Genomic DNA, 215,000 nt, shown 5'->3' with positions numbered 1-215,000 from the left:
TTTCTACTATAAGTATGTGGTTTATTTTTATATATAGCCTTATTCTTATGTATCTTTCCCCATATTCTATACATTTACATAGAAAAAAAGTGCGACATAATCGCACTTGGAATACTATCATCTGAGGAGGTATGCCCTACACTTCACTTTATGTAAGACGATAAAATATGTATAGACACTCGCCTTACTTCTATATATTTTATCTCCACAATGGATTTACTTTATATAAGAAAGAACATCTTCAGTATGTCCTTTCACTTTCACTTTACGCCACTCTTTTACAAGCTCACCGTCTTTATTAATAAGGAATGTAGAGCGCTCGATTCCCATATACTCTTTTCCAAAGTTCTTTTTCAATTTCCAAACGTCGTATAATTCCGCTACCTTATGATCCTCATCTACTAAAAGTACAAATGGAAGCTCATGCTTCTCAATGAATTTCAGATGTCTGTTCGCTGAATCAGGACTTACACCTAGAATAACTGTATCTTTCTCTTGAAATAATCCATACGCATCGCGAAAATCACATGCTTCAGTTGTACACCCTGGAGTCATATCTTTCGGATAAAAATATAGCACTACGTTTTTACCGCGAAAATCAGTTAAGCGAACTTGTTCCCCGTTACTTCCCTCTAATGTAAATTCTGGAGCCATTTCTCCTACTGTGATCATTGTTATCACTCCTACTCTTTTCTTTTACTATATCAAATGCTATCTTATTTTTCATTGTCTATTACAGACCTCATTACAAAAGCAAACGGTAATGTATATCCAATTAGCGCTTCTGCAATCGCAATCCATCTCCCTATTCCAATCGGAGCTATATCACCGTACCCAACGGACAATAAAGTAACCGCGCTAAAATATAAGCAAATTTCTACAAGTTGAAAAGATTGGGCATGCAAGCTTCCTCCATCTTCTTTCAAAACTGCAAAACCCATTTCTTCTAATACAACATAACTTAACCCAAACGCAATCAATACCGTTGTATAAATTAAAAATAAGGAGGCTAAATTATAAAGCGAAAAGAAACGCCTAGAATCTGAATATGAACTCCATAACAATTGGACACTTCTCAAAATAGCAATTGCTGCAATTAATAGAATAAATCCCCATAACATGTCCTCCACCTCATTTTATATGTATGAGACAGCCATTGGATTTATCCCTTAGAAACAAACAAGCTTCTGTAATTAATTCCCAGCACCACGGTACCTTTTTACTCCTTGATTCCAAAGAGTAATTGCAATCGTAAAACAGATAACACCAACGAGTGGTGTTGCAAATGCATAGCTATTCCACTCTGTTTTTCTTAAAAAGTATGCTGCTGGATACACTCCGACAAACGCAAATGGTAAAACAAACGTTAAAATGAAGCGAATCACACGGTTATAAATGTTAACAGGATAGCGACCATAGTTACCTATGTTATACATTAGCGGCATAATTGAACTTTTCGCATCCGACCAAAAACCAAGGCTCGCAAGCGTAACAAATATCCCTCCGTATACAAGTGCTCCTCCTCCTACCATCAGTAAGAATAAGAAGAAATCGTACCAGTAAAAAGATAATTGCAGCTCCACTGCTGCATATCCCATTACAATTATTCCTGTAATCGCTCCAATTAAAGATTCAAGTTCCATTCTTTCTAATATAATTTGAAATAAACTATGAATCGGTCTCGTTAATATACGATCCATTTCTCCTTTAATAATGTAACGATCATTAAAGTCCCATATGTTAAAGAAAGCTGAGAATATGGCAAACGGTACTAAAAAGAAACCATAAATAAAGATTACTTCTTCTCTACTCCAGCCCTTTAATGCTTGTGTATGCCCAAACACAACGAGAATAAAGATTAAATTAACAGCCTGTAGTGCTAAATCAGAAAGTAATCCAACGATAAAATCGCCCCGATACTCCAATTTTGTTTTTATATATTGGCTTGCATATTGCAAAAATAGGTTTATATATATCATCTCATCATCCCCCTTGTACAATTAGACGTTTTCTCGCCGTTCTCCACATGAGTACAATTGGAATAATAAGTACAATTGCCCAAATTACTTGGAATAATAATGCCTCATACAATTTACTTCCTTGTATACCTTCTGAAAAAATCATACTCGGAATATAACTAATAGCCTGAAACGGTAAAAATACCATTGCTTTTTGGGCCCATAACGGATAAAAACTAATTGGTAATAATAGACCTGAAAATAAATCAATAACAACACGTTTTGCATACATAATTCCACTATTATTAAATAGGAAGAACGTGAGCATTCCCGTCATTAAATTAATTTGTGTATTAATAATAAAACTAAATATTAAAGATAAGAAGAAATATAACCACGTTTGAAAATTCGTTGTAATTTGCAATGAAAATAATAAGGTAACGATAACCATACCTGGAATTGAAAAGAAAGCAAAACGAAATATTCCTTCACCAAGACCTTGCATCACTTTCATGCCTAAATAGTTATATGGACGAATGAGTTCTACTGCTACACGTCCTTCTTGAATCTCCATCGCAATTTCCCTGTCTATATTATTAAAATAAAAGGCACGTGCCATCCACGCAATTGCGATATAAGTAGTCATTTGCGAAATAGATAAACTTTCAATATTCTCTTTTCCACTATAAATTGCTTGCCATAAAAAATAATACGCACCGATATTAATTGTATAAATTAAAATCCCACTATAATAGTTTGTACGATACGCAAGCATCATTAAAAAGCGAATCCGAATCATTTCAATGTACTTACCCATGTTTAATACCTTCTTCATAAATGTTACGAATAATTTCCTCTGTAGACACTTCGTTAATTTTTAAATCTTTAATTTGAAAGGCTTGTACTACTTTAGAAATAAGCATTGAAATGATAACTTCTTCATTCGGTATTTTTGCAACCCACGCGTTTTCCTCTTTCGCTTTCGACCAAACGACATGACTATCTGGCATAACCATTGATAAAGCCTGATAGGAAACTGGTGCAATAAATTGAAAATGTATTTCCTTCTCTGCTCCCCACTGCGTACGAAGATTATTTAAAGAACCGTCATACATAATATTTCCTTCATCCAGCATGATAACGCGCTCACATAAAGCTTCAATATCAGTAATATCATGGGTTGTTAATAAAATTGTTGTTTTGTAACGTTCATTCATTTCTTTTAAAAATTCACGTATTTTTAATTTCACAAGAACATCCAATCCAATTGTTGGTTCATCTAAAAATAATAACGGCGGATTATGAATTAATGCTGCCGCTAATTCACAACGCATCCTTTGACCTAGAGATAACTTTCGAACTGGCTTATCTAATAAAGGACCAATATCTAACGTTTCAATCACGTGTTCCATATGCTCTTTATACTGAGCATCTGATACACCGTACACTTTTTTTAATAAACGAAAAGATTCTTGTACAGCAATATCCCACCAAAGTTGTGAGCGTTGACCGAAAACAACACCAATTGTTCTTACGAATTCTTCTCTCTGCTTATGCGGGTTCATCCCATTTACTAAAATTTCTCCTGATGTCGGAGTCAAAATCCCCGTAAGCATTTTAATAGTTGTTGATTTACCAGCACCGTTCTCACCGATATATCCAACCATTTCACCTTGTTTCACATTAAAAGATACATCATTTACTGCTGGTACTATTTTATAATTACGATTTAATAAATCGCGAAAAGCACCCTTTAATCCCGGACGACTTGAATAGGCTGTAAACTCTTTACGTAACCCTTGTACCTCAATTACCGATTTCATAATCGGACCCCCTTCCTAAATGTCACAACGAATAGTTTACCCAACTGCCTTCTCTATCACAAACAATACGTCTTTTCGAAAAACATGTTAGAATAATACATAGATTTTTGTAAGGAGATGAATTGTAGTGAAATTCACAAAATCAGAAGCATTACATAAAGAAGCTTTAGAACATATCGTTGGCGGCGTTAATAGTCCTTCTCGTTCTTTTAAAGCAGTTGGCGGCGGTGCTCCTGTTGCTATGGAACGTGGAAAAGGTGCTTATTTCTGGGATGTAGACGGAAATAAATATATCGATTATTTAGCAGCATACGGTCCTATTATTACTGGACATGCTCACCCGCACATTACAAAAGCAATTACAACAGCTGCTGAAAATGGTGTACTTTACGGAACACCAACAGCACTAGAAGTAAAATTTGCAAAAATGTTAAAAGAAGCAATGCCTGCATTAGATAAAGTCCGCTTCGTAAACTCTGGTACTGAATCAGTAATGACAACAATTCGTGTCGCTCGTGCTTACACAGGCCGCACAAAAATTATGAAATTTGCTGGTTGTTACCACGGTCATTCTGATTTAGTACTTGTAGCAGCTGGATCTGGCCCTTCTACGCTAGGAACTCCTGACTCAGCCGGTGTACCACAAAGTATCGCTCAAGAAGTTATTACCGTTCCATTTAATAATGTAGAAACCTTAAAAGAAGCTTTAGATAAATGGGGACACGAAGTAGCAGCTATCCTTGTAGAACCGATTGTTGGAAACTTCGGTATTGTAGAGCCAAAACCTGGCTTCCTTGAGAAAGTGAATGAACTTGTTCACGAAGCTGGTGCACTAGTAATTTATGATGAAGTTATTACTGCTTTCCGCTTCATGTACGGTGGTGCTCAAGACTTACTTGGCGTAACACCAGACTTAACAGCGCTTGGTAAAGTTATTGGCGGCGGACTTCCGATCGGTGCTTATGGTGGTAAGAAAGAAATTATGGAACAAGTTGCCCCGCTCGGACCTGCATATCAAGCTGGTACAATGGCAGGAAATCCTGCTTCTATGGCATCCGGTATCGCTTGTCTAGAAGTTCTTCAACAAGAAGGTCTTTATGAGAAATTAGATGAACTTGGTGCGATGCTTGAAAAGGGAATTTTAGAGCAAGCTGCAAAACATAATATCGATATTACATTAAACCGACTAAAAGGTGCTTTAACTGTATACTTCACAACAAATACAATTGAAGATTACGATGCAGCACAAGATACAGACGGTGAAATGTTCGGTAAATTCTTCAAGCTTATGCTTCAAGAAGGAGTTAACTTAGCACCTTCTAAATACGAGGCATGGTTCTTAACGACAGAACATACAAAAGAAGATATTGAATATACAATTGAAGCTGTAGGCAGAGCATTCGCTGCTTTAGCGGATAATAAATAATCCCGTCATTAAAAGGAAAAAAGAAAGCACATCTTTCTTTTTTCCTTTTTTCTATTTCATAAATCCCTCATTAATAGTATAATTATTCATAATTATCTGTTTAATTTTCTTTTATATCCTTACTACCTTTGTATACAAGGCTGCTCACGCCTTAAATAGTAAGATTATTCAAACTTCAATAAGAGGGGGGATTGACGGATGCTCAATAAAACAAATACATGGACACCGTCTTTATTTCGAGATTATAAAAATGCAGAACATGATGCGTGTGGAATCGTTTCCGTTATGGAGAAACGAAAAGTTGCCACGAAAGAAAACATTGATCTTTGCATACAATCACTTGTCAAAATGAATCATCGAGCTGGTTTCATTAATGGTGAAGGAGATGGTATCGGAATTCACATTGATGTCCCAAAAGCACTTTGGAATGAAAAGCTGAAAAATAACGGATACAATCCAACGATTGTGGATCATCCCCACTTTATCGTTGGACATTTTTTTCTAAACAAAAACGCAAATATCGTTAATTTAAAAAATCATATTCGTACGCAATTAAATAACGAAAGTTTTACTATTATTTTTGAAAGTGATGATGTAATAAATTCCGATGCACTCGGTCCACTTGGTAAACAGGAAGAACCTTTATTTTGGCAAGTTGCTCTTATCGCAGAAAATAAAGTTGAAAATGTTGAGCAAACATTATTTTCAGTAACAATAAAAATAGAGGAAAACGAAGCGATTCATGTTGCTTCATTAAGTCGTGACCATGTTGTATATAAAGTTCTAGGCGCTGGGGATACACTTGTTGCCTATTACAATGATTTACAACATCCACTTATCGCTTCAACTATGACACTAGGACATAACCGCTATTCTACTAATACATTATCTAATTTTTTTCGTGTACAACCATTTAGCATTCTCGGACATAATGGTGAAATTAACACAATTGCAAAATTACGTGATCAAGCTGACATGATTCATGTTCCACTTACTGCTGGGGGCAGTGACTCCCAAGATTTAAACCGCACCTTAGAAACTCTACTTGTTCAATACGACTACAGTTTATTTGAAGCAATGGATATACTATTCCCACCAATTATTAATGAAATGAAACTATATGAACCGCATTTACAAGATTTATATACGTATATACGTGAAGCTTGGGGCCATTTTGCGCAAGGTCCAGCTGGTATTATTTCACGTTATAAAGATGAGGCTGTTTTCAGCGTTGATTCCCTTGGACTACGACCAGTATGGAAAGTAGAGACAGCGAGTTCTTACGTTTTCTCTTCTGAACCTGGAGTTGTATCACCAACTGAATATGTAGCAGAACCAAAACCACTCGCTCCTGGAGAAAAAGTCGGTCTAAAGTGGAATGAACAAGATGAACTTGTACTCTACGAATACGATGACTACCAAACTCAAGTATATAACCGTTTTAAAAAGCGAGTTGATACTAAAGATTATCATTTAAACTTATCTATCCCTGAAACGAAAGAAATCCCAGGATTATGTGATTCTATACAAGTCGAAACGAAACAATACGTTGCTTTTGGATGGGACCGAGAACATATTCAGCTTCTTGAACAGATGGCAACAAAAGGCGTTGAGCCAATTCGCTCACTTGGGCATGACTCACCACTTGCAGCACTCGATACTGATAGACGAAATATCGCTGATTTCATTAAGGAAAGTGTAGCCGTTGTTACAAATCCAGCAATCGATCGTGATCGAGAGGTCGAGCACTTCTCCACACGAACAATACTTGGAGAGCGCCCAAGTTTATTAAGCGGAGCTAAACGGCCATTTGTAGTTGAGATGCTTTCCCCCATTATTTTAGAAGGAAGTGTAGCACAATCTATTACAGAGGAATTACACACAATTACGTACGAACAACTTATACAGCTATTCAATACTCATAGCTCTATCGCTACAATCTCTGCTACATTCAGTCCGACAGAAACTTTACAATGCGCCTTAAATCGAATTAGTTCTGAAGCGATAAAGGCCGTGAACGATGGAGCTTCCCTACTATTAATAGACGATGCCAACGCTCATCTAAATGAACAGTTATGGATTGATCCGCATTTAGTTACCGCTAAAGTACATCAAGTATTAAGCGAAAATAAATTACGCCGAAACTGCTCTCTCGTTATACGTTCTGGTGCCCTTCGCTCTTTACATGATATCGTCACACTGTATGGATTAGGAGCAGATGGTATGAATCCATATTTATTATTTGCAACCGTAAATGATGGAACAAAAACGCCAATTACGAATTTGTATAATGCTCTTAATAAAGGACTAGAAAAAGTCATTTCAACAATTGGAATTCATGAATTACGTGGTTACGGTCGCCTCTATTCTTCTATCGGATTACATGAGGAAATCGCAAATATATTACAAATTACGAATTTCTTCGGTTCAAATGATTTAGCTTTTTCGCTTGAATCACTTGCTGAAGATGCACAATTGCGAGCGGATGATTATAACAATCCTAAAGTTAGAATGCGAAAATCTTTTCATATATTCCCGCGAATTTGGAAAGCAATCGGCGATGTCGCAAAAGGAAATTCTTATGATGATTACCGTGACAAATTAAGTGAGTTAGAAGAAAATAATCCAATCGCGATTAGACATCTTGTTCAAACGAAAGAAACAAAACATGTCGTTCCGGCCGAAGAAGTATCCATCAGCATTCAAAATCATGATTTACCATTTATTATTAGTTCCATGTCATTCGGTTCTCAAAATGAAATTGCCTTTCGTGCATATGCAGAAGCGGCCGATCAGCTAAATATGATTAGCTTGAACGGTGAAGGCGGCGAAATTAAAGATATGATTGGAAAATATCCACATACACGTGGACAACAAGTTGCATCTGGGCGATTTGGTGTAAACGCCGAACTACTAAATTCATCAAACTTAATTGAAATAAAAATTGGGCAAGGCGCAAAGCCTGGTGAAGGCGGACATTTGCCTGGTTCAAAAGTAACAGCAAAAATCGCTGAAGCGCGTAATGCTACAATTGGCTCTGATTTAATTTCACCTTCTAACAACCATGATATTTATTCCATTGAAGATTTAGCTCAAATGATTACAGAAATTAAAACGGCTAATCAACTTGCGAAAGTAGCTGTAAAGGTCCCTGTTGTCCCTAACATTGGAACAATTGCTGTCGGTATCGCAAAGGCTGGTGCTGACTTTATTAACATTAGCGGATTTGATGGTGGTACAGGTGCCGCACGTATTCACGCATTGCAACATGTAGGCCTTCCTGTAGAAATTGGTGTGAAAGCCGCTCACAATGCTTTATTAGAAGCAAATATGAGACAAAAGGTAGAAATTTGGGCTGACGGTGGTATTCGAAGTGTTAATGATGCCTTGAAAATCATGCTCCTTGGGGCAAACCGTATTGGATTTGGTACACTATCCATGATTGCAATCGGCTGTACAACTTGCCGCGGATGTCATCTAGATACTTGTCACGTTGGAATTGCAACACAAATTGATTCTGAAGCTCAGGCGAAAGAACACGGATTACGCCGCTTCGTCCCGCGCGAATTAGAAAGTGCCGTTGCCGGATTATTACATTTATTCACCACTTTTGGCGTAGAACTAAAACGATTAACAGGAAATCTTGGTTATACAAATTTACAAGAAATTGTCGGACACTCCGATTTATTAGAACAAGTTCGAGGCGAAAATTTATTAGACTTATGTAATTTACTACAAACGATAGAACACCCATCTGTTACAAAAACAGAGTACGTACCGGAAAAACAATTTGAAACAGTTCATTCCCCTCATTCAAAGGAATTAATAGGCGTTGGCGTAGAGCAACGCGTTATGGGTGGTCTAGAATCTTGCTATCGCGTTCGTAGTAAATTATATGAAGACACGAAGCTTGAACCACTTACATTAAAGTATACGAATGGCTCTATTCCTGGAAATGGATTAGGTGCTTATAATAGTGAGAACTTATTTATACACGTAAATGGCGGTGCACAAGATGGTATTGGTAAAACCTCCTTTGGTGGTGGTATTTATATAACGAAAGCAAAAGGAAAAGACGGCATATATTATAACGGTTCTGTCGGAAAAGGTTTTGGGTACGGTGCACAAAAAGGATCGCTATACGTTCAAGGTAACGCTGATGCTCGCGCTGGCATTCGCCTCTCTGGAGCAGACATGATAATTGGAGGGCGAATGACAAAGCCACTCCGTGAAAAAGAGCAAGGGAATATAGGTGTATACTCTAATATTAAAGGTTTCGCTTTTGAATATATGACAAATGGGCGAGCGCTTGTTTTAGGGGATCCTGGTCCATGGATTTGTGCTGGTATGACTGGTGGTGTTGTTTATTTACGTCATGATTCAAGCTCGGGTTTAACAGAACACGCCTTAAAAAGAAGAATCGCAAAAGGGGCAAATGTTACATTACAACCAATTAGTAAAAACGGCGTGCAAGATGTGACTGAGTTATTGGTAGATTACATTCGTGTATTAAATGAACATGAGCAATACGAGGAAGTTGCTTTATTAACACCGTTACTCGATGATATGCAGCAACAGTTTTTTGAAATTATCCCGAAAAAAGAGCAGGCTGATCCATCTATCTCCACAGAGTGATATACCAACTTTTCATTTTCAAGAAAAAATTGACGAAGTACACTTCTCATAGTAATCTATAGTAACAATTTGAAACCTGCTGAAATTCAGCAGGTTTTTTCACTAAAAATTGATGTTTAAAAAGAATTAGGAAAAAGTATAAAATGAATCTTAATTTCTTATTAACGTCACTAAAATATCACTTGCTAACATATTGTAATGAATGTATAGTATCATGTTGTACATTCATTATGACAAGAGAAAGGATCTTATTAAGGGTATGAAACTTGGTGCTCGCATTTTAAAAACGGGTATTGCCATCACATTAGCTTTATTTGCTTGTATTTTACTTCAATTACCGAGTCCAGTATTCGCGGGAATCTCAGCTATATTCGCTGTTCAACCGTCTGTATACCGCTCGTATTTAACAGCTCTTGAGCAAATTCAAGCAAACGTCATTGGTGCCGTATTCGCTATCGTATTTGCTACTGCTTTTGGACATAATCCTTTTATTATTGGATTAACATGTATATTAGTAATTGCGCTTACGTTACAATTACGATTAGAAAACACAATATCAATTGCTTTAGTAACAGTTATCGCCATTATGGAGTATCAGGGCGACGATTTCTTTAGTTTTGCCTTACTTCGCTTTGCGACGATTATGATTGGAATTATTGCGGCTTCACTTGTAAATTTAGTGTTTATGCCGCCAAAATACGAAACAAAACTATATCATCGTATCGTTGATAATACAGAAGAAATTGTAAAATGGATTCGAATGAATAGCAGGCAAGCTTCTGATTTTACAACGCTAAAAACTGATATTGATCGTATGAAAGAAAAGATGATCAAACTAAACCATTACTATTTGCTGTATAAAGAAGAAAGAAGCTACACGAAAAAAGTAAAGTTCGCAAAAATTCGTAAGCTCGTTTTATTCAGACAAATGTTAGCGACGACAAGCCGTGCTTTAAGTACGTTAAAATCATTACATCGTACTGAAAATGAACTGCGCTATATGCCAGAAGAATTTCAGGAATCTATCCAAAACGAACTTGACTCATTAACCCATTACCATGAACAAGTTTTATTAAAATTTATTGGTAAAGCAAAAAAACAACAATCCGTTGAAATGCTTGATGAAGTTGAAACAGGTAAACAAGAATTAATTGATATCTTTATGGATTATCAAAACAAGGACGATGAGGAAGCGTATAAAACATGGCTACACCTCTTCCCTCTTATTTCTGCCATTATTAACTATAGTGAAGAAGTAGAGCATTTAGATTTACTTGTGGATAGCTTCTACACATACCATAAACCAGAAGCAGAACTCCAAATCGAAGATAAAAAAGAAGACGAATAAAGAAAACAGCTCCTTTTACGCTAAAGGAGCTGTTTCTGTTATATGTTGAAGTTGATATAAATTGTAATAAAACCCTCTTTTTTTCATTAACTCTTCATGAGAACCTGTTTCTTTAATTTCACCATCTTCAATGTAAATAATCGTATCCACATGTGTAATCGTCGCCAATCGATGTGCGATTACGATCGTCGTCCGATCAGCAGCTAGCGTCTGAAGCGCCTGCTGAATATACCGTTCATTTTCTAAATCTAAAGCGGAAGTCGCCTCATCTAATATAAGTAACGATGGATTCTTTAGAAACACTCTTGCAATCGCTACACGTTGCCTTTGCCCACCAGATAACTTCACACCGCGTTCCCCAACGACAGTATCATAGCCATCAGGTAACTCTATAATAAAATCATGGATTTGCGCAGCTTTAGCAGCTGCAATCACTTCTTCCTCTGTAGCTTTCGGGTTTCCATATAAAATATTTGCCCCGATTGTATCACTAAATAACAAATTATCTTGCAGTACAATTCCAATATGACTACGTAAATTTCTCATATCATACTTTCTAACATCTATCCCATCTACATAAACTGCACCTGAAGAAACATCATAGAAACGTGGGATTAAGCTAGCAAGAGATGACTTCCCTCCCCCACTTGCTCCTACAAGTGCTACCTTCTCTCCTGGCAACATAGTTAACGAAAGGTTATGTAATATCTCTTTTTCATCCGAATTGTAACGAAAAGATACATTATCAAATATCACTTCACCATTTAATTTTGTCGTTTGTACCGCACTTGGCACATTGACAATATCGTATTTTTCATCTAACAATTCAAACACTCGATCCATCGATGCGAAAGACTGTGTTAATGTTGTAGAGGAATTGACAAGGCGGCGAAGCGGACTATACAAACTATCCATATATCCAACAAAGGCAACCATAGTCCCTAATGTTAACTGCCCCTGAATTACTTCATATGCTGCAAAACCGATCACCAGTAACGGGCCTAAATCGGTTAACGTATTCACTACCGAAAATGTCCTTGCAGTCCAACTCGTATGCGTTAATGCTTTCGTCAAAAATTCATTATTTCTTTTTTCAAATTGCTTACCCTCATACTCTTCTAATGCAAAGCTACGTGTCACTTGCATCCCTTGAATACGTTCATGTAAATACCCTTGCATCGTTGCTAAAGCTTGCGAACGCTCTTTCGTTAATTTTCGAAGACGCCCGAAAAAATATTTCACTGCCACTACATAAATAGGTAAAATTAATAACGCAACAAATGTTAATTTTATATTCATAGAAAACATAACAATAATAGCAATAGCAATCGTTGCCGTATCTAGCCAAACATTCATCAAACCAGTAATTACAAAATCCTTTGTTTGTTCTACATCATGGATTACACGTGAAATAAGCTCTCCTGTTTTTGTATTCGAATAATAGCGTAAACTCAACTTTTGTAAATGACCAAAAATATGTTTTCGTAAATCATATAGTATTGTATTTGCGATACGCTGCGCGAAATATTGACGATAATATTCAATTGGCGGTCTTACTACTGCAAAAATAAAAAAAGCAATCCCAACGGCTGTTACTAATTGGGATGTTTTATCTTGAAGTGACCCTCCGCCTTGAATTACATCATCGATAATATATTTTAATAACCACGGCATAATAAGCGGGATGCCGAATTTAACTAGACCAATCATAATTGTAATAGCAATAAGCCATCGATACGGTTTCACAAATTGCAAATATCTTTTTATACCTTGCACATAATCCCCCCTCTAATAGGACAAACCTGCCGGGAAATCCCCTGCAGGTTTGTTTTAATTTCTGTACATTAAATATCTTTCATACCACATATCTACGAAATCTGGCGCGAATGGCCCTTTTCTTTGATGAATCCATTGTGTTAATTGTGCTACATTTCGTTTTAAAATAGTATCAATAACAGGTGGATACTGCATAATTTGACTATGCTTTTCATACTCATCTTCATCTAAAAGCGTATATGTCATATCTGGATATACTTTAATATCTAAATCATAATCAATGTACTTTAATGCTTCAGAATCATATGCAAAAGGTGAGCCTAAATTACAATAATAATATACTCCCTCTTCCCTTAGCATCCCAATCACATTAAACCAATAGTTTGCATGAAAATAACAAATTGCTGGTTCACGAGTAATCCATGTTCGGCCATCTGATTCTGTCACTACTGTACGATCATTTGCTCCGATCACAAGGCTCTGTGTCCCTTTTAAAATTGTTGTCTCTTCCCACATTCTATGAATGGAGCCATTATGTTTATAACTATGTATTTGTACTTTTTCTCCTTCTTTGGGAAATCCCATATATGCTCCCTTCTTTCAACTGCAAATGCCCTTTGAGCTGCATTCACTTTTTTTCTATTATAACTTTTTTGTCGAAATTTTAAAACTAAAGCGACAAGACTCTATTTTTCACACTGAATACCATATCTCTAATCTTCTTAGGAGACGTGGCCTTCGCTGAATGATTTACAAACGAGGAAATGGAAATAGAAAAAGCCCTTCCTTATTTCTATCTAAAGAAGGACCTTTCACCGGAAGGTAACAATATGCCTTATCCTAAACTCGAAATCATTTTTTCAGTTTCAAAAGATTGAATCACACTATTTGTTTGCTCTTCAAATTTCTCATGTAACAGTTTTAATGCTAATTCTGTTCTATATATTTCTTGGCGGATAAAATGTAATTCCTTTTTATCGCACGTATCCTTTTCGCTCATTTCAATTTGCTGATACTTCTCTAGATGAGCTTGTAACTTTAACAACTCATCCATCGTTTCCAATTGCTCTCCTACCAACTTATCAAAATTGTTCATTACTTACCCCCTTTTGGACTTATTTATCAGTTATTATTCCTCATTACATATTTCTCATCTTTACCTTCCTTCTCCTTTGACTACATTTGTTGACTTATTAGAAGTTATGTCGTTCACTTTATTTTCATTACCATGACTCAGGCACAAAGAAAACACTTCTCCCGAATTAGAGAAGTGTTTTTCTTTCATTACTGATTTGAACTAGAAGATTGTGATTGTTTTGCAGCTGATTGTGCATTTTGTTTTTTCACAGCGTGCACATCTGTTTCAGTTGCGAATTCTGTACCATAACTAGCGTTTGCACTTTGTGCACCGGAAGCTTGTGCTTTCTTTGCTTCTGATTGTGCGTTTGCTTGTTTTACTGCTTGTGCATTTGTTTCAGTTGCGAACTCTGTACCATAACTAGCATTTGTACTTTGAATGCTAGCACCAGAAGTTGCCTTGTTATAACCTTGTTGTTTTTTACTCATCTTTCTCACCTCCACAACCAATAATGTAACCAATTTACTTAGAAGCTATCCGTAATTTTCTTTTTAAAAAATTTCGCATATATCTCTTATTACTCATTCAAACTATAGGAAATGGAGGTGGGAGTATGTATATAGGACGCGATATGACTGAACTAACGATGATTTCAAAAAATGAATGGAAAGAAGATGAATTAGCTTATTTTCATCACTCATTACAACAGATTTTGCCGTATTTAAATGCAGAAGGTCAAAGTATCTATAAAGAAATTGTAGTAGAAATTGAATCAAGAGGTGGCTTACAACAAGGTGAAGCTAATTGGACTCATGGGACAAAAATTTCTTACGATTAAAAAAGTGTTCCCAATCTAGGGAACACTTTTTTAATTTATTGCATTGTAATTTTCTCAACGCAATTCTCATAAATCGTACGATGCGATTTCGAGAATGGTAACTGCTCAAATGCTTCTTTCGATACAAATTTCAATGTATCTGTTTCAACAATATCACCAGTTACTTTTCCGTAAAATACGAATATATCCCAAGTGCGATGTGTAAATGTATGTTGTACATTCATTGCGTATTCTTCAATAGAAATCGAGAGCTCAAATTTTTCTTTCATATAATCTGTAAGCTGCTCTTTCTGATTCCGAATCCCTTCCCCAAGTTCAGCATTTGGAAACTCCCACATGTTAGCTAATAACCCGGTACTTGGACGTTTATTAATGACGTAACGACCATCTTCTGTTTGAAGTACCCCTGCAACAATCGGTACCATTGTAGGAGCCTTCGCTTTACTTTTTACTGGTAACTCCTTTTGAACACCTTCAGTATATCCTCGGCAATGTTCACGTACAGGACAAAGTAAGCAAGATGGATTTTTTGGAATACAAATTAGTGCACCTAATTCCATCAAACCTTGATTAAAATAAGATGGATTTTCAGCCGAAATAATTTCACGTACAATCTCTTCAAACACTTTTCTAGTTTTCGGTTTTGCAATGTCATCCCATACTGATAAAATGCGAGATAATACACGCATAACATTTCCGTCAACTGCCGGCTCTGGTATACCATATGCGATACTTAAAATAGCACCTTTTGTATAGGGGCCAACTCCTTTTAATTTTTCAATTTTCTTTACATCACTTGGTACTATCCCGCCGTATACTTCTTTCACTTCTTTTACAGCCGCATGTAAATTTCGTGCTCTAGAATAATATCCTAAACCTTCCCATGCTTTTAACACTTCTTCATCACCAGCATTTGCCAAAGCTTCTAGAGTAGGAAACTTCCCCATAAAATTCGCGTAATATGGTTTTACAGCTTCTACCCTTGTTTGCTGCAACATAATTTCCGAAACCCAGACGCGGTATGGATCTTTATTTTTACGCCACGGTAAGTCGCGTTGCTCTTTTTCAAACCAACCAATTAAATCATTTTGAAACTGCTCTATGTTAAAATTATTTAATATTTCAAGTGTCAAACTTGATCCCCCTCATTTTTTTGCATATAAGTACTATTATAAAGATTTTAGGAAAAAATTTAAGTAAGATGACATAGGAAATAGAAGGCAAAGGACTTGAGGTATCGAATAAAAAGAGTTACATTAATAAAAAACGGAGGTGGATTTCTATGGACACAGCCACTCACCTTGTTATGGGCGTTACTCTAGGCAGTTTGGCAACGTTAGATCCAGCCATAGCACAAAGTGATATTGGGCCACAAGCAGTTATGCTTGCTACAATTGCCGGTTCCAATATTCCTGACATCGATACAGTTTTAAAATTGCGTAATAACGCTAAATATATAAGAAATCATCGCGGGATTACTCATTCCATTCCTGCAGTGATTCTTTGGTCATTCCTTATAAGTGGCATCTCTTTCGCCTTCTTTTCAGACGCTCCATATTTGCATCTACTACTTTGGTCATTTATTGCCGTCTTTCTTCATGTCTTTGTAGATATTTTCAACGCCTACGGTACCCAGGCATTACGGCCCTTCACAAAAAAATGGGTAGCGCTCGGCATCATTAATACATTTGATACCGTCATTTTCTTTATCCACCTACTCGCGATTGCTTGTATGCTTGTAGGTTCCCATAAAGGGTATACTGCCTTAGCAGCGTATATATTGATGATTATTTACTATATCGGACGGATTATGATGCATAGAAACATACGTAGCGTCGTATATAAACGTTTCAATCATGTGGAGAAAATAATTATTTCCCCTTCTTACAGATTTTATCATTACCATTTAGCAATCGTTACAACTGATTATTACTACGTTGCTAGATGGCATCGTGGTAACATCATGATATATGATAAGTTCGACCGGGTACCGTTCCCAGATAATGCTATTATGCGCGCAGCTAAACAAGATGAAAACATCTCAGCATTTCTATCTTTCTCCCCTGTGTATCGCTGGGACATTTTCGATTATGATCATTATTACGAAGTTCGCTTCATTGATTTGCGCTATCGCAGTAAAGATTATTATCCATTCGTTGCAATCGTTCAACTCGACCACAATTTAAATATTATTAGTTCCTATACAGGATGGATTTTTAGTGAAGAAAAACTTCGAAAAAAACTGGAATTACTTCCACATTAAAAAAAGCGACTTAAGTCGCTTTTTTTTAATGTTTCAAATGATCTTCTTGATTGATTAAATGGCTATATTTCGGATTATTTGTACGCATTTCATGAAGGCGACCTCCATGATTATTAATCCATGTTCGTACCACTTGTTCAGTCATTTCATCACCTTGATAACGACCTGATTTAGCATAAGTTGTTTGAAAGTCTTCCCACAATAATTCAACCCACGCACGAGCTTGTGCGTAAGAAAGTTTGTCATTTTTGTCTAACAATTCTTTTGTTAATGTTTCGTGAATATCATTCATGTTCTATTCTCCTTTTACCTATTTATTCCCTTAATTTCTAAAGGATAGTTTCCTCTATTTTGCACATTCTATAAGTGATACTTCTTAAAGAGGTATCAACTGATGATGAGGAGGGCGTTCGCAATGGGTAAACAAGCCGAATTTTGGTCTGAGTCAAAAAACAACAGCAAAATCGATGGTCAGCCGAAAGCGAAATCACGCTTCGCTTCGAAACGACCTAACGGCACAATTAACACGCACCCACAAGAACGTATGCGTGCTGCAAATCAGCAGGAAGAATAGTTCAGGTACAACCTAAAAAATTAACTTCCTACACGAGGTGATAAAGATGAGCTACCGTGATCGCTTAGATAGTCGTTCTGAATTATTTAACCATACGTGGACTCGTCCGAAACATGCAAAAGCGCAAGTTAACGGACAGACGCAACAAACCCAGTCTCTCATTATACTGGCGAATGAATGTAAAAAACGCCAATTTTAGAATCTCCTATCTCCTGTAACGCCTACCAAAGATGAAAACCAGAGAGATATTCGCTCTCTGGTTTTCATTTTTCTTGCAATAAAGAAATCGGTATTCCAATCTCTTCATTATCATTTTGCTTATGTCCCCAAGCAAATACCCCGTTGAAATACGTAATTTCAAATAATATACCAGGTTCTTCTACTAATTCATATGTCTCACCAATATGGAATTTATTTATATCAGTCATATAAGCACGAGCCATTGCCATCTTGCGCATTAATACATCGAACTCATTTACAATACCAAGCTGCTCTGCCTTTATTGCTTGCTCTTTCAAAACCCCAATTTCTTCCCTTAGCTCATGTGGTGTCATTTCACTGTAGCGCTTTGGCATATTCATCTTATTCCCCTCATCCCTCTTCACGTTTCATCTGCAAAAATATCTCTATCTCATCAATAGAGAACCCTTTGCGATATAACGCTTGTTTCATCTTATTTTCGAATGTCCATCCATCATACTTCTTATATTTCTCATAATATTTATTCCCATGATAGTGTAACGCTTCTTGTTGCTGTTCGTCATCTTTTTCGTCTTTCAATTCTTCCAAACAAATTTGAATCACATCTCTAGAATATCCTTTACGAACAAGCATTTCGTCTAACTTTAGCTTCATTTGTAAAAAAGAATGCTTTTGATAAGACCTTTTCTTCTTTTCTATAAGAAGTAAAGCATTCTCAATTTGCTTTTCCTTCGGATATTCTTGTAAACTATGTGTAATGATTAGATCCTGAACACCTTTATTTAATAACTCTCTTTTAATAACAGTCGGACCCTTTCGATTCACATTACTTTGCGTTCGCGTATATAAAACAGCGTACTCTTTATCATTAATATATCGATCATGTAATAATTTCGAAACGACTTCAGAGATGACGGCCTGCCCCACTTCTTTTTTTCGTAAATAGTCTTCTACTTCTTTTTTTGTTCTCATTTGATAGGATAGATAGGAAATTGCTTGTAGATATGCTTTTTGTACCTCTTCATTGTATAAAATATTCCCTAACGCTATTTCATCAATTTCTAATCCTTTTTGTAATCCATGTTTCATTAAGATTACTTGATCCACACTAAACCCGTATTCTTCACCTTGACCTTTATCAATATAAATATTAAATCGTTCTTTCGATCGTTTTTGCACTTCTATTTTTGTAATGACAGCCATACTCTCACCTCTCTATTATTTTAACATAGTCAAGGAACGTTTTTGCTTTTCAAGAATATATATAATGAGGAGGAAATAATTGTGAGAATCGCAATTTCTGGTGGTACCGGCTTTATCGGTAAATACCTTTCTACTTTTTTTATTCAAAAAGGATATAATGTTTACATTCTTACTCGAAACAAAACTACTAAAACTTCCCATCCTAACCTTCAGTATGTACAATGGAAACCAGATTTACAAACCTTTCCCCTCTCTTCTATCGATGTAGTTATTAATCTAGCTGGAGAGTCTATTAATAGTAGATGGACAAAGAAACAAAAGGAATCCATTTTAAACAGTCGAATTCAAACAACAAAAGGACTCATTAAACAATTGCAAACACTTGGTACAAAGCCAAATACATTTATTAACGCAAGTGCTATTGGATACTATGGAACGTCTGAAACTGAGTCTTTTACAGAACAGCATGAGATTCCTGGAAATGACTTTTTAGCAAATACAGTATATTCATGGGAACAAGAAGCATCTAAAGCACGTTCTCTTGGAATGCGAACAATCTACGCAAGACTTGGAGTTGTATTAGGCGCAGACGGAGGAGCTCTTCCCAAAATGCTACTCCCCTATCAATTCTATATGGGAGGTACAGTTGGATCTGGAAACCAATGGTTATCATGGATTCATATAGACGATGTCGTTCGCCTAATTGATTTCATCATACACAAAGAAGAAATTGATGGCCCTTTTAACATCACAGCTCCCCTACCTATAAGAATGAAGGAATTTGGAGAAACCATTGCAACTATAATGAAAAAACCTCATTGGTTACCTGTCCCTTCATTTATGCTTCACACTTTATTAGGTGAGATGAGTATACTTGTACTCGAAGGACAACATGTATTACCTAGTAAAGCAATTGAACATGGGTATCAATACACATTTCCAGCAATAGACCATGCATTACAAAATATACTTTCGCATACAATGTAGTACTTCTAAAACACAGTTTTACAGGGTCCCCCTTTCAAAACTTTCATTTTCTAGAATCCGGAGCATTATTACACAAATAACCTTTCAGTTACTTTCCCTTAAATTCCATTAACATTGTAAAGTAACAGAAATGAGGTACCTATGAAAATATTGCTCAAACAAGCCATTGTCTATCCTATTACATCCCAAAAATTTCAAGGGGATGTACTCGTTATAGGAGAAAGAATTGCCGAGGTCAAGCCTTCCATTCAACCTACTCAAGATATGACAGTTATAGACGCTCGTGCTCTTCATCTTTTACCTGGATTTATTGATGTCCATACTCATCTTGGTCTCTATGATGAAGGTACTGGTTGGGCTGGCAATGATGCAAATGAAACATCTGAAGTTTCAACACCACATATCCGTTCTTTGGACGGAATCCACCCTTTTGATATTGCATTTCAAGATGCTGTACAAAACGGAATCACAACTGTTCACGTTATGCCAGGAAGTCAAAACATTATCGGTGGTACGACTTGTGTAATAAAAACAGCTGGAACTTGTATTGATCATATGATTATTCAAGAACCTGCCGGCTTAAAGATTGCCTTTGGAGAAAATCCTAAAAAGGTCCATAGTAATGGAACAAAAGAATCCATAACACGTATGGGAATTATGGGATTACTTCGGGAATCATTCTATGAAGCACAGCACTACGGGCATGAAGCTGATTTTCGAATGCTTCCTATCTTAAAAGCATTACGCCGCGAAATACCCGTACGTATCCACGCTCACCGAGCAGATGATATTAGTTCTGCTCTACGCTTTGCAACAGAGTTCAATCTCGATTTACGTATTGAACATTGTACAGAAGGACACTTTATTGTTGAAGAGCTTTCGAAACACAATTTGAAGGTTTCAGTTGGCCCCACTCTTACACGCCGTTCTAAAATCGAACTTAAAAACAAAACATGGGATACTTACCATATATTATCGAAAAATGGAGTGGAAGTTTCTATAACAACAGATCACCCTTATACACCAATTCAATATTTAAATATTTGTGCTGCTGTTGCAGTAAGAGAAGGATTAGACGAAAAAACTGCACTAGAAGGAATCACCATATTTCCAGCACGAAATTTACGTTTAGAGGATAGAATTGGAAGCATTGAGGTTGGAAAAGACGCTGATCTCGTGTTATGGACTCATCATCCTTTCCATTATTTAGCCAAGCCTGTACTAACCATGATTGATGGAAAAATAATTTACAAAAAAAATAAAAAAAACTAGTTTATTTTTTTGACTAGATAAAGTATTATACGATTATAAACTGAATGAAACCATAATCAATTTGTGTCGTGATTATCATTTTCAAATTGATGAATGGGGAAGGCAAATGGTGCGCCACCAGCGTTAGAAACTGGTTCTAGTGGGTTCGATTCCCACCCCGAAATTTTTTAAAGATTGATATAAAAATTTCGAGGGTGGGGTGTTTTTTCGTCATGCTACCCTCGTGTGAGGAGGAGTTAGTATGTTGAAAAAACGCGACTTACACGACAGCCACGTTCTATACGAGTTAATGGTGGACCCAGCTGTCTTCCCTTTTGTGCGTCAAAAGGCTTATTCTTATGAAGAGTATTTATTTTTAACGAAACAAACGATTGAAGCTGAAGAGCGTGGGGAATTAATTTCACGCACAATTTTAGATGAATGGGGTAACCCTATCGGAACAATTACTTTATTTGATGTGCAAGAAAAAGCCGGATTTCTCGGAACATGGCTTGGCAAACCATATCATGGAAAAGGCTATAATAAATTGGCGAAAGATTCATTTTTTAGTGAACTTTTCTATGAATTAGATATTGAAACAATCTTTATGCGTATTCGTAAAATAAATATTCGTTCTATTAAAGCTGCCGAAAAACTACAATATGTAAATCTAGCAAACGAAACAAGAAAAGCCGTTTATAATGAAATTAATGCAAATGAAGAAGTATATAACTTATATGAAATCCCAAAAGATCAATATACACTTGCTACAATGCGAGATACAACGTTCCAAGATGCTCACCAATTAAAAGAAGCATAATCTAAATTTTTAGAAAAAATAATTAATCATTAACATTTTGCCATATACGTATATCACCCTATGTCTTTGGAAACGATAGATAGTGACTTTAGGACACGAGGTGATTTGTAATGGATAAAAAGAAACGTGACAAAACAAAAAACACATTATCTAGTACACAAGAAGTTCTCTACCAACGAGAATTTCGCAAAGCAGATCGCGCAGCGGGTTATCGCTCGAAAAGTATTTAAAGTGAGAATGAATAATTAGACGTTTTCCCCCTAATTATTCATTCTCATTACATATTTTTTCTACGTGATAGAATAGACAAAAAGGTTCCTTATAAATAAGGAACCTTTTTTGTGTGGATAAAGTTATCCACAAAATTTATAGAATTGTGAATAAATTCAACGAATCCTTCACAAGTTTATATGTTGTAACGCATAGTAAATGTTAGAATTGTGGATAGTTTTCTAAAAATTGTGGACAATGTGGATATAGTTGTTAATATTTCGACTTTACTGTTTAATGAAAGCGTAATCTTCATGTGGATAAGTTACTACTTTATCTTATAAAACAATAAAAAACCCTCTTTAAACATATAAAAGAGGGTTTCATATTAAGTAAATAATTGTGCAAGAGCAGGTGATTTAATAGGTATATGATTCGGTTCTACATGATTTTCTGCCAAAATTGTATCCACAATATGACCAGCTGGCTCCGGACGATAAATGCTTTTCATCGCTTCTTTCATTTGAAGAAGCTTCATATCATCTTGTAATAACGCCTCTGTCTTTGCAAAAACCTCACTATCATCACGAATGACAACTGCAGCTCCTTTTCTTTCAAAGTACATCGCATTTTCATTTTCTTGTCCTGGAACAGGCTTATATAAAATGACAGGTACTTGCAATGCTGCCGCTTCACTTAACGTAATACCGCCCGGCTTCGTAATCATACAAGAAGTAACACGGAATAATTCATCGATATTTTCAACATAACCAAATACTTTTAATGCATCAGGATTTTTTTCCTGAATCCCTAATAAATCCTGTTTTAACGCTTCATTTTTTCCACAAACGACAACTACTTGTAAATCAGGTACTGACATAAATGATTGGCATAGTTCTTTTACACTTCCTAATACCCCATGAGCACCTGCTACAATTAGTAAAATCTTTTTATTCTTACATAACTGATATTTATTATATATAATGTCTGGATTGATCTTCAGCTCAAAACTACTACGAATCGGAATTCCAGTTTCAACAATTTGCTCCGCGGGCACACCAATATCAATCATAATTTTTTTTACGTGATCAGTTGCTACAAAATAACGATCTACTTCCCGATGAATCCATATTTTGTGCACACAAAAATCCGTTAATACGTTATACACAGGAATTGAAATACCTGTTTGCTTTTTTAACTCTGGTACAGCTATGATCGGAAAAGTATTAATAACAATATCCGGTTTCTCTGCTTGTAAAAGTAATTTCAAACGTTTTCTTCCAAAGTTCGCATACCAAGATGCTATTTTTTTATCATAAATTTTTTCTACGCCATAATAAAACAAGCGGTATAATTCTTTTCCTATTGTATAACTTTTTAAATATAAATATTTTGTAATATCGGTTATAACTGGATGTGATTCTCCGAACAAATCGCATACAATTACATCTTTAATTCCTTTTTGGCGAAATGTTTGTTCTAATGTTTTCGCTACTTGCACATGACCATTACCGTAATGTGCAGTTAATATTAAAACCTTGGGGTTTTTTATCAAACAAATCCACTCCTAGCTTATTGTTTCTCCATATTGCATATACGACAATAGGAAAAACATTTTCCTTAAAAATTACATAAACAGATTCTAATACTTCTCTTTCAGCTATGTACCTGTCGTGGATATGCAAAGCATATAAGATTGACCCCTTAATCCTATCTGTGCTCATATCTTTACATTATACTTTCCTATAAGAGCTTTCGCAATAACTTACAAATGTTCTCTATTCCATGATACTCACTCTTTTACTTCTTAATTCTTTTTACTATTTTGATTTCCCTTTACAATTATGTAAATTTCTCCACTTATTCCTTACAAAAATATGGATATTCTATTTTTAGTATACTCTTTTCTATATACATACTCTAGGTTTTATTGTAAAGAAAGCAAAAAGCCTAATCCAATATTTGGATTAGACTGCTTGTAAAATATGTCTTGCTTGCTCTACATTTTTTTCAGTAGGTGGTTCTACATTCGCGAGTGGATACTTATGCCCAAGTGCCTCCCATTTATATACCCCAAGCTTATGATATGGTAGCACTTCAACCTTCTGAACATTAGACAGGCTTTGAATAAAGCTAGATAATTTTTGTAGATCCTCTTCATTATCCGTAACACCAGGAACTAATACGTGTCTTACCCAAATTGGTTTATTTTTATCCGATAAATAACGAGCAAATTGTAAAATATGTTCATTTGGTTTCCCTGTTAATTTACGGTGTTTCTTTGAATCAATATGTTTCAAATCCAATAAAACTAAATCTGTGTAATCCATTAAAATATCTAGCTTATTTTGGAATTCTGGTTCTTCAGAATAACAACCACCCGAAGAATCAATTGTTGTATGGATTCCAACTTCCTTACATTTCTTAAATAATTCAATTAAGAAATCTAGCTGTAATAATGGTTCACCACCACTAACTGTTATACCGCCTCCAGAAGCTTCAATAAAAGGAAGGTAACATGTCACATCCTGCATTACTTCTTCAACTGTTATTTCTTTTCCTTTACCGATCTCCCACGTATCAGCATTATGACAGTATTGACAACGTAATAAACACCCTTGTGTAAATATGACATAACGAATTCCTGGGCCATCAACAGTACCACAAGACTCTACAGAATGAATTCTTCCTTTTATCATGTTACTTCCTCCTTTATTGAAGCAGCCCCCCTCTGCTATTTATAAAAAGCAGAGGGACACTTTTTCACTTACATACTTTCATGCATTGTACGATTAATTACATCGATTTGTTGTTCACGAGTTAATTTAATAAAGTTTACAGCGTAACCAGATACGCGAATTGTTAATTGTGGATATTTCTCAGGATGTTCCATCGCATCCATTAATGTTTCACGATTAAATACGTTAATATTTAAGTGATGGCCTTCTTTTACTGCATAACCATCAAGCATTGATACTAAGTTACGTACTTGTACATCATCTTCTTTACCAAGTGCTTTTGGAATAATAGAGAATGTATTAGAAATACCATCTTGTGCATCTTCATATGGTAGTTTAGCTACAGATAATAATGAAGCTAATGCACCTTTTGTATCACGACCATGCATTGGGTTCGCACCTGGTGCAAATGGTTCTCCAGTACGGCGACCATCTGGAGTGTTACCAGTTTTCTTACCGTATACAACGTTAGATGTGATTGTTAAGATCGACATTGTATGAACAGAATTTCTGTATGTTTTATGTTTACGAAGTTTATTCATAAATGTTTTTACAAGATTTACAGCGATTTCATCTACACGGTCATCATTGTTACCGTATTTAGGGAAATCTCCTTCGATTTCAAAGTCAACTGCAATACCGTTTTCATCACGAATTGGTTTTACTTTTGCGTGTTTAATTGCGCTTAAAGAGTCTGCTACTACAGATAGACCCGCGATACCTGTTGCCATTGTACGAAGAACATTTGTATCATGAAGTGCCATTTCAATACGTTCGTAGCTATATTTATCATGCATGTAATGAATAACATTTAATGTGTTTAAATATAGACCTGCTAACCATTCCATTGTCATATCAAACTTACGCATAACTTCTTCATAATCTAATACTTCAGAAGTAATCGGTGCGTACTCAGGACCAACTTGTGCTTTAGATTTTTCATCTTTACCACCGTTAATCGCATATAGTAATGCTTTTGCTAAGTTTGCACGTGCGCCGAAGAACTGCATTTGTTTACCAATTCTCATTGCAGATACACAACAAGCAATTCCGTAGTCATCGCCGTAGTCAGCACGCATAATGTCATCATTTTCATATTGAATTGCTGATGTTTTAATAGACATTTTCGCACAGTAGTTTTTAAAGTTCTGCGGTAATTGTTTAGACCAAAGAACTGTTAAGTTTGGTTCTGGAGCTGGTCCTAAATTATCTAATGTATGCAAGAAACGGAATGAGTTCTTTGTTACTAATGGACGACCATCTAATGCTATACCACCGATAGACTCAGTTACCCAAGTTGGGTCACCAGAGAATAATTCATTATAATCAGGTGTTCTTGCAAATTTCACAAGACGTAATTTCATAATGAAGTGATCCACAATTTCTTGTACTTCTTCTTCTGTTAAAGTACCATTTGCTAAATCTCTTTCAATATAAATATCTAAGAATGTAGAAGTACGTCCAAGACTCATTGCAGCTCCATTTTGCTCTTTAATTGCTGCTAGATATGCGAAGTATAACCATTGGAATGCTTCTTGTGTATTTGTTGCAGGCTTAGAAATATCAAAGCCATGAGAAGCAGCCATTTGTTTTAACTCTTGAAGTGCACGCATTTGCTCAGATAACTCTTCGCGTAAACGCATTGTATCTTCGCTCATTACACCGCCAGTTAAATTCAAATCAGCTTTTTTTACTTCAATTAAATGATCAATACCATATAATGCTACGCGTCGGTAGTCACCGATAATACGTCCACGTCCGTATGCATCTGGAAGGCCAGTAATTACACCTGATTTACGAGCCGCTTTCATTTCTGGTGTGTATGCATCAAACACACCTTGATTATGCGTTTTTCTCCAGTCTCTGAAAATACGACTAAGTTCTTTATCCATTTCGTATCCATAAGATTCACAAGCTTGTTCCGCCATACGAATACCACCATATGGTTGTAAAGAACGTTTAAATGGTTTTTCAGTTTGGAAACCGACTACTTTTTCAATATCTTTATTTAAATATCCTGGTTCATGTGATGTAATAGAAGAAACAATTTTTGTATCCATATCAAGAACGCCACCGTTTTCACGTTCTTTCGTTGTTAAATCCATTACTTGATCCCAAAGTTGTTTCGTTGCTTCAGTTGCTCCCGCTAAGAAAGATTCGTCCCCTTCGAAAACGTTTACATTATTTAAAATGAAATCGCGAACATCAATCTCTGCTTTCCATTTTTCACCTTTAAAGTTTTCCCATGCGTTTTTAACATTTTCTAATACTTGAGTCATCCTAATCTCCTCCATTTTTGATTAGTACAGGACTAAGATTTTTTATATAACAGCTTACACACTTAGAATACTACTTTTTTGTTAAAGTGAACGAAATAGTTGTGACATGTTTGTGAAATGTTGAGCAAACTACTATATACATAGTGTTAACTTCACTTAAAAGTCTTTATAATTAACCCTTTCCTTAATTGTATTTTTTTGGTATCCTTATATACGAGTCCTATTTTGTAATATAAGAACAATACCCATTGTAGAGCTGTAATACTCTTGTCTCCTAGTCTGTTATAGTTTTTATAACAGAACAAAAAAAGTGTACATATGTTGTACACTTTTTTTGTTACTACTCTAAAACATCTCTTTTTCTATTCCCATCATAGAATCCACCACGGCTACCTTCTAATACAATTAATTGCTCTAATCCTTCTATATGATCACCTATAATTCGCAAGACAGCTGGAGGATGACCTATTTTTGCAAAATGTTCACTGGGACGAATGCGGTTCATCTTATCGACCTCTACACGACTTACACACGCAATTTCGAATCCTGAAAGAATAGCTTTCACTTGCGCTACGCAAGGTGACAATAAAGACCTATACCCAATTGATTTCAAACACTTCTGGCTAAACGCATTAGGTACAGCGATAAGAGATCCTACTCCTAAATCTTTTCTATCACAAGCTAAATTTAATGCGTATTTAAATGCAGTTACAAGATGAAGCGGTACTCTTAAATCTAAATAATGATTTAGATCATTTAATGCGACATCCATTCCATCTGCAATAGCTTTTGCAAATGGATATAGCTCACTAGCTGGAATAACAAAATCACCGTCTATAAATAATACAATTTCTCCTTTGGCGAAATAAGTTCCAAGTGAACGCCCCACATCGTTGCCAAGTGCTTCTTTATATACAATTGTTGTTGCTCCCTTGTCTTTTGCAATCGTTGCTGTTTTATCAGACGAACCATTTACAACAACGATAATTTCAAAAGGTTCAATTTTGCGAAGCTCTTCTATAACATTTCCAATTGTTTTCTCTTCATCTTGTACAGGAATAATGACCGATAATTGTTTTCCTTTATACAACTTAGATGTAACGCCCCATCCTTGATAAAAATCTTCGAAACTTAAAGTATGATAGACACACTCTCTTTTCCTATTTCCATCATAATACCCTCCGCGCTCATCACTGCCTACTATTCGCTCCGCTACAGCTTCTATATGATCACCTATCATCCGTTTTTCAGATTGAGAAAGACCTGTGCCATACGCAGCATGCTCGGCCGGCCGAAATTTATTCGGTGTAATAACGTCAATTGCACAATGACGACTAATTCTCCATTTGCTTTGTACTAGGCGTAAATGAGCGACAATAGGATTAACGAAACATTCATATCCAATGCTTTGAACAACTTCTTTCGTCAACGCATGCGGTACAGCTAATAAAGAATCAATCTTTAATTCTTCGCGCTCTAATATTGCATTTAATATTTGGCGCCATACTGTCACGGCGTGCGGTTTTTGTTTCTTTAAAAATAATGCGTCCAAATTATTTAAAACGATGTCGGCCTGATCATGTAAAATCGGATTAAGGAATAATTGTAATTTTGAAGTTTGAATAGCAAAATCACCATCTATAAATAGTAATACATCACCTATAGCTTGTTTTGCACCAGCTGCACGTCCAACATCATTTCCAAGCTGCTCTGTATACCGCAGTACTTTACATCCTAAATGCTCAGCAACTGTTTCTGTACCATCAGTACAACCATTCGCTACTACAATAATCTCTAATGGATTTAATTCTTTTACCGATTGAACAACGTCTGAAATCGTATCAATTTCATTACATGCAGGAATAATAACTGATAACGACCTAGCCATTACTTTCTTCACGAAACCAATTAATTGTTTCTTTTAATCCGTTCTCCCACGTTACTTTCGCCTGAAATTGAACAAGTTCTTTTAATTTCGTTACATCTGGTCTTCTATTTGGAATTTCTTCAAAGCCATGTGGGTATACCTCTTCAAAAGGAACTTGGACAATCTTTGAAGAGGATTTCGTTAGCTTTTTAATTACTTCTGCCACTTCTTTTATACTCTTTTCATTGTCGGAACCTATGTTAATAATTTCACCATTTACCTTCTCATCCATCGCTCGAATCGTTGCCTCTACCGCATCACTTACATACGTAAAACAACGTGTCTGCTCTCCATCTCCATATACGAGAATGTCTTCTCCTTGCAAAGCTGCACGGATAAATCGTGGGATTACCCCTGCATACGGACCATCTTTCGCTCTTGGACCATAAATATTAAAATAACGAACAATCGTGACAGGTAAACCTTCTAATGCGTAACCTAAACATAATGTTTCTTCTAATGTTTTACAAATTGCATAACTCCAACGTATTTTTGAAGTTGCCCCGTATAATCGATCCCCCTCTTCAGAGAAGGGTGGCTTTGCCTTACCATATACTTCTGAAGTAGAAGCAAAGACTACTTTCTTCTTTTCTTTTAGCGCTGCTTGTAAAATGTTTCTCGTGCCATCAAAATTCGTTTCAATAAGCTCTATACTCTTTTCCATTGTCGTTTTCACACCTAAAATTGCCGCTAAATGAAAAACTACATCATGTTGATTTACTAATTCATAAATAGAATTTTTATCTAAAACACTTATTGGAATAACCCGAATTTCTTTCATTAACTCATCATGATATTTATTTTTCCCTTTATAGAAGTTATCAACAATCGTAACCCCATAGCCTCTTTTCACCAGCTCTTCAGCTAAATGTGATCCAATAAATCCTGCTCCACCTGTAATTAAACATTTCTTACTCATACACTCACCTTCTTTATAATTCCACGCGTATCTATTACTCGCTTCATTCCTTTAAAAAGCTTCCAATCGATATTAGAGTGATCAGTTAAAATTAAAATACAACCCGCTTGTTTAACGACTTGTTCATCCAAAGAAACAGATTGGTACACCTTATCTCCAAATTTTGCAGAAGAAATATATGGATCGTGATATTCTATCTCATACCCTTCTTTTAGTAACAATTCGATAATTGGCAACGCTGGTGATTCTCTTAAGTCATTTACATCTTTCTTATACGCGATTCCTACAATTAAAACTGATTTAGGCGATTGCACCATGCCTTTTACTTTCCTAACTATTTTCTCTGGCATTTCTTCATTAATCACATGTGCTGCTTCAATTAATTGACTAATTGTCCCATTCTTTTTTATTCTCCATTGGAAATATAAAGGATCTACTGGAATACAATGTCCTCCTATTCCTGGTCCTGGCCAATATGGGGTAAATCCAAACGGTTTTGTAGATGCAGCTTCAATCGCCTCATAAAAATCAATTCCTAAACTTTCACATAGTGTGTTTAACTCATTTACTAATGAAATATTGACTAGGCGTTGAATATTTTCAAATAACTTACACATTTCCGCTACTTTTGGAGAGCTAACAGGAACGATTACATCGAAGATCGTGCTATATAAATCCTGTACTTTTTGTTTGCACTGCTCTGTTTGTCCACTAATAACCTTTGGAATAGCTTGAACTGAATATTGACTATTTGCTGGATCAATTCTCTCAGGAGAATATCCGATATAGAAATCTTCTCCTACCTTTTGGCCGCCTTGAGAAACAATCGGAATAATAACTTCCTCGAGTGTACCTGGATATGTGGAGCTTTCAAAAATGAAGGTTTGTCCTTTTTGAAGGTTTTTTTGTATATAATGTGAGGCTGAAATGAGGGCACTTAAGTCTGGTTCTCTTTGTTCATTAATTGGAGTCGGGACAGTGACAATAACATAATCACTATTTTGAAAATCAGCAATGCCTTGATCTGGTGTATTTACTATTAATTTTTTTTTCGTCAATAAACTTTGTAACTCTTTAGAAGAAACATCCGGAATATAACTTTCCCCTTTTATAATTGATTCTATTTTTCTAATATCTTTATCTAACCCAAGTACTGTATGCCCTCTTTCCGCAAAATGGACTGCTAAAGGAAGGCCAACATACCCTAAGCCAATAATAGCTACTTTACTACTATTCATTTGTATTCTCTTCTTCCCTTCTCAATTGTTGAATGATATCTCTATCTCTATCTCCATCCGTAAAGCCACCGCGTTCGTCTGTACATTGTAATAAATACGCAATCGCCTCAATTTGATCACCGAAAATACGATCAAATGCTGAAATACGCCCATTTACAAATTCGTGTTGCTCTGGACGTACTCGATTTGTTTTTATAACATCTACTAACTCTACTGCTGTAATAGAGAATCCTTCTAAAATAGCTTTCACCTGAGCTAATGGAGGAATCACAAGAGAATCATAACCAATTTTCTCTATTACTTTTTTATGCATAGCGTGTGGTACTGCTGTTAGTGAGTTATTCCATAAATCTGGTCGCTTCGCTATCAAATTCACAAAATATTTTCCCATGCTAATTGGATCTGCTGGATGAAACATATCTAATAAACACTGTAAATCATTTAATGCCACATCACTTCCATCTTCAATAGCACGCAAAAATAGAATTAAATTTGTTGCTGGAATAACAAAATCACTATCAACAAATAAGCAAATATCTGCTGTAGCATGCATGGCACCTATCGCTCGTGCTACATTGTGTCCAAGCGCCTTCATAAATTCAACAACAATAACATTCTCTAGCTTTACTTGTTTAACAGTCTCAATATCTGCTCCATTCACAACAACAATAATTTCGTCTACCCCTGCTTTTTTTACTTCTTGTATAACAGATCTTATAGTCATTTTTTCTTCTGACACTGGTATAATCGCACTATATTTCGCTTTTTCCTTCTTTAATACAACTGGTTTATATTTCCCTATAAACTCTCTATCTCTGTTCCCCTCCGAAAAACCACCGCGTTTACCATATGTTTCGATTACGTATTGTAAAGCTCGCAAATGATCACCCATAATACGACTAGTCGCTTTCGGATAAGGAGAGCCAGATGATGTGCCCGTATGGACAGGACGAACTTTATTTGTGTAAATGACATCAACTGAAGCCATATCAGAAATATCTACTCCTCTAGACATCGCCATCGCTTGAAATAGTGCTGGATCCGCTAAATTCCACCACCCTAGTTCTTCAATCACTTCACGACTTATCGCATGTGGTATCGCAATTAAAGATCCTACAACAAATTCTTTTTTGTTCAAATATCGGTTTAACATATATTTTCCAACCGTCGTATAATGCGGTCTCATCTTCAAATAAACGGACCATGTTAAATTATTTAAAACAATCTTATGTCCTTGCTGTATTCCTTTAATAAAATTGTATAATTCTTCACTTTTCATAACGATATCACCATCTAAAAATAAAACAATTTCACCTTTTGCTTCTCTAGCACCAATTGCCCGTCCCACATCATTACCAAGGGAATATCTATAATAAATCACACGGCAATTATGCTGTAATGCTATTTCTTTCGTACCATCTGTCGATCCATTATCTACTATGATAATTTCATATGGTTCCAACTTTCTCACTTCTACTAAAACTTTTGATAAAGTACTTGCTTCATTATGCACTGGAATAACAACTGACACTCTCATACTTGTATCACTCTTACCCTTCCAAGCGAACATAAGCAATAATAGGAATACGTACAACTACATCTTCTGGTGGTCCATAAGAAGGAGAAGTACGTACAATTACTGCCCCATCTGTCACAGATAAAAGAACTCCTGCAATGATTTCTACAGCTGTCACAACTTGCACTAGTTCACCAACATGGTTACGTAATTCATCAGTAAATAACATATATAACTCTCCTTTCTTACACTTCTTTAATTGATATAATACTTGTAAATGGTAATAAAACTTCTGTTCCTATTCCTTCTTGCAATGTTAAGAAATCTTCACCAACTGCTACAATCACACCCGTTAACTGTCCAACTGTCACAGTAATTTCTACGTTTTTACCCAAATATTGCTCTGCAATTTCTTTAAAAGGTGATGTATTACATTCTTTTAAAATGTTACAAATAATAGATTGGAATCTACTTGATTCAATAACTTCTTCCGTAGCTTGCTTAGAGTTTCTTTGAATAAATCTCGCGAAGTTTTGTGAAAATAAAAGTCTCTCCACAGCAGGCAATAACTTATTATCTAAAAAATAATCTAATTGTCTATTAAACAATCTCGATAGCTTTTTCCAATACTTACCGAACAAACACATACACTTCTCCTCCTATTATTTTTAAAGTATAAAAAATACATCTATACATCTTAATGTATACAAAGCAGACTTTTTTGTGATAGGTAAGACATACATTTTTCAAAGAAACAATCTTTTTTAATCACATAAAAAAGATAGATGGTATCCCATCTATCTTTATATATATTTTAATTTTTAATTGTAACAATGGCAGCTGCACTATAATAAACCGCTCGTGGTAATTCAGCCTGTTCACTTATAGAAGCTGTAACAAGTGAACCACCACTTGCCGAGAAATACTTAACAGCTTCTAAAGGAATACCATCTTCTTTTACATCAATATGCGTTCCATCTCGCCAATCTATTTTCTGCATTGTTGCTGAAAGGTCCCCAGTCACTTTACCAAATTCTTTACCATCCATCCCTAAAAAGATCCATTCCCACTTTGTTAAACTTAGTACTTGTTTCAACTCTCCAATTTTCTTTCCATCTACATTAGAAAAAGTATAGAAATTGCGTAATCCCTTCTCCTTTTGAACACGCAACAACCTTTCTCCCGAGTGATTATATAAATATAATTGTTGCTTATGTAGTCCCTTAAACAGAAACGAAAGTACAGCTTGCCATACACGTTGAATAACCAAATCATACTCTTCTTTTAAAAATCCTACTGCACTGCCATCTAATCCAAAGTACGTTATTACTTGAAATACCCCTACCTCTTTGCGAACAACAAATTTTTTTTGCTCAAATAATTCAGAAGTCTCTATATTATAATTTTCCTGTTTAAGCATTTTTGACCTTCGTTTTTCCATAAAACTATATATTAATAATCCAAATGCTAGTAGTACAACACTTATTAATTTCAGATTTTCTTTCTCCGAAGTAAATAGCATCCCTTTTTTATATTCCATCACTAATACAATTGCGACGATAATCCATACAATGACAGATACAAAAAATATGCGTTTTGCATTACGTGCGTGATGCTTATGTATACTCATACTCCTCCCCCTTTTCCATTTATCCCGCTATTCGCCGGGCAGTAAGACCCCCACTTCAAAATTCAGCGAAAGCAAAGAAGTTAGGTGGGGGATCAACTGCCCGTAAAAGCCCGATTGGTGAGGGCTAATAATCAGTGGGGGATGAAGAAACCCCCCACTGAGTAAAGTTTCACTTTATTTCATTATCTCATTGCCCCCTACACTTCCTCAATAAAAAAGACCATCCAATAGGATAGCCTCTTACACTTCAATATTTCGCAACATCGTATAAATGTCGTTATTCACTTTACCAAACGATTTAATGTTGTTTTGAATGTTAGATAATAAAACGACATACACACTTCCGTTTTTACTAAATCCATTTAAGCAATTCCATCCTGGCATTACACCGTGATTTGAATAACTGCCTGGGTCTACATACCAACCAAATCCGTAATCTTTTTTTCCGCCTGTAAACATTTGATCATAGCTCTCTTTTGAAATTAACTTTCCAGAGAAGAGTGCTTCATTAAATAAATATAAATCATGTGCACTTGTATATATATCACCACAACCATATAGTTGTGACATACTTGGAATATTAGGTGTTGTCATCTTGTTATTTACTATTTTATAACCTGTCGAGGGAAACCTTGTTTGCTCTAACGCTTTACCGAAACCCGAATGTTTCATACCAACAGTAGCAAAAATATGTTGTTTAATATATTCTTCTAACGGTTGTCCACTTACCTTCTCAGCGATGTAGGCAAGTATCGAATAGTTCGAATCGGAATATTTCCATTTCTCTCCTGGACCCCCAACACGCTTTTGCTTTCCTATTCTTTTTATCAATTCTTCATGAGAAATATCCTCTGTTCCCTGCTCATACTCTGGAATTCCTGAAGTATGTGTTAGTAAATGTTTTAACTGAATACCATTACCTTGAGGGAAATCAGGAATATACTTTGCAACCGTATCCTCTACGTTTAATTTATTTTGATCCTTTAATTGCATAATAGCAGTCGCTACAAATGCCTTTGAAATAGAACCAATATAAAAAGTTGTCTCTGAATTATTCGGTACTTGTTTCTCTTTGTTCGCCATACCGTATCCTTTATTCAAAAGAACTTTTCCGTTCTTCACAATAACAGCCGTCCCGCTAAATCCTGCGTTTTGTAAATATTGATCTAATTGAGCGTTTTCATTAATTTCTTGAGGTGGTCCCTCAGCAGGATTTTCCACAGCTTGTACTTGCTTTACTTGTTCTTCCTGCTCTTTTTGTTTTTGTGCTTCTTGCTTCTTTTTTTCTTCTTTCTTTTTTAGCTCTTCTTGTTTTTTCATTTCTGCTGCCGCTTTTAAAGTTTCCTCTTTCTTATTATGCGTAACAATTTTTGTATACATGAAATATACAAGCGAAAATAGTAGAACAAGAATGATTGTTCTTTTTACGTATACAATCGGCCGACGTGATTTCCCATTTACATTATTTTTTTCTTGATCCATGATTGCCCTTTTCCCCTTATTTACCGATAATTTACTTTAAATCTTTTCCCTATATTATGGATAATCTATTCTATAACATCACTACTTTATCACGCACTGCACATATTACCAACCTATATGTATGAAAAAGAAAAAGAAAATTTACAAAAGTAAGATTCCCGTTAAATTGTTAACAAAAAAAGAGGATATCCTCTAAAAAATTGATGTTATCAATCTTTTGGGATATCCTCTTATCTCATTATTTATACGTGTTTTTTCATATCATCGGCAACAGATTCAACATTTGTACCTACGATAACTTGTACACTCGTGTTACTTAATTTCATAACACCTTTTGCACCAGCACGTTTTAATGCTGCTTCGTTTACTTGACCAGCATCTTTCACTTGTAAGCGTAGACGTGTTGCACAGTTATCAATAACTGTTAAGTTTTCTTTTCCACCTAAAGCTGCTACGTAAGTTTCACCAATTGAACCTGCAACAGGTGCGTCACCCTCTTCAGCTAGCTCGTCGTCATCTTCGCGACCAGGAGTTTTTAGATCGAACTTCTTAATTAAGAAGTAAAATACAACGAAATAAATTACTGCGTAAATTAAACCGACTCCCGCGAGTAATACTGGTTTTGTTGCAATACCGAAGTTTAAGAAGTAATCGATTGCACCGGCACTAAATGTGAAACCATCGTGAATGCCAAGAGTTGTTGTAATAAATAGAGACAGACCTGTTAATACAGCATGAATACCATATAGTACTGGTGATAAGAACATGAATGAGAATTCAATTGGTTCTGTAATACCAGTTAAGAATGAAGTTAATGCTAGACCACCTAACATACCTGTAACCATTTTACGTTTTTCTGGTTTAGCAGCCGCAATCATTGCGAAACATGCTGCTGGTAAACCGAACATCATAACTGGGAAGAAACCAGTCATAAACATACCCGCTGTTTTATCTCCTGCAAGGAAGCGAGCAATATCACCATTTACAACATTACCTGCTGAATTTGTAAAGTCACCAAGTACGAACCAGAAGTATGTGTTCATTACATGGTGCAAACCAATTGGAATTAATAGACGGTTTAATAAACCAAATAGACCTGAACCAATTGCACCTAAATTAACAATTCCATGAGCTAATGCATCGATAGCATTTTGAATTGCTGGCCAAATTTGTGCGAATAGAATTCCTAATATTAGCATCACAACCGATGTAACAATCGGAACGAAACGTTTTCCAGCAAAGAACCCTAACCATTCTGGAAGTTTAATCTTATGGAATTTATTATAAAGAAGTCCTGCTATAACACCGACAATAATACCACCTAAAACTTTCATATCCACTTTAGTCGATAATTCGGCTGCCTTAGATACTTGTGTCATTGTATCTGCAAGCTTAGATGGATCTACATTAGCGCTATTACCTATTAAATCTTGGACTTTGCCTAATTTATCTTGTAATTCTACAGTAGAATATCCCTTACTAAGTGCATCAATACTGTTTTTCATAACTAGATAACCAATTGCACCTGCAAGACCTGCTGCACCACTACCATCAACTGAAAGACCGATTGCAATACCAATTGCAAAAATAAGTGCTAAATTATCAAAAACTGCTGCACCGGCCTGTGCCATAACAGGAATATCAAATACATCTGGTTGCCCTAAACGAAGCAATAATCCTGCTGCTGGTAGTACGGCGATTGGAAGCATTAATGCTTTACCAATACGTTGTAGAAACTGCAACATTTTAATTCCCCCTATCAAATTTATGAAATCGTTATCATTATAAGTACGCCTTAGAAAACGCTTTCTATTTACATAACCATAATAACATATAGTTGTATAGATGTGTAGTTTTTATTTTTGAATTTTTTATGGATAAATCTCCTATTTCCAAACTGTTATATAAAAGGAAAATTCTCCTTTTTCAATACAGAATTATCAAAATGAAAGACCCACTATAGAACATGTAACTTTCGTTTTATCATTCCACCTTTTCATGTTATTATTTATTTCCGAGCATATCGGGAAAAGTAAACGTAGTTAATTCGAAATAGGAGCGTTGGTACTATGCAGTGCATTGAAACAAACAACTTACAACAGTTGTTAGAACAAGTAAAACCATATACGAAAAAAGGAAAGCTTGCTACTTATATCCCCGAACTAGGAAATGCAAATCCAGACGATTTAGGGATTGCCATTTTCCATAAAGAAACAGAATATATCCATGCTGGCAACTCACAAACACTATTTACTCTTCAAAGTATTTCAAAAGTAATTACACTTGCACTTGCCCTTTTAGATCGTGGTGAAGAATATGTATTTTCTAAAGTTGGAATGGAACCAACTGGTGATCCATTCAACTCTATTATTAAGTTAGAAACAACAAGCCCATCCAAACCACTTAATCCAATGATTAACGCGGGGGCACTAGCTATTACAAGCATGTTAACAGGAAAAGATAATGAAAAAAAAATGGAGCGCATCCTTCATTTTGTACGTGAAATAACAGATAATCCTACCATCAATTATTCTTCTAAAGTTGCCAATTCAGAATTAGAGACAGCTTACTTAAACCGTTCACTTTGTTATTACATGAAACAAAACGGAATTATCGATTGTGACATCGAAGAACTTATGGATTTATACACTCGTCAATGTGCAGTTGAAGTAAACTGTATCGATTTAGCACGTATCGGCTTAATTTTTGCGATGGATGGCTATGATCCATATAAGAAAAAGCAAATTATCCCTAAACATATTACAAAAATATGTAAAACATTCATGGTTACATGCGGTATGTATAACGAGTCTGGTGAATTTGCGATTCGTGTTGGTATTCCAGCCAAAAGTGGTGTAGCTGGTGGTATTTTCGGCTGCGTAAAAGGAGAAATGGGAATTGGTATTTTCGGACCAGCTTTAGATGCAAACGGAAATAGTATCGCTGGTTTTAAAATTCTTGAACTTCTTTCTGCTCAAGAAGGTTGGAGCATTTTTTAATTCAGAGTTATCCTGCTATACTAGCAGGATTTTTTTATTTCATAAAACCCTCAACTTTATTAGCTATCCATCCCCTTACAAAAACCGTACTGAAAGTTTCTCTATATCATGCATATTTGCTCCCCCCTCCTGAATAATATAGTACAACCTAGCGCTATATGTGGAGGTGTGAAAGATGAAACTAATATTTCAAATGGAAAAACAGCCTGTTCTTGAAAAAACAATTCTTCTTTTTATATTGAGTATTGTAGAAAGCTTGAAGTTAAAAGTTGTTTCACTCGATGAAGCTCACCGATACATATTCAATTTAGAAGTGCTTGAACTACTAATGGATCGGAACATCGATGATCAAGTACTTGAACTCATCCATTTCGGAATGGGACTTGAAGACATTCATCATGTGCTTCCTGAAGAACTTGAACATACTATCGAAGAATTAAAGTGGCTTTGCATTCAAGTTCTAAGTGAATACAGTATGCATGAAGAATCGGAACAATTAATTGAAGATATACGTTAAAAAAGCACCTATGTAGGTGCTTTTAATGTTTTTTCAAACTATTTTTATACGTCTCAATATTTACTGGTAGTTCTTCCTCTTCTAAAGTATGTTCATTTACATCTTTATGAATGAACGCACCTTTAGGCGGTTGATGGTCATGCCCTTTTTTCTTATGATCAAATGCTTTTCCGCGTCCCATACGGATCCCCCTTTCTTTAAAAGAAATCCGTATTAGTATGGGGAAAAGTACGTCGATATATGCAATCCTTTGCCGTATTTCCAAGGAAATACTCGAACATTGTTTTCTGTTCTCCTTACAACAACTGATCGATCCCAATAAGAATTAATAACACTCCTGCGATAACAGTAGCCCATTTCCCTAAGTATTCTGCTAAAAATCGTTTTCCTACATAAGCAAAACCACTAATACAAATAAAACTAAACACCCCAGAAATAGTTGCTGTAAGCCACAGATTCAAGTTTGTTACCCCAGCGTCAAATCCACCTGCAATATTATTAATAGACAACGCAACCCCTAAAACAATTGCTTCTGAAAAACTAATTGTTTTAGAACCATCAAAATCTGCTTTTTCTGGATCACGTAAAATGCCCATAAGTACATTACCATCTTTAGAACCTACAGTATTTCTTTGCCCCAAGAAAGGCTGGCACAAAATAAACACACCGATTATACCTAAAACGATTGCTCCAATTAGGTTTGCAGTAAACTCTGAAATAAATAACGCTATCCAGTTCCCAAAAAAGCCAGCTAATAAAGTAAATAAAAACCCAAAAAATGCGATGATAAAATTGTTAAGCCACGAAATTCGAATTTTACGAATACCATATGCAATCCCAACACCTGCATTATCTAAATTAGAAGCAATCCCGATTAAAAAAATTGAAAATAGACCTGCCGTACTCATAAACAGCCACCCCTTTTTCTCACTTTTCAATGCATATTATGAAAATGTTGAGCAACTGTGCCTGTCTGTTTCATATACATGTAAGAAATGCTCAACATTTTTTCAACAATAAAAAAGGAGTGCCTTCACTATGCCTAAAGAAAACCCAAATGAGCGGCTTAGTACATTAATAAAAAAACTTTTAAAAGAACGTGCCTTATCCATGCGTCAATTAGGAATGCATACAAATATTGATCCTGCAACAATCTCAAGAATTATGAATGGTAAACAACCGCCAAAACAAAAACATCTACAAAAATTTGCAGAATGTTTGCAAGTTCCACCCCAATTGTTATTTGATGAAATGTATCCTGATTCTCCTCATATTAATAAAGAAAAGACGGATATGTACACATCTCTTGATACAATTCAGCAAACGCTGCAATCCTCTAACTTATTCGATTTTGACTATACAACAACTCGCGTAAAACAAGAACTTGAAAACTATGAACGCTATGCTCAGACAACAGAAGGTGAAAAACGTATTCATGAAAGTTTTGCGAGTAAATTAGAACAAATTGATAGCGCTGGTCCTTTTATTGAACAATTAACCGATATGTATCAACAATTTTGCAATGAAACTATCTCAAAAGAAGAGCGTGCAGTTCTTGGAGGCGCATTACTGTATTTCATTTTATCGACAGATATTATTCCCGATTATCTCTTTCCAATTGGCTATTTAGATGATGCAATTGCTGTTGAATTAGCGAAAGAGAAATTAATCGAACTAAAACGAAAAACATAGAAAAATAAAGAACTATTTCAGTTGTTTCTGTTCAACTCTGAAATAGTTCACTAAAAAATCGTACAAGTATACATACCTGTACGATTTCAACACACTAATCTATCTTTTTGTATGACACCATTCATATATAAATGCTGTTATTACTTTTGTAAATTCAATTAACTGTTCTACTTCAACTTTCTCATTTATTGAATGAGCTTCTTCTAATGTACCTGGTCCGTAAATAACAGCTGGAATATGAAATTCACTAAACCAACCACCATCCGTTACCGTTGCAGACATATCTAAAATTGCATTTTTAGATAGAATTGATTCGTGTACTGAGCTAAGAGTTTTTACTGCTTCATGTTCACTATCTACTTCTAAAGAAGGGAAAATTTCGCCACGATCCACAATCATTGATTCTCCGCCCCACTTAAATTGTGGTGGATTTTCACTTAACCATGGATCAGCAGCCGCTACTTTCTCAATATACTCTTCAATTTCTTTTATTATTTGTTCATGTGTTTCATTCGGATAGAAGTGCACCGTTATCCATAACCGGCACTCATCCGCAATAAACGCTGCATGCCGTCCGCCTTCAATAACAGCTGGGTTAATTGTTGTTGTTCCAGATGGATAACCTTCATATGTTTTCATAACTGCCCAATGACGCTCTAATTCTTGTAAACTTTGCACAATTTTCATCATTTTTTCAATCGCACTCGCTCCGAATAAACGTCCTCCAGCATGAATCATTTGCCTGCGTGTTGCATCATGAAACGTCTGGGGGCTTTTCACAGTAATCCATCCAGTAATTACGCCGCCCTGTCCTTGCATATGTAAATCACTTGTATCCACTACGACTGCAAAATCAGCATCATAACCTCTTTTGCAGCATTGAAGTGTACCTGCTTCTCCAACTTCTTCCCCAATTACTGATTGAAAGATTAAATCTCCAGGTAATTCAATGCCAGCTTCTTGTAAAAGTTGAATAGCAAATAGTGCTCCAGCCAGTCCTCCTTTCATATCCGCCGCACCACGTCCAACTAACCAACCATCTTTTATAAATGGCTCAAACGGATTGGTTTCCCACGCTTCATCTGCTGATACTTCAGCTACATCCACATGTCCATTAATAATAAGACTTTTATGTGTGTCACTTTCTAGCCCTTTTCTCACCCCAACAACGTTCGGGTCATTCGGATATACATCCCATTTATCAACACTAAAATTTCGTTTTCTTAGAAAACCTGCAACAAATTCTTGCGCCTCATTTGTGTTTCTCGCCGGCGGTGCTGGTGTTTCAAAACGAATTAAAGTCTTTGTAAGCTCTAGTAACTCATCTTTTCGTAAATCAATCTGTTCTAATAGCTGTGAAACTTCTTGATTCATCGCTAATTCCCCTTTGCATACATAGTATGTTTCCAGCTTTATTGTCACAAAAAAAGAGACTGTTTACAATTTTACAGTCTCTCTTTTTAGCATAAGTTTCTAATATATTTACAAACTTTCTGCCTCTGTTGTATTCGTTTTTTCAATATGTTCTACCTTACGTGCCTTATTTCTTGTCGCACGGTAAAACAGTAAACAAACAATCATAAATGGAATACCACAATATAATGCCATTCTTTGTTCTGGAATAAAAGCCATACCAACAATTACTGTTACATTTAATACTAACGCAAGCAGTGGTACGAATGGATACAGCGGTGTTTTAAATTTCAAGTCCTTCACATCCCCGCCCTGCTTAATGTATGACCTTCTAGCCAATAAGTTAGATAGAGCAATAGATGCCCAAACTAATATCGCCCCGAACCCGGCAATAGAAAGTAGCCATAAATAAACTGTATCTTCCGCATAAATACCTGATAGTAATGAAAGGCAACCTACAATTGTACTTACAATCAATGCATAAATAGGAACACCATTTTTAGATAACTTACCGAAAATTGGACTAATCATTCCTTGATTAGACATAGACCATAGCATACGAGAAGTTGCATATAATCCTGAATTCGCAACGGATAGAACCGCTGTAATAATAACGAAATTTATAATATCGGCTGCATAAGGAATACCAATTTTATCAAATACAACTACGAATGGACTTTCTATCACTCCCGCTTGCTGCCAAGGGAATAAGCCTGCAAGAATGAAAATAGATAATACAAAGAACACAAGTATACGCCAAACTGTATTATTAATTGCCTTCGGAATCGTTTTCTCTGGATTTTCACTCTCTCCAGCTGCAATACCAACTAGTTCCGTTCCTTGGAAGGAAAAATTAACTGCAATCATCGTAATTAAAATGGCTGATAATCCATTTGGAAACAACCCACCATAATCAGTAAAGCTAGAGAACATCGGTGCTGGTTCATTTCCTTTCATATCTAGAAAACCAAACATTGCTGCCCCGCCTAAAATAATAAATGCAATGATTGTAATTACTTTAATACTTGCAAACCAAAATTCAACTTCTGCAAAACTTCTTGAAGATAACGCATTGATAGCAAAGAGAAGCACTGCAAACGCTACACACCAAATCCATGACGGTACATCAGGAAACCATCGTTTCATTAAAATACTAACTGCAATCAGTTCAATACCTATCGTAGCAGACCAGTTTAGCCATGACATCCAGCCGACTACATAACCCGCTGCAGGGGAAATGTGCTTTGTAGCATACGTTTGATAAGATCCTGCGTCAGGCATCGCAACAGCTAACTCTCCAAGACAGAGCATCGTTAAATACATAACAAATCCTCCAACAAGATACGCTACAATCGCTCCTCCAGGCCCAGCTTCATGAATTGTATACCCAGATCCTAAAAAAAGACCGGTACCAATAACTCCTCCAAGTGCAATCATAAAGATGTGCCTGCTTTTCAATTCCCGTTTTAACCCTTGGTTTTGATCCATCATATAAATCCCCCCTTTTCCCTTTGGAAACCTATTTCATGTAAGCGTTTTTTAAAATAAGCATAATAAGAATAATTATTGAAAAGAGCAAAATACATAGTATCAATCACTACCTGTTATTAAAAGATCATCCCTCACTGTTATTAATAACTTTTTATCAGCGATAGCTTGTCCTTCTACTACTTCTAATGATTCGATATATCCACTGATTCCTACCTTAATTTCTACTTTCTGTTTATCTATTGTTTCAATTAACGCTAATTTCTCCCACTCGTATACGTAAGAGCTTTCCGTAACAAATAGCTTCTCTACTTTCCCGTAACAAGGACTATACACGCCTTCTATAACCATCTTCACTTTATAAACTCCTCCTTCTTATTAATTGGTACTGAAACGTTGCATATCCCTCCTTTAGAGATTTCAACTATTATTTATGCAAAATGCGTACCAATCTCCAATTCCTATTTAAAATGAAGGTTTCTCAAAAAAAAATCTTCATAACCGCAAAATTTTTCTATCATTTGAGAAGTTTTAAAGGGAAAATAGCAAAAAAATTTTGCGATTTTATAAGAATTTTAATAAAATTATAAAAAGTCAGTCTTCATAGGGTGAAATGAGGAGAAGATAATCTATGCGTACAGAAGAAATTAATTTTAAACAGATCATTGAAATGAATATGCTATATGAAACTTTACTCAATGAGCTCGATATCGGGATTCATATTATTAATGAGGAAAGTAAAACGATTATCTATAACCGGAAAATGATGGAAATTGAATCAATGGAACGCTCAGATGTGCTATATAAAAGTCCTTTAGAAGTATTCGCATTTGAAGAAAATAAAAATAGTACTCTTATAGAGGCATTAAAATTAGGAAAAACAAACAAAAATATAAAACAAACGTATTTTAACAATAAAGGGCAAGAAATTACAACGATTACCAATACTTTCCCTATAATAGAAAACGGAAAAATTAAAGGCGCTATTGAAATTTCAACAGAGATTAGTCATTTCAAACAAACAATGAAAACGAACTTTTCTCGAAAACAAAATAATAAATTTACCTTTGATCACATAATCGGTGATTCTAATGCTCTTCAATCTGTCATTACAGAAGCAAAGAGAGTAATTCGTACATCCTCATCCATACTTCTCGTAGGAGAAACAGGGACCGGTAAAGAACTATTTGCACAAAGTATCCATAATGAAAGTCAACGTTCAACAAAACCATTTATTTCACAAAACTGTGCCGCTATACCTGATACACTCATGGAAAGCTTATTATTTGGTACGAACCGAGGTGCATTTACAGGAGCTGTCGATAAAGCTGGTTTATTTGAAGAAGCAAATGGAGGAACTTTGTTATTAGATGAGATCAACTCATTAAGTCCAGCACTTCAAGCAAAGTTACTACGAGCTATACAAGAAAAAACAATACGAAGAATCGGAGGCACACAAGAAAAAGAAATTGATGTTCGTATTATAGCAACTATTAATGAAGATCCTCTTGAAGCTATTACACATAATCGATTACGGGAAGACTTATATTACCGATTAAGCGTCGTTACTTTATGTCTCCCGCCTTTACGTGAACGAAAAGAAGATATTCCTGATCTTGTGCAGCACTTTATCGAAAAGTACAACATTCAATTTGGACTTGGCGTAACGGATCTAGATGTACATGTAAGAGAATTCTTGTATGCATATGATTGGCCTGGAAACGTACGAGAATTGGAACATATCATTGAAGGTTCGATGAATTTAGTTGAAGATGAAAATATCATTACAGCGTTTCATCTTCCTACTCGCTTTCGTGAACGAATAAAAAAAGAATTCAATATGCAACCTTCCCTAACTAATAACGATGCTGATGCACCTAAAACGTTAAAGCACACAATAGAGGCAATGGAGAAGAACTACATCAATCAAATTCTGACAGAGTATCACGGTAATATCTCACAGGCTGCAAAGTTTTTAGGATTAAGTAGGCAAAACTTACAATATCGAATTAAAAAATTGCATTTACACATATGAAATGAAACTTTAATCAAATGTAGGATTAATCCGCTTCTAAGTGTAAATAAAAATTTGGAAAAATATGCTACAATAAACATATAACATACTAGAAAGGAACGATATATATGAGTAATGATAACAAATTAAAGTTATTACAATACTTAGCCTTCTTCCCTACCCTTGTATGTATGATGTTACTAGTTGATATAAATGCTTATCCTTATGCAAAACTATTAGCAACAATTAGCGGCTCCTTTGCAGCTATTATTCTTGCTACTTTTTGGAATTTGAAGATACGTATGAAGAAAGAAAAATCTTCTTAATGCCAAAACAATAAAAAAATCGAGCTTACACAGCTCGATTTTTTTATTGTTTATTAAAATTCAACATTCTCCAAATACAAACCACTCGCCTCAGCAAGACAATTAATTTGATTACGTTGTTTTTCCTCTAAAATACTTGGGATTGCGTCCGCATCTAATTGTCCTAATCCAACTTCAATTAATGCTCCAACAATTTTTCGTACCATGTTATGAAGGAATCCGTTACCACTTACTCTAATTTGTACAAATCCTGCTTCTTCCATCACTTCAAGTGTATATACTTCTCGAACCATAGACTTTTTCTTTGATTTCGCATTTGAAAAAGCAGTAAAATCATGTGAACCAACTAAATGTTGCGCAGCCTCTTTCATGCTTTTCACATTTAATTTTTTATTCACATGCATGCTGTATTTACGCATAAATGGATTTGTATGCTCTTCATTCCAAATTTTATAAAGATATGTTTTTGCTTTAGAATTGTAACGAGCATGGAAGCGATCTTGTACTTCTTCTACATTCGTAATGCTAATATCGTTGGGTAAATGTTGATTTAAATATTTTTTCACTTTCTGTTCCACTAACTTCTCATCACTTTGAAAGTTAGCAACTTGATTCAAAGCATGTACACCCGCATCTGTTCTACTACAACCGATAATTTCAATTTCTTTTCCGATCATTTCAGATATGACACTCTCGATTTTTCCTTGAATTGTATTATCGTTATTACCGAGACGTTGCCATCCTTTAAAACGTGCACCATCGTACTGAATCGTTAATTTATAATTATTCATTTTACTCTCCTTCATAGAAAATATTCCCTCATATCGTGAGGGAATATGAATAAACTTTACTTTCTAACAAGCTTCACTACATTTTCTACATGGGCTGTATGTGGGAACATATCAACTGGTTGTACATATTCCACTTCATAACTCTTCATTAATGCTTGTACATCACGTGCTAATGAAGAAGGATTACAAGATACGTAAACAACTTGTTTTGGTTTCACTTTTAGAATTGTTTCCAGTAATTTATCATCGCAACCTGTACGAGGTGGATCGACAACAATTACATCTGGACGCCATCCTTCTTTTACCCATTTCGGTAACCATTGTTCAGCTTTACCTGCTTCATATTTCGTATTTGTAAATCCGTGACGCTGCGCATTTTTTCTTGCATCTTCAATCGCTTCTGGAATTACATCCATACCACGTACTTCCGCTGCATCATTTGCAAGCCAAAGACCGATTGTACCAACACCACAATACGCATCTACAATTTTCTCATCGCCTGTTAAAGCAGCTGCTTTTTTCGCTTCATCGTATAAAACAACTGTTTGTTCTGGATTTAACTGGAAGAATGCACGTGCTGATAATTCAAATGATAAATCACCTAGTGTTTCTTGAATTACTTCTTTTCCAGCTAATTTAAATGTTTTATCACCGAAAATAACAGATGTTTTACGCCAGTTTACGTTTTGCATAATTGATTTAACAGCTGGCATCTGTTTTTGTACTTCTGCGATAAATTGATCTTTATTTGGTAATTCTTCTTTTGTTGTAATAAGTGTAACTTGTACTTCCCCTGTTTGAACTGCAGTACGTGTCACAATTGTGCGTACTAAACCTTTTTGTTTTTTCTCATTGTAAATAGAAACATTTAATTTTTCTAATATACGTCTTACAACTTTTGTCGCTTCATTCGTTGCTTTATGTTGAATCATACAGTGAGCAATATCAATTAACTGATGTGAATTTTGCTTATACAGCCCTGTAATAACCTTTTCGTCTTTACGTCCCACTTGTAATTGACTCTTATTACGATAATGCCATGGGTTTTCCATACCAAGCGTTGGACGAATTTTTTCTTCCAAACTGTTGTTCATATACTTCTCGAATGCTTGTACGACGATATCACGCTTTTGATTTAATTGTTCTTTATAATCTAAATGTTGCAGCTGACAACCGCCACACTCTTCATATACCGGACATGGTGCTTTCACACGATGTGGTGAAGCTTTACGAACTTTTTTCACTTTCGCTTCAGCGAAGCCACGCTGAATTTTCGTTGTTTCAGCAACAACTTCTTCTCCTGGTAATGCCCCTGGAATGAAAACAACTTGTCTCTTAAAATAACCAACGCCTTCTCCGTTAATCCCAAGACGTTTAATTGTCACAGGAAACGTTTGACCAACTTCCAACTTACTCTCATGTTGCTTTTGTATCATTATTACACCTCTACTCTATACTTTTCCATAAATATAACGCTGCATAACTGCAGTATGGTTCACACTCTTGTTTCACTTTTTCTAAAAATGCATCATCAGGTTTATCATCTAATTGAAATACACCTTGCACTGCACGCTGAATCCCAATGTCCGCTTTCGGAAACATATTCTTCCGTCCAAGCCCAAACATTAAAAAATTTTGCACTGTCCATGTACCAATCCCCCTAATTGGTAACAATTGTGCGGAAACCTCTTCATCCGCCCTGGTTTCTATACTCGCTAAATTTAATGTACCGCTGACAATACTTCGACCTAACCCTACTATATATTCAGCCTTTCGCTGACTAAACTTCTGCTCTCTCAATTCCTCTATTGAAATATTTGCTACTATTTCTGGAGTGGGGAAAAAGAATACACCGTTCTTCTCTGTTCCATATCGTTTCACAAACTGTTCTGTTAACACAGTAGCAAATTTCAAATTTATTTGTTGATGAATGATACAGCGAAGAAGACAAGCAAAATAATCAAACTCTAAAATAATTGGAGTATAAGCATATGTTTCAAATAGTGGACGTAATGATGTGTTTAAAAAATGTGTTTGTATATCTTGAAACGGTTCATTCCAATGAAAAATGGCCCTCATTCGTTTCATGACTTTCTCTTGATCTCCTGCCTGACTAGAGATCCAAAACTGTGGATTTTGAACAGTACCAATCCCTTGCAAGCGAACAACAATCTGTTCCTCGTCTATACAAAGCGGGACATAAATGACTTTCTCATCTAATTGAATGACGTTAAGAGGATCAAAAGATAAACGTTTTAATACCTCTTCAAAATGATACGGATACTCTAACGTAACATGTTCGCTCCACATACGTTTCCCCATCCTTTTTACACATCATTATAGCATGAGAAAACCGCAAGCATACATGCTTACGGTTGATTGCTTTTTACTAAGTCATCTAGACTTTTAAAATGATACCCTTTCTCGCGCAAATCATCAATGATTTTCGCAAGTGCTTCTGCATTATCTTTTGATATTGCATGAAGTAATAAAACAGATCCTGGATGAATCATCGTCATTACATTATTATGTGCATATTGCCATCCTCTTTGCTCGTCCACTTTCCAATCCAAAAATGCAAGTGACCAAAATACATTATAATAGCCCATTTCTTTCGTAAGAGCTAACGTTCTTTCACTGAATACGCCGCGCGGAGGACGTACATATTTTACTTCTTTTTGCCCAGTTACTTTTTTTATTTCTTCCGTTACACTCGTTAATTCTTCACGAAGTTTCTCATCATTTACTGCTGTGAAATCAGGATGACTCCACGAATGGTTTCCAATAATGTGTCCTTCATCCTTCATTCTTAACAATAAATCTTTTTGTGTTTTAATATAATGCCCAGTTACAAAGAAAGTTGCCGGTACTTTTTTCTCTTTTAATACATCTAAGATTTTCCCTGTGTATCCATTCTCGTAACCATTATCGAATGTTAAATAAATATCTTTTTTCTTTGTATCCCCTAAATAAAACCCACCATTTTTTTGTAGTAAATCTGTGTATAACTTTCCTGCATCTGGTACTGTTTCATTTTTAGGACGCGGGATTCCCCAGTTATGTGGAGTATTTGTATAAGCTAATGCTGAGACTGGAACAAGTGCCATCATAATTGAAAAAATGAGACCGATATATAACCATTTATATTTCATAAATAGTCTCCTTTCCATTCCATATATAATCGTACTTGTAGTTTCTGTTGCCGTGCATTCTTTCATGCTGAACATGTTTTTCTATATATACCAAAAAAATGCATCTCGAATCATTCGAGATGCATTTTTGTTTACTTAAATACTGGCTCTTTAAAGCTAGCTAATTTTTCAAGTGATGTTTTATCAACATCTGCATGTAAGCTATTACCATGAGAATCCATCGTTACAACTGCTTTAAATCCTTCGATACGTAAATGCCACATTGCCTCTGGAATACCAAATTGTAAGAAATCAACATCTTTTACTTCTTTAATACATTCAGCATAATATTGCGCTGCACCGCCAATTGCATTTAAATATACACCACCGTGCTCTTCTAAAGCCGCTAATGTTTTCGCACCCATACCACCTTTTCCAATGACAGCGCGAATACCGAATTTCTTCATAATATCGCCTTGGTACGGTTCTTCACGAATACTTGTCGTTGGACCTGCCGCTTTAATTTGCCAGTTTTCATTTTCATCTTTCACGACAACTGGACCACAGTGATAAATAACTTGTCCTTTTAAATCTACTGGACAATCGTTATCCATTAAATGCTTATGGATTGCGTCACGACCTGTATACATCATGCCATTAATTGTTACAACATCACCAACGCGAAGTTCACGAATTTGCTCTTCTGTAATTGGTGCTTGTAATACAATCTCACGTTGCTCTGTTTTTTCTTGCGCTTCTTGCTGAAGTGTATCCTCACCTTCTTGATATAGCCAATCCATAATTTCACCTGTTTCAGGATGGATTGTTACGCCAAGGCGGCGATATGCCCAGCAATTATACGCAACAGATACGTAGAAACTAGCTGGCAGACGATTATACACGCCAATTTTACAACCAAGTAAAGTTGTTTCTCCGCCAAATCCCATCGTACCAATGCCAAGCTTATTCGCATTTTCTAATACGTACTCTTCAAGTTTTTGTAACTCTGGTACTGGATTGACATCATCTAATGTACGGAATAATTGATTTTTTGCTAATTCGTAACCTGATGTGCGGTCTCCCCCGATACCAACACCAATTACACCTGCACTACAGCCTTGACCTTGCGCTTGATATACAGCGTGAAGAAGACATTTACGAATTCCTTCTAAATCACGGCCAGCGCGTCCAAGTCCTTCTAATTCACACGGTAAGCTATACTGAATATTTTTATTCTCACAGCCACCACCCTTTAGGATTAAGCGTGCATCAATATAATCTTTTTCCCATTGTTCAAACTTAATAACCGGTGTACCTGGTCCTAAATTATTTCCACTATTGTCCCCAAAAAGAGAATCAACAGAATTGGGACGAAGTTTACCATCTTTTGTCGCCCGCTCAAGCGCATTATAGATAGCTTCCTTCAACTTTAATTGATTCACACCAACTGGTGTATAAATTTTAAACGTTGGCATCCCTGTATCTTGGCAAATTGGCGAGATGTTATCATCAGCCATTTTAATATTATTCGTAATTGTGCCAAGTGCCATCGCAGAACGAGTCCCTGCATTTTCTCGTTCTTTCGCTTGTTGAATCGCACGACGAACATCTTTCGGTAAGTTCGTTGACGTTTCAACAATTAGTTGATACATGCTTTCTTGAAGCTTTTCCATTGTTACTTCCCCCTCAATTGTGAACGCTACCAAAACGTTATGAGCTGAAAATTCCATCGTTATGCTCTTCAGCTTTTTATTTGTTTCACGCTATTAAAGCATAAATGAAATTTTTCACAACTTGATTATACCTTTTTTTCTACCGTCCTTCTATTATCCATACAGAAAAAGGCTGCCAATTTTGCATTGGCAGCCTTTTTAATATATTATTCGTCTTTTTTAAATTGCTCACATTTTAATTCTAATTCATCTAACATCGCAAGAAGACGATCTACATCTTCTAACTCTACTTCTTCAGGTTCAATTGTATCAATTACTTCAATGAACATATTTAAACGTTCTTTTAAATATACTAGTTGTGAATCTTTATCCTCAATTGCTTTTCCCATGAAGGCACTCTCCTTTTAATTCGAGTTGCTTTTATTATACCGCAAAAATGATTGCTATGGGCATGAAATTTCATCAATTTTGTCACAGTCATTCATTCAAATGTAAGCCCTCTCTCTTTTTTCACAAAAAAGTTTCACTTTATAAAAAGTACATATTCTTCTATTATAGAGAATGGACAAATTGTTATTTCAATAGTCAAAGGAGTATTTCATATGACGATATCACAAAAAATGAAGCCGATTACTCCTTCTTACGATCCATGGGAAGCGTATATGGACCTTGAAGAGTACGGCAAACTACTATTAACAAACGTTGAGTTTACAACGACAACGTTATGCAATATGCGTTGCGAGCATTGTGCTGTTGGTTACACATTACAGCCGAAAGATCCAAATCCGCTTCCGATGGAGCTTTTATTAAAACGATTAGATGAGATTCCTCATTTACGTTCTTTAAGTATTACTGGCGGAGAACCAATGCTTTCAAAGAAATCCGTCGACAACTATGTAACACCACTCTTAAAATACGCCCATGAACGAGGCGTTCGCACTCAAATCAACTCAAACTTAACTATAGATTTAGCACGTTACGAACAGATTATTCCTTATTTAGACGTATTGCATATATCCCATAACTGGGGAACAATTGATGACTTCGTTGAAGGTGGATTTGCAATGATGGAACGTAAACCTACTTATGAACAACGTGCAAAATTATTTGAACGAATGATTACAAATAGTAAAGCTCTATCAGATGCAGGTGTACTCGTATCAGCTGAAACGATGTTAAACAAAAGAACTCTACCACATATTGAACATATTCATCGTCAAATTGTCGAAGAGATGGGCTGTAAACGTCACGAAGTTCATCCAATGTATCCAAGTGACTTCGCGAGTAATCTAGAAATTTTAACAAAAGCTGAAATTCGTGATGCAATTGAGCATTTACTAGAAATTCGCGATGAAAATGTATGGATGTTATTTGGAACTTTACCTTTCTACGCTTGTAGCGATGATGAGCGAGACATCGTCACATTTAAGAAATTACAAGAAAGCAAAAATGTAACAGTTCGTAACGATCCAGATGGTCGTTCTCGTTTAAACGTTAACATTTTCGATGGAAATATTATTGTAACTGATTTCGGTGACGTCCCCCTTCTAGGTAACGTACAAACAAACACACTACAAGAAGCGTATGACAAATGGAGTGCTTCAAAAACAGCACAATCATTAAGCTGTCACTGTCCTGCAGTAAAATGCCTTGGACCAAATGTTCTTGTAAAAAATAGCTACTATCCGACAGAAGACTTCTTATCAAAAACAGCAAACATAACATTTTAAAGTTCAACTTTAATCAGTGGAGGTTTTGTTCATTCCCCACTGATTATTAGTTGAACCAATTGCCCACAAATAGCGGGATAAATAAAAACGTCAGCTTATAAGCTGACGTTTTTTCATATTATTGCGAGTGAGAAGAAGAAATGAATTTAAAATACAAATGATCGTGAATTGGAATAGCAGCTCCGATTCCTTGTGAGGTAATATTTTTTACTACAAGCCTCTTTTGATTTCCTTTTAACACAAGGTACACTTCTCCAAATGTTACTTTTCCTTTTTCATTTACTGCTGGTGTATAAGCGTATAAATATCCAAGTTGACTCGGACTAATATTATACACACGCTCATGTCCAGTACCATAACCAATGGTCGTTTTAAATGAAAGCGGCAATTGTACTTTTTCAAGTGCTTTGAGAAGCATCATTTTTTTCACATCCGCAGTATTTTTCATATCTGCTGTTAAATCACCTTCAACCGTCTTTTGCGTTTCTTGCTTATAGCGTAGCGGATATAAGCGATCTCCTCCGCGATTATCGTACACATTGCGATTTACTTGTTTATATTCCCAATTAATCGATGTATCAACCGATTCATAATTTAAAGCCCATTGACCTAAATAAATCTTCGCTCGGTATCCTACCGCAAGCGGCGCATTCGAAATTGTCGTTTCATTAAACATTCGAATTAAGTCCGGATTTTCAATTTTAATATTTGCTGTTTTCAATAGTTCTTGAGCAAACTTACTCGGTTGTAAGCGCGGCAAATCTTGCGCATCATTTGGAAACGTATTGTCTTTAGAAATATTTAAAACAGATGAAGGCATTTTTGTTTCTACCGTTGTCTTTGCAAAACTCATGTTAGGAAATAATAGAATAAACGAGACCATAGTTGAAAGACATATGCTGTATACTCGTTTCACCTGTCTGGCTCCTTCCTACGTAAAGGTATATATACTACTTTGTTTATTGTTTTCTCTCAATACAATTGTTATGCCTATTTTTCATAATAAATAAAAACCAATTCCCATAATGACATACGCCGCTAATAAAGTACCGCCTTCAAACCAATTTGTATCTCCATCATTTGAAATCGCAATCGTTAAGAAAACAGCTGTAATCATAGAAACAAGTTCTGGTATTGTAAATACTAAAGGCATCCTTTGTGCAAAGAACATAGAAAGCAGTACTAATACAGGAGCAACAAACATGGCAATTTGCAACGTAGAACCGACTGCAATTTCAACTGCAATATTTACTTTATTTTTATACGCCATAATAATTGCAGATGCATGTTCCGCTGCATTCCCAACAATTGCAACGATAATAACCCCTATAAATAACTCTGACCAACCAAATGACTTTGCAACTGTCTCAAATGTATGCACGAGCGCCTCTGACACATAAGCGACCGCAATTGTCGCTATTGCTAAAATGATTAGCGCTTTACCTTTCGACCACTCTGGCTCTTCCTCATGAGCTACTTCGTCACTTTTATGCTGATATACACCACGATGCGTAACGAGCTTAAATAGCAATGCAGCAAGGTACATAATAATCATGATAATAGACACACCGATACTTAATTGATACGTCTTTCCAGCATCCATCTTCATTGAAAAAATCTCTGGAATAACAAAAGCTACTACTACAGCAAAGATTAATAAAGCTGAATTATGCCTTGCATCATATACATTAAAACTTTGTCTTTTGTATTTAAGCCCTCCTATAAAGAAGGATAGCCCTCCTACTAATAATAAATTCCCAAGTACAGAACCCGTTAAAGAGGCTAATACAACCTCAATTAATCCCGCCTGAAGTGCAAAAATCGAAATAATCAGTTCAACAGCATTACCGAAAGTAGCATTTAATAATCCGCCTATTCTAGGTCCAGAGACAATTGCCAAACTTTCTGTCGCTCTCCCCATAAAACCCGCTAAGGCGATAATAGTAATGCAATACACAGCGAACATAATTGTTTGAGGCCAATGAAGCATTTTTCCAAGTACAGAAAGTGGTACCCCGATCAGCGCTACTATAAGAAATATTTTATTAAACATGCTTTTCATCCTTCCATCGTATGTATTTCTCCTCGATATTATTATTATTCTTCTCCTAACTTGTCCGATTTCATCACAATTACGTTTAAAAAATCGGATTGAAGAAAACAGTATAAAAGATATTTAAATTATCTTGTTTAAACGGAGAAAATAATAAATTATGAACAGGGGTTAAAAGCATGCATTTAAAAGAAAAAATTGAAACTATTATTTGCGGTCAACGAACTGGTGTATTATCTACTGTACGTGAAAATAAACCTCATAGTACCTTTATGATGTTTTTCCACGAAGATTTTGTGTTATATGTTGCAACAGATCGGAAATCAAAAAAGATAACAGATATCGAAAACAATCCAAATGTACATGTACTACTTGGACGTGAAGGAAAAAAATTAGATGAAGATTATATTGAAGTTGAAGGCTTAGCTTCCATCGAGGAAGATTCCACATTAAAAAACAAGTTTTGGAATAATAGCTTAAAACGCTGGTTACTTGGTCCTGAAGACCCTAATTACGTATTAATAAAAATCAATCCCGACACAATTTACTACATCGATGGTGCTGGTACGACGGAGCCCGAGTTTTTACGACTATAAAATAAAACAAGCCCCCTTTAGGTGGGCTTGTTTTGTCGAAAAGTTCTTCTGAAAAAAACAATAAAATAGGTGGAACTTTCTAAAGATTCTGTTATATAATAGCAGTAACTTAAATAAACTGTATTAAAACAGATTGAGGGGAGAAATAAAATTGATGAAAAGAGAAGAACGCAAAAACATGATTGAGTTTATTGAAAAGAAAAAAGGGATTGAGCGTGATGAATTATTGTTTATGACAGACGATGAAGTAGAACATATTTATAATGTAACGTACTTTTTGTATGAAGAAATTGCAGAGTAGTATAATAATCCCCACCTTATTAGCAATATAAGGTGGGGATTATTTCGTTATTTGCGGGGCGGTAAAATCCCACTGATTAAAGTTTCACTTTATACGTGAGAATGGTTTTCATGTATAATAATGTAAGATTGGAGGAATTTTACTATGAGTTCATGGCTCTTATTCGCACTATTATCAGCAATCGCTGCTGCCCTTGTATCTATTTTCGGAAAGATTGGTTTAGATGGAATCGATGCCAATGTTGCAACAACGGTTCGTTCTATTATTATGGCATTATTTATGGTGGGCGTTATTATTATCCAAGGTAAATTTCAAAATATCGGCGACGTACTGCTAAATAAAAAAGCACTGCTCTTTATCACATTAAGTGGGGTTGCAGGTGCTTCGTCATGGCTATTTTATTTTCTTGCCCTCAAAACAGGGAAAGTCTCACAAGTGGCTCCTATCGATAAATTAAGCGTCGTATTTTCTATCATCCTCGCGATGATTATACTCGGTGAAAAGTTAAACTTTATGACTGGCGTTGGTGTAGTCTTTATTACAGCTGGTGTATTATTTATTGCTTTCAGCTAAAAAAACCGCTAATAGCGGTTTTTCTTTTTCTTTATATAAAACCATACAATACATGTAACAACTACTGAAATGAATAAAATCCATACTCCGTAATGATGTAGGCTATACTCAACGAAACGCCACTTCTCTCCTAACTTCCAGCCAAGTCCAATAAAAACACTTATCCAAATAAGCGCACCACCGTAAGCATACAAACAAAAACGCCAAAGTGTTAAATTCGACATCCCAGCAAAATATGCTGTTAAATGACGTACTCCCGGGATAAAGTAACCAATCATTAAAAGAAATGGTCCATATTTTTCAAATAAAATATGTGTTTTTTCAATGTGATGTTCTTTAATTCTAATCTTCGGCCCATATTTTTTTAAAACAGGGAGCCCAAGTTTTAAACCTAATATGTAGCTTAATGTAATACCTAACATCGCACCAGCCATTCCACTTAAAAAAGCAGCCGTTCCTGACATAACTCCTTTAGAAACGTTATAACCAACGAAGGTCAATAAAAACTCGTCTGGTATCGGTAATCCAACAATTCCACCGGCCAACGCTATAATAATTCCAAAATACCCATAATGCGCGATTAACTCGCCAATATGTTGTTCCATTCGGAAAACACATCCTATGCACGATCGTTATTCCACATTGTGCCCTTTCTATCTTTCAGACAAACATGGTATACATATTCACTATACATTGTTTTTATAATGAACTCTACTTCTATCCATTCCTTTAGCAGGAAGAAAGCGAACCATTAATCAGTGGTGATTTGCTCATCCTCACTAATTTTTAGCACACACCAATTGTGCGCCCGACTCCCGCCTACTTCCCTTGTATTCACCAATTTTTGAAGCGCTAGTCTTACTACCCGCAAATAGCCGGATTAAAAAATAAAAATTCATATGCTTGTTTTTTTGTTACAATAAAGGAAAGTTACTTTTCGCAACGGTTTAACTCTCAGGAAAAATGATATATCTAGCAAAAACATAGTTTGGTCGATATAATGCAACTTCTACCTATTAAAAGAACATACACCCTTTACATACAACATCATTTTTCTAAATTATACAGGGGGAACGAACATGACCATTGAAAATCAATTTATCCAAAAGGTTTACTATAAAACATTTTTAACAGAAGAAACTTCTACTCCAGTATCAGAAGTACTCGGTGAAGCATATATAAATGAATCTACAAATGAATTCTCCAACATTTCTAATATCCGCTTTGCTCAAGGTGAATTTTATTACCAAAATAAAGACTTTGAAGCAGCGATATTTAAATGGGAGAAAGTAAATAACGAACTTGCACTTTGGGCAACCAAAAATATTGCGGATTCTTATTTTGAACTAGGATTCTTGCCAAAAGCAGAAGAGATTTATCAATCTATTCAAACGGAAGATACAACTCTTACAATGGAAGTTTCCTTACAACTTCTTTCTCTTTACATCGAACAAGATCGTTTAGGTCTAGCATTTAAGACGATTAGTGAGGCTGTTGCATTTCAACCTGACTATCCTAATATCACTGCAATTGCTCGCTCATTCTATGAAAAACAAGAAGATTGGAATAATGCTATCGAACTTGCCGTTCAAGAAGGAATTCGAACAAAATCGTTACACTGGTTCGATACTTTAATCAATTATGTGAATCAAGGATTCACGAAACAAATCAAACCAGAATATTTCTATGAATCTTTAAAAGCTTTATATGCAATTGATCAAGTCCAATTTAAAGAACTTGTTATTGCGCTTTGGAACAGCTATCAAAATGAAAACTTGCATCTACCTTGGATTCAAACAATAAATCATTTATTCTTACATATTGAAACAGACAACAATGACGATTGGCATGAAATTGTTGAACGCTATCAAGATACGTACTTTGAGTTAATTACTGGTGAGCATTTCATGCATGAAATGCAGGGACTTGTACCAGATTTATTAACAAATTGGTTTAGTTTAACGAAAGCAAAAGATGCCCTATTTGTCTCTGCTGCAGTGTTAGCATGGAATGAAGTTTCACCTACAACTTTAGAGTCATTACTCGTAAAAAGTGCTGGAGCCCTACTTTCTAATTCAACAGCTGAAACAGATGTAAATATGGAAACAGTTTCTCATTTATTCGAAACAATTGCTGTATGGGCTGAAAAAAACGATGTAGATTTAAGTCATCAATTTACGTTACTCGTTCACGAACTGTGTGATTTAAATGTTACACAATTACTAATAGCGGGAACTAGTGACCATGATAAATCATCCTTCATCAATTCAATACTAGGAGAGAACATCTTAACTGAGACTGTAACAACTCCTATTCTATTTAAAGATGATAGCCAAACTGAAATAACAGAATTCACTGCGTTAGATGTACACAATATACCTAGCTTTGATGAATTCCATCAAAGAATGGCTACACCTTCCGAATCAGAACTTGAGAAAAAATGTATAGAAATTAAGTTACCAAGTAGATTTTTAAGAAAAAATAAATTTGCATTTCTTGTTACGCCACCTGTTCAAGGGCAAGTGGATAAAAACAGCTCATATTTTGAATACTTACAAGCAGCAGATAGCCTTATTTACGTATTAAATTCTGCTTCACCATTACATGGTGAAGAACTTGATACATTACTTTATTTACGTGAACAAGTGCCAAATTTACAAATTCATTTCGTATTACACACAAATAATACGACCAATAATGAAAAACTAATGAGTAAGATTAAAGTCCATTTCCCAAATGCACAGTTCTTCCCATACTCTCCTTCACAAGAGAGTAGCCAGCAACTTGGAGACGTGACAGAGTCTATTCTTTCTAATCTAGCAGAACGTAACATGGAACAAGAACGTATAGAAAAACTAATATGGTTTACTCAAAAGACAATCGCATACCTTGTAAATGAACGTGTGGAGTTAGAAAATACATTAGTGAAATCCGTACGCTGGAATAAACATATCTCAGTTAAATTAAATGGATTTATTAACAACCTTACTGCTCTTGAAAAAGATAAAATTCGTTCTATTACAGAATCTTATCTTTTAACGAAAGAAGAAATCACACGAGATATCCATTCTCAAATTCCTGAATTATTACAGAGTTGTTCTGACCTTGTTCAAGAAGATAGCGACTTCAAATTAGTTCATGAAGAATTAAATGCTGCGATGAACGAACGAGTTCAAAAACATGTACAACAAGTGCTTCTTCCTAAATTTACTGGTTCTATTCAGGAGTGGATTGAAACAGCTCATAATGAATTTATTCAAGCTCAATCTTATTTAGATGAAATGAGTGAAACGTTTAATAAATTATATAAAGAAGAACGCATGAAACTTCCTTGTGATTTCAAATTACTAGATGATTGGCATCGAGATGTTGTACGCATGACAAATAGAATTACAGTAACGAACATCAATATTTTATTACGCTTTACACCGACACAATTTTTCTTAAAAAGTGCGGGAAAACTATTTGGTAACATGCAAAAAAATCAGTCTATGCTCGCAAACAAATATAAACAATACATTGAAACGGAAGACTATACGGAAATTGCTCAAACAATCTCAAAACAATTCTTCCTTCAATTTGAAGTATTTGAAGGCGCATTAGAACGAGATATCATGATGTTCTTTAAAGATCCACTTAGCATATTGAAACAAAATGTAGAAGCAGCTCAACTTGAAATACAGGAAGACGAGCAAACATTAGCAACATTAAGAAGCAACCCAGAAACTTATCACGATCCGTTAGCATTCTTTAAACTGCAACTATTGCAGCACAAATTCGTTTTAAATACAAACAAAAACAATGAAGACGTCTATGAATTTAATGAGTCTCCTACGATTTAACATAAAAAACCAAGCAAATTTCTGAAGTGAACCCCGAAAACGGGACACCAATCAAAACACCTAAACCACTTGTTCCCTAAATTCTTTAGGGGATAGGTGGTTTAATTTTTCTTGAATTCGCACACAATTGTAGTAATGAATGTATTCTAGCACAATCTTTCGCACAGTTGTGTTGGATACTTTTGTTATCTCTTGTGAATAGAAAGCTTCACTTTTCAAATGACCAAAGAAGCTTTCCATGACGGCATTATCATGGCAATTTCCTCTCCGGGACATGCTGGTGATAATGCCGTTTTCTTTGGCATACGCTTGAAATTCTTTTGCTGTATAAATACTTCCTTGATCCGAGTGAAGAAGGACATCTTTTACTCTTCGCCCTCTCATTGCTTGTTTCAATGTCTTCATCGCTAATGCCAGTGTTTGTGATTCGCTGATGACACAACTAATAATTTCACGATTAAAGGCATCCATGATCGTTGATAAATACAAGGTACGCTCTCCAAATAAGAGATACGTCACATCTGTAAACCACTTGTCATTTGGTCTGGATGCATCGAATTCACGCTCCAATCGATGAGGGGCTACCATTGGTTCCGCACCATTGATATATTTCTTTTTCTTTCGACGTACTTTTGAAAGAATGTGATTTTGTCTCATGATTCGTAATACTTTTTTATGATTAACACACAGTCCCATTTTTTGAAGAGTAGCCGTCACTCTTCGATATCCATACCGAAATTTATGCCTAAGACAGACGTCCTTTACTTTCTCTTCTATATCATCTTTCCGATCTTCCGTTCGTTGTAACCAGCGATAAAATGTGGAACGGGGTAATTCTAATACGTTACACAATTCTTTTATCGTTATTTTTGTTTTTACATTTTTCCATAAAGTAACTACAGTTTCTGGTTTCAGCCCCTTTCGATTTCCAGATACTTTCCCCATACAAGTAATTTTGTTTTTAGATGCTTATTTTCTAAACGTAGTTGTTCTAATTCACTGAGCTCTTTTGGTCCTTTTCCATAAGAATATTGTTTTCCTATAGGTTGTTGAAAACGATACGTTTGATCTGTACGATACCATTTCATCCATGTCTTAATTTGGGAAACATTTTTAATTCCGAGTTTCTCCATAATTGTACGATTTGAATAACCATCTTTCTTCATTTCAATTACTTTCCACTTTGTTTCTTCTGGGTAATGAACTCTTGTCGTCATACGAAAAAACACCTCCATTGAATTTGCATACTTAGTATGCGAATTCAGGAGGTGTTTTTTTCATGTACCACTATTCGGGTTCACTTCATTTCAGTTTGCTTGGTTTTTTACTTTAATTCATTATTTTCATATGTTCAATTGGATAATAAATTGCCGCTAATTCTCCTAATACATCTTCTCTATCAATAAGTCCTAAACCATTTCTACTATCTCTGCTTATTAGGCGATTATCTCCCATAACAAAAATCTTATTTTTAGGAACTGTAATCGGTCCAAAGTCCTCTGTTAAATTCATAAGTTTTTTTTCAGCTTGTTTTTTATTACTATACAAATACGCTTCCTGTGTCACTTCATGATTCACATATAATTGATCATTTCTCACCTCGATTACATCGCCAGGCAAACCAATAACCCTTTTCACATAAAAATTATCCGTCTTCACAACAATAATATCTTCTCTCCCATAACTTTCAAACTGCTTTGCTAACTTATTAACAATCAGCTTATCCCCATCTTGTAACGTCGGCTTCATGGACGCTCCTTTTACAGTCGTAGGAAAAAACACAAAAATTTTCGCTAAAAACACTAACAAACATGCAATTGCAATTGTTCCAAAGAATTCACGCAAACGTTTTTTCTTTTGCATCATTCCACCATCTCATCATCTTTTTACTTTTATTATAAGGAATTCAACTGTAAAATTTCCACAAAATTCTGAATTATATAATTGTAATATTACAAACTTAAAAATAACATCCTCATAAATTTATTATTTTTATATACCATAATCTATATTTATCTCACTATTTGCGAGCAGTAAAAAAGATCCCCTCAAAATAGTCTATCCACTATTTTGAGAGTATCTTTTTATATTCCCACATATACAATACACATTTGAGCCGCTACATATGTAAACCAAATCCAAAGTGGTTCATACTTTAATTTGCGCCCTCCAATATCTGTCACACCTATAATGAAATCAGAAATCACAAATAGTAAACCACCAAAAGCTGGTATCCACCATATTCCTGTATTCTCATAGTATAAGGCGAATGCAAAGCAAGCCATTCCTCCAACCCACAATCCGTAAATTAGAGCTCCTATCGTAAACAATTTATCTTGTTTATCATTTCGTATAAAAAAGAACCATCCTATAATTAGAAAGAGTCCATATACGAGTAACCCAATCCAAAAACCATTCCATGAAATGCCTGTTTGCAAAAATGCTTTTACATAAAAACAATGCGCAAGAGCGAAAGTAATCATTCCTCCAATTAACCTGTGACCAATTGGAATCAAACCTGCCATAAATAAATCTCCTACAGTCGATAACGTCATACCTAGTGCAACCCACGTACTATACGCTACTGATGGATCTTGTAACCATATCCAAATTGCACTTACTGTTAAAGAAAAACTAAGAATAAGACGCACCGCTAAAGGTAACGGCATATTATTTCTTGTTTTTTTTGTCTGCCCTATTGCGTACATTGCACCAATTAGAAAAAGAATTATTTGTGCAATTAACACCATGTAAAGTAGATTCATAATATGTTCTCCTCAATAAATACTTTTTGTATCTTTTTTCGTTACACCTAGTCTATTATCCTTTTTCTATACAAAAAAAGAAGAACAGTACTGTTCTTCCATTGTAATCGTTTTCTCTTCATCTATGCTACTTGTTTTTCTTGCTCCATTTTCTGCTTAGCTGGTGCTCGATTCACCACAATAATTCCCGCAGCTACACATGCTAAACCGAATAATACAAATGAATGAATTGCTTCTCCTAAAATCATGCTCGATAATAAAACACCAAATACGGGTATAAAGAACATGTACATTGATACTTTTCCAACCTTGTTGTACTTCATAATTGTATTCCAAATACAAAAGCCTGCTGCGGATAAGAAAGATAAATAGATAAGCATGAGTATTGCATGTATACTAAATGTAAATGGCATAACTCCAACTTGCAAAGCCCCTATACATAATAGTCCGATAGAACCAAAAATCATTTGGTATGCTGTCATATAGCCAATATCTAATGTTTTACTACCTTCTTTCGCCAATATATTCCCATATGAATACAACATTGCTGCACTCAGAAGTAATAAGCTACCGATTCCGAAATGGAATGACAAACTACCATCACTCGGTACATTTACTAAAATGACACCACAGAAGCCGATAGAAACTCCAATTACTTTTCTCACATTAAGAGCGTCATCTTTATATAAAAAATGCGCGAGTAAAATTTGAAAAAATGATGATGTTCCTGAAATGATAGCTCCTTCAATACCAGAGCTATAACTCATCCCAATATAAAAACATATATATTGAAGGAATGTTTGAAATAAACCAATTTGTACTAACTGCTTCCCCGTTCCTTTTTTGAAGTTCATATCTTTTCCTAACACTTTAAAGAAAAATATGAGCATTACTCCAGATAAAAAGAAACGATAACCAGCAAATAATATTTGCTCCCCAACTTCTTGTGGCTGAATTCCAAGTTCAGCATAACTTAATTTAATAAATGGGAATGCGCTCCCCCATAAAAAAGTCGCTACTATTGCAGCAATAAACACGCCAATCGGATGGGTAAAAAATTTCTCTGTCTTCACTTGTGGTCTTCCTTTCCGATCTTTTTACGAACAATATTCATATATACCAAAGGAAGTGTGAAAACACAAGTTTTCAGTTTATACGCAAACAAAAACATACCATCTAACGAAAACATATGCTATACTATAGAATAATTACAACATAATAACTATTAAAATCAGATTCAACAGAAATGCTGCTATCCATTATGGATGGCAGCTTTCGTCGTTTTATAGGGGTTTCGATTTTGATTCTTTTTCTCAATAAGAATTTGGAAGGAGCGAGTAGTAATGAACTCAGAAGTAAAAACATTACAAGTACAAAAGTCTATTTCTCATCCCTCTTTATGGGATACATTAAAGAAACATTATGAACTTATATTTGCAATCGCGTCTGGTATTTTCATTTTGGCTGGTTGGTTATTCACAAAGAACGATGTAATGAATGTAGGCATTACTTGCTATATCCTTGCTTATATAGTTGGTGGATATGCAAAAGCGAAAGAAGGTATTGAAGATACAATTGAAGAGAAAGAGCTCAATGTCGAAATGCTCATGCTCTTTGCTGCTATCGGTGCTGCAATCATTGGCTACTGGGCAGAAGGTGCAATTTTAATCTTTATCTTCGCACTAAGCGGTGCGATGGAATCTTATACATTAAGTAAAAGTCAAAAAGAAATCTCAGCGCTTCTTGATTTACAACCTGAAGAAGCATTACGTATTTCAAATGGAACTGAGGAACGTGTTCCTGTTAGACGATTACAAATTAACGACATTATTTTAATTAAGCCAGGTGAGCGCGTTCCTGCTGACGGTACGATTCATAATGGTGAAACAAATATCGATGAAGCCGCTATTACAGGGGAGCCTATTCCGAATGAGAAAAAATTCGGTGATGAAGTATTTGCCGGTACTGTAAATTTACGCGGTGCTATCGAAGTTAAAATTACGAAGCCGAGCGATCAAACATTATTCCAAAAGATTATCCGTCTCGTCCAAAGTGCACAAAGCGAAAAATCACCATCACAACTATTCATCGAAAAGTTTGAAGGAACATACGTAAAAGGGGTACTACTCGTTGTTGCGCTTATGATGTTCGTTCCTCATTTCGTACTTGACTGGAGCTGGAATGAAACGTTTTATCGCGCTATGATCTTACTTGTAGTCGCATCTCCTTGTGCACTCGTTGCTGCCATTACACCAGCAACATTATCTGCAATTTCTAACGGAGCAAGAAATGGAATTCTCTTTAAAGGTGGCATACATTTAGAACGCCTCGCTTCAGTAAAAGCGATCGCCTTTGATAAAACAGGCACATTAACAGAAGGTAAACCTACCGTAACAGATGTATATGTTCGAGAAAATATGACAGAAAAAGAAGTACTTTCTATTACAGCATCAATTGAAAGTCACTCTACACATCCTTTAGCGGAATCTATCGTTAAATATGCACAACATGCGTATGACATTACATTACAAAAACCAGAAAATGTTGAAGATGTAACTGGTTTTGGACTAAAAGGAATACTTGAAAACAAAGCTTATAAAATAGGTAAAGCTGATTTTATCGGGGAAGAAACAAAGACATTCCATAATGGTATTTCTGCTTCACTTGAAAAAGAAGGTAAAACTGTCGTTTATATTAGTGATGAAAAAGGTATTCTTGGGCTCATTGCTTTAAAAGATACACTTCGCCAAGAAACAATAACTGCTATTCGCGAATTACAAAGCATCGGTGTCGAAGCAATTATGATTACTGGAGATAATGAAGAAACAGCAAAAGCAATTGCCTCCGAAAGTAATATAAAGGAATATTACGCATCATGCTTACCAGAAACAAAAGTTGAAACAATTAAAAAGCTAAAAGAAAAATACGGGACGGTAGCAATGGTCGGAGATGGTATAAATGATGCCCCTGCACTCGCTACTGCTAGCATTGGTGTAGCAATGGGGGAAGGAACAGACGTAGCTTTAGAAACTGCAGACGTTGTACTTATGAAAAACGAATTATCTCGACTTTCCCAAGCAATCCGTTTATCAAAACGAATGAACCGTATTGTAAAGCAAAACGTAATCTTTTCACTAGCTGTAATCGCAATGCTGATTTGTTCAAACTTCTTGCAATTTTTAGCTCTTCCATTCGGTGTTATTGGACATGAAGGAAGTACGATTCTTGTCATTTTGAATGGCTTACGATTATTAAAAGGAAACAAATAAAAACGGGTCCCTCATAGAGGACCCGTTTTTTTCTAGTGGTAGCTATTATGCCCGTTCGCACTACTACTCGTTTTATGCTTTGGATGCGAACTACTCTTTTGTTTATTGTTATTTTTATTATTGTGATTCTTTTTATTATTACTCATGAAATATCCCCCCTGTTCCTTATTATTATGGAACAAGAAGTCACTTTTCATTACGGGAATTATTGTCACCCGTTCTATAATGATGGAGTAAACCATTAATTTCACCGCCAAGTAAAATTACCCACCCGGTTAAGTAGAACCATAACATTAAAATAATAATACCACCAAGACCACCATATGTATTGGCGTAATTTGCAAACTTATCTACATAATAAGCAAATGAGTACGATACCACAATCCATCCTACAGTAGCAAATATTGCTCCTGAAATGACTTCTCTTCTTTTTAACTTTCGATCTGGTGCAAACGTATATAAAAAACTAAACAATGCAAATAACACGAAGAAACTCGCTACTAACCGCGTAATACTCCACACGTAAGAAAAACTATCCGATAAACCAATTGCTTTAAATACCGCTGCCCCAATGACTTGTCCAAACACTGGAACAATTAGCGCAAACACAATCATAAAAATAATTGCTAATGTAAATACGATTGATAACGCTCTTGTTTTAATAAAAGAACGCGTTTCTGTTACATCGTACGCACGGTTGAATGCATTCATAACCGCATTTACCCCGTTTGAAGCAAACCATAGCATTGATAATAAACCAAATGATAATAAACCACCATTTTGCTCATTTACAACTTTATCAACGTTTACTTCAATTAAAGACATTGCATCTTCGGGTACGTACGGTTCTAATAAATTGAGCACACTTTCTGTTTGAAGGTCAATGAATCCAAGAAGCGTAATTAAGAAAACAAGCCCAGGAAAAATCGCAAGCAAGAAGAAATAAGCGAGCTGTGCTGCCAAGCCCGCTACATCATCGCGCATCGTCCGGTCATACAAATCTTTACCAAACGAATAAGTACGATTTCTTCTCACCTTTTCTAAAATTTTTCTCATATATGTTTAAACGCTTTTCTTCTCTTCTTTATCTTGCTTCAACTCAATGTACGCTTCAGTTTTTTTTTCCTCTACATTTGAGTCTTTTATAAACAATTCACGCGCTTCTTTCATACCACCATCTTCAGCAACTACTGGCTCTTCCTCTGCTTTCAGCTCATCTACCTTTGGAGATACAGCTTGAATTTCAATCGTTTCTGGCTTCTCTGCTGGCTCAACCTTTTTCTTACTAAAAATTTCTTTCGTTTCTTTTAACGTCTCTACAACAGACGGCGTCAATTTTTTAATTTCTGCTACTTTCGCTTTTACTACATTGAAGTCAGCAAGTTCGCGTCCTTTATCTGTAACAGTTTGCACTTTTTCTTTGATTTTTGCATTTTCACCAATTTCAATCATCTTTGTTTTTGCTTTTTCTGCTGTATTTTTTACTTTTTCACGGTTTTCTTTCTTTAACATAGATACAGCTACACCTGCAGCTACACCAATCGCAATGTTTCGAGCAATATTATTTTTCTTTGCCATATTCCTTCACCCTTTCATTTCTTATGTTAGAAAGTATTTCTTTCTAAGCTTCCTCATATTCCTTGTTCATTTCGAATGAAAGCTAATAGCTTTACACACCCTTCTGTTACAAGGTCATATACTTCTTGGAAATTCCCTGTATAGTAAGGGTCGGGAACGTCTGTCCAGCCACCGTCTGGAACAAAATCGGACAGCCTACCAATATAGCCTCCAGTTTTACCTAAACTTTTTAAATCTGCTATATTCTTGTTGTCCATGGCAATAATATAATCAAACTTTGTTAAGTCTTCTTTTTCTACTTGCCTTGCTTTAATTCCTTCAAAAGTGACTGCATTTTCTTGTAAAATTTTTTGTGTTCCTTTATGTGGCGGATGGCCAATATGCCACTCTCCAGTTCCTGCAGAATCAATGACAATTTTCTCTTCGAGTCCCTCTTTTACGACAAGATCTCGGAAAATCGCTTCTGCCATCGGAGAACGACAAATGTTCCCAAGACAAACAAACAATACTTGAACCATATTTTTGTTTCTTCCCTTCTTGGTGCATTTCTTAATATATACTTATAGTATAAACAACCAATTATTAATTATAAAGGAAATCCCTACTAATTTAATAGGATTGAAAAGATTTATTAACGAAAATGATAAAAAATGTTAAGATAGCTTTATGTTATTTTAAAGGGGGGACACTTCGGTGGATTTATCCGTAAAGTCAGAAGAAAATGTTGAATATATGGTTGAAGCTATTAAAGAAAAATTACGTATGGTTAATGCTGGAGCGATGAGAGCTGCTAGCTTTAATGAAGAAATGTACGAAGACTTACGTGACATCTATGAGCACGTTATGAAACGTGAAACATTCAGCATCAGTGAAATGCAAGCTATTACAGAAGAATTAGGTACATTAATTAAAAAGTAAAAAGCCTCACTATGGGGCTCTTTTTTATTTCCAACAAATTCATGACAACTCTTCTCTTTCCCTCAACCAACTGTAAAATATTGTACAATAGAAGTAGAACCTCATCTTAGATTTTTTCTCCATACATACTACTCACAAATAATAGCAACACTACCATTGCTAACTGTTTTTACTGGAGGTGCTTACTTATGAGCAATTGGTACAGTAAGACGAAAGATCAAACATTAATTGACTTAGAAACAAACGAACAACACGGTTTAACAGATGAAATTGTAAATGAACGTTTAAAGCAATACGGTTCTAATGAATTAGCTACAAAACAAAAACGCACGTTATGGCAGCGTATTTTCGCCCAAATTAATGACGTCCTCGTATATGTCCTTATTATTGCTGCCCTTATTTCTGCCTTTGTAGGTGAATGGGCTGATGCAAGTATTATCGCGCTCGTTGTAGTTTTAAACGCTGTTATTGGCGTCGTCCAAGAATCGAAAGCAGAACAAGCTTTAGAGGCATTGAAAAAGATGGCGACACCTAAAGCTATCGTCAAGCGAGATGGTGAACTAAAAGAAATTCCATCTGAACAAGTCGTTCCAGGTGATATTGTCATGCTGGATGCAGGACGTTATATCCCATGTGACTTGCGACTTATCGAAACCGCAAATTTAAAAGTTGAAGAATCTGCTCTAACTGGTGAATCTGTCCCTGTTGATAAAGATGCAATTTACCACCCTTCTATGCAAAGTGATGAGCAAGTACCGTTAGGCGATCAAAAAAATATGGCCTTTATGTCGACACTAGTAACATATGGGCGCGGAGTCGGTGTCGCTGTTGAAACTGGAATGAACTCACAAATTGGTAAGATTGCTACCCTTTTACATGAAGCCGACGATGATATGACACCACTTCAAAAGAGCTTAGCACAAGTCGGAAAGTATTTAGGCTTTGTCGCTGTATCTATTTGCGTCATTATGTTTATCATCGGTTTTTTACAAGGACGAGATACGTTAGAAATGTTTATGACTGCTATTAGTTTAGCCGTTGCAGCTATTCCAGAAGGCTTGCCGGCTATCGTTTCCATCGTTCTTGCAATTGGTGTGCAGCGAATGATTAAACAAAATGTTATCATTCGTAAACTACCAGCTGTCGAAGCTCTCGGTTCTGTCACAATTATTTGTTCAGATAAAACAGGTACGTTAACGCAAAATAAAATGACCGTTACTCACTTTTATAGTGATAACACATACGACCACTTAGAAAACTTAAATGTAAATAATGATGTACAACGTCTATTGTTAGAAAATATGGTGCTATGCAACGATGCGTCTTACGGTTCCGATTCACAAACAGGGGACCCTACAGAAATCGCCCTTCTCGTTGCCGGAAGCACTTTTAACATGCAAAAGGATCATTTAGAACAGATACATGAACGTGTTAACGAGCTACCTTTCGATTCAGATCGTAAAATGATGTCAACCGTTCATACATACGATGAAAGCTACTATAGCATGACAAAAGGTGCTATTGATAAACTCTTACCTCGATGTACCCACATATTTAAAAACGGTAAAATCGAGATTCTAACAGATGCTGATAAAAATCAAATATTAGAAGCTGCCGGGGCAATGTCTCAAGAGGCTTTAAGAGTACTTTCATTCGCATTTAAACAATACAATTCAAACGATGTGGTTATAGATCACCTTGAAGAAAATCTCATCTTTATCGGTCTTGTCGGTATGATTGATCCACCGCGAACTGAAGTAAAAGATTCCATTACAGAATGTAAAAAAGCCGGTATTCGCACAGTTATGATTACTGGTGACCATAAAGATACCGCCTTTGCAATTGCCAAAGAACTTGGTATTGCTAAAGAAAAATCTGAAATTATGATTGGAACTGAATTAGATAATATTCCAGATACAGAACTAGCAAGCAAAATTAATCACTTAAATGTATTCGCTAGGGTCTCTCCGGAACATAAAGTAAAGATTGTAAAAGCATTACGTGCAAAAGGAAATATCGTTTCTATGACTGGTGATGGTGTTAATGATGCCCCATCCTTAAAACAAGCAGATGTTGGCGTAGCGATGGGCATTACAGGGACAGATGTTGCAAAAGGGGCAGCGGATGTAGTGTTAACTGATGATAATTTCTCATCTATCGTGAAAGCTGTTGAGGAAGGTAGAAATATTTATCGTAACATAAAAAAATCAATTCTCTTCTTACTCTCTTGTAACTTTGGAGAAATTATCGCTTTATTTTTGGCGATTTTACTCGGTTGGGCAACACCACTACGGCCTATTCACATTTTGTGGGTAAATTTAATTACCGATACACTACCTGCATTATCACTTGGAGTTGATCCTGAAGATCCAGATGTTATGAAAGAAAAACCACGACATGCGAAAGAAAGCTTGTTTAGTGGTAGCGTTCCTTTTCTTATTTTCAATGGGGCTGTCATTGGACTTTTAACGTTAGCAGCCTTTATCGCCGGGGCAAAATTCTATACCGGAGATACAAATTTATTTCCTCTTTTCCCAGAGAAAATTGATGAAGATGCTCTATTACACGCTCAAACGATGGCATTTGTCGTTCTTAGTTTTTCTCAGCTCGTTCATTCATTTAACTTGCGTTCAAGAACGAAATCCATTTTTTCAATTGGGATTTTTACAAATAAATATTTAGTCTTCTCCCTTCTTATTGGTGTTCTTATGCAAGTTTGTATCATCTCCATCCCACCTCTTGCAAATATATTCGGTGTACATGCATTAACGATGCGAGATTGGGGATTTGTTCTCTTATTAAGTATCATTCCACTTGTTGTGAATGAGATCATTAAATTAGTAAAGAGAAACTAAGAGGCAATGAGGATTATTCCTCATTGCCTTTTCATTTATTTCACTATTTGTGGGAGATGTCCCCGCTGATTAAAGTTTCACTTTATCCTTGTAATTCTTTTTTTATGTTCTCTGTTAACGTAGCCATACGCTTGCGGCTTTCTTCACGCTCACGTTTATTTTGCTCTTCAATTTGTTTTGTTTCTTGCATACCTCTTGAAATAATGTTCCAAGTTTCCTCAAGTGTTTCCATCTTAATACTAGAAGAACCTGATAATCTCGCTACTTCCACACTTTGCGTTGCGATATTTTGTGCATTTTTCTTAAGTAATTCATTTGTACGACGATCAAGTTCAGCCATAGAATCTGCAACAAGCTTTTGACGTTTCGCATTTACCGCTTGAATAATACCATTTTTAAAGATAGGAATCGTTGTAATAAATGCTGTATTGATTTTACCAATTAATTTATTATTACCACGTTGAACCATACGAATTTGTGGTGCTGTAAGTAGCGCAACCATACGTGCTTTTTCTAAATCATCAATGCGCTGCTCTAAAATTTCAACAGAGTTTTTCAGTGATTCTAATTCAATACCTGCTAATTGGTCATTGTTACGCACACGCTCTTCGTACATTGGAACCAACTCTGTATTTAAACGCTCTAATAACATTTCCCCTGCTACTACATACTTTTCTAAGTCTAAATAATATTTTAAATTTTGCTCATATAAACCATCTAATGTACCGATTGATTTTTTCATTTCATCTTGATACTTTGTAATTTCTACGTATACTTTATCCATTTCGCGACCCATTGTTTGGTACTTACTAAAGATCTGTTCAATCATTTTATCAGCTTTTTTGAACATACGTGAGAAGAAACCGCTTTTCTCTTCCGCAAAGTCTTTGCTATCGAATCTGTCCATAATTTTACCAAGTTGTTTTAATAATTCTCCAGAGTCTTCTATTTTTGATAAAGACATTGTATGTAAAATTTGATCAGCGAAACGTGAAATTTCCATAGATGGTTCTTTTCCAAGCTCGATTAATTCTAACTGATCTTTAATATCTACTGCATTATAAATACGTTGTACTTCTGCATCTTGTCTAAGTTGTAAACGAACATCTTGTGCCGTTTGCTCATTTAATTCTGTTTTCGAATCTAGTATGACTGGGTTATTCATATGGCATTCTCCCTTTCCTTATAAAAATGGACGAAATAGTCCTTTTATTGTTTGTGATAAATTTTTATAGGCTGATGAACCATGAAACTCAAGATCGAAATTAACTTCTTCAAGCCAATGGGAATCAAATGCTCCTGCTTCAATATACGGTTCAATATCATTTCTCCCTGTTGGATTAAAGTGGAATACATCTACCCCAATTTGATTTAAAAATAATAATAAAACAGCATCCGAACGGCTTAATTCTCCGCTCTTCTCATTATTAAATATAACAATTTTCGGTACTTCTTGCGAGTAATCAAATTTCTCAAGTTGCTCTAAAATGTTCGGCGGTATTTGAGAAAGCTGTGCGAAAACATACAGTGCTACATCTTGTTTCGTCTCTTTCGCAATGGGTTTACACATTTCACTTTCGCACGTATGGATGATCGCCTCTGCAATACCATGTTGCAATCCTTCTGGCAAACGTTTATGTGGCCACCAATGACTGTTCATAATTAAATCAGGGTGTAATTTCCCCCCGCGGTCTAATGCATCTCGGTAATGATATTGGAAATTCGCTTTTTGTTCTTTCGTAAACGGAAATGTATTAATTAATAAACTGTTATCAAATGATGTAATAGCCTTTAATCGTTGAAAATATTCTTTATCATTCTTTGAAACACCTGATATTTTCGCAAATAAAGAAGGGATATAAATGTGTTTATTCTCAACAAAGAATGTTGGACGCACAAATGCTTTTTCTTTCGTAATTAAAAAGAGTTCATCATACGTTGTTTTGAGCGTACGAGCTACAGGCGTATAGGAACGAAATTGCCATGGCTTGTACAGCAGTGAGTTATCGTGGTGAAGTACTTGTTCAATTTCTTTTGAAGCCTGATACGCTACTGTGGCAACTCGCTCACGGCGGCGATCTGGAAATGGCTCAAGAGAAATCCGACCTGGATGAGACACAACAAAACTTCTTCCTTCCTCATCAACATTCTCAAATCCATCTTTTCCTTCTGGGTGATAATAAAGTACATCGCAACCGAGCATAATAAGAAAGTATAAGAAATATATACGGCTTTCCTGTGCATCACCGTACCAAATAATGCGCGGCATTTGTTTCTTATAATTAATCGTAGAGAACCACTTCGCTACGTAATTGTCACTTAACTTAATCATATCGATTAAGAAACGACGGAATCCTTCTGTTTTTAATGATTGGTTATGTTGTTTTTCATACAATTTCAATACAGAAATAAACGTCGTATGTATATAATGCTGTAAGTCAGGATTGTCTACTTGTGGTAATAGTTGTTTTCCAGACAGATGGGCGACAAGCCTATTTACTGTAAGGCCATTCGGTGCTTCTTGATGTAATGTAAAAACTTCTTGAATATGGCGCAGTTTTTCGGGATCAATCACCTTATTTAAATTTTGTTCATGCAAAACCACGATCCCTTTCACTTCGCTATAATCAAATAGCTCATTGAAATATTCATCTACATCATTAGGAACACCAAGAATACGAGTTGCTATATAACTAAACTTCATCTCATTCTCTGTCAGTTCATATTGTGGGCGTTTTTCTAAAAGCGCTTCAAATTGCTTTAAATCTAATTCGTCTTTTAATGCACATGGTTGAAGTGTAAAACGTGAAAACACAACAGTTCACCTCCAAAAACATTTACTTTTTTATAAAGTCTCTCTTCTATTATAAACTATTTTTAGTTATAAAAAATGGGCGCTCGCATAACGAGCAAACCCATTTCAATTATTTATGATTATTTTTAGTAGCTGCAACTTCTTCTTTAGCTTGTCCAGAATTCTTCATGTAGTGAAGTATAAACGTTGCTCCAAATGCTACAACTAAAATAATAAAGAATAGCGTATGGCTTACTTCAATATGAATAACAGACAGTAACATTTTTGCTGCAATAATTAAGATTAAAATATATGCTGTCGTTTCAAGTTCTGGAATACGCTCTAACAATTTTAAGAATACGCCAGCGATACCGCGCATCATTAAAATACCGAGCATTCCACCTAATAATAGAATCCAAACTTCATTTGATACACCAAATGCAGCAAGTACGCTATCTACAGAGAACGCGATATCCATTAATTCAACCATCGCAACTGTTCCCCAGAAGACACCAAACATTCTGAAGAGAATACTGTTTTGGTTCATACCATGAGCTTCATCTTCTTCTGCATTACCTTTTCTTTTATCAATGAAGTATTTAACTGAAAGCCATGCTAAGTAAAGTGCACCTAACACTTTTACCCATGCTAATTTAATTAAGAACATTCCAATTCCAATTGCAATAAATCGAAATACATAAGCTCCAATAAGTCCATAGAATAATGCTTTTTTACGTTTTTCTTCCGGAAGGTGTTTTACCATTACTGCTAGTACAAGTGCATTATCAGCAGATAACAACCCTTCAAGTACAACAAGTGTACCTATTAATCCCCAAGATACTGGATCCTGCAACACTTTAATCCACATGTCCAAGTCGAAAAACTGAGCATACGTATCAAGGATTCCTTGCAAAATACTCATCTTACCTTTATCCCCTATTCTTTGCTAGATTTATAGAAAGGTCAAAAAAAGGAAACGAATATCGTTTCCTTTCTATGCATCCAAGCCATACGCTCTTACAAGCGCACCTAATCCACCTTGGAATCCACTTCCTACTGCATTAAACTTCCACTGTCCATTATGACGGTATAATTCACAAAAGACAACTGCTGTTTCAATGGAGAAATCTTCCCCTAAATCAAAACGAAGAACTTCTTCATTCGTTTCTTCATTCGCTAAACGAACGAACGCATTTCCTACTTGTCCAAAGTTTTGACTACGACCTTCCGCATCATAAATCGTAACTGTAATAGCAATTCTGTGCACATCTGCTGGAACTTTCTTCAAGTCCACAACAAGTTGCTCATCATCGCCTTCACCTTCACCTGTGCGGTTATCTCCTGTATGTAGAACAGAACCACAAGGAGACTGTAAATTGTTATAGAAGATAAAATCAGTTTCCTTCGTACATTTTCCGTTCGCATCTAATAAAAAGGCAGATGCATCTAAATCGAAATCTGATCCACCGTCATAAGATTTAAAGTCCCATCCAAGACCAATTACTGCTTTTGTTAAACCAGGGCTTGTCTTACCTAAATCAATTTTCTGTCCTTTTTGCAATTGAATAACCATCTATATTCACCTCTATATTTTAATCTTAAAAAATATATCCATCAGTAAACATCTGTTTCACCGATGGATATATCAATCTATTACTCTACATCTAAACCGAAATTACTACATAGAGACGCTAATCCACCTTGGAATCCACTTCCGATTGCATTGAACTTCCAGTCACCTGCATGACGATATAATTCCCCTACTACAACAGCTGTTTCAATAGAGAAATCTTCTCCTAAATCGTAACGAATTAACTCTGCATTCTTTTCTTCATCTAAAATACGTACGAAAGAGTTAGAAACTTGTCCGAAGTTTTGGCTACGACCTTCTCCATCGTAAATTGTGATTGAGAAACAAATACGTTCGATATGTGCAGGTACATTTTTTAAATCTACTTTAATCGATTCGTCATCGCCTTCACCTTCACCAGTTCGGTTATCTCCTAAATGCTCGACAGCACCATTCGCACCTTTTGGATTATTATAGAAGACGAAATCCTCTGCACCTGAAACTTTACCGTTAGCACCTACTAAGAAAATACTAACATCTAAATCGAAATCGTTTTGTCCGTCATAACGATTCGTATCCCAACCAAGTCCTACAAGAACTTTTGAAAGACCTGGATTTGTTTTTGTTAAGTCTACCTTTTGTCCCTTTTTCAATGAAATTGATGCCATATTCAATTCCTCCTCGGTTTATTTTATTGATAACGTGATACAATCTCACTTAAGTTTTTATCTTGTGTGCCTTCTCCAACAGCTGAAAACTTCCATTCACTTCCGTGGCGATACATTTCACCTGCAATTAGAGTCGTTTTGCCAACATAATTATCCGATAAATTATAGCGTGCTAATTCTTCACCAGTTTGCGGGTTTTGAATACGAATATATGCATTACGAATCATCCCGAAATCTTGACGACGATTTACACAGTCATAAATATTTACAACGAATACTAAACGATTAATACGGCTCGGAACTTTATGTAATTCTACGAAAATTGTTTCGTCGTCACCAGCGCCTTCACCTGTTAAATTATCTCCTGAATGAATAATACTACCACAAGTAGAAAGTTTGTTTCCGAAGTAAACTAAATCGTTTTTGTTTAAAAAGCGATCCCCTTCTAACATAACAACAGATGCATCACAATCTACATTCGGTTTACTTCCAAATAATGAAGACAGAAACCCACCTGATTGTCCAATTGGATCCCAGCCTAAGCCAACCTGTAGTTTTGCTACTTTTGGTTGTCCTTTCGTTAAATCGATCTTTTGACCTTTTTCTAAAATAATAGGCATGAAGTTTCTTCCTTTCTACAAAGCATTTTCCTAATCGGAAAATATTGTATTCTTCTCTTATATTGTAGCATTATTTATCTATTGAGAAAAAGAATAAATTCTCAATTATATGAAAACACCTATATCATTTATTTATATTGATGTAAGAAGTGGTAAATCGAACCAATCATTCCTGCGTGATTACGATTTTGTGCGATTTTAATCTCGCAATTACTATAAATCTCAGGATTTAAATATTTTCGTACCTCTTCCTTTACTTCTTCTAAAAATCGATTACCTCTATTAGTAATCCCTCCACCAATAATAATTACTTTTGGATTGAAGATATAAGCAAGATTACTAATTCCAATGGCTAAATGTTTAAAGAATATTCGAACGGCATGTATAACTTCTTTATCCTTCTGATCATATAATTCAAAAATTTTTTCACCGTTCCAATTCCCGCTACCTTTATACTTCCGCACAAGAGAAATTAACCCTGAAATCGAGGCAACCTCTTCAAATTGTTTCCCTTCGATCAACATATTGCCCCATTCACCAGCACTAAATGAATGACCTCTGTACAGTTTTTTATTAATAACAATAGCTCCCCCTATTCCCGTTCCAAGGGTAAGCATAATGCAATTATTTTCATCTCTTCCAACACCTTGCCACATCTCTCCAAACAAAGCACAATTGACATCATTTTCAATGGATATAGGAACTTTTAATACAGCTTGTAATCTATCAATAATAGGAATACCAGCATAGCGTGGAATATGATCCACGCCGCCAGTTATGATTCCTCTATGAATATCTACAATTCCGGCTGTACTAATACCGATTCCAGAAACAACATGTTCATTCATTAATTGCACCGCCAAGCTAATAATCTTTTGAACGATTTGTTCCCCACCTAAATGGGCCTCTGTTAATGTAGTTTCGTGATTTAGTAATATCCCAGATTTTGAAATAATCCCATATTTAATCTGTGTGCCACCAATATCAAATGCGATATATTTTTTCACACTGTCACTTCCTCTAACATTATGAACTTCACTTTTCTGCATTGAAATGATGATATTTTCCTTTAATAAGAGTTCACAAGATTTACAGATCCAGCTTTTACGTAGACACTGTTGTATTCTTTATTATCCGAAACAATTTCATAATACGATCCTTGTGGTGTATTAACTGTTTTCTTAATGGCTACCATAATGTTGCGAGATGTCATTCCAGTCTGACCTTCAGCCATACTTTTGAATATCGGAGAACCTGCCGTTAACGTTCCAAGTCGATATTTATTTAAATCTTTACTTCCATTCATTGCATCAATTCTATACATAAGCGAGGCAATTTGCTGTCCCCAATTTTCATCACTTGCATACATGACGTTCATTCCTTGTGCCTTATCTCCTAAGTTTCCACCATTATATGTATTTCCACTTGGATTTAAGTAATGCTTATCTATATATGCCGCACAAAAATCAATACCTTCTTCCCATGTTTTGAATCCAGTTGCACCATTATATGGATCTGAATCTACCGCTCTAAAGCCAAATAAATTTTTCTTATCTTGCGCGATACGACTTGTTCCCCATCCTGATTCTAAAATTGCATGTGACACTAAGTAACCGGCATTCATCTTATATTTCTCTGCTGCACTTACAAAATATTTTCCTAATCCAATAAGTGGACTCTTTGCATTCGATTTACGTAAGAAATTATCAATTTCATCTCCTGTATAAGTAGATGTTGCACGAAGTGGCATATACTCAAAGTATTGATAACTATCTTGTCCTCCAATTTGCTTCTTATCAAAAGCCTCGTAACGCTCTCCTTCTTTTAAATGTTTCGGAGCATTACCAATTTGATACGTTGCATGTTTACCATTTTCCGGATTATATACATAATGATATAACTTGCCATTTTTAGTTGCATAATACGACGTTTTCTCACCAGTCATTGTCGGATGTAATGTAACATCATTTATATTCACATAACCTGTCATACCATCAATTTGGACATGAATACGATCATCAACAGCTTTTACAAATTTCAGGTCAGCTCCACCCTTTACATATGTGAGCTTTTTACCCGTCGTAATATCATAAATATTAATAACACCATTTGCACGAACGAAACCTTGCTTCATATTTACAACTTTACCGTCACTTTTAATGTAAGCATCTTCTTTCATATTCTGCATAATTTGTGTTGCTTCCGCTTCATTTGGTTTTTGAACCTTTTGTGATGAGGTAACAATTTCATAAGAAGACGAACCTTGTTTAACTTTTAAGAACTGTAACGAAACATAACCCTCTCCGCCATTAAAACGGATTTTTGCCCAGCCATTTTCTTTTCCTATGATCGTAACAGTCTCTCCATTTTTCAAATGACCGACAGCTGCCGCACCTGTTGATGGACCTTTACGTACATTTAATAAAGACGCATTTACAACGGCTCGTTCTTCTATTACCTGTCCAGGGTTTGTTGGGTTTGTTGGATCTATGGAATCTTTACCAATCGTTATAAACTCTAACGACACATACCCTTCTTTTCCTTGATAGCTTATTTTCGCCCAGCCGTTTGCTTTTCCTAGAACCGTTACTTTTTCTCCATTTTTTAAGTTTCCGAGAATCGAGCTACTTGTATTCGCCGCACTTCTTACTCGTAAGCTTGTCGCGTTAATTGTTCCTACTTCTTGCGTTCCATTCGTAATGTCTTCCGCTGGCTTTTCTTCTTGTTTTCCTGCTTCTAACTTCACAAACTCTAACGACACATACCCTTCTTTTCCTTGATAGCTGATTTTCGCCCAGCCGTTGGCTTTTCCTAGTACGGTTACTTTTTCTCCATTTTTTAGGGTTCCTAAAATGGTGCTGCTCGTATTTGCCGCACTTCTTACTCGTAAGCTTGTCGCGTTAATTGTTCCTACTTCTTGCGTTCCATTCGTAATGTCTTCCGCTGGCTTTTCTTCTTGTTTTCCTGCTTCTAACTTCACAAATTCTAACGACACATACCCTTCTTTTCCTTGATAGCTGATTTTCGCCCAGCCGTTCGCTTTTCCTAGTACTGTTACTTTTTCACCATTTTTTAGGGTTCCTAGAACCGAGCTACTTGTATTTGCCGCACTTCTTACTCGTAGACTTGTCGCATTGATTGTTCCTACTTCTTGCGTTCCATTTGTAATGTTTTCCGCTGGCTTTTCTTCTTGTTTTCCTGCTTCTAGCTTCACAAACTCTAGCGATACATACCCTTCTTTTCCTTGGTAGCTGATTTTCGCCCAGCCGTTCGCTTTTCCTAGTACTGTTACTTTTTCACCATTTTTTAAGTTTCCGAGAATCGAGCTACTTGTATTCGCCGCACTTCTTACTCGTAGACTTGTCGCATTGATTGTTCCTACTTCTTGCGTTCCATTCGTAATGTTTTCCGCTGGCTTTTCTTCTTGTTTTCCTGCTTCTAACTTCACAAACTCTAACGACACATAGCCTTCTTTTCCTTGATAGCTTATTTTCGCCCAGCCGTTTGCTTTTCCTAGTACTGTTACTTTTTCACCATTTTTTAAGTTTCCTAGAACCGAGCTACTTGTATTCGCCGCACTTCTTACTCGTAAGCTTGTCGCGTTAATTGTTCCTACTTCTTGCGTTCCATTTGTAATGTTTTCCGCTGGTTTTTCTTCTTGTTTTCCTGCTTCTAACTTCACAAACTCTAGCGATACATAACCTTCTTTTCCTTGGTAGCTGATTTTCGCCCAGCCGTTTGCTTTTCCTAGTACTGTTACTTTTTCACCATTTTTTAAGTTTCCTAGAACCGAGCTACTTGTATTTGCCGCACTTCTTACTCGTAAGCTTGTCGCGTTAATCGTTCCTACTTCTCGCGTTCCATTCGTAATGTTTTCCGCTGGCTTTTCTTCTTGTTTTCCTGCTTCTAACTTCACAAACTCTAACGATACATAGCCTTCTTTTCCTTGATAGCTGATTTTCGCCCAGCCGTTCGCTTTTCCTAGTACGGTTACTTTTTCACCATTTTTTAGGGTTCCTAAAATGGTGCTGCTCGTATTTGCCGCACTTCTTACTCGGAGACTTGTCGCGTTAATCGTTCCTACTTCTTGCGTTCCATTCGTAATGTTTTCCGCTGGCTTTTCTTCTTGTTTTCCTGCTTCTAACTTCACAAACTCTAACGACACATAGCCTTCTTTTCCTTGATAGCTTATTTTTGCCCAACCATTCGCTTTTCCTAGTACTGTTACTTTTTCACCATTTTTCAAGTTTCCTAGAACTGAGCTACTTGTATTCGCCGCACTTCTTACTCGGAGACTTATCGCATTGATCGTTCCTACTTCTTGCGTTCCATTTTTAATCGTTGCATCTGATGTTTTCGGTTGTTCCGGCTTTTTTATCTCTTCTGTGTTGCCATCAATTTTCACAAACTCTAACGATACATAACCTTCTTTTCCTTGATAGCTTATTTTCGCCCAACCATTCGCTTTTCCTAGTACTGTTACTTTTTCACCATTTTTTAGGTTCCCTAAAACCGAGCTACTTGTATTCGCTGCGCTTCTTACTCGTAAGCTTGTTGCATTGATTGTTCCTACTTCTTGTGCCCCATTTTTGATTGTTGGTTGCAGTTGCTTTTGGCCAGAAGTGTCAGGTGTTTGAATTGCATCTCCAAATTTTAAAAACTCTAAAGATACATATCCCTCTTTTCCTTTATATTCAATCTTTGCCCAGCCGTTCGCTTTTCCTAATACCGTTACTTTTTCATTTTTTTGAACATAGCCAATCATTGAACTACCTAGAGCTGGACTATTACGTACATTCAAACGAGTTGCCGTAACAATTCCCTCTTCTTTTTGTCCATTATTAATCGTTAATTGTTGTTTTTGTTCAACGTTTGGATTTCCATTCGAAAATCCTAAAAATTGTAATGTGACGTACCCCTCTTTTCCATCATGAGAAATTTTAGCCCATTCTTTTTCCTTACTTAAAACTTGTACATTTGTTCCCTTTTTTACTGTTCCTATAACTTTCCCTTGAGTTGTAGGTTGTTCACGTATATTTAAGTTTGTTGCATTTACTGTCGCTAAATTATCACTTTCTGCAAAGGCATGCGTCGAAATAAAAGATGTTGCTGTCGCTAGAAATGTACCTGTTATTATTTGTTTTGTTGTTTGTTTCATAATTTTTTATAAGAATATAAGAAATCCTATATTCTTCAGCCCTCCCTTTTTTATTCTTCTTACTATTAATCTTAACATATCATTCCGAAATATTTATTTTGAATATCTAAATATAGCCATAAAATTTTGTGAACATCTTATCTATATAGTTTTTTGCATAAAACTATATCTCCTATGAAATATTACAAAGGGATGTATTTTAGATGGAATATTAATTTTTCAGGAGGAAAACAATGACGAAAATCTTCATTTTAGCATCTACACTCTCTTTATCTTTTTTTAGTGGTTTAAATTTCGGTAATGCAGCAACAGAAAACTTCTCTCCAGCAACAAACGCAATTGTACAAAATAACGATCATTTAGCAGAAGGCAACTCCAAAGATAATAATAAACCACCAGGAAACAATGGTTCTCAGGACGATAGTGGTTCTGATGGCAACGGTTCTGGCGGCAACGGTTCTGGCGGTAACGGCTCTGGCGGCAACGGTTCTGGCGGTAACAGCTCTGGTGGCAACGGTTCTGGTGGTAGCGGTTCTGGTGGCAACGGTTCTGGCGGTAGCGGCTCTGGTGGCAACGGTTCTGGTGGCAACGGCTCTGGTGGCAACGGTTCTGATGGCAGTGGCTCTGGTGGCAACGGTTCTGGTGGCAACGGTTCTGATGGCAGTGGCTCTGGTGGCAACGGTTCTGGTGGCAACGGTTCTGATGGCAGTGGCTCTGGTGGCAACGGTTCTGGTGGCAACGGTTCTGGTGGCAACGGTTCTGGTGGCAACGGTTCTGATGGCAGTGGCTCTGGTGGCAACGGTTCTGATGGCAGTGGCTCTGGTGGCAACGGTTCTGGTGGCAATGGCTCTGGCGGTAGCGGTTCTGGTGGCAGCGGCTCTGATGGCAGTGGTTCTGGTGGCAACGGTTCTGGTGGTAGTGGCTCTGGTGGCAACAGTTCTGGTGGTAGTGGCTCTGGTGGCAACAGTTCTGGTGGCAATGGCTCTGGTGGCAACAGTTCTGGTGGCAGTGGCTCTGGTGGCAACAGTTCTGGTGGCAATGGCTCTGGTGGCAACGGTTCTGGTGGCAACGGTTCTGGTGGCAACGGTTCTGGTGGCAACGGTTCTGGTGGCAACGGTTCTGGTGGCAACGGTTCTGGTGGCAACGGTTCTGGTGGCAACGGTTCTGGTGGCAATCGAGTTAAGGGCGATAGCAGTTTGCAAGATGGCAAAGGCTCCCAAGATGGCAATCGAGTTAAAGGGGATAGCAGTTCACAAGGTGGTAACGTAAAAGATAATGCGACAAAACAAGGTGATAAGTTACCTAATACTGCAGCGCATTATCCTGCATCTATTTTAATAGGACTTTCAACATTCCTAATTGGTATGTTATTGTTTATTCGCCGTAAAAATGCAAAATAAAGACCAACATCCTTCCATCTAAAAAATACATGAAACCAATATAAAACTAAAAAGGGCTTTGGATTGCAGTTTATTATGCAACCCAAAGTCCTTTTGGCATCTATAAGAAAGAGTATTAATATGCTTTTCCCCAATAGACCATGTGCTTTGCTTCTTTACTACAGCAAATACATTCGTCAGCTAAATGTTCTTGCTCAAAAGGCATACAACGTGAAGATACTCCAACTTCTTCTTTTAATTTCTCTTCACAAGCTAGTTCTCCACACCACATCGCCTTAATAAACCCTTGCTTTTCATCAGCTGCTTTTTTCATCTCTTCGAAATTCGTCACACTATACGTATTCTCATCGCGAAATACTTTTGCTTTATTAAATAAAGAATTATGAATTTCCTCAAGTAGTGCTGGAATACGTTTTTCTAATTGATCCATTGATATAAATTCTTTTTCTTTCGTATCTCTTCTAACAAGTACAACTTGATTCTTTTCAATATCTTTAGGACCAACTTCTAATCGAATTGGAATGCCCTTCATTTCATACTCGTTAAATTTCCAACCTGGTGTTTTATTACTAGCATCTATTTTTACACGCGCAACCTTTTGAATATGTTCTTGTAACTCTGTTGCTTTCGCTAAAACTCCTTCTTTATGCTGCGCAATTGGTACAATAACAACTTGCACTGGTGCGACTTTAGGAGGCATTACAAGACCATTATTATCGCTATGAACCATAATAAGTCCACCTATCATTCTTGTTGATACACCCCAAGATGTTTGGTGTACATATTGCCACTTACCGTTGCGGTCTAAAAATTTAATATCAAATGCTTCAGAGAAATTCGTTCCAAAGTTATGAGATGTTCCTGTTTGAAGTGCTTTTCCATCATGCATTAAACTTTCAATCGTATAAGTTGCCTTCGCTCCCGCAAACTTTTCTTTTTCTGTTTTTTGTCCTTTAATTACTGGTATCGCTAAGTAATCTTCACAGAAAGAAGCATATAGATTTAAAATATGTAACGTTTCAGCTTGCGATTCTTCTGCTGTTTCATGAATTGTATGACCCTCTTGCCATAAGAATTCCGTTGTACGAAGGAATGGTCTCGTTGTTTTCTCCCAACGAACTACTGAACACCACTGATTATATAACTTTGGCAAATCATTATATGATTGAACAATCTTTGAGAAATGCTCACAGAATAAAGTTTCAGATGTAGGGCGTACACAAAGTCTCTCCGCTAATTTTTCATCCCCGCCATGTGTAACCCATGCTACTTCAGGAGCAAATCCTTCTACATGATCCTTCTCTTTTTGCAATAAACTTTCTGGAATAAACATTGGCATATATACATTTTCATGACCAGTTGCTTTTAACTTCTCATCCATCACTTTCTGCATATTCTCCCATAAGGCATAACCGTACGGACGCAGAATCATACACCCTTTTACACTTGAATAGTCAACAAGTTCAGCTTTTTTTACAATATCGGTATACCACTGCGCAAAGTCCTCTTCCATCTTCGTAATGGCTTGCACTTGCTCTTTTGCCATAGTCAGTCTTCCTCCTTTTAGAAAATACAAAAAAGCCCGCGCCCCTAAATAGGGACCGAGCTTTGCCGGCGTTACCACCCTGATTCATACACAAAAATTGTATATGCTCTCTTTTTGATAACGGGAATTTCCCGCTGCATATGCAGAACTCAAAGGTAGGTTCCATATCGCCTTTTTAAGAATCTTTCAGCCTGGCGGATTCTCTCTCTGCTAAAAAGGTTGAACATGTACTAGTCCTTTTTCATCGTTATAACGAAATAAATTTGTTGATTATCATAATACAAATTCTTTTTTAAAACAATAGCTAATTTTCTCATTTTTATATATTCTTTTCATTTTCTGCAGTTTTATACGTAGCTCTTTCGCGAGATTTTTACAAGTTGATGTGCAATCATACCGATAAGTGTACCAAGTAGAACGAAGAAACCAATAAATCCATATCCCATTCCTTCCCATCCACCAATAACCATCATTGTAACGGGAAAGGATGCTAAGCAAAGAAGTATTAAACTAAGTGCAAATATAATATCGAACTGTTTGTTTGGAAACCGTTTCTTTAGTAAATACGAAATAGCAAATACAAGGATAATCGTAACTCCGCCAATGATGTAAAAGATACTAAATCCATCTAGCCAATCCATAGTATTCCCTCCTTCCATTCATTTCCTTATACTTAATTATATGTTTAATTTTTCTGAAAATAAATAATAAATTTTTACCTAAAAATATTTTTTTATTACTAGGTATTAATAGTAATATATAAGAATAGGTTTTATATAATCAGGAGGGAACTTTATGGATAAAGCATTAACAAATCATGTCATTATTTTATCTTTCGATTGCTTATCAGCTTTAGATTTTCCTATATTACAAAAACTTCCTAATTTCCAAACATTAATAAACAAGGGCGCGATTGCGAAAAAAGTTGAACCTATTTATCCTTCTGTAACATATCCAAGCCACTCAACAATCGTTACTGGAAACTATCCTAATAAACATGGCGTAGTTAGCAATACGTTACTTCAACCTGGACGTGAGTCACCAGATTGGCATTGGTACCGAAAATCCATTAAAGGAACAACGTTATACGATGAAGCACGTAAAGCAAATTTAACAACAGCTGCCCTTCTATGGCCTGTTACCGGCAGAGCAAATATTGATTACAATTTACCTGAAATTTTTCCAAATAGACCGTGGCAAAATCAAATTTTAGTTTCATTATTTAGCGGTAGCCCGCTATATCAATTAGATTTGAATCAGCGTTTTGGTCATATAAGAAATGGCTTATCACAGCCTGAACTCGATGATTTCGTACTCGCTTCCGCTGTGCATACAATTCAGACGAAAAAGCCGAATGTCATGTTTGTACACTTCACCGATTTAGACACCCAAAGACACTATTACGGCTTTGAATCCAAAGAAACAATAGCCGCAATTCATAGACATGATGAACGGCTAGGGAAAATTATTCAAGCTTTAAAAGACAGTAATCTATACGAAGAGAGTACAATTATCGCTCTCGGTGATCATAGCGCTTTAAGTGAAAACAAAGCCATTCAATTAAATGTACTATTTCATCAAAAAGGGCTTATATCTATAAACTCAAAAGGAAAATTAATAGACTGGAAGGCCTATTGCCAAAGTTGCGACGGCTCTGCCTATGTATATGTGAAAGACAAAAATGATACAGATACAATTCGAAAAGTACAACTACTACTTGAAGAACTACTTCAAAATAAACAAAACGGTATTGAATTTATGCTTCATGATGAAGCTGCAAAAGACTGCGGTGCCGATGGTAATTGTTTATTTATGTTAGAAGCGCGAGAAGAGTATTATTTCACTGAAAACTATACAGGAGATTTTATAAAAGAGATTAATGAAAAAGACGTTACGCCTAGTAAAAAATATACATTTGGTACGCATGGATACTCTCCAACAAAACCTAACTATGAAACAATTTTTATCGCTGCTGGGAAAGGGATAAAAAGCGGCGTTACCATCCCGTACATGAGACTTATTGATGAAGGTCCAACTATCGCTAGACTACTCGGTTTACACTTAGGTGAAACAGACGGATCAATTGTAGAGGATTTACTTCAATTGTAAAGAACTTTGTATATATGTAAAAGTTATGTAAAAATCATCACTGTTTCTCTTTTTATAATTTTTATTTTTGTACACTGTTAGTAGAACAATTTAAGGGGGAACATTATATGAAAAAAATGTCCAGACAAGAAAAAAGCTGGATATTATACGATTGGGCGAATTCGGTATATTCGCTCGTCATTACAACTGCATTATTCCCAATTTACTTTAAAGCAGCTGCAAAAGAAGCTGGACTATCTGGTGCAACTTCAACAGCATATTGGGGATATGCAAACTCATTCGCTACACTTTTAATTTCTATACTTGCTCCTATTCTCGGCACAGTTGCTGATTATAAAGGGTTTAAAAAACGATTTTTCACATTCTTCTTCGGACTCGGCATCGTATTTACAAGTATGCTAGCAGTCGTCCCAACATCCCAGTGGTACTTATTACTAGGTTGCTATATGCTAGCACTAGTCGGTTTTGCTGGAGCAAACATTTTTTATGATGCATTTTTAGTAGATGTTACCTCTAAAGATAGAATGGATCGAATTTCTACACGAGGCTTTGCATTAGGCTATATTGGGAGCACAATTCCTTTTATCGGTTGTATCGCTCTTATTATTCTTTCTCAAAAAGGCACTATCCCTTTATCAGTCGGCATTGCTAGTCAAATTTCATTCGCAATAACAGCTCTTTGGTGGGGATTATTTACAATTCCAATGCTAAAAAATGTAGAACAAACACATTATATTGAACGTCATCCAAGACCAATTGCAATGAGCTTCAAACGCCTTGCTGATACTTTTAAAAATATTAAAGAATATAAAACTGTATTTATGTTCCTAATCGCTTACTTCTTCTACATTGACGGGGTCGATACAATTATTACTATGTCTACCGCTTACGGAACAGATCTCGGTATTAGTGCAACGAATCTATTAATCATCTTATTTGTCACACAAATTGTTGCTTGTCCATTCGCCTTATTATACGGAAAGTTATCAGAAACATTTACAGGTAAAAAAATGCTATACGTCGGTATTATTATTTATATCATTATCTGCATATATGCTTATTTCTTAAAAACGACACTCGATTTCTGGATTTTAGCAATGTTAGTTGCCACTTCTCAAGGTGGTATTCAAGCACTTAGTCGTTCCTATTTTGCAAAACTAGTACCAAAAGAATCTGCAAATGAATTCTTCGGATTTTATAATATCTTTGGTAAATTCGCGGCAATTATGGGTCCAGTATTAGTCGGTGTTACAACGCAATTAACAGGAAAAACCAACGCTGGTGTCCTTAGTATTATTGTACTGTTCGTTATCGGTGGATTCTTACTAACTAGAGTTCCCGAAAATGATACATCCGTTACACCACCTAATCCAAAAATTAAAACGCTATAAGAAAAAGATCCTCTTCTCATGAGAAGAGGATCTTTTCTTTATTTTTAGCGATAACGTCTTACAATTAAAAATTCTACAGCCGGCTTTACAACTATCGCAGCACATAACGCAAACAAAAGCGGTATGTTATGCAAATCAATCCATTTATTAAAACCTACCGATGCGAAAAACAAACCAAAAATTAATACAACAAGTACATAATACGTAACATTTGCACTTGTTTTTAATACATGTTTTTCTACATCTTCTTTCTCTTCCGTTGTCCCTTCCACATTATGCGATGCCAAACTTTTAAACATATAATGTAATGCGATGCTACAAATAAATAGTGCATACCAGTTTACTTGAAGTTCAGTTAACCAATAATAAAGTGCAAACACTAACGTACTTATAGCTACTAATGCCGTAACTACAAAGCTTATTTTCTCTTTCCCCAACAACTACTCCCCCTACAACTTGTACAAAAATAGTTTATCAACAGTTGTTCCTAATACTTCAGCTAAACGGAATGCTAACGCTAAGCTTGGATCATATTTATTATTCTCAATTGCATTTATCGTCTGTCTAGAAACTTTACACTTATCAGCCAATGCACCTTGTGAAATATTGTTTTCAGTGCGTAATTCATAGATTTGATTTTTCACACCATTTCTCCTAACCTGTAAACTCGTTTTTACATCATCAGTATATAGTTGGGGCATGTCATTGTCAAAAGATTGCCACAAGAAAAGGGAGCAATCCTGCTCCCTTACAATGATTATTTCGAAGCTAACGAATTTGTTAGTTCCTCTTTATTAGCGACATCTTCTTTATTTATTTGCATACGTAAAACTGGACCTATCGCAAATAAAATAAGTGACATTGCTATACAAAATACAGTAACTAGTGAGGTCATCTCCTTCAATCCTCCAGCTAGTGAAGTTCCGATTAACATTGCCCCCATAAACAGTGGTAAAATTGTTCCATTTACTCTTCCAATCATATTTTCTGGTACAAGTTGGATCATAAGCGTACCGACAACGATATTAACACAAGCTAAACAAATACCTGTTCCAAACCTCATGAAACTAGTAATCCAAAATGATGTAGATAACCCTTCTACTAAAAATGACATTGCTAATATGCTCATACCGAATACAAACATCTTTTTCGGATTCACTTTTGAAGCGAAAACTGCAGCAACAATACCACCGATTAACATACCGATTCCATCAGCTGCGGCTAAATATTGAACAGCTTCCTTTTCCATTCCAAGGCGCTCTATTACAAGAAATACCTCTAATGGATTCGTTAGTCCAACAGCTAAGCCCATAACAGTGAAAGTGATCGTAATCATACGTAAATTTTTCGTATGAAGAACGTATTTCCATCCTTCTTTTATATCATTTTTTAATGAATCTCTCGCCACTTGCTCTTGTTCCACCCATTTTGGTAAAAATGAAAGGGCTATAGCAGATAACAAAAATAAAATGATTAAGCTATATAGTGACGTAAATAAACCAAGTTGTGTATACACAAGTGATCCTACCACTGGTCCAAAAATCATAAATAATGACTGTAATGTTTGGTTAAATGCAATCGCATTTGCTACCTGTTCTTCTTTTACATAGCGTTTAAATATACGCGAAGATGATGGCTGCGAAAACTGACCTACAATCGCGGAAATGAGTGTTGCAAAAAATATAGCCTGCCAATAATCCAGCTTTAACAACAAGACAATCCCTATAATAGACAGTACGCTTAATACATCTCCAGCAACCATCGTTCTTTTCGGATTCCAGCGATCAGCTAGCGCACCACCGATAAACGAAAAAATAAAAATAGGTGCATATTCCATAACCGATAACAATGAAACGGAAACTGGATCATTATTCGTTCGTTCCATTATGAAATATAAAAGAGCCATATTTCTGATCCAAATTGCAAATTGTTGTAAAATATCAGATGCCATAACGAGCATAAATGCTCGGTTTTTAAATAAAGCGTTCATTTTCATTCCCCTTTCATAAACCGACCGTTCGGTCTAAAATATTTTGTAAGAAAAGCAACTGACTTATTATTCAGCTGCCATTCCTTTTAACAATACATCTATTGCCTTTTTATAAATACGTTGCAGCTCTTTATAATCTAACTCGTAGTAAAGTACTCCAAGCCCTGATAATAATCCATTCACAATATACATAAGGTCGCGCGTATTATCTTCACGAAACTCTCCAGACTGTATGCCTGCTTCAATTAGTTTCTCAAACATAACATATGATTCTCTAGTTAAAGCCAATAGTTCATCCAAAATCTCTTTACTTACAACTTGGCTCATAGAGAATTCCTCTATTGCATTTGAAATTGGTTGCTGTATGTCCTCGACATGATACTCCGCGAGACCATATAGTTTTTCAGTATTCGTACTATACAACTTCTCTTTTTCATTCCATTTTTCAAGCCAATCATACGTATGCTGTTTTACTACAAATAAAAATAATTCTTCTTTACTTTTAAAGTGATAATAAATGCTTCCTTTACTTCGCTCTGTAATTTCACAAATCTCTTCCATAGATGTAGCTGCATAACCCTTCTGTGAAAACAGACTTTCTGCTTTATATGCAATTTCTTTCTTTATCTCTTCTGCACTTCTTCTCATATTTACACCTCTTTAAACCGACCGTTCAGTCTAATAATAACAAATTAAAAACCTCTATTACAAGAGGCTATATTCCTTATTTAAGAAAACGTACTTTCAAACCACGTTCGAATCATATGTATTATTCCAATTTTAAATCCTAATTTAACAAGAAATACGCCTCCCGCAGCTAATAAAAATAACACTACTTTCCCCTTATTTTTCACTTTCGGTTCCCTTTTCATTTCTATTCCCCTTAGTACGTTAAAAATATTAATCAAACGTTTGTTTAACTGTTTTTATGCATATGTAAGCCAACTAATCAAACGTTTGTTTAAAAAGAAATACGCCTATATAAGGCGCATTTTCATCAATCACCGCCACCTCCGCCGCCATCACAGCTGCCTCCGCTATCTCCACCGAAAGATCCTCCACAATCATGTGAACCTCCATGCGAGCTATCATTATCAGATCCAGCAAAGAAAAATAATGGTGATGAGTTGTTAGATGAATTATGAATGTTATTTTGTTTCGTAAGATTTACCTTCTTTTTGTTTGATCGAACTGCCGTTACGATCGTTCCAACTACAACAAATAATAGTATGACAATAATGAATTCCATATAAAAGCCTCCCTTAATATTCGAATAATCGAATGGTTCTCTCTAAATTTTCAAGTGAAATGAAGCGCGATTCACGAAGGATCTCTTTTCCATTATAAAATAATAAAACTGTTGGCCCTGTAAATACTGCATATCGCCCCGCGATCTCTTGCATGTCTTGTAGTAATATTTCTACTTTCTCTACGTAATCATAATTCTCTAATACGCAATTTACTTTTCTTAACATAACATCACAAACACCACAATTTTCTGTTTTAATAAACAGAAGTACTAATTGTTGTTCTTCAATATGTGTCGCTAACGCTTCTATCGTTTTAAATGTATTCATCTTATCCCTCTTAGCGTAATTTACGAAATACTTTATCCTGATACATACGAAAAGCTGAACTCTCTTTAATCTTTCTCTTTTCCATTACCTGCTGAAAACGCAGCGTTTTTGCTGTTAACTCTTCTTGTAATTCTTTTCTCTCTACTTCATCATAACAGCATGCAATTAAGTCTTCTATTTTTAATATATCTTTTTGTAGTTCCATTTCTGGTGGAATCATACCCGCATTTTTTAAGATTTTATAACTCATTCTAAGTTCTGGAGGTACCATTGAAAGGTCTTCTAATTGTAGTGGTTTTCCTTTTCCCGGAATATGATCAAGGTCTCCATTCCGTATTGCTTGTCGAATTTTTTCTTCAGCAATGTTCAAAAAGACATCCACACCATTCGCTCCTTTACATATTTTACTATTATTTTACATGATATTTTCTCATCTTGCTACGCTATTACAAATTGACTTTATACAATTTTTTCTCAAATTTAATTAAAAGGAGCCTTTTCCCCCCTAATCAATATTTTATTTTCATGTGTAGTCTGTATTAGAGCCATTTCATATTGAGAAAATCTTTGTGAATCAAATAAAGCGTTTACACTAAATCTTACATTTGCTACGATTTAATCACCCCCAGCCCCCTTGTATAGACTTCGTGATGTCTTATCATTTTTATCTAGACGTTTCATACGTCTAGATTCACTTTGATTTATTGGCGCATGCCTTTAAATATATCTTTTATTTTGAAAGGAGAAATGACTATGAGCTCAAAAAAATTCACACTGCTATTACTATCCCTACTACTCTTCTTACCTCTTTTTCTCACAAACTTTATTACTCCAAATGTTGCATTAGCAGATTCACCAAAGCAAGGTCAAAAAATTGTTGGGTATTTTCCTTCATGGGGCATTTACGGACGTAATTATCAAGTTGCAGACATTGATGCATCAAAGCTAACTCATTTAAACTATGCTTTCGCTGATATTTGCTGGAATGGAAAACATGGAAACCCTTCTACTCACCCCGATAATCCAAATAAACAAACGTGGAACTGTAAAGAGTCTGGTGTACCACTGCAAAATAAAGAGGTCCCTAATGGTACTCTCGTACTCGGTGAACCATGGGCTGATGTCACAAAATCTTATCCGGGATCAGGTACAACTTGGGAAGATTGTGATAAATACGCCCGCTGTGGAAATTTCGGAGAACTGAAACGATTAAAAGCTAAGTATCCTCACTTAAAAACAATTATTTCCGTTGGTGGCTGGACTTGGTCTAACCGTTTTTCTGATATGGCCGCTGATGAAAAAACAAGAAAAGTATTTGCTGAATCTACAGTAGCTTTTCTTCGTGAATATGGATTTGACGGCGTTGATTTAGACTGGGAATATCCGGGTGTAGAAACGATTCCTGGTGGTAGTTATCGTCCTGAAGATAAGCAAAACTTCACCCTACTCCTTCAAGATGTTCGAAATGCATTAACGAAAGCTGGTGCAGAAGATGGTAAACAATACTTACTAACAATCGCATCAGGTGCAAGCCAACGTTATGCTGATCATACAGAGCTAAAGAAAATCTCTCAAATACTGGATTGGATTAATATTATGACATATGATTTCCACGGTGGATGGGAAGCTACTTCTAACCATAATGCAGCTCTATACAAAGATCCAAATGACCCAGCAGCAGATACGAAATTTTACGTAGATGGTGCGATAGACATTTATACAAATGAAGGGGTTCCAGCGGATAAACTCGTATTAGGTGTACCTTTTTACGGACGTGGATGGAAAAGTTGCGGAAAAGAAAATAACGGGCAATACCAACCTTGTAAACCAGGTAGTGATGGAAAGCTCGCTTCTAAAGGTACTTGGGATGATTACTCTACCGGTGATACAGGTGTGTACGATTACGGTGATTTAGCAGCTAATTACGTTAATAAAAATGGTTTTGTTCGCCACTGGAACGATGTAGCGAAAGTACCTTATTTATATAATGCGACTACAGGAACGTTTATTAGCTATGATGACAGCGAATCTATGAAATATAAAACAGACTATATAAAAACAAAGGGGTTAAGTGGCGCAATGTTTTGGGAGCTAAGCGGGGATTGCCGTACAAGTCCAAAATATAGTTGTAGTGGACCTAAATTACTTGATACGTTAGTAAAAGAGTTACTTGGTGGACCTATTACTCAAAAAGATACTGAATCACCAACAAACGTAAAAAACATGGCTGTTACAAATAAAAATTCAAACTCCGTTCAATTAAACTGGACTGAATCTACTGATAACGTAGGAGTTACGGAATATGAAATTACTGCCGGAGAAGAGAAATGGGCCACAACAACAAATAGCATTACAATTAAAAACTTAAAATCTAATACAGAATACACATTTTCAATAATAGCAAAGGATGCTGCTGGGAATAAATCACAGCCTACTTCTATTATTGTAAAAACAGACGATACTAACACAACACCTCCTGGTGGAAATGGGAATGCTACCTTTTCAGTCACTTCAAATTGGGGAAGTGGTTACAACTTCTCGATTGTAATTAAAAATAGTGGAACGACCTCTATTAAAAACTGGAAATTAGAATTTGATTATAACGGCAATTTAACACAAGTTTGGGATTCTAAAATTAGTAGTAAAATAAATAATCATTACGTAATTACGAATGCAGGATGGAATGGTGAAATTCCTCCTGGTGGATCGATTACAATCGGAGGGGCAGGAACAGGCAATCCTGCCGAACTTTTAAATGCATCCATTAGCGAAAACTAAACGTAACCTCCATTAATTATTTCACTAAAGTTTGAATTTAGGTTTGAGTGCTCTATCCTAAATTCAAACTTTTAATTTTATGAAAAATCACAAATCAATATTACAATAACCTATTATAATTATATTTAGTTTCTAATATGAAGTTCATGTGAAGTTCATCTGAATTTTACATGAATTTCCTTTAAGTTCTATTGTCTTCCTATACTAATCACATTATTCTTTACATATAGGAATTATTTTCATTCCATTTCAAACTATCTATATATATAAAGAAAGATAGTCGCCTATTAGGGAAAGGCATCTAAATATAAACATAACATAAGAAAAAGCACGCTTATAAGCGCACCATAAGAGTGCTTCTTCATACAATTCTCATGTAAGAGTTCTCGAAAATCATGTTAATCACAAAGAAAAGGCATTAGCTTATACAAGCTAATGCCTTTTCTTTATTCATATCGTTCAGCATCCCATTCTTCTATATTCCATACTTTTGTTATCCATGCTTCATAGAAAGAAGGCTCATGTGAGACAAGTAAAACTGTTCCTTTATATTGTTGTAATCCTTCCTGCAAAGACTTCTTTGTTTCTATATCCAAATGATTAGTCGGTTCATCTAAAATTAAAACATTGCTTTTCGTTACGATAAGTTCACATAAACGTACTTTCGTTTGTTCCCCGCCGCTTAATAAACGAATAGGTTTTAATACATGTTCTTCTTTCAATCCACACTTTGCTAATGCTTGGCGTACTTCTTTCTTTGTCATATCTGGTCGTTCTGCCCAAACTTTTTCTAATGGTGTTGTTTCTGAAGCAAACTCTTCCTGCGCAAAATAAGCAGGATTTACTCGTTCTCCAACAGAAATTGAACCGCTTAGCGGCTTTATTTGACCTAATAACGTTTTTAACATTGTCGTTTTTCCAATTCCATTATGACCAACAATCGCTATCTTTTCTCCTTTTTTCACTTGCAAATTCAATTCTGGACATAACGGAGAACTATATCCTATCCTTAGTTTTTCAGCCTGTAATATGCGACTAACTGGCTCCTCATAAACATTGAAATCAAAACGGGATCGAGGTACATGATTAACCTTTTCAACCCTTTGCATTTTCTCCAATACTTTCTCTCGACTTTTGGCCTGTTTTGCTTTTCGAATTTTATTTTTTTGAATAAATGTTTCTAACTGAGCAATTTCTTTTTGCTGTTTCGCATGCGCCGATTGTAATTGTTTCCTTTGCAATTGATAACTTTGCACAAACTTTTCATAATTTCCTGCGTACCGCTTCACTTTCCGTTCTTCTAGATGATAAATAACATTCGTAATACTGTTTAAAAATACTTCGTCATGTGAAATGATCACATAAGCTTTTTCATACAGTCTCAAATACGATTGCAACCATTCTATATGGGATGTATCTAAATAATTTGTTGGCTCATCTAGCAATAAAACATCAGCTTTTTCTAAAAGGAGCTTCCCAAGTAATAACTTTGTTCGCTGTCCTCCACTTAACTGTGAAACATCCTTTTTAAGCCCGATTTCAAATAAACCTAAACCAATTGCTACTTCTTCAATTTCTGTATGAATTTGATAGAAATTAGAACTTTCCAATATAGTTTGTAATTCTCCATACTTTACTAACAGTTTTTCTATTTCTCCTGCTCCATTCATTTCTTCAGCAATTTTTAACATTTCACACTCAATCGCATACAAATTAGAAAATGCACTTTGTAAGTATCCCTCAATTGTTATTCCTTCTTGTAAATCCATATGCTGCTGTAAAAAACCTATCTTCACATGTGGAAACCATTCAATGTTTCCGTCATCATGTATAAGTTCTCCTGTTAAAATCCTTAACAATGTTGATTTTCCAATTCCATTTTTCCCAACTAACCCAACATGCTCGCCCTTTAATAGTCGAAAACACGCATTATATAAAATGGTTTTCTCACCATACGAATGACTTAAATTTTCTACTGTTAATATACTCATTTTTTTCTCTCCTCTACTTATGGTTCATAAGCTAAATAGAGAGCAACAGTAAAAAGCCTTATTTAATTGTGCATATAAAAAATGGGTAAGGTGAATACACCTTACCCATTACATATTATCGTAAAAAAGGATTAAGGTTCTTTACCTGCTGTCTTCAATTTAGCTTAATTGTTAAAAATGGGCAGACTTCTCCCGTATCAAGCTAAAACCATTTGAAGAACAGTTGATAAAGTCATTTTATCCTTTCACTCCTTTAACATTTGTTATATTAAGAGTATAAACTACTCTGTTATATTCTATTCTCTATTTTTTCTTTTGTTCCTTCTCATTCTTTTCATGTTCTATAAAAAAAAGCTCTTACCAGCGATTATATTTAAATCTGGTAAGAGCTTTTTCTATTTTTTCATATAAGGAGCTAATACTCTCAGAATTTCTTCCTTATCCTTCTTTAACTCAAGTGATGTTAACATATCCATCGTTCTTGGTCTAGGTAATTTCACTTGTACCTCTCCAACTATTGATGCTGGTCTTTGAGATAAAATAAATACGCGATCCGAAAGTAAGATTGCCTCATCTAAGTCATGTGTAACCATAATGATTGTTTGCTTCTCTTGGTGCCAAGAGTTTAAAAGCCAACTATGTACTTCCATTTTTGTAAAGGCATCTAATTTTCCAAAAGGCTCATCAAGTAGCATAATTGGCTTTTCACATAAATATGTGCGCAGAAAACTAATCCTTTGACGCATACCACCAGACAATTCATCTGGATAATGATCTGCATATTCATCTAGCTGAAACTGCTTTAATGCTTCCATTCCTTCTGTTAGCCTTTGTTTTTTCGGTTTACCTTCAATTTCCAATGGCAACACTATATTTTGCAAAGCTGATCGCCACGGTAGTAATAAATCTTGTTGCGGCATATAACTTACAACATCTTGCTCTTGTACGTGCGTATCCTTATACGTTACATTCCCACTTGTTGGTTTTTCAACATTTGCAATCATATTTAATAATGTGCTTTTCCCGCAACCACTCGGTCCTACAAAGGAAACGAACTCTCCCTCTCGTATAGAAGCACTAATATTTGCTAATACATTCTTTCCATCAAAAGCTTTTACAATCTCTTTTATTTGTAATCCACTCATTTTTCACTTGGAAGGAACTCATTTGTAAAGGCATCTTTCACATCAATTTTCTTCTTAATAACTTTGTTATCATATAAGAAATTCATGTAATTCGTCCAAACTTCTTCCTTCTGTACTCCCCACGCTTTTGCATCATCTTGATACTTCGTACTTAACCATTTTTGACTTTCTTGTACTAATTCTTTATTCACATCTGGAACTGCTTTAATTAAAATATCAGCAGCTTCTTTCGGTTCTTTAATTGCAAAATTATAACCTTCTGTCGTTGCACTCATAAACTTTTTCACAAAGTCTTTATCTTGCTTCGTATGTTTTTCACTCGTAATAATAACAGGACTATAGAAATCAAGCGCTGGGTCTAAGTCTTTCACCATAATCGTATTTAACTCTTTTCCTTGGCGCTTCGCTTCAATTCCATCCCATCCGTAATAAATCCATTCAAAGTCTGCATCACGACCGATTGATTTAAAGAAATCTGTTTGTCCTAAGATGATTTTTTCAACTTTATTAAAATCAGCTTGATGTTTCTCCATAATTGTCTTCAACGTTGCTTCTTCTGCCGGTCCTCCCCAGCCTCCGTAACGTTTACCTTCAAAATCTTTTGGTGACGTCATATTATCTTTTTTAAGTGATGCAAAAGCTGAAGTGTTATGTTGAATGATTGCCCCTACAGATACAACAGGAATACCTTCCACACGAGCCAACGTTACATTTTCTTGTGCGCTTATTGCGAAGTCAGCTTTTCCGGAAGCTATCATTTGCTCGGCTGTCACATTATCACCAGGCTGAATAATTTCTACATCTAAGCCTTGTTTTTTATAATAATCTTTCGCTTGCGCTACATATAAGCCAGTATGATTCGTATTTGGAAACCAATCTAATACTACTTTTACTTTTTGATCTTTACTTGCACTTTCTTCTTTCTTCGCCGGATTACATCCAGCCACACCTACTGCTAATAAGGCAGCCAACATAACTTTTAAACCTTTTTTCATTTTCTGCCGTCCTTTCTATATATCCATGGTGCTGTTATTCTTGCCATAAACTCCACGATAAAATACAGACATAATGTCACCATAACAATAATTGCTGCCACACCAAATACTCGGGCTGTTAAAAAGGATTTTGTAGCTCTCGTAAGCATAACCCCTAATCCTTCACTGGCACCGAGCCATTCCCCAATGATCGCTCCCATTACGCTATATGTAACTGCAATTTTTAAACCTGAGAAAAAGTATGGAAGCACTGCTGGAAACTTTACTTTCTGGTAAACTTGCCATTTCGTTGCCTTCATCGTTTGCAACAACTTCAACATATTTTTATCTACCGTTTGAAAACCTTCTAAAATGCTAAGCGCAATCGGGAAGAAACAAACGAGTATTACTACCATTACTTTCGGTAGCATTCCATATCCAAACCAAATAATAAATAACGGTGCAAGTACAACGATTGGAATCGTTTGCGAGATAACAAGCAACGGATTTATTAAAATACGAAATAAAGGGATAACGTCCATAATAATTGCTATACTTGTCCCAATTAAAATCGCAAAAAACAGTCCGATTAGAACCTCTTGTAACGTTTGCATCGTATTCGGTAATAGTAAATCTTTCATTCCAATTAATTCTTGAACAATGGCAGAAGGCTTCGGTAAAATCCACGGTTCAATTTTAAATAATGAAACAGATCCTTCCCATATCGCTATGAGAAGGATAAGCCAAATTGTTGTAATTATTTTAGATTGCTTCTGGTTTTGCATATTCATCACGGTACTTCCAAACCTTTTCATCTATCGTTACACCAGTGCTTGGACGATAATGGATTTTAATAGAAGTAATCACTTCTTCTGCTCCAGCATCCACACAAGCTTGTTGCGCACGTTTAATGATATCAAGAAGTACATCTAATTCTCCTTCCAGCGTTGTTTCCATTGCCCCTACTTCATAACGAACTCCTGATTGTTGTACAACTTCAATTGCTTTATCGACAACAGAATATACATCTTTGTTCTTCGCTTGTGGTACTACTGAAAATGAAATCGTAACTTGTTGTGACATAGTAAAATCCCCCTTATGAAATAAAATTTTAAAACAAGAAAAGGCTTTCCTACTGCGTAGGAAAGCCTTGTATGCAAGTTATTATAGAATAACATATGCTACATCACTTTAAGTAACTCCCTACGCTGGCATTATCCAGATCAGGTTGAGGGTCGATGTTTGTTTACATCCTCTCAGCCAATTGGCTCCCCGGTCCTTAATTCGTTTTCATTGTAGCATGATTTATTTTATTGAACAAACAAAAGTACGTATAATCATTTCATTTAACTTTTGAATTCCCCTATTAACTCTTGTAACTCCTGTGAAAGCCAACTTAAAGAACTGGCTAATTCAGCAATATCTTGTACAGACATTTCCTGTTCTTTCATACTTTCTTCAACATTACTACTACTATTCGCATACGTATTTGCGATAAGTGATAGTTCATTTACAACCCGAACAATATTTTGGCTATTTTGCAATATATCACTTGAATTGCCAAAAACAACTCTAACCTGATTTGTAACAGATTGTGCTGATTTTGAAATTTCCCCAAAGAAAGCACCACTACTTTCAACAAGTTTAATTCCAGATTCTACTTCTTTTAAAGTATTTTGCATTGAAACAACAGCTTCTTCCGTTCCAGCTTGTGTTTCCCCTATTAATTTCTCTATATCTTTTGCTGATGCTTCCGTCTGCTCTGCTAATTTACGCACTTCATCCGCAACAACGACAAATCCCTCACCAGTTTCCTCAGCACATGAAGCTTCAATAGTAGTAGCATTTAGAGCTAGCGAATTCGTTTGATTTGAAATACCTTTAATTACTGTTACAATGTCACTAATTTCTTTTGATCTTTTTTCCAAAGAATAAATAATAGAAGATAAATTTTGTACTGCATTTTGTATTATGTTCATTTGATTAATCGTCTGCTCAATAATACCATTTCCTTTTACTGAATGATGGTTTGTACCTTCAGACTCTTTCGCCATTTGTTTTGCAGTATTCGTTATCTCTTCCATCCTATCTTCCATTTCATATATAATTTCTAAATACTTTGGTACTGCAGTTTCTTGTAATTGAACGCCAGCCCTTAACTCAACTATAGAACTTACGATTCCTTGGACTGCCATGCTATTTTCTTTCGTACTCACTGACAATTCTTGTGAAGATGAGGAAACCTGTTCTGCTGTCTGCTTCACTTTATCTATAATTCCTTTAAACTTCTCGATGGTATTATTAAAATACGAATTAATAATACCAATATCATCTGGTCTTTCCTCTAATTTAATACTTAAGTCACCTTCACCGACTTTACGCAATCCTTCACGTAAATCCCGCAATGGAGCAAGTGCGTTACGTACAATTAAGAATTGAATAACAGTTGCAATTAAAACAGAAATACAAATAAACATTAAGCCTTGTATAATGAACTTTTCCTTTGTACTAGGAACAATAGAGGCATCTACATCAGCTGCAACAAGTGCCACAATATTACCTTCTCCATCTTTAATTGGCTCTAATATCGTTACCCATGTTCCTAATGCGTCTTCATATACTACTGTCATGTTTGCTTTTTTTGTGCTCATTACTTTATCATATGCTTCCATCCAAAGATCTGGTTGTTTATAATATTCTCCCGGCCTTACTTCAACAACATTTGCTAACCCTGTAGACAAATCGACGATTAGTAACTCACCTTTTTCATTTTCTTTTGCTCCAACAATATAGGTTTGTCCAACACTATTCAATTCTTCCGTTGCTTCATCTAATTTCTCTGTTAACTTCTCTCTCTTTTCTCTTTGTGCCACTGGGTCTTTTGTAACATCTCTCACTATCTCTTCGTCTAATTTATGTAATACCGTATCTCCTGTTTCAAAAGAATGCCTTTCAAATATAGACATCATACTATTTTGAAACATATTAAAACTTAACGCTCCCATAGTACCAACAAGCGTCAAAATAACCAACACAGTTAATAATACATTTTTTTGAAGAAATGATAGCTTGTGCCAATTTTTTTTCATTAACATCACCTTTCTTAATTAAATTACTATAAAGTAACGCTATTAAAATATACACCTTATTAATAAACGATAACGGCTCTCATTTGTTTATAAACAAAAAAAAGACCAATGAAAAGAGCATTGGTCAAGACCAACCCTATCCGTCCGGTAACTGGCTAGCATAGCCTTTCGACCTTAGCTCCTGTAGTTTTGCGTCCTAATGTTTCCATCAGTTTGCCTTTCTCGCTGAACGAGTTGAACGATATGGGAGTTCTATGAGAATTAAATTATTCTCTATCAAAGATTACAACATAAGAATTAAAATGTCTACCTATTTAGAGATGCAAATGTAAAGTTTCAATGTATTATTTTTTCGAAATAACTTAACAAAGTTCGTGAATGTTACATTTCTTGTGTTATATAATAAAAAATATATATAACTCAAGGATTGTTTTGAGTATTTATTTTAATTTTCATTTAAATTAAATTATTCGAATATATCTTAACTAATGAATTTCGGAGGTAGTTTATCATGTTTTGGCTACAATTTCTTACGTTACTACTCTGCATTTTTATTGGCGCACGCTTAGGCGGAGTTGGTCTAGGAGTAATGGGTGGCGTTGGTATGGCAATACTTGTTTTCGTCTTCCACTTACAACCTACAGCTCCTCCTATTGATGTCATGCTTATGATTTTGGCAGTAATTACAGCTGCAGGTGCACTGCAAGCTGCTGGAGGAATGGACTACCTTGTTCATCTAGCTGAGAAAGCATTACGAAAAAATCCAAAGCGCATTACATTCTTTGCTCCAATTGTTACTTATTTATTTACACTGTGCGCAGGAACTGGTCACGTTGCTTATTCTGTACTTCCTGTTATTGCAGAAGTCTCTCGCGAATCTGGGATTAGACCGGAACGACCAATGTCAATTGCCGTAATCGCTTCCCAACAAGCAATTACAGCTAGCCCTATATCAGCTGCAACAGTTGCACTTTTAGCAATGCTAGCTGACTATAAAATCACCTTATTAGATATTTTAAAAGTAAGTATTCCTTCTACCTTCATCGCTTGTATGGTAGCTGCATTTGTCGCTAGCAAAATGGGGAAAGAATTAAATGAAGACCCTGAATACTTGAAACGTTTAAAAGAAGGAATGATTCCTAAAATTGAAGAGAAGAAAGAATTTGTTGGTTTAAAAGGCGCTAAACTATCCGTTATCCTTTTCTTAGTAGGAACTTTCCTTGTCGTACTTCTCGGTTCATTTGAAGCACTTCGTCCAGGATGGATGGTTGACGGGAAGTTAATTCGTCTTTCCATGCCAAACACAATTGAAATGGTTATGTTAACTATCGCAGCTCTTATTATTATTTTCTGCAAACCAAATGTAGAAAGCATCGTGTCTGGTAACGTCTTTAAAGCGGGGGCAACAGCTGTTGTTGCTATTTTCGGTATCGCTTGGATGGGAGATACTTTCTTTAACGGAAACTTAAATATGATTCAAGGATCAATTCAGCACCTAGTAACAAGTGCACCATGGCTATTTGCCATCGCATTATTCATTCTATCTATTTTACTATATAGCCAAGCAGCAACAGTACGTGCCTTAATGCCTCTTGGATTATCACTCGGTATTCCACCAGCGCTACTAATCGCAATGTTCCCTGCAGTAAATGGATATTTCTTCATTCCAAACTATGGAACAATCGTTGCTGCCATTAACTTCGATCGCACTGGTACAACAGGTATTGGGAAATATATTTTAAATCATAGCTTTATGATTCCAGGCCTAATCGCAACATTCACTTCTATCGGAATTGGAATGCTTTTAATATCAATTATGTTTTAAAGAAAAAGCACAAACCTACATTTTTAAAGGGTTTGTGCTTTTTTAATCAAACGTTTGTTTAAATATTTTTAACCGTCCATTATGTTTTTTACTATTTTTGTGAAGTTCCGTTTTCCTACAAACCCCTATTTACTTCCTCAACTAGCTTCTTCGTACTTTCATACGGAGATTCAGCTAAACTAATCGCGGAAATAACAGAAACGCCGTCCGCACCTGCTTCTATAACTGACGCTGTATTTTCAATTGTAATGCCACCAATCCCGACGATCGGTATTGTAATTCCTTGCTCTCTAAAATAAGCTAAACCTTTCGTTCCTTGAACTGCTTTCGTATCTTTTTTTGTACTCGTTGGGAAAATAGGGCCAACACCTAAATAATCAGCTCCGTTTTCAATTGCCCAGCGTGCTTCTTCAATTGTATGTGTAGATACACCAACAATTTTATCACCCATTTTTTCACGAACAGAAGTAATTCCTTCATCATCTTGGCCAACATGCACGCCATCTGCATCTAACTCCATAGCTAGTTCCACATCATCATTTACGATGAATTTTACACCGTACTCTTTACAGACTGCTTGTAGTTCTTTCGCGAAACAAATACGTTTCTCTCCCGTTAAAGCCCCTTCCCCCTTTTCACGAAATTGAAAAATTGTTATACCACCTTCAAGTGCATCTCTCAATACTTGTAGTGGCTCCTTCGCACAATTGTTACTTCCCATAATAAAATATACTGATAATAATCTAGACATTTCAGCCTTTGTAATACGCGACATCTAGTTCCCCTCCTTACTATATAAGCTCAATCTTCCCATACTTCTCAATATCACCCGAAGTGGTATTCGCTAACTGATTTAAAAATTCAATTTGGAAACTACCAGGTCCCTTTTCCACTGTCTTAGCAGCTGCCAGTTCCGCAGCTACACCATAAAACGTTAATGCCGCTACTGCTGCCTTTACATAATCCTTTTCTACTGCTACAAATGCTCCTATTACAGAAGTTAGTAAACAACCAGTTCCCGTAACTTTCGTTAAAATAGGGTGACCATTTCGAATAAGGATCGTTCGTTCTCCATCCGTAACAACATCTTCTTTTCCAGTAATCACCGCTACTGTATTTAATTCATCCGCTGCCTGCCTTGCAATACTTACGACATTTCCATTTCCAACACCGGCGTCTACCCCTTTAATTTCCCATCTCTCATTAATAACGTTCGCTATTTCAGCTGCATTTCCGCGGATAATCGCTAAATCAATTTCGGCCGGAATATGTCTCGCAACTTCTGTTCGATACGATGTTGCTCCTGCACCAACTGGATCAAATAGTACTGGTACATTATTCACATTTGCTGATTTACCAGCAAGTAACATCGCTTCTACTTCTTCAGGGCGAAGTGTCCCCATATTTAATACTAACGCTCCAGCAATGCTAGCCATTTCTGCTACTTCTTCTTTTGCATACGCCATTACAGGCGATGCTCCTAACGCTAACAAACCGTTAGCTGTAAAGTTTGTTACAACAACATTTGTAATATTATGCACGAGTGGATTAGACTCTCTCACCAAATCCACTACTTTACTAATTTCTTTCATATTCATCCTTTTCATCTCCTAACTATAGTGATGGGAGATACACAAAAAGGCACTTTGCGCGTACGCAAAGTGCCTGAACATGTGCTTTTACACTCTCCCTACGCTGGCATTATCCAACAGGTTCAAATGGTCAATGACGGATTAGTCATACTCTCAGTTTGCATCCACAAACTCCCATGTGTTTATTATTCATCTACTTCAAAGTCTACTCTTATTCTAGTAAAATAACAAGTTCTTTACTTTTCTATTTCATATAGAAGCAACTGATAAAACAATACGCATAATAAAGTGAAACTTTAATCAGTGGGGGTTTTGTTCATCCCCCACTGATTATTAGTTGAACCAATCGGGCTTTTATGGGCAGTTGATCCCCTACCTAACTTCTTTGCTTCCGCTGAATTTTGAGGTAGGGGTCTTACTGCCCGTTAATGCGGGATAAATAAGTATCTTTTTTCATAGTCTCATCATCGTGTAGATTATGTTCTATCACCATCATTTGATTTCAAACAATTTTTGCTCATACCACTAAAAAACGTTCAAATCTGGAGCGAAACTGAATCTCAAGAAGATGTATGCTATAGTTAACGTATGGAAATTTGAAAGGATGTTTTTAATATGTCAAAAAGCGTTGTAATCGCTGAAAAACCTTCCGTTGCACGAGATATTGCGCGTGTACTTAAGTGCGATAAAAAAGGAAATGGCTACCTTGAAGGTAGTAAATATATTGTGACTTGGGCTTTAGGTCATCTCGTTACATTAGCAGATCCAGAAAGCTATGATGTGAAATATAAAAAGTGGAATTTAGAAGATTTACCGATGCTACCCGAGCGTTTGAAATTAACGGTTATTAAACAAACTGGTAAACAATTTAATGCTGTGAAGAGTCAGCTTCTTAGAAAAGATGTAAATGAAATTATTGTAGCGACAGATGCTGGACGTGAAGGCGAATTAGTCGCACGTTGGATTATCGATAAAGTTAAAATACAGAAGCCTATTAAGCGTTTATGGATTTCATCTGTTACTGATAAAGCAATTAAAGATGGATTCGCTAATTTAAAACCAGGTAAAGCATATGACAATTTATACGCTTCAGCAGTTGCACGTTCAGAAGCTGACTGGTATATCGGTCTTAACGCGACTCGAGCTTTAACGACTCGCTTTAATGCCCAGCTAAACTGTGGCCGTGTGCAAACACCTACTGTCGCTATGATTGCTAATCGCGAAGATGAAATAAAGAACTTCAAAGCTCAAACTTACTACGGCATTGAAGCTCAAACAACAACTCAATTAAAACTAACGTGGCAAGATGTAAACGGCAATAGCCGCAGTTTTAATAAAGAAAAAATTGATGGTATTGTAAAAGGTTTAGATAAGCATAATGCTACCGTTGTGGAAATTGATAAAAAACAGAAGAAGTCATTCTCTCCTGGTCTTTACGATTTAACTGAATTGCAACGTGATGCAAATAAAAAGTTCGGTTACTCTGCGAAAGAAACATTAAACATTATGCAGAAATTGTATGAACAACATAAAGTGCTAACGTACCCTCGTACAGATTCACGCTATATTTCATCTGATATCGTTGGAACACTTCCAGAGCGTCTAAAAGCATGTGGCGTTGGAGAGTACCGTCCTTTAGCACATAAAGTATTACAAAAGCCTATCAAGTCTAATAAGTCATTTGTTGATGATAGTAAAGTAAGTGATCATCACGCAATTATTCCGACAGAAGGATACGTTAACTTCTCAGCCTTCACAGATAAAGAACGTAAAATTTATGATTTAGTTGTAAAACGTTTCTTAGCCGTTTTATTCCCAGCATTCGAATACGAGCAACTAACGTTACGCACAAAAGTTGGCAATGAAACGTTCATCGCACGTGGAAAAACTATTCTACATGCCGGTTGGAAAGAAGTATATGAAAATCGCTTTGAAGATGATGATATAACTGATGACGTAAAAGAACAACTTCTACCTCACATTGAAAAAGGCGATACATTAACTGTAAAGTTAATTATGCAAACATCAGGTCAAACGAAAGCACCTGCACGTTTTAACGAGGCAACTTTACTTTCAGCAATGGAAAATCCTACAAAATATATGGATACGCAAAACAAACAACTTGCTGACACGTTAAAGTCAACTGGTGGATTAGGTACTGTAGCGACACGAGCTGATATTATCGACAAGTTATTCAATTCGTTCTTACTTGAAAAACGTGGTAAAGATATTCACATTACTTCAAAAGGCCGTCAGTTACTTGATTTAGTGCCAGAAGAACTGAAATCTCCTACACTAACTGGTGAATGGGAGCAAAAACTCGAAGCAATCGCAAAGGGTAAACTGAAAAAAGAAGTATTCATTTCAGAAATGAAGAACTATACGAAAGAAATTGTTTCTGAAATAAAATCGAGTGATAAAAAATATAAACATGACAACATTTCAACAAAGTCTTGTCCAGATTGCGGTAAACCAATGCTAGAGGTAAACGGCAAAAAAGGAAAAATGCTTGTATGCCAAGACCGTGAATGTGGTCATCGTAAAAATGTATCTCGTACAACAAACGCTCGTTGTCCGCAATGTAAGAAGAAGTTAGAATTACGTGGTGAAGGTGCAGGACAAATCTTTGCATGTAAATGTGGCTATCGCGAGAAATTATCCACATTCCAAGAAAGACGTAAAAAGGAATCTGGAAGCAAAGCTGATAAACGCGACGTTCAAAAATATATGAAACAGCAGAACAAAGAAGAAGAACCATTAAACAATCCGTTCGCAGAAGCATTAAAGAAATTAAAATTTGATTAAACAAAAAGGTTCCTACCACTATCGGTAGGAACCTTTTATTTTTAATGAATAATTTTACTTCCTTTTGCGTTCTCAACAAACTTTTCACTTGATTTGTTAATTGGTGTTTTCAGTAATAATGCAGCAACAATCATAACTACTACGAAAGCACTTAACACAAGTAAATCTCTAGTTACTATATCCCAAAGCATTCCACCCACTGTTTCACGAATTGCACTAATTGCGTATGTGAATGGTAAGAACGGATAAAGTGCTTGGAAAAACGCTGGTGTCATTTGAATTGGGAATGTTCCGCCCGATCCCGCTACTTGCAGTACAAGTAAAATGATCGCCATCGATTTCCCAACGTTTCCGAAAATAGAAACGAGTGAGTATACGATACAAACGAAAACTCCGCCAATAAATAAACTAAATAACACAAACCAGAATTTATCGACTACGTACGTACCGAGTAAGAATATATCTCCCATCGATACAATAAACGCTTGTGAAAGACCTATCGTTAAGAATGTTAATAAACGTCCGAAGTAAACTTCATGACTCTTATAATTCGCGCCTTCTTCATGCACTTCTACCGTTAATAATGAAACCATTAATAATGCGCCTACCCATAATGCAAGCACTGTATAGAATGGTGACATCGCTGAACCGTAGTTTGGCATCGCAAATAACTTATTCTCTTTTAAATTTACTGGATTCGCGAAGTAATCACTTTGCTTTTCAACATCATTTTTCAATAAGCGTATGATGTCTTTTATATCCTCTTCAGATTCAAAATCACGAATTTTATTTGCTAAGTCTTTAATCTTTTTCTCAGTCTCCGGCATGTCAGCCTTAATGTCTGTTAATTTCTTTTTACCGTCTACTAAGCCTTTTGATGAATCTTCTAGTAGCTTTTTAACATCTGGAAGCTTTTTGTCTGCTTCTTTTAAAATTTGAGTTGTATTTTTAGACATCTCTTTTGTACGAGCAATAGCTGCATTGAAATTTGGAGTGATTTCAGAATCATATTTAGCCAAAATATCACCTAATTGAGCTGAAACACTTTTAGACACTTCATTAATACTCTCAATAACATCTGCTGCTGGTTTTTGACCTTTATTAATAGCGTCAATTCCTTTATCAGTTAAATCCATTCCTTTTTGCAAACCATCTTTTGCTTTATTTAACTTAGCAATTGTACCATTAAGGTTTTTATCACTATTCACATCAGCTAAAACTTTATTTGTACTTTCCAGAACTGGAATCATATCATTAACTAAATTCCATCCTGCTTGGAACTGTCCATTTAAATCATTTAAGGCTACTTTTGTAGAGTCTAAACCGTTAACACCTTTATTGCTTAAATCTGCTCTCGCCTTTTCAAGACTAGTTTTTAGTTTTGCGTAATCCGCTACAGCCTGATCATAGTTCTCTCTACCATTGTTTAATATCTCATTAGCTTTGTTGATATCTTGATTTAAATTTCCTCTGAGCTGCTGAGCATCTTCTTTTACATTGTCAGCCTTATTTTTCAATTGTTCAGCTGTGCTTACTGCTTTTTCAAAATCTGCTACAAACGTCGCATTATAATCTGCTTCCGCTTGATTTACTAAGTTATTTATTGCATCTAACTTCTTATTAGCAGCATCTCTTGCGTCTTGTTTCACTTCTTGCCCTGTACCAATAATATTAACGATATCTTTAACACCGCCATTTGCATTTTCTATAGCTGATTTAAGATTCGTTAATTTATCTATTCGTTTTTGGAAGAAGTCTTTTCCAGAATCAGTTGGTGCAAATTCCTTAAATTTAGTAAAGACATCAATTAAATATGAAACACTATCTGCACGACCTTTAAGATTTTCAGAAACCTTATTAAGGTCTTGTTTTGCTTTTTCCGGATCAAAATTACCATTTCCCAATCCGTTTATAACGCCTTGTGCATAAGTTGTTCCAACACGTATTGAACTAAAAACATTATTTACAGTTTGATCAATATTTTTAGCAATATTTTTATATCCCTCACCATTCACTTGCGGTAACTCTGGAAGCGTTGGTATTTGAGGAATAGTTACATTCGGTAATTCCGGGAACTTGGATGGATCTGGAAGTGCTAGATTGAAATCCAATGATGGATTCTTTAAGAAATCCGTAATCGCTGCCGCACCATCTAACCCTTTTTGCATTACAATTAAATTATTCTTAATAGTTCCTGGAGCACGTTGCAATGTTTCATCATTTCTCGCAAAGAATTTATCTAAATTCCCTAACGCTTCTTGCCCATCATTCATAACACTTTCTACAACTGGCAACTCTTTCTGAGCTACTTTTACCAGATCCTCTGCTCGAGTTGCATCATCTAACGCCTTATCCATTAATGTATTCATTTCTGGGAACTGCGCTTCTAACTTAAAGACAAGGTCTTTTACTTTCTCAATACTTGGTAAGTTTGTTTCTAAATCGATTCCAAGGTCATTGAAGATTTTAAAAACCTCACCGTTTGCTGTTTTAACAAAGTTTTTACTAATTTCTTCTGTAATACCTGATGCACCTTTTGCTGTAATTTTCGGTGCAATCGCATTTACCTTTTCATTTACATAGTAATCAAGTTCTGGCTTCTGCGGATTTTCATCCAGAACAGTTGCAATCTTTTTAGAGAAGTCTTTTGGAATTGTAATGCTTGCATAGTAATCCCCACGCTCAACTCCGTAAATCGCCTGTTTTTCATCAACAAATTTCCAGCCAAGATTTTTGTTTTTCTTCAGAGAATCTACAATCTCGTCCCCGATATTGATATCTTTCCCTCTTAAATTAGAACCTGCATCTTGGTTAGAAACTGCAATGGGAACCTCTTTTGTATTTCCATATGGATCCCAAGAAGCTTTAATGTTAAACCATGCATATAACGATGGTAAAATCATTAATCCTAAAACAATAACAATCGCAGCCCAATGTTTAGCTACATTCCGTAAATCTGTCTTATAAATACGCCAAATTTGTTTCATAGAAGTTATCACCTAATTATATATTTTTCCTTCTTTAGAAAATGATACATACATTTTGCAATTATATCACTTTCTGCATCGTGGATTAACCAAAAACGAACTATTTTTTCCCATTAACTTTGACTTATTACATTATATAACGAAGTAAGTCAAAGTATGAATACAAAATGACCAAATCGGTTTTACATTCAATAATAACAAATATATAGGAAATGTCATAAAAAATACAAGTATTTTCTCTTGGAAATACTTGTATTCCTAAAAAAAATCCTCACAGCTTTTCATCATCTGCGAGGATTTCTTCTATTATATGTCTACTTGTACTTCTACACCGAAATGATCTGAAATTACATTTCGGTTTGTACCATTAAAAATAACTTTTGAAGAACGAACTTTTTCACTTCGGTTACACAATATTAGATCGATTCGCAAATTATGTTTATTTTCATCCCAACCAGCAATCTCACCTTGGACAGTTGTTCCTTCATCTTTCTCTATTGCTAGTTCATATGTGTCGTACAAACCTTTTTGCATCATATATTCATAACCTTCACCTTGCAAACGGGCGTTATTATTAAAGTCACCCATTAAGAAGGAAAGTTCATTGCTATCTACACGCCCCATCAAACGATTCACTTGATCTTTGAATGATTCTTCTTCATCATTCCACCAACCGAGGTGGCAAGAGTAAAACGTGATGTTCTTACCATTATAAGCAATTGTTGCACTTACAATTTTGCGTGTTTTCCAATACGTTGTATCCTTATTTTCTGAAATAAAGAACGTATCTTCTTTTACAACATTATGCTTCGTTATAATCGCTAATCCTTCTTCATACACATCATAACCAATATGAGAGAAATCCCAAGTAATATTGTAATCTTTTACATGTAACGCTTTTAACTCTTCTAATAGTAAAAGTCCAAAATTATCTTTTTTCTTGTTACCGCATACATTTTCAGCTTGTATCGACTGACTTACTTCTTGCAATGCGATGACATCGTACTCTTCTTCTTGAATGACTTTAGCAAGATATTTTATCTTTTCTATTTGATTCTCTTCTTGCCAAGAGTGACAGTTTAAAGTTAGCAATTTCATCTTATTACGCACCTAACATATCTTGAATGTCTGACTTTAATACGTCAGCTTTCGGACCATATACTGCTTGTACACCTTTATCTTTTACGATAAGTCCTAAAGCACCATTTTGTTTCCATTGTGCTTCTGGTGCAACAACATTTAAATCTTTTACTGTTACACGTAAACGCGTCATACAAGCATCTACGTCAGCAATATTTTCTTTACCACCTAATAAATCAATAACTTTTGTTGCTAATGAACCATCTTGTACATTTCCTGTTCCTTCTGATGACTCATCTTCATTATCAATATAGTTACCTGCACGTCCTGGTGTTGGTAAATTGAATTTTTTAATTAAGAAATTGAATAATGTAAAGTTCAGACCGAAGAATACTAATGAAACGATAACGAAATTGATTAAATCTCTAGTTAATCCTGCATTAACCATCATCGGTGTACGAGTAATTAACTCAATAAATCCGAATGCATGAACACGTAAGTTAATTAAATCTGCTAATGCGAATGCAAGTCCTGTTGTAATTGCATATACAACATATAATACTGGAGCAATAAACATGAACATGAATTCAATTGGTTCTGTTACACCTGTTAAGAATACTGCTAATGCAGCTGATAAGAACATTGGTTTATATTTTGCACGTTTTTCTTTATCAACATTACGGAACATCGCGAAAGCAATACCCATTAACGCTGCTGTTGAACCAATAACTTGTCCAGCTTTGAAACGAGCTGGTACAACGTTATTTAATAAATCGTTATATGCTTTCGTATCTCCATTTGCTAGTAAATTATTTAAGTCTGTAATCCATGCAAGCCATAAAGGATCTTGTCCTGCTACAATTTGTCCAACTTTTGAGCCAGTTAACATCGTATATGTTCCGCCTAGCTCTGTGTAGTTCATCGGAATCGTTAACATATGATGTAAACCGAATGGTAATAGTAAACGCTCTAATGTTCCATATACAAATGGTGCAACAACTGGTGCACTATCTTTAGACGCTGCAATCCAGCGACCGAATTCATTTAATCCACTTTGGATGAACGGCCATAAAAGTGATAATACAATTGCAGTGACTGTAGACCAAACAATTACAACGAATGGTACGAATCGTTTTCCGTTAAAGAATGCTAATGCCTGTGGCAGTTTATTATAGTTATAATATTTGTTATATAGAGTAGCTCCTAAGAAACCTGTAATAATCCCTACGAAAACTCCCATGTTTAATGCTGGTGCACCAAGTACAGAAGTAAAGTAATCTTTTACAACTAAATCTCCTGCTAATACTGAAGAAACTTTCGCTTTTGAATCCGTTAACATTTCAGCGTTTACGCCAAATATAGCTCCTGTAATTCTGTTCGTTAAGACGAATGCTAGTAGCGCTGCAAATGCACCACCTGCACGATCCTTCGCCCAAGATCCCCCAATTGCTACTGCGAATAAGATGTGTAGATTTGTAATGATTGCCCAACCGATGTCTTCCATTACGCGAGCGATTGTATGAACTGCGTTAATATCCCCAGCAGACATCCCAATTAACTTACCGATAGAAATCATTAAACCAGCTGCTGGCATTACAGCTACAACAACTAATAATGCTTTCCCGAACTTTTGCCAAAAATCAAAAGACGTAATTTTCATCTGTTCTTCCTCCCCTTTATTTATAACAACATAATGATTTAAATTATAATTTCTGTTTCTATTATGAAAACGATTCCTTATGCTACTTTATTTTTATCTTTACGCAACCGTTTTCATAAATCTATTTTAATAAAAGCGTTTTCACTTTGCAATAGAAATTTATTTTTTTTCATAAAAAAAGATGCTCTAAGAGCATCCTTTTTTATTATAAAATGCGATAAACCCTTGTTTCATAAGGTTTTAACGTGATTGAAGTTACTTGTTCATTTTCTACAACTTCATAGTTATTTAAAAGCAAACGTTTGCGTTCTAGTACAAATAAACCCTCATTATACACAGCTACCTCTTTTGAGATATTACTAATTACAACAATTTTTTCATCGTTTAATGTACGAGTATATGCATAAATTTGTGGATCATCTTCTAAAAGTAAATCATACGTACCGTAATTCAGTACATCGTGCTCTTTTTTCAAGGCAATCATTTTCTTATAGAAATTGAAAATAGAGTTCTCTTCATTCTTTTGCTTTTCAACATTAATTTCTTTATAGTTTGGATTCATACCAAACCAAGATGCACCTGTTGTAAAGCCAGCATTCATCTCATCGTTCCACTGCATAGGTGTACGTGAATTATCGCGGCAAGAAGCCCATATAATTTCCATCATATCTTGATGTGATACGCCCTCTGCAATTTTCTCTCGATATAAATTTTTAATTGCTACATCATCATAATCTTCAATATTTGGGAATTGAACGTTCGTCATCCCAATTTCTTGTCCTTGATAAATAAACGGTGTACCGTGCATAAAGAAATACATTGCTCCAAGAGCTGTTGCACTTTCACGCCAATATTGTTTATCGTCTCCCCAAGTTGAAACGATACGTGGCTTATCGTGATTCTCAATATATAAAGCATTCCATCCTTTATTTTCTAACCCTTTTTGCCATTTCGTTAATACCTTTTTCAAACCTACAACATCAAGATCTTTCTTCTTTTCTGCATCCCATAAACTTAAATGTTCGAATTGGAATACCATATTGAACTTACCTTGCTCTTCTCCAACCCAAAGCTCAGCATCTTCAATCTTAACGCCATTCGCTTCACCAACAGTCATAATATCATACTTAGAAAACGTATTTTCTTTTAACTCTTCTAATAAAGGTTGAATACCATCCACATTCATATGTTTATCAAAAGATGGTACATACTTTAGTTCTTTTGGATTTGGCATATCTTTGAAACCATCTTCTTTTTTAATATGGCTGATTGCATCCACTCGGAAACCATCAATTCCTTTATCAAGCCACCAATTAACTGTATCGTATAACACTTCGCGAACTTCTTTATTCTCCCAGTTTAAATCTGGTTGTTTACGCGAGAATAAGTGTAAATAATATTGTCCTGTTACTTCATCATATTCCCATGCCGAACCATTAAAAATACTTTCCCAGTTGTTTGGTTCCGCACCATCTTTACCATCATGCCAAATATACCAATCACGCTTCGGATTGTCTTTAGATGAACGTGACTCAATAAACCATGGATGTTCATCACTCGTATGATTAATAACTAAATCAATAATAAGCTTCATATCACGCTTATGAACTTCATCTAGTAAAGCATCAAAGTCTTCCATCGTACCAAATTCATCCATAATATCTTGATAATCACTAATGTCATAGCCATTATCATCATTAGGTGACTTATACATTGGACAAATCCAAATTACATCTATACCTAAATCTTTTAAATAATCCAGTTTTGCAATAATACCTTGTAAATCTCCAATACCATCACCATTTGAATCCATAAAGCTACGCGGATAAATTTGATACGCAACCGCTTCTTTCCACCATGTCTTTTTCATAGTCATTCTCTCCTTTTGCATCCCATCAGAATTTTATGCAAACGTTTTCGTAACACTATCATAACAAAATATGAATAGTTTGCAACTGTTTTCATTGAACTCTATGTAGATTCCTTATTCTTATGCTTTATTTATTTCTCACAAAAGCAAATCTCATTCCTCACCTGCTCTTGTCCACGCACATTACATATGCTCGGTTAAAGATTTACGAGAAAGCTTTATCAATTAATTAGACCGATATCGACATTAAAAATTGGCAAACTAGTTATTACGGCCCTAACTTTCAAAGATTGCGTAAAGTGAAAACCATATATGACCCTTGCAATGTTTTTCGTTTTCAACAAAGTATCCCTCCTTTTCATACGTAAAAAAGGAAGAACAGAATGCTGTTCTTCCTTTTTACATTGAAAATCGTTCAATTGTTTGTTTCAAGTCTGCTGCTTGCTTTTCTAAATCCTTTAACAATTGATCGATTACTACCATATTTTTAGATTGTTGCAGCGTCACACGTGCTACTTCTTGTGAACCAGCTGATGTTTCCTCAGCAATTGCTGCTACAGCCTTCGTCTGTGCTCCTGTTTGATGAATATGACTCACTTGTTCGTTCATATAGCCACTAATTTGCTTCGTTGCATCAGCAACTTCCATAATACTTGATGACATTTCTTTTAAAATTAATTCAGTAGCTTCCCCACGTTTCGCCTCTTCTTTAGCTGTGTTCACTTGCTCTGTCATTTTCAATGCGACTTGTTGCACTTCTTCTTGCATATTCCGTAATAATTGCGATATATTTCTTGCAGAATGATCGCTTTCATCGGCAAGTTTACGTACTTCTTCAGCTACAACTGCAAAGCCCCTTCCATGCTCTCCAGCACGAGCTGCCTCAATAGAAGCATTCAGTGCTAATAAATTCGTTTGACTAGCAATCTCACTCACAACAGAAACAATATGTTCTACTTGTTTCATTCGTTCTTCTAACTTCTGTACATTTTGCATCGAATTTTCATTTTCTTTTGCCAATGTTTGAATACCTTGAATTAAAGAAGTGAAGACTCGTGTACTTTGCCCTAAAGCTTGAACCATTTCTAAAGACAACTCGTCAGACTGTTTTGCTTTTTCTTCTACTTCACTCGCAATAGAAGTTGTTGTATCAACAGCAGAAACAATCGCCTGAATGGAAGCTGCTGATTGCTCGGCGCCAGAAGAAATCTCTGCAAGGGTTTCAGACACACCTCGTGCTTGCTTTGTCGCTTCCCCCGTTTGCCTTCTAATTTGCTGAACTTGATTATTTGTATAAGAAAATGTAGTATCAATATTTTTTACCATACCTCTTAAGTTCCCTAGCATCATATTAAATGCAACACTTAAAGATTTAATCTCATCATCTGTTTTTGGTAACGGGACATCTTCACGAATATCGCCATCGGCCGCTTTCCTTGCAGCCTCCTCCAACTTCCGAAGTGGTTTAATTAAAAAGATTGCTGCTCCATACGCTAAAATTCCAGACCATACTACGCCTAATAACATAACGATAATATTATAAACAGTTTGACTTACATAACTTTGAAAATAATCGTATATCACGTAAATAAAAAATATACTTGTTGAATATGTAATAAAAGCTAAAACTGTAGTAAATAGCATAAGTTGTGTACGTAAGCCAAAGGAAAATGTCTTCCTTTCTTTTTCCATCTCTTCTTTCCCCCTTTTTATAAGCAACATAAGTACTACCTATATATTATTATCCATATTTTCGTTATAGAAAGATATAGGGATTTTTAAAATCATTATTTCTTTGAATATCAAATTACCCGAAAAAAATAAAGGATTCTGACAATTTATGACTAATAACAGAAATAAGGGGCAACATTTGTAAAATATATTTTGACTGGGGGGTTTGTATGATTCGGGTTCAAAATCTAGTAAAATCATTTGGCTCACTTGATGTTTTAAAAGGAATTGATTTAGAAGTAAAAGAAAAAGAAGTTGTTGTTTTAATTGGTGCCAGTGGTTCCGGTAAAAGTACATTACTTCGCTGTCTTAACTTTTTAGAAATGTACGATGAAGGTGAAATTCACTTACAAGGTGAACGAATTGATCCACAGCATTCAAATTTAAACAAAGTCCGTGAAAATGTCGGTATGGTTTTTCAACACTTTAACCTCTTTCCCCATATGACCTCACTAGAAAACATCATAGAAGCACCTATTCATGTAAAGAAATTAGAAACAGTAAATGCAAAGGATATCGGAAATCAGCTTTTGCAAAAAGTCGGCCTACAAGATAAAGCAGATGTAACTCCCCACCTCCTGTCAGGTGGTCAAAAGCAGCGCATTGCCATTGCACGAGCTCTTGCTATGAATCCTAAAATTATGCTATTTGATGAACCTACCTCAGCCTTAGACCCTGAACTTGTTGGAGAAGTATTGCAAGTTATGAAAGAACTTGCTGAAGAAGGAATGACCATGATTATTGTTACTCATGAAATGAATTTCGCAAGAGATGTAGCTGATCGCGTCATATTTATGGATGACGGAAAGATTGTAGAGGATGCTCCGCCAGCACAATTCTTTTCAGCTCCATCACATGAACGAGCAAAACAATTTTTACGCAACGTTTTATAATGTAACTTCTGTTTCAAATGAAAAGAAATACATTCATACGGTGCACAACTAATTGTCCAAATAAAATATCTCAGTAACATACTTAAAACCATCCGTATGATCAATATATAGGAGGGGTTTTATGAAAAGAAAACTATTAACCATTGTTGCGAGTATTACATTATGTACATCCTTCATACTAGGAGCCTGTAGTAAGGAAAGTGCTACTACTTCTTCAAATGGTGAAAAAGAATTTCGTTATGCGATGAGTGGCTTATATAAACCTTTTAACTATAAAGAAAATGACGGAAAGCTTGCCGGTTTTGATGTGGAAATTGGTGAGGCACTTGCAAAAAAAATGAATATGAAACCCACTCCTATTACAAATCCATGGGAAACGCTAATTCAAGGTCTACAATCGAAAAAATATGATGCTATATTGGGCAGTATGGCAATTACAGAAGAACGCTTAAAAGCTGTTAGTTTCTCAAATCCTTATTATCGTTCTGGTGCCCAAATTTTTGTGGCTAAAAAGAATACATCTATCTCTTCTCCAGAAGATTTGAAAGGTAAGAAAATTGGTGTTGTAAAGGCTAGTACCTTTAAAGACCTTGTTGCAAAACATACAGATCAAATCACAGAATATGACAGCGATATTACTGCACTTATGGACTTAGAGCCTGGACGTATTGATGCAGTAATCACTGATCAAATGGTCGGTTTACGTATGATCAAAGAAGGTAAATCAAATATAAAAGAGGCTGGAAAACCATTAAATCTTGATGAAATGGGAATTGCTATTCGTAAAGATGATAAAGAAATGGTTGAGAAAGTAAATAAAGCTTTAGATGAAATCATTAAAGATGGTACGTATGAAAAAATCAGTAAAAAATGGTTTGGGCGTAATATTCTCGGCGAAGAGGAAAAAACGAAGTAAATTAGCTAGTCAAATGTTTCATACATTATGCCCCACTTTTTATGTGGGGTATTTCATTCCCTACCAAAATCCATACAATATGAGGTGACACATATGTTTGAAATTTTTATGTCTACTTATCCCACACTCTTAAAGGCTACTATTGTCACATTACAATTAACACTAACATCCCTATTACTTGGTTCACTAATTGGATTACTATTCGCTTTTTTTCGAATCTCTAACAATAAGATTTTAAATAGTATTGCTCATGTATATATCGCCATTATTCGTGGTACACCTTTAATTGTTCAAATTGCCATTCTCTATTTCGGTATTACATCGATTATTGTCTTCACTCCTTTTTGGGCAGGAGCAATTGCTTTAGCAATCCATAACGGTGCATATATTACTGAAATTTTCCGCGGTTCCATTCAATCTGTCGACCGTGGACAATTGGAAGCTGCTCGTTCTTTAGGTATGCCTTATTCTTTAGCAATGCGCCGTATTGTATTACCGCAAGCATTTCGTCAATCTCTTCCTCCTTTAGGAAATCAGTTTATTATTGGATTAAAGGACTCCTCTCTCGTTGCATATGTAGGATTGTCCGAATTATGGGGATTAGGTTTATCAATTGCTGCAAGTAACTTCCAACAATTAGATACATACATAATCGTTGGTTTATATTACCTCGTACTTGTTCTTCTATTTACTTATTTTGTTAATCTTTTAGAAAAACGATTACAAAGAAAAGAAACAAATTCAGTTCAATTTAGCAAAAAGAATAAAAAAGAAGTCTCTTTATAAAAAAAAAGCAAGCCTGAAATGGCTTGCTTTTTCACTGCAAAATATATCAATTTTTACTGATTTACTTTTTTAATACTCTCTTCTTCCTCTATATGTTCCTCACGATATGAAATATTATGAGGATCTAGTCCATTTCCTAAAGAACCATAGAAATGCTCTCTATGCGGATCCACTAATTCACTTCCTTGATAATACACACGTGGTGTATTCCATAGCGCTGCCAAAGCTTTTGTCATTGGCATCTCATGATAGCGTTCCGGCCACATTTCTTTAATTTTCTCTTTTACTAACGGATAGTATTTAGAGCTCATAGCAGGGAACAAATGGTGTTCTGTATGATATGAGAAATTGAAATGTAAAACGTCTACCCAGCGCGGCACTGTTACTGATAAGCAGTTCGCTAACGGATCATTTACTGGAACAATTGGATTTAAGCGATGATTTGTTGCGATATATGCCATTACAATAAAGTTAGCAATTAACAATGGAATTACATATGCAAATAACCATTTTCCAGGTCCCATAATAAACAATAAACTAATCCAAACAGTCCAAGGCAAAAGAAGTTGAAGCCATACAGATTTTTGATTGGATGACTTAAAATCCTTTATAAAGTGAAAGAACATTCGAGTCGAATGTAACGTAAATTGAATGGTTAGTGACAGAAAACTAAAAAATGAACGAACATGAAGAGGCATGTGATATACCCAGCTTAAAAACTTACTCTTTTTCAGTTTCTCAAGTGTAGGCCATGCATCTGGGTCATTCTCTTCATGTTGTGTATGAACATGATGCGTTGCATTATGCCACTTTCTCCAAAGCTTCGGGCCAGTTGATAATGGCATAAATGCTATCGCGCCTAAAAAATCACGAAGCCATGCTTTTCTTACAACAGTTCCATGTAAAATTTCATGTCCTAAAAATCCAAGTGAAGCAAAACATAATCCAAGAACAATCGCAATTCCTAGATTCGCCCACATATTCAATTCAAATACACCAATCGATATTAACCCCGCCAATGCCACAAGCAAATAAGCCAGTCCACCAAATAAACGTGTAGGAACTGGTTTAAATGCTTTTTTCGGCAAATGTGGTGATACACGTGCTGCATACCACCCAAACGTATGAAGCTCCTTCATCCTTTTGCCCCTTTCTTATGCCGCGTCTTGCGCAACTTACATATATCAATTCTTGCTTCCAGATTGATTTTACTAGCTGATTAAAAAGCATCTATGTATAAGGAAAATATACTCACTCTATCGTCACTTATCTTTTCGCTTTTATTATCAATGAAAAACATTTCTCTTTTTACTCTCTATCAACCTTTCCACATGATGAATCATATCAATAGAATTTCCATATTGTCAACAACTTTTATGACCTAGTAATAAAAGTTGGTTATATTTTTATAATCATACTTTATTCCACTAAAGAAAAAACATAGATTTTATAAGGTTTTACCCATTATGCATATACATATGCTGACATACTATAGACTCTACCTTATTCAAGAAATCTCTGTGTAAACAACAAATAAACTCACCTGAATCTAGCTTTACACAACTCCTATCTCTTCATACCGACAATACCAAATAATTATTTCGAAATAATTTTATCTTTCTTTTAATAAAAATAGACTCTCTCTAAAACAGCACACATGAATTTCATATCTTATGGAAATATTAAAAGGAAAATTGTTCTAAAATCGGGAGGTTTCTATAATGACAAGCGATACATTTCCACAATTCCCATTATCTTATTGGATTGAATCTACTCAAATCCCTGCTTTTCCCCCTTTATCCGAAAATATAAAGACGAAAGTTGCTGTTATCGGTGCTGGTATTACAGGTATTACTACTGCCTATTTACTTGCGAAAGAAGGCATCGATGTTGTTTTAATTGATTCTGGTCTTATTTTAAACGGAACGACTGGGCATACAACAGCAAAGGTAACAGCGCAACATGATCTTATTTATGACGAATTAATAAATCATTTCGGTTTGGAAAAAGCCGGGCTTTACTATGAATCAAATAATCATGCTCTACAATTTATTAATGAAACTGTGCAAACATATAAAATCGACTGTAATTTCTCAAATGAAGATTCATTTTTATATACAACTACTGATAATGGATTAAGAAATTTATCGAAAGAATATGAAGCCTATCAAAAATTAAATATACCTTGTGACTATGTTCAATCTCTATCGATTCCAATTCCAGTACAATCTGCACTTGTCATGAAAAATCAAGCCCAATTCCATCCCCTTCTTTATTTGAAAACACTTTTAGAAAAGTTTGTAGAGATGGGCGGAAAAGTTTATGAACAAACAACAGCTATTGATGTGGAAAAGGGTGATTATCCACAAGTCATTACAAAGAGCGGACATCGCATCACTTGTGAATATGTTGTCTCTTGTTCACATTTTCCTTTTTATGATGCGAATAGCTTTTTCTTTACGCGAATGTACGCAGAACGCTCTTATGCTCTTGCCATTAAAGCAAAAACAGATTATCCAGGTGGCATGTATTTAAGTATTGATGATCCAAAACGCTCCTTACGCTATACAACAAACAATGGAGAACAATTAATTTTAATTGGCGGAGAAAGTCATAAAACAGGACAAGGAATAAACACGATGCTTCATTACGAAGCACTGTATTCTTTTGCGGAAGCAACGTTTGGAGTAGATGAAATTCCCTATAGATGGTCAGCACAAGATTTAATCACGCTAGATAAGCTTCCTTATATCGGACATATTAACGAAAGAAATCCAAATATATTTGTTGCAACTGGATATCGTAAATGGGGAATGACAACTGGAACTGCTGCCGCTCATTTACTGAAGGACTCCATTCTAAAAGTCCACAATCCCTATAAGGAACTGTATGCACCATCACGCTTCCATGCAAATCCAGATATAAAAACATTCCTCTCCCAGAACATTGATGTTGCGAAACATTTAATTGAAGGAAAGATTGAAACCGCATTACGTAAGCCAGAAGATCTCGAAGTTGGTGAAGGATCTGTCGTACATGTTAATGGGAAACGAGCAGGTGCTTATAAGGACAAAGATGGGAAATTACATATTGTCGATACAACTTGTACACATCTCGGCTGCGAAGTTGAATGGAATAATGGTGATTGTACTTGGGACTGCCCTTGCCATGGTTCCCGTTTTTCAATTGAGGGAGATGTTATGGAAGGTCCAGCAGATCAACCGTTAAAACGAGTTGATAATAAGTAAACAAATAAAGAAGTTCAACAGGATTCCTGTTGAACTTCTTTATTTGTTATAAAACCTTTTCAGATAAACTTCGACATAAGAAGGGAAATATTAACATCAAATAAAATAATATATTTATCTATAAATAAAAGGAGAGAATACTATGCAAACTTCAGCTCCACCTCATCTAGAATCTACAAAAACTATCTTTTCAAGCTCTATTACAAAACTTGTTGTTTTTATTTGTTGGCTAGCCATTCTAGCTGATGGATATGATTTAGGTATTTACGGTGCCGTTCTGCCAAAGCTCCTAGAAGACAAAAGCTGGGCACTTTCACCGGCACACGCTGGTACAATTGCTAGCTATGCTTTATTTGGGATGTTTATTGGCGCTATTCTAGTTGGAACCATTACAGATTTAATTGGACGAAAATGGACGCTTATATGCTGTTTAGCACTTTTCTCCATCACAATGGGCCTTGCTGCACTTGCTCCTTCCCCTGAATTATTTGGTTTATCTCGATTTATCGGAGGAATCGGATTAGGCGGTGTTATTCCAACAGCTTCAGCACTTACTGTTGAATATTCACCAAAAAAGCGACAATCTTTTATTTATGCTCTTATGTTTACTGGCTATCCTTTAGGTATCGTGTTAGGTGCTATTTTGTCTATGTTTATGTTAGAAGATTTCGGATGGAGAATTATGTTTGGCATCGGAATGATTCCACTACTCCTCATTCCTTTCATAATTCGTTATTTACCTGAATCCATTCAATTTTTGTTATCACGTAATCGACAAGAAGAAGTGGAACAAATCCTTAATCGTTTTCAAATTGAATTCAATGCAAAAGAGGAAACTCGTCAAGCCCCACCTAATATACGAAAGAAAAATGGATTTCTTACGTTATTCTCAAAAGAGTACATAAAAGCGACGCTGCTTTTTTGGATTACTTATATAATGGGAATGTTTTTAATATACGGTTTAAACACTTGGTTACCGCAGATGATGCGCCAAGCAGGTTACCCTCTTGGATCTAGTCTATCATTTTTACTTATGCTAAATATTACTGCCGCTATCGGTGCATTATTTGCTGGAGCAATCGCGGATCGTATAGGGGCTAAAATTGTTATTAGCATCTCCTATCTTATGGCAGCTATATGTATTGGACTATTAACAATTAAACCATCTGTTACAATCATTTATCTTTTAATCGGCCTTGCTGGAATTGGATCAGTCGGTATTACTCAAATATTAAATGCATATGTAACACAATACTTCCCATCCCATATCCGAGCTACCTCCTTAGGCTGGGGACTTGGACTTGGCCGAGTTGGTGCGATTGCTGGTCCTATTCTTGTCGGTATTATTATGACAATGCAATATGACTTAGCATGGAATTTTTACTTATTCTCATTCGCGGGTCTTCTTGCAGCTATATCTGTTTTCTTTATTCCTACAAAATAAAAAAAGAGCACAAACTCTCACTTGTGCTCTTTTTCGTATACTTCAAACAACATATCTCGAAACAATGTATTTAAACTCTCAATATCGATTCCTGATCCCTTTTCAATTCCTTTTACATATTGCTGATAGTAATGAATTTGTTCTTCTAAAAATTGATTCAACACCTCAATTTTTAATCCAACATCTAATTCAGTACCTGCCTTTTTCTTTATTAACAACTGTTCAATTTCATTTAATACGCTACGTTCTAACGATAATTCTGTAATCAATCGATCGAATTCTACAGGTGGTAAAGTTGTTTTCTCCTCTAGCCACTTACAAGCTAAAATAGGACGCAATACATAAAAGTATTTTTTCAATTTTACGTTCTCACCTTGCAAAAATTCACGATAATTTTTTGAAGCCATATGTAAGTAATGATATATCGTTGCTTTTGGATCAAAGTGCTTATCACTCATTTGCTGAAGCTGTTCTGGAAAATGAGTGTTTTTCGAATAGAAAATCGGTGATCGAATCCATTCGAGTAAAGCTGGGTTTGACTTTGCGAATAACTGTAATGCCTTTTTAATATCCCATCCGCTTATATCTAAATCATCACTAATCGGATACTCAATTACATCTCGTTTATCATGAATTGATAAATACCACTCTACCGGATGCATATAGACGAATCTAACATCATAATCACTATCTTTCGATGGAAATCCCCAAGCTCGACTCCCTGATTCCACTGCAAATAAAATTTTCACATCATTCTCTTGTTCAATTCTTGCTAACTCCACTCTAATTTTCTCTCTCATTTCATACCCTCTCCATTTTTTGATTATTTCCTTGGAAATTCGACAAATATACTGCTAATTTTACTACATACTAAAATAGCTGTCAGAAAATTCCCGACAGCCTACCAAAATCCTTTATTTTTTACTTGTTCTTTTCTGTTACACTAACCGCAATTCGTTCAAACTCTTTTTGAATCTCCTCTTTATATGCATCTACTTTTGAAAAATCCATAGCAGCAATATATATTCGTTCTAATTTATCACGAACTGATTTCGCTTTCGCTAAGAAAGACATCGCCTCATTCATTTTTGCTTTATATTGAATCGACACGTCACGAATTTCTGTCGCATACTTCTCATCTGTCCCTGGTGTCACAATCAAGGCATACATATCTATAATTTCATCGCCTTCGCGGCTCGGAAAATATTCATGTGGTGCGGTACTATCAAAAATTGCAAACCCTAATTCTCTTACGATAACCATATCAAGACTATTTGGATCAAATCCACAATGATATACTTCAACTTCAAATCCTTTTTCTTCTGCTGCCTTAGCTAATTGTAACTACTCAGCCACCTTTTGGTGTCTTTTTTTATTTTACTTGTTTCATATGCCTCCCATTTGTAAATACTGAGTATATCAAACAGGGAGGTGAATAGGATGATCCATCGAAAAATCATTTTAGATGCATATAAAAAAGGACCTGAAGCTGTTATTTCTTTATTTGAAGAAACATTTTCTAAGTTAGAAAAACGTATACAAGAACTAGAAAATGCTTCAAAAAAAAACTCCAAAAATAGTCATAATCCACCTTCTACAGATGGTTTGGGTAAGCCCGTTACAAAAAGTTTGCGCAAACCGTCTCATCGTCAAACCGGTGGCCAGTTGGGCCACAAAGGACATACGCTTTATTTGACAACGACTCCGGACCATACGATTACCTATTCTCCTACACATTGTACTTGTTGTAACACTTCCTTACACCAAGAACCTGTAAAAGGATACCGCATTCGCCAAGTGTATGATTTACCACCTATCCAGATAGAAGTGACAGAACATAAAGTGTCACAAAAAGAATGCCCACATTGCCATTCTATCCAAGAATCACAATTTCCTTCTACTGTCTCTCGTCCTGTTCAATATGGTCCAAATATAAAAAGACTGATTCCCTATTTAACGCATTATCAGTGTCTTTCTTTGAAACGAACGAAAGAATTCTTTCAAGATTATTTTGGGCATTCGATTAGTGAAGGAACGTTAGTCAATCATACAAACAGTTTTTCGGCTCAATTGCAGCCCTTTCTTCAAGAAGTAAAAGACAAGATCCTTCAGTCTTCTGTTGTCCATTTTGATGAAACCGGTATGCGAGTAAAAAATAAAACACAATGGTTACATACCGCTAGTACACCGGAGGTGACCTTGCAACATATTCATCAAAAACGCGGAAAAGAAGCAATGGATGCAGGCGGAATTTTACCGTCTTTTTCTGGAATTGCGATGCATGATGGTTGGAAATCGTATGATGCGTATACAGATTGTCGACATGTATTATGCAATGCCCATCTCTTACGAGATTTGCAAGGAATTATAGATAGTACGGGGCAAAAATGGGCTCAACAGATGCAGAAATTTCTCACGCAAGCTTTAACGCTGAAAAAACAATACAAAGGAAGTCTGCCAAAAGCAAAGCAACAGAATCTGTTTACTGTCTATCAAGCCATATTGAAAGAACAACCAGTCTTTTCTGCAAAATTAAAAAAGAAAGGAAAGCAGACGCCTGCTCAAAATTTATGGAATCGCTTCGTCAAATATGCTGATAGAATTCTAGCATTCTTGGAACATCCAGACATTCCATTTGACAATAATCAAGCGGAACGGGATATTCGAATGACGAAAGTCAAACAGAAAGTGTCTGGGACTTTTCGAAGTAAGAAAGGCGCAGAATCCTTTTGTCAGATACGAAGCTTTATAACTACCATGAAAAAACAAAAACAATCTGTCTTACGAGCAATAGGCCAGGTTATAGAAACCGGAACGGTTCCTTTGAATCGCACAACTTCATAAGAGAAATTCTCTATTTGATCTAGATTCTTTCTCTTATTGGAGTATTTTCTTTTCATGTTTTCGAATCGGAAACATGTATTTGGCCTGTTTTTTTATTTGAAGAAGCTGAGTAGTTACAGCTAATTTTTTAAGCATTGTTGATTTCCCAGATCCTGGGCGTCCTTTTATAAAATAACGATGTGGTAATCCCTCTGTTAAATTAGGAACAAAATCAACTGCTCCTTTCGGTGTAGCTGCCCCTAAAAACCGATGTTTCACAAGCGATTGTTTCCCGCCTTTATCTGTAAATAACTTCTGAATCAGCTGATCGGTTAGTTCATTTGCTTTATTAAAATCAATATTATTAATATATATTTTCTCCCACTCATCATGTATAACTAGTGCCTCGTTAAAACATGCGTAAGCAGTTTGAAAAGCCTTGCTTGCTTCTGAAACAAATCGTTCAATTTCCACCTTCTGCTTTCTTAATTTATTTGAGTCCCAAGCAACCCCTAAATTAATATACTCTTCGACAACTCCTGGCATTTTCGGCTCAATAACATGCGGTGATGTTCCATCAACAATTCCTACTTTTAACTTCGGGATAATTACACCATCAACCGATTTATTATCAGAAGAACAGTGTAAAAATTCAATATCATATCCTTTTTCAACCCACTCGCGACCTATTGCTTTGATTAAAGAAGATTTCCCGGTCCCAGGACCACCCTTTAAAATAAATAACCTGTTTAGCCCTTTTAAATTCTCGTCGTATAAATTATGAAATCCTCTAGCTGTATTTCCACCAGCGTAATAATTCAATACATTCCCTGTCACTGCACTCACTCCTTCGCAGCATTCTATTTACATAAGCTACAATATGCGAGCAACTTTATTTGGGTGAATACCTATTTTGTATTGCACGAAAAAAGGAAATGAATTACAATTTAAAAGTAGTGAATATTCAGAAACGAAAACTTAATATGTCTTTATCAAGAGAGGCAGAGGGACCGGCCCTTTGACGCCCAGCAACCTCAGTTTATACAAACTGAATAGGTGCTAATTCCTGCAAAATGCATTGCATTTTGAAAGATAAAACGTAACTATTGTGTACAAAACTCATCTTTCTTGATTATGAAAGGTGAGTTTTTTTATTTCAAAACATATATTGGAGGTATTTAAAATGAAAGTAATTGACCTATCACAAACATTTGAAAACAATATGTCCCAATTCCCTGGAACACCAAAAATCAATTTAGGAGCCATTACAAGCGTTGAAGAGACAGGCTATCAAGTTACAGATTTTCATTCTGTTGTTCATGTTGGCACGCATTGTGATGCTCCTGCTCATTTCATTTCAGGCGCAACGACTATTGATCAATTACCCCTAGATCAATTTGTAGGCGAAGCTGTTCTTATTGATGTAACTCATGTACAAGAACGAAAACTACCTAAAGAAGTATTACACAACGCTGACATAAAAGAAGGTGATATTGTCATTTTCCATTCCAATCTATCTACGAAATGGAATACAGAAGCATATGAGAAAGAAGCTTTTTATCTTTCTGAAGAATTAGCTGAAGAACTAGTTCAATTAAAAGTAAAATCTGTCGGTTTAGATTTCATCTCTCCTGATGAGGTAACGACAGAAACATCGCCAATTCATCACATACTACTTGGGAATAATATCTATTTAATCGAAAACTTAACAAACTTAAATGCCATTTACACGAAACGTTTCTTTTTCTCAGCGGCACCTTTAAAAATTAAAGATAGCGACGGTGCTTTCGCAAGGGCATTCGCTGTAATTTTTTAAACAAACTATACAAAAAAGCAAAGATCATCACTGACCTTTGCTTCTATTTTTTTTATTTAAACTAAGAAAGAATTGCTCGACACGAGGACGTAACCAAGATAAATAATCTTTCTCTTTCTTCTTTGTACAAGCTATTTCTTCCCCATCTACCATTCCGACAAGCTCTAGCTCTAACAGTTGCCTCGTAAATGCTAACATATTTATTTCTTCGTCTGGATACTCTTCTTTTAATTTCTCCTCAATTTCCCCCAATAAAAAACCGTCACGCATCATTGCCAATGCATCAATCCAAAGTGGCGGCATTTCATATTTTTCTCCTGTAATTGTATCTTTTACAATATAATTCTTTTGCTCTTTTCGAAATTGAATCGTGTGTAAACATACAGTCGAATTTAATGTTAATTCCATCATACCACCTCTTTCATAATATCTGCATAGAAAAAAGGATGCGCGTGCACCCCTTCTTTCTCTAACACTACCGAACCGTTACATGAATAACAAATCTCATGTCGATATTTTCCTCCATTATAAACGAAGTATTTTATAAAAAAAACCCTTCTTGAAACATTTTATAAAATGTTTATATTTACACAACAAGAACACTTTTCTGAAAAATATTTTTCTCTAGCACATTATGCTGTCGGTAAAAAAATTTCCACTTTCGTTCCTATTCCCATGCTACTTTGAATCGCGATACTTCCTTGATGTTCCTCAATGATTTTATATGTAATCATTAACCCCAGTCCCGTACCATTCTCCTTTGTTTTGTAAAAAGCTTTATCGATTTTCTCTAACAAATCCGTTAATTTTTTTAAATACTTTAAAAGCTTCTCTTTCCTCATATATCAAGCTTTTAAATTTGTTCATATAAATACTCCTCATACTCAATACAAAAGCCCTACATATTATCTCCTTAAATTATAAGTATGAAATTGCTTTCAGGGTAAGATGTAACCTTATCATACGAAAAGGAAGGAGATTTCCCCTTCCTTTTCGTCACAACTTATATCCATCTTACCCGATCATGTAGCAATCCATCCGTAAAGTCATTTCCGCCCACTACAAAATCCTTCATATATAAATTCAAATATTCCCCGTACTTACTCTCTGTATTTAATAATAATTCCTCTACATAATAGGCACCTTGTTTAAAGTTATCGAACAGTAAACTACACAAGCCAGCATAAATTCCGCATCCTACTTGGAAGTAAGTTGCATTTGTTTTATATTTACGAAAAACTTGACTGCTATTCATCACGTTATACATATATGTCTCGCTATTTTCATAAACGAGTAATACACCAACTAGATCCTCGCCAGCAATTTCTTCTTCCGCTGGATTAAATACTTTACGATTCCAGTTCCATAAATCTTCTACCTTATCTAAATTCTGCCTAATTACATTTGTTGTATACTCGTTAATTCGGTAAAGAAACCCAACTTCCATGTTGAAATTTTTTCCTAAAATTAAAACTTCCTCATGTGGCATTAAACAACCATAAAACTCTTTCTCTCCTAACTTTACTCTATACTCTGAAGCATATACATCTTCATAAAAATAAAGGGGACGATGATGACTCATATACATCGGATAACTCCATATCGCTTCATCTAGAAATCGCTCTACTGCCCATGAAGCATAAAGTGTATGAGGCTTTATCAGTGCTGTATCATTCAAAAATGACGTATCATGTTCTACTATATAGCATGCTCTTGGCTTTTCCTGTGGACGTTCCTTCATAAGTTCAACGACCATCCATTGAACAACACCTGGATTCATACCTGAGCCTATAATTGCTTTTGTATTTGTAAATTTCTCTTTCTCCTTCTCAAACCTCGTATATCTTTCCGTAAGCTGAAAGCCGATTAAACTATCGTCTTGATCTACTGCCTCATTTTCCAAAGCTGAATTAATATAAAAAATTCCAAGTTCATTACAACAACTTAAGACTCTAATCGTATCTGCCCCCGAAACATCAATAACAACACCCGTACTTTTTTCTTTCAAATGTTGCTTGAATTTCACTACATCTTGAAGGTCGATTTCATATAAAAACAATTGATCTTTCAAATTTGGAAACAACTCATCATAATAAGTCCTATCTTTTTGTTTTATATCAACCAAATGAAATGTAACATTCTTTATCGCTTCATAAATCGGGTCTTTTTCATTTACTATCGCTTGATTTAAAATTGCTAAAACTGCTTTTGCTGCTCCACCAGCACTACCAAGTAATGTAATCGATAACGAATTTGGAAACTGCTCCACAAACAAAACCCCTTTAATATATTAGTTGAGCAGTTCTCCCACAAAAAAATAAATTGAATATATAAAAAATGGCTCGTACATATTTTTTATAATTTTGCACAAGATTTCCTCTTCAAAGGTCACACTAACACATTTATATTCAATTCATTTTCCCTCTCATATTCAAATCGAGCTAAACAAATAGGCTCGACCTTTTCTTCTGCATATAAAAGAAAAAGCCAGCCCTTTCAACTAGATTACGGACAATGGACAGATTTCACATGTTGAATATTCACATACATTTTTGCATCACGTGCTTTTAATATTTCAATATGCCCTTCATCAATCTTTGCCATCTTTCCGATTTTATTAGATTCCTCACCTAAATCGAACACCATGATTTTGCCGGACATTTTAATAAGCTGTTCTTCAAATGTTCTAGCTAACGTAATATTTAATGGATTCACGGGGAGTTCATTTTTATTGAGGGCGTACGGGACTTGATTTTCTTTATACGGAATTAACCATTTCAAATGCTTTAAAGATATATATACTGTTTTGTAAACTGGACTATAAAAAACAATATAATCGTTCATTACACTTGTAACATAACCATGTATTGGAGCATTTCCTGCTACATAAACCTCTGTAAAAATCCCTTTAGAAGTGCTTAATACTTTTCTCAAAGAAATAGAAGGCGATTCCCTCTTAATTACAGAATCAACATCTGGTTTTGATATTTCCTCATCATATGGTCTTAAAAATTTATAATATTGTACATGGTATAAAGATATATATACGTAGTCTTGTCCATTGTAAAGAACAACAATATCATTTCCTACGTCTATTAATACACCTTTAAATCTTTTTTCACCGATTAGTTTAACGTATATATTTTCTCCAATACTTTTGTTTAACTCATTCATCTATATCCTCCTTCCTATAAATTTTTTGCTTTCCTATTCTCCATTCCAAAAAATAATCAGGGGCAATGTTCCGTCTTAAGAGTAAGGACTTCCTTTTCATACTATCCGAAATAAGAAATCGTTCTTCACCTTCAACCATAATGCCCCTCTTATTTATCAAACATTATTCTTCTTCATTCTTTTTACATTTCACTACTTGGCTCACACTCTTAATATGAGACTTAATTACATAAATAACTTCATCGCCGTTTACTAGTGTAATACAGTCATGGTGTACCTCACTTAACAAACCTTCTACACATTCTGGACCGCCACGATTAATCTTTACCCACTTATACTTCAAGTCTTTTAATATATCCAAAAAAGTATCCTCATCAGAGCAGAAACATGAGCTATAGCAATCGCCACATTTACTTTCTTTCACTTTCTTAACTAGACTCTTCACATGCTTTAGTTGGTAATATACTAATTCACCAAGAGGAAGTTGTAATGTAAGGTAATCTCTTCCTAACGATACAAGTACCCCTACTCGACTCTCTGGTCCACGAAGATTTACTTTTACAGTCTCACCGACTAAACACTTAATTTGCTCACAGCATAATACGCTCTCCAATTTCGTATCCCCCTTTCTTATTATCTTCCTCTACTTGATTGTCTTTGTGCACGAGCGCGACCTGAATTATTACTACTACTTTCCTTACTACTATCGTCGCTCTCATCGCTCTCTCCGCATGCTAATGCATTATAGTTAACGCTTTTAATATGCTTTAGTGCAACTAATATAATTTCTTCTTTTACGATCAATGTCACGAAATCACACGAAACATCTTGTAAGATGCCTTCTACTTTCTCTGGACCACCGCGATTAATTTTCACCCAGCAATATTTGAAGCTTTGAAGTAGTGCTTCAAAGTCTTCTGCACATGCGCAATCTTCCCAATCGCAATCACTTGCTCCACAGTCTTTCGCATTTTTTGTAATACTTTTTAGATGACTAAGTTGATAGTAATAAAGCTCACCTTTTTCATTCTGCAATACGAAGTAGTCCGGACATACTGATATTATTGTTCCTTTTTGAGATTCTGGACCACCCCTGTTTACTCTCACATAAGATCCAATTAAGTCTTTCAAAAAATCACAATGAAATAAACTCACGAGAAAACCCCTTCCATTAATTTATAAGCTTTTGCACTGATAGTATATGTATCTGTACAGGTTACGTTCTCTATGTTTGTCCTAGCTAGAAAAAAATATGCTTTTAACATGGTAGACTACTACCTATCAAAATTCGAAGAAATGCTAAACGCTCCTTAGGCTTTTGATATCTTTAAACAAAAAATCCCGTATGAAGATACATTTCTGCATATCTTCATACGGGATCTCCCATAGCTTAATCTTCGTCTTTAACATCCATATCTTCTGGAATTGGTTCGTTCAATATATCTTCCACTAATTGCTTATATTTCTCCATTTGTTCTAAATGTGTATTGAATTGTTCTTTATTTAATAAATATTGCTCTCCATCAAATAGTGCACGAATTTTCTTTTGCTGAATTAGCTCTTCAATATACGACTTTGGTAAATTCAAATACTCCGCAGCTTCTTCTACTGTTATATACAACGCGTTCATTCCTTTATTATTTTTTTCATATATACTGTATCTTACTTTATTTTTGTAAACAAATAAAAAAGATTTTGTAAATGCAATTTAAAAAGAAGGTGGATGCATTCCATATATTGTATAATAATATAGTAAGGATTTTTTAAATATAGAATGGTATTACCCATTTACACAAAGGAGAGTTAACATATGGCTACTCGTCACATCATTACAATGTTAGAAAAAACATTACAATTTGAAACAGAAAACACAATTTCTCATTTAACTACATCTTTATCTGATCGTATTCTTTCTCAAAGCGCAGCAATACATGAAAACAATTGTTACCATACAATTGGGGAATGGTACAAAAATCATTTTTTATTCCAACAAGATGATTTCCTTTGGGCTAAATACGCTTTCTATGACGCATATTGTGAAGCTATAAAGGAACAAGGACATCTTACAAAACGCGTCCGTCAAATATTAGAATCATTAGCTCGAATGCATGGAAAACAGTACATTGCTTCTATATTAAATATGCCATTTCCTAACGAACGAGCTAAAGGGACAGCATAATGTAATACTGTTCTGCGGCAGCAAAACATAGATTCATTGTTTTCTAGGAAGATTTACAAATAAAACGTTCATATCACATGAACTGATGAAACCGGTGTCATTACAATGATTGAAAATATAGTAAACAGGAAAACCCCCATTTACCTCTCTCGTCACTCGAAAAGAGAAGTAAATGGGGGTTACTTGTTTCTTTATCCTGCTATATTAGTGCGTAGCCATAATCAGCGGAGAATGGCCCCACTGATTACAGTTTCACTTTATTATTTCATCATCTGCTTGATCAATTCACGATTTCTCTTCTTAAATACTTCATTATGCGAAGAAACCATTCCGTACTCACTTGCATCAGGTTGAATAAATTGTTTCGCTTTATTTACAGCATTTCCAGCATCTTGGAATGCTCCCGCAATTAAGTGTAATTTCCCTTCGTGCTTTAAAATATCTCCCGCAGCATATAATCCATCTACAGAGGACTCACTATTCGCATTACCTGCAATATAATAATTATCTATAATTGCAACGTCTAACTCACTATTTTCTAATAACGTAATGTCACGTTCATATCCATGGTTAATAATCACTTCATCAATAGGTAAATGTGAAATTTCACTTGTTTCATGATTCGTTAATTCTACATATTCGATCGCTTCATGATTATCACCAGCAATGAGTTTTGTAATCGATGTATTAAAGAAACACTCCGCCGAGCTGTTCAGCAGTTGTTTTACTTGTGCTTCATGACCAGATAATTCTTCTTTTCTATATGTTACATACACTTTTTTCGCAATTGGTTCTAATTCATTTGCCCAATCAACAGCAGAATTTCCTCCGCCGGAAATAATGACCGTCTTACCTTTGAAACGCTTTAAAGATTTCACTGTATAATTTAAATTAGATACTTCAAATCGCTCAGCACCTTCAATTGATAACTTTTGAGGTTTCAATATACCACTTCCAGTTGCGACGATAACTGTTTTTGAAAAATGTTCTTCTCCAGTGCTTGCTTTTAACGTAAAAGTGCCATCTTCGTTACGAATAATCGATTCTACTTTTGTACTTAATACCACTTCTGGCTTAAATGTTAGCCCTTGCTGTACAAGTTGTTCAATTAATTTATCACCTGTAACTGGCAGCAGCCCTCCTACATCCCAAATCATCTTCTCTGGATAAACATGTATTTTTCCACCTAACTGTGGTTGAAATTCTATTATTTTCGTTTTCATCTCTCTGAGTCCACTATAAAAAGCTGAATAAAGCCCTGCAGGTCCTCCGCCTATCACAGTTACATCAAACAATTCTTCTTGATTCATTCGTGTCACTCCTCAGCTACTAGTCATTGATTATCATTCTCAATAAAATATAACCTGTTTCCGCAAAATTTACAATCAAAATTACTATTGACAATACATCTATATAAAATTATATTATTTAAAGAATCAATAGTGATAATCATTATCATTTTGTTAATAATTAGCAAATTTGAGATTACATCTTCTTTCACTAATATGGTTAATACTATATTGTAAAATCTCATATTCAAGATTTTTAATAAGTATTTTGTATTACCACTACTCTTTCAAACAGATTTCAGTTAAACAAATTGTTATATACACATATCATCTATGTTAAAGGAGAAAAACAATGAAAAAGTTATTTATTTCACTAACAGTTCTTTTCGTTCTTGTTATGAGCGCTTGTAGCAATGGCTCTACAGACAAAAAGAACGATGCAAAAGGTAGTAAATCAGAAACAATTACATACCAATCTGAAAATGGTAAAGTAGAAGTTCCTGCAAATCCAAAACGTGTTGTTGTTTTATCATCATTCGCTGGTAACGTAATGTCATTAGATGTAAATCTTGTTGGGGTAGATTCATGGTCTAAACAAAACCCACGCTTTGATAGCAAACTGAAAGATGTTGCTGAAGTATCAGATGAAAATGTTGAAAAAATCGCTGAACTAAATCCAGATTTAATCATTGGTTTATCAAATATTAAAAATGTTGATAAGTTAAAGAAGATCGCTCCTACTGTAACGTACACTTACGGAAAAGTTGATTACTTAACTCAGCATTTAGAAATCGGTAAATTATTAAACAAAGAAAAAGAAGCAAAAACTTGGATTGATGACTTCAAGAAACGTGCACAAGACGCTGGTAAAGAAATTAAAGCAAAAATCGGTAAAGATGCAACAGTTTCTGTTGTAGAAAACTTCAACAAACAGCTTTATGTATACGGCGAGAACTGGGGCCGTGGAACAGAAATTCTGTACCAAGAAATGAAATTAAAAATGCCTGAAAAAGTAAAAGAAAAAGCATTAAAAGAAGGTTACTACGCATTATCTACTGAAGTATTACCTGAATTTGCTGGTGATTACTTAATCGTAAGTAAAAACAAAGATACTGATAACTCATTCCAAGAGACAGAATCATATAAAAACATCCCAGCAGTAAAAAATAATCGCGTATACGAAGCAAACATGATGGAATTCTATTTCAATGATCCACTTACATTAGATTTCCAACTAGACTTCTTCAAGAAGAGCTTTCTTGGTAAATAATACAAACATGAGGAATTCTTAATTTAAGAATTCCTCTTCCTTTATTCTATGAACAGAAAAGATGTGAAACGAATGACAAAAGATCACGACAATCCACGTTCTATAGCTTTTACATACAAACTAATTTTGAGTATAATTGCATTCTTTCTTATTTTTATGGTAGCAATGGTATTAGGTGCTGCCGATACTTCAATAAAAGACGTATGGTTAGCACTTACTTCCTCCGCTAAGGGAGACAAAATATCTATTATTCGCGAAATACGTTTGCCACGTGAAGTTGCTGCTATCTTTGTAGGAGCTGGACTTGCTGTTTCTGGAGCAATTATGCAAGGATTAACACGAAATCCACTTGCAGATCCTGGGTTATTAGGGCTATCTGGTGGAGCAAATGCTGCGCTTGCACTGACACTTGCTTCCAATCCTTCCATCAGCTATCTTTACTTAACATTTGCTTGCTTTATCGGTGCTGCAATTGGCGCAATTATGGTATTTGGAATTGGTATGGTGAAAAAAGGAGGGCTGTCCCCTCTTCGAATTGTATTAGCCGGTGCTGCCGTTTCAGCATTTCTACTCGCAATTTCAGAAGGAGTCGGCATTTACTTCAAAATTTCACAAGATGTATCGCTTTGGACTGCTGGGGGCGTAATTGGAACTACTTGGAGCCAATTGAAAATTATTATTCCAGTCATTTCAATTAGTATCTTTATCGCTATCTTACTAGCAAAAAAGTTGACAGTTCTTAGTTTTAGTGAAGAAGTGGCTATTGGACTAGGTCAAAAAATTATTGTTATTAAAACCATTCTATTTATCATTATTATCTTACTTGCTGGTGCTTCTGTAGCGCTTGTCGGAAATATGGCATTTATCGGTTTAATGGTACCTCACATGGTACGCCCAATTGTCGGTCCAGATTACCGATTTGTTATACCGATGTCAGCAATTGCTGGAGCTTCCTTTATGCTACTTGCAGATACAATCGGACGTACTATTAACGCTCCATACGAAACGCCAGTTGCCGCTATTGTCGCAATTGTAGGGCTACCATTCTTCCTATTCGTCGTACGTAAAGGAGGAAAAACATTCTCATGATGCAATCTATTCTAAGAAAACAACGTCTTATTATACTCGCTTTACTAATACTGACCATCACCACCATTGTAGTTGGAATGGGACTTGGTTCAGCATCTTTATCCTATGATCGACTACTCCCAACATTAATGGGACAAGGGACTTTTAAAGAGGAGTTTGTTTTATACTCTTTAAGACTACCTAGAATTGTTATTACATTATTAGCTGGTATGGCTCTCGCTTTATCAGGGGCTATTCTGCAAGGAATTACTCGAAATGATTTAGCTGAACCTGGTATTCTCGGAATCAACTCTGGGGCCGGTGTTGCTGTTGCTATTTTCTTTTTATACTTTCCAATAGATGTAGGTTCATTTCTTTACTTACTACCTGTCGTTGGATTTATCGGGGCATTTCTGACAGCTGTTCTAATCTACGTATTTTCATATAGTAAATCAACTGGACTTCAGCCGGTGCGATTAACATTAACCGGTATCGGTTTTGCATTTGCACTGTCTGGAACGATGATTGTCCTTATTTCATCCGCAGATCGTATGAAAGTAGACTTTATTTCAAAATGGATTTCCGGAAATATTTGGGGAGATGACTGGATCTTCGTTTTAGCAATGCTCCCATGGTTAATCGTATTAATTCCGTTCGTTTTCTATAAAGCAAATCGATTAAACATTCTAGCATTAAACGAACCAGTCGCAATCGGTGTTGGAATTGAAATTGAAAAAGAACGCAGATACTTATTAGTTGCAGCCGTTGCGCTTGCAGCTGCAGCTGTTTCCGTAACAGGAGGAATTAGCTTTATCGGACTAATGGCTCCTCATATCGCGAAATCTTTAGTAGGTCCGAGACATCAAATTTTCATGCCTATCGCCCTTTTAATCGGCGGATGGCTATTGCTATTAGCAGACACAATCGGACGAAACATCGTTGATCCTAATGGCATCCCAGCAGGTATTGTCGTTGCTTTAATTGGTGCTCCTTACTTTATGTATTTGTTGCTTAAGAAGGCATAGAAATACCCTCAAGAGTGAAATCTTGAGGGTATTTCTTCATTTACTGCTGTCCATACCCTTCAAACTTCTTCGCCAAATTCGCCATCTCATCTTCTGGCAATAGCTTCGGCTCTCCGACGCTTTTCGTTTGATAATAAATTTGCGCACAAAACTCAATTTCTTCTGCAACAGTAAACGCCATTTTTATGTTATTCGCACCTGCAATTAAACCGTGGTTCTCAAGTAAAACAGCACGACGATCAATCATGCCTTCAAAAGCAGCATCTGCTAATTGCTTCGTACCAAATGTTTCATACGGTGCACAGCGTACATTCGGGCCTGCGAAAGCAATTAAATATGATACAGCAGGAAGCTCCCACCCTAATGATGCAATCGTCTTCGCATAAGGTGAATGTGTATGCACAAGCGCATTTATATCTTCACGATTTCTATAATAAATAAGATGCATATCGAGCTCGCTTGACGGTTTTCTCTCTCCCTCTACCACTTCACCATCTAAGTTTAATATAACTACATCTTCAGGTTTTGTTTCATAATACTCTAAACCACTTGGGCTAATCGCAACAAGACCTTGCTCGCGATTGAAAATACTAATATTGCCGCCTGTCCCCTTTGTTAAACCGCTAGAAATCATTTTCTTTCCATACGCTACAATTTCTTCTCTTTCTTTTTGTAATAACATATACATCCCCCTAAGTATGAAGCTTATGATGACTGACTTCTTAAATCTATCTACTTATTGAAATAGCTTTTTTAAGTTCTCCGTAAACGGTGCTTTTACAATCCCTTTTTCCGTAATAATCGCTGTTACATTTTCATATGGCGTAACATCAAAGGCCGGATTATATACTTTACTTTCTTTCGGAGCAGAATATTGTCCGAAGCGATTAATCACTTCAGAAGCATCTCTTTCCTCAATTGGAATTTCTTTTCCTGTCGGTGTTTTTAAGTCAATTGTCGGTGTTGGTGCTGCTACATAAAACGGAATGTTGTAGTATTTCGCTAGAATAGATACGCCTAATGTCCCAATTTTATTTGCTACATCACCGTTTGCTGCCACACGGTCACATCCAACGATTACCGCATCAATCTTTCCTTGTGACATGACCATAGCCGCCATATTATCCGTAATAACAGTAACATCAATCCCCGCTCGTTGTAGTTCTAATGCTGTTAACGTTGAACCTTGTAATCTTGGACGTGTTTCATCTGAAAAGATTTTTAAGTCCCATCCTTTTTCTTTCGCTAAGTACATTGGAGCTGTCGCAGTACCATACTTAGTCGTCGCTAACGCACCAGCATTACAATGTGTTAATACACCCATTCCATCATGGAATAATGTTAATGCATGTTCTCCGATTTGACGGTTAATTTCTTCATCTTCTCTATGAATCTCTTTTGCCTCTTCTAGTAATCTATCTTTCAACTGAGCGATTGATAAATGCGCGTTCTCTGCCGCGACTGTCTCCATTCTTTCAAGTGCCCAAAATAAATTTACTGCTGTTGGCCTTGATGTTGCCAAATATGCACATACCTTTTTGACTTCCTCTATAAAGTCTTCCATCTTACTTTGAGTAACTTCCTTTGTTCCTAAATACACACCATAAGCTGCTGAAACACCAATTGCTGGTGCTCCTCGTACTTTCATTACTTGAATGGCATCCCACACACCTTCAGCTGTCTTGAAAGATTCATAGACAACCTCATTCGGTAATAATGTTTGATCTAATAAAACTAAAGCATCATCTTTCCACTGAATGGGTATTAATTGCTCTTCCATCATCTTCTCCCCTTACTTCGCGTAGTGCATTGACTGTTCTTTTAACGTTTCTACAAAACTTGTGCCTGTTTTATATTGATTAGCCCGTAAAATAAATTTCTTCGCTACTTGAAGACAAATACGTTCTGCTCTAGCACGTGCCTCCTCATTCTCAATACAAGTAATATCTTTCACTTTCGCTAGCCCAACAATACGACGAATTAACTCAAGGCCCGTCACTGCAGCTGTATCCTCTAATACAGATTGTAAATATACTTCGTTAAAGCCTTCTTCCTTCGCCATAATCTCGGTCACATGAATATTCCAAGCATCTAAAAACTTCTTCTTAAATAAATCAATTACCTCTACCATTGTCGATTGTAGCCAACCCATATACGTATCTTTCTCAGCTCCAAGCGCCATGGTCGCATCTGCATTCACCCAAGCAAAAATTAAATTCGCCATTACATTCCCAACGTCATATCCCATTGGTCCATAAAAGGCAAACTCAGGATCAATAATCTTCGTAGAATCATTTTTCACAAAAACAGAACCAGTATGCAGATCACCATGAATAAGCGCCTGTGCATTCGTCATAAAAGAAAACTTAAGTTTTGCTACTTCTAAACGAAGCTCTTTATCACTATAAATATGTTCTCTAATCCATCCTTCGTTTAATTGAAACAATTCGTTGCGTTTATTATGATTTGTAAACGGCTCTGAATATACGAGGTCCTCTGTAATCTCACACAACTCAGGATTTATATAATTCTTCACGAGTTCCTTCTTCTCTTTATGATTCATTACAACATCTGATGTTAATAGAAGAGTGTTTACCATAAAAGTAGTTAAATCATCAGCAAGCCTAGGACACATTTGATGATTTATGAGCGCTGTACGTAATATTGTATGGTCCGATAAATCTTCCATTACGCAACAATTCATCACACTATCAAACAAATACACCTTTGGAACAAGCCCAGGTGCTAACTCCTCCTCTAACTGCAAAACATCTGATTCTATACGAATACGATTCGTCGACAACTTAAACTCATCTGAAATCCTTGCTGTATCCCCAGCTTGCTTTACAATGACAGAAATATTCTTCTGTTCATCCCAAACGCGGAATACATAATTTAAATTACCATCGCCTATTTCTTTACACTGTAACCCCTTTGCATGTTCGAACTTAGGTAATTTCTCTTGCACATATGCAATCACATCTTTAGCTTCCATTAAAAAATACTTTGTGAACTTAGACATGGTTTCCCCTCCACACTAATTGTAAGCGTTTTCTAAAGATCGTAAAAAATAATAGGGTGAAATTTTTTCATCCTATATTATATCTTCTTCTTTTTGAAAGGTATATCTAGGTTTTATTATATCTTGTTAGCACCTTGAGTCAATGTTTCTATATCATTGCAATATACTTCCTAATTATATATTTGAGATGACAAAAATTGTTCAAAAAGATTCTAATTCATTTTATTTTATTTATCGCACAATTCTTTGTAAAATAGAAATAAGCAATCCTTTTCAAATCCACAACTTCTAAGAAATATTCCCTTCCTAACAATTTATACTTACACCATGTCTCTAACATACGCACTACTCTTTTACATACTCGTTGAAAATCGATTACATGAAACTACCTTTTAATTCTCTAACAACCTTAATTGAGAATAAATATTAATTAAATTGATATAAAGTTGGTTTATTCACTTGACAAAATAACCACTTCTATATGATAATTAATATCGAATTAGAATTATTATAGTTAATTAAAAAATATATTTTATGAGCACACTATTTTTTGATGCTCAAAACCAACATTTAGGAGGAATTTTAATATGTTATTAATCGGCACAGAAGTAAAACCGTTTAAAGCTAATGCTTACCATAATGGAGAATTTATCCAAGTTACTGACGAAAGTTTAAAAGGAAAATGGAGTGTAGTTTGTTTCTACCCAGCTGACTTCACATTCGTTTGCCCAACTGAACTTGAAGACTTACAAAACCAATATGCAACTCTTAAAGACTTAGGCGTTGAAGTATACTCTGTATCTACAGACACTCACTTCACTCACAAAGCATGGCATGATAGCTCAGAAACTATCGGCAAAATCGAATACATTATGATTGGTGACCCAACTCGCACAATCACTACAAACTTCAACGTTTTAATGGAAGAAGAAGGTCTTGCTGCTCGTGGTACATTCATCATCGATCCAGACGGCGTTATCCAATCTATGGAAATCAATGCTGACGGTATCGGCCGTGACGCAAGCATTCTTGTTAACAAAATTAAAGCAGCTCAATACGTACGTAACAACCCAGGTGAAGTTTGCCCAGCTAAATGGCAAGAGGGTTCTGCAACACTTAAACCAAGCCTTGACCTTGTAGGCAAAATCTAAGGAGTTCGATCAAAATGATACTAGATGCAGATATAAAAACACAACTATCCCAATACCTTCAGTTAATGGAGAACAATATTTTACTTAAAGTAAGCGCTGGAGACGACGACGTATCTAAAGATATGTTAGCTCTAGTAGACGAATTAGCTACTATGTCATCTAAGATTACAGTAGAAAAAGTTGAATTAGAGAGAACACCAAGCTTTAGCGTAAATCGCCCTGGTGAAGACACTGGTGTAGTATTCGCTGGTATTCCATTAGGACACGAATTTACTTCATTAGTGTTAGCTTTACTACAAGTAAGTGGACGCGCTCCAAAAGTTGAACAAAAATTAATCGATCAAATTAAAAACATTCAAGGCGAATATCATTTTGAATCTTATATCAGCCTAAGTTGTCATAACTGTCCTGATGTTGTACAAGCTCTTAACGTAATGAGCGTTCTAAACTCTGGTATTACACATACTATGATTGATGGCGCTGCATTCAAAGAGGAAGTAGAAAGCAAAGACATCATGGCAGTACCAACAGTTTTCCTAAACGGCGAATCTTTCGGAAGCGGTCGTATGACACTTGAAGAAATTTTAGCTAAAATGGGTAACGGTCCAGATGCATCAGAGCTTTCTGATAAAGATCCTTACGATGTTCTTGTTGTTGGTGGCGGCCCTGCTGGTGCAAGTGCAGCAATTTATGCAGCACGTAAAGGCATCCGTACTGGTATCGTTGCTGAGCGCTTCGGCGGTCAAGTAATGGATACTATGGGCATTGAGAACTTCATCAGCGTAAAACGCACTGAAGGTCCTAAGCTAGTAGCAAGTCTTGAAGAGCACGTAAAAGAATACGACATCGATGTAATGAATCTACAACGTGCAAAACGTTTAGAGAAAAAAGAACTTATTGAAGTGGAACTTGAAAACGGCGCTATTCTGAAAAGTAAGAGCGTAATCGTTTCAACAGGTGCTCGCTGGCGTAACGTTGGCGTACCAGGTGAAGCTGAGTTCAAAAATAAAGGTGTAGCATACTGCCCACACTGTGACGGTCCATTATTCATCGGAAAAGACGTAGCAGTTATCGGCGGAGGTAACTCTGGTATTGAAGCAGCTATCGACTTAGCAGGTATCGTTAAGCACGTAACTGTTCTTGAATTCATGCCAGAATTAAAAGCTGATGCTGTATTACAAGAGCGTCTTAACAGCTTACCAAACGTAACTGTTCTGAAAAACGTTCAAACGAAAGAAATCACTGGTACTGATAAAGTAAACGGTATTTCTTACATCGATCGTGAAACTGAAGAAGTTCATCACGTTGAATTACAAGGTGTATTCGTACAAATCGGTCTTGTGCCAAACACAGACTGGTTAGGCGAAACAGTTGAACGCGCTCGCGGTGAAATCGTAACAGACAAGCACGGAGCTACGAACGTACCAGGAGTGTTTGCTGCAGGTGACTGTACAAATAATCCGTACAAACAAATCATCATCTCTATGGGTTCAGGTGCAAACGCAGCTTTAGGTGCATTTGATTACTTAATCCGTAACTAATTTATAGACGTGAGTAAAAGACGCGCTCCCAATTGGGAGCGCGTCTTTTTTTATTACATTATATGATCGTCAAATTCCTTCCAGCATATTAAAGATATCGTCTGATAATATTGCTACTCCCCAAGCACCCATACATTAACACTTCAATCTATACACTAAAAACCTCTCATTCCCATTCTTCTCATAAGCACCTGGCAATCTAACTTCCCTCTTTAATTCAAACGCAGTCTGATTTTCTAAGAAGAAAATATAGTCCTCAGAAGGATAATATAAAATAATATCCACTTCTCTCTCCGCCTCTTCTACCGAAAGTAAAATATTATTTACTACGCTCATAAACACTTGTACAGAAAATGGATTAAAGAAATAAAACCGATTATCACGTGGATCAATCTCATATTGCTGCGCTAAACAACATTCAAATCCAATTTTATCTTTACTGTTTCTTACCTTGCGTGCATAACGTTCAAGATTATCCATTGCTTCTTTATAAAACTCTTCATTCATTTCAATTCCAACCGCTGAAGCGCCACACTTATGGTGCATGTAAAAGTTTAATCGTCCTTTTCCGCATCCAAAGTCTACAACCTGGTCGCTACTTCTTATTTCATATTGATTCAATAACTCATCTAATCCGCTATACGGCGTCGGTTCATAACGGTGATAATGCATAGACTTGTTAAATCCTTTTTGCTCACCGACTGTTTTTATATGTAAAACTGCATCGTAATATTGTTCCTTCATTCGTTTTCTCCTATTAAAAAATGGTACTTATTATTATACACCATGTACTGGAGACTCATTTTTTATCAAATTAATAGGTACGTGAAATTATATTAACGATTTTCTTAATATATCTATCGTAACTTCAAATATATCAACGATTTTCTCAATATATCTATCATAACTCAAAATATATCAACGATTTTTCAAATATATCGACGTACCGACAATTCACGACAAAAAAACAGGAGCTATCTAGCCCCTGTCCTCTAATACCTTTAATACAGTTTGCTTCAATATTTCTACTCCATCCATAATACAACTATGATCGAACTTCATATACGGATGGTGTAATCCAGGTTGTAGGTTTGCACCTAGTCCAAGCATGACAGCTTTTAAATGTGGTCTCTTCACTGTGTAGTAATGAAAATCATCGCTTCCTGTCGTATACAGCGGTCCAGTGCACCCCTCTTCCCCGTATACTTCAAGAATGCCTTTTCGCATAAAGCGCTCAGCTTCTTCTGACACTTCAGCTCCTGGTGCAAGATCAATCCACTCATAACATACTTTAGATCCCATTGATTCCGCTGATAGAATTACTCGCTCTATTTTTTGCTTCAATTCATTTAGTAATATATTATTTTCTGCTCTGACATCTAAGCTAAAATGCCCGTTACCTGGAATGATATTTAAATTATCTCCACCAGCTTGGCACCTTGTCATCTTCACTGAATATGAACTTTGCGGTGGTAGCCATATATTTTTCAAACCGATATTGATCATAGAAATGACGTCAATTGCATTTATCCCTTGATGTGGGCGTGCCCCATGTGCATCATCTCCATGAATCGTTCCTTCTAAAAATCCTGCTGCTCCGTGACGAATAGACGGAGCAGCTTGTTTCAAAGGCAGTTCTTCAATCGGTCTTAGATGAACACCAAATAAGAAATCAGCATCATCCACAGCACCCTTATCTACCATCTTTAAAGAACCATTTCCTTTTTCCTCTGCCGGCTGAAAAATAAATCTAATCGTTCCACTATCCCATCTCATATTTTTCAATTGTAAAATAAGCCCCATCACAATTGTCATATGAGCATCGTGACCACATGAATGATTCGCCTTAAACTCTCCGTCCACTTCTTGCCAAAGTGCATCCATATCGGCACGAATTGCAATAACTGGATTTCCGCTTCCAATTTCAGCAATCACGCCTGGGCAATCATCAAATATTTTATATGAAATTCCTTCTTCTTTTAAAAAGTTAGTAATATACGCTGTCGTTTCATACTCTTTCCAACTCACTTCAGGGTTTTCATGTAAATGCTGAAAAATTTCAGTTAACCGCTCTTGTAATTCTAATGTTTTCAAAGCTACATTCTCCTTCCCAAATTTCAAAACCATTCAGGTTAATTATACTTATGAAAAACAGATGTTTTTATGAACATATTGAATTTTAAGAAAAAAGTCAATTGTTTATTTTTAAATACGATCGACAACTTATTTCCACTCACTTTATAACGATAGAACATTCCTTATTTTCTGTTTTTTATTGACGCTCATATCATTTTTTAGTTATTATAATTTAATAACGTCTATTTTGCGACAATTCTAAAAATACAAACATACATAATGAGGAGGCAATTTATGAAAAAAGAAATACCTTTTGGCGTAGCAATAATCCCTATTATCATTACAGTTGCAGTTATGATGGTTACAATTGTTGTATTAAAACAAAGCCCTCACGTCCCACTTATTATCGGTACAACCGTTGCTTCTATCGTTGCTTGGCGTTACGGTTACAAATGGAACGACATTGAAGAAGCAATGTATAAAGGAATCCGCCTCGCATTACCCGCTATCGTTATCATTATTCTAGTAGGTTTAACGATTGGTGCTTGGATTGGCGGCGGAATCGTCGCAACAATGATTTATTACGGTTTAAATCTTTTAACTCCATCACTATTTTTAGTTTCAATTACAATTATTTGTTCTATTGTTGCATTAGCTATCGGTAGCTCTTGGTCTACAATGGGAACAATTGGGGTTGCAGGAATGGGAATTGGCCTAAGTATGGGAATCCCAGCTCCAATGGTTGCCGGTGCTATCATTTCCGGTTCTTATTTCGGCGATAAAATGTCACCGCTTTCAGACACGACAAACTTAGCTGCAGGATTAACAAATACAGATCTATTCACACATATTCGTCATATGTTATTTACTACAATCCCAGGTTTAATTATTACTCTTATCGTTTATGCATTCTTAGGAAGAAACTTTGGAGCAAACAATATTGATGCAAAAGGTATCGATCAAACATTACAAGTATTGCAACAAAACTTTGTTATCTCGCCTTTCCTATTAATTATACCTGTAGTCGTTATGGTATTGGTCGCAAAAAAAGTTCCTGCTATACCAGCTATTCTCGTAGGTATTATTTTAGGATTTTTATCACAAGTCTTTATTCAAGGTGGTTCTGTCTCCGCATCTGTCGGTGCACTCCAAAATGGGTTTGTCATAGACACTGGTAACAAGCTAGTAGACGAACTCTTTAACCGCGGTGGCTTAAATTCGATGATGAATACAGTTTCTATGACAATTGTCGCTATGACTTTTGGAGGAGTATTAGAACATACTGGAATTCTTCGCTCAATTGTAAATCAAATTTTAAAATTAGCGACATCAGCAAAAGGACTTATCGCTTCTACTATCGCATCTTGCTTTGCAACCAACCTTACTTGCTCTGAACAATATATTTCGATTGTTGTTCCTTCAAGAATGTACGCAAATGCATATACAGAAAAAGGACTACATTCTAAAAATTTATCCAGAGCATTAGAAGATGGCGGAACATTAACTTCTGTTTTCGTACCTTGGAATACATGTGGTGTATTTATACTCGCAACACTTGGAGTTGGCGCATTCGAATATGCTCCTTATGCTATATTGAATTTCATCGTACCTATTATTTCAATCATTTACGGCATAACTGGTCTCACAATTACGAAACTATCAGACATTGAAAAAGCGGAACTATTAAAAAAACAAAAGGCTCAACTAGAAGCTTAAAGATACCGGTAAATTCATTTCATATATTGCGCGAGGGCGCCCTTGTTGATAGGGCATTTCCTCGCCGCAAATATGAGCATACCTATAATCAACTAGTTTCTTTAATAACCTTTCTGTTGATCGGCGAGTCACTTGTAAGTATTCAGAAAGATCTGCTGCTGTAAACTTCAATGATGGATGTGATTGACTAAATTGAATAATTTTTGACAAGTTGGCTGGACTAAGTTTCGTTTCCTTCGCTATTTTCATGAGTTCTGGGTTGTCATTCTTCAAACTTTGTACTCTCTGTTCTTTCGGGAACGGACCAAATAGTTCTTTATCACTTGTTAGTATATAAAAACAGTGGTCTATTGGATTATTCTTCGCGAAACTTTGAGCGATTTTAGCATTTTGCTCCGCTTCTTTCACAGTTTTTCCGTAACCAAATCCAATAGCTATTGTTCCTTCTATACTCGCAAATAAATGATTTATTATATTTGTTTTTATAATCGATTCAATATCACCACGAGTCGTATACAAAATGAATGTCATTTCATCAACTTTTTTAAATGAACCACGTAGTTCTTTTGAAATGACATCTAATTGCTCAAGCAAACCTTCTCGTAATTCTAAAGAAGAAATCATACAAGCACCAACAGTAGCTGAATGGCTTTTTGCTAACTCAGCTTTTATTTTCGCATCTTTTAATCCATGTATAATGGATTGCTTCGGATCTATCATACGCTCTGAAGGAATACCTATTTTTTGAAGTTCATCATAGACAGCGTGAATACTAGTTAAAGCTAAATGAGCATCTCCAGATTCATATTTAGCTACATGAAAATCAATAACTCTATTTATTTCATCTTTACTCCACAGCATGTTTTCATAATCAAACACTTGTGGACTTTCTTTTATACCGATATCATGGAACACATTTGTAATGAATGAGCGGTCTACTAAATCAATTGAAATGTTATGTGGTTCAATACGTTGATGATACATGACAGAAAGAATGGAAGATGCGACAGTTGTCTCGTCTTGCTGTAAGTACGTACTTGGAATTCGTAATTGTTCTCTTATTTCTTTTGCCATATAATAAGGTAAAGCACCTGAGAAAAAGATGAAATCACAAGGCTTTAAACGCTTTAATAGTTCAGAAGATTCTGCCGGATGAAGGTAAATATATGGATCAATCTCTATTTCTTCTAGTTTATGGGCAACAGGTAAAAGTGTCTCCATAAACTCTTTTGAACCGACAACTGCAATTTTTATCATCATTTCTCTAACTCCTTATCATTAATTAACGACTATTTAACGTCAACTATATCAAATGTACAAAACTATTGTAAACAGGAAGGGGTCTCTATCCAATGAAAATTACAGCTATTCAACTTTACGCAATTCGTTTACCGCTTCTCAATCCGTTTGTTATTAGTTATGGTTCTTATTCTGATATGCCTTCTATTATCGTCAAAATGGAAACAGATGAAGGCATTATCGGTTTCGGTGAAGGCGTTGCTGATGATCACGTTACAGGCGAATCATGGGAAAGTACTTTCCATACTTTAAAACATACGCTAGCACCTGCCCTCATCGGAGAAAATCCAATGAATATCGAGAAAATACACGATATGATGGATAATACAATTTACGGTGTTCCTACTGCGAAAGCAGCAATAGATATTGCTTGTTTTGATATAATGGGTAAAAAATTACATCAACCTGTATATCAATTAATTGGCGGGCGCTACCATGAGGAATTTCCTGTTACTCACGTCTTAAGCATCGCTGCTCCAGAAGAGATGGCTGAAGAAGCCGCTTCTATGATTCAAAAAGGTTACCAATCTTTCAAAATGAAAGTCGGTACAAATGTAAAAGAAGATGTAAAACGAATTGAAGCAGTACGTGAACGTGTAGGAAATGATATAGCGATTCGTGTTGATGTAAACCAAGGGTGGAAAAATAGTGCAAACACATTAACGGCACTTCGTTCATTAGGGCATTTAAACATCGACTGGATTGAACAGCCTGTCATTGCAGACGATATTGACGCAATGGCTCACATTCGTTCTAAAACAGACATTCCACTTATGATTGATGAAGGATTAAAAGGTTCTCGTGAAATGCGCCAAATTATAAAATTAGACGCGGCTGATAAAGTAAATATAAAACTAATGAAATGTGGCGGCATATATCCAGCTGTAAAACTCGCTCATCAAGCTGAAATGGCAGGCATTGAATGCCAAGTTGGATCCATGGTTGAATCATCTGTTGCCTCTTCCGCAGGATTCCATGTCGCCTTTTCGAAAAAAATTATTACGAGCGTTGAACTTACAGGTCCATTAAAATTCACGAAAGACATCGGAAACTTACATTACGACGTACCATTTATTCGCTTAAACGAAAAGCCAGGACTCGGCATTGAAATAAATGAAGATACATTACAAGAACTAACCGTCTTTCAAGGCGTTGTACGCTAAAGGAGGACTAACGCATGACAGTTCTATACGAAGGATCATTAAAACAAAATAACGAACCATTTCACGTTACATTACTAACACTAGAGAACATTGAACAAATCTTATCATTACAAAACGTTGTAGTTGAGGCGCTAGAGGATAAAAGTCGATTACAACCACTCTCGTTAGAAGAGTTTCAATACATTCTAGAAGGAAACGGCATGATGATCGGTGCTTTTATCGAAAACAAACTCATCGCATTTCGTGCCCTGCTCGTCCCTCCTATCGACGAAGAACATTTAGGACTTGATATTGGCATACCAGAAAGCGAACTACATCGCGTCATCTATCAAGAAATTTCAAATGTTCACCCGAACTGCCGCGGAAATGGGATGCAAAAAATATTAGCGACAGTCATCATGGACGAATTACAAAAAGAAGATAGCAAATACGATTACGTTTGTTGCACCGTTTCCCCTTTTAACATTCCGAGTTTAAAGGATAAATTTGTGCAAGGAATGGAGATTGCTGCGCTGAAGGAGAAGTATGGTGGTAGTCTGCGGTATGTTTTTGTGAAGGAATTGCGTGGAGGCAAGGAAAGAAATTGGACGGATGTTAAGAGTGTTCCGATGAGTGACGCTGTTGGACAGCAGGCGTTGCTTTCGGAAGGGTATCGTGGGTATGAGATGGAAAAAATAGACGATACTTTTATTGTGAAGTTTGGACGATAATCTATAAGTAAAAAGGAAGGGATATCCCTTCCTTTTTACTTTCTCTTCACCAAACGATTCTATGGTAACTGAAATTATATCAACGATTTTTCAAGTATATCTATCATTACTCACAATATATCAACGATTTTTCAAATATATCTATCGTAACTCACAATATATCAACGATTCGACAAAGAATATCGATTTACCGACAAAAATCGATATTCCTTACTAAACCGTCATCTTCCAACTAGATAACGCTAACCAATTCTCCATTTCCTTATAATCAGGCATTATCTTCCCGACAAGACGCCAAAAAGAGCGATCATGGTTTAAATGAACCATATGGCACATTTCATGAACAACTACATAATCAATTACTTGCTGTGGTGCCATCGCTAACTTCCAATTAAATGTTAGCTGTAAATTTGAATCACAAGTGCCCCACGTACGGCTACTATCTGTAATACGTATAGAACGCGGTTTTGTTTTGAAGTTAATTTGATGCACTTTAATACTCTTCTCTACTAATGACTTACACTGCTTATAGTAAAATCGTTTTAACGCTTGTTGTATTTTCTCATCCTTAAGCTCTTTCACATAAATATGTAGCTTATCCTCTTCAAACACTGCATTGTCTTGCGTAATATTTGCATCTTGAGAAACCTGTATCGGATACGTATTCCCTAAATACAGAAAACCCTCTCCTTGATCATAATCCTTTTCCTGTGGTCCAAGCGCTCTCTCCTGCATTTCCTTACGTGTTGTCTGGATCCAATCCCACTTCTCCTCTAGCAACTGGACTAAGTATTCAACAGGTGTCCCTTTCGGAGCCTGCACTTCCACATTTCCGTACGAATCTACAAAAAGACGCACCGACTTTTTCTTTTTATAAGTTATATGAAAATTAATTGTCTCACCTAAATATGTATGTACCATTTCATCACCTAGTGTATTATTTTACAAATAAAAAAGAATAGGACACGAACGTCCTACTCTACCTATTATATCATTTACTGTTTCACCGAACTTATTATCCTCTGTACTTTACACCTAATCCCTTAATGAAATTCCTTGCGTATCTATCGCCGCACTCTTTGTAATTTTTATGGCCTTTCTTTCTTAATAGAGCGCCTAACTCTCCTTTTGTTACTGTAACACCTACGCTATCTAATATATCAAGTACATCCTCACTCGTTAAAGATAGTGCGATTTTCATTTTCTTTAGAAGAAGGTTATTCGCACTCTCTTTGCTTTGTACAGGTGCCGGTTGTCCTGGTTTCGGATCTTGCTTCCCTCTTTTTAAAGTAATAAATCCATTTAAAAATGCCTCTAGCATCATCATGTCGCATGTTAATACGTACTCATCTTCGATTACATCATCATTTTCAGCTTCATGCTGAGGTGCTCTCTTTATTTTTGTAAGCATATCAACTACGTCTTCTTTCGTTACTTCCATACCACCAAGTTTAAAGATTTCTACCATATCTATATCTCTTATATCTAAAGCGTACCTTACTCTTTTTAATATATCGTTGTTGCTCATTGCCATTGTTTTTCCTCCTGAAATGTTAAATATAATAATGCTTTTAGCATGTATAAATTAATGTCGTCAAATTACTACTTTAACATTTTAGAGGTAGGTTTTGTAGTCTTAGGTGGATTAATGCTTGTGGGGATGATTTTATTTATTATTAAGAGATACTTCTAATAACGAATTTATTGTATTAGAAATTAAGAAAGGTCCTATCGATAGAAACGCCTTCAATCAAATACTGTAAAAAGTATTTTAGTTTGTAATGGGATAGCTCCTTCCTTTAAGGATGATATTAATAAAGCAAAAAAGGATGGGGATTTACTATTAATTAACACACTTAAAAATGGACTAACCTGATATAGGTTAGTCCATTTCTTTTTATGCAACTCTAATTTAGTAGGCAACTCAAACGTAAATGTTACGCAAAATTCAGGTGAAATAGATTGATTATGTTTACTTAGGTTTTACTTTTTATTTGTGGTACGGTTCACCGTAATATATCTAACGGTAAACCAAGAGGGACATTAAATAATTTTTCAATTTTATTTTTTGTTAAATTTCCCCTCATTATATTTTTACCAAGCAACTTTCACCTTTTTTTCGGTAATTTTAATTTTATCATTTTCTACATAAACATTAGTAGCGAAATGTACGTATTTTTTATCCTCACCTGCTTTAAACATTAATAATATTTCAATTTTATTTTTCCCATCTAACATATACTTTCTCAAGTCCAATTAATACTCATTTTTATATTTAGTTTTATCCAAGCTTATCCCATAATTATGGTTATTTGTCTCTTCGGAAAATTTACTTATATCTACAGATTTTTTTGATGAATTCCCTTTATCCTCAAAAACTTCCGTTAAACCTTTTGACATCTCAAAATCCCCAGAATCTATGTTTGTTGCACCATTGATCCTCATCTGTATATCGAGCTCCTCGATGTTTTGTGTAGTCAATGTAATAGGAATTTTTTTAGTCTCATCTATGTTTATCTCCACACCTTTTTTCCCACCTATTGCTAATGAAGTAAGGGTGAAACTAAAAATCATCCACAAAAAGATGAAATAAACAAAAATGAAAATGAATGAAGATTTCTTTTTTACTCTATTAAATATTTTATGCTCAAATAACTTTGCCTTTTTATATAAAAGATACCCTATAAGCAAAACAACACAAGCAATTATTATCGTAGTTGTAATAATTGTTATGGGCAACTCTTTCTTTGATCCTTCTATCAATACCATTATAAACAAGGATATAAGTATTAATCCGGTACCCATCTTAATTGTTAGAAAAATATTTCTATAACTCTCATCTGCTTTATTAATAGCAGACTTTTGTTCATCGTGATTTTTATAACATCCTAATGTCTTAATCTCGATATACACATAATACAGTGCATGCAATGCAATAAACGATACTACACATGCTGGTAATACAATCATTATATGTTCCACACTATATATTGTTTTTGTATATGCACTATTTGAAAAGGTTTTCCACCAAGCTAGTAAGATGCCTTTAACAATATATATGCTACCTCCAAAAACTGTAAGCATTAGTACCAACCTAGGGATTCTATCTTGAATTATTTTATTATCATTATCCACTACGCATTCCACACTCTCTTTAACAAACTTTAAAACCATTATACGAAAAGCATTTTTCATCTATAAAATCCCCCCCTCTATCTTCTACTTTCAAATAGGGGGGATTTTTTATTGCCATATATCTATTGGAAATACACTCATTCTTTTCCCTCATGTATCAATTTAACAATTTGCGGTTCTTGATACTCAAGATACCCCTTATCAACGTTAGTGATTTCTTCAATAAACTCCGTCGGCAATAATACATTGTATTTTTTAAAGATTTCCTTAGGTATTTCATACCCTTTAAATACATTATTCTCCACCAATAACTCGACAGCTTGTTTTAATGCTATAGGTTTTGATATCGTCTTCACTGTATCTAAAGGCTCAGTTATTCTCCATTTCCGATAACTTATCTGTCTTTGTAGCTTTTGATAATCTTCACTTGAAATTATCCCTAAATTAAATGCTCTCATTACCATAGCACCAATTGAAACTTGCCACTTCTTCTTTAAATGAACATAATAATCTAAGTTTAATGGTTCTAAACTTACATCCCTCGAAAAAGCTTCCTTAGGCAACATAAAACATGCAGCAAATTCATTAGCTTCATCTTCCATTTCCTTATATTCATCTTTTTCTAAACTCTGCGGATCTAGCACTTCGGAATGTAAGACCCAATGTCCTAATTCATGTGCTATGCTAAATTGTTGTCTATAGTAAGAATATTCTTCTCCTTCGAGGACTACAGTGTAGTAAATATTCCCATTAATTTTCGTTTGACTACTAAAAGCATCTACCTTATCCATTTTGTTTGAGATTAAAGAAACAACAAAACCCTGTTCTTCTAAAAGCCTTAAAATGTTATTGACAGGTTTATCTGATAATCCTAGTTCTTTACGTACTTGATAAGCTAACTCTTCAATGGAATGGTCATTATTAATCATTGGTTTTTTCGGCACTTTCGGAAAATCTATATAATAAAAAATATACTATAGATACAATAATTGATATTTATATATATAGTATCAATAAATAAAATATCTATAGGTATGATATTTTATTTATGTCTTAATCTTTTATTGGAAGGAATTTGCATATTATGTTTTATGGTTTATTTATAATAACCTTGGGCACAGTTCTAACATATTATATCTGGAAAATAATTTTCAAAAACTTTATAGTATTAGATAGTTTCATAGGGATTCTCGGTAGCATATTAGGTACTTGGTTTATTACCTTTATAATAATAAGTGCTCATCCTGTTTTTTCACTTGTATTACTCGCTTTTATTATACTCTTTAAAATATTACGTCCCCAAAAAAAGTAATTATTATTAAAATATAAAAAGAATCTTCCTTTAAATTAAGAAGATTCTTTTTATACATACTTATTTTATTAAACCATTTATAATACTAGGGCTCTATTTACTAATTATCTAGAATAGTGTTAATACATTATACAGGTCAAATTGTTAATTTTTTTAACCATCTTAGCATCTATCAATCTTTTCTTCTCTAATGATAGACCTAACATATTATAGACCCTTTGTTTATCATTATAATTAAACATATATAAATAATCTCTTGTCATGTAACATAAAAAAATAGTTGTTCTATCTTTATGGATAGTTTATCGCTATTTATGGTATGGTTGCCACTAACAAAAATTGTTTTGCTGGTCATTTCAAAAGTACCTAATTATTTTAATGACATATAACCCCCTCCCCATGAACAAGTGCTTATCTTAATAATATCGTTTCTGAAAGCATTATATAGACTTCAAGTCATCTATACATCTTGAATTAACATAACTAACGCCTTATTAGCATTGCTCAACACTGAATAAAAAATTTTTTGAGAGATTTTAATCCTTTAGGTTGATGACGATATAACAGATTCCTCTATTTTAAATTTTTATTAACTTCCCTTTTAGATATTATAGATATGCCCTATTATCATAGTGTGATTTCATGCTTATTAATAATTTTTTGTATATATTGATGTTCTTCATTCCAATCAAGTACCTTAAATATATCAATAAGGGTTTTTAAGTAATCTTTGTTGAACTTTCCATTTTCCAATTTAAAATAGGCTAGTTGTCGAATAATTTTGGCATAAAGTGCCTTTGCAGCATCATGGGATGTATGTGCTATATCTTCACTTATTTGGGAATATTTCAAAGCAAGGTAATAATGCTGAGCGTAATCTAGTGAATAGACCGCTAAATTATTTAGTAATACACAAGCAATTTCCATATTTCGATAAAAAGAATAATTTTTTTCAATAGAACGTAAAACTCTTTCCCCTAAAAAAATTGCATTCTCTATTTCGAACATGAATAAACAATTGCAGATCAAAGATAGTTCATAAAAATGATAATTTTCAATTTTAGATAAATACTCTCTGATTGGCTGAAGATATTTTCTAGCAGCATGGTAATCGTTATTACTTTCAATTAGTTGAATAATAGCGCATGAGATCAGTTCAACATGTTTAAAATATGTGTCATCGTATTCTCGAAAATATTTTTTTGAATCTTTCACCAGTCTCCTTAAGCCTTCTTTATTTTTAAGTTTTACTAACTCCCTAAGTCTTTTCTCAACCATTAATTTTATTTTTAAGTACTCGTCATTTAAAAACAAAATAAATTCATCGTAACTGACATTCAAATTGCTTAATAGTTTAATAATTTTTTCAGCGGATGGCATTTTCTTTCCATTTTCAATATCGGAGAGTTGAGAAATAGACATAGTATTACTACAAAGTTCTTTTAGCTTTAATCCTTTGTCGATTCTTAATTGTTGAATTGCTTGACCTATATTTTCTTTCATTTTGACATCCTTTTTATTATTAAAATATTTCGTTATAGCAAAAAAATATATGTTAATTTTTACTATAACATAAAAAATGGAAAATTTAACATTTAATACTTTACAATAATAATTGTATAATATAAACCCATTTAATACAATTTTTAGGATTTCTAAAAACAGTAATGGTATGCGTAGTTTTATTTAGGTATAGGTTGCAGTAAAAAATTATTTTATTTTTTTAAGCTATTCTAAATGCACAATTACCAAAATGGGAATATAAGTATAACATTTTAAAAATCAGGGGGTTCCAAGGCATGAAAAAAGGTATTTTGGAAAGTTGGAAAAGAATTATTATTATGGTATTGATTACTGGGATAGCATTGAGTTCGTTCTCTTTTAAGGCTAATGCTCAAGAATTTAAAGGTAATTTTACTAAAGAAGAAACACAGGTATTAGAAAAAGTTGCATCCTTAGAGAAAACTGCTACTGAAGTAAATCCCTCAGAAGCTCTAAATTTTAAAAATTTGTTTACTAAGGGATTAGAAAATGGAGATATTTCTATTAGTGTTCCTAAAGAAATTTTAGATTTAGAAAACATTAAAGTATTGAACATTCCTGCAGAGGGGAAAACTTTTACAACTGTTACCGTACCAATGATTGGGGAAAATTATAACTTTTTTAGTAATATCACTGTAGTTTATAATTCAAATAATACTATGGAGAATTATCAAGAAACTTTAATTACAAAGTCTGTGAATAATACGTTTGAATTTACAAGTTATGCAGATGGGGAAAAAGTAAAACATGAAGTATCTGATGTGGAATATGTTTCTAATGAACAACTAAAAAAAGAGTTGAAAGATTTGGAAAATGTATCTGATAGTCTTATACAAAGAGGTACAGGTAAAATTGTTGGGTGTTTAGTTGCAGTATTAGGTGTTACTAGTGGAGTTGGATATCTTATTGTTGGGGCTTGTATGGGATCATGTCCTGCTGCACCACCTATATGCGCAGCCTGTGTCGCTGGTTTTGCTGCTCTAGGTGGAGCAAGTATGAATAACATAGTAAAATGTTTCAATTTATAAATTGGATGAGTAATGTTTATCTATTTATGGTAAGTAATAATGTGGAGGCTATTTTTTGAAAAAATTAAAAAATAAAGTAATTATTCTAACATTATTGTTGGTAATAACTATTTTAGGAACTATAATTTATTCTTGGGGACAAAAAAATGTTGGCGAACCTCTTATTGAAGTTAGTAACCAAGAGCTGGTACAACTTTTAAATAACAAAGAAAGTTTTTCTCTTTATATTGGAAGACCTACATGTCCACAATGTAAAGAGTTGGAGCCAATTTTAAAAGATCTTTTAAAAGAGTCAGATAGAAAAATATATTATTACAATATAGATGATGCTAGGGCAGAAAATGAAGCCGAGATGAAAAGATTGATTAAATCTTTAGGTGTAACTGTAGTTCCAACAATAGAGTATATAGAAAATGGACACGTAGCTGATAAAATTGTGGGGCTACAAAAAGAACAAGAAATAAAAGCGTTTTTACAGAAGTATAAAGTAAAGGAATAGTTGGTAATATACTTCGTTGCAAATTAAAACACTTTCATAATATTCTGATTAATTTATAGTAAAATGAAAACTTTTAGTGAGGTGTTATTTTGACAGATATATTTTTAATATTAATTCCTTTTCTCTCTACATGTATGATGATTCTTACTTTTATTTATGCAATAAAAGAGTTTTCTAAATCTACAAAACAAATTATTAGTAGAATAGATGCTACAGAACAAAAATTAAATAGACTAATAAAATTACTTGAGAAATAAATTCTTAAAATAATCTCAATAAAATATTTTAGGAAATAAAAGATTTCCTTTATTAAACCAACTCCCTCTAAAATGGACAGTTTAATAAAAAGACCTTTAAAAATTAAGCACTAAAAAGGTTGGTTCCGGTCAAATACCGGAACCAACCTTTTAATTTACAATAATAATATTTATAAATATACGCCTTCATATAATTCTTTATAGTGGGCTAAAGGGAATTAAAAGTAGGAAAATCTTTCTATAATCTAATTGGCGACGTACACCAACATTTCCACGAGTTCAGAAGGCTCAATAAATAATTCAATCAAAAACTGTTTGCTTTTTCAAATAAATTTTCTCTATATTATAAAAAACTAAAGTGAAAATAAATTCTCCTCTTTACCATTTTATTTAAACATAACATCCTAATTAAATTATTATTTTTTATGACAATTTACCGTTACTTATGATACGGTTCACCTTAATTAAAATGAAACAGTGTAACTTTCAAAAGTTACACCGTCTCACTACCTTCTACCACATCAACACTCGCCTCAAACTTATCAAGCAATGCACGCACTTCATTCGTTGATTTCGTACTCATCAATTGATTTCTTAGTTCAGCAGCTCCAGGGAAGCCTTTTACATAAATTTTGAAGAAGCGGTGAAGCCCTGTGATGGAACGTGGTAGTACTTCTGCATATTGATCTTGAAGATCAAGTTGTAGTCTTAAAAGATCTAGATGCTCTTTACTGCTATGTTCTCTTGGTTCTTTTTCAAAAGCAAATGGATTTTTAAAGATACCTCGTCCGATCATTACACCATCAATGCCGTATTTTTCAGCAAGTTCCAGCCCCATTTTACGATCAAGGATGTCTCCATTGATTGTTATTAACGTATTTGGTGCAATGCGATCACGCAATTTTTTAATTTCCGGAATTAGCTCCCAGTGCGCATCGACTTGGCTCATTTCTTCTCTTGTACGCAAGTGAATAGAAAGGTTTGCGATATCTTGTTTGAAAATATGCGTTAACCAATCTTCCCATTCGCTTAACTCTTTAAAGCCCAGTCGTGTTTTTACGCTGACAGGTAGTCCGCCTGCTTTTGCTGCTTGAATAAGTTCTGCCGCAACGTCTGGACGTAGAATAAGGCCACTACCTTTTCCTCTTGATGCTACGTTCGGTACAGGGCAACCCATGTTAATATCGATGCCTTTAAATCCTAACTCTGCCATACCAATACTCATTTGGCGAAAATATTCAGGATTATCTCCCCAAATATGCGCCACTATCGGCTGTTCATCTTCTGTAAAAATTAAACGGCCACGTACACTTTTCATACCTTCTGGATGACAATAGCTATCCGAGTTTGTAAACTCTGTGAAGAATACATCTGGGCAACCAGCCTCACTTACTACGTGACGGAAAACAACGTCTGTCACATCTTCCATTGGTGCAAGTACGAAAAATGGTCGTGGTAAATCACGCCAAAAATTATCTATCATTTCAAATTCAAATCCTCTCACTATGAATGCAATTTCAAACTCTCAATTTATAATTTATGAAAATCAGCAATATTTATTTTAACTAAAATCGCTTATAAATGGTATTTTTGTAAACCAAAAAGCAGATGGTATAGATTCTCCTATATCAACTGCTTTCCTATTATACCAACTTAAGCCAAGCTACACACTCCACATGAGTCGTATGCGGGAACATATCAACAGGTTGTACTTCCTGCGTTTTATATCCGCCTTCTTCTAGTACTTTTAAGTCACGCGCTAATGTTGCTGGGTTACATGATACGTATACGACGCGTTTTGGTTTCATGTCGATGATTGTGTTTAGTAGTGCATCATCACAACCTTTACGCGGTGGATCTACGACCATTGTGTCGGCGATTATGCCTTCTTTGTACCATTTTGGAATAACTACTTCTGCTTCTCCTACGCCAAACTCAGCGTTTGTCATGTTGTTTAGTGCTGCGTTACGATTTGCGTCTTCGATTGCTTCTGGGACGATTTCAACGCCGTACACTTTTTTCGCTTTTTGCGCTAGGAATAAGGAAATTGATCCAATTCCGCAATAGGCATCAATTACTGTTTCGTTGCCATCTAGTTTTGCATATTCTAACGTTTTATCATATAGCACTTTCGTTTGCTCTGGGTTTACTTGATAGAATGAACGTGCTGAAATTGCAAATTTAATGTCACCGATAAAGTCATAAATGTATTCTGATCCGTACAGTACTGTCGTCGTGTCTCCGAAGATTACGTTTGTACGTTTCGTGTTTACGTTTTGAACAATCGATTTTACTTCTGGGAATTTCGCAGCAATTTCTTCAATGATTGCTTTTTTGTTTGGTAATTCTGCTGTACGAGTAATGAAGACAAGCATGATTTCCCCTGTTACTTGTCCGTAACGAGCCATTACGTGGCGAAGTGTTCCTTTGTTACGCTCTTCGTTGTATGCCGAAATACCGTGTTTTTCACAAATACGTTTTACTTCCTGGATTAATGTATCGTTTTCTTCTGCCTGAATTAAACATGATTCCATATTAATAATGTCATGTGTTCCTTGGCGATAGAAACCAGCTACAAGTCCACCTTCACGTTCTCCAATTGGTACTTGTGCTTTATTACGGTATACCCATGGGTTCTTCATACCAAGTACAGGGTGCACAGGAACATCGCTTAATCCGCCAATGCGCTGCATAACGTCACGTACTTGTTTTTCTTTCGCTTGTAATTGTCCTTCATATGTTAAGTGCTGAAGCTGACAACCGCCGCACTGATTGTACACTGGGCATTCTGCATCTTTACGATATGGGCTCTCTGTATGAAGCTTCATTAAACGACCGAATGCGAAGTTTTTCTTCACTTTAATAATTTTAATTTGTGCTTCTTCACCTGGTAATCCGTTTTTAACGAAAATAGGATAGCCCTTTACTTTCGCAACACCGGCACCATCATGTGTTAAATCTTCAAATACTACATCTATAAAATCATTTTTTTCAACTGGTGGCGTCATTTTTGTACTCATTTTCCGACCTCTCTTTTTCATAACACTGCGTTACATTTTATCATACTTATATGGTCTATTTCTATCGGAAGAAAAAAAGCTATTGACGATAGTTCTCTGTTAATGTTACGCTACTACTAATTTAATACGGACGATGTTACCTCATATATACTCGATAATATGGATCGAGAGTTTCTACCCGGCAACCTTAAATTGCTGGACTATGGGGAAAACTAATGAATATTAGCCTATGTGCAAAAAAGGACTCATATTGATTAGCTTTCTCTCATAGATGAAAGTGAATCCATATGGGTCTTTTTTTATTTTTATTTTTCTAAAAGGTCAGACATCTTACGTATGACATAAAACCTCTTTGTTTTATTTTTAGTAATATAACGAGCGTTTTATGTACAAACTTTATACGAACTTCTGAAAGGGGCAACTACATGCAATATGTAATGAGCATTATCGGTATTCTTGTCGTTTTAGGTTTATGCTTTGCTTTGTCAAACAATAGAAGTAAAATCAACTTCCGTGCAATTGCTATTATGATTGGTTTCCAAATTTTAATCGGTTGGTTTATGTTTGGCACAAAAATTGGTCAACAAATTATTATCTTCATTAGTAAAGTTTTCAACAAACTAATTAAACTTGGTACGACAGGCGTCGATTTTCTCTTTAATGGAATTCAAAGAGATTTTGTCTTTTTCTTAAATGTATTATTAATTATCGTATTTTTCTCAGCACTACTTTCTATCTTTAGTTATTTAGGTGTTTTACCATTCATCGTTCGCGTTGTCGGCGGTGCAATTTCAAAAATTACTGGTTTACCACGCGTCGAGTCATTCCACGCAGTAAACTCTGTATTCTTCGGTTCAAGTGAAGCGTTAATCGTTATTAAAAACGATTTACAGCATTTTAACAAAAACCGTATGTTTATCATTTGTTGTTCTGCAATGAGTTCCGTTTCTGCTTCTGTTACAGCATCATACGTAATGATGTTAGATGCGAAATATGTACTAGCAGCTCTTCCACTAAACTTATTCTCAAGCTTAATCGTTTGTTCGCTATTAACACCAGTTGATACGAAGAAAGAAGATGAAGTGATTCAAAAATTTGATAGAACTTTATTCGGAGACAGCTTTATCGGCGCAATGATTAACGGTGCGCTTGATGGTTTAAAAGTAGCTGGTATCGTTGCTGCATTAATGATTGCCTTCATCGGTGTGATGGAAGTTGTAAACTACGTAATTAGCGCAGCTTCAGGTGCAATGGGCTATGCTGTTACTTTACAACAAATCTTCGGTTATATACTTGCTCCATTCGCATTCTTAATGGGTATTCCAACTCAAGATATTATCCCAGCTGGTGGAATTATGGGTACGAAGATTGTATTAAACGAGTTTGTAGCAATCCTTGATTTAAAAGGTGTTGCATCAACATTATCTCCACGTACAGTCGGAATCGTTACAGTATTCTTAATTAGCTTCGCAAGTATTAGCCAAATTGGTGCGATCGTTGGGACAATCCGTGCTCTTTCTGAAAAACAGGGAAGTGTCGTATCTAGATTCGGTTGGAAAATGTTATTTGCATCAACACTTGCTTCTATTTTATCTGCAACAATCGCTGGATTGTTTATTTAATAAAAACTCCACCTTACTTCTCCTTTTCCAAAAGGAAATTTAGGTGGAGTTTTTTACTTTCTTCTATATGTATTTTTATGTAAACCTCACCAGAAAAATACAAGTTATTATTTCCGAATTATTCCAAAAAGTGTATTCCCCTATATATTCTATAGTGATATGATGTACAAGGGTATAATTCAAATTTTTAAAATCGAAAATTTGAATTAGTGTCACTTATACGAATGATAATTTCAAGACATAAGTGATGATAATTAAAACACAATAGAAGGATGATAGAATGAAAAAATATACATATATCGCTTTACTTTCTTCTGCTATTCTCGTAGGTTGTAGCACTAGTGATAAACAAATAAAAGAAGCAACGGCGAAACAAACAGTTGAACAAAAAAAAGCGAAAGCGGTTGAACTGCCTTTAACACAAGGGATTATTACATGGGATCCGTATGAATATAACGCACAAAACACCACGCTTTATACAAAGGATTTAAGAGATTCATTCACACAAGTACGTTACACTATTTGGCGTACTGCTGATGGTCCTGAAAACAAACAAACTTTTACTTCACAAGAAAAAGAACGTGACTTTGCCCTCCCACTACATTTAAAATCATTTCATTTAAAACGTGGCGAATTTCAAATTGAAACAGTAGGAATCAAAGAAGATCATACTGAAACAAATCTAGTAACATCTAAAATTACATTCCAGCAACATGTACCCGTATTAATGTACCATGCGATTGAAAAATACCCTGGACCAAGTGATGGGGATTACGGCTTATACGTACCACCTGAGCAATTCGAAAAACATATGCAATATTTAAAAGATAACGGTTATACGATGCTTACATTTGAACGTTGGAATGATATAAATCGTGTAAATAAACCTGTTTTTGTAACGATGGATGATGGTCGAAAAAATAATATGAACGCTCTTCATATTTTACAAAAATTAAAGGATGATAGATTTCAACCTACGGCTACTGAATTCCTTACTGCAAATGAGATAGACAAACCAAATCGTCTATCAACAGATGAGATAAAACAAATGATGGATTCAGGCATTTTTTCTATTCAATCACATACTGCTAATCATACGATGATGGCTCATTCAAGCAATTATGATGAGGAATTACGTAGTTCGAAAGAAAAAATCGAAGCCCTTACTGGTAAAAAGGTCATCGCTCTCGCCTATCCAGTAGGTTCTTATAATGACCCAGCTGTTGAAGAAACAAAAAAACATTATGAGTTCGCAGTAACTACTGATCACGGTAATCACATTACAAAAGGGATGCCAAACGAACAGTACTTAATTAAACGCCACTTTGTAGGGCCTAATACATCAATGGAAAAATTCATATCTCTTATAAAGTAAAACTTTAATCAGTGGGGGTTTTGTTCACCCCCACTGATTATTAGCCCTCACCAATCGAGCTTTTACGGGCAGTTGATTCCCCCCACCTAACCTCTTTGCTTTTGCTGAATTCTGAGGTGGGGTCTTACTGCTCACAAATAGCGGAATAAAGTAAACTTTACTAAAAGATGGTAGAAATACCTCTATTAAAAACCTATCTCATTACTAAAATGATATGATGAACAAGGGTATGTCCCCACCTCCCTTACAGCGGTGGGGATTTTAAATACGTATGCAACATAATACACAATAGAAGGTGATTTTATGAGAAAATACGCAGCAATTGCTTTATGTACGTCTGCCATTCTAGCAGGTTGTAATACTAGCAATGTAAGTCAAGAGCCTAAAAAAGAGAAAAAGGTTCAAGAGACTAAGAAACAAGAAGTGACCGTACAAGAACAAGGTAAAATTTCTTATCATCCGATTACACACGAATCTACAAATACTACTATTCATATGACAGATATAAAGGATACTTTAACTGAGGTACAATATAAAATTTGGCACACAGCTGATGGGAAGGAAAGTGCTAAATCTTTTCCTTCTAAAGAAAAGGAGAAACAATTTACACTTCCTTTTGACATAAAAGAATTTGAAGGAAAACGCGGTGAATTCCAAATTGAAGCAATAGGAATGAAAGAAGATGGGAAAACGATCCCTCTCACGAAATCTACTATTACTTTCGAGCAAAAGGTTCCCGTTCTTATGTACCATGCAATCGATGATTATCACGGACAAGGCATTAAAGATTTATTCGTATCCCCCGCTAACTTTGAAGCCCAAATGAAATATTTAAAGGACAACGGCTATACATTACTAACTTTTGAACGCTGGGGCGATATAAATAAAGTGAATAAACCTATCTTTGTTACATTTGATGACGGTATGAAAAATAATATGAATGCATTTCATATTTTACAAAAGCTAAAAGACGATACGTTTAAACCAACAGCAACAGAATATATGATTGTTGATAACGTTGATGTAGAAGGATCACTTTCTACATCTGACATAAAAGAAATGGTTGATTCCGGCATTTTCTCTATGCAATCTCATACTGCAACACATGCAGACTTGCCGAAAATTACAAACTATGAAGAAGAATTAAAAGAATCAAAGGAAAAACTAGAGAAAATAACAGGTAAGCCTGTTATTGCAGTTGCTTATCCATTCGGTCATGTGGATGATAAAGTTGTTGCAGAAACGAAGAAATATTATCAATTTGCGACGACAACAAAATCTGGAAAGTTCATTACGAAAGGTGAACCCGATGAGTTGTTAAAAATGAGTCGTGTTCGCATACACCACACGACGACTGTAGAACAATTTGCTTCTTCGATTAAATAACGATGAGAGCTCAATATATTTTGAGCTCTCTTTTTACGCTATATTTATATATATTTTTTGAATTTTCTTGTATTATATATAGTAAGAAATCTTTTAAATTAAAGGAGATTATACATATGTCATTTGAACAAACGTTAGAGAAATATGCTGCTCTTGCAGTCAATGTTGGTGTTAATATTCAACCCGGACAAACATTATCAATTAGTGCACCTCTTGAAGCTGTACAATTTGTGCGCCTCGTTACAGAAAAAGCATATAAATCTGGCGCAAAACACGTATATGTTGATTGGAATGATGAGACGTTAACACGCTTAAAGTTCGATCTAGCTCCTGAAGAAGCATTCGCTGAGTTCCCATCTTGGAAAGCACACGCTCGTGAAGAATTAGCAAAAGAAGGCGCTGCATTTATGTCTATTTATGCAGAAAACCCGGCTTTATTAAAAGGTGTAGAAGCAACGCGTATCGCAACAGCTCATAAAGTAGCTGGTGAAGCAATGAAAGTATACCGTGATTACGTACAAGCTGATAAAGTAAGCTGGTGTGTCATTTCTGTTCCTACGAAAGAATGGGCTGCGAAAGTATTCCCTGACGTTGCACCAGAAGAACAAGAAGCAAAACTATGGGATGCTATTTTCAAAGCTACTCGTGCGGATTTAGAAAATCCTGTGGAAGCATGGAAAGAACACGATGAAACGTTACATACAAAAGTTGATTACTTAAACGAAAAGCATTATAAAGCCCTTCACTATACAGCTCCTGGAACAGATTTAACGATCGAACTTCCAGAAAAGCATGTATGGGCTGGTGCTGGTAGCTTAAATGAAAAGAACGTACCATTTATGGCGAACATTCCAACTGAAGAAGTATTTACAATGCCACTTAAAACAGGTGTAAACGGCCAAGTATCTAGCACAAAACCGTTAGCATTTGCAGGTAATATTATCGATAACTTCACGTTAACATTTGAGAACGGACGTATCGTAGATTATAAAGCTGAAACTGGTGAAGAGGCTTTAAAACATTTAGTAGAAACAGATGAAGGTTCTCACTTCTTAGGAGAAGTAGCTTTAGTACCTCATGATTCACCAATTTCAAACACAAATGTTTTATTCTACAATACGCTGTTTGATGAAAACGCATCTTGCCACCTTGCAATCGGAAGTGCTTATGCTTTCAACTTAGTTGGCGGAAAAACAATGTCTAAAGAAGAACTTGCCGAAAACGGAGCAAACAATAGTATTACACACAATGACTTCATGATTGGATCAGCTGAGCTTGATATCGATGGTATTACAGATGATGGCAGACATGAGCCTATCTTCCGTAAAGGTAACTGGGCATTTTAATATAAAAGGAGGCTATTCTCAGGGATAGCCTCCTTTTATTATGTCATTTTTTGTCGGTAAATCGATATATTTCAAAAATCGCTGATATAAATTGAGTTACGTTCGATATATTTTAAAAACCGCTGATATATTTGGAGTTACGTTCGATATATCCAAAAAATCGCCGATATAATTCATTTACCAATGCACCGTCCCTAAGCAATGTCACAAAACGAAACTACTACTTATGATGCCGATGAAACCTTAAGCCCAATTACTCCTAAAACAATAAAAAGAATACAAAATGCTTGGAATAAGTTAATGTGCTCTTTGAAGAAATACACGCTAATGATTGTAATAAGTAATGTTCCTACACCAGACCAAATCGCATAAGCAATACTTAAATGAATTTTTTTGACAACGATAGCAAATACGCTGAAACAAATTCCATAAAATACGAAAATAAGTACACTTGGAACAAGCTTTGTTAAACCATTTGATAGTTTCATCGCAATTGTTCCAGCTACTTCAAAAATAATTGTAACAAGTAATAATAACCAATATACCATACTAGAATCTCCTTCTCTGTTACCTTATAGAGATTCTAGTATACTACTTATAGTCCTAATGAAATATATTTAATTTCTAAATATTCCTCGATACCGAAATGCCCTCCTTCACGGCCAATACCACTTTCTTTAAAGCCACCAAACGGTGCTTGTGCAACTGATGGAAGTCCATCATTTAATCCGATAATACCGTACTCTAATGCCTCGCTAACTTGGAATGCTTGACTAATATCTTTTGTGAAAATATAAGCAGCTAAGCCATATGGTGTATTATTTGCACGTTCGATTACTTCTTCAACCGTTTTAAATTTCGCAACTGGTGCTACTGGTCCGAATGTTTCTTCATTCATACAAAGCATCGTATCGTTCGCCAATCCAATTACAGTTGGTTGCATAAAGTGTCCATCTAGCTCTGCAACCTTTTGACCACCAAATAAAACTGTTCCACCCTTTTGAATAGCATCTTCAATATGTTCCTGTACTTTCGAAACTGCATTCTCGTCAATAAGTGGTCCTACAGTCGTTCCATCACCGAAACCGTCTCCTACTTTTAACTGCCCTACTGCCTTTTGGAACTTCTCTACAAACAATTCATACACTTCTTCCTGAACAAATACTCGGTTTGTACATATACACGTTTGTCCTGCGTTACGGAATTTCGAACCGATTACCGCCTCTACAGCTTTATCTAAGTCCGCATCATTCATAACAATAAACGGCGCGTGACCACCTAACTCAAGTGAAACCTTTTTCATCGTTTGTGCAGCACTAGCCATTAATTCTTTCCCAATCTCAGTTGATCCTGTAAAGGAAACTTTTCGAACACGTCCATCTTCCATCCACGTATCAGCAATTGCTTTCGCACTGCCTGTTACAATATTTATTACGCCTTTTGGAATGCCCGCTTCATGAGCTAATTCAGCTAATTTCAACGCAGTTAATGGCGTTTGACTTGCAGGTTTTACAACTGCTGTACATCCTGCTGCAAGCGCCGGGGCTACCTTTCTCGTAATCATAGCAGCAGGGAAATTCCAAGGTGTAATAGCTGCCATAACCCCAACTGGTTGCTTCATAACTAAAATACGTTTATTTGGATGAGAAGCAGGAATCATTTCACCGTATACGCGTTTTCCTTCTTCTGCATACCATTCAACAAAGCTATTTGCATAATTCACTTCACCAAGTGCTTCTGCAAACGGCTTTCCTTGTTCCCTCGTCATAATCGCTGCAATCTCTTCTTTATTTTCATCGATAAGTGTGAACCATTTTTTTAACTTCACTGCACGGTCTGCCGCTGTTAACTTAGACCATGATTTAAAAGCTTCATGAGCAGCATCAACAGCTTGCTTTGCCTCTGTTACCCCGCCCTTTGGTACCGTCGCAAATATTTCCTTCGTTGCTGGATTATTTACTTCGATTTGTTCTTGCAATGTAATCGACTCACCATTTATATACATCGCCTTTTTCTCTACATTTACAAACGTCGCTTTTTTATCCACTGTTTTCTTCCTCCTCTATAAGTTTCTTTATCTTCCTAGTGGCAGCAGATTGACTTATTTTTAAAAACTCCGCTACTTTATAACTCGATCCATATGTTTTATATGCTTTCAAAATAATATTCCGTTCTACTTCTTCTAACATTTTATAGAGACTTTGACCGGACTGTTCAACCGTTGATTCTTGCATCGCTATTGGCAAATCTTCTATCGTAACGATATCATCAGCAGTTATAACAATTCTCTCAATCACATTTTCAATTTCTCGATTATTTCCTTCCCACGGGTAACCAACAAACATTTGTAATGTGCTAGGTGCTAATTTTACATTCCGGCCATATTTCTCGTTAAAGTGCTGTAAATAATGATAAATGAGCGGCAAAATGTCTTCGGTTCTTTCCCTGAGTGGCGGAATTAAAATTGGAATGACATTCAGACGATAATATAAATCTTTCCGGAATGTTCCTTGTTTCACCATCATACTTAAATCTCGATTTGTTGCCGCTACAATTCTAACATCCACTTTTTTTAATTCTCTTCCCCCAATAGGACGAAACGTTTTTTCTTGCAACACTTGCAAAAGTTTCGCTTGAATTTCAAGTGGCATTTCGCCAATTTCATCTAAGAAAAGAGTTCCTTTATGAGCTGATTCTAATAATCCCTTTTTTCCTTCACGATTCGCACCTGTAAAAGATCCACCTGAGTATCCAAAAAGCTCTGATTCAATTAAATTCGTTGGCAATGCCGCACAATTAATTTCATAGAAACTTTCATTCTTCCTGTTACTCACTTCATGTAAATGACGTACTAATCGACTCTTCCCTACTCCTGTCTCACCTAAAACGAGAACTGTACTATCTACCACGGATATTTTCTTGATTGTCTCGACTATTTTTTGCATAGCGATACTTTTAAAAATAAGTCCTTCATGTTCATATGTTTCTCTTAATTCTTTTTTATATGTTTTTAACTGATTATCCATTTCCTCTACCTTTTGACGTAATTGGTAGAGCTCTGTAAGATCACGAGAATAACTAATTACTCTTCTTAAATTTCCCTCATTATCAAAAACAGGCCTTGTACGAACGTGTAAATACTCTCCTGATTTTGTCGTTTGAACGAGTTCAATCGGTCTCTTTTTTTCAATTACTTCTAACGTTGCCGATGGATAAAAGATACCATCCTTCTGCAATTCTTTCACATGCTTACCTACCAACTCTTTAGCAGCTAGTTGATAGTGCCTTTCACATGTACTATTTACACGCACAACGATTCCCTTTTCGTCAGTCACAAAAATTTCGTCAAACGCATATTCAAATACATCTTGTAAATCCATTAACACTCGTTCCTTTTCTCCAACCATCCTAGCCACCCCTAACTTCTAATCCATCGATTCACTTCACTACCTTTATTATAAAGTGAATTTTCTGCATTTTATATAGAGTTAGCTAGAATGTTTGCGATTTATTATTTAGCTTTTAAACACGAGCAGTATTTGCTTTCTCATAACAGACTTGCAATGATTCTTCAATTATTGTTAATCCTTCTTCGAGTTGCTCATCTGTAATAACTAATGGCATTAATACACGAATAACATTACCGTATGTCCCTGCTGATAGTAGGAGTAATCCGCGTTTATTTGCCTCTGCGCACAAATTAGCTGTTAACGTTTTATCAGGTGCTTTCGTCTTCCGATCTTGAACAAGCTCGAATGCACACATTGCTCCTAAACCACGCACATCACCGATGCAATTATATTTATTTTTCATCTCTTCGAATCGATTCATTACAACTTTTCCTAATTCTATCGCTCTATCATTTAAATTCTCTTTTTCTATTACATCAAGCACTGCTAATGCCGCTGCACATCCTAGTGGGCTTCCTGCATACGTTCCACCCAGCTCTCCTGGCGCAGACTCATTCATAATTTCCTTGCGCCCAATAACGCCACTAATTGGTACACCAGCCCCTAATGATTTAGATACCGTAATTAAATCTGGAACGACATCATAATGATCAATGGCAAAGTATTTTCCTGTACGGCTAAATCCTGTTTGAATTTCATCAGCTACAAATAAGATGCCGTGTTCTGAACAAATATTGCGTACTTCTTGCACAAACTTCTTACTTGGAACGATAAATCCGCCTTCCCCTTGAACAGGTTCCATTACAACGGCTGCAATTGTTTCTGGTGCTACTTCTGATATGAAGAAATTCTTAAACTCTTCAATAATAAAGTCATCGTACTGCTCTTCCGTTAATCCTCCTGGACGGCGATATTCGTACGGAAACGGCGCTTTATATACTTCTGGAGCGAATGGGCCAAATCCAAATTTATATGGCTTTACTTTACTTGTCATCGTCATTGTCATTAATGTACGCCCATGGAATCCTTTAGAAAATGCAATAATACCAGGTCTTTTTGTATATTTACGAGCGATTTTCACTGCGTTTTCAACCGCTTCTGCACCACTATTTAAAAATAGTACTTGCTTATCAAAACTTCCTGGTGCTAATGCCGCAAGTTTTTCTGCTAATTCAATATATGGCTCATACATCATGACATTAAATCCAGTATGAATGTATTGATCTACTTGTTTATGGAGCGCTTCTTTAACAGCTGGATGACAATGTCCTACGTTAATTGTTCCGATTGCTCCCGCGAAATCAATGTACTGATTGCCATCAACATCTGTTACAAGAGAACCATTTGCAGATTGTACAAACGTTGGGATGCCGTTACTTACTCCTTTTGGTACTATATTTTGGCGGCGTTCTAATAAAGACGCTGCTTTCGGTCCAGGAATTTGTTCATTTACTTTAGCAAATTTTTTTGTGTTCATTACGTACCCCATCCTTTTCTTTACATTGTTTTCTCTTTTCATTGCAAAATGTATGCCAACATTCTTTTCCAGCATTCATCCTACATGCCTTCTATTTCAACATAAAAAATAAGTCTATAGAGACTCATTAAGAGTCCCTATAGACTTATTTTTCTTACACATTAGACTTTCCTTGTTCCCAAATAAACTCACCTGAATGAGAAATAAAATCCCCAACAGATTGTACTACTAAATCCGCAAGTGGTTCTAACGTTTGACGATCTCCTGTTCCAGACAGTACTCCAATTGCATAGCAATCGCCGCCATTTTTCGCTAAATATAAATCAGTTGGTGTATCTCCAACGACCGCTACTTCACACGCCTCTAAATGAAATCTTTCACAAAACGATTCTACAATTCTTTTATCTGGTTTTTGTGCTGGAAACGTATCTGAAGCTACAACATAATCAAAAAAAGAATCTAATTGATACTGTTTTAAAAATAATTCTGTCGGTGCGAAATCATCAGCTGTAACAACACCTAAAATAAACCCTTTATCCTTTAAAGTTTGTAAAATTCTCGGTAAATCCGCAGTCATTTTCATATAGGAACGATGCTCGTACATAAGAGAAAATAACTTTTCACTTACCCACTCATGCATCTCCTCTTCCTTAGATGACGTAATATACTTACAAAGCCCCTTTGCTACATCGAGGCTTGTTCCAGCAGCTATTGCACTACGAGGATGAACAAATGCCCCATCCACACCGATTTCTTTTAATAAAGCCTGCTGCATTGACTGTGGGAGTTGATATAATTTTATACATTCAGCGACAAGCTCTTCAGCTACTTTTATCCAAATTGAATGAAAATCCATTAATGTCCCATCTTTATCAAATAGTATTGCCTTTACCTTCTCCATAGCATCCTACCTCTCGTTTCTTATCTCCTCCAGTGTATCAATAAAGTATGGATATAAAATAAACGAATTGTAAAAATACCATAAAAATCAAACTAACTTCCAATTTACAATTCCTCTATATAATAAAAAGGATGCCTTTACAGGGCACCCTCTTGTTGTTCAGGAACAAATAGTTCAAGACAATGATATATATTTTCGAATTCCATCGGTGCATCTCCACCGTATTCACCGTCTAAGTTAATCATTAGTTTATCTGGTGAATGCACTTTAATTCGATTTGCTTGTGTGTATAGTACTTTTGGATTGTTAATATGTTCACCACGCTGCGCTTGTGTTGCTGCTTTAATTAAGTCAGCAATAGAACCTTTTTTCAGTACTAATAAATCAAATAATCCATCGTTAATCGATGCATATGGTGCTACCTTTTCAAAGCCGCCCACTGAACGAGTATTCGTAATTAAAAACATCGTAATTTCTTCTTGTAGTAATTTCCCATCATACTCAATTTCAACATATGTTGGATGTAATGACGGTAACATTTCGATTCCTTTTAAATAGTAAGCAAGTTGGCCTAATACCGTCTTTAGCTTGCTTGGCACTTCATATGTTAATTCTGTAATACGGCCGCCACCAGCGATATTAATGAAATATGTATCATTCGCTCTACCAAGATCTAACGGAACTGTTTTCCCTTCACAAATAATATCCGCAGCCTCTTCAATAGCACGAGGTACACCGATCGCACGCGCAAAATCATTTGTCGTTCCAACTGGAATAATTCCAAACTTCGGACGATGTTCATGTCCTACTAAGCCGTTCACCACTTCATTTAATGTACCATCACCACCAGCTGCGATAACAACATCAAACTTACGATCCGCAGCTTGCCTCGCTGCCACAGTCGCATCTCCAGGACCAGTTGTCGCATGACAAGACGCTTCATATCCAGCTTGTTCTAATTTTTGTAATACTTCCGGTAAGCTCTTCTTAAATAGCTCACGCCCAGAAGTAGGATTATAAATAATTCTTGCTCGCTTCATCATTTATTAGCACAGGAAATTTCTTTATATATTGAAAAAGAACATACCGAACTTCTATTCAGTATTCCCATGCCTACCTCCTCTCATCTTCCTATCCTTCTTTTATCTCGCTCAAACAGGCAGTAAGAACCCGATTCGTGTAGTCCATCAAAAATAAATATTCATTTCAATGGTTTTGTTTTATTTGACAAAAAATTTATGTCCGTCTATTTCCTCACAACAATTTACATATAACGAATAATAATTATCTATTATTTCATGAGATGAAAAAAAAACCTCTATGTCTAGATTTATCATTATTCCCACCTTTTTGCAACTATCATACCATAGTTGCTATACAAACATTTTTACACTTTTGACAGTTAATCAAACGTTTGTTTAAACGATTCTCTCTCATTTAAACAAACGTTTGATTAACCTAGAAAAACACCCATGTACGGGTGTTTTTCTGCTTAATCTTTACAAGTTATTACTATTATCGCTTATTAATCTCTTCAAGTAAGATTTTGTTAACAAGCGGTGGATTTGCTTGTCCTTTTGTAGCTTTCATAATTTGACCAACTAAGAAGCCAATTGCACGGTCTTTACCGTTTTTAAAGTCTTCGATAGATTGCTCATTATTATCAAGAATTTCTGTTACAACTTTACGAAGTGTGCCTTCGTCAGAAATTTGAACAAGACCTTTCGCTTTAACGATTTCTTCTGGGTCTCCACCTTTTTCAATTAATTCGTTAAATACTTTCTTCGCGATTTTAGAAGAAATTGTACCTTTTTCAATTAATTGAACCATTTTAGATAAACCAGCAGGCGTTAATGCAACGTCTTTTAATTCTTTTTGTTGCTTGTTTAAGTATGCAAGCACTTCACCCATTAACCAGTTTGATGTTAGTTTCGCATCTGCTCCATCTTCAATTGCTGCTTCAAAGAAATCAGACATCTCTTTCGTTAATGTTAATACGTGTGCATCATAAGCTGGCAAGCCAATTTCTGCAACGTAGCGAGCTTTACGTGCATCTGGAAGTTCTGGAATCGAAGCACGAATTTCTTCTTTCCACTCATCATCAATGTAAAGTTCAACTAAGTCTGGCTCTGGGAAGTAACGGTAATCGTCAGATCCCTCTTTCACACGCATTAAGATTGTTTTCTTCGTTGCTTCATCATAACGACGTGTTTCTTGTTGGATGATACCACCAGATAACAATTCTTTCTCTTGGCGCACTTGCTCGTGCTCAAGACCTTTTTGTACGTAAGTGAATGAGTTTAAGTTTTTCAGTTCCGCTTTCGTACCGAACTTCTCTTGTCCAACTGGACGAAGGGAAATGTTCGCATCACAACGCAAGGAACCTTCTTCCATCTTACAATCAGATACGCCAGTGTATTGAATGATTGATTTTAACTTCTCTAAGTATGCATATGCTTCTTCTGGCGTACGCATATCTGGCTCAGATACGATCTCGATTAAAGGCATACCTTGACGGTTGTAGTCTACTAATGAACCATCAGCTGTATGCGTTGATTTACCAGCATCTTCTTCTAAATGAAGACGTGTAATACCGATACGTTTCTTTTTACCGTCTACTTCAATTTCAATCCAACCATTTTCACCAATTGGCTTATCGAATTGAGAAATTTGGTAAGCTTTCGGATTATCTGGGTAGAAATAGTTTTTACGGTCGAACTTCGTTTCCGTTGCGATTTCACAGTTTAATGCCATTGCAGCTTTCATTGCAAAGTTAACTGCTTCTTTATTTAAAGTAGGAAGTACCCCTGGGTATCCTAAGTCAATTACACTTGTTTGTGTATTTGGCTCCGCTCCGAATTCTGTTGGACTCGCAGAGAAAATTTTCGAATTTGTTTTTAACTCAACGTGAACCTCTAAACCAATAATTGTTTCTAAATTCATCTATGCTCGCCTCCTTACAGACTTGCTTTTTTTGTATGATAGTCTGTTGCTTGCTCAAACGCATGTGCAACGCGGTAAATTGTCGCTTCATCGAAGTGTTTACCAATGATTTGTAGACCAAGTGGCATGTTGTTAGCACCGAATCCACATGGAACAGAAATCGCTGGAACACCCGCTAAGTTTACTGGGATTGTTAAAATGTCATTTGCATACATTGTCATTGGATCATCAACTTTTTCGCCCACTTTAAATGCCGGAGTTGGCGTTGTTGGTCCAATAATAACATCGTAGTTAGCAAATACATTTTCAAAGTCGTTTTTAATTAATGTACGTACTTGTTGTGCTTTCTTGTAGTATGCATCATAGTAACCAGAGCTAAGTGCAAATGTACCAAGCATAATACGACGTTTTACTTCATCACCAAAACCTTCGCTACGTGTGTTTTTGTAAAGGTCTAATAAATTATTTACATTATCAGAACGAACACCGTAACGTACGCCATCAAAGCGTGAAAGGTTAGCAGATGCTTCCGAAGAAGATAATAAGTAATACGTTGCTAGAGCGTATTTAGAGTGCGGAAGAGATACTTCCTCCCAAGTTGCGCCCATACCTTCTAATACTTTTAAAGCAGCTAGTACTGACTCACGAGCTTCTTCGCCAACACCTTCTCCTAAGTATTCTTTCGGTACAGCAATGCGTAAACCTTTAACGTCGCCTGTTAAACCAGCTAAGTAGTTTCCTACTTCAACGTTAGCAGAAGTTGCATCCATACGGTCAATACCTGAAATAGCTTGTAATAAGTATGCATTATCTTCTACTGTACGTGTAATCGGTCCGATTTGGTCAAGTGAAGATGCGAATGCTACTAATCCGTAACGAGATACGCGTCCGTAAGTTGGTTTTAAACCTACAACGCCGCAATATGCAGCTGGCTGACGGATAGAACCACCCGTATCAGAACCTAGAGAGAATAATACTTCTCCTGCTGCTACAGCTGCTGCAGAACCACCACTAGATCCGCCTGGAACGTAATCTAAGTTCCATGGATTTTTCGTAGCGTAGAAACCTGAGTTTTCATTTGAAGAACCCATTGCGAACTCGTCCATATTTAACTTACCGATTGTAACTGTGTCAGCAGCTTTTAGCTTTTGCACAACTGTTGCATCATAAATTGGATCAAAGTTTGCTAACATTTTGCTCGCACAAGTTGTACGAAGACCGTTAGTTACAATGTTATCTTTTACACCAATTGGCATACCGAATAATAAACCATTATCTTCAGCACCAATTTTTGCGTCTAATTCTTTCGCTTTCGCGCGTGCGTTTTCTTCATCTAATGTAAGAAAAGCTTTTACGTTATCTTCAACATCCGCAATACGTTTGTAAGATTCTTCTACTAAATCCGTAACGGAAATTTCTTTGTTGTTTAACTTCTTATGTAACTCTGATACGGAATGATCAAATAATGACATCGAAATTCCCCTCCTCTATTCTAATACTGCTGGAACACGGATTTGATTATCTTTGTGATCCGGTGCATTTTTTAATACTTCTTCGATTGGTAAACCTTTTTCTGGTACATCTTCACGCATAACATTTTTCATAGTTAATACATGAGTGGTTGGTTTTACATCAGTTGTATCTAATTCATTTAACTGTTCTGCAAATGTAACAATTGCATCTAGTTGTTTTTGAAATTTTTCAGCTTCTTGATCAGTAATTGCAAGACGTGCTAAATGTGCTACGTGCTTTACATTCTCAACGGAAATTCTTGACACGGCTAGGCCACCTCCATAATATATCGTTCAATCTACAATACTATTGATGATACCAAATTTTCAGTACTTCAAGCAAGTCAACACACGGCACTTACTGCATTTTTACATAAAAAAAGAAAGGCGAATGCCTTTCTTTACGATTTACTCTTTATCTAACGGTTTATTTTTCGGAAATCTCTCGTTATCTTCTTCATTATCACGAATTGTTTTTTGTAATACAAAACAAGACATCGTTAAAAATAATGTTCCAATTAAATAATATCCTTTTACACTAAGCGTTTCATCTAACGTATAAATTCCAATTAGCATACCTGAAAGCGCGCAAACAAATGAAGTCCATGCTAAAAACGTGAACGCTTGCGTATTACGTCTTCTCATCGTTCTCCCCCTCGTTAGCTGTGCATCCATTATAGATAAGTATATTTACCATGATGGATTTTTATGTAAATTCTAGTTTTATATTTATAAATCTACCATTTCAAAGTTAGTTTTCTGTCTAATCTGAAAAAACAATCAAAACTATTGACATTTATTTCAATTCTGCATAAAATAAAAACAAATATTACGAACCTCGAAATATACGGGAGTGGAAATAATTGTTGCAATATGAACATTTTTTAGACTTACTGCTTGATAACGCCAAGAAACTTTTTTATCCTGAAGAATGGGTAAGCCTAGATTTAACACTTTCTAAAACAGAAGTATTTTGTTTACTTTGGATGGAGCGAAATACAGATATTACAATGACAAAAATTGCTGACCTTCTTGATATACCGATGAGTACAACGACAGGTGTTGTAAATCGCCTCGTAAAAAAGGGATATATTGAAAGGTACCGTGATGAAAACGACCGACGCATTGTATTAATTCGTTTAACAGAAAACGGCGTAACGCTCGTCCAAGAAGTAAAACAAAATGCAGCCCATTACTTTAACCTAGTGACAGAAGCATTATCAGAAGAAGAAAAGGCATTCTTACTACAAATCTTCCAAAAGATCATGAATCACATCGCTACGTCACAGCAAAAAACAGAAGAAAAGGTTTCTACACCTAAAATGAAAAACATTCCGATTGAATAAAACCCTAGTTGGGTTTTTATTCAACATTTTATTTCGGCATTCGTAATATTCGATACTCGAAACAAAGGGGATAGAATAATGAGAATTATTTTGTATACAGGTAAAGGCGGCGTAGGAAAAACTAGCATTTCAGCAGCAACAGCACTTCAAAGCGCAAAACAAGGATTAAAAACATTAGTAATGAGTACAGATCCTGCTCATAGTTTAGGAGATTCATTTGGTATAAAGCTATCTTCTGAGCCATTAGAAATTCGTGAAAATTTGTGGGCACAAGAAATTAATACGATTTATGAGATGGAAAAAGGCTGGGGGAAATTACAGAAATATATTACGCTACTCTTCACCTCCAAAGCAGCTGATGATATTACAACAGAAGAATTAACGATGTTTCCTGGTATGGAAGATTTAATTAGCTTACTTCGCGTACTCGATTATTATAAACAAAACACATATGATGTTATTATCATTGATTGTGCTCCAACAGGAGAAACATTAGCAATGCTCAGCTTTCCAGACATGCTCGGCTGGTGGATGGAAAAACTCTTTCCTATTAAAAGAAAAGTTTTAAAAGTTGTTCGTCCTGTAGCTCAACCACTTCTTGGTGTCCCCCTTCCAACCGATGATATTATGGACGAATTAACGAATACACTTGAACAGCTCGGAGAAATGAGAGATATTTTATCAAATCGAGAAATAACAAGTATCCGCATCGTTGTAAATCCCGAAAAAATGGTCATTAAAGAAGCTCAGCGTAGCTTTACGTATTTAAATTTATACGATTATAACGTAGATGCCATTATGATTAACCGTGTCATCCCTAACACTGTCACCGATCCTTATTTTCAAGCATGGAAAGATACTCAAAAAAAATATAAAACATTAATTCAAAATAGTTTTCAGCCGCTTCCTATTTACGAAGCTCCTATGTTTGAACAAGAAGTTGTCGGTTTGTCCATGTTAGAGCGTGTAGGAGACGCTTTATTTAAATCAGATTCTTCCCCTACGGAAGTGAAATTTAACGGGCGCACTCAATATGTAAAAAAAGATGGCGATGAGTATATTTTTGTTCTCTCCATTCCCTTCTCAAACAAAAGTGAACTTTCATTAAATCAAAAAGGTGATGAACTTATCATTCGTTCAGGTTCTGTGAAACGGAACATCACATTACCAAAAACATTAACACACCTGTCTATTCAAGGAGCTAAGTTCGAAGAAGATGTATTAAATATTCGGTTTGGAGGTGTAGTACATGCATGAGGAACTACTAAGAAAGGTAATTCGTACAAAAATAAAAGTCGGTATGAATATATTAGAAGAGTTACCTCCCCCAATCCAACAATCAGCTAAGCAAATACTAAATATTTTGCAAGAGGAGCTAGCTGCTTATCCGAAAGAACAAGAGCATCATGAGGATAATTTAAAAAGTATCATAATCGAATAACTATCCCTGTATAAAGGGCCTTTTTTAGGCTTTCTATATTTTATTGGAGTGATGTAAGTTGATGAAAAAACATTCCACTATTATACCCTGGATCATTCCTTTATTATTTTTCGTTCATAACCTTGAAGAATCTTTTCAAATGCCACAATATCTTGCTAATCAATTTTCAATTCATTTTATAACAAGCCGACAATTTTTCATTGCGATTTTCGTATTAACAATCTTTGTCTTACTTATCGTCTTTCTATATCAACTAAACTTCTTGTCTTCTATATACTGGATTATTTTTATACAGGGGGCGATATTCTTCAACTCTGTTCAACATATTATTTTGTTTTTCATTTATCGTTCATATAATCCGGGCGTAATATCAGCCGTTTTCATTATGATTTTTTCTATTTTCTTTTTTTCATTCGAAAAACACCTCATTCATAAAAAACAATTCATAATTACACTCATTTTCAGCTTATTTGCTTACCCTTTTATAATTTGGATTACCTTATTATTCGCTAGCTACTTTCATTCATAAAAAAAGACCAGGAAAACTCCTGGTCCATCACTCTACTTAACAAACATTGGATTCTACGTTATACAGAATTGGAAGGTACAGAATTAGGGTTTTGTTTGTTAAGTAGATTATATGTTGAACGAGCTAACAGCGGAGGGGTTCCTACTGTTAATCGTTAAACCCGATAATTATTTTACGATTTTTTCAAGCTCCTCAAGTGAAAGATCTACTGAAATGGAACCATCATTTGTTTCTTTCTTAATTGCATCTGTTACTTCTTTTGAATGATATAGTTCAATTACTTTTTTCAGTGTTGGATCATCTTTATCTTTTGTACGAGCTGCGAAAATATTAATATATGGCTTCGCATTTTCATTCTTTGGATCTTCTAAGAAAATTGGATCCTTCGCTGGATCTAATCCAGCTTGACCAGCAACACCGTTATTAATAACTGAAGCTGCAACATCTTTTAATACACGAGGTGTTTGCTGTGCGATAACCGGTGTAATTTTTAACTTCTTCGGATTTTCAGCAATGCCACTTGGATCTCCGAATAAGCCAAAGTCTTTCTTAAGCTTTAATAATCCAGCTGCATCAAGAAGTTTTAATGCACGAGCTTGGTTCGTTGGATCATTTGGAATCGCGATTTCTGAACCATCTGGAATTTCATTTGCCTTCTTATATTTTTCAGAGTATAAGCCCATTGGTGCAATTTGTGTTGTACCGACAGCTGTAATATCTAACTTATGCTCTTTTTTAAATTGCTCTAAGAAAGCAACGTGCTGGAATGAGTTTAGTTCAATATCTCCATCAGCTAACGCTTTATTTGGCGTTGTGTAATCAGAGAACTCAATCAGTTTAACTTTAATCCCTTCTTTTTCAGCTTTTCCCTTTACAATTTCCCAAGCGTTTCCATCCGTTCCAGTTACACCAATGCGAACTACTTTCTCTTTTGCTCCTGCCCCCGTGTCTCCACTTGAGCAGCCGCTTAACGCTGAAATTCCTACAATCGCTGATAATGCAAATGCTAAAATTTTCTTCATTTTCTTTTCCCCTCTTCCTTTTTATGATCTGCGTAAAAAGACTTTCGCAAAGTAGTTTCCTAAATTTTGAGCTACCTGTACGAGAATAATAAGTAAAACGACCGTTACGAACATAACTGATGTATCAAAACGTTGATAACCATATGTCATCGCTAAGTCACCAAGACCGCCACCACCGACAAGCCCAGCAACTGCAGAAAATTCAATTAAACCAACTGTCATAAACGTAACACCTAAAATCAATGGCGCTAACGCTTCTGGTACAAGAATTTCAAAAACAATTCTAAATGGTGAAGCACCCATCGCTTGAGCTGCTTCAATGACTCCCTTTGGAACTGAAACAAGATTTGTTTCAACCATTCTAGCAATACCAATTGACGCAACTAACGTCATTGGAAAGATTGCTGCTGCTGTTCCAATCGTCGTTCCGATAACACTTCTTGTTAGTGGACTTAAAGCTACTAAGAAGATGATGAATGGAACCGGACGAATTGTATTAATAATGATATTAAGAATAGAAAAGACCCATTTATTTTCTAAAAAGTTTCCTTTCCTCGTTACATACAATAGTAAACCTAGAGGTATACCGAGGATTGTAGCAAATATAAGGGTTACGATTACCATTAAGAGGGTATCCCCCGTCGCATCTACTATGCGGGGCCAAAATATACTCCAATCAACTCGCATGAGCTTCTACCTCCTTCAGCTGCACTTGCAGTCTTAGATGTTGTAATGCTTTTTGAATTTCTTTCTGCTCACCTTGTAGTTCTACAAGTAGATTTCCAAATAGCACATTTTGAAGTTCAATAATATTTCCATACAGTACGTTTACATCGACGTTATAGTTTTTCGCGATATATGATAGTACCGGCTGCCCTGTCTCTTCCCCAGTAAATGTTAAGCGATAAATCTGTCCACCATTTTGAATTTTCCCTAGAACACTTTCCGGTAAATGATCATTAATAATGGAGCGTACAAAGTTTTGAGTTGTCTTTGTTTTTGGTTGTGTGAAAACATCAAACAGTTTTCCTTCTTCAATAACCTTTCCCTTCTCCATTACAGCTACACGGTGACAAACTTCTTTCACAACATGCATTTCATGTGTAATAAGAAGAATTGTTACATTGTATTCTCGATTTACTTTCTTTAATAAGTTCAAAATTTCTGTCGTTGTTTCTGGATCTAAAGCAGATGTTGCCTCATCACATATAAGAATGTCTGGCGATGTTGCAAGTGCTCTTGCAATGCCAACACGCTGCTTTTGTCCGCCTGATAGTTGCTCTGGATAATAGTTTGCTTTATCTTCTAATCCTACAAACTTTAGCAGTTCATTTACTCTTTCTTTTATCTCATTCTTTGGTACTTTCGCTAACCTTAATGGATAAGCAATATTCCCAAACACGGTTCTTGAATTAAATAAATTAAAACTTTGAAAAATCATCCCGATTCTTTGTCTTAGCTTCCGTAATTCTTTCGTCGATAGTGATGTAATATCTTTATCATCTATTGAAATCGTTCCTGCCGTTGGTCTCTCTAACATATTTACTAGGCGTAATAACGTACTCTTTCCAGCGCCACTAAAACCGATAATGCCAAAAATTTCGCCCTTCTCAACTGATAATGTTACATCCTCCACCGCATGAACAGATTGCCCACCTGATTCATATACTTTACTTACGTTGTTAAAAGAAATCATTTTTTCCCCTCCTATATGCTGTAAAAACTGGAAGTAGAGCTTTCGAGGTAAAATAAAAAGTGCTCTCCTTCTTATCAACCATAAAGATAAGAAGGAGAGCACTTATATGTACTCGGTCACATCTTCTCATCTTCCAAGCCTTTTATAAGGCTTGCTGGAGTTAGCACGGTATTAAAAAACCCGTTGCTGAGGTATCGTAGGGCCAGTCCCTCCACCTCTCTGGATAAGAATATATCGATTTAATTGTCGTTTAATTAATTCTCATTATAGAACTCAGAATAATAAGAGTCAATGCATTTTTTAGAAAAATATTAATTATTTCTCTATTAAAATTTTCAAATAAAAAATCACATACAATAATGATTTTTAAAGTTATGTTAAATTCTCCTCCTTCATATTTTTTAAAAGGAGAATCCTCTCTATAAATTGAATACCATTATTTGAATATGAAATCGGAGGAAGATAAATATATGAAAACAGCTCTTTTACTCGTTGACATTCAAAATGATTATTTTCCACATGGAAAGATGGAATTGCGTAATCCAGTAGAAGCAAGCGAATATGCTAGTCAGCTGCTACAACTCTTTAGAACGAAAAACGAACCTATTTTTCATATCCAACATGTAGCAATAAAAGATGACGCTACTTTTTTCCTACCCAATACAGAAGGTGTACATATTCATGAAAGCGTACGTCCACTTAGAGAAGAAACCGTTATACTCAAACATTATCCAAATAGTTTTCGCGAAACTGATCTTCTAGAACAATTACAACGTTTAGACATTGAGCACGTCGTCATATGCGGGATGATGACTCATATGTGTATTGATGCTACCGTAAGGGCTGCTTTTGATTTCGGCTTTCCATGTACCGTTATACATGATGCTTGTGCTACAAAAGATCTTTCTTTTAAGAATGCTACTATACCAGCCGTTTATATTCATAACACAATTTTGGCTAGTTTAAATGGAGTATATGCAACTGTAATGAGTACAGAGGAGTTTATGGCTACAAAAAAACACTCCCTTCAGTGAGCAAAACCGAAAAGAGTGTTTCTTGTCAAACCATAGATTTTCTTTCAAATTGTATTATACAGGAAATCCTTAAAATGAATACTAAAAAATATGACTAATAAGTCAACTTTTCTCGTTGTTTTGTTTCTATTTACATGTTTATCCCGATATTAATAGGATTTAGCTAGTTCTAATTACCAAATGGTAATATACGGTAATTAGAACTAGTTTCTCCTATCAAAACGTAACATATTATTTATCTGTTTGTTTTTGCTTCTTTTTCAAATACTCCGCACGCAATTTTTCAATTTGCTGCTTTTTATCAAATTTGGCAGGCGTCTGTTTTTCATGAAACTTTGCCACAGATACCTGACTTTTGTAATCCAATTGATATTTTCCCACTTTGTTCACCTACTTTTCTTGTCTTTAAAGAGAATCTATTCAACAAATATAATATACCTTATTTACTGAAGTAAACCTTATTACTTTATTAGTTTTTCTACTTATATCTATCTTAATCCACATATAGAAATTTTTTCAAAAAAAAGAGATCTTCGCAGACTGCGAAGATCTCTTCTACTATTTCTTATAAAGTTTCAGAAGTAGTTTTTGCTTGCATGTGAAGCGCTAAGTAGTCAGGGCCACCAGCTTTAGAGTCTGTACCAGACATGTTAAAGCCACCGAATGGTTGGTAACCTACGATTGCACCAGTACATCCACGGTTGAAGTATAAGTTACCCACGTGGAATTCTTCACGTGCTTTTTCAATATGGTCACGGTTGTTAGTAACAACAGCACCTGTTAAACCGTATTCTGTATTGTTTGCAATTGCAAGTGCATGATCAAAGTCTTTTGCCTTACAGAATGCTACTACTGGTCCGAAGATTTCTTCTTTCATTAAGCGAGCATCTTCTGCAACGTCAGCAACGATTGTTGGTTGGATGAACCAGCCTTTAGAATCGTCTCCTTCGCCACCTGTTAAGATTCTACCTTCTTCTTTACCAATTGCAACATAGCTCATCACTTTATCGAATGCAGCTTGGTCATTAACAGGACCCATGTTTGTACCTAAAACAGCTGGATTAGCAACTGTTAATTCTTTCGTTAATTCAACAGCACGATTTAATACGTGATCGTATACATCTTCATGGATTACTGCACGAGAACATGCAGAACATTTTTGTCCTGAGAATCCGAATGCTGATGCTACGATAGATTTAGCTGCTAATTCAAGATCTGCTTCTTTATCAACAACGATTGTATCTTTACCACCCATTTCAGCGATAACGCGTTTTAACCAAATTTGGCCTGGGTTTACTTTCGCTGCACGCTCATAAATACGGATACCTACATCACGAGATCCAGTGAAGCTCACGAAACGTGTACGAGGGTGATCTACTAAGTAGTCACCAACTTCAGAACCATTACCTGGAACGAAGTTTACTACGCCAGCTGGTAAGCCAGCTTCTTCTAATACTTCCATGAATTTCGCTGCTACTACAGGAGTTGTACTAGCTGGTTTTAGTAATACTGTGTTACCAGAAACTAAAGCAGCTGTTGTCATACCTGCCATAATTGCGAATGGGAAGTTCCAAGGAGAAATGATAACACCTACTCCTAATGGAATGTAAGAGAAACGATTATATTCAATTGGACGGCTTTCTACTGGAATTCCGTCTTTTAATTTTAACATTTGACGACCATAATATTCCATAAAGTCGATTGCTTCTGCTGTATCAGCATCTGCCTCATTCCACGGTTTACCTGCTTCTTTTACAAGAATAGCAGAGAATTCATGCTTTCTGCGACGAACGATTGCTGCAGCACGGAATAAAATGTCTGCACGCATTTCTGGCTTTGATTTTCTCCAAGTTTGGAATGTTTCATCCGCTACTTGCATTGCTTTTTCAGCTAACTCACGGCTTGCTTTTGAAACGCGACCAACAAGTTCCTCTTTATTTGCAGGGTTTACAGAAACAATTTTGTCTTCTGTAGTGATTTTTTCTCCCCCAATAATTAATGGATAGTCTTGTCCAAGATAAGATTCTACTTTCTTTAAACCTTCTTCAAACGCTAATTTGTTAGCCTCCACTGAAAAATCTGTAAATGGCTCATGTTTGTATGCTACTACCATTCTTTTTAGCCTCCCCTTAGAAAAACGTTTACATTTTACAACATTATTCTACACGATAATTTAGATTTATTCAAATATTCCTAGACTTATATTTTAAAAATTAATTAATTTTTAAAATATAATAAAAAAATAGAGTTATACATACGTATAACTCTACAAAATATGAGTATATTCCAAAATGTTTTTTCCAATCAATAAAATAGTTACTAACAAAAATAAAGTTCTTACATATCCAACACCTTTTTGGACTGCAAACTTCGATCCAAAATAAGCGCCAAAAATCATCGACAATCCCATAATAATACCGTATTCAAAATGAATTACGTCTAAAAATAAAAAAGTAATTAAAGATACGATATTACTAACAAAGTTCAAAAGTTTTCCAGATGCTGCCGCCTGAATAAAATCCAAACCAACTAATAAAAATGCAAAAATTAAAAAGGATCCTGTCCCTGGTCCAAAAAATCCATCGTAAAAACCTATCATTAAAATAACAAAGAAAAATATTAATGTTTTTCTTTTCGTCATCTTCTTATAGGTAGATACACTTCCCCAATCCTTTTTTGCAATAATATAAATGGCAATAAACACCAACATCACAAGCACTAACGGACGTAAAATATCTGGCGGAATAAACTTTACTACTAAAGCGCCTGCGACCGCTCCTATAACAGTTAACGGGATTAACTTTCCTACAATTTTAAAATCGACCTTTCCTGATCGAATAAAATAAACTGCACTCGTAAACGTCCCCATCGTTGCAGCTAATTTATTCGTTGCAATTGCCGAAGCTGGTGGTAAACCAACAAACATAAGTGCTGGAAGCGAAATTAATCCTCCACCGCCAACAACTGAATCAATAAAAGCTGCTAAAAAGCCGAATGCAATTAATAAAATAATGACTTGAAAACTTAATTCGTCCATGTGCTTTACCCCTTACCCCCCATTATTTATAACATTTTAAATTATAACAAAATTCCTCAAGAAAAAAAGCCGTTCCATAAAGGAACAGCCCTCCTATTTAATCTAAAATTTTCACAAATGGTTCATCTTGCTTTGCTTCACGTATAATAATCGCTTCTGGGCGTTCTACAGATTTAATCGTTACTTGTACTTTCATATAATTCGGGAAGTATTCCATAACAAGCCCAGCTACATATTGTGTAAAACCAATTATTTCTGCTTTCCCATTAAACTGGACAGGAATATCAAGCTTTATTTCTCTTAATTCATCATCTCTATACATACCAGTACCGATAACAGCTGTATAGTCGCCTTGGAAATAATCGCTTAGTTTTGATTTAAAGTTCGATACTCTCGCCAGATCTTCACGTTTATTATCTGTTTTCGCTTGTTCAGATGGGAACAAATAATATTTCTCATTAATTTGTTTCCAATCCTCAACCGTTTCACTGCCTTTTTCAACATTCGCATAAGAAACAAAGTTACCTGGCACGAGTGAAGCCTTTGGAGCCTGACGATAAATTGCAAATGTTATCGGAAGGTTTTTTGTTTCAGGCTGTTTTTGATGCATAAATTTCAAGACTTCTTGCGCCATTTTTTTCCCTTCAGCTACCATTTTTTCTTGCTCAATTTTAGCCTCACGCGGATAACCATGCTCTTCCTCGTAATAATGAACCGAGTTCATCGCTAAACCAATTACAATGCCTTGGCGCTCATCTGATTCGCCTTTTTTCACATAATAATCATGCTCTAAAATATTTGAAATATATATTGGATTTTTTTTATTCTTTTCCTCTAATGATTCAGATCCTCCACCTAACGCTGGGTTTAACCCAATGTTTGGAAATTTAACTGCATCTTTTTTTAATTTGTCCTCTAGTTCCTTTTGTTCAGCATCTGTACGCTTTCTTTTAACAAGCATCTGCACATTTTGAGTATCTAGAGTACTTCCACCTTTAAAGAAATGATCTTTCGTACTAAAGGATTCTTTTGCAATACGCATTAATCCTGTTTCAAATTCATCTATATCAAGACGATTACTTACTCCTTGTACAACTAAACCACGTGCAGCTCCTGCTTGAAATGGAATAGTCGCCTTATAGTATTCATCCGAAATAGCGTACTTCGGAACGATTGCTTGCTCTTTTGCTTTCCCCGATTTCTCAACCACTTTTTCATCTTTATCGGCACCTGCACTACACCCACTTACGAGTAGGCCAAGGCTTAATACCGCTAATGCTATTTTTTTCATGGTAAGTTTGCACCTCTTACTTATTTAGCTCTTGTAAGAACCTCTCTTCATTCCAAACCTCAACATTATGTTTCTCTGCTTGTGCTAATTTCGAACCTGCTGCTTCACCTGCAACAACTAAATCCGTACTTTTACTAACACTTCCTGTTACTTTTCCACCTAATGCCTCAATCTTTTTCTTCGCTTCACTACGTCCCATAACTTCTAATTTCCCTGTTAAAACGACAGTTTTTCCTGCGAAGTACGACTCAACATTTTGTAAATCAGCAATTTTTATGCCTTTGTATGCCATATTCACGCCATACTCTTTAAATTGTTGTAATAGCTCTAATACGTCTTCATTATCAAAATACGTCACGACGGATTGAGCCATTTTTTCACCAATTTCATTAATTGCTTTTAGTTCTTCTTCCGTTGCTTTCACAAGCGCATCCATCGTTTCAAAATGCTCTGCAAATGTACGTGCTGCTTTCGCTCCAACATGGCGAATACCAAGACCAAATAATAATCGTTCTAATGAGTTGTCTTTAGAATTCTCAATTGCTTGTACTAAATTCGTTGCTGATTTTTCACCGAATCGTTCTAGCTGTAATAATTGCTCTTTCGTCAACGAATATAAATCAGCGAATGTACGAATATAATCAGCATCAAAGAGTTGTGTAATGACACGTTCTCCAAGTCCATCAATATTCATTGCATTTCTTGAAACGAAATGGATTAATCCTTCTCGAATTTGAGCCGGACAGGTTGGATTTATACAGCGAAGTGCTACCTCTTCTTCTAAACGAACTAGTTCACTCTCACATGCTGGGCAATGCGTTGGCATATGATATTCTTCTTCCTCACCAGTACGCTTATCAAAAATAACGTTCACAACTTCAGGAATAATATCTCCGGCCTTCTTCACAACAACATAGTCACCAATTCGAATGTCTTTTTCACGAATTAAATCTTCGTTATGTAAAGAGGCACGACGAACGATAGTACCAGCCACTCGCACTGCCTCTAGCTCTGCAGTCGGTGTTACAACCCCTGTGCGACCAACACTTAATTCAATGCCTGTTAATCTTGTTACAACTTCTTCAGCCGGGAATTTATAAGCAATCGCCCATCTTGGACTCTTTGCTGTAGTTCCTAAACTTTCTTGAAGAGCAACATCATCTACTTTTATAACGATTCCATCGATCTCGTAATCAAGATGCGGACGTTTTTCTTGCCATTCTTCTACATAAGCTATAACTTCTTCGATTGTTTCACATGTACGACGATTTGGATTTGTTTTGAATCCAAGTTCACCTAAGAAATCAAGCGATTCACTATGTGATGGAATTGTTTTTTCTTCTACATTCGCAAGACCGTACACAAACATAGATAAGTTACGTTTCGCTGCAATTTTGGGATCAAGTTGGCGTATTGAACCTGCTGCCGCATTACGCGGATTCGCAAATACATCTTCACCATTTTGCTCTTTTTCTTCATTTAACTTAACGAATGAACGCTTCGGCATATAAGCTTCGCCTCGTGCTTCTAACGTTACTTCTTCATTTAAACGGAGCGGGATCGCTTTAATTGTTTTTAAATTTTGGGTAATATCTTCCCCTGTTACACCATCACCACGCGTTGCCCCTTGAATGAAGCGTCCTTTTTCATAATGAAGTGAAACAGCAAGTCCGTCAATTTTTAATTCGCATATATATCTTACATTCGCATCATCAATTCCTTGGCGTACTCGTCGGTCGAAATCACGTAAATCTCCTTCGTTAAATGCATTTCCTAAACTTAACATCGGTGACTTATGTGTTACTTTTTCAAATATATCAAGAACCGTCCCCCCAACGCGAATGGAGGGGGAGTCTTCACTCATAAACTCTGGATTCTCTGCTTCTAATTTTATAAGCTCCTGCATATTACGGTCATACTCCGCATCAGAAACAGAAGGATTGTCTAATACGTGATACTGATAGTTAAATGTATTTAACAAATCACGCAGTTCTTCTATACGTTGTTTTGCTATCTCTTTTGACATACCCTCATTCCTTTCCTATTGTTTCGTCACAGGTGCAAATTTTGCTAACAAACGTTTAACACCAATCGGGCTTGGGAACGCAATATCTAATTCTTTTGCATCACCTTCACCTTTTACACTGACAACTGTACCGACTCCCCATTTTTGGTGGGAAGCTTTATCGCCTACTGCCCAGCCAATTTGCTCGCCACCTGTCGTCTTAGCTGCAGGACGCGCGAAAGCTGAACGAGAGCGTGTTGTGGTTGTAGTTGTCATTCTACTTGTACTTGTCGTTCTTCCTTTTGCACCAAACGAAGTTTCACGCTTTGGCGCTGTTTCATTTAACGATTCTACTAGCTCTGCCGGAATTTCTGTAATAAATCGAGAGGCAGCGTTCATACTTGTTCTACCAAATAAAGTACGCATTTGTGCGTTAGATAAATATAACTCTTCTTCTGCACGAGTAATACCTACATAAGCAAGGCGACGCTCTTCCTGCATTTCATCTTCTTCCATTAGAGAACGAGTATGCGGGAATATTCCTTCCTCTAAACCAACAATAAAGACAACTGGGAATTCTAATCCTTTCGCTGAGTGCATCGTCATTAAAATAACTTCCTCACCAGCAGTTGGATCTTCATCGACACGATCAATATCAGCAACAAGCGCTAAGTCTGTTAAGAATGCAACAAGACTCTTATCTTCGCTTTGAGATTCAAATGTTTGCGTAACAGATAAAAACTCATCTAAGTTCTCTAAACGACCTTCTGCTTCTAAAGTACGCTCGTTTTTCAACATATCGCGATAGCCTGTTTTTTCAATAACTTCTTCTACCAATTCTGTAACAGATAAATACTCTTGCATATTTACCCAGTTGTGTAATAAACCTGCGAATTCTTTTACTGCCTTTGTAATTTTTGCACTTACTCCAACATGCTCAATCTCATCGAATACAGCAGTCAATGAAATTCCATTTTGTACACCGTAATTAATAATTTTATCGATAGAAGTCGCACCAATTCCGCGCTTTGGCATGTTAATAATACGTGCGAAACTAATCTCATCATCTGGATTCCCAATTAAACGTAAATACGCCAAAATATCTTTAATCTCTTTACGATCGTAGAACTTCGTACCGCCGACAATTTTGTAAGGAATATTAGATTTCAGGAAAATCTCCTCGACCATACGAGACTGGGCATTTGTACGATATAACACTGCAAAATCAGTATATTTTCGTTTTCCCATTTGAATATCGTCACGAATTTTTTTCGCAACAAAATATGCTTCGTCTTTTTCCGTCGCAGCACGGTAATATGAGATTTTGCTTCCAACTTGATTGTCTGTCCATAATTTTTTCGGTTTACGGTTTGAATTTTTTTCAATAACAGCATTTGCTGCATTTAAAATATTTTGTGACGAACGATAGTTTTGTTCTAACAGAATAACTTGCGCATTCTCATAGTCTTTTTCGAATGACAAAATGTTAGAAATGTCAGCCCCGCGCCAGCGGTAAATAGACTGATCTGAGTCACCTACAACACATAAATTTTTAAAACGTGCTGCTAAATGTTTTACAAGAAGGTACTGTGCTTTATTCGTATCTTGATACTCATCCACGTGAATATATTGGAACTTACGCTGATAAAACTCTAGTACTTCTGGAACACGTTCAAATAGCTGAATCGTTGTCATAATTAAATCATCAAAGTCTAATGAGTTATTTTTCAGAAGACGTTTTTGATATTCTGTATATACATCGCTCGTTAATTTTTCATATGGATCAGCGATTGTAATTTTTTTCGCATATTTATCTGCAGATAACAATTCATTTTTCGCATTACTAATACCAGCTAAAATAGAGCGTGGCTCAAATTTCTTCGGATCAATATTGCGCTCTTTCATAATTTTTTTGACTACAGTTAACTGATCGCCTGAATCTAAGATTGTAAAGTTACGATTAATACCAATACGATCGATATCACGTCGTAAAATACGTACACACATAGAGTGGAACGTAGAAATCCAAATATCTTCTGCTTCTGGTCCGACAAGTGTATCAATACGCTCGCGCATTTCACGAGCCGCTTTATTTGTAAAGGTAATAGCTAGTACATTCCATGGCGCTACACCTTTTTCACCAAGTAAATACGCAATACGATGTGTTAACACACGTGTTTTACCACTACCTGCACCTGCCATTAATAGAAGTGGTCCGTTCGTTGTTTGTACTGCTTTTTGTTGCTGCGGATTTAAACCATTTAATAACTTATCTGTCTTACTCATATACGCCTGCACCTACTCTCCTTTTACTGCTTTAACTGTTTTTAACGCGGATTTTATATCATCATAAATAATATTTCCAACAACTACTGTATCAGCGTATTGTGCCATTTCCTTCGCTTGTTCAGCATTAGAAATACCGCCGCCATAATATAACTTCGCTTGTTTTAATTCTGCTTTTACATTTTTAACAAGTTCAACGTCTCCATACGTACCGCTATATTCTAAATAAAATATCGGTAAACGTAATAGCTTGTCTGCTAAACGCGCGTATGCAATTACATCATCTTCTGTTACATCACATTTCGCATCTGTAAGCTGAGCTACTTTCGCTTCCGGATTTAAAACACAATACCCTTCCATGAAAATTTCGTCCCAGTCCATAATATCCCCAAATTCTTTCAAAGCCTCATGATGAACACCTGTTACCCATTCTACCTTTCGGCTATTTAAAACGCTTGGGATATAATAAAAATCAAATCCTGGTGTAATTGCTTCCACATCAGAAACCTCTAACACACAAGGAACTGCATATCTACGAATGCTAACTAGCATGTGTAATACATTATCAATTGTAACTCCATCACTTCCGCCTACAATAACAGCATCTGTTCCAGACTCACAAATCATTTCTAAATGTTCGTCACTTAACTCCTTATTTGGATCAAGCTTAAATACATGTTTCCACCCGGAAATATCGTACATGAAAACACCCTTTCTTTTCTCTAGTTATATATATTTCTGTTCAAAATAACAGTTTATTTTCATCAGGATTTTTTTAACTTCATCTTAAATATTTGTTTAAAGCGGAGAATTAAGTTTGGAATTCCCTCTTCCATAGTTTTTCAAACGAGAGGATTTAACTTTGAATTTCCTTTTGTGCATTCTTTCATTATAACAAAAAAAGCTACTTACACACACGCACATTCCAACATCTTTTTCAACGTCAAATGTTGGATTACATATCCGAAAAATCACAAGGGATACTAATAAGAGAAATAGTATTATCTATTTCAACTTTCATAAAAAGGAGTGTTTTTCTAATGAAGCAAAACATCGGTACAATAAATGCCCTAATTCGAATTACGCTCGGACTTATCCTCTTCGGCTGTAGTAGCGCTAAACTTGTACGCAAGCCGTGGTGCACTTGGTCTAACGTCTTGCTATGGATTGGTGCAATGAAAATTGCAGAGGGAATTGTTCGTTTCTGCCCTGTTGTTGAAATGTGGAAATTCGGAAAATACATGAATATGGGGGCATTTAAAATGCCTAGCATGAATGTCGCTGAAAAGGGACATGCTAAAGAAGAAGTGAACCAAACTTCCAATCACGACAAGCCAAAGTCAAATGGAAGTTATGACACTTCTGACAAAGAGATTGAGTCAGCGATTGAAGATATAATCCTGGCAAAACCGCTTTGAATCATTTGTCACGATGCAAGATGCTCTCAAAGGGACTTAGCTGCTGCAGTGGGCGGTTAAGTCTTCTTTATTTTACCATAAAACAGAACGTACATTCTCGTTTCAAACCTCAAAATATACATAAGAGATACTTAATCATTAATTTCAGAAAATTAGGTGTAAAGCCCTTGCATAAAATGATATAAAAGTGATATCATTTATATATCAGGAGGCGATCATATGAAAGAAAAACAAGTTTTTTATGTAAATGGTTTTCTCGGTATTATCGGGATTTTAATTTTAGCCGCTATCGGTGTATTTTTCCTTGTACAAGAAATTTTCATAGGAGCGGCATTAACTATTATTTTAGCCGCAGTTCTTGCTACAGGTATTGGTATTGTTCAACCAAACCAAGCAAAAGTCATTACGTTTTTCGGTAATTATTTAGGAACAATTCGTCAAAACGGTTTATTTTTAACAATTCCATTCGCATTCCGTCAAACTGTATCGTTACGCGTTGAAAACTTTAATAGTAAGAAGTTAAAAGTCAACGATGTTGAGGGAAATCCAATTGAAATTGCAGCCGTTATCGTATATAAAGTTGTTGATTCTGCAAAAGCAATGTTCGGTGTTGAACATTACGATCGATTTGTAGAAATTCAAAGTGAAACAGCAATCCGCCACGTCGCAACAAAATATCCTTATGACAATTTCCAAGATGAAACTTGCATCACGTTACGCGGAAACACTGAAGAAATCTCTGAAGAATTAAAACGTGAGTTAGAAGCACGCCTTGAAATCGCTGGCGTAGAAGTATTAGAAACTCGTTTAACACATTTAGCTTACGCAACAGAAATTGCCCATGCAATGCTACAACGTCAACAAGCAAAAGCAGTATTAGCTGCTAGAAAAGAGATTGTTGAAGGTGCTGTGAAGATGGCGAAGGATTCAATCCATATGTTAGATGAGGAAGGCGTACTTGAATTAGATGACGAGCGTAAAGCAAATATGGTGAACAACTTATTAGTTGCCATCGTTTCAGATAAAGGTGCGCAACCAGTTATTAATACAGGAAGTCTATATTAAAAGGTTGTAAATCATTATGGCTAAAAAGAAAAGCTTTCCATTACGTATTGATCCTGAATTACACGCAGTCATCGAAAAATGGGCGAATGATGAGTTTCGTAGCGTCAATGCACACATCGAGTATTTACTTCGAGAAATGGCAAAGCAAAAAGGAAAATTGAAAAAAGATAAAGACGCATAAAAAATCCCGCTGAGAAATCAGCGGGATTTTTACATATTAGCTTCTCGTCATCTCATGCCCAATTGCACGATATCCTATATCACTTCGGTAAAATAGGCCATCACTCTCAATTTTACCGATTTCTTTATATACTTTGTCTTTCGCTTCTTGTAAACTATTCGCCTTGCAAGCAACAAATAGTACACGGCCACCATTTGTTACAAAGTCACCGTGCTTCATCGCTGTACCTGAATGGAAAACAATTACATCTTTCAGTGCATCTAATCCTTTAATAATGTCACCTTTTTTATATGCTTCCGGATATCCTTTCGAAGCAAGTACAACACCAATTACCGCTTCCTCTGACCACTGTAACGTTAATTCACTTTCATCTAATACAGCGTTACATACATCAACTAAATCATTTTCTAAGCGAGGTAATACTACTTCCGTTTCAGGATCACCAAAGCGTGCATTAAATTCAATTACCTTTGGGCCATCATTTGTTAAAATAAGTCCCGCATATAAAATCCCTGTAAACGATCGATTTTCTGCAATCATCGCTTTAGCAGTTGGATGTAATACTGTTTTTATCGCCTCTTGAACTGCTGATTCCGGAATTTGTGGTACTGGAGAATATGCACCCATTCCGCCTGTATTTGGACCTTTATCACCATCAAAAGCTCGTTTATGATCTTGCGCAATTACCATCGGATGCACAGTTGTTCCATTTACAAATGCCATTAATGAAAATTCTTGTCCATCTAAAAACTCTTCAATAACGACCTTCTTGCTCGCTTCGCCGAACTTCACATCTTGTAGCATTTCTTTCACAGCTTGTAATGCCTCTTCAAGCGTCATTGCTACCGTTACACCTTTACCAGCAGCTAGGCCGTCAGCTTTAATAACGATTGGCGCACCAACTTTTTGAATATACTGTACTGCTTCTTCATAGTCTGTAAAAGTTTCATATGCCGCAGTTGGAATATCATATTTTTTCATCAATTCTTTCGTAAAAGCCTTACTACCTTCAATAACAGCAGCCGCTTTATTTGGGCCAAACACACGAAGTCCCTCTTCTTTAAAGCGATCAACAATTCCATTCATAAGCGGAATTTCTGGTCCAACGAAAGTTAATTCAACCTTATTCTCTTTAGCAAATAAAACTAATGCGTCAAAATCATTTTCATCAATATCAACTGGTATTGCAACATCACGCATACCTTCATTACCCGGTGCTACATATACCTTTTCCACCTTTTCAGATTGCGCAAACTTCCAAGCTAAAGCATGCTCACGCCCACCGCGGCCAATTACTAAAACATTCATATTTCATCCCCCAATACTTAAATAAGTACAAACTAGAAGCTCTGCTCCTAGTTTGTTTTCATATCAATCAAAGTTTAAAAGGGCGGATCAAGAGAACCGAGCAAGTCGAGGCGCATTTGACAGGAGGACACGGAATGTAGCTTTCCTACATGAGTACCGCACTGGCAATGCAACGACGATATGCGACAGTTATCTTGACCGGACCTTTTAAACATCCATATCAATCAAAGTTTAAAAGAGAGGATCAAGAGAACCGAGCAAGTCGAGGCGCATTTGACAGGGGGACACGGAATGTAGCTTTCCTACATGAGTACCGCACTGGCAATGCAACGACGATATGCGACAGTTATCTTGACCGGACCTTTTAAACATCCTCTACTAGTGTTTGAAATGACGTACGCCAGTGAACACCATCGTAATCCCATACTTATCCGCCACTTTGATAGAATCTTCGTCACGGATTGATCCGCCTGGTTGAATGATTGCTGTAATCCCTGCTCTTGCTGCTTCTTCTACTGTATCTGGCATTGGGAAGAAAGCATCAGATGCAAGTGCGCTACCTTGTGCTTTTTCGCCAGCTTGTGTAATTGCGATTTTTGCAGAACCTACACGGTTCATCTGTCCCGCACCTACACCAACTGTCATATTATCATTCGCTAAAACAATTGCGTTTGATTTCACATGTTTTACAACTTTCCAAGCTAGTTTTAAATCCTTCCACTCTTGCTCTGATGGTTCACGTTTTGTCGGAATTGAAATTGTACTTTCATCTAATGATAACGTATCTTCCTCTTGAACGAGAAGACCACCTTGTACAGAAGTTAGTTTTTTGCTTGCACTTGTCGCTTTTTCAATATTTACAGTTAGTAGACGTAAGTTTTTCTTACTTTGCAATACTTCTAAAGCTTCTTTTGAGAAAGAAGGTGCAATAATGATTTCTAAGAAAATTTCGTGTAACTTTTCTGCTGTAGCTTTATCAATTTCACGATTTGCTGCAATAATTCCACCAAAGATTGATACTGGATCTGCTTCATAAGCGCGTGTGTATGCTTCATGAATATCAGTACCCACTCCAACACCACATGGATTCATATGTTTTACTGCTACTACTGCTGGCTCTGTAAATTCTTTTACAATACTAAGTGCTGCATCTGCATCGTTAATATTGTTGTAAGATAATTCTTTACCGTGTAATTGTTCTGCGTATGCAACAGAAGAAGTTACAGCGAATGGTGCTTTATAGAATGTTGCTTTTTGATGTGGATTTTCTCCATAGCGTAAATCTTGTTTTTTCTCAAATGTCACTGTTAATGTTTCTGGGCTTTCTTCACCCATTTGCTCTGTTAAGTAGTTAGAGATTAACGCATCATATGCCGCTGTATGACGGAATACTTTCGCTGCTAATTTACGTTTCGTTTCTTCTTTTACTTCACCGTTCTCTTTCAGTTCTGCTAATACAACATCGTAATCTACTGGATCTACAATTACCGATACAAATTTATGATTTTTCGCAGCAGAGCGAATCATTGTTGGACCACCGATATCAATATTTTCAATTGCATCAGCAAATGTTACATCAGGCTTAGCGATTGTTTCTTTGAATGGGTATAAGTTAACAACAACAAAATCAATTGGCTGCATACCTAACTCATTCATTTGCGCTACATGCGTTTCATTATCGCGAACTGCTAATAGACCACCATGAATGTTTGGATGTAATGTTTTTACGCGGCCATCCATAATTTCCGGGAACCCAGTTACTTCAGAAATACCAATTACTTGTAAGCCATTTTCTTCTAGTAATTTTTTCGTACCACCTGTTGAGATAACTTCGATCCCTTGTTCTAGTAAACCTTTAACAAATTCTACTACTCCTGTTTTATCTGAAACACTTACTAATGCACGCTTTTTCATTTATCCTTCACCCCTGGTTGTATGTTAGTTAACAGTTGGTTCTTTCACAGATTGAACAATTTGATTCACTGTATTTACGTATAATTTATGTTCAACTTGTTGAATTTTCTTTTGTAAGCTTTCCCTCGTATCCCCTTCAGAAACAACCACTGCTTCTTGCGCAATAATTGGCCCTGTATCCATACCTGCATCTACATAATGAATCGTTACTCCAGTTACTTTCACACCTGCTTCTAACGCTTGACCAACAGCATCTTTCCCTGGAAAACTCGGTAATAGCGATGGATGAATATTAATAATCCTCCCGCCGTAAGCTTCTAGTAGAGTCGGTCCAATTAAACGCATATATCCAGCTAAAATAACATAATCAATTTCATACTCTTCTAGCTTCTTTAATATTTCTTTTTCAAATGCTTCTTTTGACTCATATGCTTTCGCTGAAAAAGCGAAACATGGAATATGATGATAATGTGCCCGTCCAACAGCACGTGCTTCTGGTTTATCACATACTAATAAACTAATATCTGCGTCTAATCTATTTTCTTCCACCGCATTGATGAGAGATTGAAAGTTAGAGCCGCTTCCAGAAGCAAAAACTGCTAATCTACTCATAGTGCTGTGCCCCCATTGAAGGTAACGCCAGTCCCTTGTACAGTACGTCCAATAATACGAGCTGTTTCTCCTTGCTCTTCAAGAAGACGAACAATATCTTTTGCCTCTTCTTCCTTCACTGCTACTACCATACCAATACCCATGTTAAAAATATTGAACATTTCTTTCTCTTCTAGTTTTCCCACTTCTTGAAGTAAACTGAAGATCGGTTGAATTTTCCAAGATCCTAATTCAATTTCTGCACCGATTCCTTCTGGTAACATACGTGGAATATTTTCAATGAATCCGCCACCTGTAATATGCGCCATACCGTATACTTCATATTTCTTCAATAGTTCTAAAATAGGTTTGACATAAATTTTCGTTGGTTTTAATAATTCTTCACCAAGAGGTAGTTCTAAGCGTCCGTAAATGCGATCTAAAGATAGTTCTTCATCTTCTAGTAATACTTTTCGTACTAAAGAATAACCATTACTATGAATACCGCTAGATGCTAAGCCAATTAATACTTGACCAGCTTCAATTTTTTCACCTGTTACAATTTTCTTTTTATCAACAATTCCAACTGTAAAACCAGCTAAATCGTATTCTTCCGTAGAATACATTCCTGGCATTTCAGCTGTTTCTCCACCAATTAATGCACAACCAGCTTGGCGACAGCCCTCTGATATACCTTTGACGATGTTTTCAATTTTACTAGGTTCAGCTTTACCACAAGCAATATAATCAAGGAAGAAAAGCGGCTCTGCTCCTTGGACAACAATATCATTTACACACATTGCTACTGCATCAATACCTATTGTGTCATGTTTATCTGCCATAAAAGCGAGCATCAATTTCGTTCCCACGCCATCTGTTCCAGATACTAATACAGGTTCTTCTAATGCAAATTTTGATAGATCAAACATACCTCCAAAACCGCCTAGACCGCCTAGTACTTCTTTTCTCATTGTTGTTTGTACGTGTTTTTTCATGCGAGATACCGCTTCATATCCAGCTTCAATATCTACTCCTGCTTGCTTATATGCATTCGCCATCGTTATTTACACCTCGTCTTTTAATTTCTCCCTATCCAGGGCCGGCCGTTTTAAGAAAGAAGCTAGCTTCTACATCAAAAGAAGTAGAAGCTTTTTTCTTCTTATTTCATACTTTCTAAAAGCTCTTGCTCATAATCATAAAGAGCTGTTGGATAATCTCCATTGAAGTACGCCATACATAGACCGCCGTATTTCCCTTCATATGGACGTCCAATTGCATCTACTAATCCATCTTCACTTAAAAATGTTAAAGAATCTGCTCCAATGATTTGACGGATTTCTTCTATTGAATTATTTGCTGCGATTAATTCTTTTCTCGTTTGAATATCAATGCCATAGAAACATGGATACTTAAGAGGTGGTGAAGCAATTCTTACATGGACTTCTGTCGCTCCAGCCTCGCGAAGCATACGAACAATTCGTTTACTCGTCGTTCCTCTTACGATAGAATCGTCAATCATCACAACTCGTTTTCCTTCAACTACGCCTCTTACTGCTGAAAGCTTCATCTTAACCCCTTGCTCACGCAGTTCTTGAGAGGGTTGAATAAACGTACGTCCAACGTAACGATTTTTAATTAACCCTAACTCATATGGAATTCCTGTCGCCTCCGCATAACCAATTGCCGCTGAAATACTAGAGTCTGGTACACCAGTAACAACATCAGCTTCAATAGGAGCTTCTGCCGCCAAACGTTTTCCCATGTTTTTACGTGCTGCATGGACGTTAATACCTGCAATATTAGAATCCGGACGTGCAAAGTAAATGTACTCCATGCTACAAATTGCATGATCTACTTCATTTGTAAAACGATCTACATGAATTCCTTCATCATTGATGATGAGTAATTCACCTGGTTCTACATCACGAATGTATGTTGCACCTACTACATCGAAAGCACATGTTTCTGATGCTACAACGTAAGCATCTCCCATCTTTCCAATTGAAAGAGGACGGAATCCATTCGGGTCTAGCGCAACGATCATTTCATTTCCAGTTAGTAAAAGATATGCGAACGCACCTTTCACTTTATTTAGAGCCTCTTTTACACTTTCAATTAAAGAATCTTTCGTACTACGTTTAATGAGATGTAAAAGTACCTCTGTATCTGAACTTGTTTGGAAAATACTTCCCTCTGCCTCTAATTCACGACGAAGCATCTTTGCATTAATTAAATTTCCGTTATGAGCTAATGCCATACTATGATCAGAAAAACGGAATAATAATGGTTGAACGTTAGCAACTTCACTTCCGCCAGCTGTCGCATATCGTACATGTCCAATTGCTGATTTTCCGTTTAAGCCTTCTAGTTCACCTCTTGAAAATACTTCCGATATTAAACCTAACCCCTTGTGACCGACGATTTTCTCACCATTATTTACGACGATGCCTGCACCTTCTTGTCCACGGTGCTGTAAACTATGCAATCCGTAGTACGAAACTTGTGCTGCATTTTCATGCCCCCAAATTCCGAAAACGCCACATTCTTCATTTAACCCCTTTATTTCAGCAAGCATGGGATTGCCCCTTTCCAAGCCTTTCTCATTTCATCTACATTTGCTGTAAGTAATACTTCATTTTCTTCATTATGAATTGTTACTTCATTTGTATTTGTCACTTCTCCAACTTGAATTGCTTCTACCGCCGTCTCGAACGCTTCTTTATTTTCACGTTTTACAGTTATAACGAAGCGAGATTGTGATTCAGCAAATAATGCCGCTGTTGCTTCTCCGTCTAATTTCACAGTAGCACCTAAACCTTTTGCACCAATTGCACTTTCAGTAATTGCAACTGCTAAACCACCTTCTGCAACATCATGAGCAGATTGAACAAGGCCAGCTTGAATTGCTTCTAATACTTGTTTTTGGCGCTTTAATTCTACATCTAGATCGATGCTTGGTGATTGACCGAAAATTTTGCCGTGAATCATTTTCTGTAATTCACTTCCACCAAACTCAGCTTTCGTCTCTCCAATTACATAAACTAAATCGCCAGCTTGCTTGAACTCTTGTGTTGTTACATGTTTTAAATCGTGTACAAGCCCAACCATCCCAACTGTCGGTGTTGGATATACAGCTTCACCACTACGTTCGTTATACATTGATACGTTTCCGCCGATAACTGGCGTTTGTAATGTACGACAAGCTTCACTCATACCATCTACTGATTTCTCAATTTGCCAGAAGATTTCTGGTTTTTCTGGATTACCGAAGTTTAAGCAATCTGTAATTGCAAGTGGCTCTCCCCCAGAACATACGATATTACGTGCTGCCTCTGCTACTGCAATTTTACCGCCCACTTCTGGATCTAAATAAATGTAGCGAGAGTTACAATCTGTCGTCATTGCTAATCCTTTTTCTGTACCGCGTACACGTACAACTGCTGCATCTGAACCTGGTGTAACAACTGTGCTTGTGCGAACTTGATAATCATATTGATTATAAACCCACTCTTTACTTGCAATCGTCGGTTGTTGTAATAGAGCGAATAACGTTTCTTTATAATTTTCTACTTTTGGTGTTTCCATTTTCATTGCCTGGAATTCAGCAAAGTATGCTGCTTCTTTTGATGGCTTATGATAAATTGGTGCTTCTTCTGCAAGAGCATCTGCTGGAACTTCAGCTACCTTTTCACCTTTATGGAATAAGCGAAGCATTTTGTCTTCCGTTACTTTCCCCATCGTAACGGCTGCAAGACCATACTTCTCAAATAAATCTACTATTTCTTGCTCTCTACCCTTTTTCACAACGATTAGCATACGTTCTTGTGATTCAGATAGCATCATTTCATATGGTGTCATTCCTGTTTCACGCTGTGGTACATCATCTAAGTACATTTCAATACCCATACCTGCTTTACTTGCCATTTCTGCAGAAGATGATGTTAAACCAGCTGCACCCATATCTTGAATTCCAACAAGTGCATCCGACTGAATAAGTTCTAAGCAAGCTTCAATAAGAAGTTTCTCCATAAATGGATCTCCTACTTGAACTGCTGGACGCTTCGCTTCTGAGCTTTCAGATAACTCTTCAGATGCGAATGTTGCACCGTGAATACCGTCACGACCAGTTGATGCCCCTACGTACATTACTGTATTTCCAGCACCGTGCGCTTGCCCCTTTTTAATATCTTCATGATTAATTAAGCCTACGCACATTGCATTTACAAGTGGATTTCCTTCATAACATGGATCAAACTGTACTTCGCCACCAACAGTCGGAATGCCGATACAGTTACCGTATCCTGCAATCCCTGCCACTACTTCTTCGAATAAATATTTCACACGTGGTGACTGTAATTCACCGAAGCGAAGTGAGTTTAATAGAGCTACCGGGCGTGCTCCCATAGAGAATACGTCACGGATAATACCACCAACGCCTGTTGCTGCTCCTTGATATGGTTCAATAGCAGAAGGATGGTTATGACTTTCCATTTTAAATACAACCGCTTGATTATCACCGATATCTACAATTCCAGCACCTTCCCCAGGTCCTTGCAGAACGCGCTCACCTGTTGTTGGGAATTTTCGAAGTACTGGTTTTGAATTTTTATAACTGCAATGTTCAGACCACATAACAGAGAATAATCCTGTTTCTGTATAATTTGGCAGACGGCCTAAAATCTTTTCAACCATGGCAAACTCTTCGTCTGTTAGCCCCATTTCCGCATATATGCGCTCTTCTTTAATTTGTGTTGGATTTGGTTCAAGCATTAACGACATATGTTTCCCTCCACTGTTTTAAGATAGATTGAAAGACTTTTAACCCTTCAGCACCGCCAAGTAATTCATCTACAGCACGCTCTGGGTGTGGCATCATACCAAGTACATTTCCTTTTTCATTTACAATACCAGCAATATCTGAAACGCTTCCATTCGGATTTTCTACGTAACGGAATGCGATTTGATTATTCTCTTCTAATTGTTTAAGAGTCTCTTCATCACAATAGTAATTCCCCTCACCATGCGCGATTGGAATATTGATTACTTCATCTTTTTCATATTGTGATGTAAACATCGTTTCATTATTTTCAACACGCAGCTGAACTGTTCGGCACATAAATTTTAAGTTTTCGTTTCTCATTAACGCTCCTGGTAGTAATCCTGATTCAACAAGAATCTGGAATCCATTACATACACCTAAAATCGGCTTTCCTTGCTCAGCAGCTTTTTGCACTGCTTTCATTGCGTTAGCAAAGCGAGAAATAGCACCACAACGTAAATAGTCACCGTAAGAGAATCCACCAGGTAGTAAAATTGCATCATATTCATCTAAATTCTCTCTATCGTGCCAAACGTAATCTACTTCTTCACCAAGCTCATCTTTAATTGCATGGAACATATCGACATCACAGTTCGAACCTGGGAATACTATGACTGCAAATTTCACTGTGCGACAACCTCCTCAACTTCATAACGGAAGTCTTCCATTACAACGTTTGTTAATAGTTTTTCACACATTTCTTTTACCTTTGTGTCAAGGTCAGATACTGATTTATCAATTGTTAATTCCATATATTTTCCGATTCGAACGTCTTGTACTTCTGTGAACGAAAGACTATGAAGTGCCCCTTTTACTGCTGTTCCTTGTGGATCTAATACGCTTTCTCTTAACGTTACATATACCTTAACTTTATACATGTGAAATTCCCCCTAAACGTTTTAAAATCTCTTCATAAGCTTCTGTTAAATTTCCAAGGTCACGACGGAATACGTCTTTATCAAATTTTTCATTGCTCGTTTCATCCCATAAACGGCAAGTATCTGGTGAAATTTCATCTGCTAAAATGATTTCTCCTTCATCTGTTACACCAAACTCTAATTTGAAATCTACTAGTCTTACACGACAGCTTGCGAAATGATCAATCAACACTTGATTGATTTGTAGAGCCATATCTCGTAATACGCTTACTTGCTCTGGTGATGCAACGTTTAATACACGAATATGATCTTCCGTTACAAGCGGATCTCCTAAATCATCATCTTTGAAGTAAAATTCTACGATTGGTTCTGCAAGTACAGTTCCCTCTTCCATTCCTAATCGTTTTGAAAGACTTCCTGCAATTACATTTCTTGTGACAACTTCTAGAGGAATAATACTCACTTTTTTAACAAGTTGCTCTGTTTCAGATAACTTCTCTACAAAATGTGTTTTTATTCCTACTTCTTGTAACTTTCTGAACAATAAAGTTGTAATCTCATTGTTCAAACGACCTTTTCCTGTAATCGTCTCTTTTTTCTCCCCATTGAAAGCAGTCGCACTATCTTTGTACTCTACCCAAACCATATCTGCTGATTCTGTACGATAAATTCTTTTTGCCTTACCTTCATACAGCAATTCTAGCTTTTGCATTTCGCAAGCCCCCTGTAGTTTGAAAAATGTGAATAATGTTTTTATAAAGAATGGCACAGAATGACTCTATTCTGTGCCATATGAAATTTTACGCTTCGTTTAACCCAAGGCGTTCAAAGATTGTATCAACGTGTTGCATATGATGCTCATAGTTGAAGCATTCATTAATTTCTTCTTGTGATAACTTGCTCGTAATACGCTCATCAGCTTCTACAAGCTCTTTAAATTGTACTTGTGTCTCCCAAGCTTCCATCGCTTTAGGCTGTACGATATCATAAGCTTCTTCACGTACCATACCCTTGTCGATTAATGTAAGCATTACACGCTGAGAATAAATTAAGCCGTATGTTCTTGTCATATTGCGTTTCATATTCTCTGGGTATACAGTTAAGTTTTTAACGATATTACCAAAGCGATTTAGCATGTAATTTAATGCGATTGTAGCATCTGGTAAAATTACGCGTTCTGCCGAAGAGTGAGAAATATCACGCTCATGCCATAATGGAACATTCTCATACGCTGTCATCATATAACCGCGGATAACACGAGCTAAACCAGTCATATTTTCTGATCCGATTGGATTACGTTTATGTGGCATTGCAGAAGAACCTTTTTGGCCTTTTGCAAAAGCCTCTTCAACTTCACGTGTTTCACTCTTTTGTAAACCACGAATCTCAACTGCCATCTTTTCAATAGATGTTGCGATTAGTGCAAGTGTTGACATGTAATGAGCATGGCGATCACGTTGCAATGTTTGTGTTGAAATTGGTGCTGCTTCTAATCCTAAGTTTTCACAAACATACTTTTCTACGAATGGATCGATATTTGCGTATGTACCAACCGCACCAGATAATTTACCAACGCGAACTGTATCAGCAGCTTGTTTGAAACGCTCTACGTTACGTTTCATTTCTTCATACCAAAGACCAAGTTTTAAACCAAATGTTGTTGGTTCTGCATGAACACCGTGTGTTCTTCCCATCATGATCGTGTATTTATGCTCTTTCGCTTTGTTAGCTAAAATGCTTACAAAGTTTTCTAAGTCTTTTAATATGATTTCATTCGCTTGTTTTAAGATGTAAGATAACGCTGTATCTACTACGTCTGTAGATGTTAAACCGTAATGAACCCATTTACGTTCCTCACCTAATGTTGGTGTTTCGGATACAGCACGAGTGAATGCAACTACATCATGACGTGTCTCTTTTTCAATTTCATAAATACGATCAATATCAAATGATGCATGCTCACGAATTTTTTTAACATCTTCTTTTGGAATATCGCCAAGCTCAGCCCATGCTTCACAAGCTAAAATCTCAACTTCTAACCACGCTTTAAATTTGTTCTCTTCCGTCCAAATTGCACCCATTTCTGGGCGTGTATAACGACTAATCATCTTTTTCCCTCCAACAGTTGTTCTTGATGGTCCCAAATATGCAAACTCTTCGCTTTTTCTAGAGCGACTTCAATATTATCATTTAAAATATTAACATGCCCCATTTTTCGCTGCGCTTTTGCTTCTTCTTTTCCATACAAGTGTAAATAGCACCCGGTTAATCTATTCACTTGTCTTAGGACCCCTTCTATATGTTCGCCTAAAATGTTTACCATGACAACTGGTTTTAACAAATTTGTTTCTCCAAGAGGTAAATTACAGATTGCTCGAATATGTTGACCGAATTGACTCGTTTCACATGCATCCTGTGTATAGTGTCCTGAATTGTGAGGTCTTGGTGCTAATTCATTAATATAAATCTCACCATCAGCTGTAGCAAACATCTCTACCGCTAGTGTTCCCACAAGTTCTAGTTCATCCGCGAGCACTTTTGCATAAGCAATTGCTTTTTGAGAAAGTTTTTCTGTAATGCGAGCTGGAACGATAGATTCATGCAAAATGTTATTTACATGAATATTTTCCGCTACCGGAAATACTTTCGTTTCACCACTTACACTACGAATCACAATAACTGATACTTCTTTTTCAAAAGGCACCCATTTCTCTAAAATACACTCTGCTGCATTCGCAAGCTCTCGCGCTTTATCAACGTCAGCCTCACTTCTTAAAACAACTTGACCTTTCCCATCATATCCGCCTGTCGTCGTTTTCAAGACGGAAGGATATGATAACTCAGTAATTGCTTCAGTAAGCTGATCTTGATTTTGAACTAATCTATACGTTGCTACTGGTAGCCCAGCTTTCTCAATCGCATTCTTTTCTGTAAAACGATTTTGTGTTTTACTTAACAACTGACTGCCTTGCGGTAAGTAAGCATGTTTTTCAAGCCATTGTAAACATCTATAATCAATATTCTCAAATTCATATGTGACAACATCACTAATCTCCGCTAAATGCTGAATTGCTTTTAAATCGTCATATGGTGCAACAATTTCAATATCAGCAACTTGTGCACATGGTGAATTTTTTGTAGGATCTAAAACAGCAATTTTATATCCCATCTCCTTAGCTGCCAATGCCATCATTCTTCCTAGCTGGCCGCCTCCAATAATGCCGATTGTTTTTCCAGGTAAAATGATTCTCGTCATACTAGCTCACTACCTTCGCGCACATCTTTTTCAATCGCTTCTCTTCTCAATTCTAATGCATCATGTATATCATCATGGAATGATCCAAGTATTTGTGCAGCAAGTAAACCAGCATTTGTTGAACCAGCCTTACCAATTGCAACAGTTGCAACTGGAACCCCTCCTGGCATTTGGACGATGGATAATAATGAATCTAAGCCGTTTAACGCTTTTGATTGAACTGGAACTCCAATTACAGGAAGATTCGTTTTCGCTGCAACCATTCCTGGTAAATGCGCTGCGCCACCAGCTCCAGCAATAATAACTTTCAACCCACGTTCACGAGCCGTCTCTGCATATTCAAACATATAATCCGGAGTCCGATGAGCAGATACAACTTTTTTCTCATACGGTATATTTAATTCATCTAAAATGTCACAAGCATATTTCATTGTTTCCCAGTCTGACGTGCTTCCCATTATGACTCCAACTAGTGATTTCATATTAGAATCCCCCCGATTCAAATAAAAAAAGCCTGAAATAGAACAGTTTCTCTTTTACTATGAGAGAAAGCGCTCTACTCAGGCATACGTATCCCTTGTGAATAGAAAAATACCGAGTGACTTTCCCTCATAGTCTAACGAATAACGGTCGTTAGGTAGAGACTTGCAGGCCATATCCCCGCGATTATATGAGGTCTTATATATTATTCTTTCTATGGCTATATTAACAATATTTCATAAACAATGTCAACAAATAATCGAATGTTTTTTTATTACTCATCAATAACGTTCGTGTTTTAGTTATATTCAAAAGAATAATTGTAACTATATGCAAGAAGGATAAGAAATTAGAATATATATTTCTAGAGATCTATTGTACACATAACGGTTTGTATACTTATTTCGTATGCTTTAATATAAAGCATATCGTTTATATTCATTTTATTTATAAGGAAGACAATAATGATTGAATACTTATTTATATCATCCCACTTTTTAAAATATATACTTGTGGTAGAAATAACGTTTCCTATCATAGAGATTATTTTAGGAACACTCGGAAAACCTAGAAAATAAAAAATCATTGCTAGTACTTTAAATAGCCTCATTTTCATTCTTTAAGATTACTAAATTTATGAATTTTAACAGGTGATACATAAAAATAAACACAAAAAAACCTAAGTCGAATCGACTTAGGTTTTTGCTTGGCGACGTCCTACTCTCACAGGGACAAGGTCCCAACTACCATCGGCGCTAGAGAGCTTAACTTCCGTGTTCGGTATGGGAACGGGTGTGACCTCTCTGCCATCATCACCAAACTATGAAGGCATATTCCTTCAAAACTAGATAACATTGCTACATATTATATGGTTAAGTCCTCGATCTATTAGTATTCGTCAGCTCCACATGTCACCATGCTTCCACCTCGAACCTATCAACCTGATCATCTTTCAGGGATCTTACTAGCTTACGCTATGGGAAATCTCATCTTGAGGGGGGCTTCATGCTTAGATGCTTTCAGCACTTATCCCTTCCGCACATAGCTACCCAGCTATGCCCTTGGCAGAACAACTGGTACACCAGCGGTGCGTCCATCCCGGTCCTCTCGTACTAAGGACAGCTCCTCTCAAATTTCCTACGCCCACGACGGATAGGGACCGAACTGTCTCACGACGTTCTGAACCCAGCTCGCGTACCGCTTTAATGGGCGAACAGCCCAACCCTTGGGACCGACTACAGCCCCAGGATGCGATGAGCCGACATCGAGGTGCCAAACCTCCCCGTCGATGTGGACTCTTGGGGGAGATAAGCCTGTTATCCCCGGGGTAGCTTTTATCCGTTGAGCGATGGCCCTTCCATGCGGAACCACCGGATCACTAAGCCCGACTTTCGTCCCTGCTCGACTTGTAGGTCTCGCAGTCAAGCTCCCTTATGCCTTTGCACTCTACGAATGATTTCCAACCATTCTGAGGGAACCTTTGGGCGCCTCCGTTACACTTTAGGAGGCGACCGCCCCAGTCAAACTGCCCACCTGACACTGTCTCCCGGGTCGATAAGACCCGTAGGTTAGAATTTCAATACAGTCAGGGCGGTATCCCACCAGCGCCTCCACCGAAGCTAGCGCTCCGGTTTCAATGGCTCCCGCCTATCCTGTACAAACTGTACCAAAATTCAATATCAGGCTACAGTAAAGCTCCACGGGGTCTTTCCGTCCTGTCGCGGGTAACCTGCATCTTCACAGGTACTATAATTTCACCGAGTCTCTGGTTGAGACAGTGCCCAAATCGTTACACCTTTCGTGCGGGTCGGAACTTACCCGACAAGGAATTTCGCTACCTTAGGACCGTTATAGTTACGGCCGCCGTTTACTGGGGCTTCAGTTCAGAGCTTCGCTTACGCTAACCCCTCTCCTTAACCTTCCAGCACCGGGCAGGTGTCAGCCCCTATACTTCGCCTTACGGCTTCGCAGAGACCTGTGTTTTTGCTAAACAGTCGCTTGGGCCTATTCACTGCGGCTTTCCGTTAAGAAAGCACCCCTTCTCCCGAAGTTACGGGGTCATTTTGCCGAGTTCCTTAACCAGAGTTCTCTCGCACACCTTAGGATTCTCTCCTCGCCTACCTGTGTCGGTTTGCGGTACAGGCACCTTTTATCTCGCTAGAAGCTTTTCTTGGCAGCGGGGAATCAAAGACTTCGCTCCATAAGGAGCTTCCCCATCACAGCTCAGCCTTCACGATAAGCGGATTTGCCTACTTATCAGCCTAACTGCTTGGACGTGCACAACCAATCGCACGCTTCTTCTATCCTTCTGCGTCCCTCCATTGCTCAAACGATAAAGAGGTGGTACAGGAATATCAACCTGTTGTCCATCGCCTACGCCTGTCGGCCTCGGCTTAGGTCCTGACTAACCCTGAGCGGACGAGCCTTCCTCAGGAAACCTTAGGCATTCGGTGGACGGGATTCTCACCCGTCTTTCGCTACTCATACCGGCATTCTCACTTCTAAGCGCTCCACCAGTCCTTCCGGTCTGACTTCACTGCACTTAGAACGCTCCCCTACCACTGATACCATTGGTATCAATTCGCAGCTTCGGTGGTGTATTTAGCCCCGGTACATTTTCGGCGCAGAGTCACTCGACTAGTGAGCTATTACGCACTCTTTAAATGGTGGCTGCTTCTAAGCCAACATCCTAGTTGTCTAAGCAACTCCACATCCTTTTCCACTTAATACACACTTTGGGACCTTAGCTGGCGATCTGGGCTGTTTCCCTCTTGACTACGGATCTTATCACTCGCAGTCTGACTCCTAAGGATAAGTCATTGGCATTCGGAGTTTGACTGAATTCGGTAATCCGATGAGGACCCCTAGTTCAATCAGTGCTCTACCTCCAAGACTCTTACACTTAAGGCTAGCCCTAAAGCTATTTCGGGGAGAACCAGCTATCTCCAGGTTCGATTGGAATTTCTCCGCTACCCACACCTCATCCCCGCACTTTTCAACGTGCGTGGGTTCGGGCCTCCATTCAGTGTTACCTGA

General features: G+C 36.0%; 191 protein-coding genes, 2 rRNA genes, 7 pseudogenes, 7 riboswitches and 1 other annotated feature (1 of these 208 cut by a window edge). Of the genes and pseudogenes, 61 read left to right on the top strand and 139 right to left on the bottom strand.

What is annotated here, in order from left to right; translation table 11 throughout:
- Nucleotides 1–216: 216 nt before the first annotated feature.
- The 5 genes from bcp to QCI41_RS20570 form a co-directional block, all read right to left on the bottom strand.
- Nucleotides 217–672 (bottom strand): thioredoxin-dependent thiol peroxidase, encoded by a 456-nt coding sequence (gene bcp / locus QCI41_RS20590; RefSeq protein ID WP_046958137.1) that lies wholly within the window; start codon nt 670–672, stop codon nt 217–219.
- A 44-nt stretch (nt 673–716) separates the two neighbouring features.
- The gene (locus QCI41_RS20585; RefSeq protein ID WP_353836809.1) at nt 717–1,121 is read right to left on the bottom strand and encodes a potassium channel family protein; all 405 of its coding nucleotides are present in this window, start codon (nt 1,119–1,121) and stop codon (nt 717–719) included.
- A 72-nt stretch (nt 1,122–1,193) separates the two neighbouring features.
- Nucleotides 1,194–1,979, bottom strand: coding sequence for an ABC transporter permease (locus tag QCI41_RS20580; protein ID WP_000639386.1), 786 nt, complete (start codon nt 1,977–1,979; stop codon nt 1,194–1,196).
- 4 nt (nt 1,980–1,983) lie between these two features.
- A complete protein-coding gene (locus QCI41_RS20575; RefSeq protein ID WP_000521523.1) occupies nt 1,984–2,775 on the bottom strand; it encodes an ABC transporter permease in 792 nt (263 codons plus the stop codon).
- Nucleotides 2,768–3,781 (bottom strand): ABC transporter ATP-binding protein, encoded by a 1,014-nt coding sequence (locus tag QCI41_RS20570; RefSeq protein WP_000843640.1) that lies wholly within the window; start codon nt 3,779–3,781, stop codon nt 2,768–2,770. The genes QCI41_RS20575 and QCI41_RS20570 overlap by 8 nt, the downstream gene beginning before the upstream one ends.
- 127 nt (nt 3,782–3,908) lie before the next feature.
- On the opposite strand from QCI41_RS20570, the gene hemL reads away from it, so the two are divergent.
- The 3 genes from hemL (at nt 3,909) to QCI41_RS20555 (ending at nt 11,190) form a co-directional block, all read left to right on the top strand.
- Nucleotides 3,909–5,207, top strand: coding sequence for a glutamate-1-semialdehyde-2,1-aminomutase (gene hemL, locus QCI41_RS20565; RefSeq protein ID WP_000673249.1), 1,299 nt, complete (start codon nt 3,909–3,911; stop codon nt 5,205–5,207).
- Between the two features lie 198 nt (nt 5,208–5,405).
- Nucleotides 5,406–9,842, top strand: coding sequence for a glutamate synthase-related protein (locus tag QCI41_RS20560; protein ID WP_353836810.1), 4,437 nt, complete (start codon nt 5,406–5,408; stop codon nt 9,840–9,842).
- 259 nt (nt 9,843–10,101) lie between these two features.
- Nucleotides 10,102–11,190: an aromatic acid exporter family protein gene (locus tag QCI41_RS20555; RefSeq protein ID WP_000765792.1), complete on the top strand. Its 1,089-nt coding sequence runs from the start codon at nt 10,102–10,104 to the stop codon at nt 11,188–11,190.
- Between the two features lie 15 nt (nt 11,191–11,205).
- Here QCI41_RS20555 and QCI41_RS20550 read toward each other — a convergent pair whose 3' ends face one another.
- From QCI41_RS20550 to QCI41_RS20535, 4 genes are all read right to left on the bottom strand, one after another.
- Complete coding sequence (locus QCI41_RS20550) at nt 11,206–12,966, bottom strand: ABC transporter ATP-binding protein (protein WP_149237777.1); 1,761 nt, start codon at nt 12,964–12,966, stop codon at nt 11,206–11,208.
- A gap of 54 nt (nt 12,967–13,020) precedes the next feature.
- Nucleotides 13,021–13,551: a nucleoside tri-diphosphate phosphatase gene (ntdP, locus tag QCI41_RS20545; RefSeq protein WP_000506626.1), complete on the bottom strand. Its 531-nt coding sequence runs from the start codon at nt 13,549–13,551 to the stop codon at nt 13,021–13,023.
- A 250-nt stretch (nt 13,552–13,801) separates the two neighbouring features.
- On the bottom strand, nt 13,802–14,062 hold the full coding sequence (locus tag QCI41_RS20540; RefSeq protein ID WP_353836811.1) for a YgaB family protein: 261 nt from the start codon (nt 14,060–14,062) through the stop codon (nt 13,802–13,804).
- A 188-nt stretch (nt 14,063–14,250) separates the two neighbouring features.
- A complete protein-coding gene (locus QCI41_RS20535) occupies nt 14,251–14,532 on the bottom strand; it encodes a gamma-type small acid-soluble spore protein (RefSeq protein WP_000039033.1) in 282 nt (93 codons plus the stop codon).
- Nucleotides 14,533–14,657: 125 nt separating this feature from the next.
- Between QCI41_RS20535 and QCI41_RS20530 the strand changes: the two genes are divergently transcribed.
- Nucleotides 14,658–14,882, top strand: coding sequence for a hypothetical protein (locus tag QCI41_RS20530; RefSeq protein ID WP_000275434.1), 225 nt, complete (start codon nt 14,658–14,660; stop codon nt 14,880–14,882).
- Between the two features lie 35 nt (nt 14,883–14,917).
- On the opposite strand, the gene mutY is transcribed toward QCI41_RS20530, so the two are convergent.
- Nucleotides 14,918–16,015: an A/G-specific adenine glycosylase gene (mutY, locus tag QCI41_RS20525; protein ID WP_353836812.1), complete on the bottom strand. Its 1,098-nt coding sequence runs from the start codon at nt 16,013–16,015 to the stop codon at nt 14,918–14,920.
- A 149-nt stretch (nt 16,016–16,164) separates the two neighbouring features.
- On the opposite strand from mutY, the gene QCI41_RS20520 reads away from it, so the two are divergent.
- Nucleotides 16,165–17,145 carry a metal-dependent hydrolase gene (locus tag QCI41_RS20520; RefSeq protein ID WP_048542102.1) on the top strand — a complete coding sequence of 327 codons (981 nt, stop codon included), beginning with the start codon at nt 16,165–16,167 and terminating at the stop codon, nt 17,143–17,145.
- Between the two features lie 25 nt (nt 17,146–17,170).
- On the opposite strand, the gene QCI41_RS20515 is transcribed toward QCI41_RS20520, so the two are convergent.
- Nucleotides 17,171–17,437 (bottom strand): YfhJ family protein, encoded by a 267-nt coding sequence (locus tag QCI41_RS20515; RefSeq protein WP_000997857.1) that lies wholly within the window; start codon nt 17,435–17,437, stop codon nt 17,171–17,173.
- A gap of 123 nt (nt 17,438–17,560) precedes the next feature.
- On the opposite strand from QCI41_RS20515, the gene QCI41_RS20510 reads away from it, so the two are divergent.
- Nucleotides 17,561–17,719 (top strand): small, acid-soluble spore protein K, encoded by a 159-nt coding sequence (locus tag QCI41_RS20510; protein ID WP_000517891.1) that lies wholly within the window; start codon nt 17,561–17,563, stop codon nt 17,717–17,719.
- 46 nt (nt 17,720–17,765) lie between these two features.
- On the top strand, nt 17,766–17,918 hold the full coding sequence (locus tag QCI41_RS20505) for a YpzG family protein (protein ID WP_000122093.1): 153 nt from the start codon (nt 17,766–17,768) through the stop codon (nt 17,916–17,918).
- A 64-nt stretch (nt 17,919–17,982) separates the two neighbouring features.
- Here QCI41_RS20505 and QCI41_RS20500 read toward each other — a convergent pair whose 3' ends face one another.
- A complete protein-coding gene (locus tag QCI41_RS20500) occupies nt 17,983–18,300 on the bottom strand; it encodes a YfhH family protein (protein ID WP_001057030.1) in 318 nt (105 codons plus the stop codon).
- 10 nt (nt 18,301–18,310) lie between these two features.
- Complete coding sequence (gene recX / locus QCI41_RS20495) at nt 18,311–19,123, bottom strand: recombination regulator RecX (protein WP_000268506.1); 813 nt, start codon at nt 19,121–19,123, stop codon at nt 18,311–18,313.
- 81 nt (nt 19,124–19,204) lie between these two features.
- Here recX and QCI41_RS20490 point away from each other — a divergent pair, with 81 nt between their 5' ends.
- The 4 genes from QCI41_RS20490 to QCI41_RS20475 all read left to right on the top strand — a co-directional run bounded on the left by QCI41_RS20490 (nt 19,205) and on the right by QCI41_RS20475 (nt 22,411).
- On the top strand, nt 19,205–20,110 hold the full coding sequence (locus QCI41_RS20490; RefSeq protein ID WP_353836813.1) for a TIGR01777 family oxidoreductase: 906 nt from the start codon (nt 19,205–19,207) through the stop codon (nt 20,108–20,110).
- A 141-nt stretch (nt 20,111–20,251) separates the two neighbouring features.
- On the top strand, nt 20,252–21,382 hold the full coding sequence (locus QCI41_RS20485; RefSeq protein WP_000698306.1) for an amidohydrolase: 1,131 nt from the start codon (nt 20,252–20,254) through the stop codon (nt 21,380–21,382).
- 241 nt (nt 21,383–21,623) lie between these two features.
- On the top strand, nt 21,624–22,181 hold the full coding sequence (locus QCI41_RS20480; protein WP_353836814.1) for a GNAT family N-acetyltransferase: 558 nt from the start codon (nt 21,624–21,626) through the stop codon (nt 22,179–22,181).
- A 110-nt stretch (nt 22,182–22,291) separates the two neighbouring features.
- Nucleotides 22,292–22,411, top strand: coding sequence for a YfhE family protein (locus QCI41_RS20475; protein WP_000358487.1), 120 nt, complete (start codon nt 22,292–22,294; stop codon nt 22,409–22,411).
- A gap of 368 nt (nt 22,412–22,779) precedes the next feature.
- On the opposite strand, the gene QCI41_RS20470 is transcribed toward QCI41_RS20475, so the two are convergent.
- The 13 genes and pseudogenes from QCI41_RS20470 to QCI41_RS30725 all read right to left on the bottom strand — a co-directional run bounded on the left by QCI41_RS20470 (nt 22,780) and on the right by QCI41_RS30725 (nt 38,120).
- Nucleotides 22,780–23,946 carry a diglucosyl diacylglycerol synthase gene (locus QCI41_RS20470; protein ID WP_060486945.1) on the bottom strand — a complete coding sequence of 389 codons (1,167 nt, stop codon included), beginning with the start codon at nt 23,944–23,946 and terminating at the stop codon, nt 22,780–22,782.
- A 412-nt stretch (nt 23,947–24,358) separates the two neighbouring features.
- Nucleotides 24,359–25,090 carry a pyruvate formate-lyase-activating protein gene (gene pflA, locus QCI41_RS20465; RefSeq protein ID WP_000589742.1) on the bottom strand — a complete coding sequence of 244 codons (732 nt, stop codon included), beginning with the start codon at nt 25,088–25,090 and terminating at the stop codon, nt 24,359–24,361.
- Between the two features lie 68 nt (nt 25,091–25,158).
- Nucleotides 25,159–27,408, bottom strand: a complete 2,250-nt coding sequence (pflB, locus tag QCI41_RS20460; RefSeq protein ID WP_000195475.1) for a formate C-acetyltransferase — start codon at nt 27,406–27,408, stop codon at nt 25,159–25,161.
- A 340-nt stretch (nt 27,409–27,748) separates the two neighbouring features.
- Nucleotides 27,749–29,296, bottom strand: coding sequence for a glycosyltransferase family 2 protein (locus tag QCI41_RS20455; RefSeq protein WP_353836815.1), 1,548 nt, complete (start codon nt 29,294–29,296; stop codon nt 27,749–27,751).
- Nucleotides 29,289–30,254 carry an NAD-dependent epimerase/dehydratase family protein gene (locus QCI41_RS20450; protein ID WP_353836816.1) on the bottom strand — a complete coding sequence of 322 codons (966 nt, stop codon included), beginning with the start codon at nt 30,252–30,254 and terminating at the stop codon, nt 29,289–29,291. Before QCI41_RS20450 ends, QCI41_RS20455 begins: the two co-directional genes overlap by 8 nt.
- Entirely contained in the window at nt 30,251–31,492 is a 1,242-nt protein-coding gene (locus QCI41_RS20445) for a nucleotide sugar dehydrogenase (protein ID WP_353836817.1), read from the bottom strand. The genes QCI41_RS20450 and QCI41_RS20445 overlap by 4 nt, the downstream gene beginning before the upstream one ends.
- A complete protein-coding gene (locus QCI41_RS20440; RefSeq protein WP_353836818.1) occupies nt 31,485–33,029 on the bottom strand; it encodes a glycosyltransferase family 2 protein in 1,545 nt (514 codons plus the stop codon). Before QCI41_RS20440 ends, QCI41_RS20445 begins: the two co-directional genes overlap by 8 nt.
- 13 nt (nt 33,030–33,042) lie before the next feature.
- Nucleotides 33,043–33,237, bottom strand: coding sequence for an LSm family protein (locus QCI41_RS20435; RefSeq protein ID WP_000899469.1), 195 nt, complete (start codon nt 33,235–33,237; stop codon nt 33,043–33,045).
- 16 nt (nt 33,238–33,253) lie between these two features.
- Nucleotides 33,254–33,655, bottom strand: a complete 402-nt coding sequence (locus tag QCI41_RS20430; RefSeq protein WP_137050614.1) for an LSm family protein — start codon at nt 33,653–33,655, stop codon at nt 33,254–33,256.
- Between the two features lie 167 nt (nt 33,656–33,822).
- Entirely contained in the window at nt 33,823–34,638 is an 816-nt protein-coding gene (locus QCI41_RS20425; RefSeq protein ID WP_353836819.1) for a sugar ABC transporter ATP-binding protein, read from the bottom strand.
- A gap of 240 nt (nt 34,639–34,878) precedes the next feature.
- Nucleotides 34,879–36,120, bottom strand: coding sequence for a serine hydrolase domain-containing protein (locus QCI41_RS20420; protein WP_353836820.1), 1,242 nt, complete (start codon nt 36,118–36,120; stop codon nt 34,879–34,881).
- A 242-nt stretch (nt 36,121–36,362) separates the two neighbouring features.
- Nucleotides 36,363–37,865: an N-acetylglucosamine-specific PTS transporter subunit IIBC gene (gene nagE / locus QCI41_RS20415; protein WP_000938906.1), complete on the bottom strand. Its 1,503-nt coding sequence runs from the start codon at nt 37,863–37,865 to the stop codon at nt 36,363–36,365.
- 141 nt (nt 37,866–38,006) lie between these two features.
- A pseudogene (locus QCI41_RS30725) lies at nt 38,007–38,120 on the bottom strand (transcriptional regulator).
- A gap of 69 nt (nt 38,121–38,189) precedes the next feature.
- Between QCI41_RS30725 and glsA the strand changes: the two are divergent.
- Both glsA and QCI41_RS20405 read left to right on the top strand, forming a co-directional pair.
- The gene (gene glsA / locus QCI41_RS20410; protein WP_001149862.1) at nt 38,190–39,119 is read left to right on the top strand and encodes a glutaminase A; all 930 of its coding nucleotides are present in this window, start codon (nt 38,190–38,192) and stop codon (nt 39,117–39,119) included.
- 175 nt (nt 39,120–39,294) lie between these two features.
- Nucleotides 39,295–39,636 carry a DUF3969 family protein gene (locus QCI41_RS20405; protein WP_000766602.1) on the top strand — a complete coding sequence of 114 codons (342 nt, stop codon included), beginning with the start codon at nt 39,295–39,297 and terminating at the stop codon, nt 39,634–39,636.
- Between the two features lie 22 nt (nt 39,637–39,658).
- Here QCI41_RS20405 and QCI41_RS20400 read toward each other — a convergent pair whose 3' ends face one another.
- Both QCI41_RS20400 and QCI41_RS20395 read right to left on the bottom strand, forming a co-directional pair.
- On the bottom strand, nt 39,659–39,817 hold the full coding sequence (locus tag QCI41_RS20400) for a hypothetical protein (protein ID WP_000532411.1): 159 nt from the start codon (nt 39,815–39,817) through the stop codon (nt 39,659–39,661).
- A gap of 115 nt (nt 39,818–39,932) precedes the next feature.
- A complete protein-coding gene (locus QCI41_RS20395; protein ID WP_000100745.1) occupies nt 39,933–40,544 on the bottom strand; it encodes a manganese efflux pump in 612 nt (203 codons plus the stop codon).
- Between the two features lie 130 nt (nt 40,545–40,674).
- Between QCI41_RS20395 and QCI41_RS20390 the strand changes: the two genes are divergently transcribed.
- Nucleotides 40,675–41,328, top strand: coding sequence for a DUF1232 domain-containing protein (locus QCI41_RS20390; protein ID WP_001123723.1), 654 nt, complete (start codon nt 40,675–40,677; stop codon nt 41,326–41,328).
- A 99-nt stretch (nt 41,329–41,427) separates the two neighbouring features.
- On the opposite strand, the gene QCI41_RS20385 is transcribed toward QCI41_RS20390, so the two are convergent.
- The 3 genes from QCI41_RS20385 to QCI41_RS20375 form a co-directional block, all read right to left on the bottom strand.
- Nucleotides 41,428–42,702 (bottom strand): acetylornithine deacetylase, encoded by a 1,275-nt coding sequence (locus QCI41_RS20385; protein ID WP_353836821.1) that lies wholly within the window; start codon nt 42,700–42,702, stop codon nt 41,428–41,430.
- A 108-nt stretch (nt 42,703–42,810) separates the two neighbouring features.
- Nucleotides 42,811–44,232: an amino acid permease gene (locus QCI41_RS20380; RefSeq protein ID WP_000969239.1), complete on the bottom strand. Its 1,422-nt coding sequence runs from the start codon at nt 44,230–44,232 to the stop codon at nt 42,811–42,813.
- 99 nt (nt 44,233–44,331) lie between these two features.
- Nucleotides 44,332–44,586 carry a biotin/lipoyl-containing protein gene (locus tag QCI41_RS20375; protein WP_000784766.1) on the bottom strand — a complete coding sequence of 85 codons (255 nt, stop codon included), beginning with the start codon at nt 44,584–44,586 and terminating at the stop codon, nt 44,332–44,334.
- Nucleotides 44,587–44,860: 274 nt separating this feature from the next.
- Here QCI41_RS20375 and QCI41_RS20370 point away from each other — a divergent pair, with 274 nt between their 5' ends.
- Together QCI41_RS20370 and QCI41_RS20365 are read left to right on the top strand one after the other, a co-directional pair.
- Nucleotides 44,861–46,264, top strand: a complete 1,404-nt coding sequence (locus QCI41_RS20370) for a sigma-54 interaction domain-containing protein (protein WP_353836822.1) — start codon at nt 44,861–44,863, stop codon at nt 46,262–46,264.
- 107 nt (nt 46,265–46,371) lie between these two features.
- Nucleotides 46,372–46,569, top strand: a complete 198-nt coding sequence (locus tag QCI41_RS20365) for a hypothetical protein (RefSeq protein ID WP_353836823.1) — start codon at nt 46,372–46,374, stop codon at nt 46,567–46,569.
- A gap of 53 nt (nt 46,570–46,622) precedes the next feature.
- Here QCI41_RS20365 and truA read toward each other — a convergent pair whose 3' ends face one another.
- From truA to QCI41_RS20335, 6 genes are all read right to left on the bottom strand, one after another.
- Nucleotides 46,623–47,360, bottom strand: a complete 738-nt coding sequence (gene truA / locus QCI41_RS20360) for a tRNA pseudouridine(38-40) synthase TruA (protein WP_353836824.1) — start codon at nt 47,358–47,360, stop codon at nt 46,623–46,625.
- A gap of 56 nt (nt 47,361–47,416) precedes the next feature.
- Nucleotides 47,417–48,796 carry a 23S rRNA (uracil(1939)-C(5))-methyltransferase RlmD gene (rlmD, locus tag QCI41_RS20355; protein ID WP_353836825.1) on the bottom strand — a complete coding sequence of 460 codons (1,380 nt, stop codon included), beginning with the start codon at nt 48,794–48,796 and terminating at the stop codon, nt 47,417–47,419.
- Between the two features lie 10 nt (nt 48,797–48,806).
- Nucleotides 48,807–49,670, bottom strand: coding sequence for a DNA-3-methyladenine glycosylase family protein (locus tag QCI41_RS20350; protein WP_097857957.1), 864 nt, complete (start codon nt 49,668–49,670; stop codon nt 48,807–48,809).
- Nucleotides 49,671–49,729: 59 nt separating this feature from the next.
- Nucleotides 49,730–50,512, bottom strand: a complete 783-nt coding sequence (gene pdaA / locus QCI41_RS20345; RefSeq protein ID WP_000875955.1) for a delta-lactam-biosynthetic de-N-acetylase — start codon at nt 50,510–50,512, stop codon at nt 49,730–49,732.
- A gap of 131 nt (nt 50,513–50,643) precedes the next feature.
- Nucleotides 50,644–52,164, bottom strand: a complete 1,521-nt coding sequence (gene fumA, locus QCI41_RS20340) for a class I fumarate hydratase (protein WP_088110128.1) — start codon at nt 52,162–52,164, stop codon at nt 50,644–50,646.
- Between the two features lie 206 nt (nt 52,165–52,370).
- Nucleotides 52,371–52,553, bottom strand: coding sequence for an SE1561 family protein (locus tag QCI41_RS20335; RefSeq protein WP_000513547.1), 183 nt, complete (start codon nt 52,551–52,553; stop codon nt 52,371–52,373).
- Nucleotides 52,554–52,766: 213 nt separating this feature from the next.
- On the opposite strand from QCI41_RS20335, the gene yfkAB reads away from it, so the two are divergent.
- Nucleotides 52,767–53,894: a radical SAM/CxCxxxxC motif protein YfkAB gene (gene yfkAB, locus QCI41_RS20330; protein ID WP_060486929.1), complete on the top strand. Its 1,128-nt coding sequence runs from the start codon at nt 52,767–52,769 to the stop codon at nt 53,892–53,894.
- A 118-nt stretch (nt 53,895–54,012) separates the two neighbouring features.
- On the opposite strand, the gene QCI41_RS20325 is transcribed toward yfkAB, so the two are convergent.
- The gene (locus QCI41_RS20325; protein WP_033662157.1) at nt 54,013–54,810 is read right to left on the bottom strand and encodes a YfkD famly protein; all 798 of its coding nucleotides are present in this window, start codon (nt 54,808–54,810) and stop codon (nt 54,013–54,015) included.
- Between the two features lie 81 nt (nt 54,811–54,891).
- Complete coding sequence (cax, locus tag QCI41_RS20320) at nt 54,892–55,947, bottom strand: calcium/proton exchanger (protein ID WP_353836826.1); 1,056 nt, start codon at nt 55,945–55,947, stop codon at nt 54,892–54,894.
- A 179-nt stretch (nt 55,948–56,126) separates the two neighbouring features.
- Here cax and QCI41_RS20315 point away from each other — a divergent pair, with 179 nt between their 5' ends.
- The 3 genes from QCI41_RS20315 to QCI41_RS20305 all read left to right on the top strand — a co-directional run bounded on the left by QCI41_RS20315 (nt 56,127) and on the right by QCI41_RS20305 (nt 57,417).
- Nucleotides 56,127–56,543, top strand: coding sequence for a pyridoxamine 5'-phosphate oxidase family protein (locus tag QCI41_RS20315; protein WP_000550224.1), 417 nt, complete (start codon nt 56,127–56,129; stop codon nt 56,541–56,543).
- A 154-nt stretch (nt 56,544–56,697) separates the two neighbouring features.
- Nucleotides 56,698–56,844, top strand: a complete 147-nt coding sequence (locus QCI41_RS20310; RefSeq protein WP_000817786.1) for a BH0509 family protein — start codon at nt 56,698–56,700, stop codon at nt 56,842–56,844.
- A 144-nt stretch (nt 56,845–56,988) separates the two neighbouring features.
- Entirely contained in the window at nt 56,989–57,417 is a 429-nt protein-coding gene (locus QCI41_RS20305; RefSeq protein WP_000100305.1) for an EamA family transporter, read from the top strand.
- Between the two features lie 8 nt (nt 57,418–57,425).
- Here the strand turns inward: QCI41_RS20305 and QCI41_RS20300 are convergent, their stop codons facing one another.
- The gene (locus tag QCI41_RS20300; protein WP_046953695.1) at nt 57,426–58,022 is read right to left on the bottom strand and encodes a DedA family protein; all 597 of its coding nucleotides are present in this window, start codon (nt 58,020–58,022) and stop codon (nt 57,426–57,428) included.
- A 474-nt stretch (nt 58,023–58,496) separates the two neighbouring features.
- Here QCI41_RS20300 and QCI41_RS20295 point away from each other — a divergent pair, with 474 nt between their 5' ends.
- Entirely contained in the window at nt 58,497–61,259 is a 2,763-nt protein-coding gene (locus QCI41_RS20295; RefSeq protein WP_088092983.1) for a tetratricopeptide repeat protein, read from the top strand.
- A gap of 60 nt (nt 61,260–61,319) precedes the next feature.
- Here QCI41_RS20295 and QCI41_RS20290 read toward each other — a convergent pair.
- The 4 genes from QCI41_RS20290 to QCI41_RS20275 all read right to left on the bottom strand — a co-directional run bounded on the left by QCI41_RS20290 (nt 61,320) and on the right by QCI41_RS20275 (nt 65,097).
- A protein-coding gene (locus QCI41_RS20290) for an IS3 family transposase (protein WP_353836606.1) occupies nt 61,320–62,476 on the bottom strand; the annotation gives its coding sequence in 2 pieces (ribosomal slippage) (nt 61,320–62,224 and nt 62,224–62,476; 1,158 coding nt in all).
- Nucleotides 62,477–62,588: 112 nt separating this feature from the next.
- Nucleotides 62,589–63,125, bottom strand: coding sequence for a signal peptidase I (gene lepB / locus QCI41_RS20285; RefSeq protein ID WP_000983292.1), 537 nt, complete (start codon nt 63,123–63,125; stop codon nt 62,589–62,591).
- Between the two features lie 218 nt (nt 63,126–63,343).
- Nucleotides 63,344–64,024, bottom strand: a complete 681-nt coding sequence (locus QCI41_RS20280; RefSeq protein ID WP_353836827.1) for a lysoplasmalogenase — start codon at nt 64,022–64,024, stop codon at nt 63,344–63,346.
- A 122-nt stretch (nt 64,025–64,146) separates the two neighbouring features.
- Nucleotides 64,147–65,097: a DMT family transporter gene (locus QCI41_RS20275; RefSeq protein ID WP_353836828.1), complete on the bottom strand. Its 951-nt coding sequence runs from the start codon at nt 65,095–65,097 to the stop codon at nt 64,147–64,149.
- A 270-nt stretch (nt 65,098–65,367) separates the two neighbouring features.
- On the opposite strand from QCI41_RS20275, the gene QCI41_RS20270 reads away from it, so the two are divergent.
- Nucleotides 65,368–67,293, top strand: coding sequence for a heavy metal translocating P-type ATPase (locus QCI41_RS20270; protein ID WP_353836829.1), 1,926 nt, complete (start codon nt 65,368–65,370; stop codon nt 67,291–67,293).
- Between the two features lie 186 nt (nt 67,294–67,479).
- On the opposite strand, the gene QCI41_RS20265 is transcribed toward QCI41_RS20270, so the two are convergent.
- Genes QCI41_RS20265 through QCI41_RS20255 form a run of 3 tightly spaced genes read right to left on the bottom strand, consistent with a single transcriptional unit; the run spans nt 67,480 to nt 69,389 of the window.
- Nucleotides 67,480–68,349: a YihY/virulence factor BrkB family protein gene (locus QCI41_RS20265; protein ID WP_001226528.1), complete on the bottom strand. Its 870-nt coding sequence runs from the start codon at nt 68,347–68,349 to the stop codon at nt 67,480–67,482.
- Between the two features lie 6 nt (nt 68,350–68,355).
- A complete protein-coding gene (locus QCI41_RS20260) occupies nt 68,356–68,871 on the bottom strand; it encodes a DUF4075 domain-containing protein (RefSeq protein ID WP_046958164.1) in 516 nt (171 codons plus the stop codon).
- A 53-nt stretch (nt 68,872–68,924) separates the two neighbouring features.
- On the bottom strand, nt 68,925–69,389 hold the full coding sequence (locus QCI41_RS20255; protein WP_353836830.1) for a low molecular weight protein-tyrosine-phosphatase: 465 nt from the start codon (nt 69,387–69,389) through the stop codon (nt 68,925–68,927).
- 175 nt (nt 69,390–69,564) lie between these two features.
- On the opposite strand from QCI41_RS20255, the gene QCI41_RS20250 reads away from it, so the two are divergent.
- Entirely contained in the window at nt 69,565–69,789 is a 225-nt protein-coding gene (locus tag QCI41_RS20250; protein ID WP_000366197.1) for a DUF1128 domain-containing protein, read from the top strand.
- 188 nt (nt 69,790–69,977) lie between these two features.
- On the top strand, nt 69,978–72,644 hold the full coding sequence (locus QCI41_RS20245) for a cation-translocating P-type ATPase (RefSeq protein ID WP_060486922.1): 2,667 nt from the start codon (nt 69,978–69,980) through the stop codon (nt 72,642–72,644).
- 82 nt (nt 72,645–72,726) lie between these two features.
- Here QCI41_RS20245 and QCI41_RS20240 read toward each other — a convergent pair whose 3' ends face one another.
- The 8 genes from QCI41_RS20240 to QCI41_RS20205 form a co-directional block, all read right to left on the bottom strand.
- Nucleotides 72,727–73,809, bottom strand: coding sequence for a toxic anion resistance protein (locus tag QCI41_RS20240; protein WP_001064401.1), 1,083 nt, complete (start codon nt 73,807–73,809; stop codon nt 72,727–72,729).
- An 18-nt stretch (nt 73,810–73,827) separates the two neighbouring features.
- Nucleotides 73,828–75,459, bottom strand: a complete 1,632-nt coding sequence (locus QCI41_RS20235) for a YceG family protein (protein ID WP_060486921.1) — start codon at nt 75,457–75,459, stop codon at nt 73,828–73,830.
- Between the two features lie 109 nt (nt 75,460–75,568).
- Nucleotides 75,569–76,360 carry a TerC family protein gene (locus QCI41_RS20230; protein WP_353836831.1) on the bottom strand — a complete coding sequence of 264 codons (792 nt, stop codon included), beginning with the start codon at nt 76,358–76,360 and terminating at the stop codon, nt 75,569–75,571.
- A 72-nt stretch (nt 76,361–76,432) separates the two neighbouring features.
- Nucleotides 76,433–77,011 (bottom strand): TerD family protein, encoded by a 579-nt coding sequence (locus tag QCI41_RS20225; RefSeq protein ID WP_353836832.1) that lies wholly within the window; start codon nt 77,009–77,011, stop codon nt 76,433–76,435.
- An 80-nt stretch (nt 77,012–77,091) separates the two neighbouring features.
- A complete protein-coding gene (locus tag QCI41_RS20220; protein ID WP_353836833.1) occupies nt 77,092–77,676 on the bottom strand; it encodes a TerD family protein in 585 nt (194 codons plus the stop codon).
- Nucleotides 77,677–77,699: 23 nt separating this feature from the next.
- On the bottom strand, nt 77,700–78,296 hold the full coding sequence (locus QCI41_RS20215; protein ID WP_151623674.1) for a TerD family protein: 597 nt from the start codon (nt 78,294–78,296) through the stop codon (nt 77,700–77,702).
- A gap of 128 nt (nt 78,297–78,424) precedes the next feature.
- Complete coding sequence (locus QCI41_RS20210; protein ID WP_048542154.1) at nt 78,425–79,303, bottom strand: ROK family protein; 879 nt, start codon at nt 79,301–79,303, stop codon at nt 78,425–78,427.
- A gap of 62 nt (nt 79,304–79,365) precedes the next feature.
- Nucleotides 79,366–83,454, bottom strand: coding sequence for an SH3 domain-containing protein (locus QCI41_RS20205; RefSeq protein WP_353836834.1), 4,089 nt, complete (start codon nt 83,452–83,454; stop codon nt 79,366–79,368).
- Between the two features lie 233 nt (nt 83,455–83,687).
- Between QCI41_RS20205 and QCI41_RS20200 the strand changes: the two genes are divergently transcribed.
- Nucleotides 83,688–84,854 carry a cell wall anchor protein gene (locus QCI41_RS20200; protein ID WP_353836835.1) on the top strand — a complete coding sequence of 389 codons (1,167 nt, stop codon included), beginning with the start codon at nt 83,688–83,690 and terminating at the stop codon, nt 84,852–84,854.
- Nucleotides 84,855–84,969: 115 nt separating this feature from the next.
- Here the strand turns inward: QCI41_RS20200 and proS are convergent, their stop codons facing one another.
- Nucleotides 84,970–86,400 carry a proline--tRNA ligase gene (gene proS / locus QCI41_RS20195; RefSeq protein WP_098086246.1) on the bottom strand — a complete coding sequence of 477 codons (1,431 nt, stop codon included), beginning with the start codon at nt 86,398–86,400 and terminating at the stop codon, nt 84,970–84,972.
- A gap of 47 nt (nt 86,401–86,447) precedes the next feature.
- Nucleotides 86,448–86,654, bottom strand: a binding site (T-box leader).
- 93 nt (nt 86,655–86,747) lie between these two features.
- Nucleotides 86,748–87,041: a YesK-like family protein gene (locus tag QCI41_RS20190; RefSeq protein WP_142343642.1), complete on the bottom strand. Its 294-nt coding sequence runs from the start codon at nt 87,039–87,041 to the stop codon at nt 86,748–86,750.
- Nucleotides 87,042–87,195: 154 nt separating this feature from the next.
- Between QCI41_RS20190 and QCI41_RS20185 the strand changes: the two genes are divergently transcribed.
- Both QCI41_RS20185 and QCI41_RS20180 read left to right on the top strand, forming a co-directional pair.
- Nucleotides 87,196–88,509 carry an alkaline phosphatase family protein gene (locus QCI41_RS20185; protein WP_061672154.1) on the top strand — a complete coding sequence of 438 codons (1,314 nt, stop codon included), beginning with the start codon at nt 87,196–87,198 and terminating at the stop codon, nt 88,507–88,509.
- A gap of 107 nt (nt 88,510–88,616) precedes the next feature.
- The gene (locus tag QCI41_RS20180) at nt 88,617–89,900 is read left to right on the top strand and encodes an MFS transporter (RefSeq protein ID WP_353836836.1); all 1,284 of its coding nucleotides are present in this window, start codon (nt 88,617–88,619) and stop codon (nt 89,898–89,900) included.
- 44 nt (nt 89,901–89,944) lie between these two features.
- Here the strand turns inward: QCI41_RS20180 and QCI41_RS20175 are convergent, their stop codons facing one another.
- The 8 genes from QCI41_RS20175 to QCI41_RS20140 all read right to left on the bottom strand — a co-directional run bounded on the left by QCI41_RS20175 (nt 89,945) and on the right by QCI41_RS20140 (nt 93,849).
- Entirely contained in the window at nt 89,945–90,337 is a 393-nt protein-coding gene (locus QCI41_RS20175) for a hypothetical protein (protein ID WP_353836837.1), read from the bottom strand.
- A gap of 12 nt (nt 90,338–90,349) precedes the next feature.
- Nucleotides 90,350–90,601 carry a helix-turn-helix transcriptional regulator gene (locus QCI41_RS20170; RefSeq protein WP_074651450.1) on the bottom strand — a complete coding sequence of 84 codons (252 nt, stop codon included), beginning with the start codon at nt 90,599–90,601 and terminating at the stop codon, nt 90,350–90,352.
- Between the two features lie 56 nt (nt 90,602–90,657).
- A complete protein-coding gene (locus QCI41_RS20165; RefSeq protein WP_353836838.1) occupies nt 90,658–91,890 on the bottom strand; it encodes an MFS transporter in 1,233 nt (410 codons plus the stop codon).
- A gap of 66 nt (nt 91,891–91,956) precedes the next feature.
- Nucleotides 91,957–92,538, bottom strand: a complete 582-nt coding sequence (locus QCI41_RS20160; RefSeq protein WP_001254436.1) for a TetR/AcrR family transcriptional regulator — start codon at nt 92,536–92,538, stop codon at nt 91,957–91,959.
- A gap of 80 nt (nt 92,539–92,618) precedes the next feature.
- Nucleotides 92,619–92,762, bottom strand: a complete 144-nt coding sequence (locus QCI41_RS20155; protein WP_000817984.1) for a hypothetical protein — start codon at nt 92,760–92,762, stop codon at nt 92,619–92,621.
- 125 nt (nt 92,763–92,887) lie between these two features.
- Entirely contained in the window at nt 92,888–93,139 is a 252-nt protein-coding gene (locus QCI41_RS20150; RefSeq protein ID WP_000394367.1) for a hypothetical protein, read from the bottom strand.
- Between the two features lie 13 nt (nt 93,140–93,152).
- Nucleotides 93,153–93,467, bottom strand: coding sequence for a thioredoxin family protein (locus QCI41_RS20145; RefSeq protein ID WP_353836839.1), 315 nt, complete (start codon nt 93,465–93,467; stop codon nt 93,153–93,155).
- Between the two features lie 10 nt (nt 93,468–93,477).
- Complete coding sequence (locus QCI41_RS20140; protein ID WP_046958849.1) at nt 93,478–93,849, bottom strand: DnaJ family domain-containing protein; 372 nt, start codon at nt 93,847–93,849, stop codon at nt 93,478–93,480.
- A gap of 371 nt (nt 93,850–94,220) precedes the next feature.
- On the opposite strand from QCI41_RS20140, the gene QCI41_RS20135 reads away from it, so the two are divergent.
- Nucleotides 94,221–96,245: a glycosyl hydrolase family 18 protein gene (locus QCI41_RS20135; RefSeq protein ID WP_353836840.1), complete on the top strand. Its 2,025-nt coding sequence runs from the start codon at nt 94,221–94,223 to the stop codon at nt 96,243–96,245.
- A gap of 446 nt (nt 96,246–96,691) precedes the next feature.
- On the opposite strand, the gene QCI41_RS20130 is transcribed toward QCI41_RS20135, so the two are convergent.
- The 6 genes from QCI41_RS20130 to QCI41_RS20105 all read right to left on the bottom strand — a co-directional run bounded on the left by QCI41_RS20130 (nt 96,692) and on the right by QCI41_RS20105 (nt 103,444).
- Nucleotides 96,692–98,236 (bottom strand): ABC-F family ATP-binding cassette domain-containing protein, encoded by a 1,545-nt coding sequence (locus tag QCI41_RS20130; RefSeq protein WP_353836841.1) that lies wholly within the window; start codon nt 98,234–98,236, stop codon nt 96,692–96,694.
- Nucleotides 98,237–98,631: 395 nt separating this feature from the next.
- Nucleotides 98,632–99,381: an ABC transporter ATP-binding protein gene (locus tag QCI41_RS20125; RefSeq protein WP_353836842.1), complete on the bottom strand. Its 750-nt coding sequence runs from the start codon at nt 99,379–99,381 to the stop codon at nt 98,632–98,634.
- Nucleotides 99,378–100,376 (bottom strand): ABC transporter substrate-binding protein, encoded by a 999-nt coding sequence (locus QCI41_RS20120; RefSeq protein WP_046958852.1) that lies wholly within the window; start codon nt 100,374–100,376, stop codon nt 99,378–99,380. Before QCI41_RS20120 ends, QCI41_RS20125 begins: the two co-directional genes overlap by 4 nt.
- Nucleotides 100,373–101,146 (bottom strand): ABC transporter permease, encoded by a 774-nt coding sequence (locus tag QCI41_RS20115; protein WP_001057159.1) that lies wholly within the window; start codon nt 101,144–101,146, stop codon nt 100,373–100,375. Before QCI41_RS20115 ends, QCI41_RS20120 begins: the two co-directional genes overlap by 4 nt.
- The gene (locus tag QCI41_RS20110) at nt 101,118–101,438 is read right to left on the bottom strand and encodes an MTH1187 family thiamine-binding protein (protein WP_000082897.1); all 321 of its coding nucleotides are present in this window, start codon (nt 101,436–101,438) and stop codon (nt 101,118–101,120) included. Before QCI41_RS20110 ends, QCI41_RS20115 begins: the two co-directional genes overlap by 29 nt.
- 100 nt (nt 101,439–101,538) lie before the next feature.
- Nucleotides 101,539–101,640, bottom strand: a riboswitch (TPP riboswitch).
- Nucleotides 101,641–101,701: 61 nt separating this feature from the next.
- Nucleotides 101,702–103,444, bottom strand: a complete 1,743-nt coding sequence (locus tag QCI41_RS20105) for a methyl-accepting chemotaxis protein (RefSeq protein ID WP_353836843.1) — start codon at nt 103,442–103,444, stop codon at nt 101,702–101,704.
- A 143-nt stretch (nt 103,445–103,587) separates the two neighbouring features.
- Nucleotides 103,588–103,672, bottom strand: a riboswitch (cyclic di-GMP riboswitch).
- Between the two features lie 283 nt (nt 103,673–103,955).
- On the opposite strand from QCI41_RS20105, the gene QCI41_RS20100 reads away from it, so the two are divergent.
- Entirely contained in the window at nt 103,956–105,269 is a 1,314-nt protein-coding gene (locus QCI41_RS20100; RefSeq protein WP_353836844.1) for an anaerobic C4-dicarboxylate transporter family protein, read from the top strand.
- Nucleotides 105,270–105,384: 115 nt separating this feature from the next.
- Here the strand turns inward: QCI41_RS20100 and thiE are convergent, their stop codons facing one another.
- Both thiE and thiM read right to left on the bottom strand, forming a co-directional pair.
- Nucleotides 105,385–106,044 carry a thiamine phosphate synthase gene (gene thiE, locus QCI41_RS20095; protein WP_353836845.1) on the bottom strand — a complete coding sequence of 220 codons (660 nt, stop codon included), beginning with the start codon at nt 106,042–106,044 and terminating at the stop codon, nt 105,385–105,387.
- Between the two features lie 16 nt (nt 106,045–106,060).
- Nucleotides 106,061–106,876, bottom strand: coding sequence for a hydroxyethylthiazole kinase (gene thiM / locus QCI41_RS20090; protein WP_097858171.1), 816 nt, complete (start codon nt 106,874–106,876; stop codon nt 106,061–106,063).
- Between the two features lie 63 nt (nt 106,877–106,939).
- Nucleotides 106,940–107,049: riboswitch (TPP riboswitch) on the bottom strand.
- A gap of 427 nt (nt 107,050–107,476) precedes the next feature.
- On the opposite strand from thiM, the gene topB reads away from it, so the two are divergent.
- Nucleotides 107,477–109,666, top strand: a complete 2,190-nt coding sequence (gene topB, locus QCI41_RS20085) for a DNA topoisomerase III (RefSeq protein WP_353836846.1) — start codon at nt 107,477–107,479, stop codon at nt 109,664–109,666.
- A gap of 41 nt (nt 109,667–109,707) precedes the next feature.
- On the opposite strand, the gene QCI41_RS20080 is transcribed toward topB, so the two are convergent.
- The 4 genes from QCI41_RS20080 to QCI41_RS20065 form a co-directional block, all read right to left on the bottom strand.
- Entirely contained in the window at nt 109,708–112,653 is a 2,946-nt protein-coding gene (locus QCI41_RS20080; RefSeq protein ID WP_353836847.1) for a YhgE/Pip family protein, read from the bottom strand.
- Between the two features lie 306 nt (nt 112,654–112,959).
- Nucleotides 112,960–113,751 carry an endonuclease/exonuclease/phosphatase family protein gene (locus tag QCI41_RS20075; protein ID WP_353836848.1) on the bottom strand — a complete coding sequence of 264 codons (792 nt, stop codon included), beginning with the start codon at nt 113,749–113,751 and terminating at the stop codon, nt 112,960–112,962.
- Between the two features lie 4 nt (nt 113,752–113,755).
- A complete protein-coding gene (locus QCI41_RS20070) occupies nt 113,756–115,393 on the bottom strand; it encodes a PTS transporter subunit IIBC (RefSeq protein WP_215562558.1) in 1,638 nt (545 codons plus the stop codon).
- A gap of 205 nt (nt 115,394–115,598) precedes the next feature.
- Nucleotides 115,599–117,263 carry a glycoside hydrolase family 13 protein gene (locus QCI41_RS20065; protein ID WP_353836849.1) on the bottom strand — a complete coding sequence of 555 codons (1,665 nt, stop codon included), beginning with the start codon at nt 117,261–117,263 and terminating at the stop codon, nt 115,599–115,601.
- Between the two features lie 236 nt (nt 117,264–117,499).
- On the opposite strand from QCI41_RS20065, the pseudogene QCI41_RS20060 reads away from it, so the two are divergent.
- A pseudogene (locus tag QCI41_RS20060) lies at nt 117,500–117,631 on the top strand (BBE domain-containing protein); the annotation flags it as partial.
- A gap of 31 nt (nt 117,632–117,662) precedes the next feature.
- Here the strand turns inward: QCI41_RS20060 and QCI41_RS30720 are convergent.
- Together QCI41_RS30720 and QCI41_RS30715 are read right to left on the bottom strand one after the other, a co-directional pair.
- Nucleotides 117,663–118,235: pseudogene (locus tag QCI41_RS30720) on the bottom strand (methyl-accepting chemotaxis protein); the annotation flags it as partial.
- A 369-nt stretch (nt 118,236–118,604) separates the two neighbouring features.
- Nucleotides 118,605–118,790 (bottom strand): annotated as a pseudogene (locus QCI41_RS30715) (HAMP domain-containing protein); the annotation flags it as partial.
- Between the two features lie 374 nt (nt 118,791–119,164).
- Between QCI41_RS30715 and QCI41_RS20050 the strand changes: the two are divergent.
- From QCI41_RS20050 to QCI41_RS20040, 3 genes are all read left to right on the top strand, one after another.
- On the top strand, nt 119,165–119,887 hold the full coding sequence (locus tag QCI41_RS20050) for an amino acid ABC transporter ATP-binding protein (protein ID WP_353836850.1): 723 nt from the start codon (nt 119,165–119,167) through the stop codon (nt 119,885–119,887).
- Nucleotides 119,888–120,008: 121 nt separating this feature from the next.
- Complete coding sequence (locus QCI41_RS20045; RefSeq protein WP_002016697.1) at nt 120,009–120,803, top strand: ABC transporter substrate-binding protein; 795 nt, start codon at nt 120,009–120,011, stop codon at nt 120,801–120,803.
- Nucleotides 120,804–120,896: 93 nt separating this feature from the next.
- Nucleotides 120,897–121,589, top strand: a complete 693-nt coding sequence (locus QCI41_RS20040; RefSeq protein WP_353836851.1) for an amino acid ABC transporter permease — start codon at nt 120,897–120,899, stop codon at nt 121,587–121,589.
- A gap of 53 nt (nt 121,590–121,642) precedes the next feature.
- On the opposite strand, the gene desB is transcribed toward QCI41_RS20040, so the two are convergent.
- Nucleotides 121,643–122,728 carry a Delta(10) desaturase DesB gene (gene desB, locus QCI41_RS20035; protein WP_046958867.1) on the bottom strand — a complete coding sequence of 362 codons (1,086 nt, stop codon included), beginning with the start codon at nt 122,726–122,728 and terminating at the stop codon, nt 121,643–121,645.
- 582 nt (nt 122,729–123,310) lie between these two features.
- On the opposite strand from desB, the gene QCI41_RS20030 reads away from it, so the two are divergent.
- Nucleotides 123,311–124,837 carry an FAD-dependent oxidoreductase gene (locus QCI41_RS20030; protein WP_353836852.1) on the top strand — a complete coding sequence of 509 codons (1,527 nt, stop codon included), beginning with the start codon at nt 123,311–123,313 and terminating at the stop codon, nt 124,835–124,837.
- A gap of 142 nt (nt 124,838–124,979) precedes the next feature.
- Nucleotides 124,980–126,281, top strand: a complete 1,302-nt coding sequence (locus tag QCI41_RS20025) for an MFS transporter (RefSeq protein WP_353836853.1) — start codon at nt 124,980–124,982, stop codon at nt 126,279–126,281.
- 17 nt (nt 126,282–126,298) lie between these two features.
- Here the strand turns inward: QCI41_RS20025 and QCI41_RS20020 are convergent, their stop codons facing one another.
- Both QCI41_RS20020 and QCI41_RS20015 read right to left on the bottom strand, forming a co-directional pair.
- Entirely contained in the window at nt 126,299–127,081 is a 783-nt protein-coding gene (locus QCI41_RS20020; RefSeq protein ID WP_353836854.1) for a nucleotidyltransferase domain-containing protein, read from the bottom strand.
- Between the two features lie 121 nt (nt 127,082–127,202).
- Nucleotides 127,203–127,622: pseudogene (locus QCI41_RS20015) on the bottom strand (hypothetical protein); the annotation flags it as partial.
- Nucleotides 127,623–127,721: 99 nt separating this feature from the next.
- On the opposite strand from QCI41_RS20015, the gene tnpC reads away from it, so the two are divergent.
- Nucleotides 127,722–129,125 (top strand): IS66 family transposase, encoded by a 1,404-nt coding sequence (gene tnpC / locus QCI41_RS20010; protein WP_353836579.1) that lies wholly within the window; start codon nt 127,722–127,724, stop codon nt 129,123–129,125.
- A 117-nt stretch (nt 129,126–129,242) separates the two neighbouring features.
- On the opposite strand, the pseudogene QCI41_RS20005 reads toward tnpC, so the two are convergent.
- A pseudogene (locus QCI41_RS20005) lies at nt 129,243–129,941 on the bottom strand (PRK06851 family protein); the annotation flags it as partial.
- Between the two features lie 149 nt (nt 129,942–130,090).
- Nucleotides 130,091–130,203: riboswitch (SAM riboswitch) on the top strand.
- Between the two features lie 84 nt (nt 130,204–130,287).
- Between QCI41_RS20005 and QCI41_RS20000 the strand changes: the two are divergent.
- On the top strand, nt 130,288–130,920 hold the full coding sequence (locus QCI41_RS20000) for a cyclase family protein (protein ID WP_353836855.1): 633 nt from the start codon (nt 130,288–130,290) through the stop codon (nt 130,918–130,920).
- Between the two features lie 27 nt (nt 130,921–130,947).
- On the opposite strand, the gene QCI41_RS19995 is transcribed toward QCI41_RS20000, so the two are convergent.
- From QCI41_RS19995 to QCI41_RS19965, 7 genes and pseudogenes are all read right to left on the bottom strand, one after another.
- Entirely contained in the window at nt 130,948–131,328 is a 381-nt protein-coding gene (locus tag QCI41_RS19995) for a hypothetical protein (protein ID WP_353836856.1), read from the bottom strand.
- A 224-nt stretch (nt 131,329–131,552) separates the two neighbouring features.
- Nucleotides 131,553–131,714: pseudogene (locus tag QCI41_RS19990) on the bottom strand (ATP-binding protein); the annotation flags it as partial.
- A gap of 209 nt (nt 131,715–131,923) precedes the next feature.
- Nucleotides 131,924–133,189, bottom strand: a complete 1,266-nt coding sequence (locus QCI41_RS19985) for an S-adenosylmethionine decarboxylase related protein (protein ID WP_353836857.1) — start codon at nt 133,187–133,189, stop codon at nt 131,924–131,926.
- A gap of 236 nt (nt 133,190–133,425) precedes the next feature.
- Nucleotides 133,426–134,094 carry an LSm family protein gene (locus QCI41_RS19980; protein ID WP_001004279.1) on the bottom strand — a complete coding sequence of 223 codons (669 nt, stop codon included), beginning with the start codon at nt 134,092–134,094 and terminating at the stop codon, nt 133,426–133,428.
- 163 nt (nt 134,095–134,257) lie between these two features.
- Nucleotides 134,258–134,707, bottom strand: a complete 450-nt coding sequence (locus QCI41_RS19975; RefSeq protein ID WP_060486893.1) for a hypothetical protein — start codon at nt 134,705–134,707, stop codon at nt 134,258–134,260.
- Nucleotides 134,708–134,727: 20 nt separating this feature from the next.
- Nucleotides 134,728–135,249, bottom strand: coding sequence for a spore coat protein (locus QCI41_RS19970; RefSeq protein ID WP_353836858.1), 522 nt, complete (start codon nt 135,247–135,249; stop codon nt 134,728–134,730).
- A 235-nt stretch (nt 135,250–135,484) separates the two neighbouring features.
- Nucleotides 135,485–135,724, bottom strand: coding sequence for a helix-turn-helix domain-containing protein (locus tag QCI41_RS19965; protein ID WP_002006755.1), 240 nt, complete (start codon nt 135,722–135,724; stop codon nt 135,485–135,487).
- 180 nt (nt 135,725–135,904) lie between these two features.
- On the opposite strand from QCI41_RS19965, the gene QCI41_RS19960 reads away from it, so the two are divergent.
- Nucleotides 135,905–136,273 (top strand): hypothetical protein, encoded by a 369-nt coding sequence (locus tag QCI41_RS19960; RefSeq protein ID WP_046953739.1) that lies wholly within the window; start codon nt 135,905–135,907, stop codon nt 136,271–136,273.
- 260 nt (nt 136,274–136,533) lie between these two features.
- Here the strand turns inward: QCI41_RS19960 and QCI41_RS19955 are convergent, their stop codons facing one another.
- The gene (locus QCI41_RS19955; protein ID WP_046958876.1) at nt 136,534–137,583 is read right to left on the bottom strand and encodes an NAD(P)/FAD-dependent oxidoreductase; all 1,050 of its coding nucleotides are present in this window, start codon (nt 137,581–137,583) and stop codon (nt 136,534–136,536) included.
- Between the two features lie 331 nt (nt 137,584–137,914).
- On the opposite strand from QCI41_RS19955, the gene QCI41_RS19950 reads away from it, so the two are divergent.
- Genes QCI41_RS19950 through QCI41_RS19940 form a run of 3 tightly spaced genes read left to right on the top strand, consistent with a single transcriptional unit; the run spans nt 137,915 to nt 140,925 of the window.
- Entirely contained in the window at nt 137,915–138,832 is a 918-nt protein-coding gene (locus tag QCI41_RS19950; RefSeq protein ID WP_353836859.1) for an iron-hydroxamate ABC transporter substrate-binding protein, read from the top strand.
- A gap of 48 nt (nt 138,833–138,880) precedes the next feature.
- On the top strand, nt 138,881–139,921 hold the full coding sequence (locus tag QCI41_RS19945) for a FecCD family ABC transporter permease (RefSeq protein WP_353836860.1): 1,041 nt from the start codon (nt 138,881–138,883) through the stop codon (nt 139,919–139,921).
- Nucleotides 139,918–140,925 carry a FecCD family ABC transporter permease gene (locus QCI41_RS19940; protein ID WP_353836861.1) on the top strand — a complete coding sequence of 336 codons (1,008 nt, stop codon included), beginning with the start codon at nt 139,918–139,920 and terminating at the stop codon, nt 140,923–140,925. Before QCI41_RS19945 ends, QCI41_RS19940 begins: the two co-directional genes overlap by 4 nt.
- Nucleotides 140,926–140,965: 40 nt before the next feature.
- On the opposite strand, the gene QCI41_RS19935 is transcribed toward QCI41_RS19940, so the two are convergent.
- The 3 genes from QCI41_RS19935 to mtnK are packed head-to-tail and all read right to left on the bottom strand — an operon-like array spanning nt 140,966 to nt 143,947.
- Nucleotides 140,966–141,607 carry an L-fuculose-phosphate aldolase gene (locus QCI41_RS19935; protein WP_000926561.1) on the bottom strand — a complete coding sequence of 214 codons (642 nt, stop codon included), beginning with the start codon at nt 141,605–141,607 and terminating at the stop codon, nt 140,966–140,968.
- Between the two features lie 54 nt (nt 141,608–141,661).
- On the bottom strand, nt 141,662–142,705 hold the full coding sequence (gene mtnA / locus QCI41_RS19930; RefSeq protein ID WP_353836862.1) for an S-methyl-5-thioribose-1-phosphate isomerase: 1,044 nt from the start codon (nt 142,703–142,705) through the stop codon (nt 141,662–141,664).
- A 12-nt stretch (nt 142,706–142,717) separates the two neighbouring features.
- Nucleotides 142,718–143,947 carry an S-methyl-5-thioribose kinase gene (gene mtnK / locus QCI41_RS19925; RefSeq protein ID WP_353836863.1) on the bottom strand — a complete coding sequence of 410 codons (1,230 nt, stop codon included), beginning with the start codon at nt 143,945–143,947 and terminating at the stop codon, nt 142,718–142,720.
- A gap of 587 nt (nt 143,948–144,534) precedes the next feature.
- On the opposite strand from mtnK, the gene ahpC reads away from it, so the two are divergent.
- Together ahpC and ahpF are read left to right on the top strand one after the other, a co-directional pair.
- Nucleotides 144,535–145,098 (top strand): alkyl hydroperoxide reductase subunit C, encoded by a 564-nt coding sequence (gene ahpC / locus QCI41_RS19920; protein WP_000924420.1) that lies wholly within the window; start codon nt 144,535–144,537, stop codon nt 145,096–145,098.
- Between the two features lie 14 nt (nt 145,099–145,112).
- The gene (ahpF, locus tag QCI41_RS19915) at nt 145,113–146,639 is read left to right on the top strand and encodes an alkyl hydroperoxide reductase subunit F (protein WP_353836864.1); all 1,527 of its coding nucleotides are present in this window, start codon (nt 145,113–145,115) and stop codon (nt 146,637–146,639) included.
- A 135-nt stretch (nt 146,640–146,774) separates the two neighbouring features.
- Here the strand turns inward: ahpF and QCI41_RS19910 are convergent, their stop codons facing one another.
- The gene (locus QCI41_RS19910) at nt 146,775–147,383 is read right to left on the bottom strand and encodes an SAM-dependent methyltransferase (RefSeq protein WP_353836865.1); all 609 of its coding nucleotides are present in this window, start codon (nt 147,381–147,383) and stop codon (nt 146,775–146,777) included.
- 234 nt (nt 147,384–147,617) lie between these two features.
- Nucleotides 147,618–148,733, bottom strand: coding sequence for a M20 peptidase aminoacylase family protein (locus tag QCI41_RS19905; protein ID WP_088121182.1), 1,116 nt, complete (start codon nt 148,731–148,733; stop codon nt 147,618–147,620).
- A 276-nt stretch (nt 148,734–149,009) separates the two neighbouring features.
- On the opposite strand from QCI41_RS19905, the gene nhaC reads away from it, so the two are divergent.
- Entirely contained in the window at nt 149,010–150,431 is a 1,422-nt protein-coding gene (gene nhaC, locus QCI41_RS19900; protein WP_254981931.1) for a Na+/H+ antiporter NhaC, read from the top strand.
- Here the strand turns inward: nhaC and QCI41_RS19895 are convergent.
- Nucleotides 150,420–151,691, bottom strand: a complete 1,272-nt coding sequence (locus QCI41_RS19895) for a transcriptional regulator (RefSeq protein WP_353836866.1) — start codon at nt 151,689–151,691, stop codon at nt 150,420–150,422. The genes nhaC and QCI41_RS19895 overlap by 12 nt on opposite strands.
- A gap of 92 nt (nt 151,692–151,783) precedes the next feature.
- Between QCI41_RS19895 and QCI41_RS19890 the strand changes: the two genes are divergently transcribed.
- Together QCI41_RS19890 and QCI41_RS19885 are read left to right on the top strand one after the other, a co-directional pair.
- On the top strand, nt 151,784–152,893 hold the full coding sequence (locus QCI41_RS19890) for a mandelate racemase/muconate lactonizing enzyme family protein (protein WP_353836867.1): 1,110 nt from the start codon (nt 151,784–151,786) through the stop codon (nt 152,891–152,893).
- 14 nt (nt 152,894–152,907) lie between these two features.
- A complete protein-coding gene (locus QCI41_RS19885) occupies nt 152,908–153,603 on the top strand; it encodes a GNAT family N-acetyltransferase (RefSeq protein ID WP_353836868.1) in 696 nt (231 codons plus the stop codon).
- Between the two features lie 213 nt (nt 153,604–153,816).
- On the opposite strand, the gene QCI41_RS19880 is transcribed toward QCI41_RS19885, so the two are convergent.
- The 6 genes from QCI41_RS19880 to QCI41_RS19855 form a co-directional block, all read right to left on the bottom strand.
- Nucleotides 153,817–154,524: a M48 family metallopeptidase gene (locus QCI41_RS19880; protein ID WP_088121177.1), complete on the bottom strand. Its 708-nt coding sequence runs from the start codon at nt 154,522–154,524 to the stop codon at nt 153,817–153,819.
- Nucleotides 154,525–154,618: 94 nt separating this feature from the next.
- On the bottom strand, nt 154,619–155,137 hold the full coding sequence (locus QCI41_RS19875) for a YehS family protein (RefSeq protein ID WP_016089521.1): 519 nt from the start codon (nt 155,135–155,137) through the stop codon (nt 154,619–154,621).
- A 560-nt stretch (nt 155,138–155,697) separates the two neighbouring features.
- Entirely contained in the window at nt 155,698–155,841 is a 144-nt protein-coding gene (locus tag QCI41_RS19870; protein ID WP_353836869.1) for a hypothetical protein, read from the bottom strand.
- An 18-nt stretch (nt 155,842–155,859) separates the two neighbouring features.
- Nucleotides 155,860–156,798: a hypothetical protein gene (locus QCI41_RS19865; RefSeq protein WP_353836870.1), complete on the bottom strand. Its 939-nt coding sequence runs from the start codon at nt 156,796–156,798 to the stop codon at nt 155,860–155,862.
- A 77-nt stretch (nt 156,799–156,875) separates the two neighbouring features.
- Entirely contained in the window at nt 156,876–157,667 is a 792-nt protein-coding gene (locus QCI41_RS19860; RefSeq protein WP_353836871.1) for an ImmA/IrrE family metallo-endopeptidase, read from the bottom strand.
- Nucleotides 157,668–158,677: 1,010 nt separating this feature from the next.
- Nucleotides 158,678–159,553: a helix-turn-helix domain-containing protein gene (locus QCI41_RS19855; RefSeq protein ID WP_353836872.1), complete on the bottom strand. Its 876-nt coding sequence runs from the start codon at nt 159,551–159,553 to the stop codon at nt 158,678–158,680.
- A 296-nt stretch (nt 159,554–159,849) separates the two neighbouring features.
- Between QCI41_RS19855 and QCI41_RS19850 the strand changes: the two genes are divergently transcribed.
- A complete protein-coding gene (locus QCI41_RS19850) occupies nt 159,850–160,620 on the top strand; it encodes a hypothetical protein (RefSeq protein ID WP_353836873.1) in 771 nt (256 codons plus the stop codon).
- Nucleotides 160,621–160,675: 55 nt separating this feature from the next.
- Nucleotides 160,676–161,119, top strand: coding sequence for a thioredoxin family protein (locus QCI41_RS19845; protein WP_353836874.1), 444 nt, complete (start codon nt 160,676–160,678; stop codon nt 161,117–161,119).
- Between the two features lie 750 nt (nt 161,120–161,869).
- On the opposite strand, the gene QCI41_RS19840 is transcribed toward QCI41_RS19845, so the two are convergent.
- Both QCI41_RS19840 and rlmD (QCI41_RS19835) read right to left on the bottom strand, forming a co-directional pair.
- Nucleotides 161,870–162,859, bottom strand: a complete 990-nt coding sequence (locus QCI41_RS19840; protein WP_353836875.1) for a tRNA dihydrouridine synthase — start codon at nt 162,857–162,859, stop codon at nt 161,870–161,872.
- 160 nt (nt 162,860–163,019) lie between these two features.
- Nucleotides 163,020–164,396, bottom strand: a complete 1,377-nt coding sequence (rlmD, locus tag QCI41_RS19835) for a 23S rRNA (uracil(1939)-C(5))-methyltransferase RlmD (protein WP_016133496.1) — start codon at nt 164,394–164,396, stop codon at nt 163,020–163,022.
- A 121-nt stretch (nt 164,397–164,517) separates the two neighbouring features.
- Nucleotides 164,518–164,619, top strand: a riboswitch (purine riboswitch).
- A 202-nt stretch (nt 164,620–164,821) separates the two neighbouring features.
- On the opposite strand from rlmD (QCI41_RS19835), the gene QCI41_RS19830 reads away from it, so the two are divergent.
- The 4 genes from QCI41_RS19830 (at nt 164,822) to QCI41_RS19815 (ending at nt 170,125) form a co-directional block, all read left to right on the top strand.
- Nucleotides 164,822–166,018 carry a NupC/NupG family nucleoside CNT transporter gene (locus tag QCI41_RS19830; RefSeq protein WP_001200511.1) on the top strand — a complete coding sequence of 399 codons (1,197 nt, stop codon included), beginning with the start codon at nt 164,822–164,824 and terminating at the stop codon, nt 166,016–166,018.
- A gap of 280 nt (nt 166,019–166,298) precedes the next feature.
- Nucleotides 166,299–167,393 (top strand): polysaccharide deacetylase family protein, encoded by a 1,095-nt coding sequence (locus QCI41_RS19825; protein ID WP_353836876.1) that lies wholly within the window; start codon nt 166,299–166,301, stop codon nt 167,391–167,393.
- Between the two features lie 303 nt (nt 167,394–167,696).
- Entirely contained in the window at nt 167,697–168,779 is a 1,083-nt protein-coding gene (locus tag QCI41_RS19820; protein ID WP_353836877.1) for a polysaccharide deacetylase family protein, read from the top strand.
- 116 nt (nt 168,780–168,895) lie between these two features.
- On the top strand, nt 168,896–170,125 hold the full coding sequence (locus tag QCI41_RS19815) for an aminopeptidase (protein ID WP_353836878.1): 1,230 nt from the start codon (nt 168,896–168,898) through the stop codon (nt 170,123–170,125).
- Between the two features lie 224 nt (nt 170,126–170,349).
- On the opposite strand, the gene QCI41_RS19810 is transcribed toward QCI41_RS19815, so the two are convergent.
- The 10 genes from QCI41_RS19810 to QCI41_RS19765 all read right to left on the bottom strand — a co-directional run bounded on the left by QCI41_RS19810 (nt 170,350) and on the right by QCI41_RS19765 (nt 181,012).
- Nucleotides 170,350–170,673, bottom strand: a complete 324-nt coding sequence (locus tag QCI41_RS19810) for a DMT family transporter (protein WP_000263259.1) — start codon at nt 170,671–170,673, stop codon at nt 170,350–170,352.
- 47 nt (nt 170,674–170,720) lie between these two features.
- Nucleotides 170,721–172,172 (bottom strand): NADP-dependent succinate-semialdehyde dehydrogenase, encoded by a 1,452-nt coding sequence (gene gabD, locus QCI41_RS19805; protein ID WP_353836879.1) that lies wholly within the window; start codon nt 172,170–172,172, stop codon nt 170,721–170,723.
- Nucleotides 172,165–173,532 (bottom strand): sigma-54 interaction domain-containing protein, encoded by a 1,368-nt coding sequence (locus QCI41_RS19800; protein ID WP_046953724.1) that lies wholly within the window; start codon nt 173,530–173,532, stop codon nt 172,165–172,167. The genes gabD and QCI41_RS19800 overlap by 8 nt, the downstream gene beginning before the upstream one ends.
- A 115-nt stretch (nt 173,533–173,647) precedes the next feature.
- Nucleotides 173,648–175,012 (bottom strand): 4-aminobutyrate--2-oxoglutarate transaminase, encoded by a 1,365-nt coding sequence (gene gabT, locus QCI41_RS19795; RefSeq protein ID WP_353836880.1) that lies wholly within the window; start codon nt 175,010–175,012, stop codon nt 173,648–173,650.
- Between the two features lie 154 nt (nt 175,013–175,166).
- Nucleotides 175,167–175,913 (bottom strand): HAD family hydrolase, encoded by a 747-nt coding sequence (locus tag QCI41_RS19790; protein ID WP_353836881.1) that lies wholly within the window; start codon nt 175,911–175,913, stop codon nt 175,167–175,169.
- Between the two features lie 137 nt (nt 175,914–176,050).
- Nucleotides 176,051–176,956: a diacylglycerol kinase gene (locus QCI41_RS19785; protein ID WP_000977670.1), complete on the bottom strand. Its 906-nt coding sequence runs from the start codon at nt 176,954–176,956 to the stop codon at nt 176,051–176,053.
- 472 nt (nt 176,957–177,428) lie between these two features.
- The gene (gene gatB, locus QCI41_RS19780) at nt 177,429–178,856 is read right to left on the bottom strand and encodes an Asp-tRNA(Asn)/Glu-tRNA(Gln) amidotransferase subunit GatB (protein WP_001047688.1); all 1,428 of its coding nucleotides are present in this window, start codon (nt 178,854–178,856) and stop codon (nt 177,429–177,431) included.
- Between the two features lie 14 nt (nt 178,857–178,870).
- Nucleotides 178,871–180,328, bottom strand: coding sequence for an Asp-tRNA(Asn)/Glu-tRNA(Gln) amidotransferase subunit GatA (gatA, locus tag QCI41_RS19775; RefSeq protein WP_000051449.1), 1,458 nt, complete (start codon nt 180,326–180,328; stop codon nt 178,871–178,873).
- 15 nt (nt 180,329–180,343) lie between these two features.
- Entirely contained in the window at nt 180,344–180,634 is a 291-nt protein-coding gene (gene gatC, locus QCI41_RS19770) for an Asp-tRNA(Asn)/Glu-tRNA(Gln) amidotransferase subunit GatC (RefSeq protein WP_353836882.1), read from the bottom strand.
- Between the two features lie 141 nt (nt 180,635–180,775).
- Nucleotides 180,776–181,012 (bottom strand): YiaA/YiaB family inner membrane protein, encoded by a 237-nt coding sequence (locus QCI41_RS19765; protein WP_001254393.1) that lies wholly within the window; start codon nt 181,010–181,012, stop codon nt 180,776–180,778.
- Nucleotides 181,013–181,230: 218 nt separating this feature from the next.
- Here QCI41_RS19765 and QCI41_RS19760 point away from each other — a divergent pair, with 218 nt between their 5' ends.
- The 4 genes from QCI41_RS19760 (at nt 181,231) to QCI41_RS19745 (ending at nt 183,683) form a co-directional block, all read left to right on the top strand.
- Nucleotides 181,231–181,713, top strand: a complete 483-nt coding sequence (locus QCI41_RS19760) for a MarR family winged helix-turn-helix transcriptional regulator (RefSeq protein WP_000942488.1) — start codon at nt 181,231–181,233, stop codon at nt 181,711–181,713.
- 75 nt (nt 181,714–181,788) lie between these two features.
- Nucleotides 181,789–182,970, top strand: coding sequence for an ArsA family ATPase (locus tag QCI41_RS19755; RefSeq protein WP_079998319.1), 1,182 nt, complete (start codon nt 181,789–181,791; stop codon nt 182,968–182,970).
- The gene (locus QCI41_RS19750) at nt 182,963–183,154 is read left to right on the top strand and encodes a DUF3926 domain-containing protein (protein ID WP_088080310.1); all 192 of its coding nucleotides are present in this window, start codon (nt 182,963–182,965) and stop codon (nt 183,152–183,154) included. Before QCI41_RS19755 ends, QCI41_RS19750 begins: the two co-directional genes overlap by 8 nt.
- A 61-nt stretch (nt 183,155–183,215) precedes the next feature.
- Complete coding sequence (locus QCI41_RS19745; protein WP_046958899.1) at nt 183,216–183,683, top strand: HXXEE domain-containing protein; 468 nt, start codon at nt 183,216–183,218, stop codon at nt 183,681–183,683.
- A 167-nt stretch (nt 183,684–183,850) separates the two neighbouring features.
- Here QCI41_RS19745 and QCI41_RS19740 read toward each other — a convergent pair whose 3' ends face one another.
- Genes QCI41_RS19740 through QCI41_RS19730 form a run of 3 tightly spaced genes read right to left on the bottom strand, consistent with a single transcriptional unit; the run spans nt 183,851 to nt 186,401 of the window.
- Nucleotides 183,851–184,705 (bottom strand): MetQ/NlpA family ABC transporter substrate-binding protein, encoded by an 855-nt coding sequence (locus QCI41_RS19740; RefSeq protein WP_000721583.1) that lies wholly within the window; start codon nt 184,703–184,705, stop codon nt 183,851–183,853.
- A 21-nt stretch (nt 184,706–184,726) separates the two neighbouring features.
- On the bottom strand, nt 184,727–185,392 hold the full coding sequence (locus QCI41_RS19735) for a methionine ABC transporter permease (RefSeq protein WP_001261880.1): 666 nt from the start codon (nt 185,390–185,392) through the stop codon (nt 184,727–184,729).
- Nucleotides 185,382–186,401 carry a methionine ABC transporter ATP-binding protein gene (locus QCI41_RS19730; protein ID WP_353836883.1) on the bottom strand — a complete coding sequence of 340 codons (1,020 nt, stop codon included), beginning with the start codon at nt 186,399–186,401 and terminating at the stop codon, nt 185,382–185,384. The genes QCI41_RS19735 and QCI41_RS19730 overlap by 11 nt, the downstream gene beginning before the upstream one ends.
- 123 nt (nt 186,402–186,524) lie before the next feature.
- Nucleotides 186,525–186,631: riboswitch (SAM riboswitch) on the bottom strand.
- Nucleotides 186,632–186,871: 240 nt separating this feature from the next.
- Here QCI41_RS19730 and QCI41_RS19725 point away from each other — a divergent pair.
- Nucleotides 186,872–187,435: a cysteine hydrolase family protein gene (locus QCI41_RS19725; RefSeq protein WP_353836884.1), complete on the top strand. Its 564-nt coding sequence runs from the start codon at nt 186,872–186,874 to the stop codon at nt 187,433–187,435.
- A gap of 231 nt (nt 187,436–187,666) precedes the next feature.
- Here QCI41_RS19725 and QCI41_RS19720 read toward each other — a convergent pair whose 3' ends face one another.
- The 7 genes from QCI41_RS19720 to pcrB all read right to left on the bottom strand — a co-directional run bounded on the left by QCI41_RS19720 (nt 187,667) and on the right by pcrB (nt 196,756).
- On the bottom strand, nt 187,667–187,816 hold the full coding sequence (locus tag QCI41_RS19720) for a hypothetical protein (RefSeq protein WP_000521654.1): 150 nt from the start codon (nt 187,814–187,816) through the stop codon (nt 187,667–187,669).
- Nucleotides 187,817–188,000: 184 nt separating this feature from the next.
- A complete protein-coding gene (pruA, locus tag QCI41_RS19715; protein WP_000259557.1) occupies nt 188,001–189,548 on the bottom strand; it encodes an L-glutamate gamma-semialdehyde dehydrogenase in 1,548 nt (515 codons plus the stop codon).
- A 153-nt stretch (nt 189,549–189,701) separates the two neighbouring features.
- Nucleotides 189,702–190,472 carry a TSUP family transporter gene (locus QCI41_RS19710; protein ID WP_048567196.1) on the bottom strand — a complete coding sequence of 257 codons (771 nt, stop codon included), beginning with the start codon at nt 190,470–190,472 and terminating at the stop codon, nt 189,702–189,704.
- Between the two features lie 97 nt (nt 190,473–190,569).
- Complete coding sequence (locus tag QCI41_RS19705) at nt 190,570–191,763, bottom strand: CamS family sex pheromone protein (RefSeq protein WP_048542055.1); 1,194 nt, start codon at nt 191,761–191,763, stop codon at nt 190,570–190,572.
- Between the two features lie 16 nt (nt 191,764–191,779).
- Nucleotides 191,780–193,789, bottom strand: a complete 2,010-nt coding sequence (gene ligA / locus QCI41_RS19700; protein ID WP_000031461.1) for an NAD-dependent DNA ligase LigA — start codon at nt 193,787–193,789, stop codon at nt 191,780–191,782.
- A gap of 15 nt (nt 193,790–193,804) precedes the next feature.
- On the bottom strand, nt 193,805–196,054 hold the full coding sequence (gene pcrA / locus QCI41_RS19695) for a DNA helicase PcrA (RefSeq protein ID WP_002108861.1): 2,250 nt from the start codon (nt 196,052–196,054) through the stop codon (nt 193,805–193,807).
- Between the two features lie 12 nt (nt 196,055–196,066).
- Nucleotides 196,067–196,756, bottom strand: a complete 690-nt coding sequence (gene pcrB, locus QCI41_RS19690) for a heptaprenylglyceryl phosphate synthase (RefSeq protein ID WP_000272092.1) — start codon at nt 196,754–196,756, stop codon at nt 196,067–196,069.
- Between the two features lie 338 nt (nt 196,757–197,094).
- Here pcrB and QCI41_RS19685 point away from each other — a divergent pair, with 338 nt between their 5' ends.
- From QCI41_RS19685 to QCI41_RS19675, 3 genes are all read left to right on the top strand, one after another.
- Nucleotides 197,095–197,472, top strand: coding sequence for a YgaP family membrane protein (locus QCI41_RS19685; RefSeq protein ID WP_000812334.1), 378 nt, complete (start codon nt 197,095–197,097; stop codon nt 197,470–197,472).
- Nucleotides 197,473–197,691: 219 nt separating this feature from the next.
- Complete coding sequence (locus QCI41_RS19680; protein WP_000660687.1) at nt 197,692–198,537, top strand: SPFH domain-containing protein; 846 nt, start codon at nt 197,692–197,694, stop codon at nt 198,535–198,537.
- A 16-nt stretch (nt 198,538–198,553) separates the two neighbouring features.
- Nucleotides 198,554–198,718, top strand: a complete 165-nt coding sequence (locus tag QCI41_RS19675; RefSeq protein WP_001085171.1) for a type II toxin-antitoxin system antitoxin — start codon at nt 198,554–198,556, stop codon at nt 198,716–198,718.
- 36 nt (nt 198,719–198,754) lie between these two features.
- Here the strand turns inward: QCI41_RS19675 and purD are convergent, their stop codons facing one another.
- The 14 genes from purD to QCI41_RS19605 all read right to left on the bottom strand — a co-directional run.
- Nucleotides 198,755–200,026: a phosphoribosylamine--glycine ligase gene (purD, locus tag QCI41_RS19670; protein WP_088092960.1), complete on the bottom strand. Its 1,272-nt coding sequence runs from the start codon at nt 200,024–200,026 to the stop codon at nt 198,755–198,757.
- Between the two features lie 378 nt (nt 200,027–200,404).
- Nucleotides 200,405–201,940, bottom strand: coding sequence for a bifunctional phosphoribosylaminoimidazolecarboxamide formyltransferase/IMP cyclohydrolase (purH, locus tag QCI41_RS19665; RefSeq protein ID WP_000745430.1), 1,536 nt, complete (start codon nt 201,938–201,940; stop codon nt 200,405–200,407).
- 24 nt (nt 201,941–201,964) lie between these two features.
- Nucleotides 201,965–202,552 carry a phosphoribosylglycinamide formyltransferase gene (purN, locus tag QCI41_RS19660; protein WP_000088568.1) on the bottom strand — a complete coding sequence of 196 codons (588 nt, stop codon included), beginning with the start codon at nt 202,550–202,552 and terminating at the stop codon, nt 201,965–201,967.
- Nucleotides 202,549–203,589, bottom strand: a complete 1,041-nt coding sequence (gene purM / locus QCI41_RS19655) for a phosphoribosylformylglycinamidine cyclo-ligase (protein WP_353836885.1) — start codon at nt 203,587–203,589, stop codon at nt 202,549–202,551. Before purM ends, purN begins: the two co-directional genes overlap by 4 nt.
- 101 nt (nt 203,590–203,690) lie before the next feature.
- Nucleotides 203,691–205,106 carry an amidophosphoribosyltransferase gene (gene purF / locus QCI41_RS19650; RefSeq protein WP_000879030.1) on the bottom strand — a complete coding sequence of 472 codons (1,416 nt, stop codon included), beginning with the start codon at nt 205,104–205,106 and terminating at the stop codon, nt 203,691–203,693.
- Nucleotides 205,091–207,310: a phosphoribosylformylglycinamidine synthase II gene (purL, locus tag QCI41_RS19645; RefSeq protein WP_353836886.1), complete on the bottom strand. Its 2,220-nt coding sequence runs from the start codon at nt 207,308–207,310 to the stop codon at nt 205,091–205,093. The genes purF and purL overlap by 16 nt, the downstream gene beginning before the upstream one ends.
- Nucleotides 207,294–207,977, bottom strand: coding sequence for a phosphoribosylformylglycinamidine synthase subunit PurQ (purQ, locus tag QCI41_RS19640; protein WP_000666772.1), 684 nt, complete (start codon nt 207,975–207,977; stop codon nt 207,294–207,296). Before purQ ends, purL begins: the two co-directional genes overlap by 17 nt.
- Nucleotides 207,974–208,228: a phosphoribosylformylglycinamidine synthase subunit PurS gene (purS, locus tag QCI41_RS19635; protein ID WP_144504622.1), complete on the bottom strand. Its 255-nt coding sequence runs from the start codon at nt 208,226–208,228 to the stop codon at nt 207,974–207,976. The genes purQ and purS overlap by 4 nt, the downstream gene beginning before the upstream one ends.
- A complete protein-coding gene (gene purC / locus QCI41_RS19630) occupies nt 208,221–208,940 on the bottom strand; it encodes a phosphoribosylaminoimidazolesuccinocarboxamide synthase (protein ID WP_001170543.1) in 720 nt (239 codons plus the stop codon). The genes purS and purC overlap by 8 nt, the downstream gene beginning before the upstream one ends.
- 88 nt (nt 208,941–209,028) lie before the next feature.
- Complete coding sequence (gene purB, locus QCI41_RS19625) at nt 209,029–210,336, bottom strand: adenylosuccinate lyase (protein ID WP_000625686.1); 1,308 nt, start codon at nt 210,334–210,336, stop codon at nt 209,029–209,031.
- Entirely contained in the window at nt 210,333–211,484 is a 1,152-nt protein-coding gene (purK, locus tag QCI41_RS19620) for a 5-(carboxyamino)imidazole ribonucleotide synthase (RefSeq protein WP_000196789.1), read from the bottom strand. Before purK ends, purB begins: the two co-directional genes overlap by 4 nt.
- On the bottom strand, nt 211,481–211,966 hold the full coding sequence (purE, locus tag QCI41_RS19615; RefSeq protein ID WP_000839367.1) for a 5-(carboxyamino)imidazole ribonucleotide mutase: 486 nt from the start codon (nt 211,964–211,966) through the stop codon (nt 211,481–211,483). Before purE ends, purK begins: the two co-directional genes overlap by 4 nt.
- A 110-nt stretch (nt 211,967–212,076) precedes the next feature.
- Nucleotides 212,077–212,178: riboswitch (purine riboswitch) on the bottom strand.
- A 490-nt stretch (nt 212,179–212,668) separates the two neighbouring features.
- Nucleotides 212,669–212,784, bottom strand: a 5S ribosomal RNA gene (gene rrf, locus QCI41_RS19610).
- A 48-nt stretch (nt 212,785–212,832) separates the two neighbouring features.
- A 23S ribosomal RNA gene (locus QCI41_RS19605) occupies nt 212,833–215,000 on the bottom strand; it runs 754 nt beyond the window's last position.

It is taken from the genome of Bacillus cereus group sp. MG4 (assembly GCF_040460055.1).
In the GTDB taxonomy this organism is placed as follows: Bacteria; Bacillota; Bacilli; order Bacillales; family Bacillaceae_G; genus Bacillus_A; species Bacillus_A wiedmannii.
The sequence above is the reverse complement of the archived record's forward strand: the minus strand, read 5'-3'. Positions and strand labels throughout refer to the sequence as shown.

Coding starts and splice junctions, on each gene's coding strand:
- QCI41_RS20570 (WP_000843640.1), bottom strand. CDS start 3,781: ATGAAATCGGTAATTGAGGTACAAGGGTTACGTAAAGAGTTTACAGCC.
- purB (WP_000625686.1), bottom strand. CDS start 210,336: ATGATTAGTCGTTATACACGCCCAGAAATGGGTGCAATTTGGACGGAA.
- purF (WP_000879030.1), bottom strand. CDS start 205,106: ATGCTTGCTGAAATAAAGGGGTTAAATGAAGAATGTGGCGTTTTCGGA.
- QCI41_RS20280 (WP_353836827.1), bottom strand. CDS start 64,024: ATGAATCTACTTTACATGGTGTTAATTGCACAAATAATTCTTTTTCTA.
- QCI41_RS20100 (WP_353836844.1), top strand. CDS start 103,956: ATGTTTTGGCTACAATTTCTTACGTTACTACTCTGCATTTTTATTGGC.
- QCI41_RS20580 (WP_000639386.1), bottom strand. CDS start 1,979: ATGATATATATAAACCTATTTTTGCAATATGCAAGCCAATATATAAAA.
- QCI41_RS20220 (WP_353836833.1), bottom strand. CDS start 77,676: ATGGCATCAATTTCATTGAAAAAGGGACAAAAGGTAGACTTAACAAAA.
- mtnA (WP_353836862.1), bottom strand. CDS start 142,705: ATGGAAGAGCAATTAATACCCATTCAGTGGAAAGATGATGCTTTAGTT.
- QCI41_RS20185 (WP_061672154.1), top strand. CDS start 87,196: ATGGATAAAGCATTAACAAATCATGTCATTATTTTATCTTTCGATTGC.
- pflB (WP_000195475.1), bottom strand. CDS start 27,408: ATGACTCAAGTATTAGAAAATGTTAAAAACGCATGGGAAAACTTTAAA.
- QCI41_RS19750 (WP_088080310.1), top strand. CDS start 182,963: ATGCATGAGGAACTACTAAGAAAGGTAATTCGTACAAAAATAAAAGTC.
- QCI41_RS20405 (WP_000766602.1), top strand. CDS start 39,295: ATGAAACTAATATTTCAAATGGAAAAACAGCCTGTTCTTGAAAAAACA.
- pdaA (WP_000875955.1), bottom strand. CDS start 50,512: ATGAAATATAAATGGTTATATATCGGTCTCATTTTTTCAATTATGATG.
- QCI41_RS19880 (WP_088121177.1), bottom strand. CDS start 154,524: ATGGTACATACATATTTAGGTGAGACAATTAATTTTCATATAACTTAT.
- QCI41_RS20240 (WP_001064401.1), bottom strand. CDS start 73,809: ATGAATAACCCAGTCATACTAGATTCGAAAACAGAATTAAATGAGCAA.
- QCI41_RS19735 (WP_001261880.1), bottom strand. CDS start 185,392: ATGCGAGTTGATTGGAGTATATTTTGGCCCCGCATAGTAGATGCGACG.
- QCI41_RS20105 (WP_353836843.1), bottom strand. CDS start 103,444: ATGAAAAAAAATTGGCACAAGCTATCATTTCTTCAAAAAAATGTATTA.
- pruA (WP_000259557.1), bottom strand. CDS start 189,548: ATGGTAGTAGCATACAAACATGAGCCATTTACAGATTTTTCAGTGGAG.
- pcrA (WP_002108861.1), bottom strand. CDS start 196,054: ATGAGTAAGACAGATAAGTTATTAAATGGTTTAAATCCGCAGCAACAA.
- QCI41_RS20370 (WP_353836822.1), top strand. CDS start 44,861: ATGCGTACAGAAGAAATTAATTTTAAACAGATCATTGAAATGAATATG.
- QCI41_RS19895 (WP_353836866.1), bottom strand. CDS start 151,691: ATGATGATAAAAATTGCAGTTGTCGGTTCAAAAGAGTTTATGGAGACA.
- QCI41_RS20145 (WP_353836839.1), bottom strand. CDS start 93,467: ATGAATACATTTAAAACGATAGAAGCGTTAGCGACACATATTGAAGAA.
- QCI41_RS20585 (WP_353836809.1), bottom strand. CDS start 1,121: ATGTTATGGGGATTTATTCTATTAATTGCAGCAATTGCTATTTTGAGA.
- QCI41_RS20310 (WP_000817786.1), top strand. CDS start 56,698: ATGAAAAGAGAAGAACGCAAAAACATGATTGAGTTTATTGAAAAGAAA.
- QCI41_RS20575 (WP_000521523.1), bottom strand. CDS start 2,775: ATGGGTAAGTACATTGAAATGATTCGGATTCGCTTTTTAATGATGCTT.
- yfkAB (WP_060486929.1), top strand. CDS start 52,767: ATGACGATATCACAAAAAATGAAGCCGATTACTCCTTCTTACGATCCA.
- QCI41_RS19955 (WP_046958876.1), bottom strand. CDS start 137,583: ATGAATCAAGAAGAATTGTTTGATGTAACTGTGATAGGCGGAGGACCT.
- fumA (WP_088110128.1), bottom strand. CDS start 52,164: ATGGAAAAGCTTCAAGAAAGCATGTATCAACTAATTGTTGAAACGTCA.
- QCI41_RS20125 (WP_353836842.1), bottom strand. CDS start 99,381: ATGAGTGGATTACAAATAAAAGAGATTGTAAAAGCTTTTGATGGAAAG.
- QCI41_RS19725 (WP_353836884.1), top strand. CDS start 186,872: ATGAAAACAGCTCTTTTACTCGTTGACATTCAAAATGATTATTTTCCA.
- mtnK (WP_353836863.1), bottom strand. CDS start 143,947: ATGTCTAAGTTCACAAAGTATTTTTTAATGGAAGCTAAAGATGTGATT.
- QCI41_RS20295 (WP_088092983.1), top strand. CDS start 58,497: ATGACCATTGAAAATCAATTTATCCAAAAGGTTTACTATAAAACATTT.
- QCI41_RS19810 (WP_000263259.1), bottom strand. CDS start 170,673: ATGGTATATTGGTTATTATTACTTGTTACAATTATTTTTGAAGTAGCT.
- QCI41_RS19995 (WP_353836856.1), bottom strand. CDS start 131,328: ATGGAATTAACATTAAATTCGACTGTATGTTTACACACGATTCAATTT.
- QCI41_RS19855 (WP_353836872.1), bottom strand. CDS start 159,553: ATGAAAGAAAATATAGGTCAAGCAATTCAACAATTAAGAATCGACAAA.
- QCI41_RS20365 (WP_353836823.1), top strand. CDS start 46,372: ATGAGTAATGATAACAAATTAAAGTTATTACAATACTTAGCCTTCTTC.
- rlmD (WP_016133496.1), bottom strand. CDS start 164,396: ATGAGTACAAAAATGACGCCACCAGTTGAAAAAAATGATTTTATAGAT.
- QCI41_RS20180 (WP_353836836.1), top strand. CDS start 88,617: ATGAAAAAAATGTCCAGACAAGAAAAAAGCTGGATATTATACGATTGG.
- QCI41_RS19815 (WP_353836878.1), top strand. CDS start 168,896: ATGTCATTTGAACAAACGTTAGAGAAATATGCTGCTCTTGCAGTCAAT.
- QCI41_RS20120 (WP_046958852.1), bottom strand. CDS start 100,376: ATGAAAAAAGGTTTAAAAGTTATGTTGGCTGCCTTATTAGCAGTAGGT.
- QCI41_RS20385 (WP_353836821.1), bottom strand. CDS start 42,702: ATGAATCAAGAAGTTTCACAGCTATTAGAACAGATTGATTTACGAAAA.
- QCI41_RS19840 (WP_353836875.1), bottom strand. CDS start 162,859: ATGATAGATAATTTTTGGCGTGATTTACCACGACCATTTTTCGTACTT.
- nhaC (WP_254981931.1), top strand. CDS start 149,010: ATGAAAAAAGAAATACCTTTTGGCGTAGCAATAATCCCTATTATCATT.
- QCI41_RS20530 (WP_000275434.1), top strand. CDS start 14,658: ATGTATATAGGACGCGATATGACTGAACTAACGATGATTTCAAAAAAT.
- QCI41_RS20535 (WP_000039033.1), bottom strand. CDS start 14,532: ATGAGTAAAAAACAACAAGGTTATAACAAGGCAACTTCTGGTGCTAGC.
- proS (WP_098086246.1), bottom strand. CDS start 86,400: ATGGCAAAAGAGCAAGTGCAAGCCATTACGAAGATGGAAGAGGACTTT.
- QCI41_RS19870 (WP_353836869.1), bottom strand. CDS start 155,841: ATGTTAGATGGGAAAAATAAAATTGAAATATTATTAATGTTTAAAGCA.
- QCI41_RS20130 (WP_353836841.1), bottom strand. CDS start 98,236: ATGAGTATATTAACAGTAGAAAATTTAAGTCATTCGTATGGTGAGAAA.
- QCI41_RS19730 (WP_353836883.1), bottom strand. CDS start 186,401: ATGATTTCTTTTAACAACGTAAGTAAAGTATATGAATCAGGTGGGCAA.
- QCI41_RS19950 (WP_353836859.1), top strand. CDS start 137,915: ATGAAAAAGTTATTTATTTCACTAACAGTTCTTTTCGTTCTTGTTATG.
- topB (WP_353836846.1), top strand. CDS start 107,477: ATGTCAAAAAGCGTTGTAATCGCTGAAAAACCTTCCGTTGCACGAGAT.
- QCI41_RS20540 (WP_353836811.1), bottom strand. CDS start 14,062: ATGAACAATTTTGATAAGTTGGTAGGAGAGCAATTGGAAACGATGGAT.
- QCI41_RS19705 (WP_048542055.1), bottom strand. CDS start 191,763: ATGAAAAAAATAGCATTAGCGGTATTAAGCCTTGGCCTACTCGTAAGT.
- thiM (WP_097858171.1), bottom strand. CDS start 106,876: ATGAAAAGGATGAATATGAAAGAAATTAGTAAAGTAGTGGATTTGGTG.
- QCI41_RS19850 (WP_353836873.1), top strand. CDS start 159,850: ATGAAAAAAGGTATTTTGGAAAGTTGGAAAAGAATTATTATTATGGTA.
- QCI41_RS20265 (WP_001226528.1), bottom strand. CDS start 68,349: ATGAGAAAAATTTTAGAAAAGGTGAGAAGAAATCGTACTTATTCGTTT.
- QCI41_RS20200 (WP_353836835.1), top strand. CDS start 83,688: ATGACGAAAATCTTCATTTTAGCATCTACACTCTCTTTATCTTTTTTT.
- QCI41_RS20020 (WP_353836854.1), bottom strand. CDS start 127,081: ATGAGAGAGAAAATTAGAGTGGAGTTAGCAAGAATTGAACAAGAGAAT.
- QCI41_RS20155 (WP_000817984.1), bottom strand. CDS start 92,762: ATGAAAAGGGAACCGAAAGTGAAAAATAAGGGGAAAGTAGTGTTATTT.
- QCI41_RS20400 (WP_000532411.1), bottom strand. CDS start 39,817: ATGGGACGCGGAAAAGCATTTGATCATAAGAAAAAAGGGCATGACCAT.
- QCI41_RS20260 (WP_046958164.1), bottom strand. CDS start 68,871: ATGGCAAAGAAAAATAATATTGCTCGAAACATTGCGATTGGTGTAGCT.
- QCI41_RS20485 (WP_000698306.1), top strand. CDS start 20,252: ATGAAAATATTGCTCAAACAAGCCATTGTCTATCCTATTACATCCCAA.
- QCI41_RS20520 (WP_048542102.1), top strand. CDS start 16,165: ATGGACACAGCCACTCACCTTGTTATGGGCGTTACTCTAGGCAGTTTG.
- glsA (WP_001149862.1), top strand. CDS start 38,190: ATGCAGTGCATTGAAACAAACAACTTACAACAGTTGTTAGAACAAGTA.
- purL (WP_353836886.1), bottom strand. CDS start 207,310: ATGTCGTTAATGCTTGAACCAAATCCAACACAAATTAAAGAAGAGCGC.
- QCI41_RS19875 (WP_016089521.1), bottom strand. CDS start 155,137: ATGGCAATGAGCAACAACGATATATTAAAAAGAGTAAGGTACGCTTTA.
- QCI41_RS19675 (WP_001085171.1), top strand. CDS start 198,554: ATGGCTAAAAAGAAAAGCTTTCCATTACGTATTGATCCTGAATTACAC.
- QCI41_RS20080 (WP_353836847.1), bottom strand. CDS start 112,653: ATGAAACAAATTTGGCGTATTTATAAGACAGATTTACGGAATGTAGCT.
- QCI41_RS20450 (WP_353836816.1), bottom strand. CDS start 30,254: ATGAGTAAGAAATGTTTAATTACAGGTGGAGCAGGATTTATTGGATCA.
- QCI41_RS20560 (WP_353836810.1), top strand. CDS start 5,406: ATGCTCAATAAAACAAATACATGGACACCGTCTTTATTTCGAGATTAT.
- QCI41_RS20150 (WP_000394367.1), bottom strand. CDS start 93,139: ATGGAATTCATTATTGTCATACTATTATTTGTTGTAGTTGGAACGATC.
- QCI41_RS20030 (WP_353836852.1), top strand. CDS start 123,311: ATGACAAGCGATACATTTCCACAATTCCCATTATCTTATTGGATTGAA.
- QCI41_RS20420 (WP_353836820.1), bottom strand. CDS start 36,120: ATGGATCAAGAAAAAAATAATGTAAATGGGAAATCACGTCGGCCGATT.
- QCI41_RS19785 (WP_000977670.1), bottom strand. CDS start 176,956: ATGATGAAGCGAGCAAGAATTATTTATAATCCTACTTCTGGGCGTGAG.
- QCI41_RS20555 (WP_000765792.1), top strand. CDS start 10,102: ATGAAACTTGGTGCTCGCATTTTAAAAACGGGTATTGCCATCACATTA.
- QCI41_RS20255 (WP_353836830.1), bottom strand. CDS start 69,389: ATGGTTCAAGTATTGTTTGTTTGTCTTGGGAACATTTGTCGTTCTCCG.
- QCI41_RS20135 (WP_353836840.1), top strand. CDS start 94,221: ATGAGCTCAAAAAAATTCACACTGCTATTACTATCCCTACTACTCTTC.
- bcp (WP_046958137.1), bottom strand. CDS start 672: ATGATCACAGTAGGAGAAATGGCTCCAGAATTTACATTAGAGGGAAGT.
- QCI41_RS20440 (WP_353836818.1), bottom strand. CDS start 33,029: ATGAGAGTGTCAGTTGTTATTCCAGTGCATAATGAAGCAAGTACTTTA.
- QCI41_RS20455 (WP_353836815.1), bottom strand. CDS start 29,296: ATGGCTAGGTCGTTATCAGTTATTATTCCTGCATGTAATGAAATTGAT.
- QCI41_RS20075 (WP_353836848.1), bottom strand. CDS start 113,751: ATGAAATTGCTAACTTTAAACTGTCACTCTTGGCAAGAAGAGAATCAA.
- QCI41_RS20480 (WP_353836814.1), top strand. CDS start 21,624: ATGTTGAAAAAACGCGACTTACACGACAGCCACGTTCTATACGAGTTA.
- QCI41_RS20000 (WP_353836855.1), top strand. CDS start 130,288: ATGAAAGTAATTGACCTATCACAAACATTTGAAAACAATATGTCCCAA.
- pflA (WP_000589742.1), bottom strand. CDS start 25,090: ATGATAAAAGGAAGAATTCATTCTGTAGAGTCTTGTGGTACTGTTGAT.
- purM (WP_353836885.1), bottom strand. CDS start 203,589: ATGGCGAATGCATATAAGCAAGCAGGAGTAGATATTGAAGCTGGATAT.
- QCI41_RS19965 (WP_002006755.1), bottom strand. CDS start 135,724: ATGAACGCGTTGTATATAACAGTAGAAGAAGCTGCGGAGTATTTGAAT.
- QCI41_RS20305 (WP_000100305.1), top strand. CDS start 56,989: ATGAGTTCATGGCTCTTATTCGCACTATTATCAGCAATCGCTGCTGCC.
- truA (WP_353836824.1), bottom strand. CDS start 47,360: ATGAATAATTATAAATTAACGATTCAGTACGATGGTGCACGTTTTAAA.
- QCI41_RS20045 (WP_002016697.1), top strand. CDS start 120,009: ATGAAAAGAAAACTATTAACCATTGTTGCGAGTATTACATTATGTACA.
- QCI41_RS19825 (WP_353836876.1), top strand. CDS start 166,299: ATGAAAAAATATACATATATCGCTTTACTTTCTTCTGCTATTCTCGTA.
- QCI41_RS19765 (WP_001254393.1), bottom strand. CDS start 181,012: ATGAGAAGACGTAATACGCAAGCGTTCACGTTTTTAGCATGGACTTCA.
- rlmD (WP_353836825.1), bottom strand. CDS start 48,796: ATGATACAAAAGCAACATGAGAGTAAGTTGGAAGTTGGTCAAACGTTT.
- ahpC (WP_000924420.1), top strand. CDS start 144,535: ATGTTATTAATCGGCACAGAAGTAAAACCGTTTAAAGCTAATGCTTAC.
- QCI41_RS20390 (WP_001123723.1), top strand. CDS start 40,675: ATGCCTAAAGAAAACCCAAATGAGCGGCTTAGTACATTAATAAAAAAA.
- QCI41_RS20115 (WP_001057159.1), bottom strand. CDS start 101,146: ATGAATATGCAAAACCAGAAGCAATCTAAAATAATTACAACAATTTGG.
- QCI41_RS20190 (WP_142343642.1), bottom strand. CDS start 87,041: ATGGATTGGCTAGATGGATTTAGTATCTTTTACATCATTGGCGGAGTT.
- QCI41_RS20160 (WP_001254436.1), bottom strand. CDS start 92,538: ATGAGAAGAAGTGCAGAAGAGATAAAGAAAGAAATTGCATATAAAGCA.
- QCI41_RS20270 (WP_353836829.1), top strand. CDS start 65,368: ATGAACTCAGAAGTAAAAACATTACAAGTACAAAAGTCTATTTCTCAT.
- QCI41_RS20315 (WP_000550224.1), top strand. CDS start 56,127: ATGCATTTAAAAGAAAAAATTGAAACTATTATTTGCGGTCAACGAACT.
- QCI41_RS19685 (WP_000812334.1), top strand. CDS start 197,095: ATGAAGCAAAACATCGGTACAATAAATGCCCTAATTCGAATTACGCTC.
- QCI41_RS20025 (WP_353836853.1), top strand. CDS start 124,980: ATGCAAACTTCAGCTCCACCTCATCTAGAATCTACAAAAACTATCTTT.
- recX (WP_000268506.1), bottom strand. CDS start 19,123: ATGGCTGTCATTACAAAAATAGAAGTGCAAAAACGATCGAAAGAACGA.
- QCI41_RS20435 (WP_000899469.1), bottom strand. CDS start 33,237: ATGTTATTTACTGATGAATTACGTAACCATGTTGGTGAACTAGTGCAA.
- QCI41_RS20515 (WP_000997857.1), bottom strand. CDS start 17,437: ATGAATGATATTCACGAAACATTAACAAAAGAATTGTTAGACAAAAAT.
- purD (WP_088092960.1), bottom strand. CDS start 200,026: ATGAATGTTTTAGTAATTGGCCGCGGTGGGCGTGAGCATGCTTTAGCT.
- purN (WP_000088568.1), bottom strand. CDS start 202,552: ATGAGTAGATTAGCAGTTTTTGCTTCTGGAAGCGGCTCTAACTTTCAA.
- pcrB (WP_000272092.1), bottom strand. CDS start 196,756: ATGTACGATATTTCCGGGTGGAAACATGTATTTAAGCTTGATCCAAAT.
- QCI41_RS19945 (WP_353836860.1), top strand. CDS start 138,881: ATGAACAGAAAAGATGTGAAACGAATGACAAAAGATCACGACAATCCA.
- gatA (WP_000051449.1), bottom strand. CDS start 180,328: ATGTCATTATTTGATCATTCCGTATCAGAGTTACATAAGAAGTTAAAC.
- QCI41_RS20245 (WP_060486922.1), top strand. CDS start 69,978: ATGAGCAATTGGTACAGTAAGACGAAAGATCAAACATTAATTGACTTA.
- QCI41_RS20350 (WP_097857957.1), bottom strand. CDS start 49,670: ATGTGGAGCGAACATGTTACGTTAGAGTATCCGTATCATTTTGAAGAG.
- gatB (WP_001047688.1), bottom strand. CDS start 178,856: ATGAATTTAGAAACAATTATTGGTTTAGAGGTTCACGTTGAGTTAAAA.
- QCI41_RS20040 (WP_353836851.1), top strand. CDS start 120,897: ATGTTTGAAATTTTTATGTCTACTTATCCCACACTCTTAAAGGCTACT.
- QCI41_RS20505 (WP_000122093.1), top strand. CDS start 17,766: ATGAGCTACCGTGATCGCTTAGATAGTCGTTCTGAATTATTTAACCAT.
- QCI41_RS20225 (WP_353836832.1), bottom strand. CDS start 77,011: ATGGTTATTCAATTGCAAAAAGGACAGAAAATTGATTTAGGTAAGACA.
- QCI41_RS20170 (WP_074651450.1), bottom strand. CDS start 90,601: ATGCCCCAACTATATACTGATGATGTAAAAACGAGTTTACAGGTTAGG.
- QCI41_RS20050 (WP_353836850.1), top strand. CDS start 119,165: ATGATTCGGGTTCAAAATCTAGTAAAATCATTTGGCTCACTTGATGTT.
- QCI41_RS19980 (WP_001004279.1), bottom strand. CDS start 134,094: ATGAATGAGTTAAACAAAAGTATTGGAGAAAATATATACGTTAAACTA.
- thiE (WP_353836845.1), bottom strand. CDS start 106,044: ATGTCGCGTATTACAAAGGCTGAAATGTCTAGATTATTATCAGTATAT.
- QCI41_RS20500 (WP_001057030.1), bottom strand. CDS start 18,300: ATGAATATGCCAAAGCGCTACAGTGAAATGACACCACATGAGCTAAGG.
- nagE (WP_000938906.1), bottom strand. CDS start 37,865: ATGTTGCAGTTTCTACAACGTATTGGTAAAGCATTAATGCTTCCAATC.
- QCI41_RS19910 (WP_353836865.1), bottom strand. CDS start 147,383: ATGAAGGAACAATATTACGATGCAGTTTTACATATAAAAACAGTCGGT.
- QCI41_RS20380 (WP_000969239.1), bottom strand. CDS start 44,232: ATGATGGATCAAAACCAAGGGTTAAAACGGGAATTGAAAAGCAGGCAC.
- QCI41_RS19740 (WP_000721583.1), bottom strand. CDS start 184,705: ATGAAGAAAATTTTAGCATTTGCATTATCAGCGATTGTAGGAATTTCA.
- purS (WP_144504622.1), bottom strand. CDS start 208,228: ATGTATAAAGTTAAGGTATATGTAACGTTAAGAGAAAGCGTATTAGAT.
- QCI41_RS20205 (WP_353836834.1), bottom strand. CDS start 83,454: ATGAAACAAACAACAAAACAAATAATAACAGGTACATTTCTAGCGACA.
- QCI41_RS20430 (WP_137050614.1), bottom strand. CDS start 33,655: ATGTGTTTGTTCGGTAAGTATTGGAAAAAGCTATCGAGATTGTTTAAT.
- QCI41_RS20230 (WP_353836831.1), bottom strand. CDS start 76,360: ATGAGTATTTTGCAAGGAATCCTTGATACGTATGCTCAGTTTTTCGAC.
- QCI41_RS20445 (WP_353836817.1), bottom strand. CDS start 31,492: ATGAATAGTAGTAAAGTAGCTATTATTGGCTTAGGGTATGTTGGCCTT.
- QCI41_RS19865 (WP_353836870.1), bottom strand. CDS start 156,798: ATGAAAAATGCTTTTCGTATAATGGTTTTAAAGTTTGTTAAAGAGAGT.
- desB (WP_046958867.1), bottom strand. CDS start 122,728: ATGAAGGAGCTTCATACGTTTGGGTGGTATGCAGCACGTGTATCACCA.
- QCI41_RS20110 (WP_000082897.1), bottom strand. CDS start 101,438: ATGTCACAACAAGTTACGATTTCATTTTCAGTAGTACCACAAGCGAAG.
- QCI41_RS20475 (WP_000358487.1), top strand. CDS start 22,292: ATGGATAAAAAGAAACGTGACAAAACAAAAAACACATTATCTAGTACA.
- QCI41_RS19960 (WP_046953739.1), top strand. CDS start 135,905: ATGGCTACTCGTCACATCATTACAATGTTAGAAAAAACATTACAATTT.
- QCI41_RS20215 (WP_151623674.1), bottom strand. CDS start 78,296: ATGCCTATTATTTTAGAAAAAGGTCAAAAGATCGATTTAACGAAAGGA.
- QCI41_RS20070 (WP_215562558.1), bottom strand. CDS start 115,393: ATGAAAATTACGTCTTTTGATTTTTGGCAAAAGTTCGGGAAAGCATTA.
- QCI41_RS20300 (WP_046953695.1), bottom strand. CDS start 58,022: ATGGAACAACATATTGGCGAGTTAATCGCGCATTATGGGTATTTTGGA.
- QCI41_RS19860 (WP_353836871.1), bottom strand. CDS start 157,667: ATGATTAATAATGACCATTCCATTGAAGAGTTAGCTTATCAAGTACGT.
- ntdP (WP_000506626.1), bottom strand. CDS start 13,551: ATGGGATTTCCCAAAGAAGGAGAAAAAGTACAAATACATAGTTATAAA.
- QCI41_RS20335 (WP_000513547.1), bottom strand. CDS start 52,553: ATGGGAAAAGCAATTGAGGATAAAGATTCACAACTAGTATATTTAAAA.
- QCI41_RS20065 (WP_353836849.1), bottom strand. CDS start 117,263: ATGAAAAAGACATGGTGGAAAGAAGCGGTTGCGTATCAAATTTATCCG.
- QCI41_RS19830 (WP_001200511.1), top strand. CDS start 164,822: ATGCAATATGTAATGAGCATTATCGGTATTCTTGTCGTTTTAGGTTTA.
- gabT (WP_353836880.1), bottom strand. CDS start 175,012: ATGAACACAAAAAAATTTGCTAAAGTAAATGAACAAATTCCTGGACCG.
- ahpF (WP_353836864.1), top strand. CDS start 145,113: ATGATACTAGATGCAGATATAAAAACACAACTATCCCAATACCTTCAG.
- cax (WP_353836826.1), bottom strand. CDS start 55,947: ATGTTTAATAAAATATTTCTTATAGTAGCGCTGATCGGGGTACCACTT.
- lepB (WP_000983292.1), bottom strand. CDS start 63,125: ATGATGCAAAAGAAAAAACGTTTGCGTGAATTCTTTGGAACAATTGCA.
- QCI41_RS19710 (WP_048567196.1), bottom strand. CDS start 190,472: ATGGACGAATTAAGTTTTCAAGTCATTATTTTATTAATTGCATTCGGC.
- QCI41_RS20165 (WP_353836838.1), bottom strand. CDS start 91,890: ATGAACGCTTTATTTAAAAACCGAGCATTTATGCTCGTTATGGCATCT.
- purH (WP_000745430.1), bottom strand. CDS start 201,940: ATGAAAAAGCGTGCATTAGTAAGTGTTTCAGATAAAACAGGAGTAGTA.
- purC (WP_001170543.1), bottom strand. CDS start 208,940: ATGCAAAAGCTAGAATTGCTGTATGAAGGTAAGGCAAAAAGAATTTAT.
- purK (WP_000196789.1), bottom strand. CDS start 211,484: ATGACGAGAATCATTTTACCTGGAAAAACAATCGGCATTATTGGAGGC.
- QCI41_RS19885 (WP_353836868.1), top strand. CDS start 152,908: ATGACAGTTCTATACGAAGGATCATTAAAACAAAATAACGAACCATTT.
- ligA (WP_000031461.1), bottom strand. CDS start 193,789: ATGTCAAAAGAGATAGCAAAACAACGTATAGAAGAACTGCGTGATTTG.
- QCI41_RS19935 (WP_000926561.1), bottom strand. CDS start 141,607: ATGTTATTACAAAAAGAAAGAGAAGAAATTGTAGCGTATGGAAAGAAA.
- QCI41_RS20395 (WP_000100745.1), bottom strand. CDS start 40,544: ATGAGTACGGCAGGTCTATTTTCAATTTTTTTAATCGGGATTGCTTCT.
- QCI41_RS20510 (WP_000517891.1), top strand. CDS start 17,561: ATGGGTAAACAAGCCGAATTTTGGTCTGAGTCAAAAAACAACAGCAAA.
- QCI41_RS19790 (WP_353836881.1), bottom strand. CDS start 175,913: ATGGAGAAGGTAAAGGCAATACTATTTGATAAAGATGGGACATTAATG.
- QCI41_RS19820 (WP_353836877.1), top strand. CDS start 167,697: ATGAGAAAATACGCAGCAATTGCTTTATGTACGTCTGCCATTCTAGCA.
- tnpC (WP_353836579.1), top strand. CDS start 127,722: ATGATCCATCGAAAAATCATTTTAGATGCATATAAAAAAGGACCTGAA.
- QCI41_RS19800 (WP_046953724.1), bottom strand. CDS start 173,532: ATGGTTGGAGAAAAGGAACGAGTGTTAATGGATTTACAAGATGTATTT.
- QCI41_RS19940 (WP_353836861.1), top strand. CDS start 139,918: ATGATGCAATCTATTCTAAGAAAACAACGTCTTATTATACTCGCTTTA.
- QCI41_RS20425 (WP_353836819.1), bottom strand. CDS start 34,638: ATGAGTATACATAAGCATCACGCACGTAATGCAAAACGCATATTTTTT.
- purE (WP_000839367.1), bottom strand. CDS start 211,966: ATGAAATCACTAGTTGGAGTCATAATGGGAAGCACGTCAGACTGGGAA.
- QCI41_RS19745 (WP_046958899.1), top strand. CDS start 183,216: ATGAAAAAACATTCCACTATTATACCCTGGATCATTCCTTTATTATTT.
- QCI41_RS19680 (WP_000660687.1), top strand. CDS start 197,692: ATGAAAGAAAAACAAGTTTTTTATGTAAATGGTTTTCTCGGTATTATC.
- QCI41_RS19890 (WP_353836867.1), top strand. CDS start 151,784: ATGAAAATTACAGCTATTCAACTTTACGCAATTCGTTTACCGCTTCTC.